Source organism: Bradyrhizobium sp. 41S5 (assembly GCF_011516665.3).
Lineage (GTDB): Bacteria > Pseudomonadota > Alphaproteobacteria > Rhizobiales > Xanthobacteraceae > Bradyrhizobium > Bradyrhizobium quebecense.
Map to the genome: position 1 here is coordinate 2,781,652 of NZ_CP083721.1, position 228,981 is coordinate 3,010,632.

Here is a 228,981-nt window from a genome sequence, read left to right on the forward strand (position 1 = left end):
GCTCAGCCAGCGTGCAAAAGAGCCCTGATCCAGGCGATGCTGACGGCAGTAACTGCGCCGGCTGAGCCCGCTCTTACGCCACGCCTCGATGTGCACCGACCACCAGGTTCGGCGTGCTCTGTTCTCATATTGTTTCCGCCCCACGAGATTCTCCATGCTGCAGGAAAATCCAATATGGAACGGCAAGGCATCCTCGAAAGACGTGCGAGAACCGGACGCTTACGAGGGTAGGGCGGATGGCAAGATAAAAGCACTGTCGCCGAAGGGCGGCTAAGTGGTTGTCTGCACATCCAAGAGTTGGCGACACGGCAAGGTGCCATGTCGGCAACTACGGCCTAAGGCAATGCTACCGTTTGTTAGTTGGGTCTGCGTCTTGATGCAGCTCGCTGGCTTCTCATATCCGGGGTCTTCTTCGAGAAGATCTTGCGGCACGCGCGGCGTCGTCGACGAATTCGAAGTCATGCTTGGCCGGAGAGAGAATGGCAAAGGCAGGAAGGGGAACCGGTGCTCGTGCCGGGTGGCGGAAAGTAGCGCCAGTTCGGATCGCGCGTCGAGCTTTTCAGGCGAACGGATCGGTCCTGGATACGCGCAACGTGCGGTGCTTGCCGGCGGGGGGAAGCCAAGGGACCACGCCGGCTTGTGATCAACATCCGCATGGTGCGCATCAAGGCGAGTGATCTTCACTGCCCGTTCTCAAGCTTGATGCCATGACGCCATCGAGTTACATCGCCGCGAGGGCAACCTTTATCCGCTGGATGGAAATCTCGAGCGCTCGGAGGAAGGTGAGGAGTTCGCGCCGGCCGGCCTCCTCCATGCGGAGGTTGTCGACGCTGAGAGCTGCTTCAACCAACTCTATGAGGGAAACCGCCTCGCATTCGCCGCTAGGCGTGCCGTGATCGACGCCTGGTAGTTGAGCGTGGACGACGATCTTCCCGTCGATCGTCATTCGAGCGGAAACTTTCAATGGAACGCATTGAGCTACTGTCGTAGCCGCGATTTCAACGATAGCGGCGGGGACACCGGTCTCCGTGCATCGGTAGCCGAAGCGGTATGCATCGCTCGCGAGCCCGGCACAATCGTGCCTTGGGAGTTCAATGAAAGGTTCGAGATCAACCGGCACAAGCCTCTCCTCTTTGTTGAGTACACTCAGTTGATGAGTTTACTCAACAGGAAGCATCTCGCCGTCGATGGACGAGATGAAGCAGATTGTTGCTCGGAACTTGAGGCGTCTCCGCCACGAGAGAAAATTCAGCCAAGAAGAGCTTTCGTTTCAGGCGAAAGTCGATCGCAGCTACATCAGCCAGCTGGAGACAGGTGTCTACAGCGCATCGGTCACGATGTTGGCAAAGCTGGCGAAGGCTCTGGGTGTGGAGGTCAGCGAGCTATTGAAGCGGTAGCGCGGCGGAAGGGCTCGCGGTGCTTAGGGCTCCTTGCCGATCGCCAGGCGAGCAATGCTCGCTACGGCCCAAGCCTCACTAGGAGCCGTCTCAAACTGTTGTAGATGTATGTTGGCGGCAGTTAGGTATCAGGAGCCGTCGGACCGATTTGGGCGATGGTTCGCTCGGGCACCGGGGACCTCTGATGAGCGATGGGCATCCAGCTTGACGGGGGAGTGAATCCCTCCCTCTCCGCCACAATAAAACGGCTTCGAGAAAGCCCCGTAAAATCAGGTCTTACTGCACGCCAGAGATCTCTAGTGTAGCCCGGGGTGTAGCCGCGAGGTTGCACCCAGAATGCCATGGTGGCCAGCCAAACGCAACGTGTGGGGGCGAACCTCCGGCGGCGAGCCTCGGAAGCCGCGCGCCCGCAAGCGGCGCCAAAGTTCAGCGCCGTTTCGGCAACCGGCTGCCCATTGGTCGTCGAGCCATGGCAGGTGCTGATCGAGAGAGCTGGTCCCGGGTCCGCCGGCGAGACGACCGCTCCGGACGCGATGATTCACTACGGGTCTCACGGCGTCATCCCGACACGTGACATGCTTCGTCGGATGGGTACGGATATCGACGCGTTTTCCTACCATCACTATGGGGCGGCATCGCAACGTTGCACGGGAACGGCCGGAATGCCGCAGACGAGCGCGGATGCGGCGCCCGCCGAAGAATGGCTCGCCCGCACCGACCAAACCCTCGCGTTCTATCGCAACCTTCGTGACGAGTTTGATCCCGGAAAGCCGATGTGGCTTACCAGACCGCCGATGCGGCCTGCGGCGGAAATCCGTGGGCCTCTACCTTTCTCGATACTTTCCGCTATCTCGACCAGTTGGGCCGCCTAGCCAAGCAGGGCGTTCAGGTGGTGATCCACAACACGCTGGCGGCGAGCGATTACGGGCTCCTCGTCCAGAGGACGTTCGCGCCCAGACCGGATTATTGTCCCGCGCTGTTGTGGCGCAAGTTGATGGGAACGGCCGTCCTGGATCCCGGCGTCGGGATCGCGGAGGGACGGCATGTCTGTGCCCATTGCCTGAGAGGCTCGTCCGGAGGCGTGACGCTTCTTGTCATCAATAACTCGCGGACCGAGACAGCGATCGAGGTGCCGCTCGAAAGCAGGCGCTACACGTTGTCGGCTGTGCCGCTCCAGAACCGCGACGTCGAACCGAACGGGGCGGCGCTCAAGGTCGACGGCGGCGGCAATCTTCCGCTGATCGAGGGAGCGGCGACCGCTGCGGGATCCGTATCGTTTGCGCCTGGCACGATCACGTTTCTGACAGTCGAGCGGTCCGGAAACTCCACTTGCCGCGATTCGTAAACAGGCGTTGGATGTTTCGGGGGGACATCGCAGGTCGGGCGGGTGCCGATTTCGTACCTCGGTCGACTGTAGATGGCACGGTGAAACCACTTCTAAGGGCCGGCTGCCCGAAGAATACGTCCACGGCGTCGGAGGACTGACCCATGACTTCCGAGAAGAGCAAGGCTCGAGTCACCGTTTCCGAAAACGGACCCTACATGGTCACCGGCGACATTCCTCTCGCCAAACAAACCATCATGACGAACGCTGAGGACGGGTCGGAGGCGTGGCAGGAAGGTCCGGCCGTCGCGCATCGACAAACTTATACGCTGTGCCGCTGCGGTGCTTCGCAAACCAAGCCGTTCTGCGACGGCTCACATCTCAAAATCGGCTTCGTCGGTACCGAGACTGCAAGTGGAGACGCTTATCTCGATCATGCGAATCTGCTGAACGGCCCGATCCTTCAACTCACCGACGCAGAAAGCCTCTTCGCGTTCGGGCGTTTCTGCGACCCGAACGGCAGTGTTTGGAGTCAGGTCGCGCAGACCGACGATCGCGGAGTCCGGACGATGTTCGTCCGCCAGGTGAACGAATGTCCCTCTGGACGTTTGGTGGCTTGGGACAAAACCTCCGGGAAGCCGGTCGAACACGCGTTGCCGGTATCGATCGGTTTGATCGAGGATCCCGAGCAGCAATGCAGCGGACCCCTGTGGTTGCGAGGTGGGATACCGGCCGTCGCTGCTGACAGGTTCGAATATGAGGTGCGCAATCGCGTCACACTCTGCCGCTGCGGTGAATCGAAGAACAAGCCCTTCTGCGACGGGACGCACGCAGCAATCAAGTTCTCGGATTCCTAACAGTGGAGTAGGCCATGGGTTTGAATCAGGAAAGTTCTCCCGATCCAGCATTGCGCGATCTCGAAAAACTCCTCCCAGTCTTGGAAGACCTTTACAAGGACGTGCATTCGCACCCCGAGTTGTCGATGCAGGAGACGCGCACGGCCGGACTGGCGGCGGATCATCTTCGTGCGGCCGGCTACGAAGTCGCGACAGGTGTCGGAAAGACCGGCGTCGTCGGCCTGCTTCGCAACGGTGATGGGCCGACCGTCATGCTGCGCGCCGACATGGACGCGCTGCCCGTCGAGGAAGCAACCGGTCTTCCCTATGCCAGCAGGATCACGGCGAAGGATCATGAGGGAAACACCGTCCCGGTCGGTCATATGTGCGGGCACGACATGCACGTCGCTTGGCTTGTCGGTGCCACCAAATTGCTCGCCGAGGCCAAAACGATGTGGCGAGGAACCGTAATGGCGGTCTTTCAGCCCGGCGAGGAGACGGCGGAAGGCGCTCAGGCCATGATCGACGACGGCTTGTTCAAGCGCTTCCCGAAGCCGGACGTGGTCCTTGGCCAGCACGTCATGGTGGGGCCGTCGGGAACGGTTGCCGGACGGGCAGGCGCGATCACCTCGGCGGCGGACAGCTTGCAGATTCGTCTATTCGGCCGCGGCGCGCACGGATCGATGCCGCAGGCCAGTATCGATCCGGTGGTGATGGCGGCCGCGACCGTGCTGCGGCTGCAAACCATCGTGTCCCGCGAGGTTGCCGCTGCGGAGGCAGCGGTCGTGACCGTTGGCGTGCTGCAGGCGGGGACGAAAGAAAACGTCATTCCGGACGAGGCCATCATCAAACTGAATGTGCGGACTTTCGATGCCGGCGTCCGGACGCGCGTACTGGCCGCGATCGAGCGGATCGTCAATGCCGAGGCGGCGGCGTCTGGCGCCCCTCGCAAACCGGAGATCACGTCGCTGGATCACTACCCTCTCAACGTGAACGACCGGGAGGCCAGCAAGCGGGTGGTCGACGCGTTCCGGGGACATTTCGGCGCCGAGCGCGTCAGGGAAACGGGGCCCGCACCTGCGAGCGAAGACTTCGGATCGTTCGGAACCGAATGGCACGTACCGTCGGTTTTCTGGTTCGTCGGCGGCACTGATCCGGAAGCTTACGCCAAGGCGAAAGCGGCAAACAAGCTCACCGAGCTTCCGGTGAACCACAGCCCGAAATTCGCCCCGGTTCTTCACCCCAGCTTGCGAACCGGCGTGGAAACGCTGGTCGTTGCGACCCGCGCCTGGTTGCCAGCATGAGTATGATCACCGATCTCGTGGCGATCGTCTAGTGCCGGAAAGTGGCATCATGGAGAAGCTTCCGCTTGTGCTTGACCTGACGGGCACCTTCGTCTTCGCGCTCAGCGGGGCGTTGGCCGGGGTCAAGCGAGAACTGGACCTGTTCGGCGTACTCGTGCTGTCGTTCGCGGCGGCGAATTCGGGCGGCATCACCCGGGACCTGCTGATCGGCGTCGTCCCGCCCGGGGCGGTCGCCGACTGGCGCTATCTCGGCGTGTCGCTCTTCGCCGGCATCGTCACTTTCTACTTCTCGTCCTTGATCGTGCGGATGTCGAACTCGGTACTTCTTTTCGATGCGGCGGGTCTCGCGCTCTTCGCCGTCACCGGTGCTTCTAAAGCGCTGGCCCACGGCTTGAATCCGCTCATGGCGATAGTGCTCGGCATGGTCACAGGGATCGGCGGCGGGATGGTGCGCGATGTACTGCTCGCGGAAATTCCGACGGTACTCCGGGCTGAACTCTATGCCGTCGCGGCATTGGCGGCTGCGGCCATCGTGGTAGTCGGGCACATGCTGCAGTTGCCAGTCGCGCCGGTCACGGCGGTGGCGCTCATTTCATGTTTCTCGCTGCGCGTCATGGCGATGAAGCGCGGCTGGCGGCTTCCGGTTGCGAAGTTCGGGGATCGATACGATCCTAGTCGCGAAAAATCAACTCGAAAGGCCCCAAGAAATCCTAGCGCCGGATGCCTTCTGTGGAAGGATGGCGGACGCCCAGGTGCCATCAGTAGGTTCAGTTACAGCAGAGGAAAATTCACACGGCGAAATCCGGCATTATCTGCGCGGAAAACTGTTCGACCGCCTGGCGAAAGGATGCTTGGCCCGACTGAAATCTTCATAGAAGGCGATAGCATTGTCGAGGTATCGGGCTCGGTCGGGCGGCCCGGCGGCGCGAATGTCCTTGATCTGAGCGACCGCATTGTTTCTCCCCGCTTCATCGACACCCACGTTCATCTCTACGTCGACGGGCTGAATCTCGCTCGGCAAACGCTACAGTGCTCGCCAGCAAAAGCGCTGGCTGGACTGCATTGCGCCCTGCAATACATGCGTTATGGCTTCGCGACATGGGGACGCTGGATCCGGAATGGACCACCATCAACCTGCGCGACGCCATCGATGGCGGCATGACAGAGGTCCAAGCTTGCTCCTCCGCAGTCATCCAGATGGACGCCTTTAGCCTGCTTTCGTGCGGTTGGCCGCTTCGGCCTCCCGCGCCAGCCGTTCGACCTTAAGGCGCTCTCGATTATCGTGGAGCGCTTGTTGGGCTTTGGCGTAATCGGTCACAGCTTCCTTCGCCCCGACCGCTTTGAATACCTTGTGGGCTTCCCGTTCCGCTGCCGTGGGTGCCCGTCGGTTTCGGTCGTTCATCATTTTGCTTCCCAAATACGGTTTTCGATCCTGTCGGCTAACGGGTCACCGCTCGTGTAGCCGCCAAAAAAGATGTTGGCATTAAATTCCAAACGAATGCCTCATCTGGACCACCATGCGCTGGACTGCGTAGGTGTATTTGCCTTATGCGAACTGCTGATCGCCAATGTAAAAGACAGCAATAACGCCAATCGCCATCAGCAGTCCTTTCACCTCCAGGCTCCCTTAATGTATTAGCTCCAATGGCAAGGTGTTTATGGGCGGGGCGGCTCGGACCGCCGCGATGATTCTGGCATCCTAGTCGGAGCCTCTGTCCTTGTTGGCTCCGGTAGCCGGGCTGGTTCTAACGTTCTGTTCGAACGCGCCATCCAGGCCGCAAGACGGAAGTAGCCGCGCGGCAGCGTCAGCATGAACCATTCCTGGTCGCCCTGATCCATACGCGAAAATCATTTCTGTCGCCGGTTAAGGAACTGTTGCAGGCCTCGCTCGCACCGTGATCTTCCGGGCAGGTAGTTTGTGCCAGTTTGCCCAGGCACTTTTTGCAGATATCAGGGACGTTTCTGGGGCGATCAATTTCTTACAGGAACGAAGCGCGTCCGGTGGCACTCGTTGCAGATCCGGTGCCGTCCTAGGCGGACTTCGGAGTGATGGGCATTGTCGCCGCTATGCGCCTGCCTGTTCGAAGGCTTGCTCCAGCGCTCGGAGCGCCACTGGCCGCATCAAAGCATAACCCGCGACATTAGGATGGACACCATCAGGCATGATTGCCGCCTTTCTGGCGTCATCGAGCGTTCCGAATGCGGTTCGATAGTCGGCGAAGACATACCCCCGCATTCTTGCGGTGTCCTCAATCCAGGCATTCATGCACGAGATCCAAGGTTTGGGATCGACTTCTGGTGCCCATGAGAACTGGTCGTAATCAGCATAGTTGCCGAGGATCACACGCAGGCCATGCGCATCGGCAAGTGTCAGCATCGCCAGCACATTGTTCTGATAGTCGCGGAATGTCGTCGGGCCGGTATTGCCAGCGATGTCATTGCAGCCGCACAGAATGTGAACCACCTTGGGCCTAAGTCTGATGACGTCTGCCATGAAACGCAGCAGTATCTGAGGCGTGGTCTGCCCAGCGATGCCACGCCCGACGATCCCGTTCGAGAACAACTCGGGATCGACGTGAGGCCATGCTTGGGTCAGAGAATCTCCGATGAACACCGCGCGCAGCGGCGCCGTTATCGCAGCATTGCTGTCTCGGTATTGGCTGAGATTCGGCCAGTCGCTGCCCGCTGCTCCACTTAAATTCTCGACCATTCCGACTGAGCTCATTGCCGACCTTCCCGCCCCACGTGGAGGCAAATTCACATGGGTTATGTTCATCCCAAAGCCCCGCGAAAACAACAACGCCGCCCGCTTAAAATACACGCGGACGGCGCTGACTCTAACCCCAGGACGGTGGTGCAAAATCCTGACGAAGATAAGACTCTCGACGCGCCCAATGGTTTTGTACCCCTGAAGGAGCAGCTTCAGCTTAGGAACCGCTTCGTGCGGGCGTCCTCCAGTCCTTGCTGAACGGCACAGCGCGACCGTCAATGTCGTGCCAATTGGGAACGATGTGTACGGCACCGGCCACGCCGCAGACCGTACAGACCAAGCGCCAGCCCACCCTGGACCATGGCTGATCCTCCGCGATGCGGCCAGCGAGGAGACCGGCCGCCAAGTAGCGATCGGCGCTGACGATGCGGCTTCGGAAGCTTCGTTTGAGGACGCTATGGATCAGCTGCGGGCAATGTTCGCCGAATGATCTCAATGCTCCCCACGACTATCGAGGGCATGCGGGCGATAGTCTCAGCGGTGCTGAATTTCCAATGGGACGCCAACGACGTTGAGTTCGCCGAAGGGACCATCGAAGGTGTAGCGCTCGGCGTGCCGGTCGCCGGTCTGCTCGACAAGCCACTGCCGGATCGTCTGCCGAGTGGGCTGCCGCCCGGGGCTTAAAAGTACGCCGCCGGGCTCGAAATATAGCGTCCCGGCGGCGCCCTGTTCTTCCAGCCCTGGGCCCTGAAATCCCCAGAGCGGGTTGTCTAGCAGATGCGCAGGCGCGTGACTGTTGCTTGGTTCACACAAAGTTAACGAAAGAAGGGCCGGCACGTCGTGGCAAACGCACCAGCCCCTCCCGAAACGTAACCGTCTGTTCCCCAAAACGGGGCCGTCCACGGAGAAGCCTACGCCGAGCAGCTTGCTGATTTGCTAACAGCCCACTGGGCTCGGCCCGGAATGGGATATCGCCTTTCGGCGAGTTGGACGCTCCCCGCGCCGAGGTTGTTTTCGCCGGTTCGGGCCGGCGGACTTCTCCGTCCCGTTCAATCACCAGGAAGTCGTAGATTGTCGCCGGAAGCCGGTGCCAGGTATTTCGGTTCTTGATCGTTAATTCGGTAGCCGTCCTCGCCCTCATGACGGATCGTATCCTGAGACGACAGGCTGGAAAGCGGATAGGGCATTGGCGCTTCGGTCTATGGCGCTGATCGTGATCGTGCGACCGTTCTTGGGATTGCTCGCCTATGTCCTCCGCAACAAACCTTCACCACCGAACATTCGAGGTCTCGTGATCGCAGGAGCTCGGGATGTTAGAGGAGTTAGGTGGGTTGATGCGGCGAAGTCGGATGACCGTTCGCTTGACCAGGGTGGGGGTCGAAAGTCTACGAGCGTTTCTCGTCGACCGGTCCCCATGGTTCACACGCAAAAAGTTCGGAAATAAAAACAAAAAGCCCATTTGAACTAAAGGTGGGGAGATCGCGCGGAGTGTTGGTGAACCGCAAAAGTATCGCTGGTACAGCTCGGCCGCTGAAAAGCGGGGTACCAATCGGAAGGCGTTTAGTAGCGATCGACTTGACCTTGGGAACCAGTTTTCCTTGCGAGCGTTGGGGTATGTTTTAATCACCTAACCTGAGATCTATAATTGAGTGTTTTGACACAAGATGCTGGACCCGACGTGCACCGGCTACTCCGGCAATTGCAAGCGCGCGAAGCGGAGCTAGCCCTGATCCACCGAATCGCCGGTGTTGGCGGAGTAGAGGTCGACCTTCGAGATGGCTTCCGCAACCGAAGGTCGCCCGAATATTTGATAATCCACGGCCTCCCTCCGACGGCAGCCAACGAGACTCATGAGGACTGGGTTGCACGCATCCATCCTGAGGATCGAACTCGCGTCGAAGGCCAGTTTCTCGATTCTTTGGCGAGTGCCGCCTCGGACTACTCAGCTGAATATCGCATCATTCGGCCGAGCGACGGCCGGACACGCTGGGTCCGGGTCGCGGCTCAAATCGACCGAGATACCGATGGTCGACCGATCCGTCTGATAGGCGCGCACTTCGACGTGACGGACGCAAAACTTGCCGAACAGGCTCTCCGTGAGAGCGAGGAGCGATTTCGAACGATAGCCAACAGCGCGCCGATTCCAATGTGGGTCACCAAACTCGACGGCGATCGCTCATTCGTAAATCAGGCGTACACGGAATTCTTTGAGTTGAATTACGAGGAGGCGCTTAAACTTGATTGGCGCGCCCGGGTGCACCCGGAAGATGCCGAGCGAATCCTGAAGGCCGAACAGCTGCGAAAGCTTGTGCCAGTGAGCCGTGATCTACCCAAGAATTTGTTCGCGGTCGAGATCAGAATCCTGCGAACGAATGGAGATTGGAGATGGATCAAAGCCGTATCCCAGCCCAGGTTCGATGAGCACGGAGAGCATGTCGGCTTTATCGGTGTGGCACTCGACATCACCACGGCCAAACAGGCCGAGATTGAGCTTCGCGCGTCCGAAGAGCGTTTCCGACTCATGGTTGAGAACGCACCCGTGATGATCTGGATGAGCAATGCTGCCGGGAAATGCGTCCAGCTCAATCAGATGCTACGCGAGTTCTGGGGTGTTTCAGCGCAAGGAGTCCCAGAATTCGATTGGAGCGATACATTGCACCCGGAAGACCGCGCGAGCGTAGTCAGCAAAGTCTCCTCTGCTCTAAATACACGCAGCGACTTCGAGCTAAAGGCCCGCTACCTCGATGCGAAGGGCCGCTATCGCATGCTTGAAACTCGCGCCCATCCTCGCTTTTCGACTTCGGGCGAATTCATGGGAATGATTGGAGCAAACGTCGACGTCACCGAGCGCGACGAAGCTGAGAAGGCCCGCGAGCTGCTCGTGGAGGAGCTCAACCATCGTGTCAAAAATACGCTTTCGATTGTCCAAGCCATCGCGCACCAGACTTTCAGGAATAATGCCGATCATATCGAGGCACGGCATGCGTTTGAGGGGCGGCTTATTGCACTAGGGCACGCACACGATCTGCTCACGCACGCAAACTGGGAGAACGCGTCGCTGGCGGAGCTCGCCGAGGCAACTCTCGATGCCAAGGGGACAAACGCGAATCGGATATCGCTCGCCGGGCCGAGAGTTCTGCTGACGCCAAAACAGGCCGTTTCGATTGCGATGGCGTTGCACGAGTTGTGTACGAATGCGAGGAAATACGGAGCGCTCTCCAAGGACGAGGGCCGCGTGCAAGTTGACTGGAGAAGAACTAGCGGTGCACGGGCACAGCTCGGTATCATTTGGCAGGAAGTTGGCGGCCCGGTGGTCTCTCCGCCGGCTCGCCGCGGCTTTGGATCTACGCTGCTCGAACGCACCTTGGCTCATGATCTTGACGGAGAGGTGACCGTCAAGTTTGACCCTGCGGGGCTCCTTTGTCGAATAGCACTTCCCCTGGATGGCGCAGTCGCAGGGGTTGGCGACTAGAAGAAGGTACGGCATACGCCGATCCTCGTAGGATCACATAGCGCTGGTTCACACGCAATGAGACCGCGATGAGGCTCGAGTTCAACCGTTCTGTCTTCGAAAAGCCGTCGATTGATTGGGTGGGGGGCGGCTAATTCCTCAGGCGCGTCTCCGCTCGCGGACCGGCCCCACCCTCATTCAGGGATTGTTTCTGGTCTGGCGAGAGTTTCGGTTCGGTTACCAAAGTGTGCCACAGTGTTTTGGGGAACAAGGTAGATATTTCAAGCGCTTGGTGGAAGACCGGACGTCGACAAGCAAGGCACCTCTGGCAAGAGCGAGCAGTTATTTTCAGGAGTGGCGGTGCAAGAGCTACGCCGCGAAGCAATTGCAAGCAATAGTCGCGAAATTTAGGAGGGGAGCGGGATGCCGAAGAAAACGAATGAAGCCAGGTGATCGGGTATCCCAATCACAACCAACGTGCTTTGATGTTCATTCCAAAAGCCTCGCGACTTATTGAATCAAAGGAGTGGCTGTGTAGGCCGGCTACTTTGCCCACAAAGAGCAATTTATATCCGGCAATCCAACAGCTGAAATTGGCCGGATCTCAAGCGGCGCTGTTCCGCGAAGCGTGTCCGGCACCTTTGAGGGGGAGCGAGTTTGACCGAGATCGGTTTTTTCGAAACTCAATCTGATATTCCTGCTATCGATTGTCATGCTTCCCGTGACAAATGGACTTTACGGCGCGAATAAGCTACGGCTTCCATCTAACTGTCATTGCCGGCTTTAATGCGCTGCTATGGTTCTGGCGCTGCGAGGTCGCCGCAATCCCGAGTTGCTGGCAACAGCGATTTTTCCGGTCGTCGCACTCGTGTTCGGGACGATGATGGCCGTCGTCGCGCCGTTCGTTGCGCAATTCACATGGTGCCTGGCATTTGGCGCGCCTCTGGCGGGGTGGTTGGCGGCCCGGCGTTGTCCGCCGAGAACGAATTTCCCCCTCCTGGCCCACGGCGTCAGTTAACGCAGTGCAGCGGCATGTCCGAAGCCAAGGGTAAGAGCGGAAGTAGCTGACCGACTGCAAAGACGACGCGATTGACCAATCTCGGAAGTCGGGTGGTCAAGTTTGCTGCGCCGCGAATAACAACTTCCGGTAAGCTGGCCTCACCGGCTCCAAAAGGAGATATGTCCATCATGCTGGACCGCATCCTCGATGCAGCAACCGACAACCTCAGGTTCGCGAAGATTCTGGTCCAAATGGGCCTCGATCCGAACAACGTGACCTGGGACGCCATCTTCAACCGCCTGCTGGAGCTCTTCCTGCACAACATCACGCTTGCCAATATGTTCGCCCTGATCGGCGCGATCTTCTTCGTCGCCACGTTGCTGACACACACGATGGTACCGCTGCGGGTCGCGAACATGATCGGTTGCGCGTTCTTCGCCATCTTCGGTGCGCTCACCGGAGCCGTCACGACCTTTTTTCTGTATTTCCTGATGATTCCCATCAATGCCTACCGCCTCCGTCAAATGCTCGCTCTCGTGAAGAAGGCGCGCACCGCAACGCAGGGCGACATGTCGATGGAATGGCTCAAGCCGTTCATGACTGACCGCAAGTATCGCAAGGGCGATATCTTGATGAGGAAAGGTGACGCGGCCAACGAAATGCTGCTGACCGTCACCGGCAAATTCCGGGTCGTCGAAATCAACGTCGAACTTCCGCCGGGGCGTTTGATGGGCGAGCTTGGTTTCCTCACGCCCGACAACCGCCGGACCGCGACGATCGAATGTATCGAGGATGGTCGCGTTCTAACTATCAGCTACGAAAAGCTGCTCGAGATCTACTTCCAAAACCCGCAGTTCGGCTATTACTTCCTTATCTTGACCAGCCAGCGCCTGCTGGAAAATCTCGCGCGGGCCGAAGCCATCATCGCGCAGAACAAGATCGCGCGGCAGCCGCCTCTCGCCAACTGACAGCGGCCCCGGGCGATTGATCGCGGCCGTCGCCTGCTCGACCGCCGCCGTCCTAATTGCCACTGGCTTCACGCGCATGGCGCAAAACTTGAATTCGGGGACCTTTCCAGGCGGATCGAACGCCACATTGGCGAGCGGATTGGCAACAGTCCTGCCGCTCATCCTTCGGGAGGGCTTGAAGTCCGATCATTACACGCTGCCTGCGGCCATCGCCGATAAAAGCGAAGCCAAAATCGAGAGCGTCTTGCTGCAGTGCATGAGCCTGTTGTGGGCCCACTTTCGGAAGTGCTGCGCCGGCAAATGAAAGTCGGGTCTCGGGGGTGAAGCGGACGCCACGATCGCGCGTTCTAGCAGACATGAATAACTCCCACTCAGGGATCTTATTCTAGCCGATGGCGATCTTGTGCCCCGTTCTCAACGGCGCAGCAGCTGTTCCTTCGAGAACCATTGATACCTGAATCGCTTACGAAGAGGCCGGGAGCCGATGAATCGGGTCCCGCTGGTGCGAAGCGGTGTTTATTTTCAGAGGACGATACATAGTAATTGCAAGGACGAACGCGCAATTCGCCGCTGCAGCCAATCAGCAACCAATGGCCGTTTAGTCATGGTAGACTTCTAGACCCACTGTGCAAACTCTTCAGCGCCGACCCATGCAGAGGCGAGCATGGGAGGACCACGCAGCTGTCGGCAGTCGCTATGCGCGTCCTTGCGGCGTTCCTGCGTACGCTTCGCCGTTCCTGTCGCCATTCTGTGCAAGGCTTCGCCGTCCGTGGGCGGCGTCGCGATGATGGCGGCAGTAGAGGTGGTTTGGGCTTTAGCCGGTGAGATCGTCAGAACCGCAGCAGGAGCGACAAGTCCAAATGCAGGCGCGTCTCGAAGGAAAGCGAGCGCGCTGCGACGAGAGACCTCTTTCGGCTCCGCACCCAGCGGCTGGGTACCGGTCTAGCCACGCTTGGTGCAAGTAGACGGAATGGGCGAATGGCAGCAGGAAGCCTCATGACCATATAGGGTCAACGTGTCACGCTGTCACAGTTGCATAACGGCCAAAGGCGGTCCGATTTGCGGCTGGTCTGGTCGTCTTGCGCTCAGACGGCGTAAACGTTTCACGATGACAAACGGCCAATCAGCTCGCAGTCGAGGGCACACCATGGAAAGCTTGGCGCATTATCCTTTTTTTGTGTTCGTCCTTACTTTCATTTTCCTGTCGATTGCCACGATAGCGGGTGCCTCCTTGCACAAGCGATACCCTACTGTCACGGCAGATCATAAAGACGATTTGGGCATCATTCTTGCGGCCACACTGACACTCTTGGCGCTGATCATAGGCTTTAGCTTCGCCATGGCCACGAACCGCTACGATGAGCGCAAGAGGCTTGAAGAAGCGGAGGCCAGCGCGACCCGTACTGAAATAGCGCGAGCCGAATTGTTGCAGCCAGTAGAGGCCGAGAAAGTACGCAAGCTTCTGAGAGAATATCTTGATCAGCGCATATTGTTCTATGACATCAGGGACATTTCGCGACGGGCGCAGATAGCTCAGCGCACCAGCCAACTGGAGGGCGATCTCTGGGTACCCATCCGCGAAGCTGCGGCGGCGCAGCCAACGCCTGTGGTCGCCCTCATAGTCGCCGGCATGAATGATGTGTTGAAGGCTCAGGGCGACGCTCAGGCAGCAGAGTGGAACCGAATTCCTATCGCTGCATGGCTCTTAATGGCAGCAATCGCTTTGTGCTGCACAGTGTTGTTGGGCTATCGTGCGCGAACTTCTATGCCACTGGCTCTCGTCCTTCCCCTCGTGGTCGCAAGCTCCTTCTTTTTGATCGCCGATATCGACGCCCCACGTCACGGTCTCATTCATGTCGGTCCGGAAAACCTAAAAAGTGTAGCCCTTGGGCTTACGCAGTAGACGACGGTCCGCGCGGTATTGCATCCCATCGGTTTTGGGGTCTTTCTGAAGCGCAGCAACGTGCGGGGAGCGCGCGACGAAACCTGCGCGTATTTGTAAAAGATGCATCGCACCGAAATTTCATGAAGATCGAAAGGATACGGGCTGGCCAGATGGCCAGCCAATAAACACAGATCGGCTGGAACTTATCAGTTTGTGGTGCTTGCTCGACTCGGACTTCCATACACCGGTCGATTATTCGAAGGCGCAGCCCGCCAAGAGCGGTCTTAAATTTTCAATGAGAGCTCCAGCCTCTCGCTCCGTCCTGACATCGGTCCTGACATTGCAAAAACATCTGACCGAACCATGCGCCGGTGCTGTAAAGCCTACACGTTGATCTCGCCCGCGGCGCGCACAATCGCTGAAATGGCTACTTTAGCTGCCGGCGACGAGGTTCTCCCTCGCAAACGCACAATGCCCGTGGTCGACGTCGGCGATTGCCAGCCGTGCACGATAAGTCGGACGAGCCTCCCGGATTCCAGCTCCTCCCCTACCGCCGCGGTCGTCGCACCCAGAACGGTATCCGTGGTGAGCGCGACCGTCTTGAGCATGCCATAGTTGTCGCACTCGAGCGCAATGGTGACCTCCTGGCCCTCAGGCAGGCCCAGCAGGGCGGCTAGTTCCACCTTTGAGGGGCTCAGTAGCTTCGGCACCGCGAGACCGTATGCCCAGACTTCCTGCAGCGTGTGCTCGCGGCCGGCTAGCGGGTGGCCTGCTCGCACGTAGAGGTGGGCCGGTTGCCCCCCGATCAGCTGGATGTCCAGCGCGGCATCCCTGGGCATGTCGCGCACATCGGCGGCAAAGAACTCGATGTTCTCGGAACGCAGGCTCTCCAGCAACTGCAACCAGTTGCCGACCTCCATGCGCAGCGCCACCTGCGGATGCTCGCGGCGCAGCGCCACAAGCGCGCGTGGCATCAGGGTGGCCGTCAGCAGCGGTCCGACACCGAAGGGCGTGTCGCCGAGCTGGCTGTCGCGGTAAAGATCTACGTCGCGTTGCAGGCACCGTGCCTCGAACAACAGCTTGCGCGCTCGCTCGATGACGAATTCGCCGGCCGGGGTGGGGCGGACATCACCAACGTCGCGTTCGAACGGGCGGATACCTAGCTCGCTCTCGATGGCCTGAATGCTGCGGCTAAAAGCCGGCTGGCTCAAGTGGACGGCTTCGGCTGCGCGGGCGAAATGCAGAGTGTCGGCAAGGGCGACGACGTGGCTGAGGCGGCGCAAATCCATGGTGTTGCTCCCCATGCATTAGAATGATGTGGATTATGCATTGGACGCATCATGACCGCACTCCTAATGTCGCGCTCACAACACAAAAGATGAGAGTAGGAGACGCCCCACATGAGCTCGCAACTGCAATACCTCCTGATCGGCGCCTGCATCCTAGGCTTTGCGGCCATGGAGTTCATCACCCGGCGCTACCAGGCCGCCGTGCGCGGCAGCGCGACAGCCAACGACGCCTGGCTCGAGGTGCTGATGTTCGTCAGCCTGCTCGCCATCACCCAGCCGATCGCACTGCTGGGCAGCAACGCCTTGTGCAACTGGCTCATGCCCGCGCAGCACAACGCCTGGGCCAACCTGCCGTGGTGGGCCATGGCCGGCTTGCTGCTGATCGGCGATGACCTCACGCAGTACCTCTGGCACCGCGCCTCGCACACGCCGCTGCTGTGGCCGCTGCACCGCGCGCACCACAGCGCGGCCTACATGAGCGTGCGCATCACCTACCGCAACAACTTCTTCTACTACCTGATGATGCCGGGCCTGTGGATCGGCGGCGTGGCGGTGTACCTGGGTTTCGGCCCGGTCTACGCGGCGTACCTGGTGATCAAGTTGGCGGTCATCCTGGGCGCGCACTGCGCCTGGGCGTGGGACGCGCCGCTGTACCGGATCCGCGCGCTGCATCCGCTGATGTGGGTGCTGGAGCGCACCATCTCCACGCCAGCCACGCACTGGGCGCACCACGCTCTTACTAACGAAGATGGCATCGGCCACTACAAGGGCAACTTCGGCAATCTGCTGTTCTTCTGGGACGTGCTATTCGGCACGGCGCATATCACGCGCAAATATCCGGCAAAGATCGGCCTGCAGGACGACATTCTTTTTGGCCCGGAGCGCTGGACGACGCAGATGTTCTACCCGCTAGTCCACTCCAAGCGCGAGCATTCGGCGCTGCGCCCCGGCGGCTATGGCTTCACCGAAGCCGACCTACAGACTGAAGCTAAAGAGAAGGCTGCTTGAACGACCGCAACAGACTGCTGGTTTGCTCCCGCCCATTAGGTAGCGCAATCGAGTCGCAACAGCAGACGTTCGCGATGCCTCGGAAGGAACTCAAATGTGTAAGCATCTAGTCCGCGAGCGGCCTCTTTGCCACGCAGAGATGACCGGAATGGAAACCATCGTGTTCGCGGCTAGGCGGAGCACGGCGGTTGTGCCGGCCTTCATCCGTATCGTACAGGTCTCCATCAGAGGCAAGAGAGTCTTCGAGCGTTAGCGCCCGCGTTGCCAGGATCGCCCCCTGCCGAAGCCGCGACAGCGTCACTGGGCGAATTGCCTGCTGATTCCGTGCCAGGCTTGATCTTTGAGGGCAATCAGGGTCGGAGGCGGCAATTCAGTTGGTGGTTGGGTTCTCCTGGCACCGTTCACGACCAGGCGGGCGACGTCGATTTCTCCATCTGTGTAATAGGCGTCGCCTTCTCCATTTCGACCGAAGAGGGTCGGTCCTATTCCGGAAATCTGGAAAAACGCCTCGACCATGCCAGCCACCTTCAGATCATGCATCAGCAGGTCACGTTCAGCATCAATATCCGGTCCGATATGATGGGTGACTTGGCCCGTGTCGTGGCTTAGTCCGACACCACGATCGAAGGTGATCGACCCGAGCCAAACTGGGCGACCATCTGTACCTTTTTCAAGAACCTGCCACAGCCGGACATGGTGCCGCCGATCGGCGCTCCTACCGTCTGGCTTCTCGAAAGCAAGCTGTTCCTCTTTCCCTTGATAGTAGAGCGGACTAACGGGCGCGTCCCGGTATGGGCGGTCAAGCATGACGCTGCCGATGATTTCGATGCTCGTTCTCAACGTGATCGGATCGGCGGGAAACCATTCAGCGGCGTTCATGGCGCGAATGATGTCTTCCTTGCCGCCGACAAGCCCGACGTTTAGAGCGTCGCCGGGAATGCCGGCAGAGGTACGTGTCACCATGGGCAGATTCGTCAAATTTGGCTCATGCTCATGGTGGCGCCACATCGCGGGCAACACGAGGTAGGCCGATATGAAATAGACGACTGGCACGGCCCCGAGAGTGATCAGCCAACGACGGCGTTTTGCGGATCGTTTCATTTGAAGCCATCCCCACTATTGCTAACAAAGGCGCCTTGGCGCGACCCAAGCCAGGGACTTAGGTAAACGTTGCCTCCCAGTGCGGATGGCGCGCTACCGATCGTATGAGGCATTTTCAATCAATCGAATATGCAGAAGCGGCCGGATTGCAGAAGATTCCGGGATGGCACCCCGCTCTTTCGGGCGCTTGATGTCAATTTCATCGACGACAAATCAGCCAAGCCCGCCGAGATCAAGAATTTCATCCGCCGCCCTATTCGGTCGCCCCGCATGCAACTCCGTTGGCGATTTGTTGAAATACAGAGGTCTCGATGCCGTTTTGGACACGGCTACCCTAGGGTGGACCTGGTCGAAGTGAGAAGGATTAGAAGGCGATCTTCCCGGCCGTCAGATTCTTGATTGTGAGAGGAAGGCGCAATGCGATGAAAATCGTCAGTACCCAAGAGCCCGGTCGCCGTCTCTTTTGCTTTGCACACGCATAGGTTTTGTGTCAGGTTCCTGACCCATTAAGGAACTGTTTTTCCCTGATTGAAGACACCACTATCTATTGCAATCCAGGCCATGACGGATCAGGCCTTTCGTCCCCGGAGCGAAACGCCAACGATCTCTTATAGAATTTGGACGCCGCTCTCGCGCGGCAAACAATTTTCCAGTTCGGCAAGGAGTGTGGGATGCCCTTCACCAACTCTTTCGTCTTTTCCGATCCATTGCCGTATCAGGCAGCTCTGCGCGTCTTCGATTTGGAAGTCATTCCCACGTGCACGGGTAAGTTTCGGGCAGAGTTAACGCAAATCGATTTGGAAAAGCTGCGGATGGAGCGCGGCCATGAAAATCTGCCGCACGTCGTCGCTGGGTCCGCCAAGCCCGGTCGCAAAACGATTACGTTCCTCACCGGGGAGCAGGTGATGGTATACTGCGGTCATGAAGTCTTGCTGGGTGATATTATCATCCTGAGGACAGGTTCCCAACATCAACGAAACAGGGCGAACCACCACTGGGGATCGATGTCTCTGACGCACGACGACTTCGCGGCGGCTTACGCAGCCATAACCGGTCGCGAAAACTCGGAAGCAACTCTCAAGCTTGTTGTGCGACCGAATTCTGACCTCATGTCGCGACTGTTGATGGCGCATGAGATGGTTGGACAAATGGCGGAGATGACCCCCGATGTGCTCGCGATACCTGAGGTGTCGCGTGCTCTCGAACAACAACTGATCCAATTGATGATGAGATGCCTGGACGAAAGCGCGTCGTCAGAAGTGACGGCCGGTAGTCACCGCCATGGTCTGATCGTCGCGCGGCTCGAGGGCTTCCTGCAAGAGAATCCCAAACGGCCGCTGTATTTGATGGAGATTTGCACCGCGATAGGTGTCGCAGAGCGAACACTCCGGGCCGCCTGCCAAGAGCATCTGGGAATGGGCCCGATCCGCTATCTTTATTTGCGAAGAATGCACCTGGTGCGCCGTGCGCTCTTGGGCGCGGATCCCTCGACCGTTACCGTCACGCGGATTGCGACCGACCACGGCTTCTGGGAGCTTGGCCGATTCTCAGTTTCTTATCGCAACGTGTTTGGCGAGTGTCCCTCGGAAACGTTGCGTCAGGGTGCGAAAGACAGGCCCGGAGTGTTGAAGCGGCCTTCGCAGCTGGCTGCGCGTCCACCACCGCTAGGCCCTTCGAGGGCGGCTTTATCTGCCCCGAGTCGCCATTTTCGCACAATCGAAATCGCTCGGCCCAGCCCAACTCATGCGCAGACTAATCATAAAGCGTCGGCTTAACTGACAAACTGAGCTGGGCGAATGGACCAGGCCAATCTGATCGGAAGCTGTTCGGGGTTTGAGCGATCAACTGAGCGTTGTCTTACAGTAACGTGGTCGTTGTGGCGTTGCGCGGCACATTGGTGTTGCCTGCATTGTGAGCAGCCGCATGCCTGGTGGGAGCTTTGCCGAAATATGATCGTCAGGAGCACCGTGTAAAAATACCAAGCATGGCGAGCATGCCTATCTTGGTCGTCGAAGAAGTGAAAGCACATCTATCAACGCATGCGTTGCACCAAGCATCAGGCGAAGCGGACGAGAATCGGGGGGAATGAAAATGCCTTCGAGCCAGATTTTCGCGTTTAGAGATCCGTTTCTCTATCAGGCGGCTATTCGAGCTGCGGATTGGGAGATATTCCCGACGACCAAAGGAGAATTTCGCGCGGAGTTGACGCAGATCAATTTGAACAAACTCTGGATGCAGCGTCTCCACGAAACACTACCGCAAGTCCAGGTCGGCACTGTCAGACCGGGACGCAAAGTGATTGGCTTCCTCACCGACGTAGAGATATTCAACATCGCGGCGCGAACATTTCGCCTTGTGAGATAGTTACTAACTCCGATGTGATGCATATAAAAAAGCGCGGGCAACAGCCGCTGTGGCGGAATGTCTCTGACTGATGATGATTTTGATGCAGCGTGCCAAGCGCTCATGGGCGGCAAGTATGAACCTTCTCCGTACAAGCACGTCGTTCGGCCCAACCCTTACTTGATGACGCGATTGCGGACGTTGCATGAGATCATCGGGCAAATGGCCAAGGCGACACCCGACATTCTAGAGCTGACCGAAGTGGCTCGTTCCCTGGAGCAGCAGCTAATCCACTTGATGGTCAGGTGCCTAACAGAGGGCGAGCAGGCCGAGATAAGCGGCGGCGGTCGTCGTCACAATATAATTGTTTTGCGGTTAGAAGAGCTTTTGGAAGCAAACCACGACCGACCGCTGTACCTGACAGAAATCTGCGCGGCTCTGAATACAGCGGAGCGGACGCTCCGTGTCGCCTGCGTGGAGCATCTGGGAATGGGGCCGATCCGTTATCTCTCCCTGCGACGAATGCATCTGGTACGCCGCGCACTATTGCGCGCAGATCCCGTGATGACGACCGTCACGCGGGTAGCTACCGATCACGGCTTCTGGGAGCTGGGCCGATTTTCAGTTTCTTATCGAAACTTGTTTGGGGAGTCTCCCTCGGAAACGTTGCGCAGGCCGGTGCAAGACAAGCCCGAACGGCTCGGGCGCCCATCGTCGCTCGCTGGCGTTACCTACCAGTAGACGCTTGATGGGAGCGCCGCGATGGATTGAGCTGCCGTTTTCGCATAGTCGATATTGCTAGGTCCGGCTTGGATGGTGCTGCACAGCACGGGCTCCAAACCCCGTTGTCAGCGTTCCATCGATGGTCGCGGCCGACCAACCGAATAGTCCGATGACACCGACCGCAAGTTGGCCGCCGAGAACCGGGGTACCGAAAGTATAGGTCGGGTTAAGCAGCACGAGATCCGCTTGCGCGTTCAAACTGGCATTGAAGCTGACATTGACGGTCGGCGAAAATCCGCGGATCTGGATCTCTCTTGCCGCGGCGACCGCACCGGAAGCCGCCACACTGGTGTGATAGTAGACCGTTCCCATGGCCCAGCCCGGCGCCGCCTGCGGGACTGCGGGGAGACTGCTGACCTAGCCGGGCAGCCAGAACGAAATGCCGCTTTCGTCCGCAAGTGAAGCTTCGGGAAAAAGAATGAGCACCGCGCCGATTGCGCTGGGCAGCGAGAGCCAAAGGTGCCTTGCACTTCGCCGATCGCGCTGCATCCGCGTGGCCTCATAGTACTCTCGTGCAAAGACTATCCTAAGTTTTGGGAGAGGCTATGCGAAACGGCGAAAACCGTAACTCTTCCGCTCGTAATGCGTTCTAGCAACACTTCCGAGCACTGCTGACCAGCTACATCCTAAAACGGCGCCCAGGGCGGAAACAGAACGCCGTCCCGGAAAGCGCCCTCAGCTTCCGAAGTTGCATAGCCGGATCACCTCTGATCTTCCATCCTGCACGTTCGGCCATTGCGGTTTGCGATGACGGCACGCATCGAATGAGACGGCCTGGATGGCGGAGCACGGCACAGCCACGTTTGCCAGTCCCGAAGACTACAGCGCCGCAATTGGAGCTGCGAGGCTCAGCCTCTTCGTCACCGCCGGGGGAGATTTCAACGGGCGACTGACGTGGTTGAATGTGGGCGGCCTGCACGTGGTTCGCGGGCGGGAGAATATCCCGCGCATCGGCTTTCTTGTGCTGCCGCCGGCCCAGGCGATCATCTCGTTCCCCGCGAGCGGAGAATCGTCCTTTGCGTATTGCGGGGTTGGCTTGAATTTCGGCGATTTCGTATTCCATAGCCTCGGCGAGCGCGCCCATCAGCGGACCGATGCGGAAGGCGTTTGGGGGCTTATATCCCTTCCACCAGAGCAGCTCGCGGCTTGCAGCAGGGCACTGACCGGGCAAAGCATCAGGCCGCCGTCACAAGGCCAGGTCACGCGGCCCGCGCACGATGCCGCAAAAGGCTTGCTAGGGCTATTTTCAAAGGTGTGTCGGCTCGCTGAAAACAAACGTGCGCTAATCGCCAATCCGGAGGTTGCGCGAGCCCTCGAGCAAGAGTTGCTTCACGCGCTTGTCAATTGCCTGACAACCGGCTCTGCCGCCGAAAGCCCAAGACGGAGACGACGTCACAGCGATGTCATGATCCGCTTCGAGGAAGCCTTGGCAGCTCGAAGCGAGCCGCATTTGAATGTGTCGCAGCTCTGCGCGGCAATCGGCGTGCCGGAACGAACCCTGCGACAGTGCTGCGCCGAGTTTCTGGGCATGAGCCCGACCCGATACTACTTGTTGCGCCGCCTAAACATGGCGCGTGCGGCATTGCGGCGCGCCGATCCGAAGACGACAAGTGTGGCGGCGATCGCGCGCGACCATCAATTCGTTGAGCTCGGACGCTTCGCCGTGGCTTACCGGGCCGTGTTCGGCGAAATGCCGTCGTCAACGCTGCGCCGCGCTCGATCAAAAGCGGAATGATCTAAAAGGTTCTGCCGAAGTCGCATAGCGCGCCCTACAGGTACCTAGGAAGATCGATATCGACAGGCAGCGGACGGCCACGGCGATAGCCGTTGGCAAAAATGATCTGTTGCCTGCAACCAAGCGCCGGAATCCGAAGGATCTTTCCTAAACACGCATCGCGATTCGCAATCGGAGGAGCTGTAGTCATGAACATCAGTAAAAGCTTAAGAAGCAAGCTGGTTTCAAGTGTTGCCTTGGCGGCAATAAGCCTGCCCGCAATGAACCTGACGGCATCCGCCCAGGCGCCGGCTGGCAAGCCGAACATTCTCTTCATCATGGGCGACGACATCGGCATCATGCAGCCGAGCATCTATCATCGAGGGCTGATGGTTGGCGAGACGCCTAACATTGACCGCATCGGAAACGACGGCGCGCTCTTCATGACATATTATGCCGAGCAGAGCTGCACCGCTGGGCGCAATGCCTTCTTCACCGGCATGCATCCGCTTCGCACGGGCATGATTCCCCCGCAACTGCCCGGCAGCCCGTCCTGGCTGCGGCCTGGCACCCCCGCCGTCGCCAAGTTCTTGCTCGACCTCGGTTACAACACCGGTGAGTTTGGCAAGAATCACCTTGGCGACAATCCCGAGGCGCTACCAACTGCGCATGGTTTCCAGGAGTTCTGGGGGTATCTGTACCACCTCGACGCGATGCAGGGAGTGAGCTTCCCCGACATCAATAAGAGCCCGACCGTGCAAGGGATCGCGCCGCCGTGCAAAGCAACGCCGGTCCCGGGTCTGGCCGAGGTGCCCGGCGCTGTCGACCCGCGGACAACGACCTGCCTGACGCCGCCGCGGCCGGTGCTTGCCTGCAAATCATCGGACGGCTCGCAAGCGAACCAGACCTGCAAGGACGAAGGTCCCTTGACGCTCGACCGATCACGAACTGTGGACGAAGAAATCTCGGCGAAGGTCATCGACTATCTTGATCGCAACGATCCCAAGAAGACCAACAAGCCGTTCTTCGTTTGGTATAACCCTGCCCGCATGCACATTACGACCGTGTTGCCCCCCAAATACGAGGCGATGATCGGCGAGCCCGGCGGCAAGGACTGGGGCCTCAACGAGGCCGGCATGAAGCAGATGGACGACAATATCGGCTACGTCCTCAAGAAGCTCGAGGATATGGGTCAGCTCGACAACACCATCATCGTCTTCACGACAGATAACGGCGCAGAGAACATCACCTTTCCCGATGGTGGCACCACGCCCTTCAAGGGCGGCAAGCTGACCACCTGGGAAGGTGGCATGCGCGCTCCACTAGTCGTTCGCTGGCCGGGTCACATCAAGCCGGGCACGGTCAAGAACGAGATGATGTCAGCGCTCGACTGGCTGCCGACGCTGGTCGACATCGCCGGCGGGCCGAAGGGCGACGCTTTGAAGAAGCAGATCGAGGCCGGAAGCTATCCCGGCATCGTCAAGACCACGCTCGACGGCGTCGATCAGCGCGCCTATCTCGAAGGCACGGACAAGTCGGCGCGCGAAGTCTTCTTCTACTACACCGGCGCGCAGCCATCGGCGGTACGCTACAAGAACTGGAAGATGTACTACACGATGGTGCCGGACACCGGCACCGGCGGGTTGTTCGGAGCGCAGAGCTTCCATTGGACGCAGGTCGCCAACATCAAGCGTGACCCATTCGAGCAGACAGTCGGCTCCGATGCCAAATCGCTGCTGGGCTATGCCGGTTCGATCGGCTCGCCGAGCACAGCCTATCTCTACGACTGGAATATCCTGCCCCTCGGCCAACTGCTCTGGGAAAAGGAGCTCTTCTCGTACAAGGACTTCCCTCCGATGCAGGCGCCGGAGACCTATAACCTCGACGGCATCCTCGCGGAAATGAAGAAGGCCGGCCACCAGAGCGAATGACTTCGACGTCCGAACAAGGTGGTCGGCTCCAACGAGCCGGCCACTTCACTGCCAGACATAGCGGTTGTACTAGTCACCTCTCGTCACGGGCCTTCCGCGGACCTCATTAAGCCGAAGGCTTTCCGCAAAGGCCAGGTTCATTCTCGGTCGAGGCAAGCCCTAGAGAAGCTGAGGCTGCTCCCGTCAAGCAACTAGGCGGTATGTGCCAGAGCAAATGGAGACGATCATGAAGCCAGTCATGAGATCTCCTCACTTTAATCGCCGCATCATTCTCTCTTCGCTGTCGGTGCTTCCTTGCTTTCAGCCTCACTTCACTCCAGCGCGGTGATGGCACGAGCGCAGCGCGTTGCGCTGCCTTCCTGGAATGACGGCACCGCCAAGGCGTCTATCGTCGACCTCGTCGAGCGCGTTACGGAGCACGGCGGGCCGTATTTCCTGCCACCCGATCAGCGTATAGAAACCTTCGACAATGACGGCACGCTTTGGGTCGAGCAACCAATGTATGTGCAGCTCGCCTTTGTGCTCGGCCGCGTGAAAATCGTGGCTCCGATGCATCCGGAATGAAAAGACAAGCAGCCGTTCGCGGCGGTGCTGGATGGCGACCTGAAGGCGGTGGCGGCTTCCGGCGAAAAGGGCCTGGCCGAACTGGTCGCGGTCACTCACGCCGACATGACAACGGTGGAGTTTGAGACGATCGTCACTGACTGACTTGCGAACGCGCGCGATCACCGCTTCAGACGACTTTACACCGAGTTGGTGTACCATCCCATGCTGAAGTTGCGTGCCTACCTGCGGACGAACGGCTTCAAGACCTTCATCGTGTCAGGCGGCGGCATCGGTGAAGCTTTGTTGCCGCAGCCGGCGGCCCCCTTGCAGGATGGTAGTTTTGCCGAAACTGCATAGTGCGAGAGGCCGCGATGCCGCAATCTGATGGTCGCTGTGGGTCGGGATTTGTAATGAGTTTCACCAGTACGAAAAATGCCCGAGGGCAAGCGGTCGAGCGCTCCGCAGAAGAGGGAATGGTTTATATTCCGGGCGGGGCTTTTCGCATGGGATCGGATGGGCACTATCCGGAGGAGGCGCCGGCGCACCGGGTTGTCGTGGACGGGTTCTGGATAGACCGAACGCCCGTCACCAATCTTGAATTCCGGGAGTTCATCAACGCCACCGGGTTGACCTTCGCCGAGCTGACACCCGATGCAAAGGACTATCCCAACGCATTGCCGCACATGCTGAAGGCCGGCTCCCTCGTCTTCACACCGCCCAAGCAAGCTGTCGACCTGCGCTATTGGGGCGAATGGTGGACGTTTAGATTCGGGGCCAGTTGGCGCCGTCCCTATGGACCGCACAGTAACCTCCGCGGACTCGACGATCATCCGGTCGTGCACGTCGCCTATCGTGACGTGGAAGCCTATGCAAAGTGGGCCGGGAAGGAATTGCCGACCGAAGCCGAATGGGAATTCGCCGCACGCGGGGGCTTGGATGACGCCGAGTTTGCCTGGGGAGACGAACTGATGCCCGGCGGCAAGCATATGGCGAACACCTGGCAGGGCAACTTCCCCCACGAGAATTTGGCGTCCGACGGGTTCGAGCGGACTTCGCCGGTCACAGCGTTCCCGGCCAACGGTTACGGTGTGCACGACATGATCGGCAACGCTTGGGAGTGGACCACCGATTGGTACTCGTCGAAGCACGAGGCGGATGCGCCGAAGGCGTGTTGCATTCCGGAAAACCCGCGCGGTGGTCCGGAGACGGCAAGCTACGACCCACGGGATCCGAAGATCAGGATTCCACGCAAGGTGCTCAAGGGCGGCTCGCATCTTTGCGCTCCTAACTACTGCCGCCGTTATCGTCCGGCCGCCCGCCATGCCGAGCCGATCGATACGTCCGCCAGCCATGTCGGTTTCCGTTGCATCGTCAGGAAGAGGAGTACGTCATGAGCAGCGACAAGATTCCAGAAAATTCCGAGCCCAGCGCTCGCCATCCAGCACAGGTTTGAAACGCCGCGATCTGTTGCTCAGCGGTAGCTCTCTCGTCGCAGCTTCGGCGTTTTCGGCTGCCGGACTGACAAGTCCCGCAGAAGCGCAACAACCGACCGCGGCGCCTGCGTCGACCGGCCAGCGGCCCAACATCGTTGTCATCATGGGTGACGACATCGGCATGTGGAATATCGGCGCCTATCACCGAGGTCTGATGGCCGGCCGGACCCCGAACCTCGATAAGCTCGCCGCTATGGGGCCGACCCTTTGATCGAACAAGTTATGAAGGCGAGTCTAATTTGAATACACTACCCGGCAGCAGGTAGGCGATGTCATGATCGTAAGCAATGTACTTGGCGCCATCGAAGGGGTGTTAGGCCGGAAAGACGTTTGAAGACCACTGTGAAGTGTGCTTGGGAACTGAATCCAACCGTCAAGGCCAGCTCAACAATAGGCATATCTGTTGTCGCCAGCATGGTCTGCGCTCTCGCGATACGGCGGCGTAGCAGATATTCATGAGGGCGAACGCCAGTGGCTGCGCGAAACTGCGCTGCGAAATGCATACAGCTTAGGCCGGTAGCTCCCGCAACATCAGCAAGCGCCACCGGAGATTCGAGATGCGCCTCAATGAATTCGACGGCGCGTCTCAGTCGCCATTTGGAAAGTGCACTGGTCCTTCGAGTTTTTGAAGGCGAGGTCTCGCCGTAGAGGCCGAGAAGGTGCGTAATGATTGCTAGGCTTAGAAAGTCAGCAAACAGGCTGCCGTGCGAACCTTCAATATCGGCAATCGATGTTAGTGTCGTTCCGAGTTTCTGCAGCAGCGCGTCCCGAGCGGGCAGAGGATCTCGGAGAGCAACTCCATCCCGCGGCCATCTGCCGTGAGACCACTCGAAGCACTCCATTAGAAGCACGTTCGGAATGTGAAAGTGGAGGGTATCATAAGGTTGCGAGTAGATGGCACGCGCCGGAAGTCCTGGCGGCGTAATCTGGATCATGCCAGGAACTATCTTTTGACAGGGAAACAGTTTTGGTCCGAGCTGTAGCGAGAGCTGGGAAGGCTGAAGAACGATTGCAAGGATGTGATACTCGCCGGAAATTTCAAATGAATGTTCGTGTCGATTCGTCCCTTGCCAACGTGAGATGACCAATCTCGGGTTTCGCAGATTCATGTCTTCGGAGATGTCGGGCAGCCGCCATTTCTTCTCCTTGTGTATGATGGCGCGACTTGGCCGAGGCCTCTCAAGCGAAATCAGGATCCGGGATTGCCCCTGCGTGGTTTTCCAAATGGCTCGCGGCGCACGCCGTTCGTTGCCAGATAGCTCAAGGGTGTTGCTGTCTGTCAAAACTGCTATCCAGGTTCGCTGATTGATCCGGCAGGGATAGCAGAAGTTCGGATGACGCCGCTTCAGTCGAATGACTGACCAGATGACTCGTCTTGCTCCGCTCCGATCAGGTGGCGGATTGAGGAGAGCGGCTTAACGCCGCTCGTAGACCTGACCGGGTCGTGATGCCGAGCTTCGGAAAGATCCGGTACAGGTGCGAGCCGACGGTCCGGTGGGACAAATAAAGTCGTGTGCCGATTTCCTTGTTCGAAAGTCCGCTGGCCGCGAGTTCCGCAATTTGCAGTTCCTGGGGCGTCAGCTCGTCGAGCACGAGGTTCGCCCGGGGGCGGCTCGTTTCGCCTGCAGCGCGCAATTCCCGTCTTGCCCGATCGCTCCAGGGCAGGGCTCCCAGCGCATCGAGGATGTCGCGCGCCGTTCGCAGAGGCGCGCGCGCCTCCATGACGCGTCGATGACGCCGTAACCATTCGCCATAAGCCAGCAGCAATCGCCCGCGCAAAAACGGCCAGTTCTGCGCGATGGTGCCGAGACCCTCCTGAAAGAACGCCTCCGCGCGGGCCGGTGAGGCAAGCAGGGCCTTGCCGTGGGAGAGCATCATCCGGACCCACGGCACGGCCATGGGCGCCGCACGTCGCTCAACCTCATCGATGACCGCGGCGGCCGCGGCTCCCTGGCCGCATGACACGGCAGCCTCGACGTAGTCAACGAGCCAATAAAACTGCAAGCTGGTGTTGAACGCGGGATCCGCGGGCATGTGCACGCGCTGCAGGTGTTCGAAAGCCTCAGCGGGCCGGCCGGCCCCGAGTGCGGCAATACCGCGTGCATTCTGCAACATTGCCAGCCAAAAACTGGCGCCCGGCAACCGCACCAGCCGCTCCGCGTGCCCCACGAGAGCCTCCGCGGCATCGAGATTGCCCCGCATCGCAGCGAGTCTCGCTTGCACGATTGTCGCCGCGGAGACCCAGGCCGTTCGACCCGTTTCCTCACCCAACCGTATCGACTCCGCGGAACTCTTTATTGCGCCCATCCAGTCGCCTGTCTCGGTCTCTGCGAAGCTTCGCGCGAACAGCACCCGTGCCAGCGCTCCGAGCCGTCCCTGCTCACGCAATGCCGTACTCGCCTCGGTCAGCCAACTGACGCCGTAGTCGAACGCGCCGATCGAATTGGCCGCGAGACCCAGAGTCCACGCCGCCACCGGGTTCGCAACACCTGCAGGGGCGTGCGCCGAAAGCTGCTGATACACATGATGCCCGTGCTTTAGCGGTTCGGCATAGCCAGCGATAGCGATCATGCGCGGATCGGTCGGTGGAAATCCCAGCTCACTCGCGGCCGCAAGGATACTAGTGCGCACTGTGTCGCTCGCATTGCCCCACCAGCAGCGCTGACTAGCACGCCACAGCAGATTGAGCGCCAGGCCGTTGGCGCCGTCAGCGCGCGCATCCTCGGCAAAGCGGACCAGTGCGAAAATCCCTCCAGGGTCGTTGACCATCAGAGGCTGGCCGATCTCGCGGACCCAGGCGAACCGCGCCCGCAGGCGCGGCTGCGTCTGATCCAGGTCCGCCTCGCGTATCAAACGCTCCACCGTTTGCGGCTGCCCGAGGTCGGCGGCAAACCCGGCCGCGCGCAGCAGCCGTTCGGTTCTTGCCACGCGCGTGCTGCTCAGTCGCGCCGCATTCTCCAGCGCGAGTATTGCCATCGCCAGGGCGCCGCGACGTTGCGATCGCGCGGCAGCTTCGTCGAGCTCCTCGGCCAGAGTATCGTCGGGTCCGACGGTCGACGCCATCCGATGCCAAATTGCACGATCGGATTGGTCCTTGATGACGCGGGCCAGTGCAGCACGGACATCGTGGCGCATCTCTGGGCCCGCTGACTGATGCACCGCTGAACGAACGAGAGGGTGCCGAAATCGTACTTCAGTCTCGTCAATCTCGATCAGCATCGCCGACACCGCCGGCGCGAGGACGTCAAGCCCGACGCACTCGCCAAGCAGCACTTCGCCCGCGTCAAATACCTCGCGCAGCAATCTGCTGTCGTTCTCTGCGATCACGAGCAACAGTGTGCGGGTGGCTGTCGGAAGACCCGAGACCCTGCTCAGGAAGGCGCGCTCCAGGCGATCGGTAAGCGGCAGCCATGGCGTCTCGCCGATCTTCGACCTGCGCTCACCGCGCGGCAACTCAACCAACGCGAGCGGATTGCCTGCCGCTTCGTCCAGAAAACGATGACGCAGATCCAGCGAGAGATCGGGCGCCTCGGCGTCGAGCAGGCGTTCGGCCGCGGCCATGCTGAGCCTTGACAGTCGATGCCGCAACCCGTCCGAATACGGAAAAGACCGGTCCGAGCCTTCCCGAATCGCCATCAAGAGAACGATTGGATCGGAGCTCAGTCGGCGGGAGAGGAACGCGAGTACGTCATTGCTGGGCTGGTCGAGCCATTGGATGTCGTCCGCGAGCAGCAGGATGGGTCTGCGCGCAGCACTCGCGGTCAGAAGATTGAGCGTCGCCAGACCGCTGAGGAATATGTCCGGCGCAGTCGCAGCATCGCTCAGGCCGAAGGCGGCCTGCAAAGCCGAGCGCTGGCGCGCCGGCAGCGATTTCGCCTCCTTCAGCATCGGTCCAACGGCCTGGTGGAGCGCCCCAAAGGGCAGATGCGCCTCGGATGTCACGCCGCAGAGGCGGAGTACGCGCATTCCATGCGATTGAGCGCGAGCCTGCGCAACCTCAAGCAATGCCGTTTTTCCAATGCCCGGCTCGCCACTGACAAGCAGTGCGGCGCCGCCGTCACGGACACGGTCGAGCAGCCCGTCAATAATGGCAATATCGTCCTCGCGCCCATAGAGAACAGGTGACGCGGCGCGCCCACGATTTCCACTATCTTGTTGCCGTCGCTCTGACCGAGGCGCCTTTATCGGGCGTCTTGTCATCAACGTCTCCCTGGACTCAGAATTGTGAAGCAGCACTGGAAGACTAAGGCACAAGGCGCAGATCTGCTCTCACCAGCGCATCCTGCCATGCGAGGTCGTCAGTTTTCCACCAAAAGCATTTGTGTCGCGCTTCCGCACTTGATCGCCACCGATCGTCTAGGCTGGTTCTTCAGCACGAAATTGGCATGCACGAGAGTATCCCGGATGGCCAGATCTTCTACTCCAATGGAACGATCCTGACGAGACCGTGCGAATCTCAAAATCCGGCACTTCAATTTGAAATCCTCTAGGCGAAGACGGGCAGAGGTTCGACCCGACACAATACCGGCCGAAGCGTCCGCGTTGAAGCGCACTGTACGATGAAGGAAGGAGATCATGTCCCACCACCTCGATTCGCCGCTTGCGCGCCAGGACATCCGGCTCGACATTACCGATCTCTACCTGTTCCGGGGTGAGATCGGCACGGTCTTCGTGATCAATGTCTGCCACTCGATCGCCGGCCCCGTTCCTGTCCCGGGCTATCATCCGGAAGGCATGTACGAGTTCAAGGTCGATAGCGACGGCGATGCGGTCGAGGATGTGACCTATCGCATAACATTCGACGCGCGCGACGAGCGCGGCGATCAAGCGTATGTCCTTCGCTGCCTCAGGGGGGCAAACGCCGCCGATCCTGGTGCTGCCGGCACGGTCGTCGCGCGCGGAACGACGGGCGAGATGGTCACGACCTCAGAGGGGGTGCGCATCTGGGCCGGCCAAGCTGGCGATCCCTTCTGGATCGAGCCCGAGGTGCTTCACGCCGTGGGACATGCGTTCCAAGACGGTACCCCGGTCAATCTTGCCGGATGGGATCCGAACCAAGCTCGGAATCTGTTCGCCGGCCACACGGTCTATTCCATCGTGCTGGAGGTGCCAGACACAGTGCTGCTCGCTGACGCGCCCGGCCGCCGCCGCATCGGCGTCTGGGGCGTGGCCACGCTCGCCACCGACGCGGGCGGATGGCGTTCGATTAATCGGGTGGGCCTGCCAATGATCCACCCGCTCTTCACCCAATACAATGAGGTGCTCGGCAACCGGCTCAATGCCGATTGCCCAGCCGACGACTTCGCGACCTATGGCGAAATTGTCGCCAAAGCGATCGCCGCTGTGGTGGCCGCCTCTGGCACCGCCGAGAGCCCGAACGCCTATGCCGAAATGGTCGTCCAACGCCTTTTCCCGAACATTCTTCCGTATGTCGTCGGAACGTCAGCAGTGTTCGGATTCGCTGATTGGAATGGGCGGTCGCTCATAGACAACGCGCCCGACGTCATGTTTTCGATGGCGGCGAATACGCCCATCCGACTCGGCATCGGCAAAGAATCGGTTACATCCAAACCGTCGTCAACCTTCCCATACGTTCCAAAGGTCGGTTGACTTCCCCCCACGTGTGCATTGGTCTCGAACCGTCCGTCATCGGATCAGTCATTTGACAGAAGCGGGCCCGCCGCCTTCTGAGCTACTTCCAGCGCGTCCGCCCCACAGAGAAAGCGACCATAAAGAATTTAGTGGCCCGCAGCTCTCAGCAGAGGAGCAACGTCCAGCGCGCAACCGGCGATGCAATTGGCTCTGATAAATCGAAATGCGATCACTAAAAAATCGCGCGCGTATTCGAAATATCACCTCCGGACGGACAGCTAAGGTTCTCGCGCAAGACCAATGATGGTTGTTAAGAAGGGGTTTTCGATGGCTCGACTCAAGTATCTGCTGATTGGGACATGTATGCTGCCTGTCCTGGCGATGACGAACGCGTTCGCCCAGGATGAGGGCAACGCAAAAGCTCCCTTCAAGCCCAAAGCGTGCTCGGAGCACGTGATACCGGCAACATCAGATATCGCTGACGACCTTGAAATAGGGCCGGCCGTCCGAAAATTCCTCGTCAAGCTTAACAAGAACTCCTCCCCATTCTGGGAGCTACCGCAGCCCAAGCCGCAGGACATTCTGACGGCGTTACAGAACGAGACCAAGGTCGATATGTCCGGTGTCACTACCAGCGAACAGTTGCTCACGGTCGATGGCCGTGACGTCAAGCTGTTCGTTATGAAGCCGGACCACATGGATGGACACCCTGGCGTCATCCTGTTTCTGCACGGCGGCGTCTGGATCGTTGGGGATTTCGAGAACCATAAACGTCTCGTGCGCGACATTGTTGTCGAGTCCGGACAGCCAGCGGTCTTCCTGCAATATACTACCCTGCCGGAGGCCAAGTACCCCGTTCAACTGAATCAGGCTTACGCTGCTCTTGAATGGACAGCCAAACATGCCGAAGAACTCGGTGCTGATCCAAACCGCATTGCGGTCGCTGGTAATTCGGTCGGCGGCGACATGACCGCCGCGCTCACGCTCATGGCTAAGGATCGGAAGGGACCAAAGATCAGTTATCAGGCGCTATTGTGGCCGGCCACGGACGCTGGTGTCGACACCTGTTCCTATGAGAGGTTTGCCAACAATCGCTTTTTGACCCGGGGCTTCATGAAGTATGGCTGGGATCTCTATGCTCCCACCAAGGCCGAACGGGACAATCCCTATGTTTCACCGTTGCGCGCCAGTCTGGACCACCTCAACGGACTTCCGCCAGCCCTGGTGGTCACGGACGAGAACGATGTTCTGCGCGACGAAGGCGAGGCCTACGCGCATCGTCTTCAGGACGCCGGCGTGCCCACGGTCTCCACGCGCTACGACGGCACGATCCACGACTTTGGGCTGCTGAATGCGCTTGCCGACCTTCCGACTACTAAGGCGATGATACTGCAGGTCGCAAATGGCATCCGCGATCACATCGGGCATTGAAATAGGGCAGGGAAGCGAGGCGGGTAGCTCCGCTTCGCGCTCCTGATCTACGTTGTCGGGAGACGCCGCAGCGCCGCAAGGTCGACCTCGCGCCGTGTCTTGTAGTGCGAGCACTCGATCTCAAGCCACGGGTGGCCAAACGCTTCCCGTCGAAAGGACTCTCGCCGTGAGCCCCATTCTACTACCGATCCCCAGCCGCGATTTCGACCCCACGGAAGTCGCGGTTAGCTGGAAAATGCTGACCCAGCACGGTCATCAGGTCGTTTTCGCGACTCCCGACGGCAAGCCTGGCGCCTGCGACCCGATCATGCTCTCCGGTATCGGTCTCGACCCCTGGAGTGGCATCCCCGTGCTTCGCAATATCCGTGTCCTGGGCCTCCTGCTGGGCGCTAATGCCGATGCCCGGAAGGCGTATACCGAGATGCTACTCGATCCGGCCTTCAAGAGCCCGACGCGCTGGGACCGGGTCGAGTCAAGGGACTTCGACGCTCTGCTGCTCGGCGGTGGACACCGGGCGCGCGGCATGCGCGAATATCTCGAAAGCATTGTTCTTCAGCGGATCACCGCCGAGTTCTTCGCCGACGAAAAGCCGGTGGCCGCGATCTGTCATGGCGTGCTGCTCGCCGCCCGCAGCAAGCGGGTCGACGGCCGATCCGTGCTCTATGGAAGAAAGACCACAGCGCTGCCTTGGGCACTGGAACGCAAGGGCAGCGCTCTCGCTCATGTCGGACGTTTCTGGGACAGCGACTATTATCGCACTTACACTGAGGCGGCGGGGCAACCCGAAGGATACATGTCCGTGCAGCAGGAGGTTACCCGCGCACTCGCGAGTTCTGCGGATTTCATCGACGTTCCCGAGAGCGATCCCGACTTCAAGCGAAAGACAAGCGGCACGGCACGCGACGCGTTGAAGAACGATCGTCCTGCCTGGGTGGTGCGGGATGACTATTATGTCTCGGCGCGCTGGCCCGGCGACACCCATAGCTTTGCCCGCACATTCGCCGAGGTACTCGAGGCGAAGGCAGCGTGACCGATCACGATGCGCGGAGCAGACCTGCCGACCGGCGGCATTTACCCGTCCGAGCAGCACATTTAACCGCGGCGGTCCCTGGCGAAGGATCACGATGATGCGCTGCCGTCAACTCAACTTCAGACATAACGAACGAGAACGATCATGGTTTGTCAAAATGAGTTCGACTATACGCTCGGCTGGTGCCCCGATCAGAAGCCGGAGTTTCTGTCGTTAACCCCGGCTGGTCCAAAGGTTCGCTATTTGCAGGCCGGCCAGGGTCCGGCGCTGGTGCTGCTGCATTCAATCCGTACACAGCTCGACTTGTTTCAACGGGTGATCCCAAAGCTCACGGATCAGTTTACCGTATACGCGTTCGACTATCCGGGATTTGGCTGGTCGGAGATCGTTCCGGGCGCCGACTATCGAGAACCGGCGATGCGAGAGCATGTCGTTGATTTCTTCGAACGGCTCGACTTGCGCGACGTCACTCTGGCTGGCGAATCGCTGGGTGCCACATTGGCATTGACGACGGCAGCGATGCTTGGAGATCGCGTGAAACAGGTCGTCGCCTTCAATTCCTACGACTATTTGCCTGGCGTGGAGCGGGCGAACGTTCTCGCGTCGGTCATTATTAAAATCGTGCGAGCCCCCCTCATCGGGCCGATTTTCGCCGCTATGGAGAGCCGGGCAAGTCTGGCCGGCATCCTGAACGGCGGCTTCCACGACCCGCGCAGTTTGCCGGCGGACTTCATCGACGAGTTGGTGAAGGGCGGCAAACGGCTGGGCTATTCGAACGTTGCGCGTGACGTTTATAAAGGCCTTGCGAGCTACGTCGCGGCGAGATCGTACTACGCTCGGATCGACGTCCCAGTGACGCTTGTCTATGGCGATCATGATTGGTCACGCCCGGCCGAGCGCGAAGCGAACCGCGCCCGGATCAAGCGGGCAAAGATGATTGTCCTCAAGGACACCGGACATATCGTTTCGCTGGAGAGTCCAGAGGAATTCTCCCGAATTCTTATTGAGACCCTATCAACAGCCCGCTCCGCCGCTTGAGGTGGAATCGGCGATGCGCGCCTAGCAGAGCGCGAAGCAACCTGTTGGTCAGAGGGCATTTCGATTCACTGGTCGCGTTGAAGCGTGCATCTCGAGCGCTTCCGGATGTCGACCGAAGATGAACACGTGGGGTTATCCCATTGTCGAGGAGGTAGATCATGAAGACGTTTCTTAGCATTGGCACTGGTCCGGGTATGGGCCTGGCGACAGCCGAGCGGTTTGCCGGCGAAGGATTCCGGGTCATCTTGAGCGCTCGGAACGAGACCAAGACAAAGGAGCTTGCGGGGCAGCTCGAGGCGAAGGGCCATCAGGTCGGAGCGCGCACGGTCGATGCGGCTGAGCCGTCGAGCGTCGCAGCGCTCGTATCGCAGGTTGAAAGCGAATTCGCCGGAATAGATGTTCTGCACTTCAATGCGGCCGCGCTGCGAAAGGCCACGTTGGCAGATCAGCCGCGCGATACGTTCAACTATGATCTCGCCGTTAATGTCGGTGGCGCAATGGTCGCTGCGCAGGCTGCGGCGCCCCACATGATCGCACGCGGCTCAGGCTCCATCCTGTTCACGGGCGGCGGATTCGGCCTTCGGCCACACCCGGATTTTCTCTCTCTGAGCATCGGTAAGGCAGGTATTCGCGCGCTGGCGCGAGGCATCTTCGAGCCGTTCCGGGAAAAAGGCGTCCACGTCGCGACCGTTACGGTCGCAGGCCTCGTCATGAACAGCAATGACGCCAATGCCGTCGCCGAACAGTTCTGGCAACTGCACAGCCAGCCTGCCGGTTCATGGCAGGTTGAGACCGTATATACGCCCGCCGGCTGAAAACCGGGAAACGGCTGACCGGCCCCGGCATGCCGATCAGCCCCTGGAAAAGGAGTTCCCTCATGACTTCCTCCCCCTCCAGCATCACTTTTCGACAACCGCAGAATTTGAATCAGGCGCTCTTCGAGCCGCCGGAACGCGTTGTGACCGGGTGCTCGGCCATAATTCTCGACAAGTTACTCAGCTCCGATCACTCGGCAGTCTACTAATTCCATAATCTCGCGTACGCGAACGGTGATCGCCGGAAATCTTTCCATTGCGGTCTCACATTCAGATACGCTCGGGACGTTCGCCGGCAACCAGGCTGAGTGCTTGTGCGTCCCGGTCGCCCATCGCGGATTTGCAAGGGCGCCAAAGCGCGCTCTCGAGCGGCGACCCGCATGACAATGCTCCTGCCCTAGAGCCCGGCGCTCTGTCCACCGTCGACATGCAGGATCTCGCCGGTGGTGAAATTGGCGCCTTCGAGATACATCACCGCGTCGACCACGTCGCGCACTTCGCCCATCCGTCCGACAGGATGCAGCTTGGCAAGGAAGTCGTACGTTTCTGGCGCATGCATTGGCGTCTTGACCGCGCCAGGTGCCACAGCATTGACGCGGATACCGCGGCTCGCATATTCGACTGCGAGTGACTTCGTTGCGGCGTTTAAACCACCCTTCGTCAGGGCCGCCAGCGCCGACGGCGCCTGGCTATTTGCGTTCTCGTCGAGGCTGCTGGTGATCTGCACGATGTGCCCGGCTCGCCGCTTCAGCATTTCCGCGACGGCGCGATGGGTGATATGGAAAAAGCCGCTGAGATTGATCGCCAACATGTTGGCGTAATCTTCAACCGTGTATTCGGTGAATGGCTTCCCGATAAAGATACCGACATTGTTGATCAGCGTATCGATGCGGCCGAAGCGCTCGATTGCCTGCGACATGATGCGTTCTGCCGTCTTGGCATCGGCGATATCGCCGGCAACGGCCAGGATGCTCGGATCAGACGATGGCCTGATCGAACGGGAATTCGCGACGACGCGATAGTCGCGATCGCGATATGCCCTGACAAGCGCTTCGCCGATACCTTGCGACGCACCCGTGATGATAGCGACTCTCTGCTCTGCAGCCATGATAGGCCTCCATGCTCTATGCTAGGGATGGGCGCTGCTGCGGCGCTCGCATCGTTATTGCGCGGTCCAGCCGCCGTCGACCGGGATCGCCGTACCTGTAATCTGGTCTGCCGCTGGAGAGCAAAGGAAGGCCACAGTGCCGCCCAGCTGCGAAGGAGAGACGAAACCCAGAGACGGCTGCTTCTCAGCCAGAATTGCCTCGGCGGCTTGCTTCTGGCTGATCTGCTTTCGCGCCGCGATGTCGCTTATCTGCTTATCGACCAGTGGCGTTCGCACCCAGCCCGGGCAGACCGCATTGCAGGTGACGCCGCTGCCGGCCGTCTCCAGGCCGACCACCTTGGTGAGTCCAACCAGCCCATGCTTGGCCGCAACGTAGGCGGCCTTGTGGGTGGACGCCACGAGGCCGTGGGTCGAGGCGATGTTGACGATCCGCCCCCAACGTTGCTTTCTCATCTGAGGAACTGCGGCGGCAATAGCGTGAAACGCGGCAGACAGATTGATGGCAAGGATTGCATTCCACTTCGCGACAGGAAATTCCTCCACAGGCGCGGTGAACTGGATGCCGGCATTGTTCACCAGGATGTCGAGGTGCCCGAATTTCTCGACCGTCCCGGCGATCAAACCGCGCACGGCCTCTGCCTTTGCCATGTCGGCGCCATCGTAGACGACACGCACGCCGTGCTCACGTCCGATACCGCTGCGGATCGCCTCGATCTCCGCGGTATCGCCGAAGCCGTTCAACACCAGGTCGGCACCAAGCCCGGCCAATTCTTTCGCGATACCCAGTCCGATACCGCTGGTCGATCCGGTGACGATTGCGACTTTTCCCTTCAACATGGGAATTCCTTTCGCTGATTGAGACGGGAAAATCAGGCAGCCGTCGCCGGCTTTGCCTTCACGGGGGGCACCGCGCGAAAGGCTATCGAGAGCCGGTTCCAGGCGTTGATGGTTCCGATCAGAATCGTCAGGTTCGTCGCCTCGGCTTCGGAGAAGTGCCTGCGGAGCTCCTCGTAGATATCGTCAGGCGCGTGCGTCTCGGCGATCAAGGTCAGCGCCTCGGTCCAGGCCAGCGCGGCGCGTTCGCGATCAGTATAGAGCGGAGCCTCCCGCCAGGCGTCGAGAAGATAGAGCCGCTGTTCTGTTTCGCCGTGCTTGCGTGCATCCTGCGTGTGCATGTTGATGCAGAAGGCACAACCGTTGATCTGCGAGGCGCGGGTCCGGACGAGCTCGATCAGCGACAATTCGAGCCCAGACGTCTGGATTTGGACTTCGACGGCGGTGAGTGCTTTGATGGTCTCGGGTGCGGCCCGATAGAAATTCATGCGGGGTTTCATGGTCGTTCTCCTTTCGGGGTTGAAGATGGTCGTCAGTGGGCGCCGCCGCCGTCGAGGCGGTCGGGCCTTGTGAGCATGAGCGCTGCGCCCAGAGCGATGAGTTGCGAGACGCCGAGCAGATAGAACGTGTCGCTGAAGCCGAGGATGAAGGCTTGCTTCTGGATGATCTTTGCAATCGCGACGTAGGCACGGTGAATAGCGTCGACGCGGTCGATTACGCCATGGCTTATGAAATACTGCGTAAGTTGATCGAGCCGAGCGCGGGTCGCTTGCTCAAACATCGTGACCTGCTGCGAAAGCAGATTGGAGTGGAATTGTTCGCGTTTGGTAAGCAGCGTCTGCAGTGCGGCGATTCCGATCGCGCCGCCAAGGTTGCGCATCATATTGAACAGGGCGGATGCAGACCCGGCGTTCTCTTGCTCGATCCCGGAGGTCGCGACGGCAGAGAGCGGCGCGAAGCACAAGGCCTGGCCGATCGCACGGACGACGTTCGGCCAGAACAACTGATCGGCAGCGTAGTCGTTGGTCATGTAGATGTTCATGAAGTTGGAGGCCGCGAACAGCGCAAAGCCGATGCCGATGATGAGGCGTGGGTCGATGCGTTTCATCAGGTGCGGCACCAGCGGGATCAGCAGGAGCTGCGGCAAGCCGGTCCATGCTAGCACCATACCGATCTGCTCCGAATTGTAGCCCTGGATACGGGACAGATAGACAGGCAGGATATAGACCGAGCCATAAAGCGCGACGCCGAGCAGAAAGTTCGCGAGCACGCCGAAGCCGAAATTGCGACGGAGCAGAATGCGCAGGTTCAGCAGCGGCTTGTTCGTGGTCAGCTCGATCACGAGGAACAGCGTCAGTGCGACCGCAGCGATCACCGCGAGCCGCACAATGAAGGGCGAACCGAACCAGTCGTCTTTGTTGCCTTCTTCCAGCACCGTCTGAAGTGCGGCCAGCCCGATCGTCATCGTGATGATGCCGCTCCAGTCACCTTCGCGCAGCAGCGAGAGGTTCACAGGCTTCGCTTCCAGCGAAACGTAAAGCATGGCGATCATCACCGCCCCGGGCGCGACGTTGACGTAGAAGACGTATTGCCACCCGAAATTCTCGGTGAGATAGCCGCCGATGGTTGGACCGATTGCTGGTGCGAACGTCGCGGAGATCGCGAACATCGCGAGCCCGATCGGCTGTTTTGCCTTCGGCAAGAGCGTGATGATCAGCGTGAACGCCATCGGAATCAGCACGCCACCGGTGAAGCCTTGAACGGCGCGTAGCGCGATCATTTGCGGTAAGTCTTGCGCCATCGCGCAGGCCGCCGAGAACACGAGGAACAGGAACGCGTTAACGAGCAAATAGATGCGCACGGAGAAAACCTGGGCAAGCCAGCCGCTGAGCGGGATCACTACGATCTCGGCAATCAGGTATGAGGTCGAGATCCAACCGCCGTCATCCAGGCCCGCACCGATCCCGCCTTGGATGTCGGCCAGCGAGGCATTGACAATCTGGATGTTGAGCACGGCCATAAATGCGCCCAGTGTGGCTCCGCTTACCGCAAGCCAGGTCTTTGCGGTGACGGCAGGAGACACCGGCGCTCCGGAGGACGGCAGATGTTCGCCGGCTGGAATGCCTTCGAAGGTGGCTTGCCGCGTGGTCATGGTTATTTCCTCGGGTGCGCCGGAAAACGGATTGCTCAGCTCCGGGGGCTATCGCCCCGCAGGGCCAGCTGCCCTGCGGCTTTGCGCTCGGCGACAACGGTCGACTTGGTGTTGACGGTCGGTACCGCCGACATGCCGGGGCGCAGCAGGCCGCTCAGGCTCCTATCGTCGAGTACGATTTTGACGGGGACGCGCTGAACGATCTTGGTAAAGTTACCGGTGGCGTTGTCGGGCGGCAGCAGCGCAAATTCCAGGCCGCTCGCAGGCGACAGGCTGTCGACATGCCCCTTCAGCCTGGTCGAATGGAAGCTGTCGACGCGCAGCTCGACGGGCTGGCCATTGCGCATAGAGGTGAGCTGGGTTTCTTTAAAATTGGCAACCACGTAAACCTGATCGAGGGGAACGACGGCCATCAGCTGCGTACCTGCCTGCACATATTGGCCGACCCGTAACGTTCGTGCGCCCACGGTGCCGTCGACGGGCGCGGTGATCCGGGTGTAGGACAGATTTAGTGCGGCCTGCTGCTCAATCGCGCGGGCATGTTCAAGTTGCGCGACGGCTTGCGCGCGTTGGGTCGAGAGCACCTCGACGGTTTTGTTGGCCGCGGACAATCCTGCCTTGCCCTGCTGCAGCTGCGCAGTTTGCGCGCGCAACGCCGCGTCTGTCTGCTGTGCGCGTTGAATTGTGCCTGCGCCCGTCTTCATGAGGTCGTCGTAGCGTGCGCGCTCCTGCTGTGCGAATTTCAGGTTGGCCTCGGCCGCTTCGACCTGGGCGGCCTGTTGTTGAATGATCGGCTGCTGCAGTTCTATCTGCGCGTCGAGGTTGCGGATGGCGGCCTCGGAGGCGGCGACGTCCGCCTTGGCCTGGTCCACCGCGGTCTTGAAATCGCGATCGTCTATCCGCGCAAGGAGCTGGCCAGCCGTCACCGGCTGGTTGTCGGCAACCAGCACATCGGCGATGTAGCCGGAAACCTTCGGAGCGACGATCGTGGAGTCAGCCTTCACATAGGCGTCGTCGGTCGTCTGCAAATAGCGGCCGGTCGTGATGTAGTAGCGGGCGAAAGCAGCCGCGCTGGCGACGCCGAGCATTGCGGCGAAGGCGATCGCCGATCGTCTGAATGCCTGCCTGGATGTGCGAAGGCCGGTCTTGGTGTTTTGTTCGGGAGCGTAGGTGAGGGTGGACATGGCTTTCTCCGATGTCTGCAGGCGGCGCGGAAGGTCAATCGGGACGATGAACATCATGGGTGACGATGCCGAGCTCGTGGCTTGGGGGGTCGAGGCGACGCGGGTCGGCCAGCGTGCGGCGGATGTCGTCAAGCCCGCTCTGCCAATGCGCGCGCATCGCGTTCCGGCCGAACTCGTAGTCCTTTGACTGGCTCTCGAAGACCTTGGATTGGTAGATCAGATGGACGATGTTGTAGGCGCGGTGGCGGGCCATATCCGCGATCGCGCCGATTTCCGGATCCTGCCTTGCACTTGCCGGCAGGCGTTCGAGCGTGCGTTGCAACGCCCGACGCATTTTCTGCATCCTCAGCACCTGATCCGTGATGGCGCGCGTCCGGCTCGAATATTGAATGTCCTTCTGTCGGCTCGACAACTCCATCAAGTCGCTGGGAACACGACCCCTGGCCGACCAGAGATCGACCTGGAATGTCAGCGTGTCACGTGGTTCGCCGGTCAGTACGCGTGAAAGGGGCGTGTTCCAGACTACGCCGCCGTCCCAATAATGCTCGCCGTCAATCTCGACGGCGGGGAATCCGGGCGGCAACGCGCCAGACGCCATGAAATGCTTCGGCCCCAGCCGGCGCTCGGCGGTGTCAAAATACGTCAGATTGCCAGTACGGACGTTGACTGCACCAACGCTGACGCGCATCTCACCCGAGTTTAGGCGATCAAAATCAACCAGCCGCTCCAGCGTCTGCTTCAACGGTGTAGTGTCGTAGAAGCTCGTCGCGGCATCGCCTGCGAAGGGCGACCAGAGCGGCGAGGGGAAGCGCGGCTTGAAGAAGCCGGGTTGACCCTGAAACAAGGCCCTCATCGCTGCAAACGTGTTGTGGATCGAGCGGAAATCGAAAGCAAACGGCAGGCCGTCGGCCAGCCCTTCGCCGGCGGGCCATTCTACCGGGCAAGCACAGATGGTTTCCCAGAACTCGCGTAGTCGTGTTATTCGTTCGGCCTCTGGGGCGCCTGCGATGATCGCGGCATTGAGCGCTCCGATCGAAATGCCAGCTAGCCAATTGGGCCGGATACCGGCCTCATGGAGACCTTCATAGACCCCGGCCTGGTAGGCGCCCAGAGCTCCGCCGCCCTGCAGCACCAGAGCGACGACGTCGTATGGCAGCGGCTTCGTCTGCTGCACTTGACTAGTCTGCTCGCGCATCACTTTCAGCATGTTCAAACTCCGTTGCAGCCAATGCGTCAGCCGCCTCTTCGGTGACCTGTTTGCCGGGGCGCGAACGCATCTTCGCAGCGACGTTCGCGCCCTCGTTTCGCTGCAAGCCGAGCAGCGGTCAGTAGTCCCAGAAGGCCGGCACGAAGCGGAAGGCGTCGCCATCGACTGCGACCCGGCCTATGGAGGGGAACGGCATGTGAGTGGCCACCAGCAACTCGCCGGTCTCGGCAAGCTCCCGTAACAGCTGGACGCGAACCCGCGTCGCTTCCTCGGGGTCGTGCTCGAAACCGTTGTGCCAGTCGGGGTGGTCGAACCCGACCGCAAACACGGCGTCGCCGGCGAACATCAGCCGCTCCCCGCCGGACGCCACGTGAACCACGCTGTGACCGGGTGTGTGGCCGCCCGTGCGAGACACCACAACTCCCGGCGCCACCTCGTGCTCGTTGTCGAATTGCCGGAGCTGGGCGCGGTACTCCTGCGCGAAGCGCTTGGCGGTGGCGCGAAGCGCGTCCGGGAATCCCTGCGGCATGGCGGTGCGGGAGAAATCGGGCGCCTCCCAGAACCTGACCTCAGCGGCCGCCACGTGGATCTGCAAGTCCGGACGCAACCGCTCCTTGACGCCGTCGGCAAGCAAGCCGCCGACGTGGTCCATGTGCATGTGGGTCAGCACCACGTCGGTCACGGACGTGAGATCGATGCCCACGGCCTCGAGGCGCCGGATCAACTGACCCGCCCGTGGCAGGTGCAGATTCGGGTCGGATCCGAGGCCGGCGTCGATGAGGATCGTTTTGTCGCCGCTGCGCACGACGACCGCATTGAGCGCCCAGTCGAAAGCGTCTGACGGCAGGAACATATCATCCAGCCAGGCCGTTCGAACCGACGAGGCGACGTTATGTGCCAGCATCGTGGCTGGGAGTGGGAGCACCCCATCGCTGACGACGAGCACCTCGATCTCGCCGACCTTCAGCGCGTAACGCGATGGCACCAGTTCTTCAGGCTCAGTCTTGCCAAGATGTGAAGGGTTGCCCGGGGCGGGTTTGGTCATCTGTTTCACAGTCATTGTGGTCTCCTGTTTCGTGGTGAAGTTTCACATCGGGTGGTGCTTGAGCAGACCGCGCACGTCGAGGAGCGCGGCCGTCTTCGCTTGAGGCAACTAGAGATTCACCACCTGCTCCGGATCTGCTGAAGCGAGAGCTGCAGCGCGCTCGGCTTTCGGCGGATAGATCCAGACGGTGTTGATCTGGCGCTTGGTCTTCTTGGCTTCGTCGCCGACGATTTCGAGCTTGCGCTCCCATCCGCGCGTAAACAGCGCGCCGGCCTCGCCAAGGTCGAGACAGGTAACGTAGACTTTTTGGTGATAAGGTTTGGTCGGCTTGCCCAGCAGATCGGCGGCGGCGTTGTGGCCGGCGAAGGCGCCCATGCGGGTCGCATGCTGGCACGACATCAGTGCGTAGTTGCCGGCATCGTCGCATGCCGCACGTGCAGCGTCGCCGGTGGCAAAGACGCCAGCCACCCCCGGAACGCGCAAGTCACGATCGACCAGCAGTCGGCCGAACCTGTCCCGCTCGCCCGGGATCTCCGCGGCTAACGGAGCGGCACGGATGCCCGCCGCCCAAACCACGGTCGCCGCTTCAATGCGCTCGCCGTCGGACAGCGTGACACCGCCTTCGTCGAGTGATGCGACGTCGGTAGCGACCCGCGTTTCGATCCCCAGCCTGCGCAGTGCGTTCTCAATGACCGGACGGGAATCCGAGCCCATGTTCGGTGCGACCGCGGCGTTCCTTTCGACGATGATGATGCGCGGCTTGGCATTCTTGCCGAGGATCGCACGTAGTCGCGCCGGCATCTCGGTAGCAGCCTCGATGCCGGTGAAACCGCCCCCGGCGACGACTACGGTATCGCGGCCGCTGCTGGCCGGCCGGCCTGCCAGGCCATGCAGATGCTTGTCGAGCGCAATGGCATCGTCGAGTTGGTCAACGCTGAAACCGTGCGCGGAAAGGCCGGGAATGTCCGGGCGGAACAGCCGGCTGCCGGTGGCCACGACCAGACGGTCGTAGGAGAGCTCATTAGTGCCCGTTGCGGTCGTAATGGTCACGGTGCGGGACTTCGTGTCGACCGTCCCCGCGCTGCCCCGCACATAGGTGACGTCGATGGCGTTCAGCACATCCGAGAGCGGCGCCGTCAGGGTCTCTGGCTTTGGTTCATAGAGCCGCGGACGAATCACGAGTGCGGGCTCCGGCGCGACCAACACGATCTCGAACGTATCGGACGAAACGCCGTGGATATCGCGCAGGCGGGCGGCGGAAAGTGCGGCATACATACCGGCGAAGCCGGCGCCGATGATGACAAGTCTCATGTGAATACTCCTGTGGTTTGGTTCTTCCGGGCATGCGCCCGCCATCACCGCAGTTTGCGGCAAGCGTTCTGCAGACAATGATGGCGCGAAGACGTGAGACGAAATCGGTAGTCTAGGGCGAGAGACAGCCTGCGACCGGTGGCGTTCGCCGCGGATATTCGCCGCGCAGCAAGATTGGCCGAGGGGCGCTCGGGATCCATTCAGCGTAGGGGAGTTGGGCGCTGTCCCTTGTCACGATGGACATCCCTGGATTGGGGTTCTGCAGGGACTGCGGTGGAATTTCGACCTCATCACCGGTTGCCGATGTGAAGCGAACTGCCAGGGAAAGTCCGTACACGATTGTGGTCGCGACGATCCTTCGTCGTGGTTCGAAAGAGGGGAGGCTCACGAAGCGCTTCCAGATCATTGTCCGTCTCCGTCTAATGGATCGTGGGCACCCTGTTTCTCTAGCGGGTCAAACCTGAAACTGCGCCAGAGAGATTGACGTCTTTGAAGAGAGATTGCGGTTAGCGCATGCGTCGTCGCCAATCGCTCGGTGTTTCTCCGGTGAGAGTCCTGAACGCTGCGGTGAATGCCGTTTGAGAAGCATAGCCAAGCTCCGCGGCCACCGTCGCGATCGCCGCGTCGGTATCGCGGAGCAAGTTCATCGCCCGCTCGAGCCGCTGTTGACGTAGCCAAGCATGGGGAGAAAGCCCCGTACTTTCCTTGAAGGCGCGACAAAAATGAAAACGAGACAGGCCGGCGTCGGTGGCGAGAGCCGCAAGAGAGACGTCAGCATCACTGTCCGAACCCAAGCGCTCGATCGCTCGTCGCAGTGCATGGGGAGAAAGTCCGCCAGTGATCGGCCCGAATGCGGTTGACACGTCGGCGTGCTCAGCGAGAATACGCGTCGCCACAGTGTCGGTCAGTTGCTGTCTCAACAGCGCGTCTATTGCCGCATTGCCCTCCAGCAAATCCGCAGCGCTTATCAGCAACGAGGATGTGAGGGCGTCTGGATGTCCCGTGCGCTCCCGGAGATCGCCGGGAGCAGAAACTTCGGCTTCGCGAGCAACGCGTTCGAGGGTCACGTGCGGGAGATAGAGTTGGATGACATCCACAAAGCCGGGAATATCCCATCTGGCTCGCGAACCCGCCGGAATAATCGTCACAACACCCGATCGCGCCGTCCCAACAGCAACCGATTTTCCGGACCGTCGCTCGAGGCGTTGAACGCCCGTTGGGTAGGTCATGATAACGTGGTCGGCCATGGGCTCAACCACGTCGTGCAGGGCTCCATGATTCCAATGCGCGATGGAGCCATTGGAAGGGTCGGAAGCTATTTGGAGTGGCGATGTCTTCAGGACACGCGCCATCTCCGCGTCGGCGGGATGGAGATCGCCGACAGGGAGATTGTTCGACCGCGCGTCGGAAGGACGTGGCTGGAGCGCCTGCAAATGATCGTGCACGACCGGAATGTTCATGGAGCTGTCCTCGGGATCGGAAGACACTTACTTGCTCTCAAGCGAATGTATTAGCGCACGTGACGCCGCCAATCGGCGGGCGTCTCGCCGGTCAGTCGTCTAAAGGCTGCGGCAAAGGCCGTCTGCGAGGCATAGCCTAGTTCCGCCGCGACCAAAGCGATCGATGCGTCGGTGCCCCGAAGGATGTTCATGGCCCGCCCGAGACGGTGCTGCCTCAGCCAAGCGTGAGGTGTAAGCCCAGTGCTTTCTTTGAAGGCGCGGCAGAAGTGGAAGCGGGATATGCCCGCATCTGAAGCAAGCGCATCAAGGGATACGTCCGCATCGCTATCCGAGCGCAAGCGTTCGATGGCGCGAGCCAGAACTTTCGGCGAAAGCCCACCGCCTGTTGGTTGAAATTTGGTTCTCGAGCTGGTGTGAGTAGCCAAAAGACGCAGGGCTAGCAGGTCTGCCAGTTGATGTCTGAATAGCCTATCAAGAGCCCCATGGCCCTCGAGAGCTCCATGGCCGTCCAGCACACCAGCCGCGCTCAAGAGTAATCGGGAAGTGACCGGATCCGGATGTCCTGTTCGCTCCAGGAGATCACTGGGTGTGCCTGTGGTAGCTTCTTCGGCAACGCGCTTGAGTGTTGCGTGTGGGAGATAAAGTTGAACGACATCAACGGGCTTCGGAATGTCCCATCGCGAGCTCGATCCTTCCGGAATGATGATCACAGCGCCGCGACGGAACGTTCCAATCTCAACTGATTTGCCTGACTGCCGCTCCACGCGCTGTGTCAAGCCGTTATAGGCCATGATGACATGGTGGCTCATAGGTTCGACGACGTCATGCAACGGGTCATGCTTCCAATGCGCAATCCCGGCGCCAGAAGAATCCAAAGCCATGCGGAATGGCGTCGTCCCGAGCACGCGCGCCATTTCCGCGTCGGCGGCGCGATAGTCGCGGCTGAGTGACTCTCGCTGATGTAGCTCAGACGAGGCCGGTGAGGACTCTGGGGCATCGTGCTGGATCGGCTGGCTCATTGGCTTGTGCTCGTATCGGAGGCCATGCGCACGCGCTGCCGGCTCGGCTTTCATGTGCTCACGCGAAGTCGCCGCCTTGTGTTTGCTCGTAGGAAGTGCCGGTAAATGCTGCGAGCGTTCGCTGAGCGTTCTAGGCGCGGAGAACTACGGCTTCTTTCCTAAAACGGAGGTGTTTTGCCAAATTCTGCCTGAGGCGTCGCTTGCCTAACGTCCTTGTGATCAGCGGCCGTAGACTTTAGGTCAGCCTCGCTGATAGATTTTGTCCTCGATCTCGCCGCGAGTATTGAAATAACTGCGAAAAATGTCGCGTCGTAAAGCGGTCATAATGGCCGTTCGCGTCGCTGCAAATCTAGACCGCAGCGTGCCGATCCCTGATAATTGCGGACGCGGCGATTGAGAACCGCCTGCCCTGACCCCTTGCGATGAGACTGACCTCCATGACTCAGGCTGGCACCTTCGGACAGAGGGTCAGGCAGTACCTGCACCTGAAAGACGTGCCAAGCTCGTTGGTAACCCGCTCAACGCGCGGGATTGATCTTGCGGCCAGCGAGACGCGGAATGATAACCCTTTGCCTGGTCTCTCGGGCTCGATGGAAGACGAGGCTTATATCGTCAGCCTGAAACTTCATGACTATCCGGAGTGCGAACTCTGGAAGCACGGCAAGTGCGTAACGAAGGCGGATGTCAAGGCCGGTACAACATGGCTGTACGATCTCAGACAGGATCCGCGCTATGTCATCGACAAGCCGTTCCATTCAATCCAGTTTTACCTGCCGCGTTCGGCGCTCGACCGTGTTGCTGAAGAAGCGGGCGCGACACGCGCGGATGACCTTGCCTGTCAGTTCGGTACCGGTCATGACGACGACGTGATGCGCCATGTAGGGGCGTCGCTGCTGCAGGCGCTGCGTCGACCAGATGAAGCGAACCAACTTTTCATTGATCACATGATGCTCGCGTTCGGCGCGCATATCGCGCACGCCTATGGTGGACTGCAGCGCGTCACCCGATCGGCTCGCGGCAGCCTTGCGCCTTGGCAGGTAAAGCGAGCTTGTGAAAGGTTAGACTCCGATCTGGGCGGGAAACTTTCGCTGCAACAAATCGCGGCTGAGTTTGGCCTTTCGGTCGGCCATTTCTCGCGTGCCTTTCGCGGTTCCACCGGTCTGCCGCCGCATCAATGGCTGCTTCGCCAGCGTCTGAAGGCTGCGATGCAGTTGATGACAGTGCGTGAGCTGCCATTGGCCGAGATCGCGATATCGGCCGGCTTTGCCAACCAAAGTCACTTTACGCGGGTGTTTACGGCCACGGTCGGGATCAGCCCGGGCGTGTGGCGCCGCGAAAAGCTCGGCGTGTCTGGAGGGGATAGGTGATTCCGGCCAATGCGACGACTGCGGGTTGTTTGCCAAAACGGCTGTGTTTTGCCTGATCCTGCTTTAATCTCTATTTGCGCGACGTCTTGTGATGAGTGGCCCGCGGGGCGCTAGGTCAGCATCGTTGATCGATGTCTTTCGCGCAATCGGGTAATGAGCTACGCGCGGGCAAGCGAGAGGCGCCTGGCTCAGCTACCAGCGATGAGACCGACCTACATGACACAGAGGGGTTTTTACGGTCAGAACGTCAGGCGGTTCTTGCACCTGGAGCATGAACCACCCTCGTTGATCACGCGTTCGCTGCGCAATACCGAGATAGCCGTCACTGAAACCCGGGATGATGCCCCCGTCCAGTGCCTTTCCGGCGGGATGGTCCTTGAGGATTCCTATGTTGTCAGCCTAAAGCTTAACGATTACCCCAGTTGCGAGCTCTGGGCTCGCGGCAAGTGCGTCACCAAGGCCGATATCCGAGCCGGCGCAACTTATTTGTACGACATGAAGATCGATCCACGATTCGTCATCAACAAGCCGTTCCACTCCCTCCATTTCTATCTCCCGCGTTCAGCGCTGGACGGCATCGCCGAGCAGTCCCGCGCGCCGCGGGTTGGTGATCTTCCCTGTCAGTTCGGCGTCGGCCATGACGACCCGGTCATCCGTCATATCGGTGGGGCACTCCTGCCGGCACTGCGTCGGCCGACCGAGACCAATCGCCTCTTCATCGATTACACGCTGCTCGCATTTACCGCACACGTCACGCAGACCTATGGCGGAATGCATCGTAGAGCCGAACTCGTCCGCGGCGGTCTCGCGCCCTGGCAGGTGAAACGCGCGTGCGAAAAACTGGATTCCGACCTCGGTGGAAAGCTTCCATTGCAACAAATCGCGACCGAGTTTGACCTCTCGGTCAGCCATTTTTCGCGGGCATTTCGAATGTCCACCGGCCTGCCGCCGCACCGGTGGCTGCTCCGCCAACGTGTCGAGGTGGCCCAACAACTGATGACGGTGCGCGAGCTGCCCCTATCCGAAATCGCGATATCGGCCGGCTTTGCCAATCAAAGTCATTTCACGCGGGTGTTTACGGCCGTGGTCGGGATCAGCCCGGGAGCGTGGCGCCGCGAAAAGCTCGGCATGGCCGAAGCGGAAATGTGAGTCTTGACAATGCGAGGTGGCTCGCCCGATCAGCGACGCATCTTCAGCGAGATGACGTAGGCGACGGCGCGCGCCGCAAATATCTCGTCGCGCGGGTGACCGATACCTTCGGCGAGACTTGCCGGATCAAAGATTGAGCCATCGCAGGCTTCGTTCGGTTCGATGCCGGTGATTACGATCGTCCCGAGCCGCACGGCTTCGCGATGGTCCTCATCGGGCCATCGGACAGTCAGGTCCATGGTTGGGTCGCCGGGGCGGTCGAGCAACGCCAGCACGCTGAATCGAACGTTGCCTGTCGCAACCCGCTGTTCGAGCTCGTCGTGCAGGAAGTCGACGGCTTTCGCCTTAGCTTCCGGTCCCGTCAGCGTCACGTCACCGCCGACCGGCGCGATCTTGAATTTGATGAGCCGTGTCTCGTCCATCGCATTGGTGGCGGGAAAGCAATGCACGCCCCAATAGGTCGTGCTGGCAAAACTCGCCGGCAGTGGCCGCGCGACGATGTAGTTAACTTGGTGCAGCGTTTCGGGATTAGCAGCAGAGAACGTACGAATTCTTTCCCGATCCAGCTTACCATCGGGGCCCGGAACGCGTACTTCGTGGAACGCCATCATCTGCTCAAGCGTCCGAGCATAGTGGACGGGACAATCTTGTGCGAGGATGTCTGAGCGATGGTTGCTGTCGCCGAGTCTGAAGCTAAAGCCGCGCGGCACGAGATTCTCGGTATCCGCCACATTGGGATTGCCGCCACCGATCGAGAAGCGCGCCAACACGCGTGATGGTCTTGTGAAGCTCCGCGATTTAGTAATTTCCTCCGCCTGATTTGACGGAATGTAGGTGCCATGGACGCATTGGCCTTTGGCAAAGCTCGCGCGTGCTTTTGGCGGATCGCCGGCGGCCGCTTTAAGCGCGTCAACAATCGCGGCGGGCGAAGCAGCACCCCTCGGGAACTCGGACATGGCGACCTTGGTTCGAAAGCCGGTAATCGTAATGGTCTACCTGCCCGACCGTGCCCACGCGCCTGAGGGATTGCCCTGATTGCAGAGCAATTGCTGCTAATGGATAAGTCTTTGCAAGAATTCAAGAATCGCCCGTATTAATAGGTAAATTCTTAGGCTCGGGCGGCTGCTTGACGCAAGCGCATAGTGCCGCCGTCCTGCCCACGGATCGGTGCGGAGCCGCAGGATGTTTAGGTTTAGCTCATTTCTTTGGCCACCGATGAAAGCTTTTCGCGCAGCCACTTATGTCCTGGGTCGGTCGTATGGCGGGGGTGCCAGTACATGGCCTCATGAATATCTGGGAGGGCGTGCGGAGGCGCGAGCAGTTTAATCTGCAATGTCGCGGCTATCTTTTTCGCGGCCCGCTCTAGGACGAGACTCACCAATCGAGTCCCCTGAATTAGAAATGGATTAAGCAGAAAGCTTTCAACTGTCACCTGTATGCGGCGAGCTATACCTGCGTTTGCTAGATGCTGGTCGGCGAGGTTCAGTTGCCTGTGAGTACCGATCCCGTAAACGAGGTGGGGCAACTGAAGAAATTGTTCTTCAGTAAGCACATCATCGGCGATGTCAGGATGCTCAGCATCGACCGCGCAAAGCCAGCGATCGCTCAGCAGCGCACAGCTCGGGTATTCATTTGAACCGAAAAGTTCGGTCGGCTCGATAACGATGTCGGCTTGATTGGTCTGCAAAACGCGCGTGGCGTCTCGCGCGCGGGGCAGTAGATGTATGGTCACATTCGGAGCCTCGTTCGCAATCATTTGGACGAGCGGAGTCAAAAGGACCAATCCTGCATAGTCGGATGCGCTAATGGAGAATGTTCTGGCATCGCTTGCGGGATTGAAACTCGGACGCCGCAGCAGAGTCTGTTCGATCTTATTCAGCGAATCTTTTAGTGGGACGATCAGCTCTTCCGCATTTCGCGTCAGGACCAAATCTCGGCCGGCGCGAACGAGTAGCGGATCACCGAAGATGTCGCGAAGCCGGGCAAGTGCGGCGCTCATCGCCGATTGACTGAGCCCGATACGTTCCCCAGCTCGACTGACGTTTCGTTCGGTGAGGAGAGCATCAAGGATCACAAGGAGATTTAGATCGATGTTTCGCAGGTTCATCGCAGTCCCCCAATGAAAGGGGCGAGCCTAGCAAACTGGACGATAACGCACCACGCAAATGCGAAGTCGCCGATCGCGACTGACGGTGCGGCATTCGCCCGAGCTGAAGAGCAATGTGTGCAGTGTCCTGCTTATTCGTTCATCGATTGACGCGTTTCCGGGCATCCCATCCTGTCGCTGCATCGCAGCAGCCCAGTGATCGACGCCACGGATAGTTGGGATTTCAAATATCGATTAGATTTTGACCCCGACGCCACCTAGCCTCTTCGACAGAAGAATTGTCGCAACGAGGCGCGCGATGAAGAGAGTGAAAGTCGGAGGAATGGCCACCAGATGTTCGTCTTCGCAAACTGAAGTGGATGCGAATGCGTTTCGGGCGGCGATGCGTCACTTTGTCGGCAGTGTGAGTGTCGTAACTACCTGGCACGACGGCAGACCATGGGGAATGACGATTAATTCGTTCACCTCGATCTGCATGGATCCCCCCACGATTCTGGTCTGTCTAAACAGCAAGACTGTTACTGCAGCCGACGTTCGCGATTTCGGTCGGTTCGCCGTCAATCTTCTCAGTCAGGACCAACGTCATCTTTCGGAGCTCTGCTCGCGTCCGAATGGCGACAAGTACGTCGATGAACATGTTTTGCCGGCAGAGAGAGTGTTGGGAGCGAACGGGATACCGAAGGTGCGAGATGCGTCGGTGGTTTTCACATGCCGGACAGTCGAGCAATTGATCGTTGGCAGCCATCTCGTTGCGATCGCCGCAATCGAGAGCATTGATGCTCCGAGCCGTCGCCCGCCATTGCTCTACGGGCATGGTCGTTACATGCACAGTATCGATTTGGAGGTGCGAGCATGAGGTTGTCGGTCGAATTAGCCCCGATCGGGATCGCAAAGAAGCTCTACGCTGCTTATGACAATCATGATCCCGATACGATCCGTGAGTTGTATCGCGAGGACGCGACGCACGATGAAGTGTCTCAACTGCGTACGAAGCGCGGGGTCGATGAAATCGTGTCCGGAATGCAGAAGCTGTTTTCATGGCTGCCCGATGTTCGCTGGGAAGTAAAGGCGATGGTTGGTGGGGAAGATGGAGCGGTCGCGACCTTCTATACCATGCACGCGACAGCGCCGCGCAAAGACAGCATTCAGCTGGCCAAGGCCATTTCCCTGCGAGGTGTTCAACTCGTCAAGATCGAGGGCGGCTTGATACGCCGCAGCGAAGACTACTGGGACGCTGCAACGCTTCAGCGACAACTTTCCTGACAACCCCCAAGGAGGACTGACAATGAGATCCGGTGCTGAATATCTTGCGTCGCTTCGCGACGGGCGGCGCGTGTACGTGGGAGGCGAATTGATTGAGGACGTAACGTCCCATCCGATGACCAAGGGCTACGCCAACGCGATCGCCGAGTACTACGATCTTCATCTTGATCCAAAAAATCAAGATATCGCAACGTTCGTCGACGATGAGGGAAATCAGCAGTCCATGCATTGGTTCCTTCCTCGGTCCAAGGAGGACGTTATCAAGCGTCGCGAGTACTGCGATTTTCTGTGCCGTCACTTCAAGGGTGGGATCTTCACGCGGCCGCCGGCTGGAATGAACGTCGTTATGTTTACCCAGGTTGACGACCAGAAACCCTGGTCGGACAATTCGCGGTTCTCTGGAAAGAAACGAGATCTCTCCGGCAACATCCAGCGTCAGTGGGAAGAGGTGACTTCGAAGGACCTTGCCATTTCCCCGATGTTCCTCGACGTGCAATTCGACCGCGGTCGCGACAATGCAATGGCCGAGACGCCAATGCTCAAAATTATCGAGGAGCGCGATGACGGCATTCTCGTTCGGGGGTGGAAGGCAATCGGCACGTCTGTCCCGTTCGTCAATCATCTCCTGATCGGGAACCTGTGGCGTCCTGGCCAGACTCCGGAGCAGACCGTTTACGCGTTGATCCCGATCGCGACGAAGGGGATCTCAGTCGTCGCGCGCAAGTCCAACGCTCAGCCAGATGCCGACCCGTATGACCGCCCCCTGGCCACGATCGGCGACGAGCTGGATGCGATGGTCTACTTCGACGATGTCATTATTCCGTGGGACTGCGTCCAACACGTTGGCAATCCGGAACATGCCAAGTGGTATCCGCAACGCCAGTTTGACTGGGTGCACCTCGAGACCCAAATCCGACATTGCGTCCACGCCGAATTGATGGTCGGTCTTGCGCTGCTTCTCACCCAGTCTCTGGGCACCAGCAACAATCCCGTCGTCCAAGCTCAGCTGGCCGAACTCATTCGCTTCCGCGAGACGTGCCGCGCATTCATGATTGCGGCCGAAGAGACAGGCTTCGCTACTCCTGGCGGTCTGTTCAAGCCGAACAACATCTACATTGACTTCGGCCGAGCCTATTATCTTGAGAACCAGAACAAGATGGTCAACATGCTCATCGATTGCTGCGGCCGCGGAGTCGTCATCCAGCCGTCGAAGCGGGAGCTCGAGGATCCCTACATCGGCCCGAAACTCGCCGAAGCGTTACGCGGCGCCGAGATAAGTGCCCACGACCGTATCAAGATCTTCCGTCAGATCAGCGAGCGATTCCTGACCGAATGGGGAAACCGGCACGAGATGTTCGAGAAGTTCAACGGGACGCCGCTTTATCTGATCAACCTGCTGACAATGCAGCGCACGGAATATCAGGTCGACGGCCCGTTGACAGAGCTAGCTCGCCAAGTTCTCGGTTTTGGCGATACGGCGGAGCTCGGCAAGCGAGCTCAGGAGGAGCAGAAGAGTTCGCACTACGCCAACGTTCGCTTCCAGCCCGACTATGCCAAGGCGCAGGACGTCCAGAAGCGCTACATGAGCACCGCGGCCGAATAACAGCAGGCTAGATCGGAAACAGAAGGGGTCGCGATTGTCCGTCGGACATTCGCGATCCCACTCATGGACGCTCAGGGCGCGACATCGCAGCACTTCACAATCTCCCGGCACTCCGGCGCGCGTCCTGTTCGGCGGACTGTTCCAGTCAGAGCCAAAACAAAGAAAAAGAGCAGGCCCCCATGAGAAATTTCAATGAATTGACGATTACCGATGCGGTCCTCGACCGCCTCTCTGGCGCATCTGACGAACGGACGGCCGAGATTAGCGCATCGTTGGTCCGGCACCTTCACGCCTTCGTTCGCGAGGTAAGACCGACTATTACGGAGTGGGAGAAGGGAATTGCCTTCCTGACCCAGACGGGCAAGGTTTGCAGTGACACACGTCAGGAGTTCGTGCTCCTTTCCGACACGCTAGGCGTTTCGATGTTGGTAGATGCAATCAACCACGGAGCCACTGAAGGCGCCACGGATACAACCGTTTTAGGACCATTTTTCGTCGAAGGAGCTCCCGCGAAATCGCTAGGCGAGGACATTTCCGGAGGCCTGGAGGGCCATCCCTTCCTTGTTACAGGCACCGTGCATGGACCCGATGGTTTCGCAATCCAGGGTGCCGCCGTTGACGTTTGGCATTCGGATAGCGACGGCTACTACGATGTGCAGCAACTAGAGCGCACGGGAGGCTTGGCGATGCGGGCTCGATTCCGCACCGACGACGAAGGCAAATTCCGCTTTTGGACGATCAGGCCGGCACCCTATCCCATACCGCACGATGGACCGGTCGGCGCGATGTTAAGCAAGCAAGGGCGGCATCCTTGGCGTCCTGCGCACGTTCACTTCATGATTTCGGCCCCAAGGTATCAAACGCTGGTGACGCACGTATTCGCAGAGGGCGACGAATATCTCGATTCGGACGTGGTATTCGGTGTCAAGGACAGCCTGGTTCGCGAGTTCGTGCTGATGCCAGCCGGAGCCGCGCCCGATGGCGTTTTCCGCGACTCCCCCTTCTTTCATTTGCACTACGACTTTGGTCTCAAACAGTCTTGATACCGCAGGCGAATCGAACATCGCCCAGGATCCGTTCCGGCGGGGATCGCCGGAGGCCGGCCGAATTGCGTGGTCTCGGGCGGATGGCTCCGAGGCCGTTTACGGAAACGATGTAAACGGCTCAGCCGGGTTTCCGATTTAAAATCAATTAGATATCGCTATGGCGTGACGGAGTGCTGCCGGTGAGCAAGTTTGGCTCTAGATTCTCTCCCTCCGCCAGCAACCCAAAGCCGCTTCGTACTTCGCCGTCGGGAGAGGCCGAAGATCCGGCCGCTTTGCTGTGTTTTTGCCTGTTAGAGACATTTCATCGTCGGCACAACTAGCCCTCGACAGGTCCGGAGAACCGAATTTTCTCCGAATCTCAGAACCCTGCAAAACGGTTCAGTGCGACATTTTCGTCAAACCAAAGGCTTGTAGACCAAGGAGTTTTGAATCTCTCTCGCTCAACCAACTCAAATCCGCCGTCAGCGAGTTCGATACCTGCTTGGGTGACGAATGCGACGCGGCGCAGGCGCGGGGCGAAGCTGCTGGGAAAGCTGGTCACTACCGTGACAATGTCGCACGCGCCGACGTTGTCACGCAAAAGGGCGCTGGCATTACCCGGCAGGAAATGCACGAAGACACCAAATCCGCGACGCCGAAGCCCGTAACCCGGGGCCTGGTAGGACGGTCGAAGGCCGGCAAGGACCCTACGAAGGTGGACGTCCGGAAGCTGGGGTCACGATGGCGCGCCCGGCGTTGCTTTGACTTTCTACGTATCCGGCGAATTGCGGGGAAAACCCCTTGGCAATGTACCTACGTCACACCGGGGCCCAGCCGCTTAACCGAGACTATCCCCGCTGTAGATTTCAGCGAGGACACAATGGACCACGAGTTCTGCAAGGAGAGGGCACGAACCGTTCGCGCGCTGGCTGAAGAGGCTGATCCGTTTATCAAGCTGCGCCTTCTGCAGCTAGCGGCCCACTACGAACGGCGCTTTGTGCAATCTGAAGCGCCAATCAGCGGCCGCTCGCCACGATCGCAAATGCCTCCACCGCCCAGAGACCACGAGTAATGCTTGGCGATCAACAGAAAGCTGAGCACAGCGCCCGTGATAACTGCAATCACCAAGCCGTTGAAGAAGCTATGGAGAGCACTCGTCCAGATCAGAGCCGCCTGCGCCACGCTCGCGTCTCGCGCGATCGGAGCGTCACGCTGAACGGTGTTTCGCCTCTTGGCTGAATTCTCGCTCATGGAAGGGGTCGCCGTCACCAACTCAACGCGCACGACGGCACCGTCTGAGAACCTTCAGGTCACGCGCTTAAGTAGGGTGATTTTGGTGAACGATCGGTTATCGATCAGGAGAATTCGAAGTTGGCGAGGGGATAAGCCGGCGCATCAGTCCGATTTTTGACGGGCGGTTGACCGATCTCGCCGAGACTTTGCACCCAGCCAGACCGGAGACGTGGAAGTGTCCTTCCAACTAACCGTCTTGAAAGTGCTGGCCGGCCAGTCCGCCGGGCGGGCCTCCGTTGCCGACTTACGGCACGCCGTTGCAATCTTGATGAACAGCGGCAGAGACTGGACCGAGCGCATGAAGCGGTTGGCCGAGCATGCGCCGGACCTGAATATCTTCTCGGCGAAGTTCGTGCTTCGCGATGACGCGGGCTGGGAAATCACGGCGGAGGGGCGGCTATTCCTGGCCGCGTTAGAAACTGCGGTCGCTGTTCGAAGATCGCCGCTTCGATCAGTGGACGACCCGCCAACCACTGAACCCGCTGCGCCGGGGGCGACAGATGCGACGAGATTGCCTGATCCTCCTCGAAAACGTCGTCAACAAACGCGGCGCCGCCGCGGCAAGGGCCGATCGAATCGACGGACGGCGTCGTGAAGCGTACGGATGCTCAATCGCGTGACGCGATTGCGAATCCTCGCTTGATCGCGATTTGAAAAGCAGTCTTGAGATCATTCACGACGTTGTCAGCCCCGCTAAAGCCCGGCGACCGGACGCCAATCGAAGCCAGTCATAGGCCTGCGCCAGCAGAGTAGCGTTGTAGGTACGCCGTTCGAACCTGCGTCGACGACGCCTCCAAAAGTGCTCCGATCAGAACGGCCATAGATAACATCTCAAGGGTGCTCCACGAGCGAGTTGCCGCGCTGACACGATTGATCTAAGTCGGACGCACTCGATCCTCCACTCGTCACCGGCATTGCGAACAACGGGCGCAGAGTAATCAGGGAAAGGCGACGGTGGCGCTTCATGTACTCCCGAGATTTCGAGCCGTTGCGATCAGAAGGTAGGGCTCTAACGGCGCAGCAAATTGTCGATCGGTTGAAGCGGGGAACAGGGCGGCCCTACTGCGCATCGTGGCTGTGGATCAAGATGACTAAGTTTGGCCGAAACCGCCCACATCCTGAGCGAGCCATCTAGGGGGCAATCCGCGTGATGGTGAGCCTTGGTGATGTCCTCCGGCAACGGCGTCGCCGAGGCTGTCACGGCTCTTCAATGGGTGTGGATCGCGTCGTAAGCGTGAGCGCCAAAGATGACGGTGCTTACAAACAGCAGACCGATGATCGCGATTTCGATCATGACACTTCCCCTTATCATTTTGAGGGAAGTGGTATCAGCCGAGTGTTTCCGGCCGGTTTCGCCAGCTGGTGAAAACGGTTTCGCGGGCCGCGTCCTGACGCGTCGCCAAGCGCCAGCAATTGGTTGTACCGGGCCTTGAAAAGCGAGCATGTCGGAAACTTATCCGCGCTGGGCGTCCAGCACAGCCTCAAAAACCGTGAGGGAAGGCCGTGGAGCGGGATGCCAGCCTGGTCCGGTGGCGACTTATCGGCAGCGCTCGAGCACCCGGGTGAGCGGCGAGATGTCCTTGAGATTAGGCATCTTCGAACTCACGCGACGGGGCAGGCCCCAACGAACTCCGTTGTTTTTATTTATTTTTCCATCCGCTACGTGCGTTGGGGACGCAGAAGCTGGGGCAGGTAATGGGAGGACTTGTGATTTACAATCCGGCTGTAACCTATTGATGCATATGACCGCCCCGAGAGGGGATTTTACAGCTAAGTATCTGCAATAAGGTATAAAAGAGCTGCATCTTAATCAGCGGGTCCCAGGTTCGAGCCCTGGTGCGCCCACCAAAGGAAAATCCTTATTTTCCAGGACCTTCGCGGAGTGGTCGCCGAGATCAGAATGGGTCTCGCGCGACGGTTGTTGCTGAAGCACTGGTGCAGCCAGATTGCTGCGCGATTTTTCCTTTGTGTCGATCAAAGCAATGCCGTCCCCTTGCGGTTGTGCCGCCCAGAAGTTTGGCTGGCAGCGTTCAGAACACCGTATTTGCGATTCGCAGCTTGGATATGGGCGGCCGCCGGGTCCGCATCCGCTTCGGGGCATGTCGGCCATCCGTCCCTGCTGACATGAGATTGTTACACAGCCTGCCTATCGTCCCCGCCCGACCATGACAGGCTTGTAAGCGCGAGGAGCCGAGTTGACCCCCGATGCGCGAGCGTCGAGTGCTCGGCTGTGCCGTGCTCTGATGTTCGGCGTCTGTCTCGTTCTGGCGCCGCCGAAAGTGTCGGCACAGGAGGCGCAGATCGACTTTGACATCACAGCCCAGCCGTTGGCGGCCGCGCTCGAGCAGTATGGTGCCGTGGCTGGCCGGAACATCCTCTACAACAGCAACCTGACGGCCGGACTGCATTCCAGCGCCGTGCGCGGGCCCTTGACCGCGGACGCAGCGCTTGCGCGTCTGCTTGCGGGCAGCGGTCTGTCGGCGCGTGTGCTCGGAGAGACGTCCTTCGCACTTTATCCCGCACCGGCCACGGCGCAGGCGGCGCTGCCGGTTCCGGTGAATCATTATTATGCGCGGCTGCAGACCGTCCTTCGGACGGCACTGTGCGCGGAGGCCGATGCACGGCCGGGCCGTTATCGGATCGCGCTGCAGTTCTGGATCGATCCGGCCGGCAACGTGGAGCGGTTCGCGCGGCTGGGCTCGGCGGGCAGCGCCGCGGTCGATGCTGGCATCGATCACGCGCTACGCCGGATGCAGGTCGACGCGCCGCCGCCGCCCGGCCTTGCCCAGCCGGTTACCCTGGTGGTCGTCCCGCAGGGATCTCGCACGACGATGGCCTGTAATGGTTCGCCGGCGCGTCGCGCCAGCGCGACACCATGACCGAGGCGTCCCTGACCCTGATAAGACGCCTGCTGGTCGAGCGCTATGATGAACTCAAGCGACGGCTGGCAAGACGGCTAGGATCGGCCGAGCTGGCGGGCGAGGCGCTGCAGGACGCTTGGCTGCGCATGGCCCGGGTGGATTCGGTCGGTGTCGTCCGCGATCCCGGCAGCTATATCTTTGGCGTCGCCATGAACGCGGCGCGTGATCGCCAACGCAACACCGATAGCCGCACCCTGAGCGCAGCCGAGGTCGATGGACTGCTCGAGATCGCCGATGGCGCGCCAGATCCGGAGCAGGTGGCGCGCGCGCGTTCGGATCTGCGCGGGCTGGAAGCCATCCTGCACGAGCTGCCGCCGCGCCGCCGCGCGATTCTGCTGGCAGCGCGGCTCGACCAGATGCCGCGGCAGGAGATAGCCCGCCGCTTCGGTATTTCCCTGCGCCTGGTTGAGCTAGAGCTGCAGCGGGCGCAGGAATATTGTCTGAGCGGCGTGATCGGAGCGGCGGATAGCATGCGGTTCCGCCGGGCTGGAAACGTCTCCTTGAGAGTGGTGGCAAAAGCCGCCGCATCTCGGCGTAGGTGGGCATGGGGCGGACGCCGACCATGAGCGCGATGGATAAGGACGACATGGAATTTGATCCGCTCAAGCGGGAAGCAGTGGGCTGGGTGCGGCATCTCACTTCCGGACATGCCACCGCCGCGGACGCCGAGGCGCTGCGGCGTTGGCGTGCCCAGAGCGCGGACCATGTCGCCGCTTTCGCCGCCGCGAGCCGCCTGTGGCGAGACCTTGCGCCGGCCGGCCGCAATGTGCGGGCGGCAATGATGACCGGACAGTTGCCAAGCGCTTCGCGCCCGCTCAACCGCCGTGCGTTGCTCGGCGGCGGGCTCGCGACCGCTGCCGCGGCGGCGGGCGTCTATGTGCTTGCGCGGCCGCCGCTCGGTCTGTGGCCGTCCTGGTCGGAGTTCGCGGCCGATTACCGGACCGGCACTGGCGAGCAGCGCCACGTGGCGTTGCCGGGCGATGTTTCGATCCAGATGAACGTGCAGACCAGCATTGCGCTTCGGCCCGCCGATCCCGGCGCGGCACGGATCGAGTTGCTCTCCGGCGAGGCGGCATTCACCACGTCCGGGCGCAGCTTTGGCGTACGCGCGGCCGACCGCTGGATTCTCGCCGACAAGGCGCAGTTCGACGTGCGCTATGTGCCGGCTGGCGGCGAGCAGCCGGTCTGTGTGACCTGCCTCAAGGGCGAGCTGCAGGTCCAGCTTGGCGCCCAGGCGATCGCCATGAAGGAGGGGCAGCAACTGCGCTACGACGCGCGCGGGGAGACACTTGCCGCTGCCGATATCGAGACCGCCTCTGCCTGGCAGCGCGGCTTCCTGCTGTTTCGCTTCACGCCGCTATCCGATGCGGTCGAGGAGATCAACCGCTACCGGCCTGGCCGCATCTTCATCGTCAATGCCGCGATCGCACGGTTGCCGGTCAGTGGCCGCTTTCGTATCGATCGGATGGACGAGGTTCTGACCCAGATCCAGCAGGCGTTCGATGCGCGCGTGCGGTTGCTGCCTGGCGGGATCGTGCTGCTGAGCTGAGCGCGATCTCACGATCTTCCGGCCGCTCTGCGGCGACACGAAACTTTCACAAAAGTCCCTTGCGGTTTTCGGCGTGGCTTCCCGTCACGCTGGTGTGACCTCTGCGGTGTTCGCTGGAAGGACGTGTCATGCCGGTTCGAGTTCAAGCCACCCATCATCCCCGTGCACGCGGTGAATTGGCCGCCAGTGCGCCGTTGCGGGCGTCGCGCCAAGTGTCCCGCGGCGGGTTGATGGCCGGCACCAGCCTGATGACATTGTTGCTCGCTGCGTATCCTGCGAGTGCGAGGCCGCTGAGCGGCGCCTGGACGGTCGCCGCGCCGCGTTACGCGGCTGATGCGGCGAGCGCTGCGGCCCAGCAGGCGGCAGACGCGGCTGCCCAAAGCTCTGGTTCATTGGCGCGGGCGGCGCAGGCGATCCAGGCCATGCAGGCGGCACAGGCGGCCGCGCGCAGTGCCGCACAGGCCTCGGGCACGTCGCGGACGCTGCCCCAGCTGGTGGTGCCCGATGGTCTGGCGCCGGGTGGGCTCCAGGTCGCGCCGGGCGCTGCGCCCGGATCGAGCCTCTGGTCGGGCGCCAATCTTCCGAGCCAGGCAAGCGTCAACGGACGCACCAGCGTCGGCATCACCCAGACCGCGCCGCAGGCAATCCTCAACTGGCAGAGCTTCAATGTCGGCGCCCGGACCGACGTCGTCTTCAACCAGCAGGGCAACAGCAACTGGGTCGCGCTCAATCGCGTGACCGGCAATGTCGGGCCGAGCCAAATCCTCGGCAACATCAAGGCTGACGGCAAGGTGCTTCTCATCAACCAGAGCGGCATCATTTTCGGCGGCGCGAGTCAGATCAATGTTGGCTCGCTGGTGGCGTCGACACTCAATATCACCGATCAGCAATTCAAGACCGCCCTGCTCAATCGCTCGCCGTTCGACAATGCAGGCAACCTGCAGGCCCCGATCTTCGCCAGCAGCAGCGGCCCGACCGGCAACATCATCGTCGAGGCTGGTGCTGTGATCGTCACGGCGGCGCCCCAATCCGTCACCACGGGAGGCGGGAACGTATTCCTGTTCGGCGCCAATGTGCAGAACGGCGGCAGCATCGTCACGCCAGGCGGCCAGGCCGCGCTCGCCGCCGGCACGTCGGCTTATGTCACGACAAGCGGCAGCACGAGCCAGCAGGGCCTGCTGTTGAATGTGCTCAATGGCGGCACGGTCAGCAACACCGGCCTCATCGTGGCGCCAACTGGAAACATCACGCTGGTCGGCATGAATTTGCAGCAGTCCGGCGTGCTGGTGGCGACCACCTCGGTCAACCAGGCCGGTTCGATCCTGTTGTCCGCGCAGCAGGGACTGCAGGGGATGTTCGGCTATGACAGCACCTCGCACTACGCGGTGTCGACGCAGACCGGTGCGGTGCAGCTCGCGCGTGGCAGCCTCACCGCGGTACTTCCCGAGGAGGACGGTCTGACCGCGATGGACACCCAGCCGCAGGCCCAGTCGCGGATTACGGTCGAGGGCGGCTTCGTCAACATGCAGCCGGGAGCTGCGATCATCGCGCCGTCCGGACGGGTTGCGCTTGAAGCCTCGAGCTACGGAGACCAGCTCTATCTGCAGGACAATCCCACCGCCAAGATCAACACGAACTACAATCGCGACGGGGCGCGGGTTCTTGTCGACGCAGGTTCCCTGATCGACGTTTCGGGGTTGCAGGGCGTGCCGGTCGCGGCGTCGAGCGATGTGGTGCAGGTGAACGTGCGCGCCAACGAGCTGCGCGGCTCGCCATTGCAGCGCGGCGGCATCTTGTCCAGCAAGAACGTGTGGGTGAACGTACACGATCTCGACCCTGCGGCATCGGATCGGGTCTACACCGCAGGCGGGCTGCTCGAGGTGTCGGGATGGCTCGGGCAGGTCGCGCGTCCGATCGACCAGCGCCTGACCACGGGCGGTTCGGTGATCGCCTACTCCACGGGCGATGCCATCCTGCGACCTGGTGCGCTGATCGATATTGCCGGCGGCTCGCTCGCGCATCAGGCCGGCTATGTGCCGGTCACCTGGCTGGTCGGCTCGGACGGCAGGATCTACCGCGCAAATCAGGCCCCTGCCGACCTGACCTACATCTCGATCGGGGTCGGCTTTACGGTCAATCACGCTCACTGGGGCGTCACCGAATTCTACGCCAATCCACTGATCCCCAGTCAGGTGTACCAGCCCGCCTATCTCGAAGGACGCGCCGCCGGCGCTCTGACCGTGATGGCGAGCGCAGCAGAGGTCGATGCCTCGGTTGTTGCGGCGACGATCAATGGGCCCTATCAGCGGTCCGCCAACTCGCTTCCGGCCGGCGCCGCGCTCATCATCGGGGCGTCCGATGCGAGCATCATCGCGCCGTCAGTTGCGCCGCCGGATCTCGCGAGTGCGACGTCGCCGCTGCCGCCGTCCTGGCAACAGACCGTCTATCTGTCGGCCGATCTGCTCAACCAGGCGAATTATGGCAGCATCACCATCAATGCGCGCGGCGGCGTGACTGATCCGGTCAGCGGCACGGTATCTCCCGCCATCAGCATCGTGGGCGGCGCCAAGCTTCAGGTTGCCCCCGGCGGCTCGATCACCTTGAACTCGAACGTCGCCTTTGCTGGCGGGGGAATTTCGATCGACGGTCAACTGGTGGCGCGTGCCGGCTCGGTAACCGTCAATGCGGCGCTGCAGGGAACGACTGTCTTCACCGGCGACATCGAACTGCATCCGGGCAGTGTGATCGATACGCGCGGCCTGTGGGTCAACGATCGCACCGGCGGCAACGATACCCCGCCTGCGCTCTACGACGGCGGCAACGTCAAGCTGATCGCCTACGGCAGCGTTCGGATCGATGACGGAGCGGTGATCGATGCGTCGAGCGGCGGCTGGATGCAGAGCACGGGTCGGATCAAGACCAGCAACGGCCTGCCGGTCGGGACGGGTGGCAACGTCACGCTGATCGCCGACGGTTTCGGTGCGACGCTGCACAATTCGACGACGGTCGCCCAGACCTATCCGGGCCGGGTCTATCTCGACGGTGTGCTGCGGTCCTACGGCTTCACCCGTGGCGGCGTGCTCGGCATCGCCACGCCCGTGATCCAGATCGGCGGAGACGCGATCCTTCCGCTCCGCACGACAAGCAGCATCAACGCCGACGGGACCAGCAATCTCACGCCGGTCGATCCCGCCAGCGTGATGCGGCTGTCGCCCGGCTTCTTTGCCAGCGGCGGCTTCAGCCAGTACGCCCTCTACAGCTACCAGAACCTGACGGTCGCGGGCGGCACCGATCTCGAGCTGCATGGGGTCAATCTGGTTCCGAATCCGCAGGCTATTTCGGCACCGACCGGCAGCGATGTCGCAAGCGTTGCGACGGTGCAGATGCTGCCCCCGTATCTGCGGCCGGGGCCGGTCAACCTCGTCCTCAGCGCGATCGACGCCTTCAACGGCAATCTCGATGTTCAGCGGGGCGCCGTGATCAATGCCGATCCTCTGGCGACGATATCTCTGCACGCACGCCATCAACTGACGGTCGACGGCACGATCAGTGCGCCCGCGGGAACCATCGATCTCGATTTGACCGGTACGACCGGAACCTGGGTCGCGGTCGGATCGCCGGTTGGCGTGCCGCCCAACAACGGGCCGTCCTATGCTGCCACGCAGACGCTCTGGATCGGAGCAGACGCCCGGTTGCTGGCGCCCGGCCGCGTCACATCGACGCTGGATGTATCCGGGCGCCCGGTCAACACCGTGCTCGGCGGCGGTCAGGTCAACATCAATCAGGAAGCTCAGCCCTCGCTCTACTATCCCTATTCAGCCACCCAGCCATATGGTGAGCAACCGCTCGGTTTCGTCGTGGCGCAAGCCGGAGCGATCATTGATGTGTCGGGGACGTCGGGAACGATACTCCAGGTCGCGGGTCGATCCGGTCTGATCCAGACACGAGTTGCGAATCCGGGCGGCAGCATCGCGATCCGCGCATCGCTCGGTCTGCTGTTCGACGCCACCATGAAGGCGCAGGCCGGTGGGGCCGGCGCTGCGGGCGGCAGCCTGACGATCGATCAGATGATCGGGAGCAATGTCGCTGATAACACCGGGGTCTCGCAATTCGTACAGCCGGTCTTCCAGACGATCGTGAGCCAGGCGGCGCCGCTGATGACGACTGGTCTGTCGCAGGGGCAGGCGGTCCCGGGCAGCTTGCTCGGAGATATCTTCATCGGCGCCGACCAGATCTCCAGCGGCGGCTTCGCGTCGGTGTCTCTCGGCGCAGTCGATGCCCTGGTGTTCAACGGCAACGTCAATCTTGCCGCGGCGCGCAGCCTGACCATCAACGCCAGCAACATCAGCGCGACGCCGGGCGCGAGGGTCCGGCTCAGCGCGCCCTATGTCGACATCGGCGGCGGTCAGCGCAACGTCAACGAATATTCCAGCAGCAGCTACGTCCCTCTCGGCAGCTACGCCGCAGTGCCCATGGCCGGTACGGCGCGTCTCGCGGTCGATGCCGACCTGATCGACATCGAGGGCACGCTGCGCAGCGGTGCGAGTTACAGCTATGTAACCAGCTTCATCGATTTCAGCACTCCCGTTCGCCAGGCGGTGTCGTTGCCTGGCTTGGCCAGCATGTCGTTCAACAGCCTGGGCGATATCCGTCTGGTGCCGGTCTCGAGGACGGCACCTCTTACGCCCTCAAGCCGACCACGTTGACGACGGCCGGTGACGTGACGTTCACGGGGACGGAAATCTACCCGATCAGCAGCGGACCGGTCAGCAATGCATACGCAAGCATTACGAGCAGTCTGTTCCTGATCCAGGCGACCGGGCCCAACAGCGTGGTCAGCTTTGCCAGCAACGGCCAGGCGCCCTACATGCCGCTGTCAGCGGGCGGAGCCGTGCAGATCATCGCCCCGACCATCAATCAGGGTGGCGTCCTGCTGGCGCCGCTCGGGCAGATCACCTTCGGAGACCCGAACAATCCCGCCGGTACGCGCGTGATCAACCTGCTCCCGGGAAGCATCACGTCGGTTTCGGCGGCCGGCACGCTGATCCCATATGGCGCGCCGCTCGGCAACACCGACTGGATCTACGGCTACGACAATAGCGGCACGCCGAACACGATCAGCGCGCCACCGGCCAAGACAATCTCGTTCTACGGCCGGGCGTTGACGGTTGCGGGCGCATCCGGTGGAGCGGCCACTGCGCACATCGACGAGTCCGGCGGCGGCGACCTCTATGGCGCGCAGTTCGTCAGCGGCGCTGGCGGATCGGTCGATACGCTCGACGGCACCCAGACATTCGCGGTCCTGCCGAGCCTCGGCAACCGCTATGCACCGCGCGACCCGCAGATGCAGCTCAGCGATCCGGCGCAGACGACGTCAGCGCCAGTTGCGCTGCAGGTCGGTCAGCAAGTCTATCTGAGCGGAATTCCGGGGCTGCCGGCTGGCACCTATACCTTGCTGCCGGGGCACTACGCGTTGTTGCCCGGCGCTTACAAGGTCACCGTGGCAGAGAATCTCCGCCACCGGCCTCCTGAACTTTGCACTGCGTGACGGCTCCTACCGTGTGATCGGCTACGGCGAGGTCGCCAATACGGGCTTCCGCGATTCGCTGCCCTCGGCCTACATCGTTACGCCGGGAGCGGTCGTCCGCCGGCAGTCGCAATATGCCGAAGCCACGGCGAGCCAGTTCTATACGTCCAAGGCGGCTGCAAGCGGCATTGCGGCACCCTATCTGCCGGTCGATGCGGGGCAACTTGTCATCAGTGCGACCGACAGTCTGTCGTTGCCCGTCACCGGCGGGTTCGGCGACTTCTCGGCTCCGGCCGGCGGCCGGGGCGGGCAGGCCGATATCGTGGCTCCGAATCTCGAGATCCTCGCGCCGGGGGGCACCGCAGCGCCGGGCATGACCGGGCTGCAGGCCAGTGCGCTCGACAGCATTGGTGCGCAGAGCATTCTGATCGGCGGTACACGCAACCTGAACGGCAACGTGCTGACCATCACGCCGGCGGCGCAGCAGCTCCAGATCGACAGTGGGGCGGCGCTGACCGCACCCGAAATCATGCTGACGGCGAGCAAGGCGATCACGATCGGAGCCGGTGCGCAGATCGACACGACCTCGTTCGGTGCGATCTCCACCCTGTTCCCGAACGATCCGAACACAGGCAAGACCCTGGGATCGATCGCGCTCGCGCGTGTCGGCGGAGGGGGGGCGGGCGCATTCGTGCTGGCGTCCAACGCACCGGTGCTGCCGGTCACGTTGCCGACGGGGAGCGGCGGCGCGAGCAAGCTGAGTATCGGCGCGGGCGCGCAAATCTTCGGCGGCAGTGTGCTGGCGCTGAGCGCCTCGAACACGATCAGCATGGATCCTTCCGCCCGCCTTGCGGCGCCGACCGTGATGGTCAGCGTGCCGGTGATCAATTTCGGCGCGGGAGGTGCTTCGGGCTTCAATCTGAGTGCCAGCCTGCTCGCGCAGTTGTCCGAAGGTGATCCGCTGCGTCATCTGCCGGCGACCGGCAACCTGATGCTGTCGGCGTCGACCGCGATCAACGTCTATGGCTCGGTCGATCTCGGTGATCTGGATCCGGCGACCGGTCAGCCCCTGCTCGCCGGGCTGACGTTGAGCGCGCCCGTGGTCAATGGATTTGGTGCCGCCGCCGACCGCGTCAGGCTCCGCGCCGACACGATCACGCTGAACGGCGGCGCAACGGGCGCAGCTGCGACGGGAATCGGGCAAGGCGCCTTCGAGATCGATGCGACGCAGCTGACGCTGGGCGGCGGCGGCAATCTTGCCTTCGGTGGCTTCAACACCGTGACGCTGGCGGCGTCCGAGCAGGTGATCGGCGGCGTCGCCTATGCGGGCCCGATCGCTGCGGGCACGATGCAAAAAATCGGCACGGTGTCCTACGCCCCCGGTCAGGTGATGCCGGGCACCTTCAGCGTCAGCGGTGGTCTGACGATCGCGGCGCCCCTGGTGACGGCGCAGGCCGGCGCGCTGACGCAGCTCGTCGCCAATGCCGGCACGGTCAGCTTCGCCGCGCGGCCCGGTGGCGCCGTCCAGTCGGCCGTCAATTCCAACGGCGCGACGCTCTCGGTCTCGGCGCAGAGCATCGTCCAGAGCACCATCATCGACCTGCCATCCGGCGTGATCACCTTCACCGCGCAGAACGGCATCACACTGCAGGCCGGGTCGGTCACCAATGTCGCCGGCGCGGTGACGCCGTTCTTCGACGTGGTGCGGATTGCGCCGGCCGGCGGCGTCACGCTGCAGACCGTGAACGGCGATGTCGCTGTTGCGTCCGGGGCGGTGGTCGATCTGCGCGGCGGCCGGCTCGGCTCGGTGACGCTGCCGATGCTCAATGTCGTGGACTCCGACCAGGGCAGCAACGCGGGCACGCTCACCATCGTCGCGCCGAACGGGACCGCCCATCTCGACGGGCAGTTGCTGGCGAGCGCCGATCCGCGCTACGCCGGCGGCCAGGCGGTCCTCACGCTCAAGTCGGGTGACGCTGGTGCACTGCTCGGCAGCATTGCGGGGTTCTCGGGCGAGCGGGCGCTGACGCTGGCGACCGGCGACATCAATGTCGGCAACATCACCGCGCGCAACGTCGAGTTGACCGCGAGCAGCGGCAGCATCACCGTTGCCGGCCTGATCGATGCGAGCGGCGGCAGCGATGCGACCATTCGCCTGATCGCCGGCAACAATCTGGAGCTCGGCGCGCATGCGGCGCTCAATGCCGGCACCACCTCGGCCAGGGGCGGTACGGTGTTTCTCGGCCTCGCCGGCAACAGCTCGGGTATGTTGACGTTCGATGTCGACGCCGGCTCCGGCAGCACGCCGACGATCAGCGTCGCCGGCGCCGACCCGAACATCGCGCTCAATGGTGGACAGGTCTGGCTGCGCGCGCCGCGCACGACCAACGGCGACGGCAGCACCGGCGTACGCGTCAGCAACAACGGGGTCCGGGTCATCGGCGCGCGCGAGATCGTTGTCGAGGCGGTCAAGACCTATGACGTCAGCGGCACGCCCTATGTCGACGCCAACCTGGCGACGGCCGATGCCGACGCGCGGGCGTATATCGCTGCGGCCACGATCAAGACGGGCATCGGCACACTGACGGGTACCTCCGTCACCGCCTTCCACCTGATGCCTGGCATCGAGCTGCGCAGCAGCGGTGACCTCCAGCTGTTGCAAAATCCCTCCAGCGCCAATTCCGGAATCGATCTGCACACCTACCGCTACAATGGCGAGCCGATGGTGCTGACGTTGCGTGCGGCCGGAAACCTGCTGATCAACGGCAGCATTAGCGACGGCTTTGCCGCGCCGGTCAGTTCGCCGGACGGCAGCATCTTCGCCATCGCGGCGCCGCTGCCGGCGGGCTCCGGATCAGCGACGCTGCGGCTGGTAGCGGGCGCGGATCTCGCCGGTGCCGATCCGCTGGCGGTCGTGCCGGCCGTGCTGCGTCCCGCGGCCACGGCGGCCAATCCCGAGCCAGGCTCGATCGTGTTCGCGGCGCCGTACCTGATTGACGCCAACGTCAATGACAGCGGCACCGTCGTACAGATTCCGAGCGTGGTCCGCGCCGGCGCGCGCGACCTCGAGCTCGCTGCGGCGGGAAATATCGACATCCAGACCGCGTTCGGCATTTATACCGCGGGAGAGCCCGTAACGCCGAATTTCACGCCGACACAGCGCGTTCCGATCCTGTCTGCCAACACGTACGATTACAGCAGCTATCTTGGCTATACGTACGACGCGAACTTCAATCTGCTGTCGTACGATACGCTGTATCCCCTCGCATTCAACGCCAGCTATTCGAATGGCGGCGGCAATCTCACGGTCAAGGCGCATGGCAGCCTGATCGGCGCGGATACAAGCAATAATGGTGTGAAGAGCTACGCGGCCTCTGAACTCGACACCTATTGGCTATGGACCGAGCCGAAGGCTGCCAGTCCGACCTGGTTCGTCAATTTCGGCACCTACTATCAACCGTATCTCGATTACGCGAGCGATTCGTTTCCATCAGTGGCCGCGTTCAAGGGACTCGGCGCGCTGGGAGGAGGCAACGTCCGGATCGCAGTCGATGGTGACCTGAAGGCTGTCGACATCAGCCTGCCGACGACCGGCGGATTGACCGGCACCAGTGCGTTGTCGGTGTATGGTGGGTGTATGGTGGCGGCAATCTCTCGCTGACCGTCGGAGGCAGTATCAACTACGCCAATCTGCTGGTCGGGCGGGGGACGGCCGACATCCAGGCCGGCGAGGTCGGGATGGCACCGCTGAACGCCAGTTCCCTGGCGATTGCGCGGGTGGATCTGTTGATCGGCGATGCCCAGTTCAACGTTGTGTCACGCCGGGGAATCAATGCGATCGTCGGCGATCCGACGCGGATGACGCAGCAACCCGATCCATCGAGCAGCGGCGGCTATCACATCCCGGCCGGTCTGGAGGGAAATGGGCCGCCCACATTCTACTACACTACTGCGGCGCCCTACGGCTTCTTCACCAGCATGACGGCCGCCAGCGCCCTGACCGAGTTCGCGGCCGGCGGCGACATCACGGTGCATGGTGATTTTGCGCCACCGATCTTCGAATTGACCGCGGCCGGCGGCTCGATCCGCGCCGGCAGCATTCAACAAAGCAGCTTCAACTTCCATTATCTGGCTGCACTGGCCGCGCCGACGGCGCGCCTCGATCTGCTGGCGCAGCAGGACATCATAGGTTTTGGCGTCAGCATGACGGCGGTCGATCTGGCGTCCCAGCTCACCGGCGCCTCGGCACCGGCAGGCAGTGATTACGCGAGCACACTCTCCAATCCGTCCTACGACACGTTTGGTGGCTCTTTGTCAGTGCCTTCGAACCTGGTGCAGTTCAACAATCCGCGCACCGTGCATGTCTATGCGGTCCAGGGGAGCCTGACAAACCTCGCGCTGGCGACATCGGAGCGCGCGCAGGTGCGCGCCGGCCTCGATATCGTCAAGCCGATTATCGACATCGAGAACGCCGGGCCCGGCGACGTCTCGCTGATGCAGGCCGGGCGCGACATCGTCAGCTGCCAGCCTTGCAGCCTGGCCTACCCGGACTTCTTCAACATTCGTGTGGCGGGGCCTGGATCGCTATCGGTCCTTGCAGGTCGCGACATTGTTGCGCAGAAGGGCCAGTATGGCACGCAGGGGGTGGGCATCACGTCGGTCGGCAACGCGGACAATCCGTTGCTGCCTGCGACCGGTGCCTCGATCGGCATCGCGGTCGGCACCGGTGCCAACGGTCCCGACAACGCGGCCTTCATCGACCTCTATTTCGATCCGCGGAACACGGATGCGACGACGCAAGGCTATCTGGCGCAGCTCACCAGCTACATGAGCGGGATCGAGGGCATCGCCCTCAATCGCGACCAGGCGCTCGCCGATTTCCGCAACCTCGCCCCGGCCGCACAATTGCCGTTCATCGAGCAGGTGTACTTCGCCGAGCTCAGGGCGGGCGGCGAAGCCGCAGCCAATGGGCATGGCGCAGGCGGCAAGGGTTACGATCGGGCCTACCGGGCGATCCAGACCCTGTTCCCGGGCAGCGTGATCGGTGGCACCACCACAGCCTATGCCGGCAGCCTTTCGCTGTTCCAGCTCGCACGCGTCCGCACCGAGCAGGGTGGCAGCATCAACATCCTGGCGCCCGGTGGCGGCGTGTCGCTCGGCATCGAAAACCAGACGCCCGACCTGACCGGGCAGGCCGACACCGCGCGCCCCGGCCTGCTGACGCTCGAAGGCGGCGACATCAACATCTTCACCGATCGGAGCGTCGTGGTGGCGCAGTCGCGCGTCTTCACCGAACTCGGCGGCGACATCCTGATGTTCTCGACCAACGGCGATCTCAACGCCGGCAAGGGCAAGCAGACCTCGATCGTGACATCGCCGCCTTTGGTCGTCTACGATCAATACGGCGGCGCGACCAAAACGCCGAACACGCCGCAAACCGGCGCCGGCATCGCAACCCTGATTGGCGTGCCCGGCGTTCCCCCCGGTAACGTCGACCTGTTCGCGCCGCACGGCACGATCGATGCCGGCGAGGCCGGCATCCGCGTGTCGGGCAATCTTACCCTCGAAGCGCTGCAGGTGCTCAACATCGCCAATATCCAGGTGCAGGGCACGTCGGTCGGTGTGCCGGTGGTGCAGGGGCCGCCGGTGGGCGCGTTGACCGCGGCGAACAACACCGCAGGCGCGGCGCAGCAACCGACGGCGGCGGCACCGGCAGCCAATACCGGACAGCCCTCGGTCATCATTGTCGAAGTGCTCGGCTATGGCGGAGGCGACGGCACGCCGGAGCCCGGCGACAATGACCAGCGCCGCGGCGGCAACGAGCGGCAGAGCTATGATCCGAACAGTATGTTTCGCGTGGTCGGCAGCGGTGCACTGACGGCTGAGCAGGCGCAGCAGCTGACCGATGACGAAAGGCAGCGTCTGTCGTCGCGGTAACGACAACGGATGCGCAGGGCCGTGGCGGAGGTTCGCGATGTAGCGGACCTGCGACTCGTTGCCGACAACCGAGTTCGACGAAATGCGGGTGCTCTCTCAGGACATCGGCAGCCAGATGAGCTCGCTGTGGCATTGGTCCGCTAAGATCTCCGCCGCGGCTCCGCTCGGCATTCGTGCGACAATGAATTCGGCGCACCGGGCGCTCGCTCCGCAGGGTGAAGTTCTCCACCATCGACTGGATCGCGTTGCTCTCGACATATTGCACCGCCTGGTCGGGACGATAGGTCGAGAAATCGATGCCGGTCCAACCCGAGAGCAGAGCGAGTTGCCCGGTCTGGTCGACATGTGCGGCATAGTCCGCGAGCAGGTCTTCGGCTTCTGCCCGGGTCGGCGCGACGATCACGGTCGCGCCGGCGAAGAGGCGGATGAGCGCGTAAGTTTGCAATCAATAAGTCGAACGGTGCCAGTTCTCTGGAACGGTCGCTTCGCCCGTCGAACCGACAAAGGAAATTCATTCTCGGAGCGATCGCTCATCGGCGATGGCATTTCGAGATCTGAGTGGTACTTGCGGAGCGGGCGTCGCGTGGCGCGCGCCATACCGAACGACGAAAGCTGACGTGCAACCAAGAGGCCCCATGCCCCGTCGCTGCGTCTCGGCGCTTGCGGGTGGGCTCTCGTGCCGCGCATTTCGTTCGATCACCGTCCGGCACCGGTCTGACGGTCGTCACGACGGATCGGCAGCTACTGCCCGACAAGCCGGCCCCGGGCGGCTTGAGCGATGCGTGAGGTGCGACCCGAGCGCGGGGCGCCCTGCGGCGAGGACGGTTGACAGGGGGGAGCGCTCACTTTAATCACCTGACTAATTAATCAATTAATTAAGATCTGAAACCCTAGGGAAAGAATCCGCCTGATGCTGGCCGGCCGTTGCGATCCGAAGCTGCTTGCTCCGCGCGGTCGCGGCTTCACTGAGCTGGACGGCCAAGCGCCCATCGGCGCGATGCAGACCGGCCTCGAACAGGCCGGGAATGGCCTTGTCCGGCACGCCGAATTCGTGGCCGCGCGCGCATGGCACAGCGCCGGCTCGATCATCACGGGCACCGACGTGGCGCGCGCCGATAGCTGCCGTCAGATCCTGCATGCAGGTCCGCTCGCGTGCGCGCCGCTCGGCGTTGCGCGCTCGACAGCGATGTCGCGGACCGGCACGTCCTGCCCGAACCAGGGCGGGTTTGATTCACCCGTATGACAATGAGGAGTGAGGCGTAAACGATGGGACGTCGATCTGAGGTACTGATGGCGCAAGACACCGCCGGCACGGACAACCGGCGCGTGATACAGGTGGTATCGCGCGCATTCGACATCGTGCGTTGCTTCGAAGGTCGAAGCATACGCCTGGGCAATCGCGAAATCGCCGATCGCTGCGGTCTTCCCCGGTCGACGGTCTCCCGTCTCACCTTGACCCTCACCCAGATCGGGCAATTGATCTACCTGCCGCAAGAGCAGAAATATGCTCTCGGTCCTCACGCTGCCGCGCCCGGCGTCCCGTTGTTTGCGGAGGGGGGCGACAAACCCGTCTGCGCCGACGAGCGGGAGCGCGCAACGGCGCAACCGTCGATGCTGATCAACTCGCGTTTCGAGTACTTCGAAGATCAGCACAAGCCGGTTGCCGCGCCGCTTGCGGTGACGCCACACCGCTGACGCCTCGGCTTGTTCCGGGGCAGAAGACCCGAAACGGTCGGGACCCCGGCACGAGCCCACAGTCAAGAAACATCCAAGCAGAGGGAAACGCATGTCTGAAGCATACATCATTGACGCGGTCCGCACGCCGCGCGGCATCGGCAAGCCGGGCAAGGGTGCGCTGTCGCACCTGCATCCGCAGCAGCTGGCGGCAACGGTGCTCGGCGCGCTCAAGGAGCGCAACAAGCTCGATACGTCGACCGTCGATGACATCATCTGGTCGACCTCGACCCAGGAGGGCAAGCAGGGCGGCGACCTCGGACGCATGTCGGCGCTCGCCGCCGGCTACGACATCAACGCCAGCGGCACGACGCTGGATCGCTTCTGCGGCGGCGGCATCACGTCGGTGAACCTTGCGGCAGCTTCGGTGATGTCGGGAATGGAGGATTGCGTCATCGCCGGCGGTACCGAGATGATGAGCTATCAGCAGACCCTCGCTGCCGAGCGCTCCAAGGCGGGACAGCCGGCGCGGATGATGGGGTCGGGCAATCCGGCGCTTGACGAGATTCACCCGCAGTCGCACCAAGGCGTGTGCGGCGACGCCATCGCCACGCGCGAGGGGATCAGCCGCGAAGCCTGCGATGCGCTGGCGCTGGTCAGCCAGCAGCGCGCCAAGCGGGCGATCGATGAAGGCCGCTTCGCCAAGTCGGTGATCCCGGTGCTCAACGGCGACGGCAGCGTCGCCCTCGGTCGTGAGGAATTCCCGCGCCCCGAGACCACGGCCGAAGGCCTTGCTTCGCTGAAGCCGAGCTTCGAGCAGCTTGCCGATTTCGACCTCGGCAACGGTGTGACGTTCAAGAAGCAGATCCAGCGCCGTTATCCGGGCCTCGAGTGGAAGGGCGTGCATCATGCCGGCAACAGCTCGGGCGTGGTGGACGGCGCCGCCGCGGTCCTCATCACCTCCAAAGAATATGCCGAGAAGCACGGCCTCAAGCCGCGCGGCCGGATCGTGGCCTATGCCAATCAGGGTGACGATCCGACGCTGATGCTCAACGCGCCGGTTCCGGCGGCCAAGAAGGTTCTCGCCAAGGCCGGCCTGACCAAGGACGACATTGACGTCTGGGAGATCAACGAGGCCTTCGCGGTCGTTGCCGAGAAATTCATCCGCGACCTCGAGCTGGATCGCGAGAAGGTCAACATCAATGGCGGCTCGATCGCGCTCGGCCACCCGATCGGCGCCACCGGATCGATTCTGATCGGCACGGCGCTCGACGAGCTCGAGCGGAGCGGCGGACGTTATGGTCTCGTTACCATGTGTGCCGCCGGCGGCATGGCGCCGGCCATCGTCATCGAACGCATCTGATCGCGAAAGGATATTGCCATGAAACTCGATTCATCGGTCGCCGCCGTCGTCACCGGCGGCGCTTCCGGCCTCGGCGCGGCCACCTCGCGGGCGCTTGCAGCACAAGGCGTCAAAGTCGCGATCTTCGACTTCAACGAAGAGAAGGGCGAGGCGATCGCCAAGGAAATCGGCGGTGTGTTCTGCAAGGTCGACGTCACCTCTGACGAGCAGGTCGATGCGGGCTTCGCCAAGGCGCGCGCGGCGCACGGCCAGGAGCGCATCCTGGTGAACTGCGCCGGCACCGGCAACGCGGTGAAGACTGCAGGCCGGGACAAGAAGACCGGCGAACCCACCCACTTCCCGATCGACGCCTTCAACCGCATCATCCAGATCAACCTCGTCGGCACCTTCCGCTGCATCGCCAAGTCGGCGCAGGGGATGCTGTCGCTGTCCCCGCTGGAGCACGGTGAGCGCGGCGCGGTCGTGAACACGGCATCGGTCGCGGCCGAGGACGGCCAGATGGGACAGGCGGCCTATTCGGCCTCGAAGGCCGGCGTCGTCGGCATGACCCTGCCGATCGCGCGCGACCTGATGGCCGAGGGCATCCGCGTCAACACCATCCTGCCGGGCATCTTCAACACCCCGTTGCTGCAGGGCGCCCCGGAGAACGTCAAGGCCGCGCTCAGCGCGTCGGTGCCGTTCCCGAAGCGTCTTGGCATGCCGGAGGAATATGCGCAGCTGGCGTTGACCATGATCACCAACGGCTACTTCAACGGTGAAGATGTCCGCCTCGATGGCGCCATCCGCATGGCCCCGCGCTAAGCGCACGGCAACAGGAGACCAAAGCGATGTCCGAAGAAACTCCGGTCCTCACTGAAGTCCGCGGACCTATGCTGATCATCACGTTGAACCGGCCGGAAGCCAAGAACGCGGCCAACCTCGCCCTCTCCAAGGGCGTGGCCGCGGCGATCGACCGGCTCGACGCCGACGATGCTCTCAGCGTCGGCATCATCACCGGCGCCGGCGGCACATTCTGCTCGGGCATGGACCTCAAGGGGTTCCTGAAGGGCGAGCGGCCGTCGATCCCGGGCCGTGGCTTCGCCGGCCTCACCGAGGCCCCCCCGAAGAAGCCGCTGATCGCGGCCGTGGACGGCTACGCGCTCGCCGGCGGGATGGAGATCGCGCTGTCGTGCGACATGATCGTCGCCAACCGCAACGCCAAGTTCGGGATCCCCGAGGTGAAGCGCGGGCTGGCTGCCGCGGCCGGCGGGCTGATCCGCATGCCGCGCCAGATGCCGTTCCGCGTGGCGATGGAGTTCGCATTGACGGGCGAGTTCTTCGGTGCCGAGCGCGCCTACCAACTCGGCATCATCAACCGCGTGACCGACGGCCCGGCCCTCGACGCCGCACTCGAGCTTGCAGCCGCGATCGGCGCCAATGGCCCGCTCGCCGTCAAGGCATCCAAGCAGGTGATCGTCGAATCCCGGCTCTGGCCGGAAGACCAGATGTGGAAGAAGCAGCAGGAGATCGTCGCTCCTGTCTTCGTGTCCGAGGATGCCCGCGAGGGCGCAGCTGCCTTCGCAGAAAAACGCGCGCCGAACTGGAAGGGCAAGTAAGGCGTCGCTTGTTTCAAGACGGAGCGCTGGTTTTGATTGAAGCAGAACCGGCGCTCCGATTTTTTTGTCAGTGCTTCGCCCCACGTCGGCCCGTTGCACACCGCTTGAGAGCTCTATTGGGTGAATGATGCGTAGCTTTACCGAAGACCAGGTCATCTTCCGCGACGCCTACCGCAAATTCCTCGCGAGCAAGATCGCGCCTCATATGGAGGCGTGGCGGGAGGCCGGTATCGTCGACCGCAGCGCGTTCAGGAAGGCCGGCGATCTCGGTTTCCTGATGATCTGGCCCGAGGAAAAGTATGGCGGGATGGGCGACGAGGACTTTCGCTATGAGCAGATCATCATCGAGGAGACCGCGCGCTCGGGCTGCAAGGGCTGGTTCAACACGCTGCACAGCCGCCTGGTCGGCTCCTATTTCAAGCGCTTCGGCACCGAAGAACAGCGCGACCGCTTCCTGCCCAAATGCGTCAGCGGCGAGACGATCCTGGCCATCGCGATGACCGAGCCCGGCGCGGGCTCGGACCTCGCGGGCATGCGGACGACGGCGGAGGACAAGGGCGATCATTTCCTGCTCAACGGCTCGAAGACCTATATTTCCAACGGCATCAATTCCGACGTGGTGATCGTGGCCGCCAGGCTCGCAGGTGCCGAGAAGAAGCACGCGATGGTGCTGCTGATCGTCGAGCGCGGCATGGAAGGCTTCGAGCGCGGCCGCAATCTCAAGAAGATGGGCATGCCGGCGCAGGACACCGCCGAACTGTTCTTCCAGAACGTGAAGGTGCCTAAAGCCAACGTGCTTGGAGAACCGGGCAGGGGCTTCTACTATTTGATGGAGGGCCTTGCCGAGGAGCGGCTGATCTCCGCGGTCGGGTCAATCGCCAATGGCCGCAAGGCGTTCGACATCACACGCGCATACGTGATGGATCGCAAGCTGTTCGGCAGGCCGCTGGCCGAACAGCAAAACACCCAGTTCCGCATGGCGGAGATGGATGCCGAGATCGATCTCGTGCAGGTCTATGTCGATCACTGCGTGGCCGAACACAATGCGGGGCGCCTGACCAGCAATATGGGCGCCAAGGCCAAGATGATGTCATCGGAAGTCGAGTGGAAGATGCTCGACCTCGGTGTACAGCTGCACGGCGGCGCAGGCTATATGGATGAGTATCCGATCAGCCGCATGTTCACCGACGCGCGCGTCAATCGGATCCTGGCCGGAAGCTCCGAAGTGATGCGGCTGATCATCGGCCGCGATGTCTTCTCGGAGCACTACAAAAGCATTCTGGACTAGCGGGTCATCGTTACGAGCGATCCAACTCGCCCCGTGCGTCAACTGCGCGCCTGCCGCAGCGGCTCGCGCGCGTACTCCTTCGAGCGCATCAAAGCGTCGACGAAGATCGGCTCCCAGGAGCGGATGTGGCTGCGAAGTAGCGTCGGCAATGCCTCGGTCTCGCCGGCGAGCGCGAGCTCGATCAGCCGGTAGTGCTCGGGCACCGAGGCCTGCTGCCGCTCGAGGCCGGCGCGTGAGCTGATGCCGTAGAGCCGCATCTTGTCGCGCAGGCCCATCACCATGTCGGTCAAGAGCTCGTTGCCGGCAGCTGCGATGAACTCGCGATGATAGTTGCGATCGGCTTCCAGATAGAGCTGGACGTCGTCGGTCTCGACGGCCTTGGCGATCTGGTCGGCCCAGCCGCGCACGACTGGCAGATCCCTTGGAGGATTGGCGGCGACCAGCACGGCGGCGTGCAGCTCCAGCACCTCGCGCATGTCGAACAAATTGCGCAACTCGGTCAGCGACGGTTCCAAGACCTTGAAGCCGCGGTTGCGCATCGGCTCGACCAGGCCGCCGCGGCTGAGCTCGAGCAGCGCTTCGCGCACCGGCGTCGAGGAGACGCCGAGGCTCGCCGCGAGTGACGGCACCGAATACATCGTGCCGGGAAGGCTCTGCCCGGAAATGATCTCGGCGCGCACCCGCTGCAGCACCTGTTCGCGCAAATTCTGGTCCATGGGTGCCTCTCGCCGGGAGCTCCGATTCGTCCCTGATTATTACTTAGCCTTGACGCGACCGGTAGCGTATGACGTAAATGTGTAACGCATTACAAGAATGCGTCACAAGGGCTGACTTGAACATGAGACGGCGGTGAAACAGCGGCTACCCGGCTATTGCACGCTCTGTCGCTCGCGCTGCGGTTCTGTCACCGTGGTCGAGGACGGGCGCGTTGTCGGTGTAGAGGTATTGAATAACCACCCGACCGGTGGCGCGCTTTGCGCCAAGGGCCGGGCAGCCCCCGAAATCGTCGCCAGCCCGCGCCGTCTGACCGTGCCGCTCAAACGGACCCGGCCGCGTGATGCCGCCGATCCGGGCTGGGTCGAGGTGTCCTGGGACGAGGCATTGACCGAGATCGCCGACCGGCTCGGCAGGATCCGCGCCGAGAGCGGCGCCGAGGCCGTGGCGTTCGGCGTCACCACGCCGAGCGGCACGCCGATGGTCGACAGCTTTGAGTGGGTCGAGCGCTTCATCCGCGGCTTTGGCAGTCCCAATTTGATCTACGCGGTGGAGATCTGCGGCTGGCACAAGGATTATGCGCACGCGCTGACCTTCGGCCGCGGCATCGGCTTTCCCGACTACGACAATGCCGATGCAATCATCCTGTGGGGCCACAATCCCGCGCGCACCTGGCTTGCGCAGGCGACACGGATCGCAGATGCGCGGCGCCGCGGCGCCAAGGTCATCGTCGTCGATCCTAAGCCGAACGGCTCGGGTCAGCAGGCCGATCTCTGGCTGCGGATTCGCCCGGGCGCTGATGGCGCGCTTGCGATGGGCGCGATCCGTCATCTCATCGCGACCGGCAGCTTCGATGCGGATTTCGTCGACGCGTGGACCAATGGATCGCTGCTGGTCGATCGCGCGACCGGACGCTTCCTGCGCGCCGACGCGTTGTGGGCGGATGGCACCCCCGAGGCCTTCGTTCGTCTCGATGCGTCGGGGTCGCCGGTGGCTTGCGACACCCGATACGCGCCGGAGCGCGGCGGGCGACTGCGCGGCGGGCTGTCGATCCGTGCACGCGACGGCCGGACGATCTCGGCCGCAACCGCGTTCGAATTGCTGGCCGAGCGGGCCGCGCCCTATACGCCGGCGCGGGTGGCGGAACTGACCTGGCTGCGTGTCGAGGATATCGACGCATTCAATGCGTTGCTCGCGGCCCGGCCGCGGCTCGCCTATCACTCCTGGACCGGCGTCGGTCAGCACACCAACGCCACCGCGATCGAGCGCGCGATCGCGTCGCTCTATGCGCTGACCGGCGCGTGCGATCGGCCTGGCGGCAATCGCTGGCCGGTGCCGCCGCCGACACGTCCTCTCAACGACTACAACATCCTTTCGCCGGAGCAGCAGGCCAAGGCGCTCGGCCTTGCCGAATTGCCGCTCGGCCCGCCGGCGAAGGGCTGGATCACGGCGCGCGATTTCAGCCGCGCCGTCCTCGAGGGCGAACCTTACCGCGTGCGCGCGCTGGTCGCCTTCGGCACCAACTTCGTCGTCTCGCAGGGCCATTCCGAGCGCAACCGTGCGGCGCTGAAGGCGCTGGAATTCCAGGTTCATATCGACATGTTCATGAATCCGACCGCGGAAAGCGCCGACTTCATCCTGCCGGCCAGCACACCGTGGGAGCGCGACGCGCTCAAGATCGGGTTCGAGATCACGCAGCAAGCCGTCGAGACGGTGCAGTTTCGCCCGCGCATGGTCGAGCCGATCGGTGCAGTGAAGGCCGATTACGAGATCGCCGCCGCGCTCGCGCTCAAGCTCGGCATGGGGAGCTTGTTCTTCGGCGGAGACATCAAGGCCGGCTGGAATTATCAGCTGGCGCCGCTCGGCATCGGTGTCGAGGATCTGCGCGAACATCCGGAAGGACGCCGCTTCCCGCAGGTCTTCCGCGATGAAAAATACGCCGTCACGCGCGAGGACGGAACGGCGGCGGGCTTTGCGACGCCGACACGCCGTATCGAGATCTATTCGGAGCTGATGCTCGGACACGGGCATGACCCGTTGCCCGATCATGTCGAACCGGTCGGCAGCCCGCTCACGACAGCGGCAGACGAACGCTTTCCGCTCGTGCTCTCCACCGCCAAGAGCGGCTGGTTCATTCACTCCTCCTGGCGGCATGTCGCCTCGCTGCGGCGAAAGTCGCCCGATCCGGCCGTCGAGATCAGCCCGCAGCTCGCCGAGCGGCGCGGATTGGTAGAGGGCGACTGGGCCGTGGTGGAAACGCAAGGCGGTGCCGTGCGCCTGAAGGTGCGTCTCAATGCGGCGCTCGACGCGCGGGTCGTCGTCGCCGAATTCGGCTGGTGGGAGGATTGTCCGCCGCTCGGCCGCGATCGCTCGGCTGCGGCAGGCCCCCTCACGCGCAACATCAACGCGGTGCTGCACGACGATGCGCGCGACCCGGTCAGCGGCTCCGTCCCGCTGCGTGCGATCGTCTGCGATATCAGGCGCGACGGCGTGGCCAGCCGCGGCGTCTGGAGCGGCCAGCGGCGGTTCGTGGTTGGCGAGCGCAGGGGCGAGGCCGATAACGTCATCGCCCTCAGCCTGCTGCCGCTTGACGGTGGTCCGCTGCCCGACTTCCTGTCGGGCCAGCATGTGATGATCTCGCTGCCGGGCACAGCGGAGACGCGGGCCTACTCGCTGACCGGATCGGGCAACCTGCCGCAAGCGCTATCGATTGCGGTGAAAGGACGTTTCCTCGGCGAAGCGCGGAGCGGCGATGCTCCATTCTTCATGCCGGATCGACTGCATGGTCTTGCCGTTGGAGACCAGGTTCTGCTGGAGCCGCCGGGCGGCATCTTCACGCCGCCATTGAAGGGACCGCGGCCGCTGGTCTTCCTCGCTGCCGGCATAGGCATCACGCCGTTCATCAGCCATCTCGAGACGCTGCAACACACAGCGCCACAAGATCGCGTCGCCCACGTCCTGCTGCTCCACGGCTGCCGCAGCAGCCGCGAGCATCCGTTCGCGCAGCGGCTGGCGGAACTGGAAGCCAGCACGCCGGGGCTGACGCGGGTGACGTTCTATTCGGCACCGCTCGCGCAGGATTCGGTCGACGCGCAGTCGTTGCGCAAGGGGCGGCTCGATCTCGAACAGGTCAAGCCGCTCTTGGCGCGCCGGCCGCTGGTCTACATCTGCGGCTCGCCGGATTTCGTCGCGGCGCAGATCGAGGCTGTGACCGCGCTTGGCGTGCCACGCTTCGACATTTTTTCCGAAAGCTTCGTGTCGCCGCCATCGGTGCCGAGCGATCTTGCACCGCGAACCATCCGGCTTGCGGGCAGCAAGCAGAGCTTTTCCTGGGGACCGGAACAGGGGACGCTGCTCGACGCCGCAAGTGCGGCGGGCGTCGCGCTGCCGAGCGGCTGCCGTGTCGGGCAATGCGAAAGCTGCGCGGTCGAGGTGGTCGATGGAGAATTCACCCATCTCGGCCCGGTCGACGGGAGCGAGGGGCAGTGCTTCGCCTGCCAGGCCGTGCCGCTCACCGACCTCACGCTCGCGCTTTGATGACCAATCACGATTGAAGGCTAACCGCGTCACCGGAAGGGAATCAGATTGATGACGAATGCAACGCACGACCAAGCCGTGAGCCTGCGAAAACCTGTCGCTGATAACATCATGGCGCGTTTTTCGCAGGCCCTGGTGGCGTTCGCCGAGCGCTGGTTTCCGGATGCGTATGTCTTCGTCCTGATCGCCGTGATCGCGGTTGCCGCAGGCGCGATCCTGCATGGCGGTTCGCCGCTTGCCGTCAGCCGCGCGTTTGGCGACGGGTTCTGGAATCTGATCCCCTTCACGATGCAGATGGCCCTGGTTGCGATCGGCGGTTATGTCGTGGCGATGTCACCGCCGGTCGCCGCCGTGCTGGCGCGGCTCGCGAGCGTGCCGAAGACCGGCCGCGGCGCGGTCGTCTTTGTCGGGATGCTCAGCATCTTCCTCTCGCTGCTGAACTGGGGCCTGAGCTTGATCTTCTCCGGTTTGCTGGTGCGGGAGATCGCGCGGCGCACGGATATCCGGCTCGATTATCGCGCGGCCGGCGCGGCCGGCTATCTCGGACTCGGTTGCGGCTTCACCCTCGGCATCACGTCGTCCGCCGCGCAACTCCAGGCCAATGCCGGCAGCATTCCGGCATCGCTTCTGCCGATCACCGGCGTGATCGGCTTCTCGGAAACCATTCTGACCTGGCAGAACATGGTCACCGTTGTGATGGTGAGCATCGTGTCGGCGGCGATCTGCTATTTCACGACGCCGGTACCCGAGCAGGCGAAGACGGCGGAAGATCTCGGCGTTGCGCTCGGCGACGATCGCATCGAGGCCAGGAAGCCGGCTCGTCCGGGCGACTGGCTGGAATTCAGTCCGCTGCTGACGATCCTGATCGCCCTGCTTGCCGCCGGCTGGCTGTGGCAGACCTTCCAGTCGGGCAATCCGCTGATCACGCTGTCGGGGCTCAACACCTACAATTTCGTCTTCCTCATTCTCGGCATCGTGCTGCACTGGCGGCCGCGCAGCTTGATCGAGTCCTTCTCGAAAGCGATGCCGAGCGTCTCCGGCGTGTTGCTGCAGTTTCCGTTCTATGCCGGCATCGCGCAGATCCTGACCAAGGTGCCGAACAGCAGCGGCACGACGCTGTCGGACACGATCGCGCACTGGTTCGTCGGCGCCTCCAGCAATTCCACCGTGTTCTCATTCCTGGTCGGAATCTATTCGGCGCTGCTCGGCTTCTTCGTGCCCTCGGCCGGCGGCAAGTGGATCATCGAGGCGCCCTATATCATGAAGGCGGCCAACGATATCGGCGCGCATCTCGGCTGGACGGTGATGGTCTACAACATCGCCGAGACGCTGCCGAACTTCATCAACCCGTTCTGGATGCTGCCGCTGCTCGGCATCCTCGGCCTTAAGTCGAAGGATCTGATCGGTTATACGTCGGTGCAGTTCTTCATCCACTTCCCGATCGTGATGCTGCTGGCCGCGATCCTGATGGCGACCTTCACCTATCACCCGCCGATCCTGCCCTGAGCGATCGCGGCCGGGCACCAGGACGCATGGTGCCCGGCCAAGGTCGGCCAATTCGGTGGACCGCAACCGTCATTACCAAAACTGTGCTGTTTTCCCGCCCGGCGCGAATGAGGTATCGCGCCGGGCGGTGATCTTTGGTCGGTCATTTCATTGACCGCCGCGCGGTTCGGCCGGATATTGATGCGCGATATCCCGCGTTGTTCAAGGTCACCGCCATGCGACATTACCACCGCAGCTTGATGTGCGACATGCCAAGCCGCATGCAGCATCGCTGCATCTCGGCGGCGACCGGCGTCTGTTGTTGATCGCTTAGGAAAATCCAAAACACCCGACAATCAGACAGGAGCGCCGTCATCCGGCGATCGAGCAGGCATGTCCCAAGCCCAAGGCTCCCAAGCCTATGTCATCGAAGTATCGGATCGAACCGCGGGGATCGTCGTCAGCGACACCAGAGGCTTCTGCTTCTTCTCCTCGGATCGCGCCTTTGATGGCCTCGACGGCGGCTATTTCGGCTCCGCTCGCGCCGCGGAGCGTGCGGTGAGGGCACTGTTGCAGCAGCGCCGCCCGGCGTCATAGATCATCCCCAGGGCATCGCCGGCGCGCCAAGGCTGACGCGCCTGCCATCAGGCAGCCGCGCGGGGTGCAATACCGCCGTGCGGAAAGCCCCGCCCGTGATCCGGGATCAGGCCGGGCAAACCATCGTCAGCAGGAGGAGCGTCGGCGGCTGATTGTCGCCATTGGCGTGTTCCCAGGTCAGCAGAATGTCGTGCCGATCGGCGTTCAGCGCATTCTTGTCTTTCTCCTTCACGTCGATCTTCATCGGGATCGGCGGTTCGGAGTTGAAGCATTTGCGGACGGCGGCATCCAGCAGCGCGCATTTCGTCAGCGGCACGACGCCGGCCTCGTCCTTGGAAAGGGCTGTGGTGCTTGCTTGAGTGGCGAGGTCCAGGCGCGCCTTGCCCATCTCCTTCTGCCACAGCTTGCCGCTTCCGCCCGGCCACTGGTGCCTGGGCGACAGGATCGGCTGGTATTGGCCATATTCCAGCGTCTCGATGTCAATAAGATCCGACGCCTTAAGTATAGCGACGCTCTTGACCATGTTCTGCAAAGGATAGTAATGCGCGTTTATATGATCTTTGAATTGCTGGTTATTGTATACTCTTCCGCCCATAGGATTTCCCTTTCATTACAACTTTAGCGTGCTCTGGCTATACATAAGTTATGCAACGCGGGGACGTCGAACGAAATCGGTCGTACAGCTCGAGTCGCGCCGTCTGGTTTCTCGCGCCTCGACCTACCACTCAAGACTGTATCTCGTCCAGTTTAGCAACCTCTCGGGTTGGCGCGGATGCAGACGGACTGCACGTCCGGATTGATAAGCATGTCCCGATTGGTAATCTCTACTCTAAGCTGCTCACCGGGATGCTGAGTTGGCGAGACCGCAGCAGCCTTTGAGAGCAGGAATGCTTTGCTTTGCATGCCAATCGACGATCGGAGCGGACGACAATTGGTGCGCCCAATGCGGTGCCGCCGTAGCAAAGCGCCTCGATCCCGACAGTGAACAGCGATTTGTAACCATCCTTCGCGCCGACGTGGTCGATTCCACGGGGCTCGTAGCGGACCTGGATCCGGAAGAGGCGGTCTCCCGCCTGGAGCCGGCCCTGGCCGCCATGCGCGGCGCAGTGCGCCAGTTTGGCGGCATCGTCAGCAAGGAATTGGGGGATGGGCTCGCCGCGGTATTCGGCGCCCCGATTGCTGACGACAACCACGCGCCGCTTGCTTGCCATGCTGCGATCGAACTCGTCCGACGTATCGGGGGTTTGGGCGATCCGGCGCTCCAGGTTCGGGTGGGGCTCCATTCGGGGCGCGTGGTGACCTACATGGTCGCCAGCGAATATTCCAAGGTCTATGAGATCGGAGGGGCAGCGCAGCATCTTGCGGCGCGCCTCGAAGCGGTCGCCGGACCGAATCAGATCTACGCGTCCGAGGCTTGTCAGAATCTCGCCGACGGCAATGTCCAGTTCGACTATTTGGGTCGCAAGCGACTCAAAGGATTCAGCGAGCCTGTGCCGATCTACCGTGTGACCGGCGCAACCAATGTCTCCAGTTGGCGGGTACGCAGGGCGCGAAGCGTCGCACGGTTTGTCAACCGCGTGGACGAGACCGGATTGCTCAGGCAGCTGGCTCAAAATGCCGGGGCGAACCGGCGGACGGCGCTCTTGATTGGCGATCCCGGCATCGGAAAGTCGCGGCTCGTGCACGAGTTCGTCGACGAGCTCAAGCGCGAGGGCTGGCGTCCGGTCCACGCAGAGTGCAGTCCGAATCTTCAAGGTGCACCGTTCAGCGCGCTGAAGGCGCTCATGCTGTCGATGCTCGAAGGGACTGCGGCGGACGCCGATATCCAGACCGAGCCTCCGACGGATCTGACCGGGATAGCGCGTTCCGCCATCAATGCGGTGCTGGATCGTCCGATATCGGACCCAGAGTGGGGCGAGCTGGAGCCACACGCGCGCGGCCGCGCGATCAGCGACGCGAGCTGCGCGATTCTCGAGAGCCTGGTCGCCCGCCAGCGCACGGTGATCCTCGTCGAGGATCTGCACTGGATCGATCGCGCCAGCGAGGCCGTCGTCGCTGCGCTCGCGTCGCTGCAGATACCAAGCCTTCTGGTGTTGTTGACCAGCAGACCCAACGGCATTCCGGACTGGATCGCGCGCTGCAACGCCGAGATCGCCGCGTTGCGGTCGCTCGCCGAGGATGCCGGACGGGAAATGCTGGACGATATCTTGGGGCGGTCCGCGAACATGGCCGATCTGAAGAGCCGCGTCGTGCTTCATACGGCCAGCGTGCCACTCTTCATTGAAGAAGTCTGCCGCAGCCTCAAGGACAGCGGGATTCTGCGGGGGCATTGGGGCGATCTGGCGCTGGCGCGTCCGGTCGGCGAGCTTGGTATCCCGAGCAGTATCCAGGGGGTCATCGCCGCGCGTCTGGATCGGGTATCGAGGGAGGAGCGCTCCCTGCTGCAGATCGCGGCAGCGCTAGGCCCGCGCTCGGCGGAAGTTATCTTGCGCGAGGCGTCCGGCCTCCCTGAGCCCGTGCTGCAACGCTGCCTGGCGGTTCTCGACCGCTCGGAGTTTCTGGTGAAGATCGATATCGAGCCGGATCGAGTGCTCGAGTTTCCACACGAAATGGTCCGCCAGGTCATCTACGACTCGATGGTCGAAAAAGTGCGTGAAGGCGTCCACGCACGCATTCTTGAGACGTTGGAGGGCAATGGAAGCTCGCATGATGAGCCCAGCAGGCTCTGCTATCACGCAATGCGAGCGAAGGACTGGCAGAAAGCTTTCAGCTACGGCAGAACTGCCGCGCGGAAGAGCCTGGCACGATCGGCATTTGCCGACGCAGCCAACTACTTTGAGATCGCGATGACCGCACTCGACAAGACGCCGTTCGCTCGCTCGCGCGAAGCGGATGCGGTCGACCTTCGCATCGAGGCGCGCACGGCCTTCATGAGCGCAGGCAAGGTCGCCGAATGGTTCGATCTCGGAAGAGACGCGGAGGAGCGCGCCAACGCGATCGACGATATCGGGCGGAAGGTCGCGGCGATGGCGGTCAGGTCGGGGGCGCAGAACTTCTACGGCACCCCGGTCGAGGCGATCGAAACCGGCGAGGAGGTTGCCCGTCTGGCGGGAGAGTGGGGCAATCCGGGTTGGCTCAACTTGGCTCAGTACAGCCTGGGCCAGGCCTATTTCATTGCCGGGCGCTACCGTGACGCAGAGCAAATGTTGGGACAGGCTTGCCTCCGCCTGTCCGGGCCGGATGCCAGCGCGCCGCCCGGGACGACGCCGAAAACCCTGGAATTGCTGTGCTGCATGATGAAAAGCGTGACCCACACGACCTTGGGAGAGATTGATACGGGGGCCGAGTTTCACCAACGCGCGTCGGCAATCGCCAATGAGAGCAACAGGCCATTTGATCGCGTTGGCGCCGGCTATAGCGGTGGTTGTCTGGCGCTCGGTCGGGGCAATCCTGGCGAAGCAGCGGCGGTCCTGGAGGACGCTTTTGCCGTTACGCAAAAGTATGGAATTCGCCTCTTCGTGCCTGTCATCACCTGCCATCTTGGTATTGCCTATCTGGAACAGGGACGTCTCGCTGACGCGCGGGTTACGCTCGTCGAAGCCCGAGAGGTAGCCAGGTCGGTGAGCTATACCTCGATCGTGCTGCGTACCTCGATCTATCTGGCACTCGCTCTGAGCCGGCTCGGCGATGCGCCAGCCGCGCTGAACATGCTGCGAGAGGTGCGAAATACCGCGCGGCAGCAGGGCTTTTCCGGTCTGGAGGCCGAGGCGCTGTTCAGCGAGGCGGCGGTATCGCCGGCGTCTGATGAGAACGACAGGACTTCCATTCTGCACAAGTTGCGCGCGGCAATTGCGATTGCATCGAGCAGTGGAACGAAGCCGCTGCTACATCGGGCCGAAGCGCTCCTGAACGGAATGCTTGCCGATCCACAGGGTGAACCCTGGCGGCATTAGAACATGACCCGGAGAAGTGCGAAGCGGTTTTCCGAAAGGATCAGCGCGATGACGCTTCAACCTGGTCTCGTCGCCCTTCATGACGCGGCTGCGAGCGGCGGCGATGCCACCTGCGGTGCCTCGGGTGTCTGCATGGCGGTCGTCGCCAGCTGGAAGCGGATGCCGTGCACGGAGATGGTCAGCGGGATAGCGCGGAAGTCGTCGTGGAAGGCGCGGATCCGGCGGGCCAGTTCGCCGGCACTGATGCCGGCGGGAAGCTCGCACATGTCGCGGTACATCTGCCGGGTGCTCTTGATGCCGCACCAGGCGATTTCCAGTTCCTGCAGCGGCGAGGGATCGCAAGCGAGATCGCGCGACATCCGCCAGAACAGGTGGGCAAGCCGCACATAGGCAATCTGCTCGAGCCCGCGCACGCTGATCTTGTCGGGAATGATGAAGGACTCGACCCCGACGATCGGACCGGAATCGACCCGCGCGGCCATCACATGCGCGGTCGCGCCGAACGCGCGCGCACCGTCATAGAGCGCGAAATGCGCCGGCGCCCAGCCGGGATATTGCGGTGGGCCCGGGTGGAAATTGTAGGCGCCATGGCCAAGCGCGGCCAGAATGCTTTCAGGCACGATGACGCTGGTGGTGAACGCCAGCAGCCGGGCCTCGCGCAACACCTCGAGTTCGATCGCCGCGAGGTCCTCGGCCGTCACCGCACAACGGAACGATAGCGCCGGGTTGTGCGCCTTCAACAGCTCGGTGAGCGCGAATTGCTGGTTGGCGACGCCGGTGAGAAGGATGATGGTCTTCATGAATTCGATGTCCTTCTCTTGCCTGATTATTGTACTGTTGATCAGCCGCGCTGCCCGGCCATGACGAGGACGCTGCCGGCATCGCGGGACTGACCCACGGTGCGGAACAGATCGGCCGGCAATGCCTGCCAGGGCGCAATCTCGATGATCCGGTTGTTCGCGCTGGCGGCTGCCGATTTCGCCGCGCGGATATCTTCCTGCCAGGGGCAGAGCGCGAGCTCGAGCCGGCCGAACCCGCCGCAATCGGCGGCGAACGCGCCGGTGACGGCCTCGATGCTGGCCGCCATTTCACGTGCGTCGCTGGTGGCGATATCGCGCACGATCACGGTGATCGCACTGTTCGAGGCCGCCTGCGACCTGATCACGATCATGGCGTCGCGGCCGCCGCTGCGGCTGGCGCGCCGCGCGGCCCGCATCGTGACGCCGAATTCGGCATTGGGTCCAAGGTCGCTGTTATCGGTCGGCAGATTGTGGACGATTGTGGTGTGGCGGGGCGTGCCGGCGTCTTCGGCGGGCGCATGGTACGAGCGTGGCAGCCAGGCAGTGTCGAGCGCCATCTGCGACGACGTCAGGCTCCAGGCCTGGTCGAGCAGGTAGCCTTCCCAGACCGCGGGATAGGCGCTCGCGATGTGATGCCAGTTGCGCAGCAGCGCTTCGGCGGCTGGGGTGCGGCCGAGATACAAAGTGCGCGCCGACATCTCCCACCGGTTCCACTTGTGGAGTGCGATGTCGCATTCGAGGGAGGACGGCAGCAATGGCGGTTCGCTGAGGGTTGCGTCGGCCTCGACGAAGAGCAGCGGCTCGCGGTGCTCCTGCCACATCCGCAGCATGAAGGCAGACTTATCGGACGCGCGCATGTGCTGGCCGTCCGCGGTGTCGATCGGCACGATGTCGCAGGCGATCTCGAATTCGGCCAGCTTCTCGCGGAGCGCGCGAGGATGATCCTCGTCGCAGGCGCGGGGATAGCAGGAGACCACGCGCAGAGGTGTGTCGGACCGGGAGCCTTCCGCGGGCGCGATCGGGCGCCAGTTGAGGCCGCCCCACCACATCTCGTGCGGGCCGTCGAAGCTTGGCCCGATCGTCCCGAAGTCGGTCAGCTTGGACTTCAGGAAATCGAACGCGGGATTTTCGCCGAAGGGGACAACGACTGCACAATCGGCGCGAAGCGACCGATAGAGGATTTCGGCGGCAGGGCCGCTCGGCGGCTCAACGAGGATGAGGATGCCATGGTCCCGCCCCGGCATCAAACCGGCCTGGTGGACGGTCGCGCGTCCGAGCCGTTCGGACAGCCATGCGAGCCGCCGGCGCTGTGCAGCGCTCATCCGGATGCTGTTCGCCGCCAGCAATTGGTCGAAATTCGTCTGCAAGCCGTCCGCTTGCACCGTGTCAGCCGAAATCATGCCCGCACTACCCCTCGTTAACCTTCTACGAGCGGGGCGGCCAGATCAGGCGGACAAATCAGTTGCCGATGGTTGCCTGCGCACTGTTGGCGCTGCGCCAGCTCAGCGTGGCCGAGGGGGCTCGGTTATCGTCGCGGTCCTCGACCGCCAGGATGCGGTCATGGTCGAGGGCGGTCAGCGCGACGGTGTAGATCGCAACATCGTCCTCGAAGCCGTCGACCGGGATCAGCAGCATGCCGTCCTCGGTGGTGGCACGGAACTGACGGCCGCTCCGCTCGAGGCCGGCATCGATCAGCCGTCCCTCGGCGATCGCCTTCACGTTCGAACTCTCCGCCGCCTTCGCGGCGCTCTCGCCGTACTGGACCGTGATGCCGTGGAGCATCCCGGCGCGGGTCAGCTTTGCCAGTGGCAGCGCGATGGTCGCGACCGCCATGCGGCGCGACAATGGAATCCGCAGCCGGAGGTCGCCGAGCCCGGTATGATAGACGCTGACGGCTTCCAGCGACGCCTGGCCGTCCGGCCCGAACAGGCCGACCTGCAGCGTCCCGCATTGCGCCTCGCCGAACACGTTCGCGGGCAGGCGATTGGCGCCGAACAATGTGTAGAGATAGGCGTGCGACGGCGACAACGCGGCAAAGCTGCCGGCAAGCCACATCGGCGGCGCCGGAGCCGTGCACGCGGTCGAGAGGCCGCGGGCGACGATGCAATCATTGATGAAGCCGGCGTCGAGCAGCGGCGCGAGCGCCTGCGTGCCGAGGTTGACGTCATGCTTGATGCCGCCGAGCAGCACGAGTTCATCATCGTCGGGCAGCAGCAGGAGACGTCCGAGCACGGCGGCGGCCCAGCGTGCGGCAACAATGGGGTCCGTGTCGGGCTGCAATGCATAGCTCGGTGCCAGTTCGCGGGCGCGCGACGCATAGGCCAGCGTCCCGGACTGCACCTCGTTCGCCAGCGCCAGCTGTGCGGCCGGGCGCTGGTCGCCCTCGCGCAACACCTCACCGCCGCGATAATCGCGTGCCGATCCTTCATCGGAACAGCAAAGCTGCTCCAGCAATGCGACGTTGCGGATCAACATGCGCTTGACGTGCGGCGTGACGATGCGATCCGAGATCAGGCCTTCTGCGGTGTCGTCGTCGGCGATGTCGTCGAAGGCATCGTCAAGCGTCAGCAGATAGGCGCCATGCAGGCGGATGCGAATTCCTTCGCGATCGAAGATGCGCCGCAGCGACTTCTGCACGCTGGCGGAATAGCCGAGGTCAACGAGGATGAGGTCGGTGCAGCCGTCGAAATCCGCGATCTTCGCCCGAAGATAAGCGAGCAGGCGCGTGCGGACACCGGCGGCGATGTCGGTGATCTCGCGCGGGTCCATCAGATCGGGCAGGGCGTCGGCGAGTTCGCGGCCGCTCGCAATGCCGTCGGGATATTGGGCGAAGAACTTCATCACGGCGGGAGGCTGCACCTTGACGATATCGACAAAGGTTGCCGCGTCGATCTTGACGACCCGGCTCAGCAACTCACTGAGAGGTTCGAGCGTATCGGCGGAGCCGACCAGGCTCACACGACGATTGATCTCGACATAGGCGCCGGTCTCGCCATGGTTCGCCTGCCAGACGCGATACGGCAGCAGACCGTCGCGGCCGAGGAATCCGATCGCAACGCGCGCGCTCTCGCGCGCCAGCGCAGCGCGCTGTGCTTCGATGAAGGCGTCGAACGCCGCCATCACCGGACCGAGCACGGTCACACCGAGGTTGAAAGCGGGAGAATGCTCTGCGCTACGTGCCGTCACCGCGCGTCGTAACGTGCGGGCGCCGCAATCGAGCCGCGACGGCTGATCGGGCCACAACAATTCGAAGATCGACGTTTCGCGCTGAAACTTCAATGCCAATGCCGCGCTGGCCTGCGGATAGTAGCGCGGGCGGATGCCGTGACGGCGGGCGCCCTCGATATCGGCGTTGTGATTGTCGCCGACATGGAACGAGCTCGCCGCATCGATGCCTTGCTCGGTGAGATAGGCCTCGAATAGCGCTTTGCTCTTGCCAGAGCCGTGATCGCAGGATGCGTAGAGGAAATCCCAGGTCAGTCCGGGGCTGCAGGAGCGCAGCAATTGCGCGAGCTGCTCGGTGCTCCAATACGTGTCGGAGATGAAGCCGACGCGAAAGCCGCCGCGCTTCATGTCCAGATATTGCTCGAGCATTTCCGGATTGGCGCGACACAGCTCGAGCTCGGCTTCGAACTCGAGCTGCGCGAGATCGCCCAACGCATCGCGGCTCAGGCCGAACAGCCTGAACGGAAAGCACTTATAGATGTCGACGATGCGCACTTCAGCGGAGCGCTCCTGCGCGAGCTTGCGCGCACGCGCCTCCGCCTGGATTCGATGCTGAACGAAACTGACGGACATGTTTGGAAATTTTTCAGTAATGCGGGAAAGCTGAAAGACCCTTTCAAATACGCCATCCGGCGTCGTGCAGGCACGCAACAGAAATGTATCGAAAACATCGAATGAACATGCAGAAACATTCTGCGCTCGACGCGTTGCGTCGACCGTCATGATCGTCATGCGCAAAATTCCCGCCAGTCCTCATGCGTTGAACGCCTGCGTGAGACAAATCAGGCGCGATGATTCAAAAAAATTGATGCGGGATTCGAAAACGCGCGCTTCGCGACTGACAGACTCAAAAAATCCGATAACGTCGAAACGGTGATTCGGAAAAAATTGCCTAGTCGCAATCGTCGAATGCAAGTCGGCGACCAACGGCGATGGATCACTCGCATGCTCCGCGCATGCATGTGTTCGCGTGGCGTTAGTTGATGTGACAACAGCGTTTTCCGGCGCGACGAATTCTCCCGCGGGCATGCAAGGCGATGCTGAACGACTGCTCCAGACTCCGTAGAATTGCTGCCTGCGCCTCCGCGGAGCGGCAGCTTTTGCCGGGCGGTCGGCAAAAAAATCCATCTAAGCATTTGAAAAACAACGAAAAAAGTTCGCCTGGTTTACTCAACCCCTCCGTTCAACGCTCAGAAGCCGCATGCGATGTGTGCTTGCGGCGTTGGTTGGAGAGCGGCGGATGAGTTACGCGCTTGATGTGATGGCAGCGGCCGAGGTGGAAGCCACGGTGGCCGCGGCTGCGCCGGTCGAAGCGGCTGCTCCCTGGAGCAACGTCCCCACGGTTGCCGATGCGGGCCCGCTCGACACCGTTGAGATCCAGGACGAGGACAAGGAACTGCTCGACCGCCTCGCCGCCGGCGACGAGGCGGCGTTTCGCGCTCTCGTCGAACGCCATGTCGATCGCGCCTACGCGATCGCGCTGCGCATCGTCGGCAACGCCGCAGATGCTGAAGACGTGGTGCAGGATACGATGCTGAAGGTCTGGACGCATCGCGGGCGCTGGCAGCACGGCCGTGCCAAGTTCTCGACCTGGCTCTATCGCGTCGTCAGCAACCGCTGCATCGACCTGCGCCGCAAGCCGCGCACCGAGAATGTCGATGTCGTGCCCGAGGTCGCCGACACCCAGCTCGACGCTTCTACCGTCATCGAGCGCAACGAGATCGGCAATCTTCTGGAGCTTGCGATGCAGCGGCTGCCCGAGCAGCAGCGCGTCGCGGTGATCCTCTCCTACCACGAGAACATGAGCAACGGCGAGATCGCCGAGGTAATGGATACGACCGTGGCCGCGGTCGAGTCGCTGCTGAAGCGCGGGCGGCAACAGCTGCGCGAGCTGCTCAAGCGGCACGAGCGCGACCTGCGCGGTGCGTTTACCGACTGCTAACCATAAATTCCGGCTTCTGAAGTTTTCGCGCCTGACCACCGGCGGCCGATCCGTTTGATCGGTCGGACGGGGGCTGGATCCGCGTCACCTCTCTTTCTCACGATGCGGCATGCCATGCCCCATCAGCACAGGAGCTACTCATGCCCGCAATTTCCACCAACACAGCCGCCAACTCCGCGGTCCGCTACCTCAATATCAACTCGATGCAGGAAACCAGCGCGCTGTCGAAGCTGTCGAGCGGCTCGCGCATCACCTCTGCTTCCGACGACGCGGCCGGCCTCGCGATCTCGACCCGCATCTCCTCCGACATCACGACGCTTCAGCAGGCCGCCACCAACGCGGCGCAGGCGACCTCGATCCTGCAGACCGCCGACGGCGGCGCGTCCAACATCTCGGACATCTTGGCCCGCATGAAGTCGCTGGCCTCGGAGTCAGCCTCCGGCACCGTGGCCGACTCCAGCCGCGCCTACATCAACTCGGAATTCACGCAGCTCAAGGGCGAAATCGACTCCATCGCCTCCGGCACCCGCTACAGCAGCCAGAGCCTGCTCGATGGTTCGAGCGTGTTCTCCTCGGGCGTCTCGGTGCTGGTCGGCTCGACCTCGGCCGACACCATCACGATCACGCTGACCAGCCTGACGGCGTCCTCGCTCGGCGTGACCTCGCTCGACGTCTCCAGCCTGTCGAGCGCCACCAGCGCAATGTCGGCGCTCGACAGCGCGATCGACACCGTGTCGTCCGCCCGCGCCGAGATCGGTGCCCAGGAATCGCGCTTCAACTTCAGCGCCGACTCGATCTCGACCCAGACCCAGAACCTGCAGTCCGCCAATTCGGCGATCAAGGACGTCGACATCGCTTCCGAGCAGGCGACGCTGTCGTCGGCCGAAGTGAAGACCCAGGCCGCGGTGTCGGCGGAAACCGCCGCGAACCAGATGCCGCAGTACCTGCTGAAGCTGCTCGGCTAATTCGAACGATAGATCGGGCCGGCATCGTGCCGGCCCGATTCTCACGACGGCGGAGGTGTCGACATGACGGTTAGCAGCGCCACCTCGAGCACATCAGGCGCGACATCGTCGAGTTCCGCCAGCTCTGCCAGCACGGTGACCACGACCGGCACGACCAATTCGGCCAGTATCGACTGGACTGCCCTGATCGATGCCGAAGTCAACGCCAAGCTCACGGCGGCGACCACGATCACCACCAAGATTACCGCGAACCAGGCCAAGGTCACCGCCTACCAGTCCCTACAGACCGAGCTGTCGACGCTGGCAACCGGGCTGTCGTCGCTCAGCTCGTCGATCATCAACTCGATCGCCACCAATGCGTTCGCCACACGTTCGGCGACGATTTCGTCCACCGGTGACGTCAGCGCCTCCTCGGCGCTGTCGATGAGCGTCAACAGCGGCTCGGCGACCGGCGATCACGCGCTCCAGATCACCCAGCTCGCAACCGCGCAGAAGGTGATCGGCGCTTCGCAGTCGAGCAGCTCGACCGAGCTCGGCTACTCCGGGACGTTTTCGCTGGGCATCGCCGGCGGCAGCAGCACGGCGATCTCGATCACCAGCGGTATGTCGATGCAGGATATCGTCGACACCATCAACGCCCAGACCTCGGCGACCAATGTTCAGGCCTCCATCGTCCAGGTGTCGAGCGGGTCCTACGAGATGGTGCTGACGGGGACCCAGGACGCCGCAAACATCACCTATTCATCGACATCCGGCGACGACATCCTGAACAAGCTCGGGGTCACCGACACTTCGGGGGCGTTCACCGACGTGTTGCAGAAGGCGCAATCCGCGGAGTTCACCCTCGACGGCATCGCGCTCACCCGCAACACCAACGATATTTCCGACGTTCTCTCGGGCGTCACGTTCGATTTGCTGCAGCCGACGCCCAGCGGCACCAGCCTGAACATCAGCATCTCGACCGACACCAGCCAGATCACGTCAGCGCTGCAGACCTTCGTCACCAATTACAACGCGTTTCGCGACCAGGTGATCGCGCAGTCCGCGCAGAATTCCGACGGCACGGCCGCCTCGAGCGCGGTGCTGTTCGGCGACAGCACGATGCGCGATATCATGACCCAGCTTCAGCAGGTGCTCAGCGGCTCCGTTGGCGGCATGACGATGGCCGACCTCGGCCTGTCGTTCAACGAGAACAACGAGCTGCAGCTCGATACCGGTACGCTGTCGACCGTGCTGACGCAAAATCTGGCCGGCGTTACCAAGCTGCTGTCCGCGCAGACGACGACCTCGTCCAGCCAGCTCAACGTCGTCAACACCGGGACGTCGCCGCAATCGTTCACGCTCGATGTCACAGTGGATTCGACCGGCACGCTGACCGGCGCCTCGGTCGGCGGCGACAGTTCCGGCTTTTCGGTGGTCGGCAACACCATCATCGGCAATTCGGGCACGATCTACGCCGGCATGGCATTCACCTATACCGGCTCGACCTCGCAATCGATCACCGTGACGTCATCGTCCGGGCTTGCGGCACAACTCTATCAGCTCGCGCAGACCAACTCCGGGACCAGCGGTCAGCTACAGACCATGATCACCAACCTGCAGTCGCGCGATACCGATCTGCAGTCCCAGGTCAGCGACATCCAGAGCAATGCGGCGACGTTCAAGGCGCAGCTGCAGCTTCAATACGCCAATTATCAGGCCGCCATCGAAAGCGCGAACAACACGCTGGGCTACCTGAGTGCCCTCCTGAACGCATCATCGAGCAAATAATGACACAGAATGCTACGGCCTACCTCGCCAACAATGCCTATCGATCCGCCGCGGTGGCGGTCCCGCCGCTGAAGGCGGTGGTGATGCTGTGCGACGGCGCCATCACGTTGCTGCAGAAGGCGCTCGACGCGCACGAGGCGAAGCGCTTCGAGGAAGGGCACACTTATCTGACGCGGGCGACCGCGATCCTGCGCGGACTGAGCCACCATCTCGACGTCACCCGTGGGGGCGCGATGGCCGACCGCCTGTTCCGTACCTACAATGCGCTGATCATGGCGTGCTTGCGCTCCTACGGCCGGCCGCACGCCAGGGAGAATTTCCGGCGCATCATTACCAGCCTGACCGAGCTCCGCGACGCCTGGAAGTTCGTCGAGGCGACCGCCGGCAGGGCCGCCAAGGCCAGGACGCTCGACAAGACGCTCGAATCAGCCGCCAGCCGCTGAGCGGGCGAATCGGCCGGCGAACCCCGTTTCGCCGGGAGGCGGCAGGGCGCTCGGGCGGGCGTCCTGTTGAGGAAAAAGGGCCGCTCGGTGAGCATCATGCAGGACCTGACGCTACGGCGGCGGAAATTGATTTCCGCCGTCCCGCGAATGCTTTATGACAGCCTTGGCGACGAGGCTGGATCTGCGCGCGGGATGGACGTTGCGACATTCGAAGACCTGATCGACCGGCTGGGGGAGGATCTGTCCCGCTGGCCCGATGATCAACGTCTTGCCGCCGTCCAGCTGCTCGCATCCTCGGCTGAGGCGCGGAGGCTCTATGAGCAGGCGAGCGCGGTACGCCGGGCGCTCACGGCGCCTCCGGTTCGTGCACCCAAGGGTCTTGTCGACCGCATCGTGACCGCGGCGGCGAAACTGCCCCAGAAGGAACTGCCCGAAGTGGCGGCTCCGAAGCCGGCCCCGCCTGAGGAGCAGCCGAACGATGCGCAAGCTCCAGGCGATGCCGCACAGCAAGGCAAGGTGCTGCCTGCACTGTTGCTGGCCCTTTGCCTGTTGCCCGCGTTGGCGCCGCCGGCATTGATACTCGCCGAGCCGGATCTGCCGATCAGCCTCTCGCTCTAATTTCTCCGCAATTCCTTTTGCAATACTCCGCGCCCTTCCGCGGCGGGTCGGCTTGCGCGCGCATTTGCGCGCCTCCGGGCCGCGACCGACACGGCAAATTCTGCCGATTAATCAAGTGATTCCGGGCGGATGAATCCGCGCCTGAAATCGCCGCGTCATCCGTTCTATCTGCGAACGACTTCACGATTCCAATGTTTCACCGCGTTCCGTCGCCTAGCCCGCGGCGAAGAGAGCATTGTCATGACCGTTTCCTCGGCAACCTCTGCAGCAGCCTCCGCCGCCTCGAACTCGTCGTCGAGTTCGTCAAGCAGCGCGTCGATGGGGATGAGCTCGACTGATTTCCTCAACCTGCTCGTCAGCGAACTGCAAAACCAGGATCCGCTGAACGCCACCAGCACGACCGACTTCATTAATCAGCTCACCTCGTACGCCAACTTCACCGAGCAGCAGTCGACCAACGCCAGCATGACATCGCTCGCGAGCTCGTTCTCGAGCCTCGTGACGCTCAACTCGGTCAACTATATCGGTCACACCGTCGAGGCGAAGACCAACACGGCGGAGCTGACCAACGGCTCCGCGACCTTCGGCTACTCGCTCACTTCGGCCGCTTCCAACGTCGCGATCGCGATCCAGGACTCCTCGGGCAATATGGTGTGGAGCGGCAAGGGGACCGGAAACGCCGGCTCCAATACCTTCACCTGGAATGGCCAGACCACGAACGGCACCCAGCTCAGCAACGGCGGCCAGTACACGATCCAGGTGACTGCGACTGACTCCGCCGGAAACTCGCTGCTCAGCTACACCACGATGACCGGAACGGTGACCGGGATCGATGCCTCCGGCTCGACACCTTCGCTGCTCGTGAACGGCGTCCCCGTCAGCGCCGCCAACATCATCGGCGTCACGTCCTGATTGCTTCCGGAGTATTATCATGAGTCTTACAGGTGCACTTTCCTCGGCGATCTCGGCGCTCAATTCGCAGAGCCAATCGCTGGCAATGATTTCCGACAACATATCGAACGCCGATACCACGGGTTACAAGACCACGTCGGCGATGTTCGAAGATCTGGTGACGGCGTCGAACAGCGCCACCTCGTACACGTCCGGCGGCGTCACGGTGTCCGGCCGCGCTAACATCACCCAGCAGGGATTGCTGACCGCGACCACCAACGCCACCGACGTTGCGATCCAGGGCAGCGGTTTCTTCGTCACCACCAATGCGACGACCGGCGGCACCACCTCCTATACGCGCAACGGTGCGTTCACCACCGACAACTCGGGCTATCTCGTCAACAACGGAAACTATCTCGAGGGCTGGCGCACCGACGCTCAAGGCAACATCATCGGCAATGCTTCCGCCGCGAGTCTCGGGCCGATCAACACGCAGGTCGCCTCCACCAGCGGCAGCGCGACCACCAAGACCACGGTCGCGGCGAATCTGCCGGCCGACGCCGCTATTGGCGCGACGTTCAATAGCTCGATGACGGTCTATGATTCGCTTGGTACGGCGAGCACGATCCAGATCGACTGGAAGAAGACCGCCGACAATGCCTGGCAGGCCAGCTTCGAGCAGCCAAAGCTCGCGTCGGACTCCAGCACGGCCAGCGCCAACGCGATCACCGATACGGTGGCGATCACCTTCAATCCCGACGGTTCGCTCGCCTCGACGGTGCCGAGTCCGCCGACCATCTCGATCACCGGCTGGAAGGACGGCGCGGCCGACAGCTCCACCGCCAATGGTGCGGCGATCACGCTCAATCTCGGTACGGCCGGCAAGACCGACGGCCTCACGCAATATTCGTCGGGCCAGGCCACGCCTTCCGTCGACCTCACGAGCATCACGTCGGACGGCCTGCCTTACGGCAAGCTGAGCAGCATCGCGATCGGCAAGGGCGGCGTGGTCGATGCGACCTACTCCAACGGGCAGACCATCGCGATCTACAAGATCGCGGTTGCGACCTTCAGCGACCCCAACGGATTGAGCGCGGCCAGCGACGGCCTGTACTCCGCGACGGCAGCCTCCGGCAACGCCACGCTGCAGACCTCGGGGGCCAACGGCGCCGGCACGATCTACGGCAGCGAGCTGGAATCGAGCACCACTGACACCAGCGGTCAGTTCTCCAACATGATCTCGGCGCAGCAGGCCTATTCGGCGGCGTCGCAGGTCATCACCACCGTCAACAAGATGTTCGACACGCTGATTTCGGCGGTGTCGCGATGATGGCCGGAAAGAAGAATGACCGCTTGCTGGTCAGGCTTCAGCGGTTGAAGGCGAAGGCTGCTTCGGTTCAGCCGAACGATCGGGCGCAACTAACTGCGTTGCTCGACGACGTCGAAACATTACGAGACCTGCTGATGCGCGAGTGCGCGCGGCTCGACCAGGAAATCAACCGGGCCTCGGTCCGGGGAACGGCAATCACCGCGTATGGGCGCAGCGCACAATCGGTTCGCGCCCTGCGTCGCGGACACTAGCTTGAACGGGAGCGATGACATGACACCGGAACGCAACATCAAGATCAATCCCGCGGGCAATGACGAGCGCGCCAGGTCGTTGATCGCACTGATCGACAATCTGATCGAGATCGTGAACGAGGAGAACGTCGAGCTCGCCAAGGGCCTGCCGGCCTCGCGGCTGAAGCAGGTCGACGAGAAGAACCGCTTGGCCACGCTGTTCGAGCAGTGCGTGGCGGAGGCCGTGGGCAAGACCGCCAACCTCGACGTCCAGGATCGCGTGCTGCGCGAGCAGCTGATGGATCGGATCCTGAAGCTTCGGGTAGCGATGGACGAGAACGTGATGCGGCTGCGAGCGGCGATCGATGCCAGCAACCGCAGGATCGAGGCGATCATGCAGGCGATCCGCGAGCAGATCGCCAACGTATCGCCTTACGGGGCTGGCGGCCGTCGCGTCACATCCGCGATGTCCTATGGCACCAACGTGCGGGCCTGATCGCGCCGGCGCCGGAAGGAGTGGGTCGTGTCGTCGCTCGATATCGCACGAAGCATCGCATTCAGCGGGCTGTCAGCCACGCAGGTGCAGATCAGCGTGGCCTCGGCCAACATCTCCAATGCCGACACCAAGGGCTATACCGAGAAGACCGCCAACCAGAGCAGCAGCGTCACCAGTGGTGTCGGCACCGGCGTCACGATCTCGGGGATCACCAGCGCGGTCGACAAGCTGCTCCTGAAGTCGCTGGTTGGGGCGGATTCCGATCTCGGCGCCGCCGACACCAACAACAACTATCTGACCGAGCTCCAGCAGCTCTATGGCAGCACGTCGAGCGGCGACAGCTCCACGACGGGTACCTCGCTGGCCAACACGATCGCGGCATTCGAGTCGGCGCTGTCCTCGCTCGCGGGCACGCCGAGCAGCGCTTCGCTGCAATCGAACGCCGTCAGCGCGCTCGCTGCGGTCACCAATCAGCTGCAGCAAACCTCGAGCGGCATCCAGAAGCTGCGCTCCAACGCCGACCGAGACATCGCCTCGGCGGTCACCGACATCAATTCCGATCTGCAGCAGATCTCCGACCTCAACAAGCAGATCAAGCAGGAGGCGGCCGCAGGGCAGTCGACCGCCGATCTCGAGGACCAGCGCAACAGCGCGCTGCAGGACCTCGCCTCGCAAATGAATGTGAGCTATTTCACCACGTCGAGCGGCGACCTGCAGGTCTATACCGGCTCCGGTCAGGCGCTGATCGACAGCACGGCGCACCCGCTGAGCTTCACGGCGCTCCCCAGTGTCACGGCATCAACGACGTATAGTGCGGGATCGTCGAGCGGCTTCAGCAGTATTACCGTCAACGGGATCGACATCACCTCGCAGATCTCCTCCGGCAAGGTCAGCGCCCTGATTGCCCTGCGCGACCAGACCCTGCCGGCCGCGCAGTCGCAGCTCGACGAGCTTGCCCAGCAGCTGGCCTCGAGCGTGAATGCGGTATCGAACCAGGGCACATCGGTGCCGCCGCCGACGAGTCTGACCGGAACCGCCACGGTGAGCAGCACAACGCCGCTATCGGCGACCGGCACGGTGCGGATCGCGGTCGCCGACGAGAACGGCAATCTCGTATCCTACAAGGATCTCGACCTCTCGTCATACGCGACGGTCGGTGATCTCGTCACCGATATCAACAAGATCTCCGGCGTTACGGCTTCGGTCGATGCCAACGGACATTTGACGATCTCGGCGACGGGAGCCGGCAACGGCGTGGCCATCAACGAGATGACGAGCTCGGTCGGGAGTTCGGGTGAGGGATTTTCGGATTATTTCGGGCTCAACGACCTGATCACGGGGACCAGCGCCTCCAACATCGCGGTGCGCAGCGACATCCTGAGCGGCACGGCGGCGCTGCCAACGGCGACACTCGATGCGTCGTCCACGCTGACGGTCGGAAACTCGGTGCTGTCATCGGGCTCCGCGACGGTGGTGAATGCGCTCTTGAGCGCACTGACGGGGTCGACCAATTTCGCCATGGCGGGTGGGCTGGGCGCCACCACCGGCTCTTTCACCGATTATGCGGCAGCAATCGTTGCCAACGTCGCCGGCAAGGCGAGCCAGGCATCGGCAACCTACACAGCCAAGCAAACCGCGCAGTCGACCTATGCGAACTCGCTGTCGTCGCAGTCCGGCGTCAACATTGACCAGGAGAGCGCGAATCTGAGTGCGTTACAGAACAAATACGCTGCCGCGTCCCAGATCATTACGACCATCAATGCCATGTTCTCGGCGCTGATGACCGCGATGACCGCAGCCTGAATGTGAGGGCGTTGTCATGATGATGCGTGTTGCCACCTTCGCGCAATCGGAGCAGATGATATCAAGTGCGCTGCGTGTGCAGTCGGCGATGGCCAATGAGCAGGTGCAGGAGTCCTCCGGGCTGCAATCCGAGGATTTCGGCGGCTATGGCTCAGGCGCCGGGCGCGTGATCAATTTGCAGGTCTCGGTGACGCGCGCCCAGTCCTATATCGATGCCAGCAATCTCGCCGACAACAAGGTGCAGGCGATGTATTCGGCGGTCGGCTCGGTGACCGATATCATCACGCAGCTTCGGACCCAGCTCAGCGCGGCCACGACCGGCAGCAGCACGGCGACGGCATCGGTGATCAACTATGCCCAGCAGGCGATCTCGCAGATGCAGGGGCTGCTCAACACCCAGTATGACGGCGAATACGTCTTCAGCGGCGCCCGCACCGATACCGCACCTGTGGATCTGTCGAGCTATGACACCGGCACGGGCTCGCTGACGACATCAGACACCAGCTACTACAAGGGTGACGGCGAGATCGCGTCGGTGCGCGTTTCGGACAGCCAGTCGGTCTCCTATGGCGTCACCGCCGACAATCCTGCCTTCGAGCAGGTCATGCGGCTGTTGAAATACGTCGGCAACAGCACGACGTTGTCGTCGACCGATATCTCGCAGGCGCTCGACCTCGCCAGCAATGCATTGGATGCAACGTCAACGGTGCAGGCAAAGCTTTCGACCTCGGCGTCGCAGATCGAGACCGCCAGCACGAACCAGAGCGACTACCAGAATTTCGCCAAGACCCTGTCGACCAACCTCACCAGCGTCGACGTCGCGGCGGTGACGGCACAGCTTTCGACCTATCAGGCGCAGCTGACGGCATCCTATTCGGCGATCGCCAAGATCCAGAGCATGAACCTGGCGAGCTACCTGCGATAGCAGCCTGTCGCCGGCATCAGCGGTTCAGGATCTTCAGCCAGACGTCGCCGAGGATGATCGGCTCGCGCGGGGGAAGCCAGGTCAGGCCTGCCGTCTTGCCAAGCTCGGCGATGGTGCCTTTGGTTTGCAGGTCGGACAGCACCTTGTTGACAGCTTCCAGCAGCGCCTTGTCGGTCTCGAGAGCGACGTAACCGCGGTTGGCGCCGATCGGATAGTAATAGCCGGAGGCGGTGATCTTGGTGTCGGGATGATCAGCACGGTAGGCGTCGAACCGGCGCAGGTCGAGCAGGGTGGCGTCGAATTCACCGCGTTCGAGCTCTCCCAGGAGGTCGCTACGCCCGGGAACGAGGTGGGTGATGTCTCCGATCAGCTTTCCCTTGTCGAAGGTCATCAGGATGGCATCGCCCAGCGTGCCGCTTTCGATCGTCAGGCGAAGGCCGGCGAGATCCCCGATATCGGAGATCCGTCGATCCTTGGCCTTGGGGCCGAGCACGACGGTCATCGGCGAATAGATGTAGGGCTGGCTTGGCGCCAGCACCCCGATCGGAATCCGCCGGCGGCGATCGTCGCGCGTAGCGCCATCGAAGTCCGGCAGCTTGGCCGTCGCGACACCCGGCGCCTTCAGCGAGTCCGTGGTGAGGGCGTAGCCGCCGACCAGCGAGCATCGCCCGTCCGACAGCAACGCATTGGCCTCGAGCGCGGGGCTCGAATCCTCGTCGAGCTTGCTCTCGAACCACTGGATCTTGAGCGGCCGTCCGAGCCGCTCGGCGATCACTTGCGCGAGTGCGACATCGAAGCCGGCATCCGGCTTGCCGCGATGATGCGCCGACAACGGCGGGAGATCCTCATCGAGGCATACTTTGAGCGGCGCGTCGGCGGCATGCGCTGCCGCCGTCATGGCGAGAAGCAAGGCTGTCGCGGCGCCCGCCAGCAGCGCTCTCATAGGCGCTCTCATGGGGTCCTCCGGCTCGACAGGAAGGCCCAGACGTCGGCGATCTCCTGCTCGCTCAGGATGTCGGCCCAGGGCGGCATCTTGCCGTTCTTGCCTTGCTTCACGGTGGTCACGAAGCGCGTCTTGTCGTCGGGAAACGCGCGCAAGTCCGGCGTGATGGTGCCGGAGTTGACCATGTTGGGCCCATGGCAATGCGAGCAGTTCTTGGCGTAGGTGACCTTGCCCTGGTCGGCCTGACCCTGAAGGTCGATTGCACCGGTTTGCTGTGCGGCTGCCGGGATCAACGTGATCAAGGCCGCCGCGACGGCGGCGAAGATCGCCGCCGTCAACAGGGTTACTCTCTCAGTCACGTGTGCTCCGCGCTCAGTTCTTGACCGCGAAAACCCACAGCGAGCCGCCGGGTGGGACCTTGGCAAGCCGCTCGTCGCCCGAGAACAGCGAATAGACGCCACCATAGCCAGAGGTGACGGCGACATACTGCATGCCGTCCTGCTGCCAGGTCACGGGTTGTCCTTCGATGCCCGAACCGGTCTGGAATTGCCAGAGCTTCTTGCCGGTGTCGGCGTCGAATGCCTCGAATTCGCCGGTCAGCTGACCGGCGAACACCACGCCGCCGGCCGTGGAGAGAACGCCGGAGAAGCGCGGAATGTCGCTCGGCGCTTCCCACTTCGCCTTGCCGGTCATCGGATCGATCGCCTTGAGATGGCCGCGCGGTCCGGTGCCCCATTCCCAGGGATCGGTGAGGTCCATGCCGAGATACCACTCGCCCTGCTTGAACGTCACCGGCTCGGACTTGTAGCGGCCGCCGAAGGCAAGCGTGTTGGCGTAGGCGAGGCCGGTCTGCGGATTGAACGACATCGGCTCCCAGTTCTTGCCGCCGAGGATCGACGGGTAGACCGTGACCTTCTTGCCGTCACGTGCATCCTTGGCGACGTCGGTCTCGATCGGCCGTCCGGTCTTCAAGTCTACTCCGGTGGCCCAGTTGACGTTCACATAGGGATTGGCCGCGAGAAGCTTCCCGTTGGTGCGGTCGAGCACGTAGAAGAAGCCGTTGCGGTTGGCATCCATCAGCACCTTGGTCGGCTTGCCCTCGACATTCATGTCGGCAAGGACCATTTCGGCCACCGAGTCATAGTCGAACGGATTGTTCGGCGAGAACTGGTAGTGCCACTTGATCTTGCCGGTCTTCGGATCGAGCGCGAGCACCGAACAGGTGTAGAGGTTGTCGCCCGGACGTACCGCCGAGTTGAACGGTCCGGGATTGCCGATGCCCCAATACACGGTGTTCAGTTCGGCATCATAGGAGCCGGTGATCCAGGTCGATCCGCCGCCCAGCTTCCAGGTGTCGCCCTTCCAGGTGTCGCCACCGGGCTCGTCCGGAGTCGGGATCGAGTAGGTACGCCAGAGGCGCTTGCCGGTCGCCGGATCCCAGCCGTCGATGAAGCCACGGGTGCCGAATTCGGCGCCGGAGATGCCGGTGATCACGACGCCGTCGGCGACCAGCGGCGCCACCGTCATCGAGTAGCCTTCCTTGATGTCCGCAGCCTTTTCGCGCCACAGTTCCTTGCCGGTCTTGGCATCGAGCGCGATCACATTGGCGTCGAGGGTGGTGCGGAACAGCTTGCCGTCATACAGAGCCGCGCCGCGATTGATGATGCCACAGCAGACGATACGCGGCGTCTCAGCGGGATACTCGACCTTGGTCTTCCAGATCTGCTTGCCTGTCTTGGCGTCGATCGCCATCGTGGCATTGTGGGTGGTGACGTAAAGGACGCCCTGGTAGACGAGCGGCTGCGATTCCTCGCTGCGGTCGTCGTTCAAGCTGTAATTCCAGACCGGGACCAGATTTTTGACGGTGTCCTTGTTGATCTGGTTCAGCGTCGAGAAGCGCTGAAGATTGTAGCCCATTCCGTAATTGAGAACGTTCGATGTATCAGTCGCACCCTTGACCAACTGCTCGTTGGTCTGAGCGCTTGCACCATAAGATGCAAGAATCACGAGGCTTGCGGCCAGCGCAATGCGTCTCATCATATCCTCCCAATGAACCTTTTCCGCACGCCTATTCCTGACGTTGCGGACGGAACCATCCCCCTGAAACCAAAGCGGGTCAATACGAAACGTGAACGAACCCCAGCCAGCCTCCGGAGGCCGGTCGAAAGCTTCAGGTTTTTGCTGATGCGCCCGTAGCTTACCCTGGCATGGAATACACGACGCCACGTGTGACTCGCCGCTATGCCGCAGCGCGAACGGTTCGGTCAGCTCCACGGCGCATGCGGACAGACGCTCGGACGTGGCTTGGTGCCTCGCTTGTCCGGCGGCACATTGCAATTGTCGATGCGCTGCTCGTCGGTCCATTTGCGTCCGAGCCGTTCCTTGCCGGTGAGTGTGCGCTGCTGGATGGTCTCTGCCGATGGGGTAGCGGCCCTGTTCTGCGCGGACGCGGGCGCGGTCAGACCGAGCGCAACGAGGCAGCCCATCGTGGTCCTGCAAATGTCGCTCATGGGTCACCTCGCTTGTTCAGGTGCGATGCCATCTGCCGAACGCCAGAGATGATCCGTGAGGCAGTCCCTTTCCACCCGAAACCCGACAGGCCTCACCGGTTACACTAGCCGTAGGAAGCCTCGTCGAAGCTGCTATGGTAGCTTCGATCGCAGGGCACGCTCCGTATCCTTGCCGGAGCGGCGCTCAAGGGAGACCAATAATGATTTCGCGCCGATCACTTGCTTTGACCTTGGCTGTTGCCGTCCTGTCAGGTCCCGCTCTGGCCGCATCGGGTGGTCGCAGCGCGCTCAAGATGCTCGATCCCGACAATGACGGCACAGTCGACCTTGCCGAAGCCAAGAAAGCTGCCGCCGACCTGTTCGCGAAGCTCGATCCCGATCATGATGGCACGCTCGACGTGCACGAATTGCACGGACGGCTGACCGCGAAAGAGTTGGCGAAGGCGGATCCGGATCATGATGGCACCCTGACGCTCGACGAATATCTCGCGGTCGTGGAGCAGCGGTTCAAGGCCGCCGATCCCGACAATGACGGAACGCTGGATGCGAAGGAGTTGAAGTCGCGCGCCGGCCGGGCGCTGCTTCGCCTGCTCAAATAGGTCCGTGCCAGCGAATTGTTTCGAGCGGATTTCGCCTATTGACGCTGGATTTTCGCGCATAACAAAAAAAGTTGCGATTTCGCTCTTGGGCAAGACGCGGCCGACGCGATCGGGTCTGCTTATCCGTACGTCGCCGCCCGGCAGCCGGAAAATGACTGACAGATCAGCGTCGGTATTTCCCAGCCGTTTCAAAGCCGGGCGGACGTCAGCGAGCCGTCGTCCGTTTCGGCATGTCCAGCAGCGAAGTCGGGTCCTTACCCAACTGGCTTGCGCCCTGGAACAGCCCGCCCTAGCTTGCCGCGCGGCGCGACGCTTGCGCCAACTTAGACTTGGGAGAAGAAAATGGCCTGGAAAACACCGAAGATCGTCGAAGTGCCGGTCGGCATGGAAATCAACATGTACGCCTGCGCAGCGCGCAAGTAATCCGAGACAAGTAACGCGAGACAGCCTGCCCGGCTCGTGCAGCTTGCTGCATCGAGCCGCGGCAGGGGCCTTTCGCGGCCGCGATGCTGCCGCTACAATTTCCCGCAGATCGTTCCCACAACCCGTTGAAATCGAGACCACCTCCGATTGGCGGGCCGTCCTGCTTTGTCCTACAGTGCGGCTTGAGGCGGTGGTCCGGGGACGATGAGTTTCGAAATCAAGCGAGTGTGTTGTATGGGCGTGCTGTGCGCGGCGATTGCCGGCGTCGCGGCGGTGCTGCCGCTCGCCGCCTGCGCCGAGGGTTTTGATACCGAGCACATCTTCGGCTTCATGATCGGGTCCGATGTGGGCGAGGTCGGCGAGCGTGAATTCCAGAGCCAGACTACCGGGCGCTTCGCCAAGGATACCGGCCGCTATCGCGCGCTCAATCAGGAAATGGAGCTTGAGCTCGTTCCGGCGCCGAATTTTCGTATCGAGCTCGGCACGTCGTTCAGCGCGTACGATATCAATCGCGTCCCGGGCTTCGACGATCGGCGCCAATTGTCGTGGCAGAGCGTCTCGGTCGATTTTCGTTATCGCTTTCTCGAGCGCGAGGCGGCGCCCTTCGGCATGACGGTCGCGTTGGAGACAGGTGCCAACCGCGTCGATGAGACGACGGCAGCGGCTGTCCGCAGCTACGGCACCGAACTCACGGTGGCGTTCGACCGTGAGGTGATCCCGAATCTTGCGGTGGCTGCCCTCAACGTCAGCTATGAGCCGGAATGGACGCGGATGCCGCGCACCGGCGCAGCAGAGCAAGATGCCACGATCGGCGTCGCGTTTGGCCTGATGGCCAAGGTGAGGCCGGATATCCTGATCGGGGGCGAAGCGCGCTATTTCAGGAAGTATGAGGGAATCGGCATGGACGAGCTGTCCGGGCAGGCGCTGTTCATCGGTCCGACCGCCTATTTCCAGCTCTCGGAGCGCTCGCGCCTGACTGCGACCTGGAGCGTCCAGGCTTGGGGGCAGCGGGCCGGCAGCAATGCCGCCCTCGACCTGGTCAATTTCGAGCGCCACCAAGCGCGGCTGGTGTACGGTCTGAACTTCTAGAGCCGGGTTCCCACATCCTGTCACGGGCCTGTGAAACCCTGACCTGGCTGACTACGTATTCCGTCGTGCTATCTATTTCGTGAGCACGCCTAGGGATCGCGTATGAACCCGATTGATCTGATCGTCACTGTATGTGCCGTGCTGTCGCCCGCCACCTGCGAGGAGCAGCATCTGGTGTTCAACTGGAACGGTTCGCTGCAGCAATGCGCCATGGCCGCGCCGCCTTACATCGCGCAATGGGTCGGCGAACATCCGAAATGGACCGCGGTGCGATGGCGCTGCGAATATCCGCACACCAACGATCGCGCCAGCACGGACGGCAAGCCGCCGGCGGGCTAGCTCCTACTTGTTGCAGTCCTTCAGATCCTTGTCGGACACCGAAAACACGGCATCGGCCTTGATCTCGATGTCGCGAACGAAGCACTGCCTGGCGCCGCTGTAGCCGACCTTGGCATCGTAGCGGCCGGGCTCGACGCCGGTGATCCGCAAGCGTTCGTCGTGGTCGACTTCCTTGTCCTTGTCGTTGAGCGTCTGGTTGGGACCCCACTCGTTCTTGCCCGCCGGGGACAGCTCGAAGCTCGAAATCGTGGCGCTGGTCAGATTCCACAGCCGGATGCCTTTGCCCTTGCTTTGGGCAAGCGCAGTCGTCGGCAGGACAAGCAACGCAACACCAACCGCAATCAAAGCACGCGCCATCCAATCTCTCCCTTACGCTTTCGTCCAAGGATGACGGCGTCTCACATATTTGCAAGGTCCAACCGTGAGAGCCGCCGCTTGATTTCGTCGATCTCCGGCTCGCCGCGCATCGCGCGTGGCGCGGCGATGGTTTCGACGTGAAGGATTCGGGCAGGTCGCGGCGACAGGAAGAACAGCCGGTCGCCGAGGCGGACTGCGTCGTCGAGATCGTGGGTGACCAGCAGCGTCATCATCTTCCGGCTGGCCACCAGCGTGGCGATCTGGTCGCGCAGCCGCCCCGCAAGTGCATTATCGAGCGAGGCCAGCGGCTCGTCGAGGATGAGGAAATCCGGCTCGATGGCGAAGGCGCGGGCGAGCGCGACGCGGCGGGCGAGGCCGAGCGACAGCTCACCGGGAAAGTGGTTGCGGTGCACGCTCAATTCGAGCACCTCGAATAGCGCCGACAGCGTGCCGTCGTCGACATGCGGTGCGGCGAGCCGCACATTCTCCTCGACGGTGCGCCAGGGCAACAGCCGCGGCTCCTGAAACACCATGCCGAGGCGCATGCCCGGAGAGCGCGCGACATGGCCCTGGTAGTTGCCGTCGAGCCCGGCGAGAATCCGCAGCAGGGTGCTCTTGCCGCAGCCCGACGGGCCGAACAGCACGCCAACCTCGCCGGCGTTCAACGTGAAGGTGATGTTGTCGAGCACGTCGTGCCGCTTTCCGGCCGCGCTCTGGAAGCTCTTGCCTGTGATACCGACCTCAAGCTGCACGGAGCCGCCACCGCGTTAGCCTGGTTTCAAACGGCTGCACCAGCAGGGTCTCGATGACGAGCACGACGCCGGCAAAACTCAGCGAGTAGGCGAGCAGCAACGGGATGTCGAACAGCTGGAAGGCGACCCCGATCTCGAAGCCGACGCCGTTGGGCCGGCCGAGATATTCGGCGACCAGCACGATCTTCCAAACCAGCGACAGCCCGGAGCGCGCAGCGGCCGCGATGTAGGGCGCAAGCTGCGGCAGGATCACATGGCGGAACGCGCGGCCGCGCGGCAAGGCGAACGCCGTTGCCATCTCGTCGAGCGCAGCGTCGAGGGCGCGGGCCCCCTCGCGCAGGGTGACGACGGCGGTCGGCAGCTTGTTGATGGCGATCGCCGTGATCGCGGCGACCTCGGTCAGGCCGGCCCAGATATAGGCCAGCACGATGACGACCAGCGCAGGCAGGTTGAGCAGCAGGATCAGCCAGGGGTCGCCGAGGCGATTGGCAAGCGACACGCGGCCCATCAGGTAGCCGATCGCCGAGCCGAGCGCCATGGCGAGGGTGAAGGCCAGCGCGACACGCGCCAGCGTTGCGCCGAGATTGATGAACAACGCGCCCGATCGTGCTTCGGCTATGAGGACCGACAGCACCGCCGGCGGCGCCGGCAGCTTCGCATCGCCGATCAGGAGCGAGGCAATCCACCAGGTCGCGATGAACAGTGCGAATGACAGGAGGCGCAGCACCGCTAGTCTCCCGGGATCACTTGATAGAACGTGCCGGGATCGAGCTCGGTCGCGGTGCCGACGAGATCGCGGCCGCCGAGCTGCGCCAGCACCCGGTAGAGCACGCGAGCATCAGCCTCTTCGTCGGCGATCGGACGGCGTGGGATGCCCTCGCGGTAGCGGTCGCGATAAGCGCGCAGCGTCGCCGCATCCTGCGCACCGGTCAGCGGCGCAATCGTGTCCCATTCGGCATCCGAGGTCGCCAGAATTTCCTTCGCGGCGCGCGTCACCGCGATGAAGCGGGCCACCAGATCCCTGTTGGCATTGGCCCAGGCTTCGTCGAACACGTAGCCGATCATCGCGATGCGGCCCTTGCTGCCGAGCTTTTGCAGGACCTCCTCCATGCCGGCGAGCCGGCGAAAGCCCTTGGCTTCAAGCGCGGCGCAGAAATTCCAGTAGTTGAGCGTCGCGTCCATCTCGCCGCCGAGGGCCTTGGCGGCCAGCAGTGGCGGCGCGCCGTAGACAACGGTCGCTTGCGACTTCAGGTCGACGCCGTCCTGCTTCAGTGCAGCCTGCAGCAGCAGCCAGTTCTTGTCGATCGCGCCGCCGGCGACGGCGAGCTTGCGCCCCTTGAGGTCCGCGAGCGTCTTGAGCGGCGAGGCGGCCGGGACCATCACGGCGCCGAGCGCGCTCGAATAGGGATAGAACTGCAGCCTGGCGCCGAGCGAGCGTTCGCGCGACACCCAGGGCCAGTCCGATACCATGACGTCGGCCGACCCGGAGCGCAGCGCGATCTTGCCGGCCTCGGGGCTGGCGAGCTCGACAACATCGATCGACAGATTGGCCTTCTTGTCGAGACCATGGGAGCGAATGACGGTCAGTTCCCAGGCCAGCGTTCCGGTCTTCTGCGCTGCAACGCGGATAGTCTCCGCGTTGCACGAGGTGCCGAACTGCATGGCCGCCAGAACTGCCGCAGCCAACACCGTGCGTACAGAGATGATCATCGTTTCTTGAGCCACTTCCCCGAATGTTTTCTTTTCTGATCAGCATCCATAGCATAGCTTGCCGAAAGAGAAGAGGAAGCAGGACCATGGCAGGAGCTGGCATGCTACGACCGATTGTCGCCGTCCTGGTGCTCGCCGGGACGGCCGTCAGCGTGCGGGCCCAGGAGATCAATGACTATCCGACCTCGGCGCGGGCCGAATATGTGTTCGGCTGCATGAAGTCCAATGGCGAATCCCGGCAGTCGATCGAACAATGTTCCTGCTCGATCGATGTGGTCGCCTCGATCATCCCCTATGATCGCTATGTCACCGCCGAGACCGTGCTGAGCATGGCGCAGGTGCGCGGCAATCTGGGCGGCCAGTTCCGCTCGTCCGAGCAGGCCGCCAACGCGCTCAACGACCTCAGGCGTGCGCAGGCCGAGGCCGAAGTGAGGTGTTTCTAGCGTTGATCGTGAGATTGAGAACGCGTCAGGTCCCCGGGTTCTCGACCTTCCATTCGTGGTCGAAGACGTGCCCGTCGGTGTCCTTGGCCTCGGCACGGAAGTGCTTGGCGCCATTCGAGACGTAAGTGAAGCGAATGTTGGGGTCCTCGGAAATCGAGATCCCCCCCTCCATCGTAAGCACCGGACTGTCGTCCTGCCAGATGTGCAGCTCATTGACGAAGAAGGCCGGGATATAGAGCTGCGTGACCTGGTCCATCTGCAGGCCTGAATTATTCGGATGCCCGATCATGATCTGGGCTTCCCTTGTGCTCGTCGCCGGCCCTTGTTCGGACTTTGTGAATTGCCGGTAACGCATCTGTCCGAGCCGGTTTTTCGCTTCCTCGACGTTCTTGCCGGCCGGTGCCGAGCAGCCGCCGGAAGCTTTCACATACACCTTGCTGACATAGAGCTTGCCGTCGCTGAGCTCCGCGACGGCGTGCACATTGGTGTAGTTGTTGACGCGAACGCGGGTCGAGATCTCGGTAACGTTGGCGTCCGGCCCCAGCGTGAACTTCGCGGCCATCGGCGCCGGGTTCTCGTCGATCACAAGCGTGATCGCGACGACGCGGCGGCTATCGCTGGGCTGCAGCTTGGTGCGCAGCGTCACCGGCACGATTGCCGCGTCTTCCGCGCGCGCCGGCATCTCGATGCCGATGATATCGTTGCCGTCATTCATCGGACGATTGCTGAAGATGTCCTGGACGAGGCCCGGCCAGGGATCATAGGTCTCGGCCGCGGGCGCAGCCGATGTACCCAGCGCAACCGCGAGAAGGCTGGCGATGCAAAGCAGGCGGGCGCGATGTCCGGTCATGTTCGCGAGATCCTATGCAGCCCCGTCATTATAGGACGAACAGCTACTCCCATTCAATTTCCGAGAATGCTGCAGTTGCGTTGCGGGCGTTGTAATCGTCAAACAATTGCCAGTGCGGCCGCTCGGTTGCCGCTGCATGTTCCGCCGCAGCGGTGATCGGCTTGCCGCCTGCGACCAGCGCGCGGACGTCGGCGGTCAGCGTCTCAAGATAACGCCGCTCGTCGGCAAGCGCTGCAGGCCACGCACTCACGGGTCCGTGACCGGGAACCACGCGCTCGGCAGGAATAGCCTGGAGATCGTCGAGCGTACGGAGCCAGCCCTTGAGGCTGCCGTCGACCACCGGAATATGCTCGAGGAACACCAGATCGCCGGCGAACAGGGTCCCGGTGCGCACATCGAACGCGGTGAGGTCGTTGTCGCTGTGGGCGGGTGGCCATGCCTTCAGGGTGAGGGTCCGTCCTCCGAGGTCGAGCTTCAGCGTGTCCGCGACCAGCACCGTCGGCGGAATGATGCGGACCTCGTCGATCAACGCATCGCCCATGGTCCGGCGAAAGCCGTCGAGATAGAATTGCCCGCGCGTCGCCAGCGCGCGGGGCAGGGTCTTGTGGCCGACGAAGCTGGTCCCGTCAGCCACGAAAGCCGCGTTGCCGAAGCTATGATCCGGATGCGCGTGGGTGTTGATCACATAGCGGATCGGTTTGTCGCTATGGCTGCGCACCGCGGCGAGCAATTGCCGCCCTTCGCGGACACTGCCGCCGGTGTCGATGACGGCAATGGCGCTGTTGCCGACCACGAAGCCGACATTGGCGATGGTGCCTTCGTTGTCGCGCGTCATCAATGCAGTGACCCCGGTGTGAACGAATATTCCGGGGGCGACTTCGCTCACAGGCAATTCCGCCTCTTGAGCCCGCGCTATGGTCGGCGCCCAAAGCATCAGGAGCAGCGCAAGCACCGAACCGCCATGAGCCATGTTTCCGCCTCAGTTTTTCCGGGACGCGCGATCGATATCGTCGCGCTCCAGTTTGCGCTGCAACAAGCAACGTGGCACCGTCGCGATCATTATCCCTGTTGCACGTCATGGTGCGCCGGGCAATTGGTGGATGGCGGCAATCTGTCCGATCAAGAGGAGACCGCGCGATGAGAGTTATCGGATGCCGTCCTGTTCTGCTTGCGCTTGCCGGCTTCATCGTCTGTTTCGCCGGGCGCGAAGTCGCGCGTGCGCAGGTCAACGAGCAGGGCGAACTCTCCATCGAGCTGGTCGATCCCAAGGTGCTGCGCATATGCGCCGATCCGCGCAACCTGCCGTTCTCGAATGACAAGGGCGAGGGCTTCGAGAACAAGATCGGCGAGCTGTTCGCCGACAAGCTGCAAAAGAAGCTGGATCACATGTATTTCCCGCAGGCGACCGGCTTCGTGCGGGTCACGCTCGGCTCGCATCGCTGCGACGTGATCATGGGCTTTCCGCAAGGCGACGACCTCGCTCAAGGGACCAATCCGTATTACCGTACGGCCTATGCGATCGTCGCCAAGCCGGGCAGTGGACTGGATCAAGTCACGACGCTCGAGGACGATCGGCTCAAGGGCAAGCATATCGGCATCGTCGCCGGAACGCCGCCCGCGACCAACATGGCCATCAACGGCCTGATGAGCAATGCGAAGCCTTATCCGCTGATGATCGACACGCGCTACGATTCCTCGGCCGAGGCGATGATGAACGACCTTGAGAAGGGCGAGATCGACGCTGGCATCCTGTGGGGGCCGATGGCGGGCTTTTATGCCAAGAAGGCGAACCCGCCGCTGCATGTCACGCCGCTGCTCAAGGAGACGACGGGGCCCAAGCTGGTCTATCGCATCGGCATGGGCGTGCGGGCGTCCGATCAGAACTGGAAGCGGCAGCTCAATCGCCTGATCCAGGAGAACCAGCCGGCGATTAACAAGATCCTGCTCGATTTCGGCGTTCCGCTACTCGACGAGAACGACCGTCCGATCGGACCCGAGACCGCGACCAAGTCGCCATGATCAGGCTCGCGGCAATGCTTGCGGTGATATTGCTCGCCGCTTCGCATGTCCGCGCGCAGGACCAGCCTGCAGAGCCCGAGGAGTATCGCACGGAGGATTATCGCACGCCGGTGCCGGCAACGCTTGCCGGCGCGCGGGTGCTCACAACGGCGGAAGCGGCAGAGATCTGGCGCGATAAGTCCGGCGCCTTCGTCGACGTGCTGCCGCGCGCGCCGAAGCCAAATCTGCCGGCCGGCACGGTGTGGCGCGAGCGGCCGCATCGGGATATTCCCGGCAGCATCTGGTTGCCCGACACCGGCTACGGCAAGCTCGCTGCATCGACCGAGGACTATATGCGACGCGGCCTGGTCCGCGCCTCCGGCGACGACAGGGCCAGATTGCTGGTGATCTACTGCCAGGAAAACTGCTGGATGTCGTGGAACGCCGCCAAGCGCGTGCTCTCCTACGGCTACCGCAATGTGGCGTGGTATCCGGAGGGAACCGACGGGTGGGGACGCGCCAATCTGCCGCTGGCGGATGCCGAGCCCGAGCCGCGAGAGGGCGAGCGGTAGGCCCGTCCTCACGCGCCCGGTGAGCGTCAAGTGCGCGCGATGCGAGCCGTCACTGCTTGTCGAGCTTGTTGATGGTCTTGCCGCCGTCGCCGTCCGTCGTGGTGAACGTCACCTTGTCACCGGCGTGGAAGGCCTCCAGCGACTGTCCCTTGGGCACCTTGTATTCCTGAATGGCGCCGCCGGCCGCGCCCACCGTGCCGGCTTGCGTCTGCTGGATCGAGATGGTTCCACTCAGTCGGTCAATCTTGGTGACCATTCCCGACATGGATTGCTGGGCCAAAGCCGCTGTGGTGATCAGGCTCGCAGCGGCGAGGCCGGTCATGACGATCTTGGCTGCTCTCATCGAGGTCTCCCAACTTCAGATATAGTTAGAGACAACGAGCGGGCAGGGCAGTTTGTTCCGGTGGTAATCGCCGGTGCTATCGGTCGCAGGCCTAATCCAGCTCCTGCTGGATGGTGCGGCCGAGCGCAAACAGCCGCTGATCGATGATGGCAGGCACCTCGCAGACGAATTTTACCACGCGTCCGCGATCCTCGAATATCCGCGTTTCCCAGACCAGCTGGTTGCCGAGCGCGTCGACCTTGGCCTGGTCCGGCGGCGTGGCATCCTGCAGCGCCTGCAGCGCGATCGTATCGGCGCGGATCTTTTCCGCGGCCTCGCGCTGCTTGCGCATCACGCGCTCCAGCCCGTTCATGACCGAGGCCCGCTGACCGTTGAGCGTATCGAACAGCCCCGAGAACAGCAGCTTTCCCGCATTGGCCTTGTCGGCCGCGGCGGCCGACAGGAATTCGGTGATCTCCTTCTGCGCATCCTCGAGCGGAACACGGCGCGCCGCGAGTCTGGTCGCAAGTTGGCTGATCTTCGGATCGTCCCTCCACTTGGTCTCGGCATCGCCGAGCGGCGGCCCGGCCCAGACCGCGGCGAGCGAGATCTCGGGCACCTTGGCCTGGGCGCACGGCCAGTCCGGGTAACGCGGGTCGGCAGCGAACGCGACCTGGTTTGACAGAACCATCGCGAGCAGCGCGCCGAGTGCTGGCCGCCAGCCTGTCATGCCTCGCCTCCGCCGGGTCCGCGGCGCACCAGGCCGCGCGATGGATCGTAAGCCAGGATCGCGCCGATCATGAACACCACCGCGCAGCCGCCGACCACCGCGAGCGAAACCCAGTTCATCTTGCCGTACAGCGCAAACCGGATCAGCTCCACCGCATGCGTGAACGGGTTGCACTGGCAGACATAGTACAGCATCGGGCTGCCTTCCTGCACGCGCCAGAGCGGATAGAGGGCCGACGATGCAAAGAACATTGGGAAGATGACAAAGTTCATCACGCCGGCGAAATTCTCCAGCTGTTTGATGCTGGCCGAGATCAGCATGCCCAATGCGCCGAGCATCAGGCCCGACAGCACCAGCGCTGGAAGCACGGTGAGGTAGCCGAGGGTCGGCGGCGTGATGTCCCAGAACCACGCGATCAGCAGGAACGCATAGACCTGGAGCAGCGACACCGCCGTGCCGGCGAGCAGCTTGCAGAACAGGAGATAGCCGCGCGGTAGCGGGCTGACCAGCAGCGTGCGCATGTTGCCCATCTCGCGGTCATAGACCATCGACAGCGACGATTGCATGCCGTTGAAGAGCTGGATCATCGCCATCAGGCCGGGCGCGATATAGACCTCGTAGAGGATGTAGGTGTCATAAGGCGGGATGATCGAGATGCCGAGCACCTGACGGAAGCCGGCCGCGAAGATGAACAGCCAGACCAGCGGCCGGACCAGCGCCGAGACGAAGCGCTCGCGCTGATGCAGGAAGCGCAGCGCCTCGCGCCACACGATGCCGTTCAGGCAGACGATGTATTCCGACACCGAGAAGCCGCGTCGCTCAGGCGTGACCGTCGTGCTGCTCATGTTGGCGGTTTTCCGGTGAGGGTTGCCGTTCCGGTCAGGCGCATGAACGCGGTGTTGACGTCCTGGGCGCCGGCGTCCGCGATCACGCGCGCCATCTGGCCGTGCGCCAGCATCCGGCCCTGATGCAGCACGACGAGGTCGTCGCCCGGCATGATCTCGTCGAACAGATGCGTCGCCCAGAGCACGCCGATACCCTGTTCAGTGACGAGCTGGCGGACATGGTCAAGAATGTCGGCGCGCGCCTTGACGTCGAGCCCGACGGTGGGCTCGTCGAGCAGCAACAGCCGCGGTCGATGAAGCAGCGCGCGGGCGATCTCCAGCCTTCGCATCTGGCCGCCCGAGAGATCGCGCACCTTGCTGGCGGCGCGGTCAGCAAGCCCGATGCGGCCGAGCACCTCGGCGCTGCGCAGCCGCGCCTCGCGCCGCGAGATGCCGTGCAGCGCGGCGTGATACAGCAGGTTCTGCGTCAGCGAGAGATCGAGATCGAGGGTGCGCGGCTGAAACACGACGCCCATCAGCCGCAGCGCTTCACCGGGCGTTCGGCTGATGTCGTGGCCGAAGATGCTGATCCGCCCGTTCTGGATCCCGAACAGCCGCGTCACCAGCGAGAACAACGTGCTCTTGCCTGCGCCGTTGAGGCCCAGCAATGCGGTGAAGCTCGCAGGCCGAACCGTGAAGTTGACATCTATCAAGGCGCGCCGCGGACCGTAGCTGTGGCTGACATTGCCGATCGACAGCGCCGGCTGCACGGCCGTTACAGGGCCTGCATCCGGCGAGGGCCGGCTCGCGATATGGGCGTCGGTTGCGGTCATGGCTGTGCGATCGTGATCCCCCACGGCAGTTCGCCGACCTGAATGGTCTTGATCACCTTTTGGGCTGCGACATCGATCACCGAGACATCGTTCGAGACGCCGTTGGTGACCATCAGATATTTTTCGTCCGGCGTGAAATCCATGTGCCAGACCCGCTGGCCAACCAGGAGATATTTAAGGACCTTGTGGGTCGTGCCATCGACCACCGCGACGCGGTTGGCGGGGCCGAGCGCGACGAATGCGGTCTTGCCGTCCTTGGTCATGCCGATGCCGACGGGCTGGATCGCCTCGTTGCGTAGCCCCGGAATTTCGAAGGTGATCTTGCCGGTCACTTCGCGCTTGACCGGATCGATGATCGACACCGTGCCGCCGATCTCGGAGGAAACCCACAATTCGGAGCCGTCGCGCTTGAACTGGGCGAAGCGCGGCCGCGAATCGACCAGCACATTGGCGACGATCTGGCGCGTCGTCGTGTCGATGAAATGCGCCATGTTGGTGGTTTCGGACGTGTTGATCAGGATCTTGCCGTCCGGGCTGATCGTCATGCCCTCCGGCTCGACGCCGACCTGGATGTCGCCGAGCCGGGCGCGCTTCTCGAGATCGATCACGGTGACCGTGTTGTCGTTCTCGTTGGCGACGTACATGGTCTTGCCGGCGGCATCCTGGGTGAACAATTCGGGGTCCGGGCCGGAGGGCAGGGTGTCGACGATCTCCTGGGTCTTGGTATCGATCACCTGGATCGTGTCGTCATCGCCGACCGCGACCATCACGAACTTGCCATCGCGCGAGAACTCGATGCCGCGCGGCCGCTGGCCGACCTTGATGGTCTTGGTCACCGTCCAGCTGTCGGTGTCGATCACCGTGACGGTGTTGCCCTTCTCGTTGGAGACGTAGGCAACGAAGGCGGACGCCGGTGTCGCGGCAAGCCAAACCAGCATCCCGGTCAACAGACAGCGGCGCCACATGCGTTTCATCTCCCTCACTGCAGCTTGCACTTCGTTTCGGGCCGGTCAACACCGAGTGTGTCGAGCTCGGAGACCTGATGCAGGAAACCTTCCTGCGGCGAGACCGAAACGACCATACGACCATCGGCCAGCAGGATGGGTTGGCGGAGCTGCAGATTCCAGTCTCGCAGCGTCAATCGCGTGCCCTTGAAGGCGGCGATCGAGAAATCCTTGCCTTTGAGGAAGGCGATGACCTTCTTGGGATCCCCCGAATCGGTGCGGGAGGTGGCTTCGCCGATCATGCGCGCAGCCGTCCAGGCCTGCATGTCGAGCGCCGTCATGCGGCGCATGTTCAGCTTGACGAAGCGGTTCTGGATCTGGACCGCACCCCATTGGTCATGCGCGGCGTCCCAGCTGGTCGGCACCAGGCCCGCCGAACCCGCCACGGGGCGCGGGTCCCACGTCCGGTAGGGCAGATAGTTCGCGAACACCTCGCTCTCGTCGGCGGCGACCAGCACGTCGTAAGCCGGCGCCTGCTGCGTGAACACCGGCATCTGGCGCTGGATCAGCGTCACGCCAGAGTCGGTGCGGCGCGCGCCGCCGGTGTCCTCGAATGTCCGTTCCTGGACGATCTTGGCGCCGAAGCGCGTCGCAGCGCGTCGCAGCGCGTCGGCGTAGAGCTTGTCCCGATCATGCGAGCCAGTCACTAGGAGCCAGCGCTTCCACTGCTTCCACACCAGATACTGGCCAAGCGCGTCCGCCAGCATCGAGCGGGTCGGCGCGACATGGATGACATTGGCACGGCAGTCCTGCTCGCGCAGCCGATCGTCGATCGCGCCGGCATTGAGCAGCACGGTGCCGCGATCGCGCAGCGCGTCGGCGACTTTGAGCAGGGTGTCGGCGGGCAGGTCGGTGACGATATAATCGTTGCGGCCGGCGAGATCGGTGGCGACCTTGGCGACGTCGTCGCTGTCCTTGACCTTGACCTCGTCGAGCACGAAGCGCTGGTTGAGGAATTTCCCGGTCGTATTGTTGTCCTCGATCGCAAGGCGTGCGCCGGCGATGCCGTCATTGTCGGCCGGTTGCTCGACCAGCGAGAGCGTCGATTTGATGCCGGCATGGCCGAGATAGCCGATATGGACATCGACGGGATCAGCCGCCAGCGCTCCGGTCGCCACCATGCTGAGCGCGATCGTGCCGATCAGCCATCGGAACATAACTCCTCCCGTAGTCATTCTTCACTCGGCGTGGCATTGTCGAAAAACGGCTTCCGCTTTTCTGGGCCATGCGTTGACGTGCAAGATGCCGGAATTAGCCTGGCTTGCAACCCCGCTTTTTGTCGTTGCGCGGTACCAAATTTCGATTGGTTCACAATCATGAGATCAGAGTTCGTCGTCGTCATATCTTTGCTGCTGATGTCTGCGGCGGCGCGCGCCGAACCGCCCAAGCTCGCGGTGTTTGACCTCGAGATGATCGACACCAGCCTTCAAGGAGAGTTCGACGGGCCGCGGACCGACGAACAGGCGCGGCTGCTGCGGACCGGCGATCAGGTGCGCAAGGAGCTTGCAGATTCCGGCAAGTTCCACGTGATCGACATCGCGCCCGTCAATGCTGCGGCGCACGGCAGCAATCTTCAGGCCTGCGGCGGATGCGACGTGAAACTGGCCGGCGAGCTGGGCGCCGATCTCGTGATGACCGGCGTGGTGCAGAAGGTCTCCAACCTGATCCTCAACATCAATCTCTATCTGCGCGACGTACATACCGGGCAATTGGTGGCAGCAGCGAGCGCCGACATGCGCGGCAATACCGACGAATCCTGGTCGCGCGCCACCGATTACCTCGTGCGCAACCGCCTGCTCGCGCCGAACTATGGCGCGCCGCAAGCCCGTTAGCTGCGCGCCAATGTGCGACCGTCACCCTGAGGTGCGAGCCTCTTCGGCGAGCCTCGAAGGATGAATCGGCCACCAGCTGGGCCGTGCGTCCTTCGAGACGCCGCTCCGCGGCTCCTCAGGATGACGGGATACGCCCCCTCCCGCGGTGAAGTGACGCTCACGCCTTCAGGCGCGCGGCGTGCCAGCGCAGGTGATCGGCCATGAAGGTCGAGATGAAGTAATAGCTATGGTCGTAGCCCGGCTGACGCCGCAAGGTGAGGGGAATGTTGGCCTTCTCACAGGCGGCCCTCAGGAGCTCGGGCCGCAGCTGTTCGGCGAGAAAACCGTCAGCATCGCCATAGTCGACCAGCAGATCGGAGAAGCGGGCGCCATCCTCGATCAGCGCGACCGCATCGTGCTTGCGCCACGCCTGCTTGTTGCTACCGAGATAGCCGCCCAGCGCCTTGGTACCCCACGGCACCTGTGACGGCGCCACGATCGGCGCAAACGCGCTCGCCGCGCGATACCGATCGGGATGGCGCAGCGCTACCGTCAGCGCGCCATGTCCGCCCATGGAGTGACCGAGGATCGATTGCCGCGCCGTGTCGACCGGGAATTGCTCAGCGATCAGCTTGTGCAGTTCCTCGGTGACGTAGCTCCACATCCGGTAATTGTTTGCGAAAGGCTGCTCGGTCGCATCGACATAGAAGCCGGCGCCGAGGCCAAAATCGTAGGCATTGGCGGGATCGCCGGGGACGCCTTCGCCGCGCGGGCTGGTGTCGGGTGCGACGAAGATCAGGCCGAGCTCGGCACATGCCTGCCGGAACTCACCCTTCTCGGTGACATTGGTGTGCGTGCAGGTCAGGCCCGACAGATAGGTGACGACAGGCAGCTTGGCGCCGGCCGCATGCTCAGGGACAAACACCGAGAAGGTCATATCGGTCTTTGTCTCGCGGCTTGGATGCCGGTAAACGCCTTGCGTGCCGCCATGCGACTTGTTCTGGGAAACCGTCTGCATTGCCATATTCCTCTGTGTTGGAGTGCGACGTCAGCCGACGCCGCTCTCGATCGCGAGGCGCACCAGCTCTGCCGAGGTGCGCACGCCAAGCTTCTGGCGCATGATCGATGACGTGTTCGCGACCGTCTTGTAAGACGAATGCACCAGCCAGGCGATCTCCGACAGGCTCTTGCCCGAACTGAGCAGACGAAGGATCTCCATCTCGCGCGAGGTCAACTTGGAGAGCGGATTTTGCGCAAAGCCCGGCCGCGCAAAGGCGACGTTGCGTGCGATCGCCGGCGGCAGATAGACCCCGCCATTGCCGACCTCGCGCACGGCCTCCACCAGATCGTTGGGGTCGCCGGTCTTCGAGACGTAGCCCTTGGCGCCGATGTCGATGGCGCGGGCGGCGAACACCGGGTCGTCGTTCATGCTGAACATGATCAGGCGCGCGGATGCATCGCGCGACAGGATGCGGCGGGCCAGCTCGAAGCCGGAAACCGTCGGCAGGTTGATGTCGATCACGCAGAGATCGGGCTTTTCCGTGACAAACGCCCGTTCGCCACTCTCGGCATCCGCAGCTTCCAGCAGGATGATCTCGGGATCGTCGGCGAATACGGTGCGACAACCGGAGGCAACGATGGGGTGATCATCAACGATCAGAATGCGCATGGCGTTGTTCCGGCGACCTGCTTCGACTAGCTCATCGCTACATCGATTTGCACGAAGAACACCTCGGTTCCGACCGGTTGTGCACCTCGCACGAGATTGCGATAGGGTACGATTAGATAGCCGGGCAAATTTGGCTGTCAACGATCCTCTCGGAGGAGGGATCGCGGTCGGGGGCAACGTCATGTGGCAAAAGCTATCCTTGCGCGCACGGATCAACCTGCTGCTGGCGCTGATACTGGCGCTTGGGTTGGGCATCAATATTGCGCGGCTCGTGCTGGAAGCGGGGCCGCGCGTCCAGGCCGAGGACCAGAGCGTGATCCGGCTGGCGCGCGAGTTTGTTGCGACGATGGTGGCCGGTCTCGACGAGGCGGCGGATCCCGATGCGCGGCTCGACCAGATCGTCCTGGACCTGAGCCGGCTGCGTCATGTCAGCATCACGCGGCAGGATGACGCGACCGCAAAGTCTGCCGAGCGCTTGGAGGAGGTAGGCGATCCGCGCGCCCCGCCTGAGTGGTTCGTCGCGCTGGTTCATCCCGAGCAGACTTCGGTGCGGGTGCCGATCTCGGTTCACGGCAAACCGCAATCGCTTGTCATCACCTCGCATCCCGACGATGAAATGGCCGAGATCTGGGACGGCATCGTCACCCAGATCGAGGTCGGCTCCGCGATCGCGGTGGCGCTGCTGCTGGTGACCATGCTGGTGGTCGGCCGTGCACTTGCGCCGCTGGAAGCGCTGTCGCAGGCCATGACCGGTATCGAGGCCGGGGATTACGACGCGCGCGTCGAGCCCGGCGGATCGCCTGAACTGGCTGCGATCTGTGCCAAACTGAACCATTTGGCGGCGACCCTTGGCGAAGCCGTGGACAGCAAGCGGCAGCTGGCCGAACGTGCGGTCTCGCTGCAGGATTCCGAACGCAAGGAGATCGCGCGCGAATTGCACGATGAGTTCGGGCCCTATCTGTTCGCGCTGCGTGCGCATGCCGGCGCACTGACGCGGCTGTCGGAGGTCGAACAGCCCGATCCTGCTGCGCTGCGCAAGCACGGCAGCGCCATCCTCGAGCAGGTCAACGCGCTTCAGCAGTTCACTCGCCGCATCCTGGAGCGATTGCGGCCGGTGGGATTGGCGGAGCTTGGGCTTGCGGAAGCGCTTGGCGCGCTGGTGCGGCTGTGGGGCGAGACCCACCCGGAGGTGGAGATCGAGAGCAGCATATCGCCTGATCTCGGCGAGACCGGCGAGACGGCCGATCTGACGATCTATCGCATCGTCCAGGAAGCGCTCACCAATGTGTTCCGCCATGCCGGCGCAACGGCAGTCGATATCACGATCGAGCCTGCGGAGCGGCAGACCGGCCCGCGCGGCGGCCGCGCCTGCGCGCTGGTGCGAGTCCGAGACAACGGCCGCGGCCTGCTCAGGGATCACCGGCTTGGCCGCGGCTTGACTGGCATGCAGGAGCGAATCCTCGCGCTCGGAGGCACGCTCAAGATCAATTCCAGCGATGATGGCGTGACGGTCGAGGCGCTGGTGCCAAAGGCTGCGCAGGCTTAGGGCGCGGTTCGCGGCCAGTATGTGACGACGGCCCATGCCAGCGCGAGCGCACTGGCGATCCAAAGCACGATGATCGCGATCATTCCCGCTCGACTGGTCGGGCGCTGCAAGACGGCACTGGCATTGGCGCGGCACTCTGCCATCACCTCGTCCGGAATAAGCGAGATCGCAAGCCAGATGCCGAGCGGCAGCAGGATCAGATCGTCGAGATAACCGATGACCGGGATGAAATCCGGAATCAGATCGATGGGCGAGAGCGCATAGGCCGCGATGGCGACGGCGAGGGCCTTTGCGTACCACGGTACGCGCGGATCACGCGACGCGAGATACAGCGCAACGCCGTCTCGTTTCAGGTTGCGCGCCCAAGCTTTGATTGAGGAAAGTTTGATTGAGGATAGCTTGATGGACGGCATGGCGTGGCGCCTGCACGCCATGCGAAACGCTATTCCAGTACCACATCGACCGGCATGCCGCCGTGCAGACCCTTGTGCACGGAGGAGGGGGCGATGCCAAAATACTTCCGGAATACGCGGCTGAAATGCGAAGAGCTGGAAAAGCCCCAGGAGAACGCGACGTCCGTGATAGTCTTGCCGTTCTGGGATTCCAGCTCCTGCCGGCAATTTTGCAGCCGGGCCTTCCAGATGTAGTCGCTGACCGTCATGCCGCGATCACTGAACAGCATGTGCAGATAGCGCTTCGAGCAGCCGAGCGCCGCGGAAATGCGGTCGATGCAGAGATCGGGATCGCGCAGATGCTCGCGGATGAAGCCCTGGGCTCGCACATAGGTCGCCTCGGCGCTGCCGCGGTCGAACATGGCGCCGGTCTCGCGCAGCGGCAGCAGCAGCAGGTCGATCAGCGCATCGGCCACGCCGACGGCGTTGACCGGGGTCAGCGTGGGCGCTTCGCCGAACGCGGCATGCACGAAATCATAAGCGATGCGGCCGGTGCCATTGCGCGCCGACAGCTTGCATGGCGCCATCTTGGAGAGCTGGAAGCCACGTTCCTTGAGCAGGTCCTTCGGAACGATGACGACCTCGTGACGCGTCAGGGACGGGCTGATGATGGTGTGCGGACACGACACGTCGTAGGCGAAGCAGTCGCCCGGCATGATGTCGAAGTGCAGACCGTCCTGCTCGAAATGCGAGACGCCGTGGGTCTGGAAGACGATCTTGATGTAGGGATGCTCGCTCAGCCTGATGCGCGAGACGGTGTGGGCGATGCGATGCTGGCTTGCCTCGATCTGGCACAGCTTCAATCGCGATACCGTCGTGAAATTGATCCGGCCCTCGAGCGAGGATCCTTCCAGCGCATCGACGTCGAACTGACCGCACAGGTCAGTGAGCGCATCCGACCAGCGCTGGATCTGCCGCTTGGGCGTCAATCCGTTCGTGCTGAGTGAATGGACTGTATCGGACATCTTTCCAGCCACCGATTCGATCCCCAACGTGACTGCTCACCGAGCTGAAATCTGGCCCGGGTGATGCGCCTTCTCCCTGATTCTGAACAGCTTAGGGAGGCGGCGGGACTTCTTCCCGGATAATGTCGGGTGATCCTCCGACTTAGTTCTGGGCGCGTCAAGCGCAACCTTGGGCCGGTTCTACTCCGACGCTGGAACGGCACTGAAGACGTTTGATGCCCTGCAACATGAAGCAGCTTTACCGGCGAATTCGCGGCCCGACCGCAAAAATCTGACGATGCTTCGCTTCTGAGCAAACGGCGCTTCGCTGCTGGGCAAGTCAGCGGGGTTCGATGGGACTACCAGTGAGGTACCAAAATGGAAGAAGTGGGGCCGTTTCGGCGGAAACCCTTGAGTTCATGAACCTGGGAGGAAATCCACGATGCGCAAGCTGCTTTACGCGACCAGCCTTGGGGCAATGGCGGTGTTCGCCGCCGGAGCTGCCAACGCCAATGACGAACTCCACAAGATGTCGCAGAACCCGAAAGACTGGGTGATGCCGACCGGCGACTACAGCAATCAGCGCTATTCGAAGCTGAATCAAATCAACGCTCAGAACGTCGGAAAGTTGCAGGTAGCGTGGACGTTTTCGACCGGCGTGCTGCGCGGTCACGAAGGCGGCCCGCTGATCATCGGCAACATGATGTACGTGCATACGCCGTTTCCGAACAAGGTCTACGCTATTGACCTTTCCAAGGACAATCAGATCGTCTGGAAGTACGAGCCGAAGCAGGATCCGAACGTCATTCCGGTGATGTGCTGCGACACCGTCAATCGCGGCGTCGCCTATGGTGACGGCAAGATCATCTTGCATCAGGCCGACACCACGCTGGTTGCGCTCGATGCGAAGACCGGCAAGGTGGAGTGGAGCGTCAAGAACGGCGATCCGAGCAAGGGATCGACCGGTACGTCGGCGCCGATGGTCGTCAATGACAAGGTCCTGGTCGGCATCTCCGGCGGCGAGTTCGGCGTTCAGGCGCACATGACGGCCTACGACCTCAAGACCGGCAAGCTGGTCTGGCGTGGCTTCTCGGAAGGTCCGGATGACCAGCTTCTGGTCGACGACAAGACCACCGAACTTGGCAAGCCGATCGGCAAGGACTCGAGCCTGAAGACGTGGCAAGGCGATCAGTGGAAGATCGGCGGCGGCGCGACCTGGGGCTGGATCTCCTACGATCCCGAACTCAACCTCGTCTATTACGGATCGGGCAACCCCTCGACCTGGAATCCGAAGCAGCGTCCCGGCGACAACAAGTGGTCGATGACGATCTGGGCGCGTAACCCGGATACCGGCGTTGCCAAGTGGGTCTATCAGATGACGCCCCATGACGAATGGGACTATGACGGCGTCAACGAAATGATCCTCTCGGATCAGAACATCGACGGCAAGGCGCGCAAGCTGCTGACGCACTTCGATCGTAACGGCCTTGGCTACACGCTCGACCGCGCCACCGGCGAACTGCTGGTCGCCGAGAAGTATGATCCGAAGGTGAACTGGACCTCCGGCGTCGACATGAACAAGAGCTCGCCGACCTATGGTCGTCCGAAGGTTCTTGACTCAGCGTCGACCGACAAGGCCGGCGAAGACCACAACGTCAAGGGCATCTGCCCCGCGGCGCTGGGTTCGAAGGACGAGCAGCCGGCGGCCTACTCGCCGGATACGCAGCTGTTCTACGTGCCGACCAACCACGTCTGCATGGACTACGAGCCGTTCAAGGTGAGCTACACCGCAGGTCAGCCCTATGTCGGCGCGACGCTGTCGATGTATCCGCCTCCCGGTGAGACCAACATGGGCAACTTCATCGCCTGGGATGGCAAGACCGGCAAGATCGTGTGGTCGAACAAGGAACAGTTCTCGGTCTGGTCGGGTGCACTCGCGACCGCCGGCGGCGTGGTGTTCTACGGCACGCTGGAAGGCTACCTGAAGGCTGTCGACGCCAAGACGGGCAAGGAACTCTACAAGTTCAAGACCCCGTCCGGCATCATCGGCAACGTCACCACCTATGAGAACGGCGGCAAGCAGTACGTCGCCGTGCTGTCGGGTGTTGGCGGTTGGGCAGGCATCGGCCTCGCGGCTGGTCTGACTGATCCGACGGCCGGTCTCGGTGCAGTCGGCGGCTACGCAGCGCTGAGCAACTATACCGCGCTCGGCGGAACGCTCACCGTGTTCTCGCTGCAGCAGTGAGCTGAGCAACCCTCGTTCCGGCGCATGGAGCGATCTCCATGCGCCGGTCCGTCTTCAATCCGCACGCGAGGATATGCTTTTGCGTAAGATCTGGTTTGTGACTGCCGCGATCTTCGTCGTGGCAATGGGAGGAGTTGCCTTCGCCGAGGACGCAGGTGATCCAGCCGCCGTCAAGTCCGAGGACGGCAAGTATCTCGACAAGGATGGAAACCCGACGTTCAAGGTCGCGTCCGACGGTACGGTGGACTGGTACACCTACTCCGGCTACCGCCGCTATCACTCGGAGTGCCATGTCTGCCACGGACCCGACGGCATGGGCTCGACTTACGCGCCGGCTTTGAAGGATTCGCTGAAGACCATGAGCTATGCCGACTTTATGGGCGTGGTCGCGAGCGGGCGCAAGAACGTGTCGACGTCGCAGGAAAACGTCATGCCAGCATTCGGCGATAACCCGAACGTTGCCTGCTACATGGACGACCTCTATGTGTACCTGCGCGCCCGCGCCAATGATGCGGTCGGGCGTGTTCGGCCGGCCAAGCACGAAGACAAGTCGGATGCCTATGGAAAGGCGGAAGACGCCTGCATGGGCAACAAGAACTGAGCGTGACCGGCGCGAATGACAAACCTGTTTGATGTTTTGTGGAGACCAAGATGAAGACCCGCGCCGCAGTCGCATTCGAAGCCAAGAAGCCGCTTGAGATCGTCGAGCTCGACCTGGAAGGCCCCAAGGCCGGCGAGGTCCTTGTCGAGATCAAGGCGACGGGCATCTGCCACACCGACGCCTACACGCTCGACGGCTTCGACAGCGAAGGCATCTTCCCCTCGGTCCTCGGGCACGAAGGTGCCGGCATCGTTCGCGAGGTCGGCGCCGGCGTGACGTCGGTGAAGCCTGGCGATCACGTGATCCCGCTCTACACGCCCGAATGCCGCCAGTGCAAAAGCTGCCTGAGCCAGAAGACCAATCTCTGCACCGCGATCCGCGCGACGCAGGGAAAGGGCGTGATGCCCGACGGCACCTCCCGCTTCAGCTACAAGGGCAAGACCGTCTTCCATTATATGGGCTGCTCGACCTTCTCGAACTTCACCGTGCTGCCGGAGATCGCGGTGGCGAAGATCCGCGAGGACGCGCCGTTCGACAAGAGCTGCTACATCGGCTGCGGCGTCACCACCGGCGTCGGGGCGGTCGTCAACACCGCCAAGGTGACGCCGGGCTCCAACGTCGTCGTGTTCGGCCTCGGCGGCATCGGCCTCAACGTGATCCAGGGTGCCAAGATGGTCGGCGCCGACAAGATCATCGGCGTCGATATCAACGACTCCAAGGATAATTGGGGCCGCCAGTTCGGCATGACGCATTTCGTCAACCCGACCAAGGTGAGCGGCGATATCGTGCAGCATTTGGTTAGCCTCACCGACGGCGGCGCCGACTACACCTTCGACTGCACCGGCAACACCAACGTGATGCGCCAGGCGCTGGAAGCCTGCCACCGCGGCTGGGGCGTGTCGGTCGTGATCGGCGTCGCGGAATCCGGCAAGGAGATCGCAACCCGGCCGTTCCAGCTTGTCACCGGACGCGTCTGGAAGGGTACTGCGTTCGGCGGCGCGCGCGGCCGCACCGACGTGCCGAAGATCGTCGACTGGTACATGAACGGAAAGATCCAGATCGATCCGATGATCACCCACGTGCTGAAGCTCGACGAGATCAACAAGGGCTTCGACCTGATGCACGAGGGCAAATCGATCCGTTCGGTCGTCGTGTTCTAAAATCAAAACACCAAGCACTAGGAGGATAGGTCAATGACTGTTCATATCCACCCGTCAGTCGACAATGGCGTCAAGCAAGGTTCCGGCGGTTTTGCCGGCGGTACGCTGGTCTGCAAATGCGCGGACAAGAAGGTCAAGGTCGGGGTCAAGGGCGACGTCGCCCACAACCACGCCTGTGGCTGCACCAAATGCTGGAAGCCTGCGGGCGCCATCTTCTCGGTGGTTGCGGTCGTCCCGCGTGAGAACGTCACCGTGCTGGAGAACGGCGACAAGCTGAAGATCGTAGATACCGCCGCGGTGATCCAGCGCCATGCCTGCACCGGATGCGGCACGCACATGTACGGCCGGATCGAGAACAAGGGTCATCCGTTCTATGGCCTCGACTTCATTCATCCCGAGCTGTTCCAGGAGTCCGGTTCGGCGGCTCCGGGATTTGCCGCCTTCGTGTCGTCGGTGATCGAGTCCGGCGTCAAGCCGGCCGATATGGCCGGGATCAGGTCGCGGCTGAAGGAGCTTGGGCTCGAGCCCTATGACTGCCTGTCGCCGGCGTTGATGGACGCGATTGCCACCCATGTGGCGAAATCCAAGGCAGCCTGATCAGGGCAGCCTGACCGCGGCAGCCTGACAAGGGCGGCACGACCGGCCGTCCCTGACGAGATCCGGCGTCGGCAGAGGGCCTGCCGGCGACGGATATGCTGGTAGTACCCGTGACCTTGAACCTTGCATGCCCTGCGGGCGACCACAGGGCATGCATTTTATTTTCCGCCTTGCCCTCGTTCTATCCCCGATCCTGGTCCTTTCGCCGGCCCGCGCCGCGTCGCCGGAGGACCGCTACATTGCCGCGCGCGACGCTGCGATCGCCAAGTTCGCCAGGCAGCAGAAGGACGGCAAGATCGACGAGGCCGTCGACAAGGCAGAAGCGGCCGCGCGCGACGAGCTGAAGGGGCAGCTGGTCGCGATCCTGTCCCAGCCCGCCCGGCCTGGCTTTGCCCCCGCCCAGCTCAACCTCGACACTCTATATAAAGGCGATATGGGGTTCGGCATGCTGGACGGCCTGCGCTTCGATGCAGACACCGGCAGGGACGGCGGCAAGATCGGCGAGAAGCGCGCCGACGGCAGCTTCGTCGAACCGAAAGCCCATATCATCGTCACCTCCGAAGCCCTGTTCACGCGCTGGCTGCACGAGCACAAGGCGTGGTGGGACAAAGGCAGCAAGAATGTGCCGCAGCAGATCGAACCGGCCCTGAAGTTCGAGGGCCTGTACACGCAGGCGATTTCGACCGATGCGGCGGTGATCAATTTCAATGAGTTGCCGGTCGTCAAACCGGCGTCGGCCACCCTGACTTACGGTTTCCTCGCCGGCCGCACCCAGGACACAATCCCCGAGGCCGCCGACGAGGTGTTTGTCGCGGCGCTTGCCAACGGCAAGTTCTACATCGTCTATGGCGAGATCGAGCCCACCGTGCAGGTGCCGGCCTGCGCCGCGATCCGCGCCGACTACAACAAGAAGGCCGACGAAGCGGACGAGAAGCTGCGTCAGAAGCGGATCGACAAGAAGGCCTATGACAAACTCGGCGACCTGCGCCAGCAGGGCGAGGACGCATTCAAGCGCTGCTTCGTTCAGCACGCCCCGGAACAGCCGGCATTCCCCGAAGCCACCAAGCAGGCCCAGGCGCTGTTGGCGACGGCGCTCGGCAAGTAGCGTTACCTGGCGATTTGATCGGCTGGCGGTCCGACCCTATGTTCCCAGGCAGATTTCGAGCCCCGGGGAGACGCCATGAATACCGCCATCAGTCCGTTTCGCATCGCCGTCAGCGACGATGTCCTCGAGGATCTCCGCATCCGGCTGCGCCGGACCCGCTGGCCCGAGGCCGAGCTGGTTGACGACTGGAGCCAGGGCGCGCCGCTGCAATGGATCAAGGACGTCTGCCACTATTGGGCCGAGACCTATGATTGGCGGCAACGCGAGGCGCAGCTCAACCGCTTCAGCCAGTTCACGACCGAAATCGATGGGCTCGACATCCACTTCATCCATGTCCGCTCAAGGCATCCCGAGGCGCGACCATTGCTCATCACCCATGGCTGGCCGGGATCGGTGGTCGAATTTCACAAAGTGATCGAACCGCTGACCGATCCAACGGCGCATGGCGGCAGCGCGGCCGATGCCTTCCATGTGGTGTGTCCGTCCTTGCCGGGCTTCGGCTTCTCGGCCAAGCCGGCCGCGACAGGCTGGGGTGTCGACCGGATCGCCAAGGCCTGGGCCGTCCTGATGGAGCGGCTCGGCTACACCAGCTATTTCGCGCAAGGCGGCGATTGGGGCTCCGCGGTCACGACCGCGATCGGCGGGCAGGATGCGGCGCACTGCGCTGGCATCCACATCACGCTTGCGATGTCGACCCGGCCCAATGTCGAGGGCCAGCCGACGCCGGAGGAAACCCGCGCGCTCGAGGGCATCAAATACTATGCCGACTGGGATTCCGGCTATTCCAAGCAACAGTCCACCCGGCCGCAGACGCTTGGTTACGCCCTGACGGATTCGCCGAGCGGGCAGGCGGCCTGGATCCTGGAGAAGTTCTGGGCCTGGACCGACTGCGACGGGCATCCGGAAAACATCCTCTGCCGCGACGAACTGCTCGACAATGTCATGCTGTACTGGGTGACCGAGACGGCCGCATCGTCGGCGCGGCTCTATTGGGAAAGCTTGGGCCAGGCAAGCGAACCCCGCACAAGGTGAGCGTGCCGACCGGCGTTGCCGTGTTCCCCAAGGAGATTGTGACGCCGGTCCGCAAATGGATGGCGACGAATTTCACCAACATCCAGCACTGGCGCGAGATGCCGAAGGGCGGACATTTCTCGGCGTTCGAGCAGCCCGAGCTGTTCGTTGGCGAGGTGCGGGAATTCTTCAGGAGGCTGCGCTAGCTGCGGATGGGGCGAGCGGAGCGATACCCATCAACTTGGATCTGAGGCGCGAATGACGGGCATCGCTCCGCTCCCCCCACCCTGCGGACTGGCTGCTACGACATCCTCAAGAGATATTGTGAGTTAGCCGATCCTATTGGTCAGCAGCACGCGTCGTGACCGCTGAATCGATCTGCTTTTGGTCGCCTCAGCCTCCCGAAAGGCCCGAGCGAAACCTCCAGGCGAGCATGGTGTGAACGAAGCAACCCGCCACCAAGGTCGAGAGCGCGTATGTTGGTCTGGAGCGGTTTGTGACAGAATGCGCTGTGCAACGGAGGGACGTCGGCATGCTGCTTGATCCCCGCCACGGCGACTTTGAGGACAATGCCGCCAGTCCCGAGCAGCGGTCGTTGTTCTCGATCGTGGGCAGCCTTCTCGTCGAGATAAGCCCGGCGAAATTGCTATTTGCCTGGACGATTTCGATCCTGCTTCCTGGCGTGCTGCTCGGCCTTGCGCCGCTAGTCGCGTCCGCCTGGATTTCGAGCCTTTCGCAGCACGTTCTTGCATTGTCCGAATTGGGTGCCGTGCTGGCGCTGGTTGCGATCGCAGCGTTAGGATGGCTCGGCGGGCGACCGCTGGTTCAAATCGCGGAAACCAGCTTCTGGTCACTCAACGCGCTCGCGATCCAACCGAGCTACGCGTTCGCGCGCGAGGCGCTGGGCCATTTGGCGGAGCTGCTCTGGTGCACCGGCGCAACGCCTGCCTCGCGCACGAGGCTGCGCCGCGGCTGCTCTGTCGGCGCTGGCATACTGCTCGCTGCAGGTGCGGCCTTGGTCGCGATCCTGGCTTGGCCTGCTTCGCAATGGACCGCGACCATCACTGACCTGATTCTGATCCATCGTCTTGTGATGCCGACGCTCGCGAACGCTGTGGTGCTGGTGTCCTGCTATCTTGCGGTCGCATCATTGGCCTGGAGCGTAGCCGACGCCAGTATGGACCAACCGGCCGATCTTGCGGTGTTCGATGCAACGCCGCCCGGAGGCCGTCTCTGGCGCCTTGCACATCTGTCCGATCTCCACGTGGTCGGCGAGCGATACGGTTTCCGCATCGAAAGCGGGACGGCTGGTCCGCAGGGAAACGAACGCTTCAATCGCGTGCTGGCGAGGCTTGCCGAGATTCACGCCGTTGATCCGATCGACCACGTGCTGATCAGCGGCGACATGACGGATGCCGGCCGGCCCGGCGAATGGGCCGAATTTCTTGATGCATTGGCAAGTCATCCCGAACTCGCCGCACGCGTCGTCATGCTTCCGGGAAATCATGACGTCAACGTCGTGGACCGCGCCAATCCCGCGCGCCTCGACCTGCCGTTCAGCCCAGGCAAGCGATTACGGCAGATGCGTACGCTATCAGCGATCGCGGCTGTCCAGGGTGATCGCGTGCGCGTTATCGACGGTTCCGGAAAACCATCGGTGACGCTGAATCAGGCGCTGGTGCCCTATCATGATCGGATAACGAAATTTGCGCAGCACGGGGGCGTGCGCCGCGCAGCTGCGCTCCGCGGCTTGTTCGATGATCAGTTTCCAATGATCTTGCCGCCGGACCGGGACGGCGGCCTAGGGATCGCCATTCTCAACTCCAATGCCGAAACTCACTTCTCCTTCACCAACGCGCTCGGATTGGTTTCCGAAGCGCAAACGCGGCGATTGGAAGCTGCGATTCGTCATTTTCCGACGGCGTACTGGACCATCGCGCTACATCATCACTTGATGGAATATCCCATGCCGGTGAAGACCTTCGCCGAGCGCATCGGGACGGCCTTGATCAACGGCAGCTGGTTTGTGCGCAGGTTGCAAAAGTTCTCCGACCGCTCGGTCGTGATGCACGGTCACCGTCATATCGATTGGATCGGTACATGTGGTGCGTCGAAGATCGTCTCCGCTCCGTCGCCGGTGATGGGCGCCGATGATGCAGTCACCTATTTTTACATCCACAGAATGGCGGTCGGACCGGATTGGAAGCTCTGCCTCGCGAAGCCCGAGCGAGTGGAAATTGCCAAAAACTAGGACATTTCCGGTTTATCTCCATGTGATCCGCCGAAGAGATCCGCGATCCAGGCGGCTGAGGGGCTCTCGGCACAGAAGGTCAGAATAGCGAGCGTGATCGGCACACCGATGAAAGTCCCGAACAGGCCCCAAAGCGAGCTCCAGAAGAAGATCGAAAATAGCACCAGGAACGGCGAGATCGACAACGTCGAGCCGGCGACCCGCGGTTCGATATAGCTGCCGACCACGAACTGGATGACGTTGAGGCAGGCGAAGACACCAAACACCGCGGGCCAACTCTCGAACTGCGTCATGGCCAACAGGGTGGGGAACAGCGTCGCGATGAAAGGGCCGATGAAAGGAATGTAGTTGAGGACAAATGCGATCACGCCCCATTCGAAGGCGAAAGGCAGTCCGGTCACGGCAGCGAACAGGCCGACCAGCAGGCCTGTGACCGCGCTCATCTGCGTCCGTACCAACATATATTTCCGGAACTTGGCGGCCGTCGCTTTGCTGCCCCTGAGCAGCACGCGCGCAGCCGTGCGATTCTCCAGTCGCTGGATTCGTCGACCCGCATCGTCGACCTCGAGAAGTCCGAGCACAACATAGACCAGCGCGATGAGCCAGAAACTCAACGTGGTGTTGATGCGGCCCGTGACGTATTGCGTGGTGCGCAGCAGCCAGCCGACATTGAAATGCTCCGCCCAAAGGCCGGCGAACGAGACGCCATGACCATCCAGCCAGATCACCGCGGCGTCGTAGAAGGCCTGATATCGCGCCGCATCCGCAATCAGGTACCGTCCGACGCGGCCGAAACCCCAAGCCGCCAGTGAGGCAAACGCGGCGCAGGTTGCGGTCGTAACAACGACCGTGATGGCGAGCGCGAGGAGTTTCGGCAGCCACGACCTGAGCCGTTCCTGAATGGGCCAGACGATCGCAATGATGAACAGGGCGGCCGCGAGCGGAGCGAGCACACTGCGCGCCTGAGCCATCGCCGCAGTGACCAGCACCGCGGCAATGATGCCAGTCGTGATCTTCAACCCGCCGCCCATCCTTGGGTTATCCGACCTTCTTGAACAAACGGATTGTCAGTCTGTCTGGCTGCGCGACAAGACCGTAGCCTCCGTCAAGCTGACGGAGACCTCGCGAAAGGTGCGACCGATCGCAAGTGTGCCATGTTCCGCCGCGCACTGCTAGGTGCGCGAGACCGCTGCGACCGCCAGGCGCGCCCATCTATTTCTGCGAACTGGCGCGATACTGCGGCGTGGCTACAGCAGTCCCCGATAAATCCCGGGCGCGGAGCCTTCGATGGTCACCGCGCCGACGGCCTTCGAATAGAATTCTGCCGGCCCGACGCCGCCGATGATGGCGTAGCCGAAGCCCTGGTGTTTCATGTCCTCGAGACAGGCGAACAGCAGGGCCTTGCCGATGCCGCCCTGCTGCGCCTTCGGGGCGACGCCGGTCGGGCCGAAGAAGTTGCGGCAGGCCGCGTCGTGGCAGGCGAATCCCACGATCTTTTTCTGCTGGATCGCGATGAAGCAGGAGACCGGTTGGCAGCTGAACGCAACCTCGGTTTCGCTGGCCCACGCCTCGCTGAACGTCTCCCGCACCCACGCCACGACCTTGTGCTTTTCGGGAGCGAGCGCCCGGCGCATGACAATTCCGGCCTTGAGCAATCGATCATAGGCAGGCCGGGAATCGGGCAGGGCATAGAGCTTGACGAGCATGTCCATCCGGCGACCTTAGTTGAAAACGCACCCCGCGGGCAAATCATAGGAGGAAGGCAGAGGCGTAGGATGGGGGGAGCCAATGGGCTATTAGGCAACCTGCGGATCGCCGACGCGTCAGGGATGTCCGCTCTCGGCCGCGGCCCGTGCCTGACTGGCAATCTCGTCAGCTCGCCAGCACCGAACCGCGTGCCCGTCCGGGCGTGTTTGAAGCGAAGGCCCGGGCTCGCGCTGGCACACCGCTTCGGCGTAGCGACAGCGTGGACTGAATGCACATCCGTCCAGCGGATTGAGCGGATTGGGAAGCTCGCCCCTTGTCGTCGCGAGCGGTGCGCGGCGTAGCGGATCGGGAATCGCGGCGATCAGGGTCTGCGTATACGGGTGGGCCGGCCGCTCGAAGATTTCGCGCCAGCCGCCTGTCTCCACAATGCGGCCGAGATACATGACCGCGACCCTGTCGCTCATGTGCTCGACCACTCCCAGGTCGTGGCTGATCATGATGTAGGAGAGGCCGAGACTCTCCTTCAATTCCAGCAGCAGATTGATAATCTGGGCACGGATCGAGACATCGAGCGCCGAGACCGGTTCGTCGCAGATGACGATCTTGGGATTGAGGATCAGCGCGCGGGCGATGCCGATGCGCTGGCGCTGGCCACCCGAGAATTCATGCGGGTAGCGGCCGGCCTGCTCGGGCCGCAGGCCGACATGTTTGAGCATCACCGCAATGCGTTCGTCGATCTCGCTCTGAGCCGTCACGCCATGCAGCCGCAGCGGGTCTTCAAGCGTGCGGCGAACGGTCTGGCGTGGATTGAGCGAGGCGTAGGGATCCTGAAACACCATTTGGGCGGTACGGGCCAAAAGCTTTCGATCGACCGATCGCTGGCCGGTCACAACGTGTCCGTCGAGCACGATCCTGCCTCGCGTCGGCGTCAGCAGCCCGAGCAGCGAAAGTGCGACGGTCGACTTGCCGCAACCGGATTCGCCGACGAGACCGAGGCATTCGCCGCGCTTCAGTTCGAGATCGATGCCGTCGACCGCGCGCAGCAGCCGCTGACCACCGCCCAGCAAGCCGCCGCCGAGCGGAAAATGAACCGCGAGATCCTCCACGCTGAGGATGACGTCATCGCCGGGCCTCGCCGCGGGTTCATGCATGGTGGTGGCACTTGACGAGTCCGCCCGCACCGAGCCATGTCGTCTCCGGTGCGGTGGTCCGACAGATCTCGGTCGCCTGCGAACAACGCGGATTGAAGCGGCAGCCGGCTGGAAAGTCCGCGATCGCCGGTACCACGCCGGCGATCTCGCGGAGCCGCGACCGGCCGAGTGCTGCGCGGCTCCCCAGCCGCGGCAGCGAATCGACCAGGCCCTGCGTGTAGGGATGCGCGCAGGCGCGGAAGATGTCGTTCGAGCCGCGTTCCTCGACAATACGCCCGGCATACATGACGCCGACGCGGCGGCAGACGTTGGCGACCAGGCCCAGATCGTGGCTGATCATCAGGATCGCCGTGCCCCGCTCGGCGCACAGATTGCGCATCAGCTCGATGATTTCCGCCTGCACCGTCACGTCGAGCGCGGTGGTCGGCTCGTCGGCGATCAGAAGGTCCGGATCGCATGCCAGTGCGATGGCAATCATCACGCGTTGGCGCATGCCGCCCGAAAGCTGGTGCGGATAATCCTTCACCCGCCGCTCCGGTGCCGGGACGCGCACGTTCGCCAGCGCCTCGACGGCCAGCTGGTTTGCCTCGCGCCAGCTCTTGCCCTTGTGCAGTACGAACATCTCCGCGATCTGCCGGCCCACGGGCGACACCGGATTGAGCGCCGTCATCGGCTCCTGGAAGATCATGGCGATGCGGTTGCCGCGCAGCGCCCGCTGCTCGGCCGTGGAAAGTCCCTGAATCTCGCGGCCCTCGAAACGTATCGCGCCGGCGGCGACCGAGAGCGGCCGCCGCAGCAGGCCGATCAAGGCGAGGGCCGTGATGCTCTTGCCGCAGCCGGACTCGCCGACGAGGCCGAATGTCTCGCCGCGATCGATGCGGAATGAAACGCCCTCGACCGCCGCAACATGATTGGCGCCGTCATGGAGATCGATGCGTAAATCCTCGACTTCGATCAGCGGAGCGGCCGTCATGCGCGCCGGCTCCGCGACTGTGGATCCAGCACGTCACGCAAGCCATCGCCCAGCAGGTTGAGGCCGAGCACCGTCAGGAAGATGGCGAGGCCCGGAAAGACCGACAGCCATGGCGCCGTGGTGATCTGGTCGCGCGCCTCCGACAGCATGCTGCCCCAGCTCGGATAGGGTGGACGGATGCCGAGGCCGAGGAACGAAAGCGAAGCTTCTGCCAGTACCGCCCCGCCCATGCCGAGCGTGCCGATGACAATGATGGGGCCGACCATGTTCGGCAGCAGCTGCGTGATCATGATGCGCAAATCTCCATAGCCGAGCACGCGCGCAGCCTGCACATAGCCCTGGCTCTTGAGCGACAGCGTCGAGGCGCGTGCGATCCGGCAGGTGAAAGACCAATTGGTCAATCCGAGTGCGATCAGGAGGCTGGTCAGGCCGGGGCCGAGCACCGCCATGATGGCGAGTGCGAAGATCAGAGAGGGGATGGCGAGCATGACATTGGTCAGCCCGTTGACTACATCGTCCCACCAGCCGCCCCAATAGCCCGCGGTCAGGCCCAGCGTCACGCCGATGACGCTATTGACGAGCTGCGAGACGATGCCGACCGTCAGCGAGATGCGCGCGCCGTGCACGACGCGGGAATAGATATCGCGGCCCTGCGCATCGGTGCCGAACCACCAGATCCAGCTCGGCGGTTCCTCCGCATTCATGAGGTTGGCGCCCATGACCGGGTCTGTTTGTGCAAGCCAGGGCGCGAACAGGCCGACGAAGATCGCAAGCGCGAATAGCAAGCCGCCGATGATCGCGCTGGTTCCAAGCTTCATCGCGGCCGCTCCACCGTGGCAGGCGCGACGGTCGACCGTGCGCTGACGTGATGAGACTGGCCGCCGCTCATGCGTATCTGATCCTGGGATCGATCACGCCGTAGAGCAGGTCGACCAGTGTATTGACGGCGAGGAAGAACAGCACCACCACGAGAATGGTGCCTTGCACGGCGGGAATGTCGCGCTGCAGGACGCTGTCGACCAGCAGCGAGCCGATGCCCGGCCAGGAGAACAATTTCTCGACGACGACCGCTTGGCCCATCACGACGCCGAATTGCAGGCCGATCGCCGTGAGAATGATGACGAGAGCATTGCGCACCACGTGCCACGTCACGACCCGGGTTTCGCTCATGCCCTTCGAACGCGCCGTCCGGACAAAGTCCGCCGTCATGATCTCGAGCACGGCTGCCCGCGTTGTCCGCGCCAGCAGCGCCATCGGCGAGACACCGAGGGTCACGGCAGGCAGGAGCAGATATTTCAGGCTGCCATCGCCATAGCCGAAACTCGGCAGCCAGCCGAGCTTCAATGCAAACAGATACATCAGCAAAAGCCCGAGCCAGAATTTGGCCATCGAGAGGCCGGACACCGCCAGGACCATCGAGAGCGTGTCGACGATGCTGCCCGGCTTCAGCGCGGCGATGAAACCGAGGGGGACGCCAACCGCAATGGCAAACGCCAGCGCTGCGAAGATCAGCTGCAGCGTTGGCCACATCCGCTTGGCGACCATGGTCGTGACCGGTTCGCGGGTCCGGAACGAGGTCCCGAAATCACCTGTCGTGAGCTTGGCGACATAGGAGCCGAAACGCACGTAAACGGGATCGTCGAGGCCGAGCTGCTTTTTCATGCGTTCGACGACCTGCGGGTCCGTCGGGCCCCGGCCGTCGTCGCCCATGCTCGACACGATGCTGCCCGGAACGACGCTGAACAGCACGAAGATCACCAGCACGACAGCCAGCACGGTCGGAATGGTTTGCAGGACTCGACGGATCGCGAAGGAGAGCATTGGACGTTTTCCTCATTCCCTCCATCATTTGACACGACGGAGGGAGAGCGATGGCTCCTGTCACTTCGCCGGCGAGGTGTCGGCGACCCAGAGGTCCTCGACGTTTTGATGGGTCAGTTCCGTCGCGTCCAGCTGGATTCCCTTGAGCCAGGGCTGCACCGCCATGACGGCCTTGTTGTAGTTGAAGAACCAGATCGGCGCTTCGTCCTGGAGCAGCGCATTGGCCTTTTGCAGCAGCTGGACGCGCTTTGCGGCGTCGTCGGTCTGGCCGGCTGCATCGATCATCTTGTCGAAGTCCGCGTTCTTGAAGGTCGTGTAGTTGCAGGCCGATTGCGGCGTCGCCGAATGGAAGCATTTGAGCGCTGCCTGCGGATCCGGGCCGGTCGCCTGGGAATAAATGAAGGCCTGGAAGTCGCCCTTGCGAATGACCTCCGCCAGCACCGCGGTCTCGATCTGCTTGACCTTCACCTTGATGCCCACCTTGTCCAGCATCGGGATCGCGGCTTCGACGATCGGCAAGCCCCAGCTTTCGTTCTGACTGGTGGTCCATTCGAATTCAAAGCCGTTAGGATAGCCCGCGTCCGCAAGCAATTGCTTCGCCTTCGCCGGATCGTAAGGGTAGGGCTTCATGGCCTTGTGGTATGCCGGCGAGGTCAAAGGCAGCCAGCTCGTGGCGCGATAGGCTTTGCCCTTGACCAGCTTGCTGATGATCAGATCGGCATCGATCGCGTAGTTGACGGCCTGCCGGACCCGCTTGTCGGAGAACGGCTTGAACGCGGGATTCATCCCCATATAGCGGGTGAAGACCTCGGCGACCTCGACGATGGTGCCCTTGAGGTTGGGGTCGGCCTGATAGGCGACATACTGCGCGGGCCCAAGCACCGAGGTGTCGATCTCCTTGTTGCGGAAGGCGACATCGCGGGCCGCGGCTTCGCCCATCAGCGATATGACGAGCTTGTCGGCGTACGGCTTGCCGGGCTTGTAGAACCGGTCCCAGCGTTCAAGCACGATGCGCGATCCCGGCACGTGCTCGACGAATTTGAATGGACCAAGACCGATCGGCTTCTGGAGGAAGCTCTCCTTGCCGCCTTCGTCGGCCGGATAGATCGAGGTCAACGCGGTGAAGAAATAGAAGGCGGGATCGACTTTCTCGGTCAGCTTCATTTCGAGGGTGAAGTCGTCGATCTGCTTCAAGCCCGAGATTTCCTTGGCTTGGCCCTTCTCGACCTCGGCCGCGCCCTCGATCAAGCGGACAAAGCGCGCGCCGGGATAGGCCTTGGTGCCGTCCATGATGCGATTGTAGGACCAGATGATGTCGGCGGCCGTCATCCTTCGGCCGTTGTGGAAATAGGCATCGTCGCGCAGTTTGAAGGTATGAACGAGGCCGCCGCCCGAGACGGTGACCTCCTTGGCAAGTTCCAGCACCGGCTTGCCCTCGGTCGAGTCCCAGATGTAGAGCGAGCGGTGCAGAGCCTTGGCGTAGATCTCGTCCTGGGCGCGCGGTGTCGTGTGGATGTCCATGCTGGTGAAGCTGGAACCATAGGGGGCCGTCATGCGAATGGTCCCGCCCTTGCGCGGTGTCTGGGCCTCCGCCGTGGCGGCGAGTGCGAGCCCGAGGCCAACCGCGATCGCAATCAACTTGAACTTCATGCTTCCCCCAACGATGCAGGAACATTCCGATCAGCGAGTTGACCATCGGCAGCACGTCAAGCGCAAGGTCCTCAAGTCGCGTCGATGGCGACCGGCACCAAATAATTTGTGTCGCCGCGATGCGTCGGGCAGGATTATGGAAACGCCGCCGGTGCTGCGGGCGCTTGCGGACATGATTTGACCGCGCCAGGACCTTGGTTGCAACTTGCGCGAGCATGTAAGCGATTGCGATCGAACGGATTTCGGCTTCCGTCGCGAAATTGCGAAGCCAGGGTTCCGGACCGCATGATCTGGCAACGAACCAAGCCTCGGACGATTCGTGTCGCGAGAAACCCAGAGCTCAACAACGCGAATGAAGGTTTTCATCGCACGCACCTGCCGTCTCGCCGACGGCTAGCATCGGCGATGTCACGGCAAAATGTGCGCTCAAATAGCGGGCAAGCGACACCCAAAGTTGATAGGAAGACGCGATTTCGTCTCAGTCACGGTACGACGGATCGGTGCGATCGAGCTTTCGGAGCAGCGCCGGCCAGGCGAGTTCGCCGTTGCGCGCGGCGCGGCCGGGCTTGGGCAGCATCCGCTCATAGGTGTCTTCGAGGATGTTTTGCGGCGGATAGGTCAGCTTGGTGTTGCAGGACAGCGCCATCACCTGGGTCTGGCAGGCGCGCTCGAGCCGGAACAGCACGTTGAAGGCGGCGGGCACCGTGCGGCCGACGACCAAGAGGCCATGATTGCGCAGGATCATCGCCTCGTTGTCGCCGAGGTCGCGGACCAGCCGCTCACGCTCGTCGACATTGTCGGCGATGCCTTCGAAGTCGTGATAGGCGATGTGCAGGAAGCGCATCGAGGTCTGCGCCAGCGGCAGCAGGCCGCATTCCATCGCGGAGACCGCCATGCCGGCCGGGGTGTGGGTGTGCGCGACGCAGTCCATGTCGTGCTTGGCCATGTGGATGGCGCTGTGAATGACGAAGCCGGCGACGTTGACGTCGTAGTCGGTGGCGTTGAGCAGCGTGTTGCCCTCGACATCGACCTTGATCAGGCTGGAGGCGTCGATCTCCTCATACAGCATGCCGTAGGCATTGATCAGGAACTGGTCGGTGGTGCCGGGCACGCGGCAGGAGATGTGGTTTGCGATCATCTCGGTCATGCCGTACATCGCCGTCAGCCGATAGCAGGCGGCGAGATCGACACGGGCCTGCCACTCCTCGGCGCTCACCTGCTCGCGAACGGATTTCACGACCTTGATCGCGGGCGAGCTGACGGGGGGATTCATGGCGTTCTCTCCTTGAAAAGGTCTGCGAGGCCGGGCCTCGATCGTTGGCGTGGAACATAGCAGAATCCGCGTGACGGCAAGCTCTCCCGCGTCTGCTTATTTGCAGGGCTGGCGGGCAAAAACCGAATGCACCATTGGCGCGCCGCGCCTTCGATGTCAGGATGCGGAAAACAGTCGGGGCGCACACAATGAGCGAACGCAAGATTCGTATCGCCGTCCTGCATTTTTCTCACGAAACCGTCTCGTTCCTGCCGAACGAAACCACGCTCGACGACTTCATCTATCCGGGCTCGCCGGCCACGGGCGAGGCGCTGCTGCAGTTCGATCCCAAGAACTATATGGGCGGCTTCGTGCAGGTGGCGCGCGAATTCTCCGAGGTCGAACTGGTCGGCATCGAATCCCCGCTCTGGCCGAAGACCTACACCGGGTCGGGCTGGATCACCCAGGAAGCTTACCGGACCTTCACCGGCAGGATGATTGCCGGGCTCAAGGAAGACGGGCCGTTCGACGGCGTCTATCTGTGCCTGCATGGCGCGATGGCCGTGCGCGACGTGCCGCGGCCTGAGGCCGATCTGGCGCGGCAGGTCCGCGAGGTGGTCGGCCGCTCCGCCTTCATCGCCGCGACCTTCGACCCTCACGGCAATGAGGACGAGGCGTTCCTCGAACAGGCCGACATGGCGTTCGCCGTCAAATACTTCCCGCATTATGACGCGCATCTGCAGGGCGAACGGGCGGCGCGCACGCTGGTGCGCGCGATCCGCGGCGACTACAGACCGGCGCACAAGACCATCAAGGTTCCCGTGATCTCGTCTACCGTGCTGCAATGGACCGGCGCGCGTCCGTGGATGGACCTCGTGCAGCGCGCGCTGGTGTGGGAGGCCCGCGAGGTCGACGTTTACGTCAACATCTTCTTTGGCTTCCCGTTCGCCGATGTTCCCGACGTCGGCATGACCGTGCAGGTCCTGACCAACGACAACCCAAAGCTCGCCGAGCAGGTCGCGCGCGATCTCGCCGGCACGATCTGGCGGCTGCGCGAGGCGCTGCTGCAATCGACCCGGCTGCGCAGCATTGCCGAGGGCGTTGCGCTGGCCAAGCAGGCCGTCGCCGATGGCAACACGCCGGTGGTGCTGGCTGATCACAGCGACCGGTCGGGGTCGGCGACCTGGCTGCTGCGCGAGATCATCGCGCAGGACCTCGCCAACACGGTGATCGCGACCGTTGCCGACGCCAGGGCAACGGCAAGCCTGAAGGCGGCCGGCGCCAAGGCCGGCGATGCCTTCGACATGGAGATCGGCGGCCGTGCCGACGAGTCGGCGGGCGATCCGGTTCGCATTCAGGGCACGATCTCGGCGGCGGCCGAGGGGTACGGGCAGTTCTGGGTCTGCGTGCGCTTCGGCTGCAACAATGTGCTGATCCTCTCCACCTATCTGGTGCAGATCATGGAGCCGTTCTCGCTGAAAGCGCTGGTGCCTGACATCGGTGGATTCGAGGTCATGGCGATCAAGTCGCGGGTGCATTTCCGGCGCGGCTTCGACGACAACGGCTTTGCCAAGACGATCCTGCTGGTCGAGCCTGACGAGCCTTTCCTTGGCACGACGCAGCTGGACAAGCTGCCCTACAAGAACGTCGATCTTGCGCAGTTCTATCCGTACGGCAATCCGGCGTTTTCGGAGGAGGCGTCATGACGGAAGGCCGCTACCGCCTGATCGGCTCGACCGCATCACCCTATGCGATCAAGTTGCGGGCGCTGATGCGCTACCGGCGGATTCCGCACGACTGGGTCATCATGACCAAGGCGTTGCGCCTGGCGACCGCGCATCTGAAGCCGATGCTGATTCCGGTGCTGCAATATCCCGACGGCAGCTATCGCGGCGAGACCACGACGCTGGCCTACGATCTGGAAGCGCGTCACCAGGGGCATTCGGTGATCCCGGAGGACAAGGCTGCAGCCTTCATCTGCGATCTGCTCGAGGACCTCGCCGACGAATGGGCAGTGAAGCCCTTGTTTCTCTATCGCTGGTGGGACCCCGAGGACCAAATCTACGTCTCGCGCTGGGCCGGCGAGGAATGGTCGACGTCGGAAGCCGCGGCCGGCAGCCGCGCGGAGATCGAGGAATTCCGGCGGCGGCAGATTTCGCGTATGGTCATTCTCGGCGCCACCGACGAGAACCGGCCGCTGCTGGAGGAGAGCTATCGCCGGACGCTTGCGGCGTTCGAGCCGCATGTCGGCATGGCGAACTACCTGTTCGGCAGCCGGCCGTCACTGGCGGATTTCGCCTGGTTCGGCCAGCTCAGCGAGATGGCGACCGATCCGACCCCGATGCGGATCATGCGCGAGCGCGCGCCGTTCACCGATCACTGGGTGCGGCGGCTCGACGATGCCTCCGGTGTGGAGGGCGAATGGTATCCGCGCGAGCAGGCGCTCGGCGGGTTCGCCGAAGCGCTGCTGCAAATAGCGGGCGAACTCTATCTGCCGTTCCTTGCCGCTAACGCGGATGCATTCGCCGAAGGCCTCGCGCGCCTTGAGATCAACGTCTGGGGACTGCCTTACGCGCAGGCGCCGTTCAAATATCAGGTCAAGTGCCTGCAGCAGCTGCGCGAGAAATTTGCCGCGCTCGATGCCGGAGATCGGGCGGCGTTGAAGCCCGTGCTGGAACGCACGGGATGCTGGGCGATCCTGAATGGAGGCTGATCGATCAGGGACGGCTACCAGATTTAGAACGGCGAGAGCTTAGGCCCGGTGCCTGGTCCCGAGCGCGACCGCGACCGATTCCGGATGCCTGATCCGCTCGATCAGCATGTCGATGCGGTCGCCACCCCAGAACAGCTCGCCGTTGAACACCATGCTGGGCACCCCGAACACGCCGAGCGCTTCGGCCTCGTCGATGATGCGATCGTGTTCTGCGCGGGCAGGGCCGCGAACGTAGGCCTCGAAGGCCTCAGTGGAACCGCCGATCGCGGAAATCACGCCGGCGATCTCCGACAACTCGTCGATCTCCAGATCGTGGTTCCAGAACCTCCGGAACACCGTGTCATGATAGGGCCGGAACAGCCCATGGCGTTGCGCGAACAGCATTCCGGCGCTGGAGTAGAAGGCGTCGTAGATCCGGCGCGGGCCCTTCACGGTCAATCCCTGCGCATTGGCGAACCGCCGCGCATCCATGTAGGAGTAGCGCACCTTGCGCCAGAAATGCGGCGTGCGCGCCTCGACCGTGCCCATGAACTCGGGAATGCGAAGCGTGTAGGGCAGCCATTCCAGCTCGACGCCAAAGGTTTCCTCGAGCTCGAACAGCCGCTTGTTGGCGACATAGGCGTAGGGCGACTTGTAGTCTGTGTAGATGCGTACGCGCGGCTTTTCGATCATCGTTCCTGACCCTGTCGGGACAATTGTTCCCGATCCCACGCGGTGACGCAATGCGGTGCCACGAGGGAGAGATGGCGCGCAAACGAATGGGCCCCGGTGCATTCAAGCATCGCGGGGCCCTGCTGCTTCGTTTTAGCGAAGGATCTCTGGTGTAGACCAGTGGTGTTTCGGGACCTAAAAGCGCTTGGCCTTTGCGCTCTCGTCCTGCGGATATGTTCAGATTGTCGGCAGCGCACGCGGCTAGCAGCTGCTGTTCGCCTCAACGTGCACCGAGACCTTGCCGCTGAGCAAGGTCGCTGGCTTTCGCCGGTGGCGTCATGCTCCTCTCCAAGGGTGGGCCGACGGACCTCTGTCCGCTTCTCTGCCTGGCGGCCGATTCCAAAATCGTCCGTCAATTCCTGCGACGCGGGGAGCAGGCGCTCCCGCACCCCAACAGGTGCAGTAGCGAAATGCTGCGGCAGATATGGCCTGCTGTCAAGTTAACGAGCGGGGTATTTCAGGTCAGGTTTCCTGTCGCGCTTGGTCGTTCGATACCGGGTGAAGTCCGGATCGTGCGTCATTTTCCAATAGTCGACGAACCGCCACGGCATCGCCGAGAATACCCGGCCGCTTCTGTTGCGGTAGTAGGTCGTCATGCCCGGATGGGTCCAGATCAGCTGCTCATGCTCGGCATCGACGTTGCGGATGTATTCGTCATGCGCGTCAGGATGCACGTCGATCGCGGCGATATCGTTCTCGATCATCTCGACGAGGCAGGCGGAGATGTAGCGGCTCTGGCATTCCGACTGGAAGATCACGCTGCCGCCATGCGCGGGCCCCGAGTTGGGGCCGAGCATCAGGAACAGATTGGGGAAGTCAGGTACGGTGAGGCCGAGATACGCGGTCGGATTGTCGTCGCGCCACGCCTGCTTGAGGTTCTTGCCGTCGCGGCCGGTGATGTTGAGACGCGCCGCCATCTCGGAGACCTTGAAGCCGGTCGAGATCACGATGACGTCGTGCCGCCGGGATTTGCCGTCGGCTGTGACGATTCCGTCTGCAGCGAAATGGTCGATCGTGTCGGTGACCAGCTCGACATTCGGCATGGTGAGCGTCTTGAACCAGTTGTTGTCGAGCAGGATGCGCTTGCCGTAAGGCGGATAGGTCGGCATGCACTTCTCGATCAAATCAGGGCGGTCCTTCAGCTCGGAGAGGATGAAGTCGGCCAGTTCCTGGCGATGCCGGTCGTTGCCCTTGTTGACGGCGCGGTCCGGATGCGGCCACGCCGGATCCTTGCGGAGGAACGGCAGCAGGCCGTCTCCGTAACGCCAGAACATGTTGAAGCGGTACCACTGCACATAGAACGGCAGATGTGCCAGCAGCCACTGCGCGCCTTCGGTGATCGGGTCGGAATAGCCCTTCACCGGCCGCGCCCACTGCGCAGTGCGCTGGTAGACGGTGACCGAGGCGACGCGGTCGGCGATCGACGGCACCAGTTGCATCGCGGTCGCGCCGGTGCCGATGACGGCGACATGCTTGCCGTCGAGTTTGATATCGTCGGACCACAACGCCGAATGAACCTTTTGGCCGGTGAAATCCTCGTCTCCGTTGAACGAGGCAGGCGAGGGATCGTTGAGTTGCCCGATCGCGCTGACCAGCGCGGTGGACTCGAATTTCTCTTCGCCGCTCGCCGTCTTCAGCGTCGAGACCCAGCGGCGTTTGCCTTCGTCCCAGCGCGAAGCGACGAGCTCGGTCGAGAGGCGGACGTGCTGGCGGATGCCGTATTCACGCACGACCTTGAGCAGGTAGTCGAGCAGTTCCTGGCGCTGCGCGAAATAGCGGGTCCACGGATTGCGGGGGCCGAACGAGAAGGAATAGGAGTGGTTCGGCGTATCGACGCCGCAGCCGGGATAGCGGTTGACGTACCAGGTGCCGCCGATCTCGTCCTGTTTCTCGACGATCGTGTAGGGAATGCCGAGCCGCCCGAGCGCAACGCCAAGCGCGATCGCGCAGACCCCGGCGCCGACGATCAGCACGTGCTGCTGCGCAAGCCTCGCATCGGACGGGCGCTCGCGCCAGCGCGCATCGCGGGGAACGAATCCCATCTCTTCCCGCATTAACGGGGAATACTCCGGCGGGACGTTCTCGCCGAGCGTCGCACGCATCATCCGCAACATCAGCTCATCGCCGGGATCGGTGATGACGGGTCTCGGCGTTCCGTTCGTGAACAGGTTCAGCACGGCTGCGCAGATCTCGTTCTGGATCTCCTTCGGTACGCCGGCGTCTGGATCGGGTATCAGGCGGACGTCGCGCTTCGGCTTGTAGGGCGGCTCGAGCCACTTCTCGTCGCCGGTCATGTGCACCAGCACCATCAGCAGCACGCGGATGTCGCCCTCGGCGATGGCGGAGGACAGATCGAGGTGTTGGCGCGAAAGCTCGATATTCATGTGTTGCCTCAGCTGGCCGGTGCGCCCGGCAGGCCGCCATAGGCGGCCCAGGTGGTGCCCACGATGTAGCCGGCGTCGACCGGCAGGTTGATGCCGGTCACGCCGCTGCTCTGCGGCGAGAGCAGCCAGGCGATCGCCTGCGCCACTTCGATCGGCTCGACCAGCCGGTTCATTGCGGTCGGTCGGGCGAGCAGCTCCTTGTTCAAGGCGCCTGACGCAATACCGGCTTCGAGCGCCACCGTGCGGGTGAAGCCGGGCGACACCGCGTTGACGCGCACGCCGGAACGGCCCCATTCGGCGGCGAGCGTCTGCGTGATCTGGATGACGCCGGCCTTCGCCGCGGTATAGGCGTGGATCGGGCCCGACGTCATGCCGGCCACCGAGGCGACATTGACGATCGCGCCATGCCGCCGCTTCGCCATTCCGATGCCGACGGTGCGCGCGACCAGGAAGGTGCCGCGCAGGTCGATATTGACCTCGCGGTCCCATTGCTCCATCCGCACCCGCTCGATCGTGTGCATCTTGCCGAACACGCCGGCCGCGTTGACAAGGCCGGTGATCGGGCCGTGCGCTTTCTCGATATCGGCGACCCCGGTGACGACGGCGCTTTCGCTTGCGACGTCGAACGGCGCCGGCCAGAGGATGGCGGCTGTTCCGACCAGCGGCTCAGGCGCGATGTCGACGATGACGACGCGATGGCCCTGATCGGCAAGCAGGGTTGCGGTCGCCGCGCCGATGCCGCGGCTGCCGCCGGTGACGAGGATGGTGCCGTCGGCGCTCATGATTTTCTTCCCTTGTCGCTCGTGCTGAACAGGCCGCGCGTGACCAGCTTCTGGTAGGCCGTGATGACATAGTCGGGCACGGCGGTGACGCCTTGCTCGGAGTAGGAATAGCGGCGGCTGAGATAGCCGCGCGCACCCATCAAGACCTGGACGATGGCCTCGAACTCCTCGTCGCTGAAGGTGTTGGTGGCGCCCGCGGCTCGCGCGCGCTGGAGGATCCGGACATAGGCGCTCGAGATGTTGTCGAAGTGCTTCTGGTAGCCGATCGGCGCGAAGAACTCGGCCTCGTTGAGGATGCGGAGAAACTCGGGCACCTCGCGGATGAAATCGAAAAAGGCGCTGAAGCGCTCGACCTCCTGCCATGCTTCGTTGGCGGTGCCGGTGCGCGCATGGATGAAGCGGACCATATCGAGGCCGATCTTCGGCAGCAGCTGGTCGAGCAGCTCCTGACGGTTCTCGAAATGATTGTAGAACGTGCCCTGCGCCACACCGGCGGCTTCGGTGATGCGCGCAACGGAGGCTTCGGCATAGCCGTATTTGCCGACGACCTTGGTCGCAGCATCGAAGATCTTCTGCTTGGTCCAGGCGTTGCGCTCGACCCGGTTGAGTTTTGTCACTTTGGCGGATGTCGCTTGCGTCATGCGGTGGCCTCGAGTTCGGCGCGGAGCAGGCGTTTGAGCACTTTGCCGGATGGATTGCGCGGCAGGCTGTCGCGGATGATCAACTGCCGCGGCACTTTGAAGCCGGCGAGCCGAGCGCGGCAGAAATCGGTGAGGTCGGGCAGATCGAGCTTGGCGTCGCCGTCCAGCACAACGACGGCGACCGGCTTCTCGCCCCAGCGGTCGTCCGGCAGGCCGATCACCGCGACCTCGCGCACCCCGCGCATCTCGTAGATGACACGCTCGACCTCGGAGGAGGCGATGTTCTCGCCGCCGGAGATGATCATGTCTTTCTTGCGATCGGTCAGATAGAGGAAGCCGTCGTCGTCGAGATAGCCGACGTCGCCGGTGCGGAACCAGTCGCCGAAGAAGGCGGATGCCGTCTTCTCCGGATCCTTCCAGTAGCCCCGCGTGACCTTCGGGCCGCGCAGGCAGATCTCGCCGTTCTGGCCGGCGGGCAAGCGCTTGCCGGCATCGTCGCGGATCTCGATCTCGACATGGGCGATGGCGCGGCCGGTCGAGCCGATCTTCTCGATCTCGCAGCCCGCCTCCATGAACGTATCGCCGCCGCAGCTTTCGGTCAGGCCGTAGGCATCGATGTAGCGCGCATTCCCAAAATAGTCGGAGAAGGCCCGGATGCGAACCTCCGGCGTCTTCTCGCCGCCGCCGATCGCCCATCGCAGGCTGGAGACATCGTATCGCGCGCGGTTCGGGCAGGTGAGGAGGGCCGTGGTCATGACCGGCGCAAACCATGCCGCGTTCAGCTTCTCGCGCTCGATCGCGGCCAGCGCCGGTTCGGGCTCGAAGCTGCGATGAATGCACAGCATGCCGCCGTGCCAGAGCACGGCGATGCCGGGCAGGTCGAGCGCGCCGACGTGATAGAGCGGCCCGACGACGAGCAGCCGCGTATCGGCGTTCAGCCCGAGCACCACGGTCTGGTCGGCGGATTTCCAGTAGATGTTCTCGTAAGTGAGCATCACCCCCTTGGGGCGATCCGTCGTGCCCGAGGTGTACATCAACCGCATCAGGTCGCGCGGCTGGCGGACATGGATCGGCGCCGGCGCAATGTCCGGCGCAAGATTGGTGACGCTGGACTGCGCGACTTCACCCAGCAGCACCACCCGCGCGCCACCGGTTGCTATCGCAGCAAATTCCTCGTCGGCGACGAGCAGGTGCGCGCCGGAATTGCCGACGATATAGCCGACTTCAGCGGCCGACAGGCGATAATTGATCGGCAGGAACACCGCGCCGATATGGCTGGTCGCGAACACCAGTTCGAGAAAGGCCGTGCTGTTCTTCATCAGGACGGCGACGACATCGCCGGGCGCGATTCCGCGTGTCGCGAGCCAGTTGCCGACCTGCCGGATCCGCAGATCGAAATCTGCATAGGAGACGTCTTCGCCGCGATATTTCAGCGCACAGCGGTCCGGAGTCCGCCTGGCATGAAATGCGATGAAGCTGGAAAGATTGATCATTTGCCGTCCGTCGGGCCGATTCCGGCGCCATTTTCTCCCTTAATGAATTATGAGTCGTAATTCATCTTCGGCTTGACGTCACCCCCCTCGCTCTGAAAACATTGCGGCCATGGAGACGAAACGATCTCCGACAGGGATTTGGGAACGCGAATCCGACAGGGAGGGGAATATGACGAGGACCCGGAAACCGGGCATCAGCCGGCGCTCGACGCTTGCGCTGATGGGCGCCGGTGCGGTGAGCTTTGCTGCGCCATGGGTGGCGCGCGCACAGGCCAAGACCATCAAGATCGGCATGCCGACCATTCTGTCGGGTCGCGTCGCGCAACTCGGCACGTCCTCGCGCAACGCGGTGATGCTGGAAGTCGAGAAGGTCAATGCCGCCGGCGGCCTCGCCGGGCGGCAGATCGAGATGGTGATCCGCGACTCCAAGGGACAGCCGCAGGAAGCCGCGCGGATCGCGCGCGAGCTCGTCAACACCGACGGCTGCGAGATGCTGCTCGATGGCGAGGCATCGTCTGGATCGTTCGCGGTTCACGAGGTGGCGCGCGATCTCGGCGTGCTCTGCATCCACACCTGCTCGGAAGCGTCGTCGCTGACCGCCGATCCCAAGCAGCATATTCCGAACGCCTTCCGCTGCGTGCGGCAGGGCATTCATGACTCGATCGTCGGCGCCGGCTACGCGGCCGGGATCGCCAAGGCCAAGGGCCTGAAGAAATGGGCGACCTGTTCGCCCGACTATGCCTATGGCCGCGATACCACCGGCGAATTCGTGCTGTACCTCAAGAAATTCGCGCCCGATGTCGAGATCATCAGCGAATCCTGGCCGAAACTGTTCCAGCCCGATTACACCGAGGTGGTGACCAAGATCCTGCAGGCCAAGCCGCAGGCGCTCTATTCCTGCCTGTGGGGTGGCGATCTCACCTCCTACATCGATCAGGCCAACATCTACGCGATGTTCACGCAGATGGAGGTGTTCGCGGTCAACATGGCCGACTACACTGCGCTGACGGTGGTGAAGAACCTGCCCAAGGGTATCCACTCGGGCGACCGTTACATCAAGACATTCCCGCCGACGCCGGAGAATGCAGCCTGGGGCGATGCCTACAAGGCGAAGTACAACGAGTACCCGACCAACTGGTCCTGGCAGAACGCGACGGCGGTCATGTTCCTCAACGAGGCCGTCAAGAAGGCGAACTCGACCGACGGCAAGAAGGTCGCGGAGGCCCTCACCGGGCTCACCATCAAATGCCCGTTCGGTGCCGACGGCACCGTGACCATGCGCGCCGACGACCACACGCTGGTCGGCTACGCGATCGGCTGGGGCACCACGATCCCGCAGGAGCCCTACGTGCCCGACGTCAAGGCCGGGGACTGGAAGACCATCTTCGAGCTCGAAGCCGAGTGGAAGAAGAGCAAGGGCTACACCTGATCCGCATGCGGGGTGGAGGTGGTGACCGGCTGCCTCCGCCTTCCGTCTGATGCTTGTCGCGCGCCGGCGTTGCGGCCGCCGTAATGGATGATTCTCGTGGACCTCGACGCGCTCGCCAGTTGCCTCACCAGTCCCGCCTGTCTGGTGACGCAGACCACCAGCGGCCTGATCATCGGCATGCTGCTGTTTCTCGTCGCCGTCGGGCTGACCCTGATCTTCGGCGTGCTCAAGGTGGTCAATTTCAGCCATGGCGCCTTCTATATGTTCGGCGCCTATTTCGCGATGACGGCCTACCAGCTCACCGGCAGCTTTGCGCTGGCGATCCTGAGCGGAGCCGTCGGCACCGCGCTCCTCGGCCTGATCTTCGAACGCGCGTTCATGAGCCGGGTCTACGGCCGCGACGTCCTGATGCAGCTTTTGGTCTGCTACGCCTTCGTGCTGATCTTCGACGACGTCGTCCGCATGATCTGGGGACCTGAATTCAGGTCGATGGGCATGCCGGCCGCATTCCAGGTGCCGCCACTATTCATCGCCGGCGGCGTGGTGCCGCCATATTATCTGCTGCTGATCGGGGTGGCGCTCGTCGCCGCGGTGGTTCTCGGGTTAGGACTGGCGCGTTCCAGGATCGGCAAGGTGATCCGTGCCGCCGCGCACAATCCCGGGATGGTGTCGGCGCTCGGCATCAACACCGGGCTGATCTATGGCGGCGTGTTCGCGCTCGGCGGCATGCTGGCGGGACTGGCGGGAGCGCTGGCCGCGCCGGTGCGCTCGCTGACGCCGGGCATGGGTTTCTCGGTCTTGATCGAGTCCTTCATCGTCACCGTCATCGGCGGCATGGGCTCGATCCTGGGGGCGCTGATCGGCGCGCTCCTGATCGGCCTGATCCGCTCGTTCGGATCGCTCGGCTTCCCGCTGTTCACCGAGGGGCTGATGTATCTCTTCATGGTGATCGTGCTGGTGTCGCGTCCGACCGGCCTGTTCGGCAAGGAGGTGGCATGACCGAGTTGCAGGCCGGGCAGGGCGCACAGCCCCTCAATGTACCCCGGGTCGACGCCAGGCCGCAGCGCTATCGCGACGTGCTGGTCGCGCTCGCAGCTTTTGTCCTGCTCGCGCTGCTGCCGGTCTTGTTCGGCAGCAAGCAACTGCTCGACTTCGTGATCCGCTGTGCGGCCTACGGTCTATTCGCGACGTCGCTCAACCTCCTGATCGGTTACACCGGCCTGATCTCGTTCGGGCACGGCATGTTCTTCGGCCTCGGCGCCTACGGCTTCGGCCTCATGATGCAGAAGACCGGTGTGCCGATTCCCGTTGCCTTCGTCGCCACGCTGGCGATGACCTTCGTCGTCGCCGCTGTCATCGGCGCGATCTGCGTGCGGCTGAAGGAGATCTATTTCGCCTTCGTCACGCTGGCGTTCCAGATGCTGATCCACTCGACGATCCTGTCGTGGCAATCGCTAACCGGTGGCGACCAGGGCCTGCGCGGCGGCATTCCGCGGCCGCCGTTCCTCGGCATCGACCTGTCGAACCATCTGCATCTCTACATCACGAGCTGCGCGCTGCTGGTGATCGGGCTGCTCCTGATGCGCCAGATCGCGCAGTCGCCGTTCGGCTACACGCTGCGCATGATCCGCGACAACGCCACGCGGGCGAGCTTCATCGGGATCGACGTCTGGCGCGCGAAGCTGACAATCTTCGTGCTGGCGGCGCTGTTCGCGGCGACCGGCGGCATCATCATGGCGCTGTTCGTCTCCGGCGCCTATCCCGAATTCGCCTACTGGACGATCTCGGGCGAGGGCATCTTCATCAACATGCTCGGCGGCGTGACCACCTTCCTCGGGCCGATGGTCGGGACGGTGCTGCTGCTGATCCTCAACGACACCGTCACGCGCCTGACCGAGTATCACGGCATCGTGCTCGGCATCGTGATCCTGTTCTTTGCCATCGGCCTGCGAAAAGGCCTGATGGACTTCGTCGTCGAATGGTTCGGCCATCGACGTGGTGAAGGGCGTGGTTAGCCATGCTGGAAATTCGTGCCCTCTCGAAATCCTTTGGTGGCGTCAAGGCGACCGACAACGTTTCGCTCGACTTTGCCGACAATTCGCTCACCGCCGTGATCGGCCCCAACGGCGCCGGCAAGAGCACGTTCTTCAACCTGATCACGGGCGCGCTGCGGCCGGACGCCGGGCAGATCCTGCTCAATGGCGTCGACATTGCGGGCAAGACGCCGCCCGAGATCGTGCGCCATGGCATCGGTCGTGCCTTCCAGGTCGCGAGCATCTTCCCCTCGCTGACGGTCGAGGAGACGATGCTGGCAGCGGTCTGTGCCGATCAGCGCCGCGCCGGCGTGATGCATCGCCGCTTTCCATTGGCCGAGACGCGCGACCGCGCCGAGCACGCGATGGAGCTGCTCGGCCTTGCCGGCAAGCGCAACAGGACCGCGGCGACGCTGTCGCATGGCGACCAGAAGCTGCTCGATATCGCGCTCGCACTGGTGCTTGACCCCAAGGTGCTGCTGCTCGATGAGCCGACCGCGGGCATGGGCACCGAGGAGCGGTGGCGCATGATCGACAAGGTGCGCGAGCTCTGGGAGAAGCAGAAGATCACCGTCGTGTTCATCGAGCACGACATGGACATCGTGTTCAAGATCGCACCTGAGATCGTCGTGCTGTGTTACGGCCGGATCCTGGCGACCGGGACGCCTGATGCGATCCGCAAGAATGAAGCCGTCATCGAGGCCTATCTCGGCAGCGACGACCATGCGGGAGCGGTGGCATGAGCGCCCAGCCGGTGGTGCAGGTCGAGGATCTCGACGTCTATTATGGCACCAGCCAGATCCTGTTCGGCGTCGGTCTGTCCGTGCGGAAGGGCGAGACCATGGCGCTGCTCGGCCGCAACGGAGCCGGCAAGTCGACCACCATGAAGGCGATCATGGGGCTGGCGCCGGCACGCCGCGGCAAGGTGACCTTGCGCGGCAACGTGGTCTCCGGGATGAGGCCGCATCACATTGCGCGGGCCGGGCTCGGCTTCGTGCCGGAGGACCGGCAGATCTTTCCCGAGCATAGCGTCGAGGACAACCTCGTCATCGGCCAGAAGAAGGGACCGGATGGTGAGGACGAGTGGTCGATCCGCCGCGTCTATGACGTATTCCCGCTGCTGGAGCCGCTGCGGCACCGGATCGCGGGTAGGCTCTCTGGTGGCGAGCAGCAGATGCTGGCGATTGCCCGCACGCTGATGGGCAATCCGGTGCTGCTGCTGCTGGACGAGCCGAGCGAGGGGCTGGCGCCGATCATCGTGCAGCGCATCGGCGAGCTGCTGCGGCAGCTCCGCGGCACCGGTGCCACGGTATTGATCGCCGAGCAGAACATGCATTTTTGCCTTGGCCTTGCGAGCCACGCGACGGTTATCGACAAGGGGCAGATCGTCTACACATCCTCCATCGAAGAGCTGAAGGTCAACGACAACATCCGGCAGCGCTATCTGGCGCTGTAGGGCATGATCTGGAAAAGTGCGCAGCGGTTTTCCGAGAAGATCGCGCCCAAGAGAATAAGGCTCTTCGACAGCTGTGGGAGGACAAATGGCGGGCGAACGCAAGCTGACGCCGACGCACGAGGCGCCGTATCGCGGGCTGAAAGTACTGGATTTCGGGCAGGGGATCGCCTCGCCCTATTGCGCGATGCTGCTCGGGGTCTATGGCGCCGACGTCATCAAGGTCGAGCCGCCCGAAGGCGACTGGTCGCGCTATCTGGGCACGACCTATGGCAATCACACGACGCTGTCGGCCGTCTATAACCGCGGCAAGCGCAGCTTGTGCCTCGACATGAAGCACAAGGACGGGATCGCGATCGCGCACCGGCTGGCGCGCGAGGCGGACGTGCTGATTGAAGGGTTTCGCCCCGGTGTCGCGGAGCGGCTCGGGCTCGGCTATGAGAGCCTGTCGCGCGACAATCCAGGCCTGGTCTATCTGTCGGTCAGCGGATTCGGGCAGAGCGGGCCGTATTCGAAGCGACCCGGCTCGGACTCAGTGGCGCAGGCGTTTTCGGGGCTGGTCTCGGTCAATATCGGCACCGATGGCGTGCCGCATCGGGTCGGCACAACGATCTCTGACGTCGTCACCGGCGTGTACGCGTTCCAGGCGATTGCGACGACCTTGTTCGCGCGTGCGACGGTCGGCACGGGGCGCTGGATCGACGTCAATCTTTGCCAGTCGACGTCGGCGCTGCTCGGGCACAAGGTCGCGGAGTTCATCCTCGAGGGCGGCACCCCGCGCGCGCTCAATGTGCCGGCTGGCACCTACCAGACGCAGGACGGCTGGATGATGGTCACGCTGGTGAACGAGCCGCAATACAAGCGGCTGTGCGGCGCGATCGGCCGCGAGGATTTGGCAAGCGACCCGCGCTTCGCCGATTTTGCCCGGCGTGCCGACGCGGCCGACACGCTGATCCCGCAGCTGCGCGAGGTGTTCCTGATGCAGCCGACGGATGCTTGGCTGACGCGGCTGCACGGGGCCGATATCATCGCGGAGCGGATCCTCAATCCCGGCGAATGGCTGCGCAATCCGCACGTCGAGACGATCAGGGCGTCGGTCCGCCAGGATACGCCGGGCGTCGGCGCGGTCTATTCGCCCCGGACGCCGGGGATCGCGAGCCTGTCCGAGGATCACCTCTGCCCCGCGCCGGACGTCGGGCAGGATAGCCGCGCGGTGCTGGCGGAGGCTGGCTTTGGTTCGGTCGAGATCGACGGCTTGCTGCTGTCGGGCGCGGTGCGGCAGGCCGAAGCGATCACAGGAGGCAAGACATCGTGAGCACGGACCTCGTTCGTTACTCGGTCAGCGATCAGATTGCGGAGATCGTGCTGGATCGCGGGCCGGTGAATGCGCTCAGCATCCCCTTGATCGACGCGTTGCTGGCGGCGCTGGCCAGAGCACGTGATGATGACGCGGTGCGCGCCGTCATCATCAGCAGTGCCCACAAGGTGTTTTGCGCCGGCCTCGACCTCGATATCGTCAGGGGCAAGCCCGCGATCGAGACCAAGACATTCCTCGAGCGGCTGTATTTCGCGCTGAATGATACGCAGTACCGCATGGGCAAACCAACGATCGCGGCGATCGATGGTGCGGTCCGGGCTGGCGGCATGACGATCGCGATTTCCTGCGACATGATCGTTGCGGGCGACGGCTCGACCTTCGGCTATCCAGAGATCGATGTCGGCCTGATCCCGGCGATCCACTTCGTGCAGCTGCCGCGGCTGGTCGGCAAGCACCAAGCGTTCGGCCCGCTATTCCTCGGCGAGCCCTTCGACGCGGCGACCGCCTTCCGCATGGGATTGCTCAGCGAGGTGGTGCCGAAGGGCACCGCGCTGGCTCGGGCCCATGAGATCGCACGCAAGCTTGCGTCGAAATCGCCCATCGTGATGAAGATCGGCCGCGATGCCTTCACGCGCGCGGTCGATGCCGATTTCCGCCGCTCGGTCGAGAACACGGCGGAAAGCTTTGTGGTGGTCGCATCGACGGAGGACTGCCAGGAAGGGCTGAATGCGTTCGTTGAGAAGCGAACGCCCAACTACAAGGGACGGTAAATGGCTGGATTATATTTCGAAGAGTTCGAGGTCGGGCAGGAATTCCATCACGAGTTCAGCCGGACCGTGACGGAGATGGACAACACCATGTTCAGCCTCCTGACCATGAACCCGCAGCCGCTGCACCTCGACGCGCACTTCTCCGAGAAGACTGAGTTCGGCCAGCGGCTGTTCAACAGCCTCTATACGCTCGGTATCATGATCGGCATGAGCGTGTACGACACGACCTTGGGAACCACGGTCGGAAACCTCGGCATGACCGACGTCAAGTTTCCAAAGCCGGTGTTTCATGGCGACACGCTGAAGGCGCATACCAGGATCATCGGCAAGCGCGCCAGCAAGTCGCGGCCGACCCAAGGCATTGTCGAATTCGAGCACACCATGACCAACCAGCGCGGCGAGGTTGTGGCAAGCTGCCGCCGCACCGGCCTGATGCACTGCAAGCCGAAGGCATAGACGATGCGATCGTTCCTGTTCGTTCCCGGCGACAGCACCCGGAAATATGAGAGTGCGAAGAAGACCGCGGCCGACGCATTGATTCTCGATCTCGAGGATTCCATCGCACCGGAGCAGAAGGTTGTCGCGCGTGGGATCACGCGCGAGATGCTCGATGCGCGCAATCCGGACCAGAAGCTCTATATCCGCGTCAATGCGCTCGATACCGATCTGACGCTTGGCGACCTCGCGGCGGTGATGCCCGGGAAGCCCGATGGCATCGTGCTGCCGAAGTGCGCCGGCGCTGCCGATGTCAACAAGCTCGCGCTCTATCTCGATGCATTCGAGGCCGCCTCAGGTATCGCGCAGGGCACCACGCGGATCGTCACGGTGGCGACCGAGACGGCGCGCGCGGTGCTGAAAATCCTCGACTTCGAGAACATGAGCCCGCGGCTTTGGGGCATGATGTGGGGTGCGGAGGACCTTGCGGCCTCGCTCGGCGCAACGCGCAACCGCACCGACGGCCGCTATCACTCGCCCTTCATCCTCGCCCGCGATCTCTGTCTGATCGGCGCGGCCGCAGCCGGCGTGGTCGCGATCGATACCATCGCCACCGACATCAACGATCTCGATGCGCTGAAGGCGGAGGCGATCGCGGCGCGGCAGGACGGCTTCCTCGCCAAGGCCGTGATCCATCCCAAGCATGTCGATGTCGTCAACGCGGCCTTCATGCCGACCGATGAGGAGATCGCGTGGTCGGAGCGGGTGATCGCTGCGTTTGCCAACAATCCGTCCGGGGTCGCCAAGATGGACGGCAAGATGCTGGACAAGCCGCATCTGCGCGCCGCCGAGAAGATCCTGGCGTCGCGCAGGAAATAGTCAGTCGGGGTCGATCAGCGCGCCCTCCTTGAGGAGGGCGGCAATCTCCGCATCCGCAAGTCCAGCCTCGCGCAGGATCTCCCGGCCATGCTCGCCGAGGTTTGGCGGATAGGTCCGGATCGATGGCGGCGTCTTGCTCCAGGTGGCAGCAGGGCCGGCCAACCGCAGCGTGCCTTCGGTCGGATGCTCCATTGATTGGATCAGCCCGACGGCCTCCAGATGCGGATCGTCGATCAGGCTGTCGAGATCGTGCAGCGGCGCATGCGGAATGTCGGCCTCTTCGAAGAAGCGCATCCATTCGGCGGTGCTGCGGGTCTTCATCATCTGCGAGAACCAGTCGTAGACAAAATCGTAGTTCCGGGTTCGCGCAGAGATGCTGTTCAGCCGCGGGTCGCGGTCGGCCTCATTGGTGAGGCCGATCTTGGCGAAGAACGCGTTCCATTGCTTGTCGGAATAGACCAGCGCGCAGATGTAGCCGTCGCTGGTTTGATACGGACGGCGGTCGGGCGACAGCAGCCGGGAGTAGCCAGATGGGCCAATCGGTGGCGCGAAGCTGCGGCCGGCCATGTGATCGCCGAGCACGAACTGCGCCATGGTCTCGAACATTGGGATTTCGATCGCCTGGCCTTCCCCCGTGCGCTCGCGGTGGAACAGCGCGGCCAGGATGGCGTGGACGGCATTGAGGCCGACGATGCGGTCAGCCATGGTCGCCGGCGAGTAGCGCGGCTCACCGGTGATCCTGCCGGTCAGCGCGGGCAGGGCGGTCAGCCCCTGGATCAAGTCGTCATAGGCGGGCCGGCCCGCATAGGGCCCGGTCTCGCCGAAGCCGTGCAGGCTGGCGTAGACCAGCCGCGGATTGGTGGCGAGGAGGTCGTCGGCGCCGAGCTTCAGCCGCGCCATTGCCGCAGGACGAACGTTGTGGACGAAGACATCGGCGTCCGCGGCAAGCCGCAGCAGCGCCGCGCGGCCGCCGGCCTTCTTCAGGTCGAGCACGATCGAGCGCTTGTTGCGGTTGCCCTGCAGGTACATCGCGCCCATCGCGGAATGGCGCATCGGGGCGGCGTGGCGCATCACATCGCCATCGGGGCTCTCGACCTTGATCACGTCGGCGCCGTAGTCGCCGAGGATCATGGTCGCGTAGGGTCCCATCATCACGCTGGTGAGGTCGACGATCCTGACGCCGGCGAGCGGACCCGCCAGCGCGGATGGTTTTTCTCTCGTCGGGGCCTGGCTCAATGTGTAGCAGCCAGTGCTTCGGTGAAGGCCTTGAAGACGTCGGTGCCCGGCTTGCCGCGCTTGTCGACGTCCTTCACCCAATCCTGGGCCACCGACTTGAAGGCGGTGTCGAACACCTTCTTGTCGTCAGCGCTGAAGTTGATGACCTTCGTGCCCTGCGACTTGATCTTGTCGGCAGCGGCCTTCTCGCCGTCCTCGAACCGCTTGCAGGCCTCGCGCGTGGTCTGCTCGCCGGCCTCGACCAGCGCCTTGCGCACATTCTCGGGCAGCAATTTGAATTTCAGCTCGCCGATCGAATAGGTGAAGATCGCGGTGCCGAAGTTCAGCCCCTCGGTGCCCGACTTGAGGATCTTGCCGAAGTCGTAGGACGCCGAGCTCTGGTAGGAGAAGATCAGCCCGTCGAGCGTGCCGCGGGTCAGCGATTCATAGATCTCGGGTGCGGCCATCCGCACCGGAACGCCGCCGATCGAGCGCATCATCAGGTCCATCGCGCCGCCGGTGGTGCGGATCTTCAGGCCTTCGAGGTCCTTTGCGGTCTTGACATCGCGGCTGGTCGCAAGCTGGACTTGGTAGGCCGGTAGCGCCAGCGTCACCAGCGGCCGAAGCTGGTTCGGCGCAAACTCCTTGGTCTCCAGGATGCCGCCATTGTGCGAGACCTTGTAGAAGGCGAGCGAGCCTTGGCATTCGCTGTCGAAGATGCCGGGCAGTTCGGCGACGGCCGTCAGCGGAAACTTGTCCGACGAATAGGACGGCACGATGTAGGAGACGTCGGCAACGCCAAGCGCGGTGAGTTGGGCCATGTCCTTGGCCTTGCCGAGCTGCTCCGCCGGGAAGTGCTGGAACGTGACCTGGCCGTTGGTCAGCTTCGTGACGAGCTCTGAAAACGGCTTGCCGACGAGCTCATGGATCACGTGGCCGGACGGCAGGCTGTCGGCAAGGCGCAGGGTGATCTTCTCCTGGGCATTGCCAGCTCCCATTGTTGCCACCAACGAAATTGCAGCCAGCGCAAGCGGCCTCGCCAGTCGAACCGACATTATGTTTCTCTCCCATGTTCGTTGGTCTTCAGTAGCCCATTTTCATGGGCAGCCAGAGGATGATCATCGGCCAGATCACCAGGATCGCAATTGCAATCAGGTGCGCGACGAAATGGGGGAATACACCGTGAAAGACCTCGCTCACCGGACGTCCCGAGTAGCGTGCCACGACGAAGCAATTGAGCCCTACCGGCGGCGTGATCATGCCGACCTCGGCCGTCACGATCTTGATCACGCCGAACCACAGTGGATCGTAGCCGAGCGACTTGATCAGCGGCAGCACGATCGGAACCGTCAACACCAGGATTGCGATCTGGTCCATGAAGGAGCCGAGAACGATATAACCGAACAGGATAATGGTCAGGATCAGCCACGGAGGCACCGGCAGGCCGCCCACCCAACTCACCAGATTCTGCGTTACCTGTGTCAGCGTGAAGAAGTAACCGAAGATCGAGGCACCGAACAGAATCATGGCGATCATGCAGGTGCCGTGAGCCGAACGGAGCAATGCGCTACGCAGCGTCTTGCGATTGATCCTGCCTTTCCAGCAGGCGAGCGCAAACGCGCCAAATGCGCCAAGCGCAGACGCCTCGGTCGGTGTGGCGACGCCGGTATAGATGACGCCGGTGACCATACCGAACAACAGCAGCATAGGCCCTACGACGCGCAGCATACGAAGCTTTTCCGCGAGCGATACGGAGGGAGCCGACGGAGCACGTGCGGGATCTTGCCAGGCCAGGAACCAGACGGTCGCCATGATCGTGAAGGTGACGAGGATCCCGGGAATGACGCCGCCGATCAGGAGGGCGCCAATATTCACTTCCGCCAGCAAGCCGTAGATCACCAGCGCCACGGATGGCGGGATCAGCATCGCAAGAGTGCCAGATATCGCCACGACGCCCGCTGCCATTCTCGGCTCATAGCCCAGCTTCAGCATTGCCGGCAGGCTCGTGGCGGAAAGCGTGGCGGCCGAAGCGGTACTGGTGCCGCAGATCGCGCCGAAGCCGGCGCCGGCCAGTGCCGTCGCCATGCCGAGACCGCCAGGGATTCGTCCGACCCAGGCCGCAGTCGCCTTGAACAGGTCGTCGGCGATGCCGCTCACGAGCACGAATTCCGCCATTAGCAGGAACATCGGGATCGTGATCAGCTCGTAGGAGGTCACCGCCGAGAGCGGCGCGGTCTGCAGTATTCCAGTCAGTATCGACATGCCGCCGACCAAGTACAGGCCGAGCACGCCGGATCCTGCCATCGCAAACCCGACTGGGGTGCCGATCGCAAGCAGCACGAACAGCACCAGCATTACCAGCATCAGCGTCATTCGAACGTCTCTCCGGCGGCGTGCGAGGTGGGTAGTGCGATCACGCTACGTCCGGTCGCGAGCGAGATCACATGAGCAACGAGGTGAAGCGTGAGGCGGATCGTGATCAGCCCGGCGCCGAACGGAACCAGGCCGATCGACGGCCACATCGGCCAGGGTATCGCGCCGGCCATCACATCGGCGGACCTGAAGCTGTCGACGGCACGCAGCAAGCCCAGATAGGCGATCAGCGAGAATATGACGATGCCGACCACGCAGGTAACAATCTCCGAGACACGGATCATCGCCGGCGAGAATTTCTGCTGCAGGATGTCCACGCTGACATGGGCATGGCTGGCGTGGGCGTCCGACAGCACCAGGAAAAAGATACCGGCCATCAGGTAGAGCGAGATCAGGTCATAGGCCCATGAGAAGGGCTTGTTGAACACGTAACGCATGATGACGTCGCCGAACACGATCATCATGATCGCAAACATGAACGTCGCCGCAATCGTCGAGGCAACCTTCTCGATGGCGCCGAGCGCCCTTAGCAATCCGTCGATCAATTTTCTGTCCCCGTGGCTTTGCGTATTCATTTTGCCGGGACGGCAGCGACCGCGGCGTCAAACTCCTTCAGGGCGTCGCTGCCGTGCTTGCCGCGCGCATCGAGCCCGTCGGCCCATGCCTTGCCCACGCCCTTCGTCAGGTCCTTGAGTTTTGCGACGACGTCAGGCTGCAAGGTATCGAACTGGACGCCTGCGGCTTCCATCGACTTCATGGTCTCGGTGTCCTGCTTCTGCACTTCCTTGCAGGCGGACGGCAGGATCTCCTCGGCGGTGTCGATCATCGCCTTCTGAATCTCCGGCGATAGTTTCTTCCAGGCGTTCTCGCTGATCGAATAGGCGACCACGAAGCTCGCGAAGCCAAAGCCGTCGGTGGAATGTTTCACCAGCTTGTCGGCGCCATAGGCGACGACGCTCTCGAGCGGAAACAGGAGACCGTCCATCGTGCCGCGCGACAGCGACTCGTAGGCGTCGGGGGCCGCCATCCGTACCGGCACCGCGCCGATCGCGCGCAAGGTGAGGTCCTGCGCGCCGCCGGTCGACCGCAGCTTCAGTCCATTGATGTCGGCTGTGTCCTTCACCGGTTGCTTCACGGTCAGGATACGATAGGGCGGAAGGCTGACTGCGAGCAGCAGGCGGATGCCGTTTGCGGTATAATCCTGCTCTGCAATCACGCCGCTTCGCGCGGTCTTCCAATAGGCGAGCGTGCCCTGGCAGGAATGCTCGAACGCGCCGGGGAGCATCGCGACTTCGGAGACCGGCATCTTGTCGGAGACGTAAGCGGGCGCGACATAGCCGATATCGGCGACGCCGGCTTGCGTCAGCTTCAACATGTCGGCGGCCTTGCCGAGCTGCTGCGCCGGATAGTGTTCGAACGTCACCGCGTTGTTGGTGCGCTTCTGCACCTCGGCCATCCAGGGCTCGAGCACGAGGCGGACGAGGTAATGCCCTTTCGGAAAAGAGTCGGCCACCCGCAGCTTGATCGGTTCCGCCGCCGCCAGATTGACCGACGCGATGAGGAAGCCGTAACCGGCTAATATGCGCCGAAGCCCGCCCATATGTCCTGCCCCTGAGTAGCCTTGTTGTTTTGAGCAGCTGCGCATAAACGAAATTGCCCGTCAAGCATGGCTCGGCTGAGCATGCCTGATCGGACAACCGGAGAGCGCAGGCGGCCATGCGCCGGCGCGATTGCGAGGGCGGAAGTCGAGGACGTCGATGCGCTTGATTTCAAGCCGTAAGCGCGCGACGGCCAACTGGCTGGAAGCTGATGCTGAGAGGCAACCAGATATCGATCAATTTTGTCCACCACGCGGGAAATTCCTCCGGTGTGCTCGACGGCTCGGCGCCGCCGCCGGCGGCATGGCGGCCACGATCATCATCGAGCGGGTCTGAAGCCGGTTAGACCGCGGGAAACTCCAGCGCGAAAGCGACGCTCTGGCTGGCAGGCAGGAGACGGATCGTACCGCCATGGCTCACCATGACGGCTTGCGCGATGGCGAGGCCCATGCCGGTGCCGCCGCTATCGCGGCGGGTGGTGAAGAAGGCATCGAAGATCTTGTCGCTGTTGGCGTCGGAGATCGGGTCACCATCGTTGCTCACCGTCACCCTGAGGGTCGAGGTTTCGGCAATCGCTTCGAGCTGCACCGACCTGGCATTGTGACGGAAGGCGTTGTCGGCCAGATGCGCCAGTACGATCAGAGCCTTCTCGCCGGACATCCCGATCGAGCGGTCGAGGTGGCCGCTGGCCACGATTGTCCGCTGTGCAAAGCGGCTCTTCAGGTTCGTGATGACGCCAGAAAGCGGGGTCTGCTCGTTCTGCGGAGCGCTCTCTGCGCGCGCCAGCTCGCGCAGCCGCTGGCTCATCGCATCGAGCCGCGCGACGTCGCCAAGGATGTTCGAGATGAAGCTCTGTTGCTCGGATCGGGTCAGCGTGTCCGACTTACTTTGAAGCGAATCCTGCAGCAGCTCGGCCGCGCCCCGCATCGATGTCAGCGGCGATTTCAATTCGTGCGTCAGGTGTGCCGAGAAGGTGGCGATGTAGTCGGAGCGGCGCGACAGCTGTTGGGCCATGTCGAGGAAGCTGTCGGAGAGCTGGGCGAGCTCGCGGGTGCCATAATGCTGCAGCGGTTGAAACGCATTGCGGTCGCCGCGGCCGATCCGCACGGCGCGATCGACGAGCTCGCGCATCGGGCGCGTGACCGTACGAGAGAACATCAGCCCGATCGCAACGGTCGCCAGTAGCACGGCCAATGTGGCGAGCAGGAACTTGCCGCGCTCCTGGTAGAGATGATCGAAGATGTTGCTCGGCGTCCGCGACGTGTAGATCACGCCGGCGACGTGATCGTTGACGGTCACGGGCATCGCGGAGAAGACATGGACACCGACGCCGCGGCTGATCGAATAGATCGGTGGCGGAGGCTTGTCCGGCATGCGGATGCGCAGCGTGGCGCTATACTGGCCGCCCAGCGCCGCAGCCACCTCCTCGATATGGGCAAGCGACTGTCCGACCTCCTGGCGTCCCGCGATCACCACACCTTGCGGATCGAGAATACGGAAACCCGCCAGCGTGACCTTCTGGGTCTCCAGGATGATGGGCATGAGTGCGGTACCGATCTCGACATAGGCCGGATCCGCCGGCTTCGCCGCCGGCAGCGCATCGGGCCGTCGCCGCAGCAGGTCGTTGCCGGCGAGATCGAGCGCGGGCCGGATCGGCGTCACCTGCTCGCCGCGATCAGGCAGTGCCTCCGGCGGTACCGCGGCGCCGAGCAGGATGCCATCGCCAAGCCGCGCCTTCACGTGTTCGGCGTAGATCGCGGCAAGGACACGGCTTTGCGCGATCAGCTCGGCTTGCGTCTGGTGAATCAGCTGATTGTCGTAGAGGCGAAAGAAAAACAGCCCCATCAGTGGCAGGACCGCGACCGACGCAAGCACGGTGAAAATGACCAGACCAAGCGACGGTCGCCACTTCTGGCGGGCGCGGAACGATGTCATGCTTGCTGCTCGCCGCGACCGAGCCTGAAGCCAACGCCGTGAACGGTTTCGATAACGTTGTCGCAGTTTACGGCTGCGAGCTTGGCCCGGATGTTGCGGATGTGGCTGTCGATGGTGCGGTCGGAGACCTGGATGTTGAGCTGGTAGGCCGCACTCATGATCTGCTCGCGGTTGAACACCGCCGTTGGCCGCGTCAGGAAGGCGCGCAGAATTCCGAACTCGATCGCGGTCAGGCGCAGCGGCACGCCGGCGAATGCCGCCACGTGCTGCTCGGGATCGACCGAGAGATGTCCCCGGGAGAGCACGCCGGCCTCTGTCCTTGTCCCCGCCTTCCGCAGGGTCATGCGCCGCAGGATGACATTCACCCGCGCGACGAGCTCGCGCGGGCTGAACGGCTTGGTCACGTAGTCGTCACCGCCGATCTCCAGGCCGAGGACACGGTCGCTCTCGTCGTCACGGGCGGAGAGGAACAGGATCGGCACGTCGGACGATTTGCGGATCTCGCGGCAAACGTCGAGGCCATCAAATTCCGGCATGCCGATATCGAGCACGATCAGGTCCGGCCGCTCGCCGGCAAACCGGGTCAGCGCCTCCTTGCCGTCGCGGGCCTCGGCCACGTTCATGCCGGCTTTCTTGAGCGCGACGCGGATGACCTCGCGGATATGCAGGTCGTCGTCGACGATGAGGATGCGGTGCGTCACGAGTCGTCTCCGAAAACCGGCGCTTCGACTATCCCGGCGCGTTGCTCTGTCGCCCGTCCAGGAAACGCTGAAGCCGCCAGCCGCGAAAGCTCCAGCCGCGCCATGAGGCCATCTGCTGGCGTTGCTGTTCTACAAGGCTATTGCGGCGAGAGACAAGGACCGGGCTGGCGTAACGCAGTTGGATCGCCTGGTCGATGGCTGGAAGCGCGTTCGGGCCGAGCTGGATCAGGTAGTCCATATCCAAACTGACGCCGCTGCCCGAGGCTTCGTGGCTGTGACGGACATTATAGTCGGCGATGACGGCGGCGAAATTGATCAGAGAACCGACATAGAGCGCGATGGTCAGTACCAACAGGTTGCCGCGGACGAGCCATTCATTCGATGCCCGCAGGGCAATGCGCACCAGAATCAGGATCAGCCCGACGGCGACGAGCAGCATCCAGATGAATGCCGCAACGCGCCAGTAGGTAAGCAAATAGGTTTGGACATAAAGATCAAGCCGGAGAATCGAGGAGATCACCAGTAGAATATTCTGCCCGACCCAGAGGTAGACGAGCGGTCGGATTACCCGCGATTGTTCGGCCGGGCCGCCCGGCCGCATCGCGACCAGAACAAAAGCCGCGGCCAGGAGCGCCGTGACAATCAGCGGATAGGCGCCACGGTGGGCGTAGGATGCGTAGGTGATGGCGGCGGGAAGCGTTGCGTTGCCCCAGAGATAGATCGCATCGAGAATTGTCTGAATCGAAAACAGCAAGTTGAACAGGATCAGAGAGCGCAGGATGGTGCCTGCGCCGAACAAGTCGATGAAATGATCGGGTTCAGCCGGACCCTGCGCGGAAGATCGCGGTCCGCTGGGCGCGACATTGGTGTAGCGCCGCCATTTGACATGGACGAATGGCCAGACCAGCGCCAATACGAGGATCCAGAACAGCGTGCGACCGAGGCTGAGGCTGGCGGCGGGATTGCCGGGGTTCAGCTGGCTGATCCATATCTCCAGCACCGGATTGGCTGCGACGAACAGAAAGACAAACACGGTTTCGAGCAGCAACGGCACGAACCATAGGATGAACCCCCTGGTGAGGCCCGGCAGGTCGAATGCGCTGACGACGTCCCGGAACAACCTGAAAGGGCTGACCAGAAGGAGATCCACCAGCGAGGCAACTCCCCTGGTCACGCTGTCGAGACAGGGATTGGTCGTCAGAGCAAGCGCGGTGCCGAGCGCAAGAATGGCGAAGGCCAGCGAGACTGCGTTGACCTCCTCCAGGGCAGGGAGTAGCCCGGCCACAACGATCGCGCCGGCGATCGGCAGCCTGTGGCGAGCGACGTGACCGAAGTTGGCGGCCAGTGACACGCCGGCCAGCGCGAAGGCGAAGAGGACGACCGATAGCCCGGCGTTCTGATCATAGAACAACCAATCGGCCAGCGCGACGAGCGCAAGCGCGGCGGCGGCCTTGGCCGGCGGCAAACCATTGGCAATCGAGTAGGTCTCGGTTTCCGGTGACTCTAGGCTTGTCATCATGACCTCTGGACTGAAGGACGTGTGGACTTCGGCGTTCGCGCTGACGTCATCGACGGATCTGCGGACGCGATCCCGGTTGCGGCGGGGCGCACCTTGGGTTGGCCGCGTGCAGACGGCGGGAAGGCGATCAGCAGGAGTTCAGGATTGTTATGCAGATTGCGTGCAGAGCGGTTTTATCCGCTCGCTGCGGCGATTCCGGTCTGATACGGACGATACATTCGGTTCGTTCACCCGTCGTCTCCATGCAAATGATCAAGCGCGTCGGCATTGCCCTGGCCTGGATCGTCGGGCTCGTATTCGTCTTGGCCGGCGTCAACAACAACGATCCGTATCTGGTCCCGTTGCGCGGGACGGGCAATCTTCTTCTCGTGCTCGCAAGTATCGCCGTCGTGTTCATGCTGGCCCGCGGCGCCACGTGGCGGAGGCGGACGCGGTCAGGAAGGCTCCTGGTGATCCTGTGGTGTCTGCCGCCGCTCGCGATGCTCGCCGCGCATGGTGTGTTCGAGGTGCGGAAGCACCGAGTTCTCCAGACTGAGCCGGCCCTCGCGCGGTCGCTGGGGCAGCATTTTATCATCGGCTATCGGTCGTTCGACGAGGTCGCACCGCTTGTGGAGAAGGGGTTCGTTGCGGGCATCTATGTCACCCGGCGCAACGTCGCCGGCAGGACGGCTGGCGCTTTGGAGGCGGAAATCGCCACACTGCAGGCCAGGCGGCGAGCCGCCGGGCTGCCGCCGTTGGTGGTGGCCACGGATCAGGAGGGCGGCATCGTTTCGCATCTGGCACCACCGCTCACGAGACTGCCCGCACTCGCCTCCCTGGCGCCGGAAGAGCAAAAAGCGAAAGCCGAGGAGTTCGGGCGCATCCATGGACGCGAGCTGGCGTCGCTTGGCATCAACCTGAACTTTGCCCCGGTGCTCGACCTGCGGCCGGCGGCGAAGCACAACCGGCTCGATTTCAATACGCTCATCAATCAGCGCGCGATCTCCGATGATCCGGCCAAGGTGAGCGCGATCGCGGGCGCCTACATCCATGGCCTCGAGTCCGCGGGCGTCAATGCCACCGTGAAGCACTTTCCGGGATTGGGCCGCGTGCGCGCCGACACGCATCATTTCAACGCCGATCTCGATACGCCGGCCGGCGAACTGGAGGCGACGGACTGGCGCCCGTTCCGCGATGTGCTGTCGTCGACCGATGCGCGCCTGATGGTCGGGCACGTGGCGGTGAATGCGCTCGACCCGGGACGGCCGGCGTCGCATTCAAAGGCCGTGGTCGACGGGCTGATCCGGAAGAGCTGGAACTACCAGGGCGTCGTCATGACGGACGATCTGGTGATGGGCGCGATCTATCAGCACGATGTCTGCACCGCGGTCGTGGAGGCGTTGAACGCGGGCGTCGATCTGTTGCTGGTCGCCTATGACGGGTTGCAGTTCTACCGCCTGTTCGATTGCGCGACGGATGCAGCTGCGCGAGGGGACCTCGACACCACCATGCTGCACGACAGCGAGACGCGGCTAAGGCGCGCGCTGCTGGTCGACTAGAGCGTTTCACATTTTGACTGAAGCATAACCGGCGTTTGCGAAGTAGTTTGCGCATTCGCGAGGCTGGATGTCCTGAACGAGGTGACCGATGTGGCGCCAAGTGTCTTCGACGGTGCGCCTCTGAGCCTGCCGCATCCAGTGTTTGATCTTGGAGAAGGCCTGTTCGATCGGGTTGAGGTCGGGCGAGTATGGCGGCAGGTACCAGAGCCTGGCGCCAGCAGCCTGGATCATTTGCCTGACAGCTTTCGACTTGTGGCTTCCGAGGTTGTCGAGAATGACGATGTCGCCTTCGCGCAGGGTTGGCAGGAGAAGGTGCTTCACATAAGCGCAGAAGCATTCGCCGTTGATCGGGCCGTCGAAGACGCAGGGTGCCGTGAGTTGGTCATGGCGGAGCGCGCCGAGGAATGTGAGGGTACGCCAGTGACCGTGCGGGGCGAAGCCGCGCAGGCGTGCGCCCTTGGGGCCCCAGCCCCGCAAAGGGGCCATGTTGGTCTTGATCCAAGTCTCATCGATGAAGACGAGCCGGCCCGGATCAAGTCCGGCCTGCCAGGATCGCCAACGCTGGCGCCTACGAGAGACGTCGGCGCGCGCTTGTTCGAGGGCGAACAGTGTTTTTTTTGAACCGCAGCCCTTCCCGGCGCAGGAACAGCCAGACCGCGTTGTGTGAGACCTTGACCCCACGAGCTGCCAGTTCCGCCTTCAGACCATGCAGCGTCAGGTGCGGCGTCTGAATGATCCGCTCGACAATGAAGGCACGATGCGGATCAAGCAAGGGCTTGCGGTGACCGCCCATCTTGCCGGGCGCAACCGAGCCGGTCGCCCGCTGCCGCTGTGACCACTTCACAACCGACGAGACCGCAACACCAAACCGTTCCGCCACAGATCGGCAGCTCTCGCCCGCCAAAACCGACGCCACCACACGCTCGCGAAGATCCAGGGAAAGAGGTCGGGTCATGCGATGCTGGCCTCCAATCCAGTCAGCATCTTGAATCACAAACCGCCAAAAACCGGAATCCCCTCCGATTCAGTTAAGCAATGAAATGCTCTAGATCGACGGATTCAGGAATGAGCGCCGACCGCCGATTTGTTGTCCTGCCGCTTCGACCACGAGACGTAGTAGGCGACAGCCGTCATTGCCGCGAGACCGGCGAGGCTGACCGCGACCTGCCTTGTCAGTGAGTATGGGCCGGTGATCAAAATCAGGTGCGCAGCGAAGGAGAGGAACACGCCCGCACAGAACACGGCCAGCCATTCCTCGCCGCATTTGATGATCGGCTGCAGGGCGTAAGATCGCAGATATCCCCAGTCGCGCGGCACCAACCAGGTGAACAGGAATGTCAGGGTCAGGAAATGCAGTATGCGGTGAGGTGCGACGTCCTCCCGGTCGCTCTGCAGCAGCATGTCGCTTAGTCCGCTCGGCATCATTTGAGCGAGCGCCGGGATATCGCTACCGGAGACGATCGTCAGCGCGAACAGCAGGTACAGCAACGCCGTGGCGCGCAGCGCGGTAACGGCCTGCATCGCGCGGATCGCAGGTGCATAGCGCGTGCCGATGAGCGCGAGCCAGCCACCCATCACGAACAGCAATTGCCAGCAGAACGGATTAAGGTACCAATCTCCGTACGGATATGAAGTCAGGTTCCAGTCAAACACGCGGGCGGTAGCGTAAAGCGCCACGGACGCGAGAAGCGTTGCGTTCGGCACGTAGAGCAATCCGAAAACGACGAACGGCTGGAAGGCCATCAGGGCGATAGTGAGTTGCAGCACGTCGAGATTGAGGGGTTTTGCCTGGAGGAACAAGCCGTAGATCAGCGTCCGGATCGGGTGGTCGATGAATCCGGTGATGTTGAACTCGCTGATGATCTCGGGCGCCGCGGTCCGCGTGGCGACATAGCTGATCAACTCGACATAGATCACGAACAGGACGATATAGGCAGCATAGAGCTGCCATACTCGCTTGAAGATACGGGTCGCGGCCACCACGAATCCGCGCTCCAGCGCCATCCGGGCGTAGAAGAGCGTCACTGCATAGCCGCCGATGAACACAAAAAGGTCGGTCGCGCCGCTAAAGCCGAAATTGCGCATGGTCAGCGCGCTGACGACGTTGTGCGGAACGTGATCCAGGAACAGAAACCAGTTTGCGATGCCAAGCAGCAGCGCGATCCTGAGATCGCCATCGGCTCTCGCGATCTCGGCGTTTGTTGTCGAAGTCATCTGAAGCTGAAATCTGCCGGCCCGGGAAGACGATCGCTAATCTAGTGGGAATCCACGCCCGGTCCGAATAGACCCTGCGTGAACCCTATCTAGTCTGTTTCGGGTTCCGGCCAAGTGGCCGGCTCAAGAAAGATCACGTTTTCGCAATCGCCGCGTGAGCGTGGTCAGACCGGCTCGTGTTTGCGCAGGTCGCGGGCGTGATCCAGTGTATTGGCTTGCAGGTTTGCGCCGGTCGGGGCGACCTCCGGCAGGGCAGCCTCCGCGAGGATATCGTCCGTGATATCCTCAACCGAGCACTCGGCAACCTCGTGGATGAAGCTGATGTTGGTGTATTCCCCTGACGCGACCCGCGAGATGACCTCGCGCCGCGTCATTTCAGGATCGACGATCGCCTCGCGGCCACGGCGGCCATAGTCGATCATCACAACAAAATACTGCATTGCCTGGCGGTTCGATGCGTTGACTTTCGTTGGCCATTATTTCCGATAATCGGAATTATGTCAAGGGAAATTGACGATAATCGGAACTCAGGCGCGGGCGCACTGACCGATTCGGCCCGAAGGCATCCGAATCGGTCAGGCCGGCCCCTGCAGCCGGGCGGCTACTTCTCGGACGACCGTCCGCCCTGCGCCCGGGCGGATTTGCGGCTCTTCGCCGCCGTCTTGCCGCGCAGCCTTTCGATCTGGCCGCGGGGCAGGGTGACGCAGATCTCGCCGATCCATTCGAGCTTGACGCCGTTGATCGGCTTGGCATTGAAGCTTTTGAGGTTGACCGTACCGGACGAACTGCCCCGCTCGATCGTCTTCAGATAGCGCTCGCCGCTCTTCAGCCGGACCGCAGCTTCCTCTCCGTAGAAGCTCGACAGCGGATAGCGCTGCTCGCGATACACCACGATGACATCGCCGTTCTCGTATTTCGGCAGCATCGAATCGCCCGAAACCTCGAAAGCGACGGTTTCCTCCGTCATCGGGAAGGGGAGCTCGATCTCGCCGAGACCCTCCGGCGGGACCTGCTCTAGCTCCGGCTGGATCGAGGCGCCGGCGCCGACCCGGCCCACGATCGGCACCGAGTTCAGCTCCAGGTATTCCATGATCGGGGCGATCTCCGACGCCTTGATCAAGCGGATTCCCGACAGGATTTCGGACACCGCCCCGGCCCGAACCCCCATTGCGCGGGCAAGCCCGCCCTTGCTCTTTCCAGTCTTTTCCAGTGCTCGTTCGATAAGTGCCGCGTCCAGCATGTTTCATCCTCTCCAAAGCTGGACATACTACTACCGTTACGATTATCAGAATTCAAGCTTGACTTTTACTTCGGAATATCGGAAGGTGTTCGAGGCGCCGGCGGAATGACAAAAATGGGAATTTGGAATGGATATGGTGAACTGGCTGCCGGAGCATTCGGCTGCCTTGCAGGACCTGCGCGCCCGCGGCTTGTCCTATTCGGAAATCGCTGACACGATCAACGCAACCTTCAGCACGGCCTATACTCGCAACGCGGCCCTCAGCCGGGCGCAGCGCATGGGGCTGGCGGGCCTCGATTGGCCGGAGCCGTCCCTGCCAGGGCACCTCGATCCACCCAAGCCGGCCTTACCGGAGCCAGCGAGGATCGGGCGCTTGCGTGAAGGGCGGGCCGAGCTGAAGTGCGATCCGCTTCGCTGGCCGAAAAGCTTCACCGAAACGGTGGAGATGCCCCAACTTCGTTGCGCGGCGGTCGCGCCACGGCACCTTTCACTGTTCGACCTCAAGCGCGGAGACTGCCGCTATCCCTATGGCGGGGATGCCGACGGCGAAACCATGACCTTCTGCGGTCACCCGTGCCGGCCGGGCGCGAGCTATTGCACGCCGCATTTTCACCTGAGCCGCGATCCCGAGGCAGCGACGAGGCCGGTACTGAACGACGCCTGGCTTCAAGCCGTCGGGGCCATCTGAGGCCGCTCACCTTCCGACCGATCGATGTCGGTCCACACAACCGCGGTCGCGCGGACGCCGCCGCGCGCTTTCATCACACATTTCGGAGGTCACCAATGCCGCGCGCAAAACGCCGGAAACCGTACGATCCCGCTGGAACACATGATCGGCGCTCCCAAGATCTGCCCGTTAACGCCGAGGTGGCGACCGTCGAGATCGACGATCCCCTCGCGCTCGAGCCGGGCGAGAAGATCATTGCCTTTCGCTCGATACGCAACGATCCGCTCGGCCGGTTGCATGCACACCGGCAGATCGACGACACACAGTACCGAAGCGGTCGGGCCTTCCAGAACGATTGGGAGAAGGCCGAGCGCGGCCCTCGCGCGGTGGATACGACGCGGGAATATGTTGACGGCGGTCAGCAACGTGAACCGATCACGGAGGGGCAGCGCCAGGCGACCTTGCGCCTGAATCGCGCCGAGCATGAGCTCGGTGCCGACGGTTCGGCACTGGTGCACGACGTCCTGATCCTCGGCATGACCATGGAGCAGGTTGGGCAGCGGCGCGGATTGCGTACCCAGCGCTGGCAGGACTATTTTGCGCGGCGCCTCAAGGAATGCCTCGATCGGCTGGCGCTGATGTACGGGCTTGTCACGCCGAGCAAGGTTCCGGTGAAGGACCGTCAATGCTGATCTGAAGCGATGTGCTCACGTGCCGGGTGCCGCTCAGGCATCCGGCGCGGCAGTGATCCATTATGTGTGGGGCACTATAGTTTGCCTCACACTGAGTTCGTCCTGATCTGCGTCGAAGACGGTCGACAGCAGCGCGGACTCTCATGTAACTTCGCTCACGTCGACGACCTGCCCGCATTCGTGCGCAGTGTGTTGCCTCTGGTGCGGGGGAATGGTCTGGTACGTCCACAAGGGAGTTCGCAGCGGCCAAGCCCGCCTTGATCTTATCCTGCATCGCGAACATCACGAGTAACGTGGGTCGATGCCGGCGCGGAGTCCAATCAATTCACCCAAGGAGAACCGAGCGATGAATCACACTGGAACCTGCTTTTGCGGCGCCGTCGAACTCAAGGTCACTGGGGAGCCTGAGGCGATGGGCTATTGCCACTGCCGTTCATGCCGTTCCTGGTCCGGCGGCCCAGTGAATGCATTCAGCCTCTGGAAGCCCGAGGCGGTCGAAGTCACCAAGGGCGCCGATCATCTCGGAACGTTCGAGAAGACCGCGATGAGCCAGCGCAAATACTGCACCAAGTGCGGCGGTCACCTGATGACGAACCACCCGACGCTTGGGCTCGTCGACGTGTTCACGGCAACGATCCCGACGCTGAAGTTCAGCCCCGGCGTTCACGTCAACTATTCCGAGGCGGTGCTGCCGATACGCGATGGCCTGCCGAAGCTGAAGGACTTTCCGGCCGAGTTCGGCGGCTCCGGCGAAATGATCGCCGAATAGCGCGACGGTTCTCGAGCGGGTGGCGACGGAGCGTCGCCACCCGCCGATGTCCATTCTTCCGCTCGCCGGCCGCGCTGACGGATCCGGTATCCGGCGGATTTCCTTGACATTCGAAATCGTTCGACCGTGTCGGCGCTGCCGGCACTGCGGGACCCCGTTGCCGCTGACAGCCATGTCAGGCGAAGGTCCCGCCCTGCAAAATCCGGGTTTGGTTTTGGTGACGGGCTTCCGCTAAAAGGCAGGCAGTGCCGGTCCTGGCAAGGGCCGGAGTATTTCGCCTGACAAAATAACAGAGGAAGCGTCAGATCATGACCAAACCAGAATTGCCAGGGCGCGCGCCACGCGGGGAGGGAGTTCCGACGGCGCTCGATGGCCTGCTGGTGGTCGACTTCACCCGCGTCGTCGCCGGCCCGGCTTGCACGCAAACGCTGGCCGATTTCGGGGCCGAGGTCATCAAGATCGAGAATCCGGACGGTGGGGACGACACTCGCGCCTATGAGCACGCTGAAATTGGCGGGGAAAGCGCAGCGTATCTGAGCCTCAACCGCAACAAGCGCGGCATTGCGCTCGATTTCAATAATCCGGCCGCGCTTGAAGTCGCACGCGCGTTGATTGCCAAGGCGGACGTCGTGGTGGAGAATTTCTCCGGCGGCGTGATGAAGAAATTCGGTCTCGACTATGCGTCGGTGTCGCCGACCAATCCGCGGCTGATCTATTGCTCGATCTCCGCCTACGGCCGCAAGGGTGATTTCGCGCTGCGCCCGGGCTTCGACCCGATTACGCAGGCCGAAAGCGGCTTTATGTCGCTCAACGGCTTTCCGGATGGCGAACCGGTGCGCACCGGGCCACCGATCGTGGACATGGCAACCGGCATGTCGGCCTGCAACGCCATCCTGCTCGCCTTGATTGCGCGGGATCGGCTCGGTCGCGGGCAGCAGGTCGAGGTCGCGTTGATCGACACCGCAGTGTCAATGACCGGCTTCTACGGCATGGCCTATCTCATCAACGGCAACAACCCCGGCCGCTTCGGCAACTCTCCGAACGGTTCGCCGACCGTTGGCGTCTACCGGGCGTCCGATGGGCCGCTCTACATGGCCTGCGCCAACGACCGGCTTTATCGCCGGCTAGTCACCGACGTACTCGAGCGCCCGGATCTCGTCACCGACCCCGAGTTTGCTCACCGCAAGGCGCGGACTGCCAACAAGGAGAAGCTGCGCGCCATCATCGCCAGCGTGTTTGCAAGCGACACGCTCGAGCACTGGATGGCAAAGATGAAGAAGGCCAATATTCCGGTTGGCTATCTGCGTACGATCGAGGAAGGCTTCAACGCACCCGAGGTGCGCGATCGTCATCGCCTGAGCAAGATCGCGCATCCAACCGCCGGCTCGGTTCCGAACATCGAGTCGCCGGTCAATATGAGCCTGACGCCGACAGTCGATCCCGTTGCGGCTCCGCTGCTCGGTCAGCACACCCGGGATGTGTTGAGGAAGACGCTTGGCTACGACGACCGGCGCATCGCCGCGTTGGCCGAGGCAGGCGCGTTCGGCAAGCCAGGCAACACCGGCTAGCCGTTTGGTCTGAACCAAGATCAGATACGCGCTAACCACCTGACCTGAGGCGGGAGGGAAGCCTCTCGCCTCGCAAGATGTCGTTCAGACGTCACGGGTCCCCGCCGCGTGCCGGCGGCCTTCGACCCGGAACTGGCCCGTTCGGGACCTCAGTTCGGCTTGCTGCGCAAGTTGTTCCTTGGCATACTTTCAACTTCCTCGGGCTCCGCCCGATCAATCTCGAGACGGGCCATCCGGAGTATGAGGGTTGCCGTGGTCAGGCCAAGGCGTTCGGCCTCTTGCGCTGCGGTGTCGACCTTCTGGGCCAAGCCTTCACGTTTACCTGGGTATGCCATTCGTAATCCTCACTTAAGGTGCGAGATGAAAAATCCCACATACGTTGCAGAGCTGCAGAACAAGCTCGGAGCTCCATCGAGCGAAACACTGGAAAGCCTGCGACTGTTGAAGGCCTTCCTTCGACTTGCGTCCGACCAGCGTTCCGAGGTCATCGAGCTGGTCGAACGTTTGGCGGTTGAGCCGCCGCGCGATCCCTCACTGTCCTGAGGTGTTCGCGTTTTTCCTGGATGTCAGTTGTTCATTGGCCTGGCGGGCGGCTGTGTCGCGATCACGTAGATTGCGCCTCCTTCGAGCGCTTCGGATTGATGCCGGGTGCCGGCAGGCAACAGGATGGTGTCGCCGGCGCCGACGACCCGCTCACCGCCGTCCCAGATGAAGTTCAACCGGCCGGTGATGATCATCAGGATTTCATCGACCGGATGGGTATGGAAGTGATGCACCTTGCCGGCTGCATCATGCTGCAGCTCGACGGACCCCTGGGCCGGGAGCAGGTTCAGGATCTCCGGATCGATGGCAAATTCGGTCTTCGTGCCCGCGATGATCTGGGTCATGCTGCCTGTTCCTTGTTCGCGATAGCTGGCGTCTTGTTGTGCGCGAGCTTGGCAAAGGGGCAGCCTCCGCTCGCATTGTTGTCGTCGTGCAGGAAGTACTGCAGATATTCGCGGCCATCGGTCGCGCCGTAGCGGCCAAGAAGCGGAGAGGGGCTCGCGCTGTCGTACGGGATCAGGCGCTTGCGCACCTCGGCGAACGCGGCGGTCGCCGCCTTTTCCGTCCCGAGGATCTTGTCGAACACCCAGCGCGGCTGGAACGTGAGCATGAAGGCGCTGGATCGGCGGCTCTGGCGCATCACATGGGCCGGCGTCGTGCACACGACGAAGATCGGCTCGCCCGCGAACGAGAACTCCCACATCGGATGGTCGATCTGCTCCGGAATGTCCGACGGCCACGGGTTCTTGTCCAGGCGCGCGAGCTGGTCGAGCGTCAACCACATTTTGCGATAATAGGCGTCGAGCGTTTGTACGGGGCGGGGCCGCGTGAACACGATCAACGAGGTGTTGGGACCGAACGAGCGCGCCTCCGAAACATATTGTGCGAGCTGCTCGCCGAGCACCGCGACGTCATACGGATCGAGGAACAGATAGCGGAGCTGATCCTGGCGATGTCCGGTCACCCCGAACACGCAAGGGAACGGTCTTGCCTCGCTGCTCATCTGCGCTTCAAACTCGGAGAACATCACGCTTTGCCAGCTGCTGACCGGAAAGCTTGACGGGACTTCGCCTTTTCTCAAGAACAAGCGCTCCATAACACCCCCTACACTCATAACGACACTAACGAGCTATCAACTTGCTTCTCATCAAGAACGGCCCGGCAATGCCCGGCAGCGACATGAGAAGTAGAATGACGATCAAGGCGCTGTAGCCGTCGTCACCGATCGCGGCCGTGTTGTGCACGGCGTCGGTTCCGGAGGCGTTGCTGGCGGCGAGCATCGCAAAGCCGATGATCGGCTGCGAGACACCGGCGAAGATCCCGGCAGCGGTGGTGTTCACAGAAGCGCCGACACCGATCAGGTCGGAGGTGTAGAGCTTCTTCACGCATTTCAGCACCAGCGGGACGGTGCCGCCGGCGACGAGGCCCAGGGCCGTGAACACGACGGTGACGTAGGCGAGACCAAATGTCCGGGCGACCTGCGGCAGCAGCATCGCGATCAGCAGCATGCGCAATACGCAAATGCCGATCAATGCGCGGTCGAGCGCCGCCGCGGCACGATCGGCGGCGTGACCGAGGAAGATCGAGCCGAGCGCATTGCCGATCATGAAGGCGAGCAGCGGCGTGCCGGCAGCCGTCGGAGAGATATGGAAGAAGTGGGCGACCATCGGAATGCCCCAGACGCCGGACAGCGTCGTCACAACCGCGAAGTGCGACGCAAACGTCACTGCACAACCCCAGTTCGCGATATGGGCCAGCGATCGCCGCGCAGCGATCACGACGCCCTTCAGCGTCTTGTTGCTATGCGATGCCGGATCAGGCTTGAGCGCAAGCTTGGCGAAGGCGAGGTTGGCGAGACCAATGCAGGCGATGAACAGGAAGCAGGCCCGCCAGCCAAACCCCGAGACGGCGGCTGCGAGCGGCGTGGTCGCGATCACGCCTCCGACATAGCCGGAGACCTGCGAAATACCCGACATCATGCCGAACCGCTCGTCAGCGAAGCTTTGTGCCACGAGCTTGAGGAGTGCCGTGAAGACCAGCGCATCGCCGCAGGCGACGATCAGGCGCGCAGCAAAAACGTCGAGCAGGTTCGGCGCCAGTGCGAACGCTGCACTGCCGAGCGACGAGGCGATCATGCTGAGGAGGACGACGCGCTTGACGCCGTAACGATCGACCAGCAGGCCGGCCGGAATCTGCATCAAGGTGTAGCCCCAGAAATAGCTCGAGGCGAGCATCGCAACACCGGCCGCATCGGTGTTGAAGTCGTGCATGAAACCGAGGCTTACCGATTGCGGTGACACCCGCTGCAGGAAGGCAATGGCGTAGGCGATGGCCACTGCCGTCCAGGCGAGATAGGCGCGGTCGGTGAAGCGCGCCGTCGGGGCGTAAACGGCTTGTTGTCCGAGCATCGACATCACACCCTCGCGTAACCCACCGAGAACAGGGCATCTGCTGAATTCGGAATCTTCCGCGACATCGCAGCATCGACCAGTGACGCGGTGCCACGATAGGCCTGCCGATGGTGCTTAATGTGGCCGTAAGCGCCCCGCATGATCATGTCGGGCAGTTCGAGCGGCTTGCCCGGATAGAGTGAGGTGCACATCTCGACACAGGCCGCCTGCAACGCCGGGTCCTGCGCATCATCGAGCAACGATGGAGTCACTTTTTCGCAAATTTTAGCGTTCGCTGCCCAGACGATTGGATTGCGGGTCCGCCAGCCGTAGAGCACGTTGCCGTCGGCCCTCTCGGCGGCGCCCGAGCACTTCAGAACTTCAGCCGTAAAGAAGCCGTAGAGGCCGCGGCCCTGATGCGCCGGGAGTACTTCTGTCCCGCTGCGATAGATTCCAAGTCCGGCCGACATCTGCAGGATGCGGTAGACCGAGAAGGCCACGAGGCCGGAGCCGTCATAGACGAGGATCAGGCTGTACTTCTGGTCGAAGGGTGAGGAGGTTGCCGTCCAATGCGGCTCGGTGGCCTGCCAGTTGACGGCAATGATGCCGTTCATGGCGTCCATCAACCGCTGGCGGTCGCGGGCTTCGACCCGGGAGGCATCGGGTAGACTGTAGATCGCGTAATCCGCCCAAGGCGATTTGATCGCCTCGTATTCGTTGCCCAGATTTCGCGACATGGCCGAACTCCAGAACTCCATTGCAAGCTATACAGGGCAGCCAAGAATGGCTTAAAGGACAATATGCCCTCGAAAACTGCCAAGCCACCCCGGCCCGAGCCGCGCGACAAGAAAGCGACACGGCGAATCGCGATCGTTGCCTTTCCGGGCGTGACCTTGCTTGACATCTCGGGGCCGGCTCAGGTGTTCGCGGAGCTGGAGGCGATCGAACTGCCCGGGCCGGACTATTCGCTGTCCTATCTGTCGACTTCAGGCGGCTTGGTACCGACTGATGTCGGCATGATGATCGACACGGCGCCGATCGCCAGTGTTGCGCCCGCCGAGGTCGACACGCTGGTGATCCCCGGCGGACCCGGCATCTGGAAGATCCGCAACGACGCCGAGTTGATGAACTGGATTGCGGAGGCGCTGCCGAAGGCGCGCCGTATCGCATCAGTCTGCCTTGGCGCATTTGCGTTGGCCTGGACCGGGATTCTGGACGGCAAGCGTGCTGCAACGCACTGGCGCTATTGTCCGCGTTTGCAGGACAGCTTTCCCGACATCCGCGTCGAGCCCAACGCGATTTTCGTCAAGGACGGACATGTCTGGTCGTCGGCGGGTGTCAGCGCCGGCATCGATCTGGCGCTCGCGATGATCGAGGAGGATTTCGGCCACACCATCGCGCTCGATGTCGCGCGCAGACTTGTGGTGTTTCTGAAGCGGCCGGGCGGTCAGAGTCAGTTCTCGACCGTCCTTGCGGCTCAGGCGTCGGACGTCGAGGGACGCTTCAGCGCGCTGCATGCCTGGATCATCGAGAACATCACAAGCGACCTCAAGGTCGAGACCCTTGCGGAAAAGGCCGGGATGACGCCGCGCACCTTTGCCCGGACCTATGTCAGCCGCACCGGCATGACACCTGCTAGCGGTGTCGAGGCGCTGCGCGTTGAGACCGCGCGCTTGCTGCTCGAAAGCCGCCAGATCGGCGGCGTGGTCGAGATTGCCAAGCGCGCGGGATTTGGCGACGACGAACGAATGCGGCGGGCCTTCCTGCGCCACCTCGGCGTGTCGCCGACCGAGTACCGAAACCGGTTCTCGGGCAGCTAGCGCGTCGGGCGGCTCAGTTCGGAAGCGGCCGCTTGGTGTCGAAACCCGATCCATCTCACAAGCGAATAGCTGGCCTTCGCTGGCCGGATTCGTCGGTCAAGGTGGTAGCTTTTCAGGTTTGTCTGCGGCTAATGTGCCGGCCAAATCGGGAGAAGAAACGACCATGACTGACGGGACCCCCATTCGGGAGGCGCGCAACGTCGAACTCGGCGCCAGCGGCGAGGAATTCCAGAACCTGCACGAATTCGCGCAAAAGGCCCGCGCCAGGCTGAACCAGAACGCCTGGGACTACATCGTCGGCGCCTCGGAAACCGAGACCACGATGCGCCGCAACAGAATGGCGCTCGACGAGATTGCGTTCCGGCCGCGCGTGCTGCGCAACGTCATCAATGTGGATCCGTCCACCGAGGTCTTCGGCCGCAAGCTCCGGCTTCCCGTGATGATCGCGCCAGTCGGCGCGCTCGAGATCTTCGATCCGGAGGCGGGCGCGGCCGTCGCGCGCGGAGCGGGAACGTTCGGCGCGGCGCATATGCTGAGCTCGGTGTCGGAGCCGGGGCTGGAGAATACCGCCAAGGCGGCGCCCGACGCCTTGCGCATCTTCCAGCTCTATGTGCGCGGCGACGATGCGTTCGTCGAGGATGTGGTCAGCCGCAGCATCGACAACGGTTACGCTGCGTTCTGCCTCACCGTGGACACCGCCCATTACAGCCGGCGTGAGCGCGACATTGCCAAGCGCTACGTCCGCGAAAGCCGCATCCGCGCCACCGGCGGCGATTTCCAGAAAGGGCTGGAATGGCGGACGGTGAAGTTGATCAAGAACAAGTTCAAGATCCCGCTCATCCTCAAGGGGATCGCCACCGCGGAAGACGCCAAGATCGCCCTCGATCACGGGGTCGAATGGATCTACGTCTCAAATCACGGCGGACGGCAGCTCGACCACGGCCGTGGGTCCATGCACGTCCTGCCCGAGATCGTTCAGGCCGTCGCAGGCCGCGCCAAGATCATGGTCGATGGCTCGATCTGCCGTGGCACCGACATCGTGAAGGCCATCGTATCGGGGGCCGATCTCGTCGGGATCGGCCGTCTGCAATGCTGGGCGCTCGCCGCGGCCGGCGAGGCAGGCATTGTCCGGATGCTTGAATTGCTGGAGGACGAGGTGATCCGCTGCCTCGGTCTGCTCGGCGTCACCAGCTTCGCCGAACTGGACAAGTCCTATCTGCATCCGGCGACGCCGACCAATCTGCCGAGCGTGTTCAGCGCATTCCCGCTGCTCGATATAGATCCCTATCGCTACTGAGCCGCGCCGCTGCGAAGACATATGGAGTGATGACGCGATCGGGGCGCCGGGCACCTCGATCGCGCCGGCTCGCCGTCAATCTGCGGTGTCCATGAAGCCGCCGCGGCCAAGACAAAGTCTGATCCAAATGCCGCACTAGTCGAAGCGAATGGCAAACAATCCATTCGCTGAATTTTCACTTGAGCGCGCGATCGCCTTGCGCTGGACCCTCCGTGATATCCAGGCCGGCCGGCTCAAACTGTCGCCGGTCAGCGACGAGGATCTGGGCGTCCTCATCCAACTTGGCCTGGTCGAACTGTACGACGACCAGCCCGAGCTGACGGAGGCGGGGGCCTCGGTGCTGAACGACTGAACGGGCCGATAGCCTAGCGCGCGTTCAGGAAGCTTTCGCCGGAATTGCACGGCGCGCACTGATAGGTCAGCACGTCGTAGACTTGGTCGCGCGGCTCGATCAAGGCGAGCCGCATTTGCGTGCCGCACTTCATGCACGGCATCTCTATGCTAGTCTTGAAGCGGGTGCAGGTCGGTGTTGGACGAACGGCGCGTAGCATCGGATCCCCTTATTCCCCACAAGAGACGCGAACGCGACCACGACGAGGCCGAATCACTATGCCACAGTGCTGACACGATTGGAATCGGTCTGCGGTGCAGTCCAGCCGTCGCTAGGTAAATTTTCCTTGGCTGCAACAAGTGGGCCTCTCATGGTTTGGCGATACGGCGCTGACGCCGTCACAATCTATGCTAACCTTGGCAAACGCTTTTTTCAGGGGGCGCGATCATGATTGAGCCGAAGCTTGAAGTTCCCGCCGAGTTGCGCGATCTGGCGGAAAAGACCATCGACCAGGCCGAACAGGCCTTCAGCCTGTTCTTTGATGCCGCGAGCAAGTCGATGACAGCGATGCCGGGCACGGGTACCGAGATTTCAAAACAGGCGCTGTCGTTCACCGAGCAGAACATGAAGGCGGCGTTCGAGCATGCGCGCAAGCTCGTGCACGCGACCGATCTGCAGGAGGCGATGCGGATCCAGTCGGAATTTCTGCGCAGCCAATTCACCAATGCCGGCGAACATATGCGGCAGATCAGCGGAAGCGTGATGTCCGCAACCAAGGACGCCACCAAGGGCAAGTTCTAGGGCAGGCGGCCTTCGCAGCGCGTCGACGCCTAGTGCCGGCGCGCTGCAGCAACGCCGAGCAGAAACGCGACGAACAGGCTTGCGAGCGGCGCTTCCCGCGTGACCGCGCTCACGGTGGCGAGGGCTCCGCCCGGCCGGCGCGAGGTTGCGATCGCGTCGCTGAGGCGATCGGCCGCCGCTCGAAGTCCGTCCGACACCTCCGTGATGGTACGCGAAACGTCGGTCGCGGTGTCGATCGCCCGCTCGCCGAGTGATGGCTGAAGCGGAGACTCGGGTGTTTCAGAGCTCATGTGTCGTGCCGCGATTTTCACTAAAGGTGGGGTGGCCGTTAACCTGGCTACCCGCACGTGCGCGTAGCGCCGTCCACATATCGGGGAAATTCAGCAGCTGCGGATTGGTTCCACCAACATGCCTCGCTTTCGCATCGGGGAACAGGAAACTTACGCGTCGGTTGCGGCTTGTTTCCATGGAGGAGACGATGATGACAATGCAGGCTCATGGCATATCGGATGGTCGTTTGGTCAAGCATCGAAATCGGCACGGCGGAACGCCGCTGTTGATCGCGGCCCTGGTTGCGATCCTCGGCGTGCTGGGCATGCTGATGGTCGACCACGGTCCGTGGAGCAAGCCGAAGGTGCAGCCGGCCGCTTCCGCCAACTATTCAACGACCGGCGAGGCGGCACGTGCCGCGGGCGCAAAGGTGATGCCGACCGAGCCCAAGGCAACGATTGAGCCTGATCCACCCGGCCCAAAGCCCGCTCAGCCGGCAAATCCGAGCACACCGCAATAGATGCGGGCGCTCTTGAGATCGCATCTGATGCAAAGTGCAAGAATTGACTCGTCGGGCAAATCAGCGGCACAAGGCTATAGTCGAAATACTGCGGGACGATCAGCGCACGCTAACGAGCATGCCCCACGCCGCAGCGAACCCGGCACCGACGAGAACCAGTACCGGACTGTCGCAGAAGATACCGCCATACTGGCACATGGTGGCACCGATCGAGCCGATCTCATGATGGCCCGCTGCATAGAACAGGCCGGACAGGACCGCGAGCACGGCAGCAACGAAATACATTGGCGCCTCCTCCTTGCAATCTAACTGCGGCGCGGGTCGACCGACGCGAGCCAAAACTGTCCTGATGTCGATCCAAATGTTGTGACCGCTTGTCCGCTTGACGCGTCGGGCAACTCAGGGGCACACTGACATCATCGCAACAAGCATACGGCCGATCGTCGCCGGCTCGTGTTGCGATTCCGGATTATGCGCAGAGATTCGTTCAAAGCGGTTTCCCGCCTTCGAAGCCGACGCATCAGATTTTACCGATCGGATTCAGCCCGTAAAAACATTTGACACGTCGGGCAACTCAGGGCATAATCTGATAATCAGAAATTGTTGAGCCCGCGCGGAGCAATCCGCGGCGGGCTTTTTGTTTGCCGTTTCACCAATCGGACGGCGGCCGCAACGTCACGACGCCACATCCTCCCAGCCCGTCGCCTGAGCGTCGCAAGCGAGCCGCCGTCCGAACCCATTGAAACGAGCATGAAATTGGCCGGTGCGCGCGAACGCGCCGGTCCTGCGGCGCGGCGAAAGCCGGCGCCGCCCGCGGCCCCACTCGTCAGGGATAAGGTTCGCGCCCCAAAGATCGCCGCCAGCTGCGCGATCTGCCGCATCTTTAATTCGATGGCCGCGCTCGTGCGCTGCCGGCCGATCAACGAGGTTTGCATGACCGCCTATCTGATATCGCTCGCGCTTGCGGGCTTGTTAGCCCTCGTCCTGTGGGAGACCGCCGTATGACTGCTGAGATCATTCAGTTCATTCCGCGCCCACGCCGGGATCGCGAGCAGACGGACTTTCCTACGATCGCATTCCGCTTGACGCTGCCCGACTCAGAGTCGGACCGCGCCGACACGGCCCCGAGCGAGTATCTCCCGTCCGATTGGCAGGAGAAGTAGGTTGGCAAAGTCGGTTACGCAAATCCGTTCGCTTGCGCGGAGCCATACGAGAAGCGCACTCAATGCACTGGTCGGTGTGATGCGATCGACCAGCGCAACGCCGGCTGCCCGCGTCTCCGCAGCCAATGCCATCCTCGATCGCGGCTGGGGCAAAGCGCCGCAGGCGATCGAGAACGGCGACGGAGCGCTCGAACTTGTGCACCGCATCGAGCGAGTCATTGTTGAGCCCGAGGAGGTTGAGGGCGAAGATATCTGAGAGCGGCGGCCGCAGTTCATCCAACCCCAACGGATTGCTGAGTTGCTTCGTCGAGGGTCTTTCCGAAACCGTTCAATCACATCATCGAGAACTCGGACCGCTATCGGGGCCACTCGCGGCATCGTGTGTCCGGTTCTGCGGGGTTGCTCTTACCTACGTGCCAGCCGGCATGATATCAATCATGGCGTGTCCAAGCAGAGCGCCGCTATGGCGAGGGGTCAATGTGGCTTATCCAAAGCTTTGTTGAGGTGCTCTTCTACTTCATCGTCGATGTGATTGGATATACCGTGGCGCGGCTCATCGTGCCAGTCGTCTCGTTTGGACGAATTCGGGTGGCCGCCTACAATTGCGACGAAGGAGAGTTTGGTTGGCTTGGCGGCCGGCGTGACGGTTTTGGGCGGTTGGAGCTCGGGGCCGGCGTTGCAAGTGGGATCGGCCTTGTCATCTGCGCGCTCTATCTGGCTGCGGTTTTATGGTTCGTAGGATGATGTAACGAGCCTATTTGGGCGGCCCGTTTCGTATTTTTTGCGAAGAGATATTGGGCGGCTTGATCAAACGAGTGATCTGTTGCGCAGCCTTGCGGTGATCGCGCATTCTGCCGCTGATCGCCTTAACAGGCGGTCTTCATCCCCAAGATATCAGAGCGTTCGAGGCGACGTGTCGACGGTCTCGGTGTTGCGGGCTCGTTCGAACCTGGATCACGCGATGGCGATCGCAATGCTGCGGGAACGCCAAATGGGGCGTCTCGCGAATGCCGAAGATTGGCAATTGCGCTGCGCTATTTCGTGGAGTTTTCCGGTGCCTTTAGCTGAAGTGGAGATTGCTTGTGTGGCAATTGTTCTTGGATGAGTTCGCGAGGCGGCTTGTATCGCAAGCCGTGAAGGGCGAGGGCTGGAAGGCGTTCCAGGAGCTCTTCCGCAATGATCTGAGCAAGCCGGAGGCGTATGCTGACCGGATTAAGCGGGAGTTCGGTCTCCGCGATTATCCTCAAGCGCGGGCTCTCTACGATTCAAACCCTGCCTACTGGGAAGATATCTACGGCAGCGATCCGCTGAACTCCCGCAATCCTGCGTCTCCTCCGCGCAGCTTGTTGCCGCGGGACACTGCGGCGCGTGATCCGGGCTATGATTATCTCCGGCCGTCGCCGAGCCATTCCGGCGCCTTCGGCCGGTTCGGCACCGGCGACCAGTTTTCGGCGGGATCGGCTACATCGTCGCGACCACTTTACGAGACGCAGTCGTTCGTTGCGCCGCCCGATGACCTCCCGCAGGAATCGACCATGGAAACACCGGTCCGGCGCCTGGTGCGGGTATTGCCGGCAGGCGAGAGCCAAGCCGATTTCGACGGCGGAGCGCCTGCCGTGCCGTTCGTTCCGTCGGCTTCGATTCCGCAGGCAGGTCAGCCCGCGACATTCGACGAACGCTTCGGGGCTTTCGCGGGCGCGGCTCCGGCTTCGACAAGGCCGCTGAGCCCGTTCAGCGGACAGCCGATGCGATATTTGCCGCCGTCGGTGCCTGGGATTCCGGACGCTTCCGGTGCGGCGCATACCGATCTGGATGACTGGCTTACCGAACTGACCAGGGCGCGGCTCCATCAATGACAATTCCAGCCCGATGGTCGCCATGAGGCGGCCGGCGGGCGTGCAAGCCGTTTTGCGTCACCGAGAGCAGCCTTGTCGATCCTGAAAATTCCAACCGCAAAAGTGTTCGAGCCGCTGCTTCGGCCGGCGCGCTACAAGGGGGCATTCGGCGGCCGGGGGTCGGGAAAATGCGTGATCTGGGACAAGGTTCTCGGCCTTGGGACGACGCCGCAACTTGCGGGAGACGTGAGCACCTGGGCTGGCATGATCATGGGCTTCTATTTCGGAAAGCGCACGTTCGAGAATGTCGCCCGCATCATACGACGGTGATCCGATGCATGAAGCCGATGTCAAGGCAATCGTCATGGAAACGTTGATCGAGCAAGATCGGGTTCGCCGAAGCGACATCGACGCCGTTGTGGTCAAGACCATCGCGACAGTCCTGACTTCATTCGGCTTTGAGGAGGGGGACCGACGAGAATTGCGCGCAGACTTTCAGCACCTCCGGCGATGGCGAAAGAGCGTGGAGCAGGCGCAAAGCTATACTTTCAAGGCGGTGATCACCGTGATCGCTACTGGCTTTCTCGGTGCCGTTTGGCTGGGGATCAAAGCCACGCTCGGAAAGTGACCTGTCTCATCCTCAACGCGCGGCGGATCGATGTCCAGGGGCCATGGATCCGGGCACCTTGGTGGACAATGAATTTTCTCAGGGTGCAGAAATGTATCGGATACGTGAGGTCGACGCACAGGACGATGAGGTCGCGGAATCGCTCACCGAGCTGCATCAGCTGATATTCTGCGACGGGACCCGTGTACCGGACTTCGACCAAGGATACTGGTGGATTGGTTTCCGTGGGCTGAAGCCGATTGCATTCGCGGGCGTCGTTTCGTCAACCCATGTTGCCAACGCCGGATATCTATGCCGCGTTGGCGTCGCGATGCCGCACTGCGGCCACGGCCTGCAAGTGCGGCTTACTCGCGCGCTGGAAGCGCGAGCGCGACGGGCCGGCTGGAAAGCCATCGTCTCGGATACCACCGACAATCACTTCTCGGCCAACAACTTCATCCGGCAGGGGTATCGGCTCTTCGAACCTGCCTCGCCCTGGGCATGGCAGCACACGCTGTATTGGCGGAAGGAGCTCGTCTAGATCCCGTGAGGTGGTCGGGCCATTGCCGACAATTCGACGACGTAGAGTGCCCGGTGGCCGAAGCCACCGGGCGTTTTCGCGTTTCTGAGCTGTAACTAGCACCCTAGCAGGCTGCAGTCGTTAGTTGGAGTTTGGGCTACGCATCGAATCTTGGGCGAGAGGATGCTAGAATGGCGCGTGCGGACGAAGTCTTGCTGGAGGCGTTCCCGCAAATGGGCGCCTTGCGGCAGTCGTGGGTCTTGAGCATTGAATTCGCGAGACGCAGGCTTGTGCGTCTTGATCTCTGGTGATCGCTCGATAAACTGCGCAGTACGGCTCGGTCGCACTGCGTGAATACTTAGGAGATCGAACGAAGGAAGAGACTATGGTTCAGGTTGGCCGCGGGTTCGACGCGAAGGTGCCGCCAGGCCCGGATATGGGTCATTATTCGACCATGGTCGCACGAGCCAGGTCGCTTGTTCCGGCTTTACGTGAACGGGCGTCGCGGACCGAAGAGCTGCGCCGGCTGCCACCGGAGACCGAGCGCGATCTGCATGATAGCGGCCTTTTCCGGATCCTGCAGCCCCAGCGCGTCGGGGGCAGTGAGCTCGACTATGTTGCATTGGTCGATTGCGCCGATGCGCTGGGGCAGGGAGATGCCTCGGTGTCCTGGAATTTTGCCAACCTTGCAAGTCACCACTGGATGCTGGGTATGTTTGCGCCTGAAGCGCAGAGCGCGGTGTGGGGCGAGAATCCAGATACGCTGATAGCGTCTTCCTTTATTTTCCCTGCAGGCCGTGCCAGGAAAACAAGTGGCGGATATGTGTTGAGTGGTCACTGGCCGTTCTCGTCCGGAGTGGAGGCGTGCGGATGGAACATGCTCGCAAGCGTGGTTGCGTCGGATGACGAGGCCGATGGCGTCGAATATCGGCTATTCCTATTGAACAGACGAGACTACAGCATCGACGATACCTGGAATGCGGCTGGTCTGCGCGGTACAGGGTCGAACGACGTGCGGGTAACTGATGCATTCGTTCCCGAGCATATGACGATTGCCGTCAGCGATCTTGCGGGTGGCGCAACGCCTGGCAGTGTTGTCAATCCGAATGCGCTCTACATGCTTCCGGTTTTCTCGTTGTTTCCCTACGTGCTGTCTGGTGTCGGTCTGGGGAATGCCCAGGCTTGTCTTGACGATTACGTCGAGATCGCGCGACACCGCGCTTCAACATATAACCGAGCCAAGATCGGCGATCTGCAGAGTACACAGATCAAGATTGCCGAGGCATCTGCGAAAATAGATGCCGCGCGGCTCATTATGCGTACGAATTGCATTGAGGTGCTTGCGGAGGTCCGGCGTGGCGCGATCCCGAGCATAGCGGGGAAGACGAGGCTTCGGCGCGATGGCGCATTCGCGGTCAATCTGTGTACCGAAGCAGTGTCACTTCTATTTGCAGCGAGCGGGGCGCGCAGCCTGTTCACCTCGGGAGCACTGCAGCGCCAATTTCGCGATGCGCATGCAGTGAACTCACATCTCGCGTTCAATTTCGACGCGGCGGGCACCAACTATGGGCGAGTTGCTCTTGGGCTGCCGTCTGAAAATCTGACGCTTTGAGGCCAGCCGGATGTCTGACTCACCCAAACATCCGCCGGACCGGGCCACTGAACTCGCAAGCGACAGTTCGGCGATTGATCCCCGCGACCTTCGCAATGCCCTCGGTATGTTTGCGACCGGTGTGACAATCGTCACCGCGATGTCGACCGAAGGACGTCCGTACGGAATCACTTGCAATTCCTTTGCGTCGGTGTCGCTCAACCCCCCACTCGTGTTGTGGAGCCTGGGGATGTTTTCGCAGGGACTGCCGATCTTTCAGAATGCCAGCCATTTCACGGTCAACGTTCTTGACGCGTCGCAGCAGACGCTGGCGATAAAGTTTGCCAGATCATCGGGTGACAAATTCGCCGGTGTGAGCTGGTCACCAGGCCTTGGGAACGCCCCCGTGCTTGCCAACGCGGTCGCAAATTTCCAATGCCGGGCTGCCAACCGCTACTACGGCGGCGATCACGTCATTTTCCTCGGGGCGGTGGAGGCCTACGCCTATAACCGGAACAATCCGCTGCTGTTCGCGCAGGGAGGTTTTGGCCGGTTTCTGGCCGACGATGACGGCAACGCATCATGAATCGAAAGGCGCCCGTCAAGCGAACTCGTGCCAAGCAGAGGCGGCTGTCGGCCGACGATCGTCGCAGCGAATTCGTCAGCAAGGCGACAGATCTTTTCGCGGAGGAAGGATTTGGCGGCGGCACGCGTGCCCTCGCTCGCAGGCTCGGCGTGACGCAACCGTTGCTCTATCGCTACTTTCCGAGCAAGGACGATCTCATCAAGGAGGTCTACCGCAAGGTCTATCTCGAGTCTCTTGAAATCGGCTGGGAAAAGTTGCTCTCCGACCGGTCGCGTCCACTCCGCGTGCGGCTTCAGGAATTTTACGAAGTCTACACGGACGCCATCTTCGACCGAAAATGGCTGCGGATCTATCTCTACTCTGGACTGAAGGGCCTCGATATCAATCGTTGGTATGTTGGCGTGGTCAAGGACAAGATCCTGACACGCATTGTCAGGGAATGTCGCCACGACGCCGGCCTCGCCACGCAGAGCAGGCCAAGCGCTGCCGAACTGGAGCTGGCCTGGGTGTTTCACGGCGGCATCTTCTATTACGGTGTACGCAAGTACATCTACGAAGCGCCCGTCCTCGAGGACAAGGCGCAGATGATCACTGATGCGCTGGATCTTTTTCTGGCGGGATTTGAGAGGGTAGCGGAGGGTGCAACCGATCGTCGGCGGGCGCCGATCAAGGTCGTCGGCTGAGTCGGATTACCTTGCCGCGATCTGGTGCCGATACCAATCTCCAATCTCGCTCGCCGTCATGAGCGCGACGCCGTCATGGCCTATCACGTAGTCGAGCAGGGCCTCCAGGTATTTGATTCGATGTGGTACCCCCGTGATGTAAGGATGCACCGAGATTGCCATGATCCGCGCGTTCTCTGCGCCTTCGAGATACAGCCGATCGAACTGGTCGGTACAGCGCGTCAGGAACTGTTCCGAGGGCAGGTGCTGTAGCGCGTGAATGACAATGTCGTTGGTCTCGACGGAATAGGGAATCGTCGTCACAGTTCCGTGCGGTGTCGCGATGTCCTGAGGAAGATCGTCGATCACCCAATCGGCCACATATTCGATCCCGTTCAAGCGCAGGAGATCGAGTGTTTCTTCGGTCTCGGTCAGGCCCGGGCTTTCCCATGATCGCGGTGGCTTGCCCACAAATGCGGCGATCGTGTCGACAGCACGCTTGATTGCATCCGCCTGGTTCTCGACCTTGTGCATTGGGCCCTGCACGAACCCATGCCCCATAAATTCGAAGCCCGCCTCGCGCGCCGCCGAGGCCACGCGCGGATAGCTGTTGCAGACGTTGGCATTCGTAGCCAGCGTCACCGGTATCTTTCGGTCGGTGAGGGCTTTGAATTGCCGCCAGAAGCCGGCGCGCATGCCGTATTCATGCCACGACCAGTTCGGCACGTCAGGCAGCAGCGGCTGGCCCATTGGTGGGCTCAGCACGGTGCGTGGCATCGCATTTTCGATACGCCATTCCTCGACATTGAGGATGACCCAGACAGCAAGCTTCTTGCCATCAGGCAATGCCAGTTTCGGTCGATCGATCTGAGCCTGGTACGGAATGCGATCGGTGAAAGCCACGTCGAAACTCCTTAGGTCATACGGATGATCCGGCGGCGGCGTTGATCTGCGGCAAGACCTTCTCGGCCATCAGGATCATCGATTGGCGGCCAAGCTCGCGATCCTTCCAGTCCTTGCCGGCATAGAGCAAGGTTCCGAAGGTGCCGGTCTCTTCCTGGAACGCCAGCAGCTGATCGGCTACGTTTTCAGGCGTGCCGTAGATGATCAGCTTCTCGCAGATCGATTCGAGGGTGACCTCAGAGTCTGGTTGATCCCGCCTCGTCTTGAACAGTTCGAGCCGGCCGCCGCGCTTCAGCTTCGTGAATAGCTGGTGATAATAGTACACGTAGGGGCTATCGGGCGACGTGGCGTAGGCCTTCGCGGTTGCTGTGTCGTTTGCCACGAACACGCTCTTGGCGACGCGCCAATTGGCGGGGTCGGCGACCCGGTTCACACGCTCGCAACCCTCGACGTATTTGGGCCAGTGGCTCTTCACCCAGGCAGGCATCAGGAAGTTCGCCGAGATCGGATCCCAACCGCGCGCAGCGGCTTCCGTGACGCCTTTTGAGAACGGTGCGACCGCGGTCACCACGATCGGCGGGTGAGGAGTTTGCAATGGGCGGGCTACGAATCCCTGCCCAATGTCCTCGATCAGGGTTCGCTGGACCGAGACATTCCAGTATCTGCCCCGCAGATCATAGGGCGGCTTGCCCGCCCAGATATCGAGAACCTGATTGATCGCCTCCAGGAACATGGCATTGCGGTCGGCATCGAGATTGCCGAACACCTCCGCGTCGGACAGCAATCCGCCGGGGCTTATTCCGAGTATGAAGCGGCCATCGAGCATGTGATCGAGCATGGCGACGGATGCGGCAACCGCTGCCGGATGAGTGTTCGGCATGTTGATGGTGCCGGTTCCAAGCTTGATCTGTCTGGTTGCGGCCGCGAGCCAGGCAATGAACGCAATGCTGGAGGTGATGTTCTCGGCTTTGTCGGTGACGTGCTCGCCGACATACGCCTCCGTGAACCCGAGCTCGTCCGCGAGCAGGAAGGCTTCCCGATCCTCCCGGAGCGATTGCCGCCAATCCTTGTCGAGAGGATGGATCGGCATCGTAAAGAATCCGAGCTTCATCATCCGCCTCCCTGCGCATTGAGCTTTAGTTGGCAAGGAACCTGCGGCCTTCCCAAGATGAAGACAAGTCCTGCCGCACAAATAATCACTCGATAAACAAGCTTGACCTTTGGAGGGGGCGGCCCTCTAATCGGGCAAACCAAATTTGGGCCGGGAGGCCACGCCCACATGAAAGCTGCGGCTTTCGCCTACGCCCGCGCGACCAGCGTCGTGAATGCGCTGGAGTTGCTTGCCGCGCATGGCGACAAGGCGAAGGTTCTGTCGGGTGGCCAGAGCCTGATGCCGGCGATGAATCTGCGGCTCTTATCCCCGGACATCCTGGTCGATATCGGCGGCCTCGCCGAGTTGCGCGGCATCGCGGTGAGGGGAGACCTACTGGTTGTTGGTGCGCTGACCCGACATGTCGACCTGCTCAGATCGGCAGACGTCGCGCTGCATGCGCCGCTGCTGCGGGACGCCGTTGGCTACGTCGCTCACCCCGCAATTCGCAATCGCGGAACGATAGGCGGTAGCCTTGCGCATGCCGATCCGGCATCGGAGCTGCCGGCCTGTGTTGTGGCGCTTGACGCCACGATCGTTATTCGCGGCCCGACGGGCGAGCGTCGGATTGCCGCGACCGAGTTTTTCAAGGGCATCTACGAAACGGCGCTGTCGCCGGACGAATTGCTTGTCGCGATCGAGGTGCCAGTCGCGGGTGAGGGCTCGACATTTTTCTTTCAGGAGTATGCCCGGCGGCATGGTGACTACGCCGTCGTTGGTCTCGCTGCGCGGGCTGCTGTTGCAGCCGGCAGGTTCACGGATCTTCGGCTCGGCTTCTTTGCGATTGGAGACCGGCCCCTGTTAGCAGCGGCCGCAGGCAGGTTGATCAATGCATCCGTGACCACTGCCTTGCTTGCAGATGCCGCGACAGCGCTGGTCGATGAACTCGATCCACCGGAGGATCAGCAGGCGACCGCGGCGATGCGCCGACATCTTGCTACGGTCTTGCTCCGGCGCTGTGCGGCCGCATTGCTGGCGCGGCCCGATCTCGCAGCGGGAGTGACCGGATGAGCACACCGGTGTCGGTTTCGCTTCTGGTCAACGGCGAGCCCATTGATGCATTGGTATTGCCGCGTCTCAATCTCGCTGATTTCCTCAGGGAGAATCTGAAGCTGACCGGAACCCATGTCGGTTGCGAGCACGGCGTCTGTGGTGCTTGCACGGTCCGGATTGATGGCGAGATCGTCCGCTCCTGTCTGATGCTGACGGTCCAGGCGCAGGGGGCGTCAGTCGAGACAATCGAGGGGCTGTCCGACAGCGGCGAAATCGCTGATCTTCAGGCGGCCTTTCGCGAACGCAATGCATTGCAGTGCGGCTATTGCACGCCCGGGATGCTGATGACGGCGCAGGACCTGCTGAAGCATTTGCCTATGCCTGATCGTCAAGCGATCCGCGAGCATCTTTCCGGCAATTATTGCCGCTGTACCGGCTATCAAGCCATTGTGGACGCGGTGGAGGCGACAGCCAGGATGCGCGCGGAGCGACCGGCATGACGGTGACCCGTGCGCCAGCGGAGACACTTTCGGTGCTCGATCGCCCGAACTCCTATATCGGAAAGACGGTGCCACGACCGAACCTCGACAGGTTGCTGCAAGGGCGTGGACAGTATGTCAGCGACCTGGAATTGCCGCGGATGGCGCACGTGGTTTTTTTACGGTCGCCCTATGCCCACGCCAGAATTGTGGCGATCGATGCCGACGCGGCACGACGTATGTCCGGCGTCATTTCCATCGTCACGGGTCGAGAGCTTGAGGCCGTCATCACGCCATGGGTCGGCGTGCTCTCGCATCTGAAGGGATTGAAGTCGGCGCCACAGCATGCGATCGCGATCGACCGGGCCTGCTGGCAGGGTGAGGCGGTCGCGGCGATCGTCGCAACCAGCCGTGCGGTGGCTGAAGATGCAATGGAGCAAATTGCCGTCGACTACGAGGAACTCGAGGCGGTCACCGACATGCGCACTGCGCTCGATCCGGCAACGCCTGTCATTCACGCCTCGCTCGGTGACAATCTTGCCTTTGAACGGACCCTCAACGCCGGCGATGTCGACCAAGCATGGTCGAATTCTGAGGTGGTCGAGGCCGACTTTGTATTCGGGCGCCACACCGGCGTGACGCTTGAACCGCGAGCGGTGGTTGCCGACTGGAATGCTGCCGAGGCGCGGCTGACGATCTATCAGGGCACACAGGCGCCCCACATGGTGCAGAACATTGCAGCCCTGCATCTCGGACTAAGGGAAGCGCAGGTCCGGGTGGTCTGCAAGGATGTCGGCGGCTCGTTCGGCATCAAGGTCCACATCTACGCCGACGAAATGGCGACCTATGCGCTGTCCAAGCTGCTACGGCGGCCGATCAAATTCGTGGCTGACCGGGTGGAGAGCTTCAACACGGACATTCACGCTCGCGATCATCGATGCAGGGGCCGGACCGGCGTCAAGTCGGACGGCACCATCACGGCCTTCGAGATCGACGACCTGACGGGCATCGGTCCCTATTCGATGTATCCGCGCACCAGCGCCATCGAGGCCAATCAGGTAGTCAATCTGGTTGGGGGGCCGTATGTCACCCCGAATTATCGGGCGCGAGCGCGGGTCGTCTTCCAGAACAAGAACGTGATGTGCCAGTACCGGGCGGTCGGACACCCGATTGCCTGTTCGGTCACCGAGGGTCTGGTCGACCTTGCCGCAGCGAAGATCGGCATGGACCCCGTCGAGATCCGCCGGCGCAATTTGATCCCCGACGACGCCTATCCCTGTGCATCACCCTCCGGCATGAAATTCGAGCAGCTTTCGCATCACGCATCGCTGGCCAAGCTGCTGCAGATGATGGATTACGACGCATTGCGTGCTGAGCAAGCGGCGTTGCGCGCGAGAAATATTCACCGGGGTATCGGAATCGCCAGCTTCATCGAGGTCACCAATCCCAGTGCTGCCTTTTACGGCGTCGGCGGCGCGAAAATCTCGTCGCAGGACGGCGTTGCGGTTCGGCTCGACGCGCAGGGCTCGGTGATCTGCCAGACCAGCATCACGGAACAGGGGCAGGGCTCGGAGTCGCTGACTGCCCAGATCGTGGGCAGCGTGCTGGGCGTTTCGATGGAACGGGTCCGCGTGATCCTGGGCGACACCGACAACACGCCCTATGGCGGCGGCACCTGGGCCTCGCGCGGCGCTGGCATCGGCGGCGAAGCGGCGTTGCAGGCCGCCAAGGCTCTGCGCCAGAATATCCTTGATATCGCCGCGGCCATCCTGCAATCGACGCCGGGCGGGCTCGATATCGTCAACAACAGCATCGTCAGTGCCGACGACGGTGCGCCACGGATCGAGCTGAGCGAATTGGCGCGGATCGTCTATTTTCGGCCGGATACCCTCCCGCCGGGCATCCAGCCTGAGTTGATGGCGACCCGACATTTCGTGCCGCGCCAGTATCCCTTCGCATTCACCAACGGGGTTCAGGCCTCTTGGCTTGAGGTCGATACCGAGACCGGGTTCGTGACGCTGCTGAAGCATTGGGTTGTCGAAGACTGCGGCACCATCATCAACCCGCAACTGGTCGACGAGCAGATCCGGGGCGGGGTCGTGCAGGGGCTCGGCGCGGCGCTGTTCGAGAAATGCATCTATGACGAGCGTGGTCAGCTGACCAACGCCAATATGGCGGACTACCTGGTCCCGATGTCCGGCGAGATGCCCGATATCGAGATTGGCCACGTGGTGTCTCCAACGCAGGAATCTGAGCTCGGAGCCAAAGGGGCGGGTGAGGCAGGGACAGCCGGGGCGGCAGCTGCGGTTGCCAACGCGGTCAACGATGCGCTGCGGCCGTTCGGCGCAACAATTACCGAGATTCCGCTCACGCCTCAGGTTATCCTGACGGCCTTGGGACGAATCTGAGGTGGAGACGTTCCGGCAAAGATAACGATAACAAAACACAGACAGTTCTTGGGGAGGAATAGTCATGACGAACAAGGTCACCAAAGCTCGATCGATATCGCGGCGTCGTCTGCTGACGACGGCAAGCGCCGGCGCCGCTCTCGCCGTCTCGCCGTTTCGCATCAACCTGCTCCAGGCCGAGGAAGCACCCATCAAGATCGGCTTCCCTGTTCCCTTGACCGGTCCGTATGGTGCGGAGGCCCAGGACCAGGTGCGGGCGGGGCAGCTTGCTGTCGCCCAGTTCAATGATGCTGGCGGTCTCAACGGCCGCAAGGCCGAGCTTGTCGTGCGAGACGACAAGCTCAATCCCGGTGAAGCGGCAACGCGGACACTGGAACTGGTCGAGAAGGAGAAGGTGAATTTCGTCGTCGGCAGTCTGTCCGCGGCGGTTCAGCTTGCGATCAACAACGTCACCAAGGAGCGCGGCGTCATCTTCAATTCGATCAGCCAGTCCGACGCCATCAACGAGGCGGCCGACTTCAGCAAATACACATTCCACGAAGCGCTGAACCCGCATATGACGTCAGGCGCGGTCGGCCGCTATGCTTTCGCCAAATTCGGCAAGAAGGTTGCGTTTCTCACGGCGGATTACGCCTACGGTCACGAGATGGTTCGCGGCTTCCTCGAGGTCGGCAAGGAATTCAACGTCGAGAACCTCGGCGACATCCGCCATCCGCTGGGAACGACTGACTTCTCCACGCTGTTGCCGCGTCTCCAGGCGCTGAAGCCCGATATTCTGTGCATCAGCAATTTTGGCCGGGACCAGCAGATCGCGCTGAAGCAGGCGACCGACTTTGGCATCAAGAAGTCGATCCAGATCATCGCGCCGCTGCTCTCGCATGCCAGCCGTGTCGCGGCTGGCCCCCAGGCGTTCGAAGGCGTCGTCGGCGGCTGCTCCTTCTACTGGGGTATCGAGGACAAGTTCGCCTCGACCAAGGCGTTCAACGATGCCTTCCGCAAGATGTACGACGGCAAGCTGCCCACCGACTACGGTGCGCTCGGTTATGGCGGTGTTCGGACCGTGCTGGAGGCGGTCAAGGGCGCCGGCAGTGTCGAGACCGACAAGGTCGTCGCGGCATTGGAAGCTCTGAAGTACGACGACTACAAGGGGCCGCAATATTATCGCAAATGCGACCACCAGTCGGTGCAATCGGTGCTCGTGATCAAGTCGAAGTCCAAGGACATGAGGAACGAGTCCGACGTGTTCGAGGTTCTGTCGACCGAAGAGCCCAACGAGAAGAACCTGCGTACCTGCGAAGCGCTCGGCCACAAGAGCTGAGCTCGTGCGACGGCGCGGCGCGCGCCGCGGGACGGAACGCGCCGTGCTTGAGGGGGACAAATGGCGGGCCTGAGCTTTGACCTGATAGCGCTGCAACTGTTTGCCGGGCTGGCGCTCGGCGCCATCTATGTGCTGTTTGCGATCGGCCTCTCGCTGATCTTCGGGATGTTGACGGTCGTCAACTTCGCCCATGGCGCGTTCTACATGGTCGGCGCCTATGTCGGGCTCTATCTGACCTCGATCGGGGGCAATTTCTGGATCTGCCTCGTGGCGGTGCCGATCGTAATCGGACTGTTCGGCCTTGCCGTCGAGCGCGTGCTGATCCGGCCGCTTTACGGTCGCGGCATCGACTATCCGCTGCTGCTGACCTTCGGGCTCAGCTACGTGATGGTCGAATGCGTGCGCATCGCCTTTGGCAAGACCGGCTATCCTTTCGACACGCCCGAAGTTCTGCAGGGGGCTGTCGACATTGGCGTCGGCTATTTCCCGCTCTACCGCCTGTTCGTGATAGGCGCGACGGCCGTCGTGCTGCTGGCGCTCTGGCTGTTTCTGGAGAAGACCAGCTTCGGGCTGATCGTCCGCGCCGGGGCGCGCGATCCGCAGATCGTCCGTGTTCTTGGGGTCGACGTTTCCAAGGTCTGGTTGATCGTATTCGGGATCGGTACTGCGATCGCGGGCTTTGCCGGACTGTTGGCCGCGCCGCTTCAAGGCGTCATTCCGGAGATGGGCGGCACGATCCTCGCCGAAGCCTTTGTCGTGACCGTGGTAGGAGGGATGGGGTCGATCGGCGGCTCCGTCCTGGCAGGCCTGCTGGTCGGTGTGGTGGTCAGCATGACATCGCTGTTCGCACCCGAGATGGCCAAGGTTTCGATCTTTGCCTTGATGGCCATCGTTCTGATCGTTCGTCCCCAGGGCTTCTTCGGCCGCGCCGGATTGATGAGCTGAGCCCGGCATGACCGAAACCACTCAATCGATCAAACGGCCCGGTGCCACGACGGGCAGTTGGTACGAGTTCGCGACGCGGCATCGGGCCAGCATTGTCGCGGCGGTCATCCTGGTTTTCCCGCTGGTGATGCCGTTCACGGCCCTCGCCGTGAATATCCTGATCTATGGCTTGTACGCCCTCGGCTTCAACCTCGTGTTTGGATATCTGGGTCTTCTGTCGTTTGGTCACGCGGCGCTGTTCGGGACCGGTGCGTACCTCTGTGGCATCGCCATCGTGCATTTCGGCTGGCCATGGTATGCAGCGATCGCGGCCGGGGTCGCCGGCGGATTGTTGATGGCGCTGTTCATCGGCGTGCTCGCGATCAGGACACGAGGCATCTATTTCGCCATGGTGACAATGGCACTGTCGCAATGTGTCTACTACCTTTTCTACCAGTCGGTTGACTTGACCGGCGGCGAGAACGGCCTTCGCGGCATCAACGTCCGCACCATCGATCTGTTCGGCCTGCGGATCGATTTCATCAATCCGATGATCCGGTACTACGTCATCGCGGCCTTTGTGATCGCCGCATTTTTTGTGATGTCACGCATTCTGGCGTCGCCCTTTGGTGCCGTCATTGAAGCGGTGCGCGAGAACGAGATGCGTGCACGCGCGTCCGGCTACGACGTGACCCTGACGCGATTGCTGACCTTCGTCCTGTCGGGCGGCTTCTGCGGCCTTGCGGGTGCGTTGCAGGCCCTGCACTTGTCGATCGTTCCGATCGAAATCCTGCATTACGAGACCTCGGGCCTGGTCGTGATGATTGCTCTCCTGGGCGGTATGGGGACGTTCTTCGGGCCGATGATTGGTGCTGCGGTCTTCCTGGTCCTGGAGAATGTGGTCTCGGTGTGGACCGTTCACTGGCAACTCATCGTTGGCGCCATCTTCATTGCATGCGTGCTGTTCTTCCCGGCGGGCATCTGGGGCACGCTGATCGCGCGGGGCAGACGATGAGCGCCGCAGAAGGCCACGCAGGAGAAATCATTCTGCGCACCAGGGGCGTCGGCAAGACGTTCGGGAAGTTTGTCGCCCTCAACAATATCTCGGCCGAGTTTTCCAGAGGAGCGATCACTTCCATTATTGGTCCGAACGGGGCTGGAAAGAGCACCTACTTCAACCTGCTGTGCGGCGCCCTTCCGCCGACGAAAGGCAGCGTTGAGTTCGAGGGCAAGGATGTCACCGGTCTGCCGCAACACCGCTTTGCACATATGGGGATCGCGAAATCCTTTCAGATCACCAGCGTGTTTCCGCAGCTTACGACACGTGAGAACATCCGCGTGGGTCTGCAGGCGCTGGTGGCGCGATACGATATCTGGCGTCCCCGTGCGCGCCTGACCGAACTGATCGAGCGGGCCGACGAACTGCTGGCGCTCGTCGGGTTGTGGGAATCCCGGGAACGCGCGGCCAAGACGCTGGCCCACGGTGAGCAGCGGGCACTGGAGATCGGCATGGCGCTTGCCAGCCAGCCCCGCTTGCTGCTGCTGGACGAGCCGACGGCCGGCATGAGCCCGGAAGAAACCCGGACCATGATGGATCTGATCGTGAAACTCGCCAAGGAGCGTACGGTTATCCTCGTCGAGCACAAGATGAAGCTGGTGCTGGGGATCAGCGATCGCATCCTCGTGCTGCACCACGGAGAACTGCTGGCCGAGGGAACGCCGCAGGAGGTCCGGCAGAACGAGGCAGTGAAGCGCGTCTATCTCGGCCAGCGGGAGCATTGACGGGATGCTGCAGATCAGCAAGCTCAATGCCTGGTACGGCGCAAGTCACGCGTTACAGGACATCAGTCTCGAGGTGAGCAAGGGCGAAATCGTCTGCCTGATCGGTCGCAATGGGGCCGGCAAGACGACGACGTTGAAATCGATCATGGGGTTGATGGGGCGGGCGCGCGGCTCGGTCATCTTCAAGGGTGAAGAGCTGCTGCGTCAGCCGGCGCATGTGCGGTTCGCGTTGGGACTGGCTTACGTTCCAGAGGAGCGACGGATTGTGCAGGGACTGACCGTGCGGGAGAATTTGCGGCTCGGGCTGGTTGCCTCGAAGGAGAAGAAGCGGGAAGTCGAGCTGATCGACGAGATCGCCGCGATCTTCCCCCGGCTGGCCGAGCGCATGGATCAAGAGGCGGTCACGATGTCCGGCGGTGAGCAGCAGATGCTGGCGATCGCGCGGGCGATGATCGCAAAGCCCGACCTGATCATGCTGGACGAGCCGTCGGAGGGCATCATGCCGGTCCTGGTCGACGAGATGTTCGCGCTGTTCCGCAGCATGAAGGCGCAAGGAACGACGGTTCTGCTGGTCGAGCAGAACGTCGAGCTCGCACTTGGCATCGCCGATCGTGCTTATGTGCTGGATCAGGGGGCGGTGGTGCACCAGGCGTCGGCGCAGGCGCTGCTCGCCGACGACGAGATCAAGGAGCGCTACTGTTCGGTGTGAGCAGGCTCTCGGGTTCGTGCTTTCGCGAGCCGTCCGAACCGGCCTTATTCCGCAGCGCTCGCGATCGTTTCGGCTTTCCGATTGGTGACGACGACCTTGATCGCGTCATCCACGCGGTCCCGCGCATATCTCAGCGCCGTCGGCAGGTCGGCCAGCGGAAACGTATGCGTGTGGATCCTGGTCGCGTCGAACCGCTTCGCTGCCATCAATTCCATCGCGCGGTGCGTGGCGCTGCGGCCCTCGCCGCGGATGCCGTAGGCGTAGATGTTGTTCCGTACGAGATGCGCGATGTCCAGCGTCGCGGCCTCGTGCGGGAAGGCGGCCAGACAGATCTTGCCGCCGCGATTGGTCATGTGAATGGCCTGGTTGAGTGTCGCTTCGGTGCCGGCACATTCGACGACATAGTCCGCGCCGATCCCCCCTGTTAGTTGTTTCACGACATCAACGACGTCTTCGTCGTTGATGTTGATGACGCGGTCGGCCCCCAGTTCCTGGCCGATCGCCAGCCGCTTGTTGCGCGTCCCGGTCAGGATGACCGGGCTTGCACCAAGCGCCTTGGCCACCGCAACTGCGAGAAGTCCGATTGGCCCTGGGCCGATCACCACGACGCTCTCGCCGGCCACCAATCCCCCCAATTCCGTCAAGCCATACATCGACGTCCCGGCAGTCACCACGAGCGTCGCTTCCGCGTCGCTCATGGTATCCGGGACGCGCGCCAGCGTATTGATGTGGTTCACCGCGTATTCGGCGAATCCGCCGTCGGTCGTAAAGCCGTTGGCGCGGTGACCCTTCTCCGGCTTTCCATAGTTGAGGCACGATGTGTACATGCCCTGGCGGCAGCGTTTGCATTGGCCGCAGCCGGCGTGGATCTCGACGCTGACGCGCTCTCCGATCCTGAACTCGTCGACGTTTGGACCGAGCGCGGCAACCGTGCCCATGTATTCGTGACCCGGCGTAAAGTTCTTGTTGAAGGGCAGGCCGCCCTGAATGCTTGCAGGTGACCCGGCATGGATGATTTCGAGATCGGTGGCGCAGATCGCAACCGCGTCGATGCGCACCAGCACCTCGGCGCGCGTCGGGATCGGCGTCGGCTTCTCGCGAAGCTGGAGCTGGTCGGGGTCACCAAGGACCCAGGCTCTCATCAGGTCGGGGACGGGAAGGTCGGACGATGTCTCGACGCCGGGCGGTTGGTACATGGGCGCTTCCTCTTTCGGCTCCCAGCCTAGCGCGAAACGACGGCTCGCCGCGAGCCTCCGGTCGTTGGCATCCGGGCTGCTGCATTTGCTGCACGGCAGCAAGCGCGTCGCAAAACCTTCATGCGTGGTCTATACTTGGTCGCTGCGTTGATGTTGAAGTCCGCATTGCTTCCTCCTCCCAGACCGGAGCCCCCCATGAAGACCGTCCGCCTTGTCCTCGCGTTGCTCGCGCTGACACTGATTGCGCCGTGGCAATCCGCCAGGGCGGCCGACGTGATCTGCTACAATTGCCCGCCGGAATGGGCAGATTGGGCGTCGATGCTGAAGGCGATCAAGGCGGACCTCAACTACGATATCCCTCATGACAACAAGAATTCCGGCCAGGCGCTAGCCCAGATCCTGGCCGAGAAGAGCAACCCGGTCGGTGATATCGGCTATTTCGGCGTGACCTTCGGCATGAAGGCCAAGGCCCAGGACGCGCTCGAGCCCTACAAGCCGGCGCATTGGGATCAGGTCCCCGCCGGCCTCAAGGACCCCGACGGCTACTGGACCACGATCCACTCCGGGACGCTCGGCCTGTTCGTGAACAAGGACGCGCTTGGCGGCAAGCCGGTGCCGGCCTGCTGGAAGGACCTCCTGAAACCTGACTACAAGGGCATGGTCGGCTATCTCGACCCGTCGTCCGCTGCGGTCGGATATGTCGGCGCGGTCGCCGTCAATCTCGCGCTGGGCGGCTCGCCCACCAATTTCGATCCGGCGATCACCTTCTTCAAGGAACTGCGCAAGAACGATCCGATCGTGCCCAAGCAGACGTCATATGCCCGCGTCGTGTCGGGCGAAATGCCGATCCTGTTCGACTATGACTTCAACGCTTACCGCGCCAAATATTCGGAGAAGGGCAACTTCGAGTTTGTGATTCCCTGTGAAGGGTCGGTGGTGTTTCCCTATGTCGTTGGCCTCGTGAAGAACGCGCCCGACAAGGAAAAGGCGAAGAAGGTGATGGACTATCTGCTGTCCGACAAGGGCCAGGCGATCTGGACGAATGCCTATCTGCGTCCGGCCCGCCCGATCGAGCTGCCGGCCTCCGTGAAGGGCAAATTCCTCCCCGACAGCGACTATGCCCGCGCCAAGAGCGTCGACTGGGGCGAAATGGAAAACGTGCAAAAAGCCTTCGTCGACCGCTATCTCGCCGAGGTCCGCTGAGGCAATATGGTGCCTTCGCCGGGGCACCATTCTTCCGATGTCGCAAAAATCCTTCGTTTGGCTCTGCCTGCTGCCGCTTGTGCTGGTGACGGCGGCGTTCTTCCTGTTGCCGATGGCACGGCTGGTGGTGGCGGGCGCCGAAGGGCCGCACGGGCTTGCCGGATATCTCGCCATCCTGACCGAAGGCCGCTATCGCGCGACGCTGATCAATACCGTGCTGCTGGCGGCGGCAACCACGGTCGTCACACTGATCGTGGCAACGATCGCCGGAATGTTCCTGCAGCGGCACCGCTTTCCCGGGCGGGCCGTGCTGGTCGCGATGCTGACCTTTCCGTTGGCTTTTCCCGGCGTGGTGGTCGGCTTCATGATCATTCTGCTGGCAGGGCGGCAAGGGCTGATCGGCGATCTCTCGAACCGGATCTTCGGCGAGAAGTTCGTTTTCGCCTATTCGATCTACGGGCTCTTCCTCGGCTATCTCTATTTCTCGATCCCGCGCGTCATCCTCACCATCATGGCGGCCGTGCAAAAGCTCGACGTCGGTCTGGAGGAAGCCGCGCGTTCGCTCGGCGCCAGCCCATGGGCGGTGCAGCGTGATGTCGTGCTGCCGGCACTGGCGCCGGCCTTCGTCGCGTCCGGTGCGATCGCATTTGCGACAGCGATGGGCGCCTTCGGCACCGCCTTCACCCTGGCGACGAACATCGACGTGCTGCCGATGCTGATCTACACCGAGTTCACGCTGGCCGCGAATTTCGCGACCTCGGCGGCGTTGTCGGTGGGGCTTGGCCTGATCACCTGGCTCATTCTCGCGCTCGCCCGCACATTCAGCGGCAGCGCGGTCGCAGCGGCCGGGTGAAAAGCATGCGCGATCGCCTGATCTTCACCGGCCAGTTCATCTTCACGCTGCTCGTTGCAGCGTTCCTGGTGGTGCCGGCAGGGCTTTCGATCTCGGCGGGCGTGACCGTCAATTATTTCCGGGGCATCCAGTCCGGCGTGACCCTGCAATGGGTCGCTCAGGTCTGGGAGCTCTATGCCGGCACCATCCTGCTGTCCTTCGTGATCGCATTCGCGACACTCGCCGTCACGCTGCTCGCCGGCGTCCCCGCGGCCTACGCACTGCATGCGCGGGGAGGCCGGCTTGCTCGTATCGTCGAGGAAATCATCACACTGCCGCTGGCGATCCCGGGGCTCGCGATCGCGCTTGCGCTGTTGCTCGCCTATGGGAGCTTTGGCGGCTTTCGCCGTTCCTGGCTGTTCATCCTGGTCGGCCACGTGATCTTCACCATGCCGTTCATGGTGCGCTCGGTCATGGCGGTGTTCGCGACCGTGGATATCAAGACGCTCGATGAGGGGGCTGCCTCGCTGGGGGCATCGTCATGGCGGCGATTTTGCGATGTCATCGTGCCGAACGCGCTGCCGGGAATTCTGGCCGGCGCGCTGATGGTGGTCACGCTGTCGCTCGGCGAATTCAACCTGACCTGGATGCTGCATACGCCATTGACGAAGACGCTGCCGATCGGGCTCGCCGACAGCTACGCCTCGATGCGGCTCGAAGTGGCTTCGGCCTACACGCTGATCTTCTTCGTGATGATCATTCCGCTGCTGGTCGCGATGCAGCTGCTGGCCGACAGGGACAACAAGCGATGAACACGGCGGGGCACGGTGCAGCGGTGCGTATCGAGGCATGCAGCAAGACCTTTGCCGACGGCACGCGGGCCCTCGATCCCGCGACCCTCGACATCGCGCGCGGCGAGACGCTGGTGCTGCTCGGCCCATCGGGCTGCGGCAAGACCACGATGCTGCGGATCATCGCGGGCCTCGAGTTGCCGGATGGGGGCGGCAAGGTGCTGTTCGACGGCAAGGATATGACCTCGGTCCCGATCGAGCGGCGCAATGTCGGCATGGTGTTTCAGTCCTACGCCCTGTTCCCCAACATGACGGTCGCGGACAATATCGCCTACGGCCTGAAGATCCGGGGTGTTGCCAGGGGCGAGCGTGCCGCGCGCGTCGCCGAGTTGGTTGCTCTTACGAACATCACGGGATTGGAGAACCGCCGCATCGACCAGCTTTCGGGCGGCCAGCGCCAGCGTGTGGCACTGGCGCGTGCCGTCGCGATCCGGCCGGGCATATTGCTGCTCGACGAGCCCTTGACCGCGCTTGATGCCGCCTTGCGGGACCGGTTGCGAGGCGAGCTCAACCGGCTGTTGCGAGCGCTTGGTATCACGACGATCTATGTCACCCATGATCAGTCCGAAGCCATGGAATTGGGCGACCGCATCGTGGTGATGCGGAAAGGTGCGATCGCCCAGATCGGCACGCCGCGCGAGGTCTACTTCGCACCGAAGGACCGCTTCGTGGCGGAGTTCATCGGAGCGGCGAACATCGTCGAGGCTCCGATCGAGAACGGCATGCTGATCCTGCCCGGCGGGCGATTGCCGATCGAGGGTGGCGCGACGGCTGCGAACGCGACCGTCATGATCCGTCCCGAAACCATTCGCGTGACGGACGCCGGGGCAGGGCTGCTCTCGGGAGCAGTTGATTCCGTCAGCTTCATCGGCGACCGGCAACGAATTGTCGTGAGTGCTGCATCGAGCAAGCCGCTCAATGTCGACGCGCCCAACACAATCCAGGCCAAGGTTGGCGATCGAATCGGGCTTTCGATCGCGGCCGACGCCGTTCGTCTGCTCCCTTCCGAACCCTGAGATTGATCGATGCCGCTGAAACCGGTTCTCATCGCACAGATATCCGACCTCCACATCAAGCCGCCGGGAGCGCTGGCCTATGGCCGGGTCGATACCGCGAAGGCGCTTGAGCGCTGTGTGGCGGCGCTCGGCGCGTTCGAGCCGGCGCCCGATTTCGTCGTCATCTCGGGCGACCTTGTCGATACGCCGTCGGTCGAGGAATACGACTATCTCAAGCGATTGCTGGCGCCGCTGCGCCTGCCGTTTGCCGGTATTCCCGGCAATCACGACTCGCGTCAGTGGATGCGTGAGGCGTTTTCAGCCGCGCCGTATGCTCACCCTACCGGTGCGCTCGACCAGAAGATCGAGGTGAATGGTCTTGATCTCCTGCTGCTGGATTCAAGCGTCACCGGTAAGCCGCACGGCATGCTCGAACCATCCACGCTGCAATGGCTGGACGCGACGCTGACGACGGCAGCGGACCGGCCGGCGCTGCTTTTCCTGCATCACCCGCCATTCAAGGGCGGCATCTGGCATATGGACCGGCAAGACCTCTTCAATGCCGACGCATTGGCGGAGATCGTCAGGCGTCACCCGCGTGTGCGGTTGATCGCGTGCGGGCACGTCCACCGCGCGATGCTGACCACTTTCGCCGGGATTGCCGTGACAATATGCCCCGCGCCGAACCACGCGGTCGACCTGGACCTCGGACAGCTCCGCGAGCCATCGTTCAAGGTGGAACCGCCCGCATTTCATTTGCACACTTGGTTTCCCGGGCAGGACTTTGGACAACTGGTCACGCACCAGATCCCCATCGGTCAGTTCGATGGGCCGCACCCGTTCTTTGGGCCGGACGGCAAGCTGCTGTGAGTAGGTGGCGTCGACCCCTCACGCGAACGGGTTTCGCCAGGCGGGATTGCCAGTGACGGGCGGGTTTTCAAGACCAAGGACGGCCGTTGCCTACAATTGAGCGTTGCAACTAGGCACATATTTATTCCAAATTGTACTTTCGATGCCTTCCAGCCCGATCTCACCGGCCTGGACCTTTTGTTGCTGTAGGCCCCTGGTGGGGCTATAGTCCTTTCCGCTTTCATTGATCGATGGCTTGTCGGTGTGTCGCGCTGCTGGCGCGCCGATTGAACGCAACACAATCAGTCTGGATCACAATGACCGGTGCGCTGCCCATAGAACGAACTGCCGGCGCGCCGTTGTTTTCAAACAACAAGCTATCGGTGCTGCGCAAGCATCCCTATTTCGCCGATCTGGAGCCCGAAGCATTCGATCAGCTCTGCCGCTATGCCAAGCACACCACGCTGAAGCGCGGAACGACGATCTTCTCCAAGGGCGATCCGGGCACCAGCCTGATTGCGGTGATCTCGGGCACGGTGAAGATCAGCATCTCCTCGCCGGACGGTCGCAACGCGATCCTGAACCTGATCGAGGCAGGAGAGATATTCGGCGAGATCGCGCTGCTCGACGGCTTGTCGCGGACGGCCGACGCCACCGCCAACGCCAATTGCGAGCTGTTCGTCATCGACCGGCGCGAGTTCATTCCGTTCGTGCGCAGCCAGCCGACGCTTGCGATGAAGTTCATCGAGCTGCTTTGCGCAAGGTTGCGCTGGACCAGCGACCAGGTCGAGCAGGTGATCCTGCAGGATTTGCCGGGCCGTCTGGCGAGCGCGCTGCTGCGTCTGAGCGACAAGCACAAGCCGCAGGGGCGCACCATCTCGATCACCCAGCAGGAGATCAGCGAGATGGTCGGGATGACCCGCGAGAGCATCAACAAGCAGCTCCGCGCGTGGGCGACACGCGGTTGGGTCAGGCTCGAGCATGGTGCGATCGTCGTGCTGAAGCCCGAGTCGCTGCAGGCGCTGGTCGACGCCGGGGCTGATGACGGCGAGTAGTCGCTCTCCCGTCTGCGCGGTCGCTCCGGCATTTCACGAAATGGTGAACCGGACAAAGCCTGTGAAACCATTCACATCGGCCGCGCGTGCCCTGCGGTAAGTGACGCTTCGGTGGAGCACACTCGCACTGTGGAGGAATCCATGCAGGGCTCTTTCGACAACCGGCAGCAGGATCCGGAAAGCAACTACGGGAGCTTCAGTATCAAGCTGATCGCTCTGCCGGTGCTTGTGATCGTTGCATTGATCGGGATGCTGGTCAGCCACCCCGCCGCGGTCAAATGGATATCGGACGCGGCGCAAGCGGAGTTCGCGGGAACCGACGTTGTCGACGTCGATCCATTGACCAAGATTGCGCAGCCGGCACCCACGGCGCTGCCGCGCAATGAGACACGGACGGTGAAGGCCAACTGATCGTCGGCACTGCCGTCGCTCGTGATTGCGCGACGGCGGCAAACTCAGATTGTCCAACGGTCCGCCGCGCCGCCATCGTCAGGCGGCAACGCCGAGCACCTTCGCTGCGGTCCGGCCGAGAATGTTGGCCTTGCCGTCGTCGCTCAGCGATGCGCGTGAATTGGCGATGCGGTGCCGTCGCGCCATTTCATCGGCAAGCCGATGAAGGTGAATGGGCCCTCGCCAAGCATGGCCTCGAGATTGCACAGGCTTTCGATGTGGGTCATGTCGAGCGTGCCGATCACGCGCCGGCGCCGGTGCGGTTCTCCACCACGAAGGGCTGGCCGAGGTTTTCCTGCAAGATGCTGCCGATCTGGCGCGCAACGACGTCGGCCGGACCGCCGGGACCAAAGGGAACGACGATCCTGACCGGCCGCTCGGGATAATCCTCGGCGTCCGCATGCGAGCCTGACACCAACACGGTCAGCAATGCCGCGACACACATCACGGCGTACCGAAAGTCCGCCATTGATCGTCTCCCCCAACTTTAGTCTTCTTTCTTGACGAGAAGTCTAGCTGCAACCTGAAGCATCTGTCGACGACAGACATCGTCTTCGCGCATCGAAATAGGAGCGGGAGGATGGTGTACTCAAACTTCGCCATCGCGTGCGGGGAATCAAATGAGGAAACATCCTGGGCTTTCGCGCCGCGATCTGCTGAAGGGCACCAGCGCCGTGCTGACAGGGACCGCCCTTTCGACACGCGTGATGGCCGCCGCGCCAGCTGCGGAACCGGTTACGCCGACCTTGATCGCGGCTGCGAAGAAAGAGGGGCAGGTCGTCTACTACACCTCGACCGATCTGCCGGTCGCCGAGAAGCTGGCGAAGGCGTTCGAAGCGAAATATCCTGACATCACCGTGCGTGTCGAACGCACCGGCGCGGAGCGTGTGTTCCAGCGGGTGGGCCAGGAATACGCCAGCAACATTCACGCGGTCGACGTCGTCAATTCCTCCGACGCCGCGCATTTCATCGTGTGGAAGCGCGACGGCATTCTGGCGTCCTACGTGCCGGAGGAGGTCGCGAAATTCTATCCGGACGAGCATCGCGATGCGGACGGTCAGTTCGCAAGCTTCCGGGTCTGGCTTTCGATCATTGCCTACAACACCAATCTCGTGAAGGCCGAGGATGCGCCGAAGAGCTTCGCCGATCTGCTCGATCCGAAATGGAAGGGCAAGATCGTGAAGGGGCACCCCGGCTATAGCGGCACCATCATGACCGCGACTTATCAGATGCAGCGCGACCTCGGCTGGAACTTCTTCGAGAAGCTCGCAAAGCAGAACATCATGCAGGTGCAGTCCTCGACCGATCCACCGAAGAAGCTCGATCTCGGCGAGCGCGCGGTGATGGCCGACGGCAACGAGTACAACATCTTTCAGCTGAAGGAGATGGGCCGCCCGGTCGAGCCGGTCTACGCCACCGAAGGGGCACCGATCATCGTCGGTCCCAATGGGATCTTCAAGGACTGTCCGCATCCCAATGCGGCAAGGCTGTTTCAATCGTTCGCGCTCGGGCGTGAGGGGCAGCAGCTCAACGTCGAGATCGGCGGCCTCAGGTCGGTCCACGCGCAGGCCCAGGAGAAGGCCGGGCGCAAGCCGTTGAAGGACATCAAGACGATGAAGGACGACCCCGCGGCGGTGGAGAGGGAGGGGGAATCGATCAAGTCGCACTACACCCGAATCTTCCGCGTTTGACGGACGGAGTCGGCCGATAGCCGGGCATCTGGGCGTTCGCCGCATGGCTTATGCGCGGTTTTCGCCCGGACTGGGTCAATAATGTCCCTCGGCGGAGCGGATATTTGATGTTACCAATTTGGCATGAACCCGCATGCCAAGATCGACATTCGCCATTCCACCTGTCCGCACGACTGCCCTTCGGCATGTGCGCTCGATGTCGAGGTGATCGAAGGACGCTCGATCGGCAGGGTGCGCGGCTCCAAACAGCAAACCTACACGGCTGGCGTGGTCTGCGCCAAGGTCGCGCGTTATGCCGAGCGGATCCACCATGCTGAACGGCTGATGCATCCGCTGCGCCGGACCGGCCCGAAGGGTTCCGGTCAGTTCGCGCGGATTTCGTGGGACGAGGCGCTGGACGAGATCGCGGCGCGATTCGACGCTGCCGAGCGGGACTTCGGCGCCGAGTCGGTCTGGCCTTACTACTACGCCGGCACTATGGGGCTCGTGATGCGCGACGGCCTCAACCGGCTGTCGCATGTGAAGAAATATTCGCGCTTCTACGGCACGATCTGCTCGACCATCGCGCGCATCGGCTTTACCGCCGGAACCGGCAAGATCGCCGGCGTCGATCCGCGCGAGATGGGCGTCTCCGACCTCGTCGTGATCTGGGGCACCAATCCGGTGAACACCCAGGTCAACGTGATGACGCATGCAGCGCGCGCGCGGAAGGAGCGCGGCGCCAAGATTGCGGCGGTCGACGTTTACAACAACGAGACCATGAAGCAAGCCGACATCAAGATCCTGCTGCGGCCGGGAACCGATGGCGCCTTCGCCTGCGCCGTGATGCACGTGCTGTTCCGCGAGGGACTTACCGATCGCGACTATCTCGCGCGCTATACCGATTGCCCGGACGAACTGGAAGCGCATCTGAAGGCGCGCACGCCGGAATGGGCATCAGCGATCTCGGGCGTGCCGGTCGAGGAGATCGAGTCGTTCGCGCGGCTGGTCGGGACCACCAAGCGCTCGTTCTTCCGCCTTGGCTACGGGTTTACCCGCAGCCGCAACGGCGCCGCGCAGATGCATGCCGCGCTGTGCATTCCCGCGGTGACTGGTGCCTGGCAATATGAGGGCGGCGGTGCGTTCTTCAACAATGCCGGCATCTGGCGCTTCGATGAGTCGATCATCGAAGGCCACGACGCGATCGATCCCTCGACCCGGGTGCTCGATCAGTCCAAGATCGGCCGAATCCTGACCGGCGATTCCGAGGCGCTACGCGGCGGCGGGCCGGTCAAGGCGATGCTGATCCAGAACACCAATCCGATGACGGTGGCGCCCGAGCAGGCGCTGGTGCGGCAGGGATTTGCCCGCAAGGATCTGTTCGTCGCGGTGCATGAGCAGTTCATGACCGAGACGGCGCAGATGGCCGACATCGTGCTGCCGGCGACGATGTTCATGGAGCACGACGATCTCTATTACGGTGGCGGTCATCAGCACATCTCGGTTGGCCCGAAGCTGATCGACCCGCCCGGTGAATGCCGCTCCAATCACGAGGTGCTGCAGGGGCTCGGCCGCAGGCTCAATGCCGTGCATCCCGGTTTCGACATGACGCCGCGCCAGCTGATAGACGCAACTTTGAAGAAAAGCGGGCACGGCGATATCGAGACGCTGGAAGCCGATATTTGGCGCGACCTGCAGCCGGATTTCCGCACCTCGCATTATCTCGACGGCTTCGCCCATCCCGACAAGAAGTTCCACTTCAAGGTCGATTGGGCCAAGGTCCCGGTGGGGGCGGGCGGGCTGATGGGTGCGTGGGACAAGATGCCCTCGCTGCCCGACCACTGGACCATCATCGAGGAGGCGGACGCGCAGCATCCGTTCCGGCTCGCGACGTCGCCGTCGCGCAGCTTCCTCAATACCAGCTTCAACGAAACGCCGTCGTCGCAGGCCCGCGAGGGCGCGCCGACCGTGATGATCCACCCCGATGATGCGGCTGCGCTGTCGATCGCCGACGGGGAGGCCGTGACGCTCGGCAACATGCGCGGTGAGACCACGCTGACCGCAAAACTGTTCGATGGCGTTCGCCGCGGCGTGTTGATCGCCGAGTCGATCCATCCCAACAAGTCCCACATCGGCGGGCGCGGCATCAACATGCTGACCGGGGCGGAGGCCGTCGCACCGCTTGGCGGCGCCGCGTTCCACGACAACAAGGTCTGGATCAGGAAGGCGTCCGCCGCCGCTTAAATCCTGCTTGCAGTCGGCGCCGATCCTGCCGCAAATATCTGCTGGCAACGGCACACAGGCAAGAAACAGGCAGGAAACATGACCGACAACAGCGTTCTTCTCGAGAAGCGCGGGCAGGCTTTCTGGATCACCATCAACCGCCCGGACAAGCGCAACGCGCTCAATGCCGGTGTGATCGCGGGCATCGCCAGGGGCTATCGCGAGGCGCATGACGACAAGGACGTGCGCGTCATCGTGCTGACGGGCGCGGGCGACAAGGCGTTCTGCGCCGGCGCCGATCTACAGAACAGCGGCGCGGCGTTCTCGATGGATTTCTCGCGTCCGAATGTCGACTACGCCGATTTGTTGCGGCTGTCGCAGAACGCGACCAAGCCCGCGATCGCGCGGGTCGGCGGCGTCTGCATGGCCGGCGGCATGGGCCTGCTGTGCATGACCGACATGGCGGTGGCCGGCGATCAGGTGATCTTCGGTCTGCCCGAGGTGAAGGTCGGCGTGTTTCCGATGCAGGTGCTGAGCCTGTTGCAATCGATCGCCCCCGCACGCCTTATCAACGAATGGGCGCTGACCGGCGAGCCGTTCGATGCGAAGACCGCGCAGGCCGCGGGTCTTCTCAACTACGTCGTGCCGGCGGCCGAGCTCGATGCCAAGGTCGATTGGCTGATCGGCCGCATCGTCGACAAGTCACCGACTGCGATCCGTCGCGGCAAATATGCGATGCGGGCGATCGCGTCGATGTCGTTCGACGAAAGCATCGCCTATACCGAAAGCCAGATCGCGCTGCTCGCGATGACCGAGGACGCCAAGGAAGGCCTCAAGGCTTTTGGCGAGAAGCGCAAGCCGACCTGGACGGGGCGCTGAGGCATCATTGTGCCCGCTCACCTCGCCCCGCGTGCGGCCGCCGCAGGCGCACTATCAAAACATCGAAAACAACCCCATGCAAAGGAGCCGACGGCGGCCGGCTTTGGACAAGGCAACTTGACATGTCGGGCAAATCAGGGTTACATTTCTAATATTCCGAAATCGTGCATCCCGTCGCTCGCCCTGTCGCGTGTTAGAGCGTTTTCGAGCCAAGTGGACGCCGGTTCGCGTGAAGAAAACGCGTCAAAACAAGAATCTAGAGCTTCGGTTCTGATTCAATCAGAACCGAAAATGCTCTAGCCCGCGTTAGCCTTCAGGCCGGCCGCTTCGATGCCGGCCACGGCGCAGATCTCGTCATTGTCTGAGGTGTCGCCGCTGACGCCCACGGCGCCGAGCAGGGTGGCTCCGTCCATGATCAGCACGCCGCCCGGGACCGGCACCAGCCGGCCCTGCGCCAGCGTGTTCACGGAATCGATGAAATAGGCCTGCTCTTGCGCGCGCTGAAACAGGGCGCGCGATCCCATGCCGAGCGCCAGCGCGCCATAGGCCTTGCCGTGGGCGATCTCGGCCCGCATCAGGCTGGTGCCGTCCTGCGCCGCCGTCACCTTCACCGCGCCGCGCGCGTCGAGGATGGTGACGACCAGCGGCTTCAGCTTCTTCTCGACGCCCTTGGCGAGTGCGGCATCCAGAATCTTGCGGGCGATGTCGAGAGTGAGCTCAGCCATGGGCCTTTTCCTTTGTCGGCAATGATTGGTCGGAATTCGATTTCGCACGTTTCAGGCTCATCGCCAATACGCGGGCGACATGCAGCGGCGTGCGTCCGCTGCCGTCCTTGATCTGGTGCCGGCAGGAGGTGCCGTCGGCCACGATCAGCGTATCCTGGTTCGCGCTACGGACTGCCGGCAGCAGCGACAGCTCAGCCATCTCGATCGAGGCCTGATAGGTGTCCGCGCCGTAGCCGAACGCGCCGGCCATGCCGCAGCAGCTCGACTCGATGGTCTTGACGTCGAGGCCCGGCACCAGCCGCAGCACCTTCTCCACCGGCTTGAACGCGCCGAAGGACTTTTGGTGGCAATGTCCGTGCACGACGGCCTTGCCGGCGACCGTGCCGAGCGGCAAAGCAAGGCGTCCAGCCTCGGCCTCGCGCACCAGAAACTCCTCGAACAGCAGGGCGTGCGCGCTGACGGTCTTGGCGGCCTCATCCGAACGCAGCGACAGCAGCTCGTCGCGCAGGGTCAGAAGGCAGCTCGGCTCCAGGCCTATGATCGGCACGCCGCGCTCTGCGAATGGCGCGTAAGTCGTAACCAGCCGGTCGAGCTCGGCACGCGCCTGCTCGACCAGACCCGCCGACAGGAATGTCCGTCCGCAGCATGGCGGACGGCCGCCGTCCGACGGTTTCGGCAGGTGCACGCGATAACCGCCGGCGACCAGCACCTCGACCGCGGCGTCGAGATTCTCCCGCTCATAGCCGCGGTTGAACGTGTCGGCGAACAGCACTACTTCGCGGCCATCAGCCGGACCCAGCACCTCGGCGTCGGGCCGGAAGGTGTCGCGGCGAAACGCCGGCAGTGCGCGCTTCGCGCTGATGCCGGCGAGCGTCTCGAACAGCGCGCGCAGCAGCGGGCTGCGGTTGCGCCAGTTCGCAAGCGGAGCGAAGCGCGAGGCGAGATCGACATAGCGCGGCAGATAGCCGACCAGCCGGTCGCGCAGCGACAGGCCGTGCGACGCGGCGCGGGCGGCCAGCACCTCGATCTTCATCTTGGCCATGTCGACGCCGGTCGGGCATTCATGGCGGCACGCCTTGCAGGAGACGCAGAGTTTCAGCGTGTCCATCATCTCGTCGGAGGCGAGCGCGTTCGCACCCAACTGGCCCGAGATCGCCAGCCGCAACGTATTGGCGCGGCCGCGGGTGACGTCCTTCTCGTTGCGCGTCGCCCGATAGGACGGGCACATCCCGCCGCCTTCGAGCTTGCGGCAGGCGCCGTTGTTGTTGCACATCTCGACCGCGCCCTGGAAGCCGCCGCCGGCGCCGGGATAGGCCGACCAGTCGAGCGCCGTCTTCAATTCGCCGACGCGATAGTCCGGCGAATAGCGAAACAGCGAGCGATCGTCCATCCTGGGCGGATCGACGATCTTGCCCGGGTTGAGTGTGTTGTCCGGATCGAAGCGCTGCTTGACCTCGCGGAAATCGGCGACGATGCGCGCGCCGAACATCGTCGCGTGGAATTCCGAGCGCACCAGGCCGTCGCCGTGCTCGCCGGAATGCGAGCCCTTGTATTCGCGCACCATCGCGAAGGCTTCCTCGGCAATGGCGCGCATTGCCTTGACGTCCTTCTCGAGCTTGAGATTGAGCACCGGGCGCACATGCAGGCAGCCTTCGGAGGCGTGCGCATACATCGTGCCGCGGGTGCCGTGTTTGGCGAAGACGGCATTGAGCCGTTCCGTGTAGTCGGCAAGATGCGGCAGCGGCACCGCGCAATCCTCGACGAACGAGACCGGCTTGCCCTCCTGCTTCATCGACATCATGACGTTGAGCCCGGCCGCGCGGAAATCGGCGATGCCGGTCTGCAGGGCCGGCTCGACGATCTCGACCACGCCGCCCCACTTGCGCTGCGGCTTGTCCCAGCCGAAGCCGAGGTCGCCCATCAGTTCGCCGAGCTGCTTCAGGCGGGCGAGGTTGTCGGCTTGATCTTCCTCGGCGAACTCGACCACCAGGATGGCGTCAGGATCGCCGCGCACAGCTGCGGAGATGATCGGCTGAAACATCGCGATCTCGCGGCCGAGCGCGATCATGGTGCGATCGACCAGCTCGACTGCGATCGGCCGCAGCTTCACCAGATGCTGGGCCGCATCCATCGCCTCGTAGAAGCTGCCGAAATGACAGACGCCGAGCGCCTTGTTGCGGATCACAGGCCACAGCTTGAGCTCGACCTGCGTCGTGAAGGCGAGCGTGCCTTCCGAGCCGACCAACAGATGCGCCATGTTGTTCGGCGCGTTGCGCGGCACCAGCGCATCGAGGTTATAGCCGCCGACGCGGCGCTGCACCTTGGGGAATTTGTCCGCGATCTCGGCCGCCTCGCGCTCGCCGAGATCAAGCATGTCGCGGAACAGCTTCGAGCCGCTGTCGGACGCATTGATCCGCGTCAGGTCGCGCGGCACCTCGCCGAAATGCAGCAGCGTGCCATCGGCGAGCGCTGCATCCATCGACAGCGTATTGTCGCGCATGGTACCGTAGCGCAGCGAGCGGCCGCCGCAGGAATTGTTGCCGGCCATGCCGCCGATGGTGGCGCGCGACGCGGTCGAGACGTCGACCGGAAACCACAGCCCATGCTTCTTCAGCTGACGGTTGAGATCGTCGAGCACGATGCCGGGCTCGACCACGCAAGTCCGGTTCTCGACGTCGAGCGAGAGGATACGGTTCAGATGCTTGGAGAGGTCGGCCACGATGCCGTCATTGACGGTCTGACCGCATTGCGAGGTGCCGCCGCCGCGCGGGGTCACGATCCGCCCGGCGTCGCGGACGATCGCAAGCGTGCGCAACGCCTCGTCGACGGTGCGCGGCACCACCACGCCGGCCGGCATGATCTGGTAGAACGAGGCGTCGGTCGCGTAGCGGCCGCGGTTGAAGGCATCGAAAAACACGTCGCCGGTCAGGTCGGACCGCAGGCGCTGTTCGAGCGATGAGACGTTCTTCATCCCAGATCCGATGTGATCCGCGGCGCAACCCATATTGCCCGGGGATTATTCATTCGATTGAGCCGAGAATTACATTATGAATTCAAAATGAGCAACTAGCTGCCTTGAGGCGTCGCCTCTTGGCCGCTGTCCGGTCCCTCGGCGAGGTGCTCGATAGCAGCGCTCCGCTTGTTGCGCAGATGTCCGAACAGGATGTCGCTGAGCTCGCTTCCAGCGCGGCGGCGCAGCGCATCGAGGATCGCCTCGTGCTCGCGCATCGCCTCGGCCCAACGCTGCCGCTTGCGGGCGAAATTGGCGGAGTAGCGCACGCGGCGGATCCGGCCGGCGAAGTTGGCGTAGGTCGTCTTCAGCGTCTCGTTGCGCGCAGCCGAGACGATGCTCTCGTGGATCTGCTGGTTGGTCTGGAAATAGCCGTGCATGTCGCGGTGCAGATAGTGGCCGTACATCTCGTAGTGCAGCCGCTCGATCGCGCCGATTTCCTCGTCCGTTATGCTCTCGCAGGCCAGCCGTCCGGCAAGGCTCTCCAGCCCGGCCATGACGTCGAACAGTTCCTCGAGGTCGCGCTGGCTGAGCTGGCGCACGCGCGCGCCGCGATTGGGCAATAGCTCGATCAGGCCTTCACCGGCCAGCACCTTGAGCGCCTCGCGCAGCGGCGTCCTGGAGATCCCCAGCATTTCGCACAGCTGGCGTTCCGGAACGCGCCCGCCCTCGGGAATGTTGCCTTCCACCACATAGTCGCGGAGCCGCAGCAGGATCTCGCCGTGAAGCGAGATCTCCTGGCGGTCGCCGCCGTTGCCGGCAGCGGGCTCGGTGATCGGAGCCCCGGTCTCGGGAATCGCAGATTTCATATTCTGAACAATAATTTGCCAGCGCGGACGCGTCGATCTCCGCAATCGAATACCAAAATTGGATTGAAAATACAAAAAATGAATGCAAAATTGGTGGCCAAGGAGCCGAAATCCGGCGATTGGGAGGTTCTCATGCATCAAGGACGCCATTTTCTGCAGATTCCAGGGCCGAGCCCTGTGCCGGATCGCATTCTTCGCGCGATGGACATGCCGGTCATCGATCACCGAAGCGCGGAGTTTGCCGAGCTTGGCCGCACCGTGCTCGAGGGAAGCGGCAAGATCTTCCAGACTGCGGGCCCGGTGGTGATCTTTCCGTCGTCGGGCACCGGCGCCTGGGAAGCCGCGATCGTCAACACGCTGTCGCCCGGCGACAAGGTCCTGATGGTCGAGACCGGCCACTTCGCCACGCTGTGGCGGCAACTCGCCGGCCGTTTCGGCATCGAGGTCGACTTCATTGCCGGCGATTGGCGGCGCGGCGCCGACCCAGCGCTGATCGAAGCAAGGCTCGCCGAGGACACCGCGCACAGCATCAAGGCGGTGATGGTCGTCCACAACGAGACCTCGACCGGCGCGACCAGCCGGATCGCCGACATCCGTGCCGCCATCGACCGCAACGCGCATCCGGCGCTCTTGATGGTCGACACCATTTCCTCGCTCGGCTCGGTCGATTACCGGCACGACGAGTGGAAGGTCGATGTCAGCGTCAGCTGCTCGCAGAAAGGCTTCATGCTGCCGCCCGGCCTCGGCTTCAACGCCATTTCGGAGAAGGCCCGCGCCGCGTCCCGCACCAACAAGATGCCGCGCTCCTATTTCGATTGGGAGGAGATGCTGAAGCCGAACGCCAAGGGTTTCTTCCCCTACACGCCGGCGACGAACCTGCTCTACGGGCTGCGCGAGGCGATTGCGATGCTGCTGGAGGAGGGGCTCGACAACGTGTTCGCCCGCCATCGGCGGCTCGCCGCCGCCACGCGTGCCGCCGTCAATCAATGGGGGCTCGAGAATCTCTGCCAGGAGCCTTCGGAATTCTCGCCGGTGCTGACCGCGGTGCTGATGCCGCCCGGCCATGATGCCGATCAGTTCCGCAAGGCCGTGCTCAACAATTTCAACATGTCGCTCGGTGCCGGCCTGTCGAAGGTCGCCGGCAAGGTGTTCCGCATCGGCCATCTCGGCGAGTGCAATGAGCTGACGCTGCTCGGCGCGCTCACCGGCGTCGAGATGGGGCTGTCGGTTGCCGGCGTGCCGCACCGCTCGGGCGGCGTCGAGGCGGCGATGCGGCTGCTCGAGCAGCGCGATCAACGCAACGCGTCGTCGCACCTGAAGGTGGTCAGCACCTAAGCGCCGACCAACGGCATCCCGCACGCCAACGGCTCAGAAAAATCGCGGATCAGGGAAGGGGAGGGATATGAGGCTTCGGTTCAAGGCCACCCATGTCGTGTTGGCCATGCTCTGCGTGATGTATTTCATCACCTATGTCGACCGCGTCAACATCGGCACCGCGGCCAGCGAGATCCAGAAGGAACTCGACCTGTCCAACACCGAGCTCGGCCTGGTGTTCTCGGCCTTCGCCTATCCGTATCTGCTGTTCCAGGTGATCGGCGGCTGGGTCGGCGATCGCTTCGGACCACGCAAGACCTTGTTCTGGTGCGGCATGATCTGGGCCGCGGCCACCATCATGACCGGCTTTGTGCATGGTCTTGCCGCGCTGTTCGTCGCGCGCTTCGCGCTAGGGTTCGGCGAAGGGGCGACGTTCCCGACCGCGACACGTGCCATGCAGTACTGGACGCCCGCGAACCGCCGCGGCTTCGCGCAAGGCCTGACACACGCGTTCGCACGGCTCGGCAACGCGGTGACCCCGCCGGTGGTCGCGCTCCTGATCCTCTGGCTGACATGGCGCGGCGCCTTCGTCGCGCTCGGCATCGTCAGTCTGATCTGGGGTGTTGCGTGGGTCTGGTATTTCCGCAACGAGCCGGGCGACCATGACGCCATCACCGCGGCCGAGCTTGCGACCTTGCCGCCGCGCCCGCAGGGCGAGCGGCCGAAGGTGCCGTGGGGACCGCTGTTGCAGCGGATGTGGCCGGTGACGCTAACGTATTTCTGCTACGGCTGGTGCCTGTGGCTCTACCTCAACTGGCTGCCGCTGTTCTTCAAGAACAACTACAGCCTCGATCTGAAGAACTCGGCGCTGTTCGCATCCGGCGTGTTCTTTGCCGGCGTGGTCGGCGACAGCATCGGCGGCGTCATCTCCGACCGCATCCTCGAGCGCACCGGCAATGTGCGGCTGGCGCGGCTCAGCGTGACGATCGTGGGATTCGCCGGCGCGCTGCTCTCGCTGATGCCGATCCTGTTCGTTCATGACATCACAGTGGTCGCGCTCTGCCTGTCGGCCGGCTTCTTCTTCGCTGAGCTCGTGATCGGCCCGATGTGGTCGATCCCGATGGATATCGCCGCGAAATATTCCGGCACCGCCGCCGGGATCATGAACAGCGGCTCGGCGTTCGCGGCGATCGTCTCGCCGCTGGTCGCCGGTTTCGTCATCGACGCCACCGGAAACTGGTACCTGCCGTTCCTGATGTCGATGGGGCTGCTGCTGCTTGGTGGTTTCTCGGCGTTCCTGATGCATCCGGAGCGGCCGTTCGAGGGAGCCGGCGAACTGGCCGCGCCGCGAAAGGTGGTGGCCGCCGAATGAACGGCTGCCGGTGTCCGCAAGGCGCCGCCGGATATGCATGACTGACCCCCGCCGGGCGGAGGACAAATCCGGCGAAAATGGTGACATGGATGCAGTCTTGAAGAGAGGCTGGGAGTAGTGAATTTGGGTATGCTTTGCGGCGGCTGCCATTGCGGTGAGATCAGGTTCGAAGTCCCCGATCAGCCGGCTTTCAGTACCGTCTGCCATTGCCACGATTGTCGGAGGCAATCTGGAGCGCCGATGCTGGCGTGGGCAATGGTACCGAAGGCCGCGGTATCAATCCAGGGGAAGCCGAAGGTCTATTCGTCTTCAGAAAGCGGCCAGCGCTCGTTCTGCCCGACGTGCGGCGCGGGGCTGTTCTTCGGCAATGGCATTCTCGACCAGATGGGCATGATGCAAGTCAGGATCGCTGCGCTCGACGATCCGAATTCGATCTCGCCCAGGGTTCAGGTGCAGACTGCCGAGCGCGTCGGATGGGTAGGGTCCCTTCACGATCTTCCGGCCTTCGAGCGCTTCCCGAGTTGAGTCGTCGGGATCGCCAGGATTTGGGCCGGTACCCATCCGGGCGGCCGGTACGGTTGGGGCGGGCCCCGCTCCGACAGGCGTGGTCCAGCATTCTTCCAGATGGCGTCGCGCTGGATCGGTCTGGCCGGGTATGGCCTCGGATGCCAACTCACTGAGCCATCTCAAGAAGAGCTAAGCCATGTGGGCCGCTATGGGCTGATATGGTTGGCTTCGATTTCCGGATAGTGATATGCGAGCGGCTCACCACCGACCAAGACAAGACCGGGAAAGACGCTCATGACCGTGCACACTGGAAGGCATTTTCTGCAGATTCCGGGACCGACCAATGTGCCGGACCGGGTGCTGCGGGCGATGGACATGCCGACCATGGACCATCGCGGTGCCGAATTCGCCGAGATCGGCTTTGCCGTGCTTTCCGCGATGCAGCGTGTGTTCCGCACCAAGCAGCCCGTGATCATCTACCCCTCGTCGGGGACCGGCGCGTGGGAGGCCGCGATCGTCAACACGCTGCAGCCGGGCGACAAGGTCCTGATGTGCGAGACCGGCCAGTTCGCGATGCTGTGGCACGGCATCGCCGACAAGTTCAAGCTCGACGTCGATTTCATTCCGGGCGACTGGCGCCATGGCGCCGACCTCGAGCAGATCGAGGCCAGGCTATCCGCCGACAAGGCGCACAAGATCAAGGCCGTGTGCGTGGTCCATAACGAGACCTCGACCGCCTGCGTCACCTATCCGCGCGACGTCCGCAAGATCCTCGACACCTTGAAGCATCCGGCGCTCCTGATGGTCGACACCATCTCGGGCCTCGGCTCGCTCGAATATGAGCACGATGCCTGGGGCATCGATGTCTCGATCGCCGGCTCCCAGAAGGGGCTGATGCTGCCGCCCGGCCTCGGCTTCAACGCCGTGTCGGAGAAGGCGCTGGCGGTGGCCAAGGCCAATCCGGGGATGCGCTCCTATTGGGATTGGCAGGAGGTCATCAACATCAACAAGGCCGGCACCTGGCCGTATACGCCAGCGACCAACCTGCTGTTCGGCCTGCGCGAGGCCGTGAAGATGCTGGAGGAGGAGGGGCTGGACAACGTCTTCGCCCGCCACAAGCGCCACAGCGAAGCGACGCGTGCCGCCATCAAGGTCTGGGGTCTCGAGACGCAGTGCCAGGAGCAGGGCGCGCATTCGCCGGCGCTGACCGCGGTGCGCGTGCCCGATGGCCACGATGCCGACCACTTCCGCAAGGTCGTGCTCGAGAATTTCGACATGTCGCTCGGCACCGGCCTCAACAAGGTCAAGGGCAAGGTGTTCCGGATCGGGCATATCGGCCACTTCAACGACCTGATGCTGATGGGCACGCTGTCCGGCGTCGAGATGGGTCTCGATCTGGCCAAGGTGCCGCACCGCAGTGGCGGTGTGCTGGCGGCGATGGAGGTCCTCAAGGGACGCGACCCATCGCAGGCGTCGAAAGCCGTTGCTTGAGTAGGCTGGCCTGAAACCTCATCGCAAAGAACAGAAAGAGCGAGACATGAACGCGCCTGTCGCACCGACCGAAGACCTGATCTACTCCGTCGCGGACGGGGTCGCGCGCATCACGTTCAACAGGCCGCAGGCCCGCAACGCGCTGACCTTTGCGATGTACGAGCAGATGGCTTCGATCTGCGAGAACATCAATCAGGATCACTCCATCAAGGCGCTGATCCTGACCGGTGCCGGCGAGAAGGCGTTCGCCTCGGGCACCGACATCTCGCAGTTCCGGGCGTTCAAGACCGCGCAGGATGCGCTGGACTACGAGGCGCGGATCGACCGCGTGCTGGGAACGCTGGAACAGTGCCGCGTGCCTGTCATCGCGGCGATCGCCGGCGCGTGCACCGGCGGCGGCGCCGGTATCGCTGCATGCTGCGACATCCGCATCGGCACCGAAGCGACACGGATCGGCTTCCCGATCGCGCGCACGCTCGGCAACTGCCTCTCGATGTCCAACATCTCGCGGCTGGTCTCGCTGATCGGTCCGGCGCGGACCAAGGATCTGATCTTCAAGGCGCGCCTGGTCGAGGCGCCCGAAGCATTGGCGCTCGGGCTGCTGAACGAAGTCGTCCCCGACGTGGAAACGCTGCAGCGCCGCGCCACCGAGACCGCGCAACTCGTCGCCGGCCATGCGCCGATCACGCTGGAGGTGACCAAGGAAGCGGTGCGCCGCATCCGCCGCACGCTGTCGCGCGACGAAGGCGAAGACCTGATCCTGCGCGCCTATATGAGCGAGGATTTCCGCGAGGGCATGGACGCTTTCCTCAACAAGCGCGCGCCCAACTTCAAGGGCAAATAGCGGCGGCGGGTTGGCGCAAGACGCGGGTGCTCTCCGTCGTCATTCCGGGACGCGCCTCTTGGCGCGAGCCCGGAATCCATTCATCCGAGGAATGCG

The 228,981-nt window shown here is 62.5% G+C and carries 216 protein-coding genes and 5 pseudogenes (1 of these 221 only partly in view); 134 read left to right on the top strand and 87 right to left on the bottom strand.

The annotated features are described in order from the left end of the window. Together tnpA and HAP47_RS13065 are read right to left on the bottom strand one after the other, a co-directional pair. Nucleotides 1–156, bottom strand: the 5' portion of a protein-coding gene (gene tnpA, locus HAP47_RS13060; protein WP_173637897.1) for an IS66 family insertion sequence element accessory protein TnpA. Its footprint begins 732 nt before the window's first position; only the first 156 of its 888 coding nucleotides appear in the window; the start codon lies at nt 154–156; its stop codon lies beyond the left edge, outside the window. 565 nt (nt 157–721) lie between these two features. Continuing rightward, on the bottom strand, nt 722–1,120 hold the full coding sequence (locus HAP47_RS13065; protein ID WP_173637896.1) for a hypothetical protein: 399 nt from the start codon (nt 1,118–1,120) through the stop codon (nt 722–724). 67 nt (nt 1,121–1,187) lie between these two features. Here HAP47_RS13065 and HAP47_RS13070 point away from each other — a divergent pair, with 67 nt between their 5' ends. The 5 genes from HAP47_RS13070 (at nt 1,188) to HAP47_RS13090 (ending at nt 6,023) form a co-directional block, all read left to right on the top strand. After that, nucleotides 1,188–1,397, top strand: a complete 210-nt coding sequence (locus HAP47_RS13070; protein ID WP_069276524.1) for a helix-turn-helix domain-containing protein — start codon at nt 1,188–1,190, stop codon at nt 1,395–1,397. Nucleotides 1,398–2,172: 775 nt separating this feature from the next. Continuing rightward, the gene (locus HAP47_RS13075) at nt 2,173–2,742 is read left to right on the top strand and encodes a hypothetical protein (protein WP_173637895.1); all 570 of its coding nucleotides are present in this window, start codon (nt 2,173–2,175) and stop codon (nt 2,740–2,742) included. 143 nt (nt 2,743–2,885) lie between these two features. Then, nucleotides 2,886–3,578, top strand: coding sequence for a CDGSH iron-sulfur domain-containing protein (locus HAP47_RS13080; RefSeq protein ID WP_173637894.1), 693 nt, complete (start codon nt 2,886–2,888; stop codon nt 3,576–3,578). A 14-nt stretch (nt 3,579–3,592) separates the two neighbouring features. Continuing rightward, nucleotides 3,593–4,861, top strand: a complete 1,269-nt coding sequence (locus HAP47_RS13085) for a M20 family metallopeptidase (protein WP_173637893.1) — start codon at nt 3,593–3,595, stop codon at nt 4,859–4,861. A gap of 49 nt (nt 4,862–4,910) precedes the next feature. After that, nucleotides 4,911–6,023 carry a trimeric intracellular cation channel family protein gene (locus HAP47_RS13090; RefSeq protein ID WP_231168862.1) on the top strand — a complete coding sequence of 371 codons (1,113 nt, stop codon included), beginning with the start codon at nt 4,911–4,913 and terminating at the stop codon, nt 6,021–6,023. Nucleotides 6,024–6,068: 45 nt separating this feature from the next. Here the strand turns inward: HAP47_RS13090 and HAP47_RS13095 are convergent, their stop codons facing one another. Together HAP47_RS13095 and HAP47_RS13100 are read right to left on the bottom strand one after the other, a co-directional pair. Then, on the bottom strand, nt 6,069–6,266 hold the full coding sequence (locus tag HAP47_RS13095) for a hypothetical protein (protein WP_231168863.1): 198 nt from the start codon (nt 6,264–6,266) through the stop codon (nt 6,069–6,071). A 660-nt stretch (nt 6,267–6,926) separates the two neighbouring features. Continuing rightward, nucleotides 6,927–7,586: a GDSL-type esterase/lipase family protein gene (locus HAP47_RS13100; protein ID WP_173637891.1), complete on the bottom strand. Its 660-nt coding sequence runs from the start codon at nt 7,584–7,586 to the stop codon at nt 6,927–6,929. 480 nt (nt 7,587–8,066) lie between these two features. On the opposite strand from HAP47_RS13100, the gene HAP47_RS13105 reads away from it, so the two are divergent. The 5 genes from HAP47_RS13105 (at nt 8,067) to HAP47_RS13130 (ending at nt 14,893) form a co-directional block, all read left to right on the top strand. Continuing rightward, nucleotides 8,067–8,255, top strand: a complete 189-nt coding sequence (locus HAP47_RS13105) for a hypothetical protein (protein ID WP_173637091.1) — start codon at nt 8,067–8,069, stop codon at nt 8,253–8,255. 961 nt (nt 8,256–9,216) lie between these two features. Beyond that, complete coding sequence (locus HAP47_RS41555) at nt 9,217–11,043, top strand: sensor histidine kinase (RefSeq protein ID WP_173637890.1); 1,827 nt, start codon at nt 9,217–9,219, stop codon at nt 11,041–11,043. Nucleotides 11,044–12,201: 1,158 nt separating this feature from the next. Further along, nucleotides 12,202–12,990, top strand: coding sequence for a Crp/Fnr family transcriptional regulator (locus HAP47_RS13120; protein WP_173640521.1), 789 nt, complete (start codon nt 12,202–12,204; stop codon nt 12,988–12,990). Between the two features lie 16 nt (nt 12,991–13,006). Continuing rightward, nucleotides 13,007–13,294 carry a hypothetical protein gene (locus tag HAP47_RS13125; protein WP_173637889.1) on the top strand — a complete coding sequence of 96 codons (288 nt, stop codon included), beginning with the start codon at nt 13,007–13,009 and terminating at the stop codon, nt 13,292–13,294. 843 nt (nt 13,295–14,137) lie between these two features. After that, entirely contained in the window at nt 14,138–14,893 is a 756-nt protein-coding gene (locus tag HAP47_RS13130; protein WP_173637888.1) for a bestrophin-like domain, read from the top strand. A gap of 365 nt (nt 14,894–15,258) precedes the next feature. Here HAP47_RS13130 and HAP47_RS13135 read toward each other — a convergent pair whose 3' ends face one another. After that, nucleotides 15,259–16,164, bottom strand: coding sequence for a LysR family transcriptional regulator (locus HAP47_RS13135; RefSeq protein WP_173637887.1), 906 nt, complete (start codon nt 16,162–16,164; stop codon nt 15,259–15,261). A 111-nt stretch (nt 16,165–16,275) separates the two neighbouring features. Here HAP47_RS13135 and HAP47_RS13140 point away from each other — a divergent pair, with 111 nt between their 5' ends. Then, nucleotides 16,276–17,172 (top strand): sterol desaturase family protein, encoded by an 897-nt coding sequence (locus HAP47_RS13140; protein WP_173637886.1) that lies wholly within the window; start codon nt 16,276–16,278, stop codon nt 17,170–17,172. Between the two features lie 297 nt (nt 17,173–17,469). Here HAP47_RS13140 and HAP47_RS13145 read toward each other — a convergent pair whose 3' ends face one another. Next, complete coding sequence (locus tag HAP47_RS13145; protein WP_173637885.1) at nt 17,470–18,273, bottom strand: LssY C-terminal domain-containing protein; 804 nt, start codon at nt 18,271–18,273, stop codon at nt 17,470–17,472. Between the two features lie 671 nt (nt 18,274–18,944). On the opposite strand from HAP47_RS13145, the gene HAP47_RS13150 reads away from it, so the two are divergent. The 3 genes from HAP47_RS13150 to HAP47_RS13160 all read left to right on the top strand — a co-directional run bounded on the left by HAP47_RS13150 (nt 18,945) and on the right by HAP47_RS13160 (nt 21,357). Further along, nucleotides 18,945–20,048: an AraC family transcriptional regulator gene (locus HAP47_RS13150; RefSeq protein WP_173637884.1), complete on the top strand. Its 1,104-nt coding sequence runs from the start codon at nt 18,945–18,947 to the stop codon at nt 20,046–20,048. Between the two features lie 310 nt (nt 20,049–20,358). Beyond that, nucleotides 20,359–20,637, top strand: coding sequence for a hypothetical protein (locus tag HAP47_RS13155; RefSeq protein ID WP_173637883.1), 279 nt, complete (start codon nt 20,359–20,361; stop codon nt 20,635–20,637). Nucleotides 20,638–20,694: 57 nt separating this feature from the next. Further along, nucleotides 20,695–21,357, top strand: coding sequence for an AraC family transcriptional regulator (locus HAP47_RS13160; protein WP_173637882.1), 663 nt, complete (start codon nt 20,695–20,697; stop codon nt 21,355–21,357). Nucleotides 21,358–21,414: 57 nt separating this feature from the next. Here the strand turns inward: HAP47_RS13160 and HAP47_RS13165 are convergent, their stop codons facing one another. Next, nucleotides 21,415–21,711, bottom strand: coding sequence for a hypothetical protein (locus tag HAP47_RS13165; protein ID WP_173637881.1), 297 nt, complete (start codon nt 21,709–21,711; stop codon nt 21,415–21,417). Between the two features lie 466 nt (nt 21,712–22,177). Here HAP47_RS13165 and HAP47_RS13170 point away from each other — a divergent pair, with 466 nt between their 5' ends. The 5 genes and pseudogenes from HAP47_RS13170 to HAP47_RS13190 form a co-directional block, all read left to right on the top strand. Beyond that, a complete protein-coding gene (locus tag HAP47_RS13170) occupies nt 22,178–23,134 on the top strand; it encodes an AraC family transcriptional regulator (RefSeq protein ID WP_173637880.1) in 957 nt (318 codons plus the stop codon). 260 nt (nt 23,135–23,394) lie between these two features. After that, nucleotides 23,395–25,044 carry an arylsulfatase gene (locus HAP47_RS13175; RefSeq protein WP_173640520.1) on the top strand — a complete coding sequence of 550 codons (1,650 nt, stop codon included), beginning with the start codon at nt 23,395–23,397 and terminating at the stop codon, nt 25,042–25,044. A 327-nt stretch (nt 25,045–25,371) separates the two neighbouring features. Next, nucleotides 25,372–25,881 (top strand): annotated as a pseudogene (locus HAP47_RS13180) (haloacid dehalogenase-like hydrolase); the annotation flags it as partial. 119 nt (nt 25,882–26,000) lie between these two features. After that, nucleotides 26,001–26,984 carry a formylglycine-generating enzyme family protein gene (locus HAP47_RS13185; RefSeq protein WP_173637879.1) on the top strand — a complete coding sequence of 328 codons (984 nt, stop codon included), beginning with the start codon at nt 26,001–26,003 and terminating at the stop codon, nt 26,982–26,984. A gap of 73 nt (nt 26,985–27,057) precedes the next feature. Further along, nucleotides 27,058–27,282 (top strand): annotated as a pseudogene (locus HAP47_RS13190) (arylsulfatase); the annotation flags it as partial. A 73-nt stretch (nt 27,283–27,355) separates the two neighbouring features. On the opposite strand, the gene HAP47_RS13195 reads toward HAP47_RS13190, so the two are convergent. Together HAP47_RS13195 and HAP47_RS13200 are read right to left on the bottom strand one after the other, a co-directional pair. Continuing rightward, nucleotides 27,356–28,366: a helix-turn-helix domain-containing protein gene (locus tag HAP47_RS13195; RefSeq protein ID WP_173637878.1), complete on the bottom strand. Its 1,011-nt coding sequence runs from the start codon at nt 28,364–28,366 to the stop codon at nt 27,356–27,358. Nucleotides 28,367–28,472: 106 nt separating this feature from the next. Continuing rightward, the gene (locus HAP47_RS13200; protein WP_173637877.1) at nt 28,473–31,283 is read right to left on the bottom strand and encodes an ATP-binding protein; all 2,811 of its coding nucleotides are present in this window, start codon (nt 31,281–31,283) and stop codon (nt 28,473–28,475) included. A 375-nt stretch (nt 31,284–31,658) separates the two neighbouring features. Here HAP47_RS13200 and HAP47_RS13205 point away from each other — a divergent pair, with 375 nt between their 5' ends. From HAP47_RS13205 to HAP47_RS13225, 5 genes are all read left to right on the top strand, one after another. Then, nucleotides 31,659–32,693 (top strand): DUF4331 family protein, encoded by a 1,035-nt coding sequence (locus HAP47_RS13205; RefSeq protein ID WP_173637876.1) that lies wholly within the window; start codon nt 31,659–31,661, stop codon nt 32,691–32,693. 309 nt (nt 32,694–33,002) lie between these two features. Then, nucleotides 33,003–34,106, top strand: coding sequence for an alpha/beta hydrolase (locus tag HAP47_RS13210; RefSeq protein WP_173637875.1), 1,104 nt, complete (start codon nt 33,003–33,005; stop codon nt 34,104–34,106). Between the two features lie 235 nt (nt 34,107–34,341). Beyond that, nucleotides 34,342–35,136 carry a type 1 glutamine amidotransferase domain-containing protein gene (locus HAP47_RS13215; protein WP_210285225.1) on the top strand — a complete coding sequence of 265 codons (795 nt, stop codon included), beginning with the start codon at nt 34,342–34,344 and terminating at the stop codon, nt 35,134–35,136. 144 nt (nt 35,137–35,280) lie between these two features. After that, nucleotides 35,281–36,174: an alpha/beta fold hydrolase gene (locus HAP47_RS13220; RefSeq protein WP_173637873.1), complete on the top strand. Its 894-nt coding sequence runs from the start codon at nt 35,281–35,283 to the stop codon at nt 36,172–36,174. A 158-nt stretch (nt 36,175–36,332) separates the two neighbouring features. Further along, nucleotides 36,333–36,989 (top strand): SDR family NAD(P)-dependent oxidoreductase, encoded by a 657-nt coding sequence (locus HAP47_RS13225; RefSeq protein WP_173637872.1) that lies wholly within the window; start codon nt 36,333–36,335, stop codon nt 36,987–36,989. Between the two features lie 397 nt (nt 36,990–37,386). Here HAP47_RS13225 and HAP47_RS13230 read toward each other — a convergent pair whose 3' ends face one another. From HAP47_RS13230 to HAP47_RS13275, 10 genes are all read right to left on the bottom strand, one after another. Beyond that, complete coding sequence (locus HAP47_RS13230) at nt 37,387–38,097, bottom strand: SDR family NAD(P)-dependent oxidoreductase (protein ID WP_173637871.1); 711 nt, start codon at nt 38,095–38,097, stop codon at nt 37,387–37,389. A gap of 54 nt (nt 38,098–38,151) precedes the next feature. Next, nucleotides 38,152–38,934: a 3-hydroxybutyrate dehydrogenase gene (locus HAP47_RS13235; protein ID WP_173637870.1), complete on the bottom strand. Its 783-nt coding sequence runs from the start codon at nt 38,932–38,934 to the stop codon at nt 38,152–38,154. 32 nt (nt 38,935–38,966) lie between these two features. After that, nucleotides 38,967–39,431 (bottom strand): carboxymuconolactone decarboxylase family protein, encoded by a 465-nt coding sequence (locus tag HAP47_RS13240; RefSeq protein ID WP_173637869.1) that lies wholly within the window; start codon nt 39,429–39,431, stop codon nt 38,967–38,969. Nucleotides 39,432–39,463: 32 nt separating this feature from the next. Next, a complete protein-coding gene (locus tag HAP47_RS13245; protein ID WP_173637868.1) occupies nt 39,464–41,083 on the bottom strand; it encodes an MDR family MFS transporter in 1,620 nt (539 codons plus the stop codon). A 35-nt stretch (nt 41,084–41,118) separates the two neighbouring features. Then, nucleotides 41,119–42,267: an HlyD family secretion protein gene (locus tag HAP47_RS13250; RefSeq protein ID WP_173637867.1), complete on the bottom strand. Its 1,149-nt coding sequence runs from the start codon at nt 42,265–42,267 to the stop codon at nt 41,119–41,121. Nucleotides 42,268–42,301: 34 nt separating this feature from the next. Further along, the gene (locus HAP47_RS13255; RefSeq protein WP_173637866.1) at nt 42,302–43,474 is read right to left on the bottom strand and encodes a DUF3734 domain-containing protein; all 1,173 of its coding nucleotides are present in this window, start codon (nt 43,472–43,474) and stop codon (nt 42,302–42,304) included. Nucleotides 43,475–43,592: 118 nt separating this feature from the next. Next, nucleotides 43,593–44,519 (bottom strand): MBL fold metallo-hydrolase, encoded by a 927-nt coding sequence (locus HAP47_RS13260; protein WP_371821808.1) that lies wholly within the window; start codon nt 44,517–44,519, stop codon nt 43,593–43,595. Nucleotides 44,520–44,627: 108 nt separating this feature from the next. After that, nucleotides 44,628–45,830 (bottom strand): NAD(P)/FAD-dependent oxidoreductase, encoded by a 1,203-nt coding sequence (locus HAP47_RS13265; protein WP_173637865.1) that lies wholly within the window; start codon nt 45,828–45,830, stop codon nt 44,628–44,630. 506 nt (nt 45,831–46,336) lie between these two features. Further along, the gene (locus tag HAP47_RS13270; protein WP_173637864.1) at nt 46,337–47,290 is read right to left on the bottom strand and encodes a helix-turn-helix transcriptional regulator; all 954 of its coding nucleotides are present in this window, start codon (nt 47,288–47,290) and stop codon (nt 46,337–46,339) included. Between the two features lie 50 nt (nt 47,291–47,340). Continuing rightward, the gene (locus HAP47_RS13275) at nt 47,341–48,309 is read right to left on the bottom strand and encodes a helix-turn-helix domain-containing protein (protein ID WP_173637863.1); all 969 of its coding nucleotides are present in this window, start codon (nt 48,307–48,309) and stop codon (nt 47,341–47,343) included. Between the two features lie 437 nt (nt 48,310–48,746). On the opposite strand from HAP47_RS13275, the gene HAP47_RS13280 reads away from it, so the two are divergent. Both HAP47_RS13280 and HAP47_RS13285 read left to right on the top strand, forming a co-directional pair. Continuing rightward, entirely contained in the window at nt 48,747–49,676 is a 930-nt protein-coding gene (locus HAP47_RS13280; RefSeq protein ID WP_173637862.1) for a helix-turn-helix domain-containing protein, read from the top strand. Between the two features lie 216 nt (nt 49,677–49,892). Then, nucleotides 49,893–50,825, top strand: coding sequence for an AraC family transcriptional regulator (locus tag HAP47_RS13285; protein ID WP_173637861.1), 933 nt, complete (start codon nt 49,893–49,895; stop codon nt 50,823–50,825). A gap of 29 nt (nt 50,826–50,854) precedes the next feature. Here HAP47_RS13285 and HAP47_RS13290 read toward each other — a convergent pair whose 3' ends face one another. Then, nucleotides 50,855–51,781 (bottom strand): catalase, encoded by a 927-nt coding sequence (locus HAP47_RS13290; RefSeq protein WP_173637860.1) that lies wholly within the window; start codon nt 51,779–51,781, stop codon nt 50,855–50,857. 236 nt (nt 51,782–52,017) lie between these two features. Further along, complete coding sequence (locus HAP47_RS13295; RefSeq protein WP_173637859.1) at nt 52,018–52,932, bottom strand: LysR family transcriptional regulator; 915 nt, start codon at nt 52,930–52,932, stop codon at nt 52,018–52,020. Nucleotides 52,933–53,230: 298 nt separating this feature from the next. On the opposite strand from HAP47_RS13295, the gene HAP47_RS13300 reads away from it, so the two are divergent. The 4 genes from HAP47_RS13300 (at nt 53,231) to HAP47_RS13315 (ending at nt 56,841) form a co-directional block, all read left to right on the top strand. Further along, complete coding sequence (locus tag HAP47_RS13300; RefSeq protein ID WP_173637858.1) at nt 53,231–53,788, top strand: flavin reductase family protein; 558 nt, start codon at nt 53,231–53,233, stop codon at nt 53,786–53,788. Beyond that, nucleotides 53,785–54,195: a nuclear transport factor 2 family protein gene (locus HAP47_RS13305; RefSeq protein WP_173637857.1), complete on the top strand. Its 411-nt coding sequence runs from the start codon at nt 53,785–53,787 to the stop codon at nt 54,193–54,195. The genes HAP47_RS13300 and HAP47_RS13305 overlap by 4 nt, the downstream gene beginning before the upstream one ends. 22 nt (nt 54,196–54,217) lie before the next feature. Further along, nucleotides 54,218–55,798, top strand: a complete 1,581-nt coding sequence (locus HAP47_RS13310) for a 4-hydroxyphenylacetate 3-hydroxylase family protein (RefSeq protein ID WP_173637856.1) — start codon at nt 54,218–54,220, stop codon at nt 55,796–55,798. Nucleotides 55,799–55,977: 179 nt separating this feature from the next. Then, complete coding sequence (locus HAP47_RS13315; RefSeq protein WP_173637855.1) at nt 55,978–56,841, top strand: intradiol ring-cleavage dioxygenase; 864 nt, start codon at nt 55,978–55,980, stop codon at nt 56,839–56,841. Between the two features lie 361 nt (nt 56,842–57,202). On the opposite strand, the gene HAP47_RS13320 is transcribed toward HAP47_RS13315, so the two are convergent. After that, nucleotides 57,203–57,457: a hypothetical protein gene (locus tag HAP47_RS13320; RefSeq protein WP_173637854.1), complete on the bottom strand. Its 255-nt coding sequence runs from the start codon at nt 57,455–57,457 to the stop codon at nt 57,203–57,205. 834 nt (nt 57,458–58,291) lie between these two features. Between HAP47_RS13320 and HAP47_RS13325 the strand changes: the two genes are divergently transcribed. The 16 genes and pseudogenes from HAP47_RS13325 to HAP47_RS13395 all read left to right on the top strand — a co-directional run bounded on the left by HAP47_RS13325 (nt 58,292) and on the right by HAP47_RS13395 (nt 79,970). Then, a complete protein-coding gene (locus tag HAP47_RS13325; RefSeq protein ID WP_173637853.1) occupies nt 58,292–58,711 on the top strand; it encodes a hypothetical protein in 420 nt (139 codons plus the stop codon). A 639-nt stretch (nt 58,712–59,350) separates the two neighbouring features. Further along, on the top strand, nt 59,351–59,482 hold the full coding sequence (locus tag HAP47_RS41310; protein ID WP_256460219.1) for a hypothetical protein: 132 nt from the start codon (nt 59,351–59,353) through the stop codon (nt 59,480–59,482). 829 nt (nt 59,483–60,311) lie between these two features. Continuing rightward, complete coding sequence (locus HAP47_RS13330) at nt 60,312–60,995, top strand: energy transducer TonB family protein (protein ID WP_173637852.1); 684 nt, start codon at nt 60,312–60,314, stop codon at nt 60,993–60,995. After that, entirely contained in the window at nt 60,992–61,603 is a 612-nt protein-coding gene (locus HAP47_RS13335; protein WP_173637851.1) for an RNA polymerase sigma factor, read from the top strand. Before HAP47_RS13330 ends, HAP47_RS13335 begins: the two co-directional genes overlap by 4 nt. Then, entirely contained in the window at nt 61,600–62,586 is a 987-nt protein-coding gene (locus HAP47_RS13340; RefSeq protein WP_231168865.1) for a FecR family protein, read from the top strand. The genes HAP47_RS13335 and HAP47_RS13340 overlap by 4 nt, the downstream gene beginning before the upstream one ends. Nucleotides 62,587–62,714: 128 nt before the next feature. Further along, complete coding sequence (locus HAP47_RS13345; protein ID WP_173637850.1) at nt 62,715–67,292, top strand: two-partner secretion domain-containing protein; 4,578 nt, start codon at nt 62,715–62,717, stop codon at nt 67,290–67,292. Beyond that, a complete protein-coding gene (locus HAP47_RS13350) occupies nt 67,289–68,134 on the top strand; it encodes a hypothetical protein (RefSeq protein ID WP_173637849.1) in 846 nt (281 codons plus the stop codon). Before HAP47_RS13345 ends, HAP47_RS13350 begins: the two co-directional genes overlap by 4 nt. A 13-nt stretch (nt 68,135–68,147) precedes the next feature. Next, entirely contained in the window at nt 68,148–71,774 is a 3,627-nt protein-coding gene (locus tag HAP47_RS13355) for a beta strand repeat-containing protein (protein ID WP_173637848.1), read from the top strand. Beyond that, the gene (locus HAP47_RS13360) at nt 71,747–74,050 is read left to right on the top strand and encodes a filamentous haemagglutinin family protein (protein WP_176396216.1); all 2,304 of its coding nucleotides are present in this window, start codon (nt 71,747–71,749) and stop codon (nt 74,048–74,050) included. The genes HAP47_RS13355 and HAP47_RS13360 overlap by 28 nt, the downstream gene beginning before the upstream one ends. A gap of 58 nt (nt 74,051–74,108) precedes the next feature. Then, the gene (locus HAP47_RS41560; RefSeq protein WP_173637846.1) at nt 74,109–74,666 is read left to right on the top strand and encodes a hypothetical protein; all 558 of its coding nucleotides are present in this window, start codon (nt 74,109–74,111) and stop codon (nt 74,664–74,666) included. A gap of 294 nt (nt 74,667–74,960) precedes the next feature. Further along, nucleotides 74,961–75,293, top strand: coding sequence for a hypothetical protein (locus HAP47_RS13370; protein ID WP_173637845.1), 333 nt, complete (start codon nt 74,961–74,963; stop codon nt 75,291–75,293). A 23-nt stretch (nt 75,294–75,316) separates the two neighbouring features. Next, nucleotides 75,317–75,580: pseudogene (locus HAP47_RS13375) on the top strand (helix-turn-helix domain-containing protein); the annotation flags it as partial. Nucleotides 75,581–75,836: 256 nt separating this feature from the next. Continuing rightward, nucleotides 75,837–77,087: an acetyl-CoA C-acetyltransferase gene (locus HAP47_RS13380; RefSeq protein ID WP_173637843.1), complete on the top strand. Its 1,251-nt coding sequence runs from the start codon at nt 75,837–75,839 to the stop codon at nt 77,085–77,087. A gap of 18 nt (nt 77,088–77,105) precedes the next feature. Next, nucleotides 77,106–77,888 carry an SDR family NAD(P)-dependent oxidoreductase gene (locus tag HAP47_RS13385; RefSeq protein WP_028340063.1) on the top strand — a complete coding sequence of 261 codons (783 nt, stop codon included), beginning with the start codon at nt 77,106–77,108 and terminating at the stop codon, nt 77,886–77,888. Nucleotides 77,889–77,914: 26 nt separating this feature from the next. Then, nucleotides 77,915–78,682, top strand: coding sequence for a crotonase/enoyl-CoA hydratase family protein (locus HAP47_RS13390; protein ID WP_173637842.1), 768 nt, complete (start codon nt 77,915–77,917; stop codon nt 78,680–78,682). Nucleotides 78,683–78,806: 124 nt separating this feature from the next. Then, nucleotides 78,807–79,970 carry an acyl-CoA dehydrogenase family protein gene (locus HAP47_RS13395; RefSeq protein ID WP_231168866.1) on the top strand — a complete coding sequence of 388 codons (1,164 nt, stop codon included), beginning with the start codon at nt 78,807–78,809 and terminating at the stop codon, nt 79,968–79,970. A 38-nt stretch (nt 79,971–80,008) separates the two neighbouring features. Here the strand turns inward: HAP47_RS13395 and HAP47_RS13400 are convergent, their stop codons facing one another. Further along, nucleotides 80,009–80,686 (bottom strand): GntR family transcriptional regulator, encoded by a 678-nt coding sequence (locus HAP47_RS13400; protein WP_173637840.1) that lies wholly within the window; start codon nt 80,684–80,686, stop codon nt 80,009–80,011. Nucleotides 80,687–80,819: 133 nt separating this feature from the next. On the opposite strand from HAP47_RS13400, the gene HAP47_RS13405 reads away from it, so the two are divergent. The 3 genes from HAP47_RS13405 (at nt 80,820) to HAP47_RS13415 (ending at nt 86,303) form a co-directional block, all read left to right on the top strand. After that, on the top strand, nt 80,820–84,221 hold the full coding sequence (locus HAP47_RS13405; RefSeq protein WP_173637839.1) for a molybdopterin-dependent oxidoreductase: 3,402 nt from the start codon (nt 80,820–80,822) through the stop codon (nt 84,219–84,221). 111 nt (nt 84,222–84,332) lie between these two features. Then, nucleotides 84,333–85,727, top strand: a complete 1,395-nt coding sequence (locus HAP47_RS13410; protein WP_231168867.1) for a short-chain fatty acid transporter — start codon at nt 84,333–84,335, stop codon at nt 85,725–85,727. A gap of 372 nt (nt 85,728–86,099) precedes the next feature. Beyond that, on the top strand, nt 86,100–86,303 hold the full coding sequence (locus tag HAP47_RS13415; RefSeq protein WP_173637837.1) for a hypothetical protein: 204 nt from the start codon (nt 86,100–86,102) through the stop codon (nt 86,301–86,303). Between the two features lie 106 nt (nt 86,304–86,409). Here the strand turns inward: HAP47_RS13415 and HAP47_RS13420 are convergent, their stop codons facing one another. Next, nucleotides 86,410–86,826 (bottom strand): hypothetical protein, encoded by a 417-nt coding sequence (locus tag HAP47_RS13420; protein WP_231168868.1) that lies wholly within the window; start codon nt 86,824–86,826, stop codon nt 86,410–86,412. A gap of 364 nt (nt 86,827–87,190) precedes the next feature. Here HAP47_RS13420 and HAP47_RS13425 point away from each other — a divergent pair, with 364 nt between their 5' ends. Next, nucleotides 87,191–90,256 carry an ATP-binding protein gene (locus HAP47_RS13425; RefSeq protein WP_173637835.1) on the top strand — a complete coding sequence of 1,022 codons (3,066 nt, stop codon included), beginning with the start codon at nt 87,191–87,193 and terminating at the stop codon, nt 90,254–90,256. A gap of 77 nt (nt 90,257–90,333) precedes the next feature. Here HAP47_RS13425 and HAP47_RS13430 read toward each other — a convergent pair whose 3' ends face one another. The 3 genes from HAP47_RS13430 to HAP47_RS13440 are packed head-to-tail and all read right to left on the bottom strand — an operon-like array spanning nt 90,334 to nt 94,854. Continuing rightward, entirely contained in the window at nt 90,334–91,056 is a 723-nt protein-coding gene (locus tag HAP47_RS13430; RefSeq protein WP_173637834.1) for a formyltransferase family protein, read from the bottom strand. Between the two features lie 41 nt (nt 91,057–91,097). Further along, nucleotides 91,098–92,456 (bottom strand): hypothetical protein, encoded by a 1,359-nt coding sequence (locus HAP47_RS13435; protein ID WP_173637833.1) that lies wholly within the window; start codon nt 92,454–92,456, stop codon nt 91,098–91,100. A 58-nt stretch (nt 92,457–92,514) separates the two neighbouring features. After that, complete coding sequence (locus HAP47_RS13440) at nt 92,515–94,854, bottom strand: hypothetical protein (protein ID WP_371821766.1); 2,340 nt, start codon at nt 94,852–94,854, stop codon at nt 92,515–92,517. A gap of 667 nt (nt 94,855–95,521) precedes the next feature. Between HAP47_RS13440 and HAP47_RS13445 the strand changes: the two genes are divergently transcribed. From HAP47_RS13445 to HAP47_RS13495, 11 genes are all read left to right on the top strand, one after another. After that, nucleotides 95,522–96,223, top strand: coding sequence for an RNA polymerase sigma factor (locus tag HAP47_RS13445; protein WP_173637831.1), 702 nt, complete (start codon nt 95,522–95,524; stop codon nt 96,221–96,223). A 140-nt stretch (nt 96,224–96,363) separates the two neighbouring features. Beyond that, entirely contained in the window at nt 96,364–97,188 is an 825-nt protein-coding gene (locus HAP47_RS13450) for a flagellin (RefSeq protein WP_050405219.1), read from the top strand. Nucleotides 97,189–97,251: 63 nt separating this feature from the next. Beyond that, complete coding sequence (gene fliD / locus HAP47_RS13455) at nt 97,252–98,958, top strand: flagellar filament capping protein FliD (protein ID WP_173637830.1); 1,707 nt, start codon at nt 97,252–97,254, stop codon at nt 98,956–98,958. Beyond that, a complete protein-coding gene (locus tag HAP47_RS13460) occupies nt 98,958–99,401 on the top strand; it encodes a flagellar export chaperone FliS (RefSeq protein WP_173637829.1) in 444 nt (147 codons plus the stop codon). The genes fliD and HAP47_RS13460 overlap by 1 nt, the downstream gene beginning before the upstream one ends. Nucleotides 99,402–99,497: 96 nt before the next feature. After that, entirely contained in the window at nt 99,498–100,019 is a 522-nt protein-coding gene (locus tag HAP47_RS41565) for a hypothetical protein (RefSeq protein ID WP_371821767.1), read from the top strand. A gap of 240 nt (nt 100,020–100,259) precedes the next feature. Next, entirely contained in the window at nt 100,260–100,931 is a 672-nt protein-coding gene (locus HAP47_RS13470; RefSeq protein ID WP_173637828.1) for a flagellar hook assembly protein FlgD, read from the top strand. A 19-nt stretch (nt 100,932–100,950) separates the two neighbouring features. Next, nucleotides 100,951–102,240, top strand: a complete 1,290-nt coding sequence (gene flgE, locus HAP47_RS13475; protein WP_173637827.1) for a flagellar hook protein FlgE — start codon at nt 100,951–100,953, stop codon at nt 102,238–102,240. After that, on the top strand, nt 102,237–102,491 hold the full coding sequence (locus tag HAP47_RS13480) for a hypothetical protein (protein WP_173637826.1): 255 nt from the start codon (nt 102,237–102,239) through the stop codon (nt 102,489–102,491). Before flgE ends, HAP47_RS13480 begins: the two co-directional genes overlap by 4 nt. Before the next feature lie 19 nt (nt 102,492–102,510). Further along, on the top strand, nt 102,511–102,966 hold the full coding sequence (locus tag HAP47_RS13485; RefSeq protein WP_173637825.1) for a flagellar protein FlgN: 456 nt from the start codon (nt 102,511–102,513) through the stop codon (nt 102,964–102,966). 27 nt (nt 102,967–102,993) lie between these two features. After that, on the top strand, nt 102,994–104,769 hold the full coding sequence (gene flgK, locus HAP47_RS13490) for a flagellar hook-associated protein FlgK (RefSeq protein ID WP_173637824.1): 1,776 nt from the start codon (nt 102,994–102,996) through the stop codon (nt 104,767–104,769). A 16-nt stretch (nt 104,770–104,785) separates the two neighbouring features. Beyond that, entirely contained in the window at nt 104,786–105,694 is a 909-nt protein-coding gene (locus HAP47_RS13495; RefSeq protein ID WP_173637823.1) for a flagellin, read from the top strand. Nucleotides 105,695–105,710: 16 nt separating this feature from the next. Here the strand turns inward: HAP47_RS13495 and HAP47_RS13500 are convergent, their stop codons facing one another. From HAP47_RS13500 to HAP47_RS13515, 4 genes are all read right to left on the bottom strand, one after another. Continuing rightward, nucleotides 105,711–106,637 (bottom strand): substrate-binding periplasmic protein, encoded by a 927-nt coding sequence (locus HAP47_RS13500; protein WP_173640517.1) that lies wholly within the window; start codon nt 106,635–106,637, stop codon nt 105,711–105,713. 8 nt (nt 106,638–106,645) lie between these two features. Beyond that, nucleotides 106,646–106,996: a c-type cytochrome gene (locus HAP47_RS13505; protein ID WP_371821768.1), complete on the bottom strand. Its 351-nt coding sequence runs from the start codon at nt 106,994–106,996 to the stop codon at nt 106,646–106,648. 13 nt (nt 106,997–107,009) lie between these two features. After that, a complete protein-coding gene (locus tag HAP47_RS13510; protein ID WP_173637822.1) occupies nt 107,010–108,674 on the bottom strand; it encodes a methanol/ethanol family PQQ-dependent dehydrogenase in 1,665 nt (554 codons plus the stop codon). A 227-nt stretch (nt 108,675–108,901) separates the two neighbouring features. Beyond that, a complete protein-coding gene (locus HAP47_RS13515) occupies nt 108,902–109,147 on the bottom strand; it encodes a hypothetical protein (RefSeq protein ID WP_231168869.1) in 246 nt (81 codons plus the stop codon). Between the two features lie 200 nt (nt 109,148–109,347). On the opposite strand from HAP47_RS13515, the gene HAP47_RS13520 reads away from it, so the two are divergent. The 4 genes from HAP47_RS13520 to HAP47_RS13535 all read left to right on the top strand — a co-directional run bounded on the left by HAP47_RS13520 (nt 109,348) and on the right by HAP47_RS13535 (nt 111,597). After that, nucleotides 109,348–109,746: an EF-hand domain-containing protein gene (locus HAP47_RS13520; protein WP_173637821.1), complete on the top strand. Its 399-nt coding sequence runs from the start codon at nt 109,348–109,350 to the stop codon at nt 109,744–109,746. Nucleotides 109,747–110,088: 342 nt separating this feature from the next. After that, nucleotides 110,089–110,169, top strand: coding sequence for a pyrroloquinoline quinone precursor peptide PqqA (gene pqqA, locus HAP47_RS13525; RefSeq protein WP_009031067.1), 81 nt, complete (start codon nt 110,089–110,091; stop codon nt 110,167–110,169). Nucleotides 110,170–110,373: 204 nt separating this feature from the next. Further along, nucleotides 110,374–111,258, top strand: a complete 885-nt coding sequence (locus tag HAP47_RS13530; protein ID WP_371821769.1) for a hypothetical protein — start codon at nt 110,374–110,376, stop codon at nt 111,256–111,258. A gap of 102 nt (nt 111,259–111,360) precedes the next feature. Continuing rightward, the gene (locus HAP47_RS13535; RefSeq protein ID WP_173637820.1) at nt 111,361–111,597 is read left to right on the top strand and encodes a hypothetical protein; all 237 of its coding nucleotides are present in this window, start codon (nt 111,361–111,363) and stop codon (nt 111,595–111,597) included. A gap of 3 nt (nt 111,598–111,600) precedes the next feature. On the opposite strand, the gene HAP47_RS13540 is transcribed toward HAP47_RS13535, so the two are convergent. The 4 genes from HAP47_RS13540 to HAP47_RS13555 are packed head-to-tail and all read right to left on the bottom strand — an operon-like array spanning nt 111,601 to nt 114,368. Next, nucleotides 111,601–111,954 (bottom strand): hypothetical protein, encoded by a 354-nt coding sequence (locus HAP47_RS13540; protein ID WP_173637819.1) that lies wholly within the window; start codon nt 111,952–111,954, stop codon nt 111,601–111,603. Between the two features lie 41 nt (nt 111,955–111,995). Next, nucleotides 111,996–112,706, bottom strand: a complete 711-nt coding sequence (locus tag HAP47_RS13545; RefSeq protein ID WP_173637818.1) for an ABC transporter ATP-binding protein — start codon at nt 112,704–112,706, stop codon at nt 111,996–111,998. Next, a complete protein-coding gene (locus HAP47_RS13550; protein ID WP_173637817.1) occupies nt 112,696–113,433 on the bottom strand; it encodes an ABC transporter permease in 738 nt (245 codons plus the stop codon). The genes HAP47_RS13545 and HAP47_RS13550 overlap by 11 nt, the downstream gene beginning before the upstream one ends. A gap of 2 nt (nt 113,434–113,435) precedes the next feature. Continuing rightward, nucleotides 113,436–114,368 carry an ABC transporter substrate-binding protein gene (locus HAP47_RS13555; protein ID WP_231168970.1) on the bottom strand — a complete coding sequence of 311 codons (933 nt, stop codon included), beginning with the start codon at nt 114,366–114,368 and terminating at the stop codon, nt 113,436–113,438. Between the two features lie 149 nt (nt 114,369–114,517). Between HAP47_RS13555 and HAP47_RS13560 the strand changes: the two genes are divergently transcribed. Further along, nucleotides 114,518–114,859: a hypothetical protein gene (locus tag HAP47_RS13560; RefSeq protein ID WP_371821770.1), complete on the top strand. Its 342-nt coding sequence runs from the start codon at nt 114,518–114,520 to the stop codon at nt 114,857–114,859. 25 nt (nt 114,860–114,884) lie between these two features. Here HAP47_RS13560 and HAP47_RS13565 read toward each other — a convergent pair whose 3' ends face one another. Both HAP47_RS13565 and HAP47_RS13570 read right to left on the bottom strand, forming a co-directional pair. Further along, entirely contained in the window at nt 114,885–115,709 is an 825-nt protein-coding gene (locus HAP47_RS13565) for a quinoprotein dehydrogenase-associated SoxYZ-like carrier (protein ID WP_173637814.1), read from the bottom strand. A gap of 43 nt (nt 115,710–115,752) precedes the next feature. After that, nucleotides 115,753–116,643, bottom strand: coding sequence for a quinoprotein relay system zinc metallohydrolase 2 (locus HAP47_RS13570; RefSeq protein ID WP_371821809.1), 891 nt, complete (start codon nt 116,641–116,643; stop codon nt 115,753–115,755). 203 nt (nt 116,644–116,846) lie between these two features. Between HAP47_RS13570 and HAP47_RS13575 the strand changes: the two genes are divergently transcribed. Both HAP47_RS13575 and HAP47_RS13580 read left to right on the top strand, forming a co-directional pair. Next, entirely contained in the window at nt 116,847–117,728 is an 882-nt protein-coding gene (locus HAP47_RS13575; RefSeq protein WP_173637812.1) for a substrate-binding domain-containing protein, read from the top strand. Next, entirely contained in the window at nt 117,725–118,279 is a 555-nt protein-coding gene (locus tag HAP47_RS13580) for a PQQ-dependent catabolism-associated CXXCW motif protein (RefSeq protein WP_173637811.1), read from the top strand. Before HAP47_RS13575 ends, HAP47_RS13580 begins: the two co-directional genes overlap by 4 nt. A gap of 49 nt (nt 118,280–118,328) precedes the next feature. Here the strand turns inward: HAP47_RS13580 and HAP47_RS13585 are convergent, their stop codons facing one another. From HAP47_RS13585 to HAP47_RS13610, 6 genes are all read right to left on the bottom strand, one after another. Next, nucleotides 118,329–118,622: a copper-binding protein gene (locus tag HAP47_RS13585; RefSeq protein ID WP_173637810.1), complete on the bottom strand. Its 294-nt coding sequence runs from the start codon at nt 118,620–118,622 to the stop codon at nt 118,329–118,331. A 91-nt stretch (nt 118,623–118,713) separates the two neighbouring features. Continuing rightward, a complete protein-coding gene (locus HAP47_RS13590) occupies nt 118,714–119,331 on the bottom strand; it encodes a hypothetical protein (protein WP_231168870.1) in 618 nt (205 codons plus the stop codon). Beyond that, complete coding sequence (locus tag HAP47_RS13595; protein WP_173637809.1) at nt 119,328–120,176, bottom strand: ABC transporter permease; 849 nt, start codon at nt 120,174–120,176, stop codon at nt 119,328–119,330. The genes HAP47_RS13590 and HAP47_RS13595 overlap by 4 nt, the downstream gene beginning before the upstream one ends. After that, a complete protein-coding gene (locus HAP47_RS13600; protein ID WP_210285223.1) occupies nt 120,173–120,988 on the bottom strand; it encodes an ABC transporter ATP-binding protein in 816 nt (271 codons plus the stop codon). The genes HAP47_RS13595 and HAP47_RS13600 overlap by 4 nt, the downstream gene beginning before the upstream one ends. After that, nucleotides 120,985–121,962, bottom strand: coding sequence for a YVTN family beta-propeller repeat protein (locus HAP47_RS13605; RefSeq protein ID WP_173637808.1), 978 nt, complete (start codon nt 121,960–121,962; stop codon nt 120,985–120,987). The genes HAP47_RS13600 and HAP47_RS13605 overlap by 4 nt, the downstream gene beginning before the upstream one ends. Before the next feature lie 5 nt (nt 121,963–121,967). Continuing rightward, the gene (locus HAP47_RS13610; RefSeq protein WP_173637807.1) at nt 121,968–123,149 is read right to left on the bottom strand and encodes an ABC transporter substrate-binding protein; all 1,182 of its coding nucleotides are present in this window, start codon (nt 123,147–123,149) and stop codon (nt 121,968–121,970) included. 198 nt (nt 123,150–123,347) lie between these two features. On the opposite strand from HAP47_RS13610, the gene HAP47_RS13615 reads away from it, so the two are divergent. Continuing rightward, nucleotides 123,348–123,824 carry a DUF3280 domain-containing protein gene (locus HAP47_RS13615; protein ID WP_173640511.1) on the top strand — a complete coding sequence of 159 codons (477 nt, stop codon included), beginning with the start codon at nt 123,348–123,350 and terminating at the stop codon, nt 123,822–123,824. 157 nt (nt 123,825–123,981) lie between these two features. Here the strand turns inward: HAP47_RS13615 and fghA are convergent, their stop codons facing one another. Continuing rightward, nucleotides 123,982–124,827: an S-formylglutathione hydrolase gene (gene fghA, locus HAP47_RS13620; protein ID WP_173637806.1), complete on the bottom strand. Its 846-nt coding sequence runs from the start codon at nt 124,825–124,827 to the stop codon at nt 123,982–123,984. A 24-nt stretch (nt 124,828–124,851) separates the two neighbouring features. After that, the gene (locus HAP47_RS13625; RefSeq protein ID WP_173637805.1) at nt 124,852–125,472 is read right to left on the bottom strand and encodes a response regulator transcription factor; all 621 of its coding nucleotides are present in this window, start codon (nt 125,470–125,472) and stop codon (nt 124,852–124,854) included. A 181-nt stretch (nt 125,473–125,653) separates the two neighbouring features. On the opposite strand from HAP47_RS13625, the gene HAP47_RS13630 reads away from it, so the two are divergent. Beyond that, entirely contained in the window at nt 125,654–127,018 is a 1,365-nt protein-coding gene (locus HAP47_RS13630; protein WP_173637804.1) for a histidine kinase, read from the top strand. Here the strand turns inward: HAP47_RS13630 and HAP47_RS13635 are convergent. Further along, complete coding sequence (locus HAP47_RS13635) at nt 127,015–127,431, bottom strand: YkvA family protein (protein WP_173637803.1); 417 nt, start codon at nt 127,429–127,431, stop codon at nt 127,015–127,017. The two genes, HAP47_RS13630 and HAP47_RS13635, sit on opposite strands and share 4 nt — an antisense overlap. A 29-nt stretch (nt 127,432–127,460) precedes the next feature. Next, nucleotides 127,461–128,435, bottom strand: a complete 975-nt coding sequence (locus HAP47_RS13640) for a helix-turn-helix domain-containing protein (RefSeq protein WP_092125863.1) — start codon at nt 128,433–128,435, stop codon at nt 127,461–127,463. Nucleotides 128,436–128,856: 421 nt separating this feature from the next. On the opposite strand from HAP47_RS13640, the gene xoxF5 reads away from it, so the two are divergent. The 7 genes and pseudogenes from xoxF5 (at nt 128,857) to HAP47_RS13675 (ending at nt 137,384) form a co-directional block, all read left to right on the top strand. Next, the gene (gene xoxF5, locus HAP47_RS13645) at nt 128,857–130,659 is read left to right on the top strand and encodes a lanthanide-dependent methanol dehydrogenase XoxF5 (RefSeq protein WP_173637802.1); all 1,803 of its coding nucleotides are present in this window, start codon (nt 128,857–128,859) and stop codon (nt 130,657–130,659) included. 124 nt (nt 130,660–130,783) lie between these two features. Then, nucleotides 130,784–131,260 (top strand): c-type cytochrome, methanol metabolism-related, encoded by a 477-nt coding sequence (locus tag HAP47_RS13650; RefSeq protein ID WP_173640510.1) that lies wholly within the window; start codon nt 130,784–130,786, stop codon nt 131,258–131,260. A 50-nt stretch (nt 131,261–131,310) separates the two neighbouring features. Then, nucleotides 131,311–132,420, top strand: a complete 1,110-nt coding sequence (locus HAP47_RS13655) for an S-(hydroxymethyl)glutathione dehydrogenase/class III alcohol dehydrogenase (protein WP_173637801.1) — start codon at nt 131,311–131,313, stop codon at nt 132,418–132,420. Between the two features lie 33 nt (nt 132,421–132,453). After that, entirely contained in the window at nt 132,454–133,017 is a 564-nt protein-coding gene (gfa, locus tag HAP47_RS13660; protein ID WP_173637800.1) for an S-(hydroxymethyl)glutathione synthase, read from the top strand. A 151-nt stretch (nt 133,018–133,168) separates the two neighbouring features. Beyond that, nucleotides 133,169–134,122: a hypothetical protein gene (locus HAP47_RS13665; RefSeq protein ID WP_173637799.1), complete on the top strand. Its 954-nt coding sequence runs from the start codon at nt 133,169–133,171 to the stop codon at nt 134,120–134,122. A gap of 75 nt (nt 134,123–134,197) precedes the next feature. Further along, nucleotides 134,198–135,339, top strand: a pseudogene (locus HAP47_RS13670) (epoxide hydrolase family protein). Between the two features lie 326 nt (nt 135,340–135,665). Beyond that, nucleotides 135,666–137,384: a metallophosphoesterase family protein gene (locus HAP47_RS13675; protein ID WP_173637798.1), complete on the top strand. Its 1,719-nt coding sequence runs from the start codon at nt 135,666–135,668 to the stop codon at nt 137,382–137,384. On the opposite strand, the gene HAP47_RS13680 is transcribed toward HAP47_RS13675, so the two are convergent. The 8 genes from HAP47_RS13680 to HAP47_RS13715 form a co-directional block, all read right to left on the bottom strand. Beyond that, nucleotides 137,381–138,415 carry an AI-2E family transporter gene (locus tag HAP47_RS13680; RefSeq protein WP_173637797.1) on the bottom strand — a complete coding sequence of 345 codons (1,035 nt, stop codon included), beginning with the start codon at nt 138,413–138,415 and terminating at the stop codon, nt 137,381–137,383. The genes HAP47_RS13675 and HAP47_RS13680 overlap by 4 nt on opposite strands. 216 nt (nt 138,416–138,631) lie before the next feature. Further along, nucleotides 138,632–139,096, bottom strand: a complete 465-nt coding sequence (locus tag HAP47_RS13685; protein WP_173637796.1) for a GNAT family N-acetyltransferase — start codon at nt 139,094–139,096, stop codon at nt 138,632–138,634. Nucleotides 139,097–139,207: 111 nt separating this feature from the next. Further along, the gene (locus tag HAP47_RS13690) at nt 139,208–140,242 is read right to left on the bottom strand and encodes an ABC transporter ATP-binding protein (protein WP_173637795.1); all 1,035 of its coding nucleotides are present in this window, start codon (nt 140,240–140,242) and stop codon (nt 139,208–139,210) included. Then, nucleotides 140,235–141,215, bottom strand: coding sequence for an ABC transporter ATP-binding protein (locus HAP47_RS13695; protein WP_173637794.1), 981 nt, complete (start codon nt 141,213–141,215; stop codon nt 140,235–140,237). The genes HAP47_RS13690 and HAP47_RS13695 overlap by 8 nt, the downstream gene beginning before the upstream one ends. Continuing rightward, on the bottom strand, nt 141,212–142,033 hold the full coding sequence (locus tag HAP47_RS13700) for an ABC transporter permease (RefSeq protein ID WP_173637793.1): 822 nt from the start codon (nt 142,031–142,033) through the stop codon (nt 141,212–141,214). Before HAP47_RS13700 ends, HAP47_RS13695 begins: the two co-directional genes overlap by 4 nt. A gap of 67 nt (nt 142,034–142,100) precedes the next feature. Continuing rightward, nucleotides 142,101–143,036 (bottom strand): ABC transporter permease, encoded by a 936-nt coding sequence (locus HAP47_RS13705; protein WP_173637792.1) that lies wholly within the window; start codon nt 143,034–143,036, stop codon nt 142,101–142,103. Nucleotides 143,037–143,096: 60 nt separating this feature from the next. Next, nucleotides 143,097–144,686 (bottom strand): ABC transporter substrate-binding protein, encoded by a 1,590-nt coding sequence (locus tag HAP47_RS13710; RefSeq protein ID WP_173637791.1) that lies wholly within the window; start codon nt 144,684–144,686, stop codon nt 143,097–143,099. A 478-nt stretch (nt 144,687–145,164) separates the two neighbouring features. Beyond that, complete coding sequence (locus tag HAP47_RS13715) at nt 145,165–145,959, bottom strand: class II aldolase/adducin family protein (protein ID WP_173637790.1); 795 nt, start codon at nt 145,957–145,959, stop codon at nt 145,165–145,167. 188 nt (nt 145,960–146,147) lie between these two features. Between HAP47_RS13715 and HAP47_RS13720 the strand changes: the two genes are divergently transcribed. Both HAP47_RS13720 and HAP47_RS13725 read left to right on the top strand, forming a co-directional pair. After that, a complete protein-coding gene (locus tag HAP47_RS13720) occupies nt 146,148–147,644 on the top strand; it encodes a M81 family metallopeptidase (RefSeq protein ID WP_173637789.1) in 1,497 nt (498 codons plus the stop codon). Further along, nucleotides 147,641–148,651 (top strand): glutathione S-transferase N-terminal domain-containing protein, encoded by a 1,011-nt coding sequence (locus tag HAP47_RS13725; protein WP_173637788.1) that lies wholly within the window; start codon nt 147,641–147,643, stop codon nt 148,649–148,651. The genes HAP47_RS13720 and HAP47_RS13725 overlap by 4 nt, the downstream gene beginning before the upstream one ends. A 39-nt stretch (nt 148,652–148,690) precedes the next feature. Here HAP47_RS13725 and HAP47_RS13730 read toward each other — a convergent pair whose 3' ends face one another. The 5 genes from HAP47_RS13730 to HAP47_RS13750 all read right to left on the bottom strand — a co-directional run bounded on the left by HAP47_RS13730 (nt 148,691) and on the right by HAP47_RS13750 (nt 154,662). Continuing rightward, nucleotides 148,691–149,320: a 2-hydroxychromene-2-carboxylate isomerase gene (locus HAP47_RS13730; protein ID WP_173640509.1), complete on the bottom strand. Its 630-nt coding sequence runs from the start codon at nt 149,318–149,320 to the stop codon at nt 148,691–148,693. A 482-nt stretch (nt 149,321–149,802) separates the two neighbouring features. After that, a complete protein-coding gene (locus HAP47_RS13735; protein ID WP_173637787.1) occupies nt 149,803–151,746 on the bottom strand; it encodes a flavin-containing monooxygenase in 1,944 nt (647 codons plus the stop codon). Nucleotides 151,747–151,754: 8 nt separating this feature from the next. Next, complete coding sequence (locus HAP47_RS13740; RefSeq protein ID WP_173637786.1) at nt 151,755–152,528, bottom strand: SDR family NAD(P)-dependent oxidoreductase; 774 nt, start codon at nt 152,526–152,528, stop codon at nt 151,755–151,757. Continuing rightward, the gene (locus HAP47_RS13745) at nt 152,525–153,169 is read right to left on the bottom strand and encodes a TetR/AcrR family transcriptional regulator (protein ID WP_173637785.1); all 645 of its coding nucleotides are present in this window, start codon (nt 153,167–153,169) and stop codon (nt 152,525–152,527) included. The genes HAP47_RS13740 and HAP47_RS13745 overlap by 4 nt, the downstream gene beginning before the upstream one ends. After that, nucleotides 153,166–154,662 (bottom strand): AMP-binding protein, encoded by a 1,497-nt coding sequence (locus HAP47_RS13750; RefSeq protein WP_173637784.1) that lies wholly within the window; start codon nt 154,660–154,662, stop codon nt 153,166–153,168. Before HAP47_RS13750 ends, HAP47_RS13745 begins: the two co-directional genes overlap by 4 nt. Nucleotides 154,663–154,831: 169 nt before the next feature. On the opposite strand from HAP47_RS13750, the gene HAP47_RS13755 reads away from it, so the two are divergent. The 9 genes from HAP47_RS13755 (at nt 154,832) to HAP47_RS13795 (ending at nt 162,979) form a co-directional block, all read left to right on the top strand. Continuing rightward, nucleotides 154,832–156,091 carry an ABC transporter substrate-binding protein gene (locus HAP47_RS13755; RefSeq protein ID WP_173637783.1) on the top strand — a complete coding sequence of 420 codons (1,260 nt, stop codon included), beginning with the start codon at nt 154,832–154,834 and terminating at the stop codon, nt 156,089–156,091. A 96-nt stretch (nt 156,092–156,187) separates the two neighbouring features. Next, nucleotides 156,188–157,090 carry a branched-chain amino acid ABC transporter permease gene (locus tag HAP47_RS13760; protein ID WP_092125855.1) on the top strand — a complete coding sequence of 301 codons (903 nt, stop codon included), beginning with the start codon at nt 156,188–156,190 and terminating at the stop codon, nt 157,088–157,090. After that, on the top strand, nt 157,087–158,106 hold the full coding sequence (locus HAP47_RS13765) for a branched-chain amino acid ABC transporter permease (protein WP_173637782.1): 1,020 nt from the start codon (nt 157,087–157,089) through the stop codon (nt 158,104–158,106). Before HAP47_RS13760 ends, HAP47_RS13765 begins: the two co-directional genes overlap by 4 nt. Nucleotides 158,107–158,108: 2 nt before the next feature. Continuing rightward, complete coding sequence (locus HAP47_RS13770) at nt 158,109–158,867, top strand: ABC transporter ATP-binding protein (RefSeq protein WP_173637781.1); 759 nt, start codon at nt 158,109–158,111, stop codon at nt 158,865–158,867. Beyond that, nucleotides 158,864–159,580, top strand: a complete 717-nt coding sequence (locus HAP47_RS13775; protein ID WP_173637780.1) for an ABC transporter ATP-binding protein — start codon at nt 158,864–158,866, stop codon at nt 159,578–159,580. The genes HAP47_RS13770 and HAP47_RS13775 overlap by 4 nt, the downstream gene beginning before the upstream one ends. An 85-nt stretch (nt 159,581–159,665) precedes the next feature. After that, entirely contained in the window at nt 159,666–160,892 is a 1,227-nt protein-coding gene (locus HAP47_RS13780) for a CaiB/BaiF CoA transferase family protein (RefSeq protein WP_173637779.1), read from the top strand. Continuing rightward, nucleotides 160,889–161,665, top strand: a complete 777-nt coding sequence (locus HAP47_RS13785; protein WP_173637778.1) for an enoyl-CoA hydratase/isomerase family protein — start codon at nt 160,889–160,891, stop codon at nt 161,663–161,665. Before HAP47_RS13780 ends, HAP47_RS13785 begins: the two co-directional genes overlap by 4 nt. Next, a complete protein-coding gene (locus HAP47_RS13790) occupies nt 161,666–162,121 on the top strand; it encodes a MaoC family dehydratase (RefSeq protein WP_097674680.1) in 456 nt (151 codons plus the stop codon). 3 nt (nt 162,122–162,124) lie between these two features. After that, nucleotides 162,125–162,979, top strand: a complete 855-nt coding sequence (locus tag HAP47_RS13795) for an HpcH/HpaI aldolase/citrate lyase family protein (RefSeq protein ID WP_173637777.1) — start codon at nt 162,125–162,127, stop codon at nt 162,977–162,979. On the opposite strand, the gene HAP47_RS13800 is transcribed toward HAP47_RS13795, so the two are convergent. From HAP47_RS13800 to HAP47_RS13820, 5 genes are all read right to left on the bottom strand, one after another. After that, nucleotides 162,980–164,131: a CaiB/BaiF CoA transferase family protein gene (locus tag HAP47_RS13800; RefSeq protein ID WP_231168971.1), complete on the bottom strand. Its 1,152-nt coding sequence runs from the start codon at nt 164,129–164,131 to the stop codon at nt 162,980–162,982. A gap of 80 nt (nt 164,132–164,211) precedes the next feature. Beyond that, the gene (locus HAP47_RS13805) at nt 164,212–165,249 is read right to left on the bottom strand and encodes a TRAP transporter substrate-binding protein (protein WP_231168871.1); all 1,038 of its coding nucleotides are present in this window, start codon (nt 165,247–165,249) and stop codon (nt 164,212–164,214) included. A gap of 28 nt (nt 165,250–165,277) precedes the next feature. Then, on the bottom strand, nt 165,278–166,567 hold the full coding sequence (locus HAP47_RS13810) for a TRAP transporter large permease (protein WP_173637775.1): 1,290 nt from the start codon (nt 166,565–166,567) through the stop codon (nt 165,278–165,280). Next, nucleotides 166,564–167,112: a TRAP transporter small permease subunit gene (locus HAP47_RS13815; RefSeq protein ID WP_231168872.1), complete on the bottom strand. Its 549-nt coding sequence runs from the start codon at nt 167,110–167,112 to the stop codon at nt 166,564–166,566. The genes HAP47_RS13810 and HAP47_RS13815 overlap by 4 nt, the downstream gene beginning before the upstream one ends. A gap of 26 nt (nt 167,113–167,138) precedes the next feature. Next, the gene (locus tag HAP47_RS13820) at nt 167,139–168,167 is read right to left on the bottom strand and encodes a TRAP transporter substrate-binding protein (RefSeq protein WP_173637773.1); all 1,029 of its coding nucleotides are present in this window, start codon (nt 168,165–168,167) and stop codon (nt 167,139–167,141) included. Nucleotides 168,168–168,324: 157 nt separating this feature from the next. Between HAP47_RS13820 and HAP47_RS13825 the strand changes: the two genes are divergently transcribed. Then, complete coding sequence (locus tag HAP47_RS13825; protein WP_173637772.1) at nt 168,325–168,501, top strand: hypothetical protein; 177 nt, start codon at nt 168,325–168,327, stop codon at nt 168,499–168,501. Between the two features lie 6 nt (nt 168,502–168,507). Here HAP47_RS13825 and HAP47_RS13830 read toward each other — a convergent pair whose 3' ends face one another. From HAP47_RS13830 to HAP47_RS13840, 3 genes are read right to left on the bottom strand one after another with little or no spacing between them, the layout of a single operon-like run. Continuing rightward, nucleotides 168,508–170,100: an ATP-binding protein gene (locus tag HAP47_RS13830; protein WP_173637771.1), complete on the bottom strand. Its 1,593-nt coding sequence runs from the start codon at nt 170,098–170,100 to the stop codon at nt 168,508–168,510. Beyond that, on the bottom strand, nt 170,097–170,801 hold the full coding sequence (locus tag HAP47_RS13835) for a response regulator transcription factor (RefSeq protein WP_173637770.1): 705 nt from the start codon (nt 170,799–170,801) through the stop codon (nt 170,097–170,099). Before HAP47_RS13835 ends, HAP47_RS13830 begins: the two co-directional genes overlap by 4 nt. A gap of 28 nt (nt 170,802–170,829) precedes the next feature. Continuing rightward, nucleotides 170,830–172,320, bottom strand: a complete 1,491-nt coding sequence (locus tag HAP47_RS13840; protein ID WP_371821774.1) for a DUF4153 domain-containing protein — start codon at nt 172,318–172,320, stop codon at nt 170,830–170,832. A 242-nt stretch (nt 172,321–172,562) separates the two neighbouring features. Between HAP47_RS13840 and HAP47_RS13845 the strand changes: the two genes are divergently transcribed. After that, entirely contained in the window at nt 172,563–173,858 is a 1,296-nt protein-coding gene (locus HAP47_RS13845; protein WP_173640507.1) for a glycoside hydrolase family 3 protein, read from the top strand. A gap of 6 nt (nt 173,859–173,864) precedes the next feature. Here HAP47_RS13845 and HAP47_RS13850 read toward each other — a convergent pair. From HAP47_RS13850 to HAP47_RS13865, 4 genes are all read right to left on the bottom strand, one after another. After that, a protein-coding gene (locus HAP47_RS13850; protein ID WP_173637148.1) for an IS630 family transposase occupies nt 173,865–174,813 on the bottom strand; the annotation gives its coding sequence in 2 pieces (ribosomal slippage) (nt 173,865–174,476 and nt 174,478–174,813; 948 coding nt in all). A 104-nt stretch (nt 174,814–174,917) separates the two neighbouring features. After that, a complete protein-coding gene (locus HAP47_RS13855) occupies nt 174,918–176,072 on the bottom strand; it encodes an OpgC domain-containing protein (protein WP_173637768.1) in 1,155 nt (384 codons plus the stop codon). 164 nt (nt 176,073–176,236) lie between these two features. After that, nucleotides 176,237–176,512 (bottom strand): hypothetical protein, encoded by a 276-nt coding sequence (locus tag HAP47_RS13860; RefSeq protein WP_173637767.1) that lies wholly within the window; start codon nt 176,510–176,512, stop codon nt 176,237–176,239. Between the two features lie 161 nt (nt 176,513–176,673). Further along, nucleotides 176,674–177,312 carry a LexA family transcriptional regulator gene (locus HAP47_RS13865; RefSeq protein ID WP_173637766.1) on the bottom strand — a complete coding sequence of 213 codons (639 nt, stop codon included), beginning with the start codon at nt 177,310–177,312 and terminating at the stop codon, nt 176,674–176,676. Nucleotides 177,313–177,439: 127 nt separating this feature from the next. On the opposite strand from HAP47_RS13865, the gene HAP47_RS13870 reads away from it, so the two are divergent. From HAP47_RS13870 to HAP47_RS13890, 5 genes are all read left to right on the top strand, one after another. Next, nucleotides 177,440–178,000 carry a GcrA family cell cycle regulator gene (locus HAP47_RS13870; protein WP_173637765.1) on the top strand — a complete coding sequence of 187 codons (561 nt, stop codon included), beginning with the start codon at nt 177,440–177,442 and terminating at the stop codon, nt 177,998–178,000. A 95-nt stretch (nt 178,001–178,095) separates the two neighbouring features. Further along, nucleotides 178,096–178,671, top strand: coding sequence for a DUF6456 domain-containing protein (locus HAP47_RS13875; RefSeq protein WP_173637764.1), 576 nt, complete (start codon nt 178,096–178,098; stop codon nt 178,669–178,671). Nucleotides 178,672–179,017: 346 nt separating this feature from the next. After that, nucleotides 179,018–179,440, top strand: a complete 423-nt coding sequence (locus tag HAP47_RS13880) for a GFA family protein (protein ID WP_173637763.1) — start codon at nt 179,018–179,020, stop codon at nt 179,438–179,440. Nucleotides 179,441–179,745: 305 nt separating this feature from the next. After that, nucleotides 179,746–181,008, top strand: a complete 1,263-nt coding sequence (locus HAP47_RS13885; RefSeq protein ID WP_173640506.1) for a CaiB/BaiF CoA transferase family protein — start codon at nt 179,746–179,748, stop codon at nt 181,006–181,008. 360 nt (nt 181,009–181,368) lie between these two features. After that, on the top strand, nt 181,369–181,551 hold the full coding sequence (locus HAP47_RS13890) for a hypothetical protein (protein WP_231168873.1): 183 nt from the start codon (nt 181,369–181,371) through the stop codon (nt 181,549–181,551). A gap of 23 nt (nt 181,552–181,574) precedes the next feature. On the opposite strand, the gene HAP47_RS13895 is transcribed toward HAP47_RS13890, so the two are convergent. The 4 genes from HAP47_RS13895 to HAP47_RS13910 form a co-directional block, all read right to left on the bottom strand. After that, nucleotides 181,575–181,895: a cupin domain-containing protein gene (locus HAP47_RS13895; RefSeq protein ID WP_173637762.1), complete on the bottom strand. Its 321-nt coding sequence runs from the start codon at nt 181,893–181,895 to the stop codon at nt 181,575–181,577. Then, nucleotides 181,892–182,578 carry a YqcI/YcgG family protein gene (locus HAP47_RS13900; RefSeq protein ID WP_231168874.1) on the bottom strand — a complete coding sequence of 229 codons (687 nt, stop codon included), beginning with the start codon at nt 182,576–182,578 and terminating at the stop codon, nt 181,892–181,894. Before HAP47_RS13900 ends, HAP47_RS13895 begins: the two co-directional genes overlap by 4 nt. 94 nt (nt 182,579–182,672) lie before the next feature. After that, entirely contained in the window at nt 182,673–183,965 is a 1,293-nt protein-coding gene (locus HAP47_RS13905) for an MFS transporter (protein WP_173637760.1), read from the bottom strand. Next, nucleotides 183,965–184,678 (bottom strand): hypothetical protein, encoded by a 714-nt coding sequence (locus HAP47_RS13910; RefSeq protein WP_173640505.1) that lies wholly within the window; start codon nt 184,676–184,678, stop codon nt 183,965–183,967. Before HAP47_RS13910 ends, HAP47_RS13905 begins: the two co-directional genes overlap by 1 nt. A gap of 63 nt (nt 184,679–184,741) precedes the next feature. Between HAP47_RS13910 and HAP47_RS13915 the strand changes: the two genes are divergently transcribed. From HAP47_RS13915 to HAP47_RS13930, 4 genes are all read left to right on the top strand, one after another. Then, nucleotides 184,742–185,761: a GlxA family transcriptional regulator gene (locus HAP47_RS13915; RefSeq protein WP_173637759.1), complete on the top strand. Its 1,020-nt coding sequence runs from the start codon at nt 184,742–184,744 to the stop codon at nt 185,759–185,761. Between the two features lie 163 nt (nt 185,762–185,924). Next, nucleotides 185,925–187,058 carry an alpha-hydroxy acid oxidase gene (locus HAP47_RS13920; protein ID WP_173637758.1) on the top strand — a complete coding sequence of 378 codons (1,134 nt, stop codon included), beginning with the start codon at nt 185,925–185,927 and terminating at the stop codon, nt 187,056–187,058. A 148-nt stretch (nt 187,059–187,206) separates the two neighbouring features. Beyond that, nucleotides 187,207–187,410: a hypothetical protein gene (locus HAP47_RS13925; protein WP_173637757.1), complete on the top strand. Its 204-nt coding sequence runs from the start codon at nt 187,207–187,209 to the stop codon at nt 187,408–187,410. A gap of 426 nt (nt 187,411–187,836) precedes the next feature. Next, the gene (locus HAP47_RS13930; protein ID WP_021080362.1) at nt 187,837–188,190 is read left to right on the top strand and encodes a phasin; all 354 of its coding nucleotides are present in this window, start codon (nt 187,837–187,839) and stop codon (nt 188,188–188,190) included. A 29-nt stretch (nt 188,191–188,219) separates the two neighbouring features. Here HAP47_RS13930 and HAP47_RS13935 read toward each other — a convergent pair whose 3' ends face one another. Continuing rightward, entirely contained in the window at nt 188,220–188,480 is a 261-nt protein-coding gene (locus tag HAP47_RS13935) for a hypothetical protein (protein ID WP_173637756.1), read from the bottom strand. A gap of 197 nt (nt 188,481–188,677) precedes the next feature. Here HAP47_RS13935 and HAP47_RS13940 point away from each other — a divergent pair, with 197 nt between their 5' ends. Continuing rightward, nucleotides 188,678–188,980, top strand: coding sequence for a hypothetical protein (locus HAP47_RS13940; RefSeq protein ID WP_173640504.1), 303 nt, complete (start codon nt 188,678–188,680; stop codon nt 188,978–188,980). Nucleotides 188,981–189,079: 99 nt separating this feature from the next. Here HAP47_RS13940 and HAP47_RS13945 read toward each other — a convergent pair whose 3' ends face one another. Both HAP47_RS13945 and HAP47_RS13950 read right to left on the bottom strand, forming a co-directional pair. Then, nucleotides 189,080–189,265 (bottom strand): hypothetical protein, encoded by a 186-nt coding sequence (locus HAP47_RS13945; RefSeq protein ID WP_173637755.1) that lies wholly within the window; start codon nt 189,263–189,265, stop codon nt 189,080–189,082. Nucleotides 189,266–189,573: 308 nt separating this feature from the next. Then, complete coding sequence (locus tag HAP47_RS13950) at nt 189,574–189,915, bottom strand: hypothetical protein (RefSeq protein ID WP_176396215.1); 342 nt, start codon at nt 189,913–189,915, stop codon at nt 189,574–189,576. Between the two features lie 66 nt (nt 189,916–189,981). Between HAP47_RS13950 and HAP47_RS13955 the strand changes: the two genes are divergently transcribed. The 11 genes from HAP47_RS13955 to HAP47_RS14005 all read left to right on the top strand — a co-directional run bounded on the left by HAP47_RS13955 (nt 189,982) and on the right by HAP47_RS14005 (nt 195,965). Then, nucleotides 189,982–190,143 (top strand): hypothetical protein, encoded by a 162-nt coding sequence (locus HAP47_RS13955; RefSeq protein WP_173637753.1) that lies wholly within the window; start codon nt 189,982–189,984, stop codon nt 190,141–190,143. Nucleotide 190,144: 1 nt separating this feature from the next. Further along, the gene (locus HAP47_RS13960) at nt 190,145–190,399 is read left to right on the top strand and encodes a hypothetical protein (RefSeq protein ID WP_173637752.1); all 255 of its coding nucleotides are present in this window, start codon (nt 190,145–190,147) and stop codon (nt 190,397–190,399) included. A 221-nt stretch (nt 190,400–190,620) separates the two neighbouring features. Then, entirely contained in the window at nt 190,621–190,887 is a 267-nt protein-coding gene (locus tag HAP47_RS13965; RefSeq protein WP_173637751.1) for a hypothetical protein, read from the top strand. A gap of 217 nt (nt 190,888–191,104) precedes the next feature. Continuing rightward, nucleotides 191,105–191,248 carry a hypothetical protein gene (locus tag HAP47_RS13970; protein WP_173637750.1) on the top strand — a complete coding sequence of 48 codons (144 nt, stop codon included), beginning with the start codon at nt 191,105–191,107 and terminating at the stop codon, nt 191,246–191,248. 28 nt (nt 191,249–191,276) lie between these two features. Next, on the top strand, nt 191,277–191,999 hold the full coding sequence (locus HAP47_RS13975; RefSeq protein WP_173637749.1) for a hypothetical protein: 723 nt from the start codon (nt 191,277–191,279) through the stop codon (nt 191,997–191,999). A gap of 72 nt (nt 192,000–192,071) precedes the next feature. After that, a complete protein-coding gene (locus tag HAP47_RS13980) occupies nt 192,072–192,308 on the top strand; it encodes a hypothetical protein (protein ID WP_050405301.1) in 237 nt (78 codons plus the stop codon). A gap of 4 nt (nt 192,309–192,312) precedes the next feature. Then, nucleotides 192,313–192,606: a hypothetical protein gene (locus HAP47_RS13985; protein WP_171947666.1), complete on the top strand. Its 294-nt coding sequence runs from the start codon at nt 192,313–192,315 to the stop codon at nt 192,604–192,606. Nucleotides 192,607–192,649: 43 nt separating this feature from the next. Next, nucleotides 192,650–193,126 (top strand): GNAT family N-acetyltransferase, encoded by a 477-nt coding sequence (locus tag HAP47_RS13990; RefSeq protein WP_231168875.1) that lies wholly within the window; start codon nt 192,650–192,652, stop codon nt 193,124–193,126. A 364-nt stretch (nt 193,127–193,490) separates the two neighbouring features. Continuing rightward, nucleotides 193,491–194,717: an acyl-CoA dehydrogenase family protein gene (locus HAP47_RS13995; protein ID WP_173637748.1), complete on the top strand. Its 1,227-nt coding sequence runs from the start codon at nt 193,491–193,493 to the stop codon at nt 194,715–194,717. A 10-nt stretch (nt 194,718–194,727) separates the two neighbouring features. After that, nucleotides 194,728–195,282 (top strand): flavin reductase family protein, encoded by a 555-nt coding sequence (locus tag HAP47_RS14000; RefSeq protein ID WP_173637747.1) that lies wholly within the window; start codon nt 194,728–194,730, stop codon nt 195,280–195,282. Continuing rightward, nucleotides 195,279–195,965, top strand: coding sequence for a TetR/AcrR family transcriptional regulator (locus HAP47_RS14005; RefSeq protein WP_173637746.1), 687 nt, complete (start codon nt 195,279–195,281; stop codon nt 195,963–195,965). Before HAP47_RS14000 ends, HAP47_RS14005 begins: the two co-directional genes overlap by 4 nt. 6 nt (nt 195,966–195,971) lie before the next feature. Here the strand turns inward: HAP47_RS14005 and HAP47_RS14010 are convergent, their stop codons facing one another. Further along, the gene (locus HAP47_RS14010; protein ID WP_173637745.1) at nt 195,972–196,847 is read right to left on the bottom strand and encodes a polysaccharide deacetylase family protein; all 876 of its coding nucleotides are present in this window, start codon (nt 196,845–196,847) and stop codon (nt 195,972–195,974) included. 16 nt (nt 196,848–196,863) lie between these two features. Next, complete coding sequence (locus HAP47_RS14015; RefSeq protein ID WP_173637744.1) at nt 196,864–197,958, bottom strand: LLM class flavin-dependent oxidoreductase; 1,095 nt, start codon at nt 197,956–197,958, stop codon at nt 196,864–196,866. Nucleotides 197,959–198,126: 168 nt separating this feature from the next. Between HAP47_RS14015 and HAP47_RS14020 the strand changes: the two genes are divergently transcribed. The 8 genes from HAP47_RS14020 (at nt 198,127) to HAP47_RS14055 (ending at nt 206,610) form a co-directional block, all read left to right on the top strand. Then, a complete protein-coding gene (locus HAP47_RS14020) occupies nt 198,127–199,008 on the top strand; it encodes an FAD binding domain-containing protein (RefSeq protein ID WP_173637743.1) in 882 nt (293 codons plus the stop codon). Beyond that, nucleotides 199,005–199,490: a (2Fe-2S)-binding protein gene (locus tag HAP47_RS14025; RefSeq protein ID WP_173637742.1), complete on the top strand. Its 486-nt coding sequence runs from the start codon at nt 199,005–199,007 to the stop codon at nt 199,488–199,490. The genes HAP47_RS14020 and HAP47_RS14025 overlap by 4 nt, the downstream gene beginning before the upstream one ends. Continuing rightward, nucleotides 199,487–201,877, top strand: a complete 2,391-nt coding sequence (locus tag HAP47_RS14030; RefSeq protein ID WP_173637741.1) for a xanthine dehydrogenase family protein molybdopterin-binding subunit — start codon at nt 199,487–199,489, stop codon at nt 201,875–201,877. The genes HAP47_RS14025 and HAP47_RS14030 overlap by 4 nt, the downstream gene beginning before the upstream one ends. 64 nt (nt 201,878–201,941) lie before the next feature. Continuing rightward, entirely contained in the window at nt 201,942–203,195 is a 1,254-nt protein-coding gene (locus HAP47_RS14035; protein WP_173637740.1) for an ABC transporter substrate-binding protein, read from the top strand. A 60-nt stretch (nt 203,196–203,255) separates the two neighbouring features. Then, a complete protein-coding gene (locus tag HAP47_RS14040; protein WP_173637739.1) occupies nt 203,256–204,140 on the top strand; it encodes a branched-chain amino acid ABC transporter permease in 885 nt (294 codons plus the stop codon). A 7-nt stretch (nt 204,141–204,147) separates the two neighbouring features. Next, the gene (locus tag HAP47_RS14045; protein ID WP_173637738.1) at nt 204,148–205,134 is read left to right on the top strand and encodes a branched-chain amino acid ABC transporter permease; all 987 of its coding nucleotides are present in this window, start codon (nt 204,148–204,150) and stop codon (nt 205,132–205,134) included. Further along, nucleotides 205,131–205,901, top strand: a complete 771-nt coding sequence (locus tag HAP47_RS14050; protein WP_173637737.1) for an ABC transporter ATP-binding protein — start codon at nt 205,131–205,133, stop codon at nt 205,899–205,901. Before HAP47_RS14045 ends, HAP47_RS14050 begins: the two co-directional genes overlap by 4 nt. A gap of 4 nt (nt 205,902–205,905) precedes the next feature. Next, a complete protein-coding gene (locus tag HAP47_RS14055) occupies nt 205,906–206,610 on the top strand; it encodes an ABC transporter ATP-binding protein (RefSeq protein ID WP_173637736.1) in 705 nt (234 codons plus the stop codon). Nucleotides 206,611–206,654: 44 nt separating this feature from the next. Here HAP47_RS14055 and HAP47_RS14060 read toward each other — a convergent pair whose 3' ends face one another. Then, the gene (locus tag HAP47_RS14060) at nt 206,655–207,806 is read right to left on the bottom strand and encodes a zinc-dependent alcohol dehydrogenase (protein ID WP_173637735.1); all 1,152 of its coding nucleotides are present in this window, start codon (nt 207,804–207,806) and stop codon (nt 206,655–206,657) included. A gap of 195 nt (nt 207,807–208,001) precedes the next feature. On the opposite strand from HAP47_RS14060, the gene HAP47_RS14065 reads away from it, so the two are divergent. From HAP47_RS14065 to HAP47_RS14095, 7 genes are all read left to right on the top strand, one after another. Beyond that, complete coding sequence (locus HAP47_RS14065; protein WP_173637734.1) at nt 208,002–209,009, top strand: ABC transporter substrate-binding protein; 1,008 nt, start codon at nt 208,002–208,004, stop codon at nt 209,007–209,009. A 37-nt stretch (nt 209,010–209,046) separates the two neighbouring features. Beyond that, a complete protein-coding gene (locus tag HAP47_RS14070) occupies nt 209,047–209,862 on the top strand; it encodes an ABC transporter permease (RefSeq protein WP_173637733.1) in 816 nt (271 codons plus the stop codon). Nucleotides 209,863–209,867: 5 nt separating this feature from the next. Further along, on the top strand, nt 209,868–210,653 hold the full coding sequence (locus HAP47_RS14075) for an ABC transporter permease (RefSeq protein WP_173637732.1): 786 nt from the start codon (nt 209,868–209,870) through the stop codon (nt 210,651–210,653). Next, nucleotides 210,650–211,708: an ABC transporter ATP-binding protein gene (locus HAP47_RS14080; RefSeq protein WP_173637731.1), complete on the top strand. Its 1,059-nt coding sequence runs from the start codon at nt 210,650–210,652 to the stop codon at nt 211,706–211,708. The genes HAP47_RS14075 and HAP47_RS14080 overlap by 4 nt, the downstream gene beginning before the upstream one ends. Before the next feature lie 9 nt (nt 211,709–211,717). Then, a complete protein-coding gene (locus HAP47_RS14085) occupies nt 211,718–212,557 on the top strand; it encodes a phosphodiesterase (protein WP_173637730.1) in 840 nt (279 codons plus the stop codon). Between the two features lie 296 nt (nt 212,558–212,853). Continuing rightward, nucleotides 212,854–213,591 (top strand): Crp/Fnr family transcriptional regulator, encoded by a 738-nt coding sequence (locus HAP47_RS14090; protein ID WP_173637729.1) that lies wholly within the window; start codon nt 212,854–212,856, stop codon nt 213,589–213,591. Nucleotides 213,592–213,732: 141 nt separating this feature from the next. Continuing rightward, nucleotides 213,733–214,002, top strand: a complete 270-nt coding sequence (locus tag HAP47_RS14095; protein WP_173637728.1) for a hypothetical protein — start codon at nt 213,733–213,735, stop codon at nt 214,000–214,002. A gap of 143 nt (nt 214,003–214,145) precedes the next feature. On the opposite strand, the gene HAP47_RS14100 is transcribed toward HAP47_RS14095, so the two are convergent. Together HAP47_RS14100 and HAP47_RS14105 are read right to left on the bottom strand one after the other, a co-directional pair. After that, entirely contained in the window at nt 214,146–214,286 is a 141-nt protein-coding gene (locus tag HAP47_RS14100; RefSeq protein ID WP_173637727.1) for a hypothetical protein, read from the bottom strand. A gap of 2 nt (nt 214,287–214,288) precedes the next feature. Further along, a pseudogene (locus HAP47_RS14105) lies at nt 214,289–214,486 on the bottom strand (tripartite tricarboxylate transporter substrate binding protein); the annotation flags it as partial. Between the two features lie 175 nt (nt 214,487–214,661). On the opposite strand from HAP47_RS14105, the gene HAP47_RS14110 reads away from it, so the two are divergent. The 3 genes from HAP47_RS14110 to HAP47_RS14120 all read left to right on the top strand — a co-directional run bounded on the left by HAP47_RS14110 (nt 214,662) and on the right by HAP47_RS14120 (nt 218,813). After that, a complete protein-coding gene (locus HAP47_RS14110; protein ID WP_173637726.1) occupies nt 214,662–215,732 on the top strand; it encodes an ABC transporter substrate-binding protein in 1,071 nt (356 codons plus the stop codon). A 123-nt stretch (nt 215,733–215,855) separates the two neighbouring features. After that, nucleotides 215,856–217,955, top strand: coding sequence for a molybdopterin oxidoreductase family protein (locus HAP47_RS14115; RefSeq protein ID WP_173637725.1), 2,100 nt, complete (start codon nt 215,856–215,858; stop codon nt 217,953–217,955). A 78-nt stretch (nt 217,956–218,033) separates the two neighbouring features. Further along, a complete protein-coding gene (locus HAP47_RS14120) occupies nt 218,034–218,813 on the top strand; it encodes an enoyl-CoA hydratase/isomerase family protein (RefSeq protein ID WP_173637724.1) in 780 nt (259 codons plus the stop codon). Between the two features lie 296 nt (nt 218,814–219,109). Here HAP47_RS14120 and HAP47_RS14125 read toward each other — a convergent pair whose 3' ends face one another. The 3 genes from HAP47_RS14125 to HAP47_RS14135 all read right to left on the bottom strand — a co-directional run bounded on the left by HAP47_RS14125 (nt 219,110) and on the right by HAP47_RS14135 (nt 223,357). Next, nucleotides 219,110–219,538: a GlcG/HbpS family heme-binding protein gene (locus tag HAP47_RS14125; RefSeq protein ID WP_173637723.1), complete on the bottom strand. Its 429-nt coding sequence runs from the start codon at nt 219,536–219,538 to the stop codon at nt 219,110–219,112. After that, nucleotides 219,531–222,509, bottom strand: coding sequence for an FAD-binding and (Fe-S)-binding domain-containing protein (locus HAP47_RS14130; protein ID WP_173637722.1), 2,979 nt, complete (start codon nt 222,507–222,509; stop codon nt 219,531–219,533). The genes HAP47_RS14125 and HAP47_RS14130 overlap by 8 nt, the downstream gene beginning before the upstream one ends. A gap of 95 nt (nt 222,510–222,604) precedes the next feature. After that, entirely contained in the window at nt 222,605–223,357 is a 753-nt protein-coding gene (locus tag HAP47_RS14135) for a GntR family transcriptional regulator (protein WP_173637721.1), read from the bottom strand. A gap of 132 nt (nt 223,358–223,489) precedes the next feature. Here HAP47_RS14135 and HAP47_RS14140 point away from each other — a divergent pair, with 132 nt between their 5' ends. The 5 genes from HAP47_RS14140 to HAP47_RS14160 all read left to right on the top strand — a co-directional run bounded on the left by HAP47_RS14140 (nt 223,490) and on the right by HAP47_RS14160 (nt 228,885). Continuing rightward, nucleotides 223,490–224,692: a pyridoxal-phosphate-dependent aminotransferase family protein gene (locus HAP47_RS14140; RefSeq protein ID WP_173637720.1), complete on the top strand. Its 1,203-nt coding sequence runs from the start codon at nt 223,490–223,492 to the stop codon at nt 224,690–224,692. A gap of 67 nt (nt 224,693–224,759) precedes the next feature. After that, nucleotides 224,760–226,043 (top strand): MFS transporter, encoded by a 1,284-nt coding sequence (locus tag HAP47_RS14145; protein ID WP_173637719.1) that lies wholly within the window; start codon nt 224,760–224,762, stop codon nt 226,041–226,043. A 129-nt stretch (nt 226,044–226,172) separates the two neighbouring features. Further along, nucleotides 226,173–226,568, top strand: a complete 396-nt coding sequence (locus HAP47_RS14150; protein WP_173640502.1) for a GFA family protein — start codon at nt 226,173–226,175, stop codon at nt 226,566–226,568. Nucleotides 226,569–226,844: 276 nt separating this feature from the next. Then, nucleotides 226,845–228,041, top strand: coding sequence for a pyridoxal-phosphate-dependent aminotransferase family protein (locus HAP47_RS14155; RefSeq protein WP_173637718.1), 1,197 nt, complete (start codon nt 226,845–226,847; stop codon nt 228,039–228,041). Between the two features lie 46 nt (nt 228,042–228,087). Further along, nucleotides 228,088–228,885, top strand: coding sequence for an enoyl-CoA hydratase/isomerase family protein (locus HAP47_RS14160; RefSeq protein ID WP_173637717.1), 798 nt, complete (start codon nt 228,088–228,090; stop codon nt 228,883–228,885). Nucleotides 228,886–228,981: the final 96 nt, after the last annotated feature.

Coding starts and splice junctions, on each gene's coding strand:
- HAP47_RS13070 (WP_069276524.1), top strand. CDS start 1,188: ATGGACGAGATGAAGCAGATTGTTGCTCGGAACTTGAGGCGTCTCCGC.
- HAP47_RS13080 (WP_173637894.1), top strand. CDS start 2,886: ATGACTTCCGAGAAGAGCAAGGCTCGAGTCACCGTTTCCGAAAACGGA.
- HAP47_RS13085 (WP_173637893.1), top strand. CDS start 3,593: ATGGGTTTGAATCAGGAAAGTTCTCCCGATCCAGCATTGCGCGATCTC.
- HAP47_RS13090 (WP_231168862.1), top strand. CDS start 4,911: ATGGAGAAGCTTCCGCTTGTGCTTGACCTGACGGGCACCTTCGTCTTC.
- HAP47_RS13095 (WP_231168863.1), bottom strand. CDS start 6,266: ATGATGAACGACCGAAACCGACGGGCACCCACGGCAGCGGAACGGGAA.
- HAP47_RS13100 (WP_173637891.1), bottom strand. CDS start 7,586: ATGAGCTCAGTCGGAATGGTCGAGAATTTAAGTGGAGCAGCGGGCAGC.
- HAP47_RS13105 (WP_173637091.1), top strand. CDS start 8,067: ATGCTCCCCACGACTATCGAGGGCATGCGGGCGATAGTCTCAGCGGTG.
- HAP47_RS13120 (WP_173640521.1), top strand. CDS start 12,202: ATGTCCATCATGCTGGACCGCATCCTCGATGCAGCAACCGACAACCTC.
- HAP47_RS13130 (WP_173637888.1), top strand. CDS start 14,138: ATGGAAAGCTTGGCGCATTATCCTTTTTTTGTGTTCGTCCTTACTTTC.
- HAP47_RS13135 (WP_173637887.1), bottom strand. CDS start 16,164: ATGGATTTGCGCCGCCTCAGCCACGTCGTCGCCCTTGCCGACACTCTG.
- HAP47_RS13140 (WP_173637886.1), top strand. CDS start 16,276: ATGAGCTCGCAACTGCAATACCTCCTGATCGGCGCCTGCATCCTAGGC.
- HAP47_RS13145 (WP_173637885.1), bottom strand. CDS start 18,273: ATGAAACGATCCGCAAAACGCCGTCGTTGGCTGATCACTCTCGGGGCC.
- HAP47_RS13150 (WP_173637884.1), top strand. CDS start 18,945: ATGCCCTTCACCAACTCTTTCGTCTTTTCCGATCCATTGCCGTATCAG.
- HAP47_RS13155 (WP_173637883.1), top strand. CDS start 20,359: ATGAAAATGCCTTCGAGCCAGATTTTCGCGTTTAGAGATCCGTTTCTC.
- HAP47_RS13160 (WP_173637882.1), top strand. CDS start 20,695: ATGTCTCTGACTGATGATGATTTTGATGCAGCGTGCCAAGCGCTCATG.
- HAP47_RS13165 (WP_173637881.1), bottom strand. CDS start 21,711: ATGGGAACGGTCTACTATCACACCAGTGTGGCGGCTTCCGGTGCGGTC.
- HAP47_RS13170 (WP_173637880.1), top strand. CDS start 22,178: ATGGCGGAGCACGGCACAGCCACGTTTGCCAGTCCCGAAGACTACAGC.
- HAP47_RS13175 (WP_173640520.1), top strand. CDS start 23,395: ATGAACCTGACGGCATCCGCCCAGGCGCCGGCTGGCAAGCCGAACATT.
- HAP47_RS13185 (WP_173637879.1), top strand. CDS start 26,001: ATGAGTTTCACCAGTACGAAAAATGCCCGAGGGCAAGCGGTCGAGCGC.
- HAP47_RS13200 (WP_173637877.1), bottom strand. CDS start 31,283: ATGACAAGACGCCCGATAAAGGCGCCTCGGTCAGAGCGACGGCAACAA.
- HAP47_RS13205 (WP_173637876.1), top strand. CDS start 31,659: ATGTCCCACCACCTCGATTCGCCGCTTGCGCGCCAGGACATCCGGCTC.
- HAP47_RS13210 (WP_173637875.1), top strand. CDS start 33,003: ATGGCTCGACTCAAGTATCTGCTGATTGGGACATGTATGCTGCCTGTC.
- HAP47_RS13215 (WP_210285225.1), top strand. CDS start 34,342: ATGCTGACCCAGCACGGTCATCAGGTCGTTTTCGCGACTCCCGACGGC.
- HAP47_RS13220 (WP_173637873.1), top strand. CDS start 35,281: ATGGTTTGTCAAAATGAGTTCGACTATACGCTCGGCTGGTGCCCCGAT.
- HAP47_RS13225 (WP_173637872.1), top strand. CDS start 36,333: ATGAAGACGTTTCTTAGCATTGGCACTGGTCCGGGTATGGGCCTGGCG.
- HAP47_RS13230 (WP_173637871.1), bottom strand. CDS start 38,097: ATGGCTGCAGAGCAGAGAGTCGCTATCATCACGGGTGCGTCGCAAGGT.
- HAP47_RS13235 (WP_173637870.1), bottom strand. CDS start 38,934: ATGTTGAAGGGAAAAGTCGCAATCGTCACCGGATCGACCAGCGGTATC.
- HAP47_RS13240 (WP_173637869.1), bottom strand. CDS start 39,431: ATGAAACCCCGCATGAATTTCTATCGGGCCGCACCCGAGACCATCAAA.
- HAP47_RS13245 (WP_173637868.1), bottom strand. CDS start 41,083: ATGACCACGCGGCAAGCCACCTTCGAAGGCATTCCAGCCGGCGAACAT.
- HAP47_RS13250 (WP_173637867.1), bottom strand. CDS start 42,267: ATGTCCACCCTCACCTACGCTCCCGAACAAAACACCAAGACCGGCCTT.
- HAP47_RS13255 (WP_173637866.1), bottom strand. CDS start 43,474: ATGCTGAAAGTGATGCGCGAGCAGACTAGTCAAGTGCAGCAGACGAAG.
- HAP47_RS13260 (WP_371821808.1), bottom strand. CDS start 44,519: ATGACCAAACCCGCCCCGGGCAACCCTTCACATCTTGGCAAGACTGAG.
- HAP47_RS13265 (WP_173637865.1), bottom strand. CDS start 45,830: ATGAGACTTGTCATCATCGGCGCCGGCTTCGCCGGTATGTATGCCGCA.
- HAP47_RS13270 (WP_173637864.1), bottom strand. CDS start 47,290: ATGAACATTCCGGTCGTGCACGATCATTTGCAGGCGCTCCAGCCACGT.
- HAP47_RS13275 (WP_173637863.1), bottom strand. CDS start 48,309: ATGAGCCAGCCGATCCAGCACGATGCCCCAGAGTCCTCACCGGCCTCG.
- HAP47_RS13280 (WP_173637862.1), top strand. CDS start 48,747: ATGACTCAGGCTGGCACCTTCGGACAGAGGGTCAGGCAGTACCTGCAC.
- HAP47_RS13285 (WP_173637861.1), top strand. CDS start 49,893: ATGACACAGAGGGGTTTTTACGGTCAGAACGTCAGGCGGTTCTTGCAC.
- HAP47_RS13290 (WP_173637860.1), bottom strand. CDS start 51,781: ATGTCCGAGTTCCCGAGGGGTGCTGCTTCGCCCGCCGCGATTGTTGAC.
- HAP47_RS13295 (WP_173637859.1), bottom strand. CDS start 52,932: ATGAACCTGCGAAACATCGATCTAAATCTCCTTGTGATCCTTGATGCT.
- HAP47_RS13300 (WP_173637858.1), top strand. CDS start 53,231: ATGAAGAGAGTGAAAGTCGGAGGAATGGCCACCAGATGTTCGTCTTCG.
- HAP47_RS13305 (WP_173637857.1), top strand. CDS start 53,785: ATGAGGTTGTCGGTCGAATTAGCCCCGATCGGGATCGCAAAGAAGCTC.
- HAP47_RS13310 (WP_173637856.1), top strand. CDS start 54,218: ATGAGATCCGGTGCTGAATATCTTGCGTCGCTTCGCGACGGGCGGCGC.
- HAP47_RS13315 (WP_173637855.1), top strand. CDS start 55,978: ATGAGAAATTTCAATGAATTGACGATTACCGATGCGGTCCTCGACCGC.
- HAP47_RS13335 (WP_173637851.1), top strand. CDS start 60,992: ATGACCGAGGCGTCCCTGACCCTGATAAGACGCCTGCTGGTCGAGCGC.
- HAP47_RS13340 (WP_231168865.1), top strand. CDS start 61,600: ATGAGCGCGATGGATAAGGACGACATGGAATTTGATCCGCTCAAGCGG.
- HAP47_RS13345 (WP_173637850.1), top strand. CDS start 62,715: ATGCCGGTTCGAGTTCAAGCCACCCATCATCCCCGTGCACGCGGTGAA.
- HAP47_RS13370 (WP_173637845.1), top strand. CDS start 74,961: ATGCTGGCCGGCCGTTGCGATCCGAAGCTGCTTGCTCCGCGCGGTCGC.
- HAP47_RS13380 (WP_173637843.1), top strand. CDS start 75,837: ATGTCTGAAGCATACATCATTGACGCGGTCCGCACGCCGCGCGGCATC.
- HAP47_RS13385 (WP_028340063.1), top strand. CDS start 77,106: ATGAAACTCGATTCATCGGTCGCCGCCGTCGTCACCGGCGGCGCTTCC.
- HAP47_RS13390 (WP_173637842.1), top strand. CDS start 77,915: ATGTCCGAAGAAACTCCGGTCCTCACTGAAGTCCGCGGACCTATGCTG.
- HAP47_RS13395 (WP_231168866.1), top strand. CDS start 78,807: ATGATGCGTAGCTTTACCGAAGACCAGGTCATCTTCCGCGACGCCTAC.
- HAP47_RS13400 (WP_173637840.1), bottom strand. CDS start 80,686: ATGGACCAGAATTTGCGCGAACAGGTGCTGCAGCGGGTGCGCGCCGAG.
- HAP47_RS13410 (WP_231168867.1), top strand. CDS start 84,333: ATGGCGCGTTTTTCGCAGGCCCTGGTGGCGTTCGCCGAGCGCTGGTTT.
- HAP47_RS13415 (WP_173637837.1), top strand. CDS start 86,100: ATGTCCCAAGCCCAAGGCTCCCAAGCCTATGTCATCGAAGTATCGGAT.
- HAP47_RS13420 (WP_231168868.1), bottom strand. CDS start 86,826: ATGGTCAAGAGCGTCGCTATACTTAAGGCGTCGGATCTTATTGACATC.
- HAP47_RS13425 (WP_173637835.1), top strand. CDS start 87,191: ATGCTTTGCTTTGCATGCCAATCGACGATCGGAGCGGACGACAATTGG.
- HAP47_RS13430 (WP_173637834.1), bottom strand. CDS start 91,056: ATGAAGACCATCATCCTTCTCACCGGCGTCGCCAACCAGCAATTCGCG.
- HAP47_RS13435 (WP_173637833.1), bottom strand. CDS start 92,456: ATGATTTCGGCTGACACGGTGCAAGCGGACGGCTTGCAGACGAATTTC.
- HAP47_RS13440 (WP_371821766.1), bottom strand. CDS start 94,854: ATGTCCGTCAGTTTCGTTCAGCATCGAATCCAGGCGGAGGCGCGTGCG.
- HAP47_RS13445 (WP_173637831.1), top strand. CDS start 95,522: ATGAGTTACGCGCTTGATGTGATGGCAGCGGCCGAGGTGGAAGCCACG.
- HAP47_RS13450 (WP_050405219.1), top strand. CDS start 96,364: ATGCCCGCAATTTCCACCAACACAGCCGCCAACTCCGCGGTCCGCTAC.
- fliD (WP_173637830.1), top strand. CDS start 97,252: ATGACGGTTAGCAGCGCCACCTCGAGCACATCAGGCGCGACATCGTCG.
- HAP47_RS13460 (WP_173637829.1), top strand. CDS start 98,958: ATGACACAGAATGCTACGGCCTACCTCGCCAACAATGCCTATCGATCC.
- HAP47_RS41565 (WP_371821767.1), top strand. CDS start 99,498: ATGCAGGACCTGACGCTACGGCGGCGGAAATTGATTTCCGCCGTCCCG.
- HAP47_RS13470 (WP_173637828.1), top strand. CDS start 100,260: ATGACCGTTTCCTCGGCAACCTCTGCAGCAGCCTCCGCCGCCTCGAAC.
- flgE (WP_173637827.1), top strand. CDS start 100,951: ATGAGTCTTACAGGTGCACTTTCCTCGGCGATCTCGGCGCTCAATTCG.
- HAP47_RS13480 (WP_173637826.1), top strand. CDS start 102,237: ATGATGGCCGGAAAGAAGAATGACCGCTTGCTGGTCAGGCTTCAGCGG.
- HAP47_RS13485 (WP_173637825.1), top strand. CDS start 102,511: ATGACACCGGAACGCAACATCAAGATCAATCCCGCGGGCAATGACGAG.
- HAP47_RS13495 (WP_173637823.1), top strand. CDS start 104,786: ATGATGATGCGTGTTGCCACCTTCGCGCAATCGGAGCAGATGATATCA.
- HAP47_RS13500 (WP_173640517.1), bottom strand. CDS start 106,637: ATGAGAGCGCTGCTGGCGGGCGCCGCGACAGCCTTGCTTCTCGCCATG.
- HAP47_RS13510 (WP_173637822.1), bottom strand. CDS start 108,674: ATGAGACGCATTGCGCTGGCCGCAAGCCTCGTGATTCTTGCATCTTAT.
- HAP47_RS13515 (WP_231168869.1), bottom strand. CDS start 109,147: ATGAGCGACATTTGCAGGACCACGATGGGCTGCCTCGTTGCGCTCGGT.
- HAP47_RS13520 (WP_173637821.1), top strand. CDS start 109,348: ATGATTTCGCGCCGATCACTTGCTTTGACCTTGGCTGTTGCCGTCCTG.
- pqqA (WP_009031067.1), top strand. CDS start 110,089: ATGGCCTGGAAAACACCGAAGATCGTCGAAGTGCCGGTCGGCATGGAA.
- HAP47_RS13530 (WP_371821769.1), top strand. CDS start 110,374: ATGAGTTTCGAAATCAAGCGAGTGTGTTGTATGGGCGTGCTGTGCGCG.
- HAP47_RS13535 (WP_173637820.1), top strand. CDS start 111,361: ATGAACCCGATTGATCTGATCGTCACTGTATGTGCCGTGCTGTCGCCC.
- HAP47_RS13540 (WP_173637819.1), bottom strand. CDS start 111,954: ATGGCGCGTGCTTTGATTGCGGTTGGTGTTGCGTTGCTTGTCCTGCCG.
- HAP47_RS13555 (WP_231168970.1), bottom strand. CDS start 114,368: ATGCAGTTCGGCACCTCGTGCAACGCGGAGACTATCCGCGTTGCAGCG.
- HAP47_RS13560 (WP_371821770.1), top strand. CDS start 114,518: ATGCTACGACCGATTGTCGCCGTCCTGGTGCTCGCCGGGACGGCCGTC.
- HAP47_RS13565 (WP_173637814.1), bottom strand. CDS start 115,709: ATGACCGGACATCGCGCCCGCCTGCTTTGCATCGCCAGCCTTCTCGCG.
- HAP47_RS13570 (WP_371821809.1), bottom strand. CDS start 116,643: ATGCTTTGGGCGCCGACCATAGCGCGGGCTCAAGAGGCGGAATTGCCT.
- HAP47_RS13575 (WP_173637812.1), top strand. CDS start 116,847: ATGAGAGTTATCGGATGCCGTCCTGTTCTGCTTGCGCTTGCCGGCTTC.
- HAP47_RS13580 (WP_173637811.1), top strand. CDS start 117,725: ATGATCAGGCTCGCGGCAATGCTTGCGGTGATATTGCTCGCCGCTTCG.
- HAP47_RS13585 (WP_173637810.1), bottom strand. CDS start 118,622: ATGAGAGCAGCCAAGATCGTCATGACCGGCCTCGCCGCTGCGAGCCTG.
- HAP47_RS13590 (WP_231168870.1), bottom strand. CDS start 119,331: ATGACAGGCTGGCGGCCAGCACTCGGCGCGCTGCTCGCGATGGTTCTG.
- HAP47_RS13595 (WP_173637809.1), bottom strand. CDS start 120,176: ATGAGCAGCACGACGGTCACGCCTGAGCGACGCGGCTTCTCGGTGTCG.
- HAP47_RS13600 (WP_210285223.1), bottom strand. CDS start 120,988: ATGACCGCAACCGACGCCCATATCGCGAGCCGGCCCTCGCCGGATGCA.
- HAP47_RS13605 (WP_173637808.1), bottom strand. CDS start 121,962: ATGAAACGCATGTGGCGCCGCTGTCTGTTGACCGGGATGCTGGTTTGG.
- HAP47_RS13610 (WP_173637807.1), bottom strand. CDS start 123,149: ATGTTCCGATGGCTGATCGGCACGATCGCGCTCAGCATGGTGGCGACC.
- HAP47_RS13615 (WP_173640511.1), top strand. CDS start 123,348: ATGTCTGCGGCGGCGCGCGCCGAACCGCCCAAGCTCGCGGTGTTTGAC.
- fghA (WP_173637806.1), bottom strand. CDS start 124,827: ATGGCAATGCAGACGGTTTCCCAGAACAAGTCGCATGGCGGCACGCAA.
- HAP47_RS13625 (WP_173637805.1), bottom strand. CDS start 125,472: ATGCGCATTCTGATCGTTGATGATCACCCCATCGTTGCCTCCGGTTGT.
- HAP47_RS13630 (WP_173637804.1), top strand. CDS start 125,654: ATGTGGCAAAAGCTATCCTTGCGCGCACGGATCAACCTGCTGCTGGCG.
- HAP47_RS13635 (WP_173637803.1), bottom strand. CDS start 127,431: ATGCCGTCCATCAAGCTATCCTCAATCAAACTTTCCTCAATCAAAGCT.
- HAP47_RS13640 (WP_092125863.1), bottom strand. CDS start 128,435: ATGTCCGATACAGTCCATTCACTCAGCACGAACGGATTGACGCCCAAG.
- xoxF5 (WP_173637802.1), top strand. CDS start 128,857: ATGCGCAAGCTGCTTTACGCGACCAGCCTTGGGGCAATGGCGGTGTTC.
- HAP47_RS13650 (WP_173640510.1), top strand. CDS start 130,784: ATGGGAGGAGTTGCCTTCGCCGAGGACGCAGGTGATCCAGCCGCCGTC.
- HAP47_RS13655 (WP_173637801.1), top strand. CDS start 131,311: ATGAAGACCCGCGCCGCAGTCGCATTCGAAGCCAAGAAGCCGCTTGAG.
- gfa (WP_173637800.1), top strand. CDS start 132,454: ATGACTGTTCATATCCACCCGTCAGTCGACAATGGCGTCAAGCAAGGT.
- HAP47_RS13665 (WP_173637799.1), top strand. CDS start 133,169: ATGCATTTTATTTTCCGCCTTGCCCTCGTTCTATCCCCGATCCTGGTC.
- HAP47_RS13675 (WP_173637798.1), top strand. CDS start 135,666: ATGCTGCTTGATCCCCGCCACGGCGACTTTGAGGACAATGCCGCCAGT.
- HAP47_RS13680 (WP_173637797.1), bottom strand. CDS start 138,415: ATGGGCGGCGGGTTGAAGATCACGACTGGCATCATTGCCGCGGTGCTG.
- HAP47_RS13685 (WP_173637796.1), bottom strand. CDS start 139,096: ATGGACATGCTCGTCAAGCTCTATGCCCTGCCCGATTCCCGGCCTGCC.
- HAP47_RS13690 (WP_173637795.1), bottom strand. CDS start 140,242: ATGCATGAACCCGCGGCGAGGCCCGGCGATGACGTCATCCTCAGCGTG.
- HAP47_RS13695 (WP_173637794.1), bottom strand. CDS start 141,215: ATGACGGCCGCTCCGCTGATCGAAGTCGAGGATTTACGCATCGATCTC.
- HAP47_RS13700 (WP_173637793.1), bottom strand. CDS start 142,033: ATGAAGCTTGGAACCAGCGCGATCATCGGCGGCTTGCTATTCGCGCTT.
- HAP47_RS13705 (WP_173637792.1), bottom strand. CDS start 143,036: ATGCTCTCCTTCGCGATCCGTCGAGTCCTGCAAACCATTCCGACCGTG.
- HAP47_RS13710 (WP_173637791.1), bottom strand. CDS start 144,686: ATGAAGTTCAAGTTGATTGCGATCGCGGTTGGCCTCGGGCTCGCACTC.
- HAP47_RS13715 (WP_173637790.1), bottom strand. CDS start 145,959: ATGAATCCCCCCGTCAGCTCGCCCGCGATCAAGGTCGTGAAATCCGTT.
- HAP47_RS13720 (WP_173637789.1), top strand. CDS start 146,148: ATGAGCGAACGCAAGATTCGTATCGCCGTCCTGCATTTTTCTCACGAA.
- HAP47_RS13725 (WP_173637788.1), top strand. CDS start 147,641: ATGACGGAAGGCCGCTACCGCCTGATCGGCTCGACCGCATCACCCTAT.
- HAP47_RS13735 (WP_173637787.1), bottom strand. CDS start 151,746: ATGAATATCGAGCTTTCGCGCCAACACCTCGATCTGTCCTCCGCCATC.
- HAP47_RS13740 (WP_173637786.1), bottom strand. CDS start 152,528: ATGAGCGCCGACGGCACCATCCTCGTCACCGGCGGCAGCCGCGGCATC.
- HAP47_RS13745 (WP_173637785.1), bottom strand. CDS start 153,169: ATGACGCAAGCGACATCCGCCAAAGTGACAAAACTCAACCGGGTCGAG.
- HAP47_RS13750 (WP_173637784.1), bottom strand. CDS start 154,662: ATGATCAATCTTTCCAGCTTCATCGCATTTCATGCCAGGCGGACTCCG.
- HAP47_RS13755 (WP_173637783.1), top strand. CDS start 154,832: ATGACGAGGACCCGGAAACCGGGCATCAGCCGGCGCTCGACGCTTGCG.
- HAP47_RS13765 (WP_173637782.1), top strand. CDS start 157,087: ATGACCGAGTTGCAGGCCGGGCAGGGCGCACAGCCCCTCAATGTACCC.
- HAP47_RS13770 (WP_173637781.1), top strand. CDS start 158,109: ATGCTGGAAATTCGTGCCCTCTCGAAATCCTTTGGTGGCGTCAAGGCG.
- HAP47_RS13775 (WP_173637780.1), top strand. CDS start 158,864: ATGAGCGCCCAGCCGGTGGTGCAGGTCGAGGATCTCGACGTCTATTAT.
- HAP47_RS13780 (WP_173637779.1), top strand. CDS start 159,666: ATGGCGGGCGAACGCAAGCTGACGCCGACGCACGAGGCGCCGTATCGC.
- HAP47_RS13790 (WP_097674680.1), top strand. CDS start 161,666: ATGGCTGGATTATATTTCGAAGAGTTCGAGGTCGGGCAGGAATTCCAT.
- HAP47_RS13795 (WP_173637777.1), top strand. CDS start 162,125: ATGCGATCGTTCCTGTTCGTTCCCGGCGACAGCACCCGGAAATATGAG.
- HAP47_RS13800 (WP_231168971.1), bottom strand. CDS start 164,131: ATGATGGGACCCTACGCGACCATGATCCTCGGCGACTACGGCGCCGAC.
- HAP47_RS13805 (WP_231168871.1), bottom strand. CDS start 165,249: ATGTCGGTTCGACTGGCGAGGCCGCTTGCGCTGGCTGCAATTTCGTTG.
- HAP47_RS13810 (WP_173637775.1), bottom strand. CDS start 166,567: ATGACGCTGATGCTGGTAATGCTGGTGCTGTTCGTGCTGCTTGCGATC.
- HAP47_RS13820 (WP_173637773.1), bottom strand. CDS start 168,167: ATGGGCGGGCTTCGGCGCATATTAGCCGGTTACGGCTTCCTCATCGCG.
- HAP47_RS13825 (WP_173637772.1), top strand. CDS start 168,325: ATGCGCTTGATTTCAAGCCGTAAGCGCGCGACGGCCAACTGGCTGGAA.
- HAP47_RS13830 (WP_173637771.1), bottom strand. CDS start 170,100: ATGACATCGTTCCGCGCCCGCCAGAAGTGGCGACCGTCGCTTGGTCTG.
- HAP47_RS13840 (WP_371821774.1), bottom strand. CDS start 172,320: ATGATGACAAGCCTAGAGTCACCGGAAACCGAGACCTACTCGATTGCC.
- HAP47_RS13845 (WP_173640507.1), top strand. CDS start 172,563: ATGCAAATGATCAAGCGCGTCGGCATTGCCCTGGCCTGGATCGTCGGG.
- HAP47_RS13855 (WP_173637768.1), bottom strand. CDS start 176,072: ATGACTTCGACAACAAACGCCGAGATCGCGAGAGCCGATGGCGATCTC.
- HAP47_RS13860 (WP_173637767.1), bottom strand. CDS start 176,512: ATGCAGTATTTTGTTGTGATGATCGACTATGGCCGCCGTGGCCGCGAG.
- HAP47_RS13865 (WP_173637766.1), bottom strand. CDS start 177,312: ATGCTGGACGCGGCACTTATCGAACGAGCACTGGAAAAGACTGGAAAG.
- HAP47_RS13870 (WP_173637765.1), top strand. CDS start 177,440: ATGGATATGGTGAACTGGCTGCCGGAGCATTCGGCTGCCTTGCAGGAC.
- HAP47_RS13875 (WP_173637764.1), top strand. CDS start 178,096: ATGCCGCGCGCAAAACGCCGGAAACCGTACGATCCCGCTGGAACACAT.
- HAP47_RS13880 (WP_173637763.1), top strand. CDS start 179,018: ATGAATCACACTGGAACCTGCTTTTGCGGCGCCGTCGAACTCAAGGTC.
- HAP47_RS13890 (WP_231168873.1), top strand. CDS start 181,369: ATGAAAAATCCCACATACGTTGCAGAGCTGCAGAACAAGCTCGGAGCT.
- HAP47_RS13895 (WP_173637762.1), bottom strand. CDS start 181,895: ATGACCCAGATCATCGCGGGCACGAAGACCGAATTTGCCATCGATCCG.
- HAP47_RS13900 (WP_231168874.1), bottom strand. CDS start 182,578: ATGTTCTCCGAGTTTGAAGCGCAGATGAGCAGCGAGGCAAGACCGTTC.
- HAP47_RS13905 (WP_173637760.1), bottom strand. CDS start 183,965: ATGTCGATGCTCGGACAACAAGCCGTTTACGCCCCGACGGCGCGCTTC.
- HAP47_RS13910 (WP_173640505.1), bottom strand. CDS start 184,678: ATGTCGCGAAATCTGGGCAACGAATACGAGGCGATCAAATCGCCTTGG.
- HAP47_RS13915 (WP_173637759.1), top strand. CDS start 184,742: ATGCCCTCGAAAACTGCCAAGCCACCCCGGCCCGAGCCGCGCGACAAG.
- HAP47_RS13920 (WP_173637758.1), top strand. CDS start 185,925: ATGACTGACGGGACCCCCATTCGGGAGGCGCGCAACGTCGAACTCGGC.
- HAP47_RS13925 (WP_173637757.1), top strand. CDS start 187,207: ATGGCAAACAATCCATTCGCTGAATTTTCACTTGAGCGCGCGATCGCC.
- HAP47_RS13930 (WP_021080362.1), top strand. CDS start 187,837: ATGATTGAGCCGAAGCTTGAAGTTCCCGCCGAGTTGCGCGATCTGGCG.
- HAP47_RS13935 (WP_173637756.1), bottom strand. CDS start 188,480: ATGAGCTCTGAAACACCCGAGTCTCCGCTTCAGCCATCACTCGGCGAG.
- HAP47_RS13940 (WP_173640504.1), top strand. CDS start 188,678: ATGCAGGCTCATGGCATATCGGATGGTCGTTTGGTCAAGCATCGAAAT.
- HAP47_RS13945 (WP_173637755.1), bottom strand. CDS start 189,265: ATGTATTTCGTTGCTGCCGTGCTCGCGGTCCTGTCCGGCCTGTTCTAT.
- HAP47_RS13950 (WP_176396215.1), bottom strand. CDS start 189,915: ATGCAAACCTCGTTGATCGGCCGGCAGCGCACGAGCGCGGCCATCGAA.
- HAP47_RS13955 (WP_173637753.1), top strand. CDS start 189,982: ATGACTGCTGAGATCATTCAGTTCATTCCGCGCCCACGCCGGGATCGC.
- HAP47_RS13965 (WP_173637751.1), top strand. CDS start 190,621: ATGTGGCTTATCCAAAGCTTTGTTGAGGTGCTCTTCTACTTCATCGTC.
- HAP47_RS13970 (WP_173637750.1), top strand. CDS start 191,105: ATGGCGATCGCAATGCTGCGGGAACGCCAAATGGGGCGTCTCGCGAAT.
- HAP47_RS13985 (WP_171947666.1), top strand. CDS start 192,313: ATGCATGAAGCCGATGTCAAGGCAATCGTCATGGAAACGTTGATCGAG.
- HAP47_RS13990 (WP_231168875.1), top strand. CDS start 192,650: ATGGATCCGGGCACCTTGGTGGACAATGAATTTTCTCAGGGTGCAGAA.
- HAP47_RS13995 (WP_173637748.1), top strand. CDS start 193,491: ATGGTTCAGGTTGGCCGCGGGTTCGACGCGAAGGTGCCGCCAGGCCCG.
- HAP47_RS14000 (WP_173637747.1), top strand. CDS start 194,728: ATGTCTGACTCACCCAAACATCCGCCGGACCGGGCCACTGAACTCGCA.
- HAP47_RS14005 (WP_173637746.1), top strand. CDS start 195,279: ATGAATCGAAAGGCGCCCGTCAAGCGAACTCGTGCCAAGCAGAGGCGG.
- HAP47_RS14015 (WP_173637744.1), bottom strand. CDS start 197,958: ATGAAGCTCGGATTCTTTACGATGCCGATCCATCCTCTCGACAAGGAT.
- HAP47_RS14020 (WP_173637743.1), top strand. CDS start 198,127: ATGAAAGCTGCGGCTTTCGCCTACGCCCGCGCGACCAGCGTCGTGAAT.
- HAP47_RS14025 (WP_173637742.1), top strand. CDS start 199,005: ATGAGCACACCGGTGTCGGTTTCGCTTCTGGTCAACGGCGAGCCCATT.
- HAP47_RS14030 (WP_173637741.1), top strand. CDS start 199,487: ATGACGGTGACCCGTGCGCCAGCGGAGACACTTTCGGTGCTCGATCGC.
- HAP47_RS14035 (WP_173637740.1), top strand. CDS start 201,942: ATGACGAACAAGGTCACCAAAGCTCGATCGATATCGCGGCGTCGTCTG.
- HAP47_RS14040 (WP_173637739.1), top strand. CDS start 203,256: ATGGCGGGCCTGAGCTTTGACCTGATAGCGCTGCAACTGTTTGCCGGG.
- HAP47_RS14045 (WP_173637738.1), top strand. CDS start 204,148: ATGACCGAAACCACTCAATCGATCAAACGGCCCGGTGCCACGACGGGC.
- HAP47_RS14050 (WP_173637737.1), top strand. CDS start 205,131: ATGAGCGCCGCAGAAGGCCACGCAGGAGAAATCATTCTGCGCACCAGG.
- HAP47_RS14055 (WP_173637736.1), top strand. CDS start 205,906: ATGCTGCAGATCAGCAAGCTCAATGCCTGGTACGGCGCAAGTCACGCG.
- HAP47_RS14060 (WP_173637735.1), bottom strand. CDS start 207,806: ATGTACCAACCGCCCGGCGTCGAGACATCGTCCGACCTTCCCGTCCCC.
- HAP47_RS14065 (WP_173637734.1), top strand. CDS start 208,002: ATGAAGACCGTCCGCCTTGTCCTCGCGTTGCTCGCGCTGACACTGATT.
- HAP47_RS14070 (WP_173637733.1), top strand. CDS start 209,047: ATGTCGCAAAAATCCTTCGTTTGGCTCTGCCTGCTGCCGCTTGTGCTG.
- HAP47_RS14075 (WP_173637732.1), top strand. CDS start 209,868: ATGCGCGATCGCCTGATCTTCACCGGCCAGTTCATCTTCACGCTGCTC.
- HAP47_RS14080 (WP_173637731.1), top strand. CDS start 210,650: ATGAACACGGCGGGGCACGGTGCAGCGGTGCGTATCGAGGCATGCAGC.
- HAP47_RS14085 (WP_173637730.1), top strand. CDS start 211,718: ATGCCGCTGAAACCGGTTCTCATCGCACAGATATCCGACCTCCACATC.
- HAP47_RS14090 (WP_173637729.1), top strand. CDS start 212,854: ATGACCGGTGCGCTGCCCATAGAACGAACTGCCGGCGCGCCGTTGTTT.
- HAP47_RS14095 (WP_173637728.1), top strand. CDS start 213,733: ATGCAGGGCTCTTTCGACAACCGGCAGCAGGATCCGGAAAGCAACTAC.
- HAP47_RS14110 (WP_173637726.1), top strand. CDS start 214,662: ATGAGGAAACATCCTGGGCTTTCGCGCCGCGATCTGCTGAAGGGCACC.
- HAP47_RS14115 (WP_173637725.1), top strand. CDS start 215,856: ATGAACCCGCATGCCAAGATCGACATTCGCCATTCCACCTGTCCGCAC.
- HAP47_RS14120 (WP_173637724.1), top strand. CDS start 218,034: ATGACCGACAACAGCGTTCTTCTCGAGAAGCGCGGGCAGGCTTTCTGG.
- HAP47_RS14125 (WP_173637723.1), bottom strand. CDS start 219,538: ATGGCTGAGCTCACTCTCGACATCGCCCGCAAGATTCTGGATGCCGCA.
- HAP47_RS14130 (WP_173637722.1), bottom strand. CDS start 222,509: ATGAAGAACGTCTCATCGCTCGAACAGCGCCTGCGGTCCGACCTGACC.
- HAP47_RS14135 (WP_173637721.1), bottom strand. CDS start 223,357: ATGAAATCTGCGATTCCCGAGACCGGGGCTCCGATCACCGAGCCCGCT.
- HAP47_RS14140 (WP_173637720.1), top strand. CDS start 223,490: ATGCATCAAGGACGCCATTTTCTGCAGATTCCAGGGCCGAGCCCTGTG.
- HAP47_RS14145 (WP_173637719.1), top strand. CDS start 224,760: ATGAGGCTTCGGTTCAAGGCCACCCATGTCGTGTTGGCCATGCTCTGC.
- HAP47_RS14150 (WP_173640502.1), top strand. CDS start 226,173: ATGCTTTGCGGCGGCTGCCATTGCGGTGAGATCAGGTTCGAAGTCCCC.
- HAP47_RS14155 (WP_173637718.1), top strand. CDS start 226,845: ATGACCGTGCACACTGGAAGGCATTTTCTGCAGATTCCGGGACCGACC.
- HAP47_RS14160 (WP_173637717.1), top strand. CDS start 228,088: ATGAACGCGCCTGTCGCACCGACCGAAGACCTGATCTACTCCGTCGCG.